Here is a 219735-nt window from a genome sequence, read left to right on the forward strand (position 1 = left end):
CCATCAAGTGGGCGCGCTCGATGCCGAGATGGTCGAGCAGGCCCACGCCCTGGCGAACGTAGGACGCCCAGGAGACGCGTTCCAGGCGGCCGCCGGAGCGGCCCGACTCGCGCCGGTCGAAGGTGATGCAGGTGAATTTCTCGGAGAGGTGGTCCAGCAGGCGCAGTCGGCGGTAGACGCCCACCGTGCGCCAGCTCTCCAGGCTCGAGTCGAAGCCGCCGGGCGAGAACATCAGCAAGGGCGGTCCCGAGCCGGTGACTTCGTAGCGGGTGGGGATGGCGTCGATGACGGCCGTGGGCACGGTTCGTGCTCCCTTCGTGAGGCCGGGGTTCAGGTCGCCGGCGGGACGGGGACACCGCCGGCGACCTGGCGTGCGGCCCGTACGTCCGCCGCGTACGCGGTGATCGCGTCGAGCGTGGTCCGGGCGACGTCGGCGTAGGTCTCGGGCGGGTCGTCCAGCGACGAGGCGGCGTAGCCGATGGCCGCGTGGGCCATCCGCATCCGGCCATCGAGCCAGGGCCCGCCGCCGAAGCCGCCGACCACGGGCACCGAGACGGCCGCGGCGACCGCCGCACCCACCACCGGGCCGGAGTTGGTGAAGTTCAGCAGGACCGCACCGGCCTCCTCGAGCCGCTTGGCCTCGGCGACCATCGCGTCCTGCATGGCCTCCGGCACCTGGTCGGCGGAGGAAGGGATCGCGTTGTACTCGACGCCGTAGCGCAGCGCGGTCTGCGGGGTGATGCCGAACTGCGCGAACACCGGGATGCCGGCGCGCGTGATCGCCTCGACGGCCTCGGGGAAGTCGGCGGCGGCGTCGAGCTTGACCAGGTCGACCCCGGCCTCCTTGACGAACCGGACCGCCGCCCGGACGGCGCTGTCGGTGCCCTCCTGGAGCGGGCCGAACGGGAAGTCGACGCTGACCAGGGCCCGTTGGACACCGCGCCGCACCGCCTTGGCGACGACGAGCATCTCGTCCATCGTCACCTCGAAGGGGTTGGAATGGCCCCACAGGTTCACGCCGACGGTGTCGCCGACGGAGACCAGTTCCACTCCCGCCCGGTCCACGATGCGCGCGATCTGGTAGTCCCAGGCGACGACGCCGACGATCTTGCGGCGCTCCTCCTTCATCCGCCGCAGACCGCGCAGCGTGACCTTGTCGGACATGTGCCCGGCCTCCTAGACCCTGAGTGCGGTGAGCAGTTCGAAGGCGTCGCCCTCGTCGGCGGAGAGCAGCAGGACGCGGGCGTACGGCCGCAGCGCGGCGACCGCGTCGTCCGCCTCGAAGCCGTCGCCCAGGACCACTCCGGCGGTGGTGATGCCGCGCCGGCCGCAGATCCGGCCGATCGCGGCCGCGGCCGCCCGGCCACCGTCCTCGGTGGCGAGCACGACGACCACGTCGGTGCCGGTGAGCACCTGTTCCAACGGGACGGCGGTGCCGTCGAGTTCGTGCAGTCGCGCGTCGCCGTCGCTGGTGTAGAAGCGGGCATGGGCCCAGGGCCGTCCGGCCAGCCGGCGGGCGACGGCCGCCGCCCTCTCGTCGAGCGCGACGACACGGGCGGAGCGGGCCGGCCGGATCGGTACGTCGATCCGGTACCGGGACTCGCTCGCCGAGGCCGCGCGGGCGCTCTCGCTCAACTGCATGGCGGGTGTCGTCATGTCACACCGAGGCCTGCGGGACGCCGGGCGTCACCTTGACCGCGTCACGGCAGGAGTCCAGGAAGGACTCGGCCTGCGGCAGGACCACGGCCGCCGAACGCACCTGGTGGTGCTCGGGGTTCACCCCGGGCGGGACTACACCCTCGTCGCGCAGGGCGACGGCGGCCTTGCGCAGCTTCTGGCGGGCCTTGATGATCCCGCTGTCCGCGGGCACGAGCCGTTCCTTGCTGCGGTCGACGACGGGGCCCATGCTCTCCTGCAGCGAGGCGTCCTGCATGGCGATGCCGGCCACGCCGGAGTAGGTCTCGCCGCGCCTCTGCGCCTCACGGTCGATCAGGTAGTCGTTGTCCATGTTGGCCATCGGCCGGTAGGTGCCCGGGATGTTCTTGCTGTGCACGCCGTGGCCGTCGATCATCGCCTGCCGCTCGGTCTCGGTGAGCGCGCGCACGGGGTGGTAGTCGAAGGAGTACGTCCAGCAGTTCTCGTCGTCGATCGGCACCCAGAAGTGGCCGTGCACGGGGTGGTCGCCGCGCGGCGGGACCATGGTGAACGCCGGCATCACATAGGGCGTGATCCGCCAGTAGTACTTGCCCTCCTCGGCGTTGCGCCGGGCGCCGACGAAGAGCCCGCCCTCGCTGTCGGCGACCTCGAAGAAGGGCTTGGTGTCCTTCATGTTGTACTCGTTGCCCTTGGCTCCCCGGAACAGCGGGTCGGTCTTCAGGCCGCCGGAGTGCAGGAACGTGACGTGGCTGGAGTCGATACCGCCCTCGAAGGCCTGCAGCCAGTTGCACTGCTGCCAGCGCTTGGAGGTGTAGGTCTGCTCCGCCGGGACGTGCACCCACTCGAACTCGGGCAGCGGGGGCTGGGTGGCGCGGTCGCCCATGTAGGTCCACAGCACGTCGCCGATCCGGACCAGCGGGTACGAGGTGAGCTGGACGTTCTGGCAGAAGCTGCTGTTGTCGGCCTCGGAGGGCACCTCGATGCACTGGCCGGTGATGTCGTACTTCCAGCCGTGGTACGGGCAGCGCAGTCCGGAGCCCTCGTTGCGGCCGAACCAGAGGGAGGCGCCGCGGTGGGCGCAGAACTCGTCGACCAGGCCGTAGCGTCCCTCGCTGTCGCGGAAGGCGACCATGCGCTCCGACAGGAGCTTGACGCGCACGGGCGGGCAGTCGTCGTCCGGAAGTTCCTCGGCGAGCAGTGCGGGGATCCAGTACTGGCGGAACAGCTCGCCCATGGGCGTTCCCGGACCGGTCTGGGTGAGCAGTTCGTTGATGTCTTTCCTGAGCACAGCCGTTTCCCTTTCAGGTACTGACCCGTGGCCGGGTCGTGGACGTCGGTGCTGAACGGGGCGGCGCGGTCAGGGCTGCTCCGGGGGGATGTCGACGGTCAGGCCGCCGAGCTCCGGGGTGACGCGGATCTGGCACGACAGCCGGCTGGTGTCGCGACGCTCGGCCACGGCGAGGTCGAGGAGGTCCTCCTCCATGTCGCCGGGCGGGCCGACGAGTTGCGCGAACTCCTCGCGCACCCAGACATGGCAGGTGGCGCAGGACTGGTTGCCGCCGCATTCGGCGACGATCCCCGGAACGCCGTTCTGCACCGCGGCCGTCATGACCGAGTCCCCGACCGTGGCATCGACGGTGTACTCGGGACCGTCACTGCCGACGAAGATCACCTTGGGCAAGGTCCCTGTTTCCTCTCGCGATCGGTGGATCCACTGCGGACGGGCAGGCCGTCGGGGCCACTTTCCCGGTCCGGTGGTCTGTCCATTAGACCAGATCTGGAGAACGCGAAACAAGAGACCGGACGCGGGGTCACAATCGGCGGCATGCGAACGCTGATCCTTCTGCGCCACGGTGAGAGCGCGTGGAACTCCAAGAACCTGTTCACCGGCTGGATCGATGTGGACCTGACCTCGCGCGGCGAGGACCAGGCCCGTGACAGCGGGCAGTCGCTGCGCACGGCCGGACTGCTGCCGCAGTCGGTGCACACGTCCGTCCTGACCCGCGCGGCGCGCACCGCGGCACTGGCCATGGAAGCCGTCGGCTCCTGGGCCCCGATCACCCGGCACTGGCGGCTCAACGAGCGTCACTACGGCGCCCTCCAGGGCCGCGAGAAGAGCGAGATCCTGCGGGAGTTCGGCGAGGAGCGCTTCCGGCTGTGGCGTCGCTCCTACGACGCGGCGCCACCGCCCGCACCCGAGGGCGGCACCGGGGACGTGGCGCACGACGGGCGTTACCCGGACCTGCCCCGTGAGCTGCTGCCGCGCACCGAGTCGCTCGCCGACGTCACCGCCCGGCTGCTGCCGTACTGGCACGACGCCGTCGTGCCCGATCTGCGCGCGGGCCGGACCGTACTGGTCGTCGCGCACAGCAACTCGCTGCGGGCACTGGCCGCCCACCTCGACCGCCTCGGCCGCGAGGAGTTGCTGGACCTCAACATCCCGACGGGCCTGCCCCTGCGGTACGACCTGGGCGAGGACCTGGTGCCGCTCGTGCGCGGCGGTCGCTATCTGGATCCGGACGCCGCCGCCGAAGCCGCGGCCGACGTGGCCGATCAAGGTCGAAGGCGACTGGGCACGACTCGTTGACGGCTCTCAGGGGTGGCCTTATGGTTCTACCAATCCACCCCCTGTGAATGTCAGCACATGTCGTGCTGAACGAGCCGACCGGGAAGGGCCCGCATGGCCAAGGACGCGATCGTCAACGACACCCTGGCGGCGAAGTTCGCCACCGAGAAGGACTCCCCGTACACGCGCTGGGTGGCCGCCGAAGGCCTGGAGATCATCGCCGCCCACTACATACCCGACCTGCGCACCGTCGAGCTGAAGCCGTGGGAACGGCGCGGCGGCCGGGGCGTGTTCATCAACCACGAGGCCACCCGCACCTCCAACGACTGCTACGTCTGCGAGATCCCGGCGGGCGGCAAGCTCGCCCCGCAGCGGCAGCTGTTCGAGGAGATGATCCTCGTCCTCGAGGGCCAGGGCTCGACCAAGGTCTGGAACGACTCCGGCGCCGAGGTCAGCTTCGAGTGGCAGGCCGGATCGATCTTCGCCATCCCGCTCAACGCCCACCACCAGCACTTCAACGGCTCCGGCCGCAAGGCTGCCCGCTTCGTCTCCTCGACGAACATGCCGCCGGTCATCAATCTCTACGGCGATCCCGAATTCGTCTTCGGCACCCCGCGGGACTTCCCGGACCGCTTCGACGGCGATCCCGACTACTTCTCCCCCAAGGGCGAGCAGAAGGGTCTGCTGCTCGACACGAACTTCGTCGCCGACGCGGTCAACCTGCCGCTGGTCGAGGCGAAGGAGCGCGGCGCCGGCGGCGGGCACATCCGGTTCGCGATGGCCAAGGGCTCGATGAACAGCCATATCTCACAGTTCCCGACCGCCACGTACAAGAAGGGCCATCGGCACGGCCCGGGCGCCCACGTCATCATCCTCTCCGGCGAGGGCTACAGCCTGATGTGGCCGGAGGGCGAGGAGCCCCGCCGCTACGAGTGGGGGCCCGGCACGCTGATCGTGCCGCCCAACATGTGGTTCCACCAGCACTTCAACACCGGTACCGAGCCCGGCCGTTACCTCGCCTTCAAGCACGAGGTGGTCTCCGTGCGCAACGCCCAGGGCGTGCCGAAGGCCTGGATCAGCAAGCGCATCGGCGGCGACCAGATCGACTACGCGGACGAGTCGCCGTATGTGCGCGAGACCTTCCGCGAGGCGCTCGCCAAGCACGGCATGGAGCCGCGGATGGATGCCGTCTACGAGGCCGAGCTCGCCACGCTGCCGCCGCTGCCGGAGCAGCCCGCCACCGTCTGACCCACGCGACGTCCATCGAGGAGCGGGACTGTGCCGCACACCGAAAGACACGACCATGACGACGGGGTGCGCACGGTTCACTCGGCGTACCTCCCCGACCACGACCATCTGCACGACGACGAGGACTACGGGGCGCTGGAGGACAACCCGATCTGGCAGCAGGACAACGTCACGCTGCACAGCGTCGGCATGGACATCGGCTCCTCCGGCACCCAGGTCGTCTTCTCGCGGCTTCATCTGCGGCGCATCAGCGAGGACTTGACGAGCCGTTACCTCGTGGTGCGGCGCGAGACCCTGCACCGCTCGCCGGTGGAGCTCACGCCCTACGCCGACGACGAGCACATCGACGCGCCGGTGCTCGGCTCGATCATCGACGCGGCCTACCGCGAGGCGGACGTCGAGCCTGCCGACGTGGACACCGGTGTCGTCATCCTCACCGGTGAGGCGCTGCGCCGCCGCAACGCCGAGGCCATCGCGGGCATTCTCGCCGAGCGCGGCGGCGAGCTGGTGAACGCGAGCGCCGGCCACCACATGGAGGCGATGCTCGCCGCCTACGGCTCGGGCGCGGCGCAGGCGTCCTACGAGAGCGGCCGTCGCATCCTGAACGTCGACATCGGCGGCGGGACCACCAAGCTCGCCGTGCTCGACCACGGCCGGGTCACCGCGACCGCGGCCGTGCACATCGGCGGGCGCCTCCAGGTGGTCGACGACACGGGCCGTATCGTCCGGCTCGACCCGGCCGGGGCCGGGCACGCCGCCCGCGCCGGGTTCACCTGGAAGACCGGGGACACGGTCACCGGCGCGGAGCTGACGGTGGTGGCGGAGTCGATGGCGGACGCGCTGGTCGCGGCCGTCACCGACGACGAGCCGCCCGCCGAAGTCCGCGACCTGTATCTCACCGACCCGCTGCCCGGCCCCGGCCCGATCGACGGGGTGATGTTCTCGGGCGGGGTCGCCGAGTACGTCTACGGCCGTGAGGACACCGACTTCGGTGATCTGGGCCGCCGGCTGGGCCACGCGCTGCGCCGGCGCGTCGGCTCGGGCGCGCTGCCCTATCCCCTGCTGCCCGCGGGCGAGTGCATCCGGGCCACTGCGCTCGGGGCCTCGGAGTACAGCGTCCAGCTCAGCGGCAACACGGGCTGCGTCTCGGACCCGGACGCGCTGCTGCCGCGCCGTAATCTGCAGGTCGTGCGGCCGCTCCACGAGCTCGGGGAGGTGGTGGACGCGGCGGAGGTCGAAGCCGCGATCCGCCGGCACCTGGTCGCCCTCGACGTCACGCAGACCGGCGCGGACATCGCGCTCGCCCTGTCGTGGAGCGGGCTGCCGAGCCACGAGCGCCTGCTGCCCTTCGCCCGGGGCATCAGGGACGCCGTCGCCGAGCGGACGGCCGCGGGGCTGCCGCTGTACGTCGTGCTCGACGGGGACGTCGCCATGACCCTCGGCCGGCTGCTGCGCGAGGAGCTGGACGTCACCGGGGACGTGCTCGTCATCGACGGACTGAGCCTGCGCGACTTCGACTACGTCGACATCGGCCGGCTGCGTTTACCGTCCGGCACGGTCCCGGTCACCATCAAGTCGCTCGTCTTCGGCCAGGACCCCCGCTGAGCCGCCGGGTGCCCGTCCCGGGGCACCCGGCCCGGTCCTGTAAATCCGCCGGACCCCCGCTCGTAACAATAAGGCAAAGCTCTGGTCCGGTGGTTAGACCATAAGACCGATCCTGCTGTTTTATGCAGGGAACCCGACACGGTCGGACGTGATCCGCAAAGCGTTCACCGGCCCCCGACGACCTCCCCGTCCCACCGTCGGCCGGCCGCGGTCCCCCACACTCTGTGCTTTTCCGTCCGCACCACGAGCAGTTCGCCTCGTCCAAGGAGTGTGCGATGCGTCAAGGTGCTCTCCCCGCCGGCCTGCTGGCCGCGGGTCTGGTCCTCACCGGCTGCGGTGGCTCCCCCACCACCACGAACGCGGCCGGCTCCGCTCCCGAGAAGAACCCCTACGCCCCCTACGAGTCGCTCACCGGAACCAAGCGCACGGACAAGCTGCTGGCCGACGCCAAGAGCGAGGGCGGCACGCTGGACCTCTACACCTCCAACACCGACATCCAGGACCTCGTCGACGCGTTCCAGAAGGCCTACCCCGGCGTCAAGGTGCACGCCTTCCGGGCCAACTCGGAGACGGTGCTGCAGCGGGCCGTCCAGGAGAACGACGCGAACAAGCCGCAGAACGACGTGATGGACACCAACGACCTCGAACTGCGCGCCCTGGACGCCCAGCACCTGCTGCACGCCTACCAGGGACCTGCCGAGGCGAACCTGAAGGACGCCGCGAAGAACCTCGGCGGCTGGACCGCCGAGCGCTTCAACGCCTTCGTCGTCGGCTGGAACACCAACCAGGTCAAGAAGGGCGAGGAGCCCACCGACTTCGCGGACTTCGCCGACCCCAAGTGGAAGGGCAAGCTCTCCGTCGAGGTCGGCGACTGGGACTGGTACGCGTCGATGCACACGTACCTGACCGAGGAGAAGGGGATGTCCGACGCCGACGCGGACGCCCTGTTCAAGAAGATCGCCACCAACGTGAAGGTGGTCAAGGGCCACACCGTGCAGGGCGAACTGCTCAGCGCCGGGCAGTTCGCGGTGGCCCTCTCGGTCTACAGTCACACCGTCGACAAGGCCGCCGAGAAGGGCGCGCCGGTCGCCTGGCGCCCGGCCGTCGAGCCGGTGATCCTGCGCCCCAACGGCGTGGCCCTGATGGCCCGCGCCCGGCACCCCGCGGCCGCGCTGCTGTGGACCGACTGGGTGCTCGGCGCCGGCCAGAAGGTCATCGCAGAGTCGCTGCGCATCCCCGCGGCCAAGCAGGTGCCCGGCTACAAGGACCCGATCCCGGCAGGCACCAAGACCTACAGCCTCTCGAAGACAGCCGAGACCGACACCAAGAAATGGAACACCGCCTACGACGCGCTGTTGCGCGGCGTCCCCGCGGCGGGCTGACCGCACACCCCCGATCGCATCTCTCCAGGAGAGCACCGCATGAGCACCCGTAACACCACCCTCGCCGTGGCCGTGCTGCTGGTCGCGGCCGTCACCACCGGATGCGGCGGTGCCGTCACCACCGCCTCCAACGCCAAGGCCAGCGGCGTCTACACGCAGATAGCCGGCCTCCCCAAGGACCAACAGCGCGCCAAGGCCGAGGAGCTGGCCAAGAAGGAGGGCAGCACGCTCTCCCTCTACACGTCGATGACCGCGGACATCGCGACGCCGGTCGCCGATGCCTTCCAGAAGAAGTACGGCATCCATGTCAGCGTCTTCCGCGGCAACTCCGAGACGGTGCTCCAGCGGGCCATGCAGGAGGCCCAGGCCGGGAAGGCCGGGGCCGACGCGGTGGAGACCAACTTCCTGGAGATGACCGCACTCTCCGACAACAAGATCCTGGCCGACTTCAACGGCTCGGCCCTCGCAAAGGTCGAGCCCACCGGCAAGTTCAAGCACTGGACGGCGAGCCGCTTCAACGTCTTCCAGCCCGCCTGGAACACCGACCTGATCAAGCCCGGCCAGGAGCCGCACAGTTGGGAGGACCTGGCGCTGCCCAAGTACAAGGGCAAGATCACTCTCGAGGTCAGCGACAGCGACTGGTTCGAGAACGTCACCAAGTACTGGCTGGACCACGGCAAGTCGCAGGCCGAGGTCGACAAGCTGTGGAAGGACATCGTCGCCAACTCCAAGGTGGCCAAGGGCCACACGACGATGATGCAGTTCCTCACCGCGGGCCAGACGCCCATGGAGGCGATGAACTACACGTACATCACGGACCGCGCCGCCGAGAAGGGCGCCCCCGTGTCCCATCTGCCGAAGAGCGGCACGTCGTCGATCCCCGCCTTCGGCCGGCCCAACGGCGTTGGCATGATCAAGGACGCCCAGCACCCGGCCGCCGCCTGGCTGTTCTACGACTGGCTGCTCACCGACGGCCAGAAGGAGCTGGTCAAGCTCGGTCTCACGCCGTCCACGAAGGTCCCCGGCGACAAGAGCCTGAACGGCATCACGCTCGTGCCCTTCGACGTCAAGGGCCTGAGCAAGGACGACGGCAGCTGGGACAAGAAGTACGACGCACTGCTGCGCGGTGCCGCGTCCGTGGGGAAGTGACGGCCGATGACCCTCGTACCGACCACCACCTCACGTGACGACGGTCCCGGCCCCGCGCCGGCACCGGAACCACCCGATGCCGCCCGGCCCGGCAGGCTCGTCCGGCTGCTGAAGCGCCCGCTGTCCCTCCAGGGGCTGCTGGTCGGCGGCGCCGTGATCATCGTCGGCTACCTCGCGGTCGTGCCGCTGGGCTACCTCATCCACGACACGTTCCTGAGCGCCGACGGCAGCGGTGTCTCCTTCGGCGCCTTCTCCCGGGCCTACGGCGGCAATTCGCAGTCCGGCGAGATGATGCTCAACTCGCTGTGGTTCGCGATCGGCGCGGCCGCGCTGGCCCTCGTCCTCGGCACCGCGCTGGCCTACATCCAGGTGCGCACGGACACGCCGTTCAAGGCGCTGTTCTTCGCCGCCTCGCTGGTGCCGCTGATCGTCCCCGGCATTCTGTACGCCACCTCGTGGATCTTCCTGGGCGACCCGTCCAGTGGACTGCTCAACGCCCTCGTGTTCAAGCCCCTGTTCGGCTCCTCGCCGATCAACATCTACAGCGTGTGGGGCATGATCTGGGTGCAGGGGCTGCATCTCGCGCCGGTCGCGTTCCTGCTCATGGTCGCCGCCTTCCGCGCGATGGACCCCTCGCTGGAGGAGTCCGCCGCCATGTCGGGGGCGAGCCGGCTCACTGTGCTGCGCCGGGTCACGGTACCGCTGCTGCGCCCTGCGATGATCTCGGCGGCGCTGCTGATGTTCGTGCAGTCCCTGGAGAGCTTCGAGGTCCCGGGCCTGCTCGGACTGCAGAACGGCATCTACGTCTTCACCAGCCGCATCTACTTCGTGCTGCGGGCCTACCCCGTCGACTACGGAGCGGCCGGAGCGTACGCCATCGGTCTGCTCGTCATCGCCGCCGTGGGCGTGCTGCTCTCGACGTGGCTGCAGCGCTCCTCGCGCAACTTCCAGACGGTGACCGGCAAGGCCTTCCGGCCGCGCCCGGTCGAACTGGGCCGCGCCAGGCCCTTCGTGGGCGCGGGAGTGATCCTCTACTTCCTGCTCACCGTCGTCCTGCCGGTCGCCGTCCTCGTCTACGCCTCGCTGCTGAAGTACTACGCGGCGCCGACGCACAAGACGATCAGCCAGATGACGCTGGCCAACTACCGCACGGTCCTCAACATGCCGCTGGCGTTCACGGCGCTGAAGAACTCGCTGATCGTCGGCCTGGGCGCGGCGACCGTGGTGATGATCCTGACCGCGATCGTGTCCTGGGTGGTGCTGCGCACCAAGGCGCCCGGCCGGCGGGTCCTCGACCTGCTCGCCTTCACGCCCATCGTCATCCCCGGCCTGGTCCTGGGTCTCGCGCTGTCGTTCGTCTACCTGCGGATGCCGCTGCCGATCTACGGCACCCTGCTGATCCTGCTGGTGTCGTACTGCACGCGCTATCTGCCCTACGGCATGCGCTACTCCTCGTCGGCGATGGCGCAGATGTCCCCGGAGCTGGAGGAGTCGGCCGCGGTGTCGGGCGCCTCCTGGTTCCAGACCTTCCGGCGGGTGGTTCTGCCGCTGATGAGCGGCGGCATCATGGCCGGCTGGGTCTACATCCTCGTCGTGTCCTTCCGCGAGCTCTCCAGCACGATCCTGCTCTACAGCCCCGGCAAGGAGGTGCTGTCGGTGCTGATCTGGGAGCAGTTCGAGAACGGCCAGTTCACCACCCTCGCCGCCCTGGGCGTCCTGATGGTCGTCCTGCTCGTCGTGCTGGTCTCCGTCGCCTACCGGCTGGGCGCCCGCTTCGGGCTGCAGAACGACTCCGCGAACTAACCGAAGGAACCATCAGCGATGTTGACGGTCGAATCCCTCAAGAAGAGCTACGACGACACATCGGGACGCAGGTCGAAACGCGGTTCCGGGGCGGGCACACGGGTGTACGCCGTGGGCGGGGTCGACTTCGAGGTCCAGGACGGCGAGCTGTTCACGCTGCTGGGCCCCTCCGGCTGCGGCAAGACCACGACGCTGCGCTCCGTCGCCGGCCTCGAACGCCCCACCGAGGGGCGGGTGACGCTCGGCGGACGGGTCCTGTACGACCACACGCAGGGCATCAACATGCGCGCCAACCGGCGTGGGCTCGGCATGGTGTTCCAGTCGTACGCGATCTGGCCGCACATGTCGGTCTTCAAGAACGTCTCCTTCCCGCTGGAGGTGCTGCCCCGCGCCAAGCGCCCGGACCGCAAGGAGATCGAGGACCGGGTCGGGCAGGTCCTCGACGTGATCGAGCTCGGTGCCTACGCGTCCCGGCCCGCCACCAAGCTCTCCGGCGGCCAGCAGCAGCGTCTGGCCCTGGCCCGCGCCTTGGTGACGCGCCCCGAACTGATGCTGCTCGACGAGCCGCTGTCCAACCTGGACGCCAAGCTGCGCGAGTCCATGCGCTTCGAACTCAAGCGTCTGCAACGGGAGTTGAACCTCACCGCGATCTATGTGACGCACGACCAGTCCGAGGCGCTGGTGATGTCGAACCGGATCGCCGTGATGAACCAGGGCCGTATCGAGCAGATCGGCAAGCCCCGCGAGATCTACACCAAGCCGGCCACCCGCTTCGTCGCGGAGTTCATCGGCACCTCCAACTTCATGGAGGCGAAGGTGGTTTCGGTCAAGGGCGACGAGGTGCAGGCCGACACCGCGCACGGCCGGATGGTCGCGCGCGGGGTGGAGCGGGTGCCCGGCATCGGGGACACGGTGCTGATCTCGGTCCGGCCCGAGTGCGTCGACCTGTCCCGCGAGCGGCGCGGCGACGTGCCCAACGAGTGGTCGGGCACCATCCGCAACCGCGCCTTCATGGGCGATGTCGTCGACCACATCGTGGGCGTGGGCGACCTGGAGATCCGCAACCGCTCCAACCCCAACCTGTCGATCCCGCCCGGGACCGAGGTCCACTTCAGCGTGGCCCCCGACAAGGTGACGCTGGTCCCGGTCGACTGAGCGATGCCGATACCCCAGGTACTGCGCAATCGCGACTTCACCCTCTACTGGGGCGGCGTCATCCTCTCCCAGATCGGGACCAGGGGCGCCGTCGCAGCCAACCTCTACCAGGTCTACCAACTCACCGGCTCCACCGCCCAGGTGGGCCTGGTGGGCCTGGCCCAGGCGGTCGCCCTGCTGGTGCTGTCACCGGCCGGCGGGATCTATGCCGACCGCCTGGACCGGCGCCGCCTGCTCCAGGCCACGCAGGCCCTCGCCCTGCTGGTGTCGGCGGGACTGGCCGTGATCACGCTCGCCCACGCGGCCACGGTGTGGACGGTCGTCGTCTCCTCGCTCCTCGCGACGGCGGCGGCAACCTTCGACCAGCCCGCCCGGCAGGCCCTGATCCCGGCGATGGTCCCCCGCGAACGCCTCGTCGACGCGTTCGCCCTGCTCAACCCCTCGCGTGAACTGGCCGTCCTGGTCGGGCCCGCCTTCGCGGGCGTCCTGATCGCGGTCGGCGGGCCCGGCGCGGTCTACGTCTTCGACGCCGTCACCTACGCCGCCCTCGTCGTCGTCCTGGCCGTGCTGCGCGTGCCGCCACTGGTGGCCGACACCGAACGGCGCTCGCTGCTGGAGAGCATGCGGGAAGGCGTGCGCTACGTCGCCCACCGGCCCGTGGTCTGGCAGTTGATGGGCCTGGACATGACGGCCACGGTGTTCGGCGCCTACCGGGTGCTGCTGCCTGCCTTCGCAGCGAACGTCCTGCACGTCGGCGCCACCGGTTACGGGCTGCTGTCCGCGGCGCCCTCGGCCGGCGCCCTGATCGGCTCGGTGTGGGTCTTCCGGCTCATCCGCACGGCGCGCGCCGGGCGGATCGTGCTGTGGGGAACGGCCGCGTACGGACTGGCCGTTGTGGGCCTGGCGCAGGCGCGCGTGTTCACCGTGGCGATCGTCATGGCCCTTCTCCTGGGCGCCGCGGACGCGGTCGCGACCACCGTCCGCCACGCCGCCGTCCAGGTCGAGACCCCGGACGAACTGCGCGGCCGGGTCTCGGCGATCTACCAGATGTGCTCGCGGGGCGGTCCCGCGCTCGGCGACTCGGTGATGGGCCTGTTCGCGGGTGCCGTCGGCCCGATCGTCGCGCTGACGGTGGGCGGCCTGGTGCCCACGGCCGTGTCCGCGGCGAGCGCGGTGCGCAGCCGCACCGTCCGCCGGTACAGCGTGCCCCAGCCGGAGCCCGCCACCTCTTGAACCCCATCTGAACTCCCCCGCTCGTCCAAGCCTGTTGGGAGACATGTTGAGTACGCACACCACGACCGAAGTCACCCACTACCACGTCCAGAAACGCCGGCGCGCCGCCTTCATCGAGGAGTGGCGCAAGACCCACCGCACGATCGTCGCCCTCGAGGACGTCGTGATGCACCCGACCGAACGCGGCAGCCGCGTCGGCGTCTACGTCGGCGCCGACGGCGACCGGCCGACCCGCACCATGGACGCCCTCGCCCACGAGATCGACCCCGGGACGACGACCACGCTGCACCGGCACTCCTGGGACGCGATGGTGTTCGTCGTGGCCGGCCGGGGCTGGACCGAGATCGACGGCAAGCGCGTCGACTGGGGGCCCGGCGACTCGCTCCATCTGCCCGCCTGGTCCTGGCACCGCAGCGGCAACGACGGTGACACCACGACGCGTTACCTCACCTTCTCCAGCGCGCCGCTGCTGGAGACGATGGGCATGGCCTTGATCGAGGACGCCGGGCCCACCCCGGTCTCCGAACTGCCGTCGCGCCCCGCCTTCTCCCCCGGCCGCGACGGCGCCGACCCGTACGCCAACCGGCTGCGCCGGCTCGCCCGCGACCAGGAGGCGCGCCGCTCGGGCCGGCTGCACACCAGCTGGGACGAGCTCGAGCTGCGCAACACCCCGCGCGGCACCCGTACGACCTTCCTGCTCGACCGCGCCATCGGCTACCAGGCGTCCGGCATCACCATGGCGATGTTCGAGATCGGCCCGGGCCGCGCCCAGTCGATGCACCGGCACCCGGGCGAGGCCTGGCTGTACGTGGTCGAGGGCTCCGGCGAGAGCTATCTGGGCACCGAGCCGGAGGGCGGCGAGAAGCACCCGTGGAAGAAGGGCGACATCATCGTCGTCGACCACTTCCTATGGCATCAGCACATCAACAGCCACCCGGAGCAGACCGCGAAGGTGGTCCGTATCCATATGTTCGACAGCCTGCTGGAGACGATGCGGGCGCTGTGCGATCCGCTGGTGCTCTTCGAGGAGCCGCCGGAGCACATCCGCGACGCACAGGCCGGTGACCCGACGACGATCCAGTGGCCGGCGCTGACGCGCCCGACGTGGCCGTGAACGGGGGCGGACGCGGTGACTGAGGCACTGCCGCACGGCGTCGCCGGGATCCATGCACTGCCCGCCGACCACCACGACGGGCCGTGGGACTCCGTGATCGTCGAAAACCGGCTGAAGGAAAGGCTGTTGGCGACCGCCGTCCTGGTGCTGCGGCACGGGCGGCGGCTCGCCGGCTCGGCCGTGGCACCGCACGGTCTGGTCGTGCTCGCGGGTCCGCCGGGCACCGGCAAGACGACGCTGGCCCAGGGGCTCGCGCAGGCCGCGGCACGCACGCTGGCCCCGCACGGCGCGACGACGCTCGTCGAGGTAGATCCGCACGCCTTCCCGAGCGAGATGCTCGGCGAGAGCCAGCGCTCGGTCTCCCGGCTGTTCCGGGAGACCCTGCCCGAGCTGGCCGCCCGCCGTCCGCACACCGTCGTCCTGGTCGACGAGGTCGAGGCGCTCGCCGTACGGCGGCACTCGGCCTCGTTCGACACCAACCCGGTGGACGTGCACCGGGCGACGGACGCGGTGCTCAGCGGACTGGACGCGCTGCGGGCCCAGCGTCCCGGCACGCTGCTCGTGGTGACGACGAACTTCGCCGAGGCCGTCGACGACGCTTTCCTGTCCCGGGCCGACCTCGTCGTGCCGACCGAGCTGCCCGACGAGTCGGTAATCCCGCGGATCGTCGCCGACTCGCTGCGCGGTCTGGCGGCGCAGTGGCCCGAACTGGCCGTACTCGCCGAGGACTCGGCCGTGCACCGGAAGGTGGGCAAGCTGCTGCACGGTCTGGACGGGCGCCGTATCCGCAAGACCGTGCACGGGGCGCTCGCCCTGCGCCTGGAGACGGCGCGCGAGCCGGCACTGCTGGGCCTCGACGACCTCGTCGCGGCCGCCGAGGAGGCCGCGGCAGAGCGATCGTGACACGACGTCGAAGACTTCGGCCCCACACCCTCTCGGAAGGGTGTGGGGCCGAAGTCGTATACCGGTTGGTCGTTTACCGGTCAGTCGTTCTGCGCGGCCTCGTACTCGGGCGCGTCCTCCATGAAGTGCACCGTGTCGTAACCGAGGTGCTTGAAGACGCGGTTCTGCGCCGAGAGCACCCTGAGGGGCGTGCCGTCGTAGGCGAAGAGCTGGCAGACGTGGTTCTGCGGCACGTACAGCGTGTCGCCCTGGGTGATCTCGTGCCGGGTGGGCTCCTTGGCGACCCGCGCGTAGTACTTCTCGGCGATCTCCGCCTCGACCTCCCACTGGAGGGCGTAGCCGCCGCCTTCGAGGACGTAGAAGACCTCGTCGGCCATCTTCCAGTACTTGCCGGAGCGGCTGCCGGCCGGGATGTCGAGTTCGAATGCGTCGACGGAGAAGATGCGGGCGTCGGTGCGCTCGGGCGAGGACATCACGCGGACCCGGCCGAGCGGGGTGTTCTCCCAGGTGGTGTCGCCGATACCGATGACCTTCTTGCGGTCCAGGACGCCGGGCGTCCAGATCCGCGACCAGTCCTCGCGCGGCCCGAACTCCGCCTCGCGCTCGACCGGTCCGCTGCGCCCCTGCTGGAGCAGGCCCATGAACATCCAGGTGCTCTTGGCCTTCACCACCAGGGCGGTCGCGGTCTCGTCGTAGGGGTTGAAGTGGCGGTGCACGGAGTCGGTGTGGACGAAGACGAGGTCGTCCTTGGTCCAGTCGTAGCGCTGGTCGTCGTGGATCTCGTAGCCGCGCCCCTGGAGGATGTAGAAGGCCGCCTCGTTCTGGTGGCCGTGCCCGTGGTTGCTGGACTGCGGCGGCAGTTCGACGAAGTGGACCTGGATCGTCTGGGTGAGGAACTCCTCGTCACCGGGGCCGACCCGCCACCACGTCCGGGACTTCTCGCTGTCGCCCGAGTGGGCCACCTTCGCGTCGTCGACGACCACCGAGTCGTCGCGCACCCGCTTGACGGCCAGCTGCTGCCGGCGGAACTCCCCGAGCCCGTAGGTCTCCGAGGTCAGGCCGCGGACGAAGACGCGTCCCTTCTTGCCCATGGTGCCTCCGATGGATCACTGAGAATGGATGACTTTGGATGGATCACTCTGGATGACTGATGGTCTAACCATAATGCCTTAGCGCGGGACATAAAAGAGTCCCGGGTCCAACCCGACCCGGGACTCGATCAGTTGTGGATCACTCGGATCCGGCTCACCTGCCGGCGCCGCCGCCCTTCACACGCGACGCGGTGCGCCGGATGTGCGTCCGCATGATCTCCGAGGCGGTCTCGGCGTCGCGGGCGGCCACGGCGTCGACGAACTTGCGGTGCTCCTTGGAGCCGTGCAGCCCCATCTGCGGCTCGACGCTCTGCGCCTCACGCAGGCTCATCAGCAGCGGGCCATGGAAGGACTGGACGAGCATCTCGATCGCGGTGTTGTGTGTGCAGGCCGCGACCCGGGTGTGGAAGTCGGCGGACATCTCCATGTCGTAGACGCCCTGCTTGACCGCCTCGGCGTGCTCGTCGCACAGCGCGCGCAGCTCGGCGATGTCCTCGTCGGTGGCGCGCTCCACGACGAGGGGCACGATGCCGAGCTCGAAGACGAGCCGCGCCTCGGTGACCTCGGCCGCCGTCAGCGGCGACAGGGAGAGCAGATCGGCGAGGCCCTCACCGACGCGCTGCGACGACGGCGCCGTCACGAACGCGCCGCCACGGGCGCCGACCCTGATCTCGACCAGCCCGCTGGCCTCCAGGCTGCGCAGGGCTTCGCGCACGGTCACTCGGCTGACGCCGAACTGCACGCACAGCTCCCGTTCGCTGGGGAGCCGGTCGCCCGGTTGCAGGCGCTGTTCCTTCAGCAGCAGCTTGATCTGCTCGACGATCAGCTGGGAAACACGGCTCGAGGAGACCGCCTTGAACAGACCCTCCGCCGGGACGGTCTTCTTGGCGGTGGTCTTCTCGTCGTTCTCAGCGCGTTGAGGCTGGCTCGGTCGCGAAGGCATGCGCGCATTGTCCCATGGTCAGAGGGTTCGTTGACCTCATACTACGCAATGGCTTAAAGTCATACCAACAGTCCAATAGCCTGACGGTGAATCCAGGTGAGGAGATCGACACGGCCATGAGATCACCGGAAGGCTCCCGCGAAGCACTGCGCGAACGTGTGGCCCTGGCGTGCCGGGCGCTCGCCGTCACCGGCCTCGTCGAGCACATCCTCGGCCACATCAGCGCACGGACCGGTCCCGAGTCACTTCTCGTCCGCGGGCGCGGGCCGCAGGAGCGGGGACTCGCCTTCACCGTCGTGGAGGACGTGCAGGAGGTGAACCTCGAGGGCCGGGGCGACCTTCCCGAGGGCTGGCGGGTGCCCGGCGAACTGCCCATCCACAGCGAGGTGTTGCGGGCCCGCCCGGAGGTCACGGCCGTGGTGCACGCCCACCCGCCCGCGGTGGTCGCCGCCTCCGTCGCCGAACTGCCCTGGATCCCCCTCGTCGGCTCCTACGACATCCCGGCCGCCCGCCTGGCCCACGAAGGCATCCCGGTCTGGCCCCGCTCGGCGCTGATCCGCCGCCGCGACCTGGCCGAGCAGATGGTGGCCGCGCTCGGGGACCGTCCTGTCGCCGTGCTGCGCGGGCACGGCCTGGTCGCCGTCGGCACGGGCGATCCGGCGCACGCGGTCGCGGAGGCCGTCACACGGGCCCTGGCGGTCGACTCGCTGGCCCGCACCGCCCTCGCCGTCGCCGCGACGGGCGCTCCCCTGCGTCCCATCCCCGACGAGGACATCGCCGAACTGCCCGATCTGGGACCGGCGTTCAACGTGTCGGCGATGTGGCGTCATCTCGCCGCCCGGGTGGCGCACGAAGGCCCGGACACCCCCTTGCGCGGCTGACCTGCCCCGGCCCCCGGGTCCCGACCGAGCGGAGGATCATGCTCGTCCTCGACAACAAGGTCACGGCCGCCGTGCTCACCATGCCCGACGTGGTGCGGGCGCTGGAAGAGTCGTACCGCGACCTGGCCGACGGCACGGGCGTGTGCCGGCCCCGCATCGACCTCAACCTGCCGGTCGACGACTCACGCGTGTACCGGTGGGGAACCATGGAGGGCGGCTCGGCCCGCAGTGGCTACGTCGCCCTCCGCATGAAGTCCGACGTGCTCACCGAGACCGGCCCGCCGGGTCTGCGCACCCAGGAGAAGTACTGCGTACGGCCGGGACTGTTCTGCGGTCTGGTGCTGCTGCTCGACGCCCGCACCGGCGAGCCCCTGGCCCTCCTCAACGACGGGCTGCTCCAGCATCTGCGGGTCGGCGCCGACTCGGCGATCGGCGTGCGCTTCGCGGCCCGCGAGGACGCCCGGGTGCTGGGGCTGCTGGGCTCGGGCGGCATGGCACGTAGCCATGTCGAGGCCTTCCTGACCGTGCGCCCGCTCGAACGTATCCAGGTGTTCAGCCCCACCCGCGGTCACCGTGAGCGCTTCGCGGCCGAGATGCGCGAGCTGCACGGCCTGGACGTGGTGGCGGTCGACGAGCCCGAACTGGCCCATCGCGGCGCGGACATCGTGGCGGGCTGCACCGACGCGGTAGGCGACGTCGTCCTCGGCGGCCACCTCTCCCCCGGCACTCATGTCACCTGTATCGGCGGGCACCCCGACGCCCGGGCCAGGGAGCGTTTCGACGTCTGGTTGCGGCTGGGCAGCGCCGGCGTGCCCGTGTCCAACCCGAGCTGGGCGACCGACGACGAGTATGTCGGCTACCGGGCCGCACCCGACGCTCCCGTCTGGCGCCACCACCACGAGCGGGGACCGAAACCCGCGCCCGGCCACGCCCGCCGGGTCGCGCTCGAAGCCGTCCTCGCGGGCCGCGACCGGGCCCGCGACGACGAACGGCAGGTGACGTTCTCCGAGCGCGGCAACATCCAGGGCGCGCAGTTCCACGCCGTCGCGGCGGTCGTCTACGAACGAGCCCGCGAGCGCGGTCTCGGGCACGAGATCCCGCGCGAGTGGCTGCTCCAGGACATCCGCGACTGAGCCGGGTCAGCCCTGCTGGAACAGCTCCGCGGGCAGGGGCTTCAGCAGTGCGTACAGGTCGTCCGTGATGGGGCGGTCCCAGGCGGCGATCGTCACCAGGACGTTGTCGCTGCGGTCGAACTGCACGCAGGAGATCCGGCTCTCGGAGAGCTTCAGACGGCGCACGATCATGAGGTTGTCGCCCTGCATCACCGGCATGTCGTCGACGCCGACGACGCCGACCTCCTCCTCGTTCTCCAGCGCGAGCAGCAGCTGGCCCACCTCGAAGGGGATCTCGCCCTCGGCGACCTCGCGGGCCGGGGAGCCCTCCGGCAGATTGCCGATGATCATCGCGGGGCCGCGGCCGCCGAAGAGGTCGTAGCGCAGGAAGACGCCCTGGCAGCTGCCGTCGGGCGCGGGCAGCAGGCCGGCGCCGAGGTTGCCGGGCCAGTCGCCCGGGTCCATGGCCAGCACATCGAAGTCGGGGCCGGCGGGAGTCGCGCTGCGGCGGCGGAGGAACGACATGTCGCCAATGGTAATGGGACGCGAGGCGGTGGTGCGGGCGAGGTCAGGAAGGTTTCAGCGCCACGGCCAGACCGGTGCCGTCCGTGCCCATCTTCCGGTAGACCGCCGAGAGCAGCCGTACGGCCGTCGCCTCGTCCACCTGGAGCTCGCGCGCGATCTCGGCCTCGGTGCGCCCACGGGCCGCCAGGTTCGCGGCCGACCGCTCGCGACCGGTCAGGGTGTCCGTCTCCGTGCTGTGCAGACGGCGGGGCCGCAGGCCCGCCGCGGCCAGTTCGTCGCGGGCCGTCTCGACCAGCCCGTCGGCGCTGCACTGCACCGCCGCGTCCAGGCCGCGGTAGAGGTGCTCGGCGGCGTCCTGGGGGCGGCCGGCTCGGCGCAGCTCGGTGCCGAGGGCGACGAGTGCGCAGGCCAGCTCGTAGGCGGCCGGGGAGCGTTCGAGGTGGCTGACGGCCTCCTCCAGGTACTTCATGCGGGCCGATCCCGACGAGACCTCGGCGACCGTGCGCAGGGCCTGGCCGACCGCGGACGGGGTGCCGAACAGGCGGGCGCGGGCGAGGGCTTCGAGGGCGGTGCCGACGGCGCGGTCGGGGGTCTCGTGCGCCTCGGCGCGGGCCAGGTGCAGCTGCCAGGGGCACCAGGCGGGGTTGCGGATGCCGCGTGGTTCCAGCCGGCGGCCCGCCGCGGCCAGCTCCTCCGCCGCCTCCTTGACCAGGCCGCGGGCGAGCAGCAGCTCACCGTGCACGGTCTGCACGTCGGGGAAGACGACGGCGGCCGGGTAGGGCGCGCAGAAGGAGTACTGCTCGCCGGTCCGCGCGGCCTCGGCGACCCGGCCGCGGGCCAGCAGCACCTCGATCAGGACACCGACGGCGTACCAGTGCGCGGGGGTGCCGGGGCCTACGCGCTCGGCCAGCCGGAGCCCGGCCTGCACGAAGTCCTCGGCCTCGGCGAGCCGGCCGCGGCGGTAGCGGAGGTAGCCGAGGAGCGTGTACGCGAAGGACAGGTGGGCGCCGCGCCAGCCCTGCCGTTCGTAGTCGGCGATGCCGGAGGCGAAGAGTTCTTCCGTACGGCCCGGCCGGTCGGCGTACATGAAGGCGAGCGCGACCAGGACGGGCACCTCGAAGCCGCGGTCGGGTTCGGCCCAGCCGAGGCCGCCGGCCAGGGCGCGTTCGGCGTGGTGGAGGGCGACGTGGGAGGGCTCGCCGCGCAGCACGGCGTCCCAGGTGCGCAGGCCGATGATGTAGCGCTCGGTGAGGTCGCGGCCCTTGAGGCGGTCGGCGAGCTTGGTGAGCCGCCGGGAGCGGGAGGGGTGGTCGGGCTCGTCGGCACGGAAGGCGTCCCACATGAACTGCTCGGCGACCATGCGCAGCTTGACCCGGGCGTCGTCGGTCACGCGGACCTCGCGGGCGAGGAGGTCGGAGGCCTCGGCGAGGCGGTCGCTGTGGGCGAGCACCTGGGAGAGCCGGTAGACGACGTTGTGGCGCAGTGAGGAGTCGGCGATCGGCTCCTCCAGCGCGGCCCGCAGATGGTTCACCGTGGTCGCCGGCTCGGTGAGCAGGGAGGCGGAGCCCAGTTCGTACAGGACGGCGGCGCGGTCCTCGAAGGGCGGCGGTTCGCGCAGCGCCCGCGCCAGGTAGCTGCGCGCGGCGTCCGGGGCGCCGGCCCGCAGGGTCTCGCCGGCGGCGGCGCGCAGTTGCTGGACGACCCAGGAGTCACCGTCGGGATGCGTCTCCAGCAGGTGGCGGGCCGCGGCGGACGGACCCTGCCCGTCGTTGATCAGGCACCAGGCGGCCTGGCCGTGCAGGGCCACGCGGATGCCGGGCTGGATGGCCCGGTAGACGGCGGTGGCGATCAGCGGGTGGACGAACTCGAGGGCGTCGACGCCGGTGAGGATGCGGGCACCGCGCAGGGCATCGGCGGCGTCGACGGCCTCCTCGTGGCCGACTCCGGCGACGGCGGCGGCCAGTTGCGGATGGATCTCGGTGCCGAGGACCGCGCAGGCCCAGGCGAAGCGCACGGTGGAGGTGCCGAGGCGTTCGAGGCGGGCGACGAGGCCGCTGCCCTTGACGGCGGCGGCGAGGTCGCGCAGCAGGTGCGCTCCTGGCTCGGTCGGGGTGACACCGCGGTCGCGCACCTTGGCGATCAACTCGACCGTCTCGAAAGGGTTTCCGCCGGTGACGGCCCAGCACTCGCGGCAGAACGCGTTGTCGGCGTGCGCCCCGACGGCCTCGCGTACGAGACGGGCGACGGCGGGGGCGCTCAGCGGCTCGAGGCCGATGGGACGGCCACCGGCACGGCCCGGCAGCCGCCTGAACGCCTCGGCGTGGTCCGGGAGTTCGTCGGGCCGGTACGCGACGACGACCAGCAGCGGGAGTTGCTCGGCCCGGGGCGCGAACCCGGCGAGCCAGCCCAGGGATTCGGGGTCGGCCCAGTGGGCGTCGTCGAGGACGAGCACCATCGGGGCGCGCAGCACGGCGAGATGGGTCAGCACCCAGTCCAGGCCGTCGCGCAGTCCCTGCTGGTCCGGCGGTGCGCCCGCGGTCGGGGCGCAGAGGCCGAGGGCGGGGCCGACGATGTCGTACCAACTTCCCAGCGAGGCCCGCAGATCGCCCTCTCCGGAGCCGGCCAGCTGCGGCTGCAGCAGCTGACGGGCGACGTGGAAGGCGACGCGCTGCTCCTGGTCGCCGCCGCGTCCCGAGAGCACCGTGCAGCCCATGGCGGCGGCGCGGCGGCGGACCTCGGCGAGGAGGGTGGTCTTGCCGATGCCCGCCCGTCCGGCGAAGGCCAGCAGGGCACCACGGGGCCGGTCGGAGGGTTCGGCGCCGTCCCTGCGCAGGCCGGTCAGCTCTCCCAACGCCTCGTCGACAGCGGCGAGTTCGCTCTCTCGTTCGAAAATGGTGCGACTGGTCCGCATGATGCGCTGCCCCATGACGTACCCCCTGCCACGGTGGTGGACCCGCGCGGGGAGCGAGCGCGCACCGTGACCTCCAGGCACCTCAGCGTACGCCTCCGGCCGGTCGCGCGACCTGGTCTGTGGATTACTGCCGGAAACTACCTGGCCGGTGCGTACTTGGGGCGGCCGGCGGGCCGGTAGACCTGGATCGCCACGCCCTTGGAGTCGGCTCGCAGGTCGACCAGGTCGAGCGCGGTGTCCGGGCCTTCGGCGGGGAACAGCCGCGCCCCCTGGCCGAGGACCACGGGGACGACGAGCAGGGTGATCTCGTCGACGAGGTCGTGGGCGAGCAGCCAGCGGACCAGGACACCGCTGCCGTGCACCTGCAACTCCCCACCGGGCCGGGCCTTCAGCTCGCGGACGGCCGCCGCGAGATCCCCCGAGAGGACCGTCGTGCCGGCCCACTTCGGGTCGGTGAGCGTGGTCGACGCGACGTACTTGGGCCTGGCGTTCAGGGCCGCCGCGATCTGGTCGCCGTCCGGGTCCTCCGCCGCGGCACGAGCCCTCTCCTCCGCGCCCCAGTAAGGGGCGAAGACCTCGTAGGTCCGACGGCCGAACAGGAACGCGTCGGCACGCTGGTAGGTCCGGCTGATGTACATGAAGGTCGCGTCGTCGAACACGCCCATGGCCCATCCGTCGCGCTCGAATCCGTTCCTGCGTTCCTCCTCCGTCGCGTGGCCGTTGCCCTGCATCACTCCGTCGACGGTGACCTGCGTCATGGTGGTGAGCTTCATCGGTTCGTCCCTGTTTCTCAGTGGCTTTCTGTTACGACCGCAGCACGGCGCGGATCTCATCGGCCCTCCACGCTGATCCATGTGCGCGGTGTGCGGCCGCGATCGGAGCCGGCGCACTCCGTCCACGCGATCCGCGACCCGGTCCTCGCGGGGGCCGAGACGGATCCGATCGGGTACATATGCCGCGGTTGCCGACCTTCGTACGGCCGGCCGGCGAGGCCGGGCAACGCCCTGCCCGCGGTCATGGGGCCGGAGGTCCTCGATCGCGGGTCCGAGGCAGGTCGCCGCCGGGGGCACCGGCGCCCATGATGGAAGCGGAGACACATGGCTCTCCAGGTTCCCTACGGTCGGGAGGCGGCCATGAAGATCGGAGTGCTGACCGGTGGCGGCGACTGCCCCGGTCTCAACGCCGTGATCCGCAGCGTCGTCCGCAAGGGCACACAGGTGTACGGCTTCGAATTCGTCGGCCTGCGGGACGGCTGGCTCGGCGCGCTCCGTGACCGGGTGGTGCCACTGGACATCGCCGCCGTGCGGGGCATTCTGCCGCGCGGCGGCACCATCCTCGGATCCTCCCGGACCAATCCGTTCAAGCACGAGGACGGAGTCCGGCGCATCAAGGACACCCTGGCCACCCGCGACATCGATGCGCTCGTCGTGATCGGCGGCGAGGACACCCTCGGTGCAGCCACCGAGCTGAGCCGTCAGGGCGTACCGCTGGTCGGCGTGCCGAAGACCATCGACAACGACGTGGCGGGCACCGACTACACCTTCGGATTCGACACGGCGGTGGGCATCGCCACGGAAGCCATCGACCGCCTCCACACCACGGCCGAATCGCACATGCGCACCCTCGTGGTGGAGGTCATGGGCCGGCACTCCGGATGGATCGCCCTGCACGCAGGCATCGCCGGCGGCGCCAACGTGATCCTCGTCCCGGAGCAGCCGTTCGACATCGACCAGGTCTGCGCGTGGGTGAAGAACCGCTTCAAGATCAACTACGCGCCGATCGTCGTCGCCGCCGAGGGAGCCGTCCCCAAGGACGGACAGATGATCCTCCAGGACCGGACGCTGGACGAGTACGGCCATGTGCACCTGTCCGGCATCGGCGAGTGGCTGGCCCAGGAGATCTCGCGACGCACCGGCACTGACGCCCGCACAACCGTCCTCGGCCACATCCAGCGAGGAGGCACGCCGAGCGCCTTCGACCGGTGGCTGGCCACCCGCTTCGGGCTGCACGCCGTCGACGCGGTCAAGGACGGGGACTTCGGCACGATGGTGGCCCTGCTCGGCACCAAAATCGTCCGGATCCCGCTCGACGAGACCAGGGGCAGGACAAAGGTGGTGGACCCGTCGCTGTACGACGAGTTCGAGGTGTTCTTCGGCTGATTCGCACCATCGTCGGCCGGTGTGCGGCACGACCACCACCGCGCTTTCCCGGGCGGAACGATGACCGACATCCAGGCGTTGCCGGGCGACGACGCCAAGGAACGAGTGTCAAGGAAAAACGTCGAAGACAGCCTGATCGAGCGAACCCAATTCGAAGCATCGTTCCTTCTTCCCGCGGGTGACCGGTCCCGCCGTAGGCTGGCCGCCTGCTGGCACCCCAGTTCCCGGTGGCCCGTATCGTCGACGCCGCTCTCCGGGGGGACCATTCGGAGGCCCGGCCTTCAGGGGAGCCGCAGTGGAGCAGGCGACCACGTGGCCCGTGGGGCACATACAGGTTCATGAGGGTGACCGACTGGTCGTGATCGAGTTCCACGGTGAGATCGACATCGCCGCGGCGATCCCGATCATGTTCGAGATGGATGCCGCAACCGCGGCAGCGGACCGGACCGTGGTCGTCGACCTCACTCCCACCGAGTTCATCGACTGCTACGGCCTGAGGCTGGTGCACCGCGCCGAGCGACGGGTGAGGGAGCGGGGAGGGCGACTACTTCTGGTCTGTCCACACCCGCTCATTCTGAAGCTTCTCCAACTCGGGGGCTTCGGCGGGCGTCTCGCCGCCGTGCCGACGATGCAGGAGGTTCTCGCACCCGACGCCCGGGAAGGCGCGGGCTGAACCGGGCCTCGTCCTGAATCCGGCCGTCCGACGTCTGACCAGCAGTTCGGCCAGTTCTTCCAGCCGGGTGCGGTGTTGTGTGAGCAGGCGCTACTTCTCCAGCAGCACAGGCAACTGTTCCCGGGCACCGGCCTCGTTCACCCGCGCGCCCCCTCCCGGGAAGCAACCGCGCCGGGCCGTCACTCACACAGCGCACGGAATAGCCCGTTACGGCTAACTCAGGATGACATTTCCCACTTCCAGGGCACAGTGACCTCACCTCGGCGACCCGTGCTCCCGATCGCCCCCACCCCACTCATGAAAGCGCTGACGATGACCCGTACGCCTGTGGGGCCTCCCCTGTTCCGGTATCTCCGTGCCGTGCCACCCGTCGCAACTGTCGTGCTGTCGCTCGTGTTCACGCTCCTCGTCGGCCAGGCGACACCAGCAGTCGCCGCACCCGTCAAACCGGTGATCAACGGGCCGGTGTTCAACGACCCACTGGGCTCGGCGGAGCAGCAGGAGGCGATCTTCACCCAGCTCATTCGGCTGATCGACGCCACGCCCGCCGGTGAGCAGATCCGCGGCTCGATGTACGAGTTCAACGACCTGGCGGTGGCGAACGCCCTGCTCGCCGCCAATTCGCGTGGCGTCGCCGTCAAGCTGATCGTCGACGACTCGACGTATGTGGGTGCCAACGGCGCCGAATACACCAACCCGGCTTATCAGGCCCTCAAGTCCGGGCTCGGCACCAATGACTCCGCCCGTTCCTGGGTCGTCGTCTGCGACGACAAGTTCGAGGACGCGGACGGCGTGGACGACGTCAGCCGCGGCTGCCTGAGTGTCGCCCCGCCCGGACCGGCCTACGCCCACAACAAGTTCTTCCTCTTCTCGAAGATCGGCCCCTTCGACGACGGCACCAGTTACTCGAAGGTCGTCTTCCAGACCTCCTCGAACCTCGGCGACTGGTACAAGGTCGAGTCCTTCAACGACTCCGTCACCTTCGCCGACAGCGCGGTGTACAACGGCTACGCCACCTACCACGAGATGCTGCGCAAAGGGCGCTCCCTGGCCGGTGGCAACAACCACGCCTACTTCTCCACCCCCAGCGGCTCGACCTACCGCGCCTTCTTCTTCCCGCGTGGTGACTCGTCGTACTACAACCCGGCCACCGACACGATCGTCGGCGTACTGAACCAGCTCAGCTGCTCCTACACCGGCTCGGACGGCAAGAAGCACCAGACCGACGTCCGCATCGTGACCGACAACTTCTTCGGCTCCCGCCGCCAGGTCGCCGACAAACTGGCCCAACTGCGCGGCCGGGGCTGCTGGATCGACATCCTCTACGCCGAGACCGATTCGACCATCACCAGCCGCCTGGACGCCGCCGGCATCCAGCACCGCCGATGCAGCATCCCCAACGGCCCCGGCATCGACGTGCGCCCGCACAACAAGGAGATGCTGATCGACGGCGCCTACGACGGCGACATCACACCCCGGGTCTACACCGGCAGTGCGAACATGACCGGGTCGTCGCTGCGCTCGGCCGACGAAGCAGTCGTACGGATCACCAACGCGGCCTACCACTCGAAGTACCTGAGCACGTTCTACAAGATCCGCACCGCCTGCGGCGGCTGAACCGCCACCCGGCCGGCTGCGCGCCGCTTGGTGTGTCCGGCACTCTCTACGACTGCCGGCCCGGGTCCTTCGTACGGAACGCCCCGGCCCGCCCACGGGACACATGCGTCTCTTCGGGCCGGCACCCCGCTCGGCCCGGGAAGAGACACGGAAACGGCGCTCCTTCCCCAAAAGGGAACGCCGTCACCATTCGTCCCGTGGGCTCAACGCCCACCCTCACACCACGGTCGCCTCCGAAGCAGAGGCCGAACGACCCACCAGGGGGCCGACCGGCCCATCCGACCGGCCCCCCACCTGCCATTTCGGCGGGACCTACGCATTCGTCCCCGACGCCGTCGGCGGTACCACCACCACCGGCGCCGCCGCGTGCAGCAGAACCGCGTGGGTGACCGAGCCGATCATGCGGGCCGGGGACAGCAGCCGGCGTCGGTGGCGGCCCACGACGACCAGTTCGGCGTCCTTGGAGGCGGCGACCAGGAGGCCGGCCGCGTCGCCGGGCATCGCGTGCGCGTCGGAGCGGACATCGGGGTGCCGGGACCGGTGCGGCGCGAGGAGGCCCTCGGCGAGGGTCCGGGTCTCGTTCTCGACGGCGCCCTGGTCGATCATCAGCTCCGCGAACTCGCCGGAGGCCGCCCAGGTCCGCGGCGGCCAGCCGTAGGCGGCGATCGTCTGGAGGCGGGCGCCGCGCAGCTCGGCCTCGAGGAAGGCGAAGGCAAGGGTCGCCGCGTCGGGGTTGTCGACGTCGATGCCGACGACCACACGCGGACCGGGCTCGAGGGTCATGCCCTCATGTACCTCGCGCCCCTGCCGGGGCACCACGAGCACCGGGCACTCCGCGTCACGGGCGACCGCCATGCTGTTGGAGCCGAGCAGCAGGCCGACGAAGCCGCCGCGCCCGCGGGAGCCGAGCACCAACAGCTGGGCGGCGGAGCCGAGTTCGGGCAGCACGGCGCCCGGTGCGCCCTCCAGCGCCCGGTACTCCACGACCGGCAGGTCGGCCCGGCCCTCGAACCGCCCGCGCACCTGGTCCAGCACCGGATCGTTCTCCGGGTCCGGCGGACCGGCGGTGAGCACGTCGGGCTGCGCCCAGGGCGCGTACTGCCGCACATGGACCACGCGCAGCGGAGCCCCACGCCTGCGCGCGGTGTCGACGGCATGGTCCAGTGCGTACAGGCTGTCGTCCGAGCCGTCGACCGCCACGATGACGGGCAGGCTGCTGCTCATGGGGTTCCTCACCTCCGGAAGACGACCTTCCTCTCCGGGGCCAGCCTCGCTCAGGAGTCCGCCCCGGGAGGGCCACCAGGTCGCGTGTCCGGAAAAACGGGTGGAACACTCCCGGATCGGACCGCAGGATCAGGTCACGTCAGGTCGAACTCTCCTTCCCGCGCCCCTGATACGAACGCGCCCCATTCAGCGGGGGTGAAGATCAAAGAAGGGCTTTCCGGGCGGCCGCTGTTGCGCATCGCGATGAAACCCTCGACAAATGCGATCTGGACATCCCCCATGCCACGGCTGCTCGAGTGCCAGTCGGCGGTGCTGAGGTCCAGCTCCGGCTTGTCCCAGCCGGCAAGCGGGTGCTGCTGGATGGTGCTCTCGGCCACGTCCGTGCTCCTCCCGATTCGTCGTCCGCGGCCAGCCTAGCGATCGGTCTCTGATGCCGACAGGCCACGTGAGGGGGACCCTTTCCCGAGGCGGTCACGAGTCGGGGCGTTCGCTCCCCACGAGCCACATGGAGAAGAACTGCGAGCCGCCGCCGTAGGCGTGCCCGAGGACCCGCCGCGCGCCTTCCACCTGGTGTTCTCCGGCGAGCCCGCGCACCTGGAGGGCCGCCTCCGCGAAACGGATCATGCCGGAGGCGCCGATCGGATTCGTCGAGAGAACGCCGCCCGACATGTTGACGGGCAGGTCACCGTCCAGCTCGGTCACCCCCGATTCGGTGAGTTTCCAGCCCTCGCCCTCCTCGGCGAAGCCCAGGTTCTCCAGCCACATGGGCTCGTACCAGGAGAACGGCACGTACATCTCGACGGCGTCGATGTCCCGGCGCGGGTCGGCGATCCCGGCCTGCCGGTACACGTCGGCCGCGCAGTCCTTGCCGGCCTGCGGCGAGACGAAGTCCTTGCCGGCGAAGAGCGTCGGCTCGCTGCGCATGGCGCCGCCGAGCATCCAGGCAGGCGGCCGCGGGGCGCGAGCCGCACCGGGCCGGTCCGTCAGCACCATCGCGCAGGCCCCGTCGGAGGACGGGCAGGTCTCCGAGTAGCGGATCGGGTCCCAGAGCATGGGCGAGGCCTGAACCTTCTCCAGGGTGATGTCGTGCTCGTGGAGGTGGGCGTAGGGGTTCTTCAGGGCGTTGCGCCGGTCCTTGTAGGCGACGAGCGAGCCGACGGCCTCGGGCGCGCCGGTGCGGCGCATGTACGCGCGCACATGCGGGGCGAAGAACCCGCCCGCGCCGGCGAGCAGCGGCTGCTGGAACGGGATGGGCAGGGACAGGCCCCACATGGCGTTGGACTCGGACTGCTTCTCGAAGGCCAGCGTGAGCACGGTGCCGTGGACGCGGGCCGCGACCAGGTTCGCGGCGACGAGCGCGGTCGAGCCGCCGACCGAGCCCGCCGTGTGCACGCGCAGCATGGGCTTGCCCACCGCGCCGAGCGCGTCGGCGAGGTACAGCTCCGGCATCATCACGCCCTCGAAGAAGTCGGGCGCCTTGCCGATGACGACGGCGTCGATGTCGGCCCAGGTCAACTCGGCGTCCCCCAGCGCCCGTTGCGCGGCCTCACGGACGAGCCCGGCGATCGACACGTCCCGCCGCGCCGCCACGTGCTTGGTCTGGCCGACGCCTACGACGGCCACGGGTTCCTTGCTCATCGCGGATCCCCTTCGAGTACGGCGACCAGGTTCTGTTGCAGACAGGGGCCGGAGGTGGCGTGGGCGAGCGCCCGGTCGGACTCGCCCCGGTGGATCGCGGCGGCGGCCTCGCCGAGGCGGACGAGCCCCGCTGCCATGATCGGGTTGGCGGCGAGTGCGCCGCCGGACGGATTGACGCGTACGTCGTCACCGAGCCGCAGGGCCTTGCGCAGCACGACCTCCTGCGAGGTGAAGGGCGCGTGCAACTCGGCTGTGTCCACGGGGCGTTCGAAGGCACCGGCCTTCTCGGCGGCCAGGCGCGCGGAGGGCGAGTCGGTCAGGTCGCGGACACCCAGGCTGTGCGCCTCGATGCGGTGGTCGATGCCGCGGATCCAGGCGGGCCGTTCGCACAGCTCCCGGGCCCGCTCCCCCGCCGCGAGGATCACGGCGGCGGCCCCGTCCCCGATCGGCGGGCAGTCTCCGGTACGGAGAGGCCGTAAGCGGTAGTCGCCTTGCGGCACCGAACCCCTCAGCTGGGCATGGGAGTTGCCGTCGGCGTCCGAGCGGCTGCGTGCCGCGACGGCCGCGAGGGCGGGCTCGTCGGTCTCGCCCGCGTCGATGAGGGCCTGGGCCTGGAGGGCGGCGAGGGCGACGGAGTCGGGCCACAGCGGGGCGACGTAGTACGGGTCGAGCTGCCGGGTCAGGACGTCCCGCACGGAGCCGGGTGAGGACTTGCCGTAGGAGTAGACGAGGGCGGTGTCCGCGTCTCCGGTCTGCAGCTTCGTCCACGCCTCGTACAGGGCCCACGCGCCGTCCATCTCCACGTGCGACTCGGAGATCGGCGGCCAGGCGCCGACGCCGTCGAGGGCGAGGGTGAAAGAGAAGGCGCGGCCGGCCAGGTAGTCGCTGGAGCCTGAGCAGGTGAAGTCGATGTCGGCGGTCTTCAGCCCGGTCTGCCCGAGGACGCCGTGCAGCACCGGCATCAGCATCTCGACCTCGGAGAGCTCGTCGCTGGTGCGCCGGTGGTCGGTCTGGGCGAAGGCGACCAGTGCGATGTCACGCATCAGAGCAGCTCCTTGTAGGTGTCGTACTCCGCGTCGGGCTCCCCGGTGGGCCCGTAGTGGTCGGGGTAGCGGGCCCCTTCCGTCCACACCGCCTCGACGCGCAGGCCCATCCGCACCTGGTCGTAGGGCATGCCGCCGATCCGGCCGTGCAGCGCGAGGTCGGCGCCGTCGAGGGCGATGTGGGCGTAGACGTACGGCACTTCGATGTCGAGGTTCTTCGCCTTGATGTTGACGATGCAGTACGTGGTGACCGTGCCGCGCGGGCCCACCTCGACCTGCTCGGAGGTGGCGACGCCGCAGGTGGGGCAGGCGCCGCGCGGCGGTACGTACACCTTGCGGCAGGACGGGCAGCGTTCGCCCACCGTGCGCCGGTCGGCGAGGGCCTGGATGTAGGCGGTCTGCGCGCGGCCGGGCGAGTAGGTGTAGTCGAGGCGGGCGGGGGCGACGATGCCGGTGATCGCGTCCGCGAACTCGCCGCTGTGGCCCGCCGGTTGCTCCGCTTCACCGTCGTACGGCTCGAAGCAGGCGATGTCGGTGATCGCGCCCTCGCGCGCCTCGGCCCAGCGCACGCGGACCCGCATGCCGGTGTGCACGGCCTCGGGGCCGGGGGCGTCGAGGGCGTGCAGCAGGGCGGTGTCGGCGCCGTCGAGGCGGACCAGGACCCAGGCGAAGGGCGTGCCGAGGGGCTGGCCGCGGCGCGGCTCGTGGTTCCAGGCCCAGGTGGTGACCGTGCCGGTGGGGGCGACCACGACCAGGTCCCGGATCTCCTCGGCGGTGACGGGGTCGTACTCGACGGGTGGCACGAGCGTGCGACCGTCACGGGTACGCACTCCGAGCACGACACGCTCGCGCAACCCGGTGAGAAAGGCACTCTGGACGGGACCGAGGGACCGGGTGAAGGGAAACTCGACGGCGAGGGGGGCTTTGAGAACTTCGGGCATCAGGGCTGCCTCCTTGGGGAGTTGGCAGTGAGGGGCGCGCCCGGACAGGGGGCGCGGGGCGGTGTCGTGTGCGGCTGAGCCGCGCGGGCGTGACCAGCCGCATCCGGCCCGCGGCGTTCAATCCGGCCAAGACCGCGGGCAGCACTACGCTCGCTTGTAGACAGGCGGTCGCTTCTCCGCGAAGGCACGGGCACCCTCCTTCGCGTCGGCGGTGTCGAAGATCGGCCATCCGCGCTCAAGCTCCGCGGCCAGCCCATCCGTCTCGGTCATCTCCGCGCTCCCGTAGACCGACGCCTTGACGGCTTCCACGGCCAACGGGCCGCAGGTGTTGATCAGTTCGGCGATCTCCAGGGCCTTGGCGAGGGCGGCGCCGTCGGGTACGACATGGCCGATCAGGCCGATGCCGGCGGCCTCCCGGGCGCTGTAGGGGCGGCCGGTGAGCAGCATCTCCAGGGCGTGGGTGCGCGGGATCTGGCGCTGCAGCCGGACCGTGGAGCCGCCGATCGGGAACAGGCCGCGCTTGACCTCGAAGAGCCCGAAGGTCGCCGACTCGCCCGCGACCCGGATGTCGGTGCCCTGGAGGATCTCCGTGCCGCCCGCCACGCAGTACCCCTCGACGGCGGCGATCACCGGCTTGCGGGGGCGGTGGTGGCGCAGCATCGCCTTCCAGTGCAGGTCCGGGTCGGCCTTGAGGCGGTCCCGGTACTGCTCGCCCTCCATGCCCCGCCCCGCGAGGGCCTTGAGGTCCATGCCCGCACAGAACGCGCCGCCGGAGCCGGTCAGCACGACCGAGCGGACGGCGTCGTCCTCGTCGGCCTCGAGCCAGCCGTCGTAGAGCCCGACGAGCATCGGCAGCGAGAGCGCGTTCTTGGCCTCGGGCCTGTTGAGCGTGAGCACCAGTGTGGCGCCTTCGCGCTGCACGGTGAGGTGTTCCGTCCCACCCATTGCCGTCTCCCCTCTCCAGGAACGAGAACAGGTTGCAGTACCCCGGAAGGCACTTCAAGAGTTTCCTGACAGACAGTCAGATTTCTTCGCGCGAACTCTTCACAGTTGCCGCGCCCTTTGCTCTGATGACCGGCGAACCGACAACTGCCAGGCTCGCCCCGGGCGAGGGAACGGTCAGGAGGAGCGGTGGAGTACAACCTTGCGGACCTGTTCGAGTCGGTCGTCGACGTGGTGCCCGACCGCGAGGCCCTGGTGTACATCGACCACCCGGGCACGGGCGCGGAACGCCGCCTGACCTACGCGGAGTTGGACGCGGCGGCCAACCGCATCGCCCATCACCTGATCGACGCCGGCATCCGCCCCGGCGAACACCTCGGACTGCACCTGTACAACGGCATCGAGTACCTGCAGACGGTGTTCGCCTGCCTCAAGGCACGGATCGTCCCGGTCAACGTCAACTATCGTTACGTAGAGGACGAGTTGGTCTACCTCTACCGCGACGCCGACCTCGTGGCGCTGGTCTTCGACGCGGAGTTCGACGGCCGGGTGGCGGCCGCGCTGCCGCAGTGCCCGAAGCTGCGGCACCTGGTGCGGGTCGGGGGCGACGGCGGGCAGGCCGCGGCCGTGTCCTTCGCGGCGGCGCAGGCGGGCGGTTCACCGGCGCGCGGGTTCCCGGTGCGTTCGGGCGACGACCAGTTCATCATCTACACCGGTGGCACCACCGGAATGCCCAAGGGTGTGATGTGGCGCCAGGAGGACCTGTTCTTCGCGGGACTGGGCGGAGGTGCGCCGACCGGGGAGCCGGTGCAGAAGCCGGAGGAGCTGGCCGAGCGGGTCGCGGCGGGCGGCAGCGGGATCACCTTCTTCCCCACTCCCCCGCTGATGCACGGCACCTCCACCCTCACCTCCTTCATCGGCTTCAACTTCGGCCAACGGGTGGTGATCCACCGCAAGTTCGTGCCGGAGGAGGTGCTGCGCACGATCGAGAAGGAGCAGGTCACCAGCGTCTCGCTGGTCGGCGACGCGATGCTGCGGCCGTTGATCGACGCCCTCAACGGTCCCATGAAGGGCACGGACTGCTCCTCGGTGTTCAGCGTGTCCTCCTCCGGCGCGGTCATGTCGGAGACGGTGCGCCGGCAGTTCCAGGAGCTGCTGCCGAACACGATGCTGCTCAACAACTACGGCTCCTCCGAGTCCGGGTTCAACGGCACGGCGACGGCCGACTCCGGTGCCGGGCAGAGCTTCCGCATCCAGGTCAACTCCCGTACGCAGGTGGTCGACACGGTCACCCACGAGCCGGTCGAACCGGGCGAGGTGGGCCGTGTCGCCCAGTCCGGCAATGTGCCGCTCGGCTACTACAACGACCCGCGCAAGACCACCGAGACGTTCTTCGAGAAGGACGGCAGGCGATGGGTGCTGCTCGGTGACATGGCGACCGTGGACGAGGAAGGTGTCGTCACCGTGCTCGGCCGGGGTTCGCAGTGCATCAACACCGGCGGCGAGAAGGTGTATCCGGAGGAGGTCGAGCAGGCGCTGAAGTCCCATCCGGACGTGTACGACGCGCTGGTGGCCGGGGTGCCGGACGCGAAGTGGGGCAATCATGTGGCGGCGGTCGTACAGCTGCGTGCGGGGGCGCCCCACCCCTCTCTGGAGGACGTCCAGTCCTACTGCCGTACCCACCTCGCCGGTTACAAGATCCCGCGGCAGCTGGTGATCAGCGACGCCATACGGCGCTCGCCCAGCGGAAAGGCGGACTACCGGTGGGCCCGGGACGTCGCGGTGGCGGCAGACAACCCCTAGGCGCCTGGTGGAGGCGACCGGCGTAGTCTTTGCGCGCGGTTGACCCGGGACTTTGAACAGCGAGTGAAGCCGGGCCGTACGGAGGTTGGCGGCCCGGCCCTGCGGGCCCGGTCCGCCGTGCCATCACCGGGCTTCGCACGGAAGGACCTACGGGTGTCGCACCTCACGCCCCCTCGTCAACTGCCGAACACCGCAGCGGGGGCTGACCCTGATGCGGATGTGGTCCCTGATGCCGTAGGGACACCAGATGATACGGCCGAGGCGAAACCGGCGGAGGCGAAACCGGCGAAACCGGCGGATCCGGCCGAGCCGGAGAGCGCCGACGAGGCAGCCGCCTGCGCGGACGCGGCACCGGGCAAGGACGTGAAGCCCCCGGTCGGCACGACTGACGCATCGGAGCCGGATGTACAGCCGGCGGCCGAACCGGACGCCGGGCCGTCGGGCGCCGAGGGCCGAGAGGGGGAGCCCGCACCCGACCCCGACGCGGCACCGCCTTCGGACACCCCGCCCCCACCGGCCCGCCCCGGCTGGTTCGGCTGGCGCCGCCGCTACCCGGCCGCCGCACGCGTCGTGCGGGTGGTCACGAGCGTCCTCGCCGCCGTGCTGGTGCTCGTCGTGCTGCTCGTGCCCAACCGTCTCGACCGGATCAACGTCGAGTCGTTCCTGCGCCTGCCCGTCGAGGCGATCTTCCTCGCGGCGCTGCTGCTCGTGCTGCCGTCGAAGCCGCGGCGGATCACGGCCGGGGTGCTGGGGGTCTTCCTCGGGCTGTCCACCATCCTGAAGTGCCTCGACATGGGCTTCCGGGAGACGCTGGCCCGGCCGTTCGACCTGGTCTTCGACTGGGTTCTGCTGAGCGACGCCGCGGACTGGATGAAGGACTCGTTCGGCCGCACCGGTGAGCTGCTCGCGGTGATCGGCGTGATCGTGGCGATCGTCGCCGTGCTCGCGCTGAGCGCCCTCGCGCTGATACGGCTGGCGAACGTGGTGACCCGCCACCGCCCCATGGCCGTACGCACGACGCTGGTCCTCGGCGTCGTATGGATCATCTGCTTCACCCTGGGGGTCCAGTTCGGCGGCGTCACCTTCGCCACCAAGGGCTACGCCCAGTACCTCGCCAACCGGGTCCAGTACGTCCGCGACGGCCTCGGCGACGCCGACGTCTTCAAGAAGCAGATGGCCGTCGACGCCTACGCCAAGACCCCGCCCGGCCAGCTGCTGACCGGACTGCGCGGCAAGGACGTGATGTTCACGTTCATCGAGAGCTACGGCCGGGTGGCCATCGACGATCCGACCATGGGACCGGAGCTCGACAAGACACTCAAGGAGGGCGACGCCAGGCTCAGGTCGGCCGGATTCGCGGCACGCAGCGGCTGGCTCAGGTCGCCCGTGACCGGCGCCGGCAGCTGGCTCGCCCACTCGACGTTCCTGTCCGGGCTGTGGATCAAGAACCAGCAGCGCTACCGGACTCTGACCACCAGCAAGCGCGCCACCCTCACCAGCTACTTCCAGAAGACCGGCGCCTGGCGCACGGTCGGCATCGTCCCGGGCGTGCGCAAGTCCTGGCCCGAGGGCAAGTACTTCGGCCTCGACCACATCTACGACTCCACGCACCTCGGCTACCAGGGCCCGTACTTCAGCTGGACGCCGGTGCCGGACCAGTTCAGCCTGGAGGCCTTCCAGAAGCTGGAGCACGGCAAGAAGAACCGCGACCCGATCATGGCGGAGATCATCCTCGCCTCCAGCCACAACCCCTGGTCGCCCATCGCCCACACGATCGACTGGAAGGACCTCGGCAACGGCAAGGTCTTCTACAAGATCAAGAAGGAGGGCACCAACCCCACGCAGGTCTGGAAGAGCGCGCAGCGCGTACGGACCGAGTACCGCAAGGCCATCCAGTACTCCGTGGACAGCCTGACCCAGTGGATGCAGCGCTACGGCGACAAGAACACGGTCCTCGTCTTCCTCGGCGACCACCAGCCCGTCCCGACGGTGACCGGGGGCACCGCCAACCGGGACGTGCCGGTCACGATCGTCGCCCACGACCCGAAGGTGCTGGACCGCGTCTCGAACTGGGGCTGGACCGAGGGGCTCAAGCCCGCGGACAAGGCCCCGGAGTGGACCATGAACAAGTTCCGCGACCGCTTCATGACGGCGTACGGGCCGCAGTCGGGGTGAGGTGACGGGCCTCGGGCGATGTAGCCGCCCGGGTCGGTCGGTTCGGCCGCTTCCATCGGACGGCGTAACAGGACGCGCCCGGTCGTGGCGGTGTCCCTAGGGTCGCTACATCGGTGATCGAACGTCACCGGACCTGATGGGACACCCCATGAACATACCGATACGCGCCTCGGCCGCAGCCGCGCTCACGATCCTGCTGACCGCCGGTCCTGCGACCGCCGTGGCCTACGCCCAGACCGACCTGGACTGCAGCGACTTCGCCTTCCAGGAGGACGCCCAGGCGGAGTTCAACCGCGATCCCAGCGATCCCTTCCGCCTGGACGCGGACGACGACGGCATCGCCTGCGAGGTCCTGCCGCACCGGACCTCGCCCGCCGCCACCCCCACGGCCACCACGTTCCCCCAGCGGGGAGTGAACGCGGGCATGGGCGGCGGCACGGGCCCCACCGACCTCGAGATGGCGGCAGGCGTCGGCCTCGCCCTCCTCGGCCTGACCCTGGCCTCCGGCCGTGTCCTGCAACGACGGCGGCGCAGCGCGGCAGCCGGGCAGCCGAGGCACTGACCCCCGCCGCCGCACCCCGTCGTCTCCCCCGCTCCTGGTCAGCCGGCGAAACACACCCGTCGGCCGTCCGCCGGAATGAGGCAGACGCGGGCGTCGCCGGGGTCCTGAGCCGGCGCCATGCCCGTCATCGGGGTGGCGAGGTAGGCGTCGAGGTCGTGCCGGTCGTCGACCCGGATCTCCTTGCGGGGCGCGCCGGGCAGGGTGAGTTCGACCCGGTCCCCGAGGTGGAGATGCGTGGCGCGCACCCAGACGGCGTGGCACGTCGTGCCGTCCCGCAGCTGTACGCGCCGTCCACCGGCGGCGGTACGCCAGGCCAGGGTCCGGACCATCTGCTGTCCTCCGCACCCCATGTCGACGGGGTCCTGCCCCTCGCACGTGCGGCCCGAGCACCCGGGGTGGGGCGTGAAGGTCGCCGCGGTGCCCCCGGCGGTGGCCGAGGGCGACCCGTCCGGCGTGAACAGCAGGGCGACCGCCGCCGCCGTGATCGCCGCAAGCGCGGCGACCGCACCCCACACGTACGGAGTGCCGCGGCCGCGGCCGCTCTCGGGAGCCGGCTCCGGCGTCGCCCGCGCCCGTCCGCTCCAGCGGGCGTCGGCCAGCTCCCACAGCGCGAGCAGCCGGTCCGGGCGGACGCCCGCCACCTCGCACAGCGCCTCCACGGCGCGGCGCGGCACCGGCTGCGTACCGGACAGGTAGCGCGCCCAGGACGACTTGCTGTACGGGGTGCGCCGGGCCAGCTGGGCCAGGCTCAGTCCGGCCGCGGCCCGTACCTCGCGCATCCTCACGGCCAGCTGCGCCGTCTCCGGGCTCATGTGCGCAGCTCCCGCCAGGTGTCGGGCCCGACGATGCCGTCCGGCACCAGCCCCTGCCGTTTCTGGAAGGCGCGCGCGGCCTGCCCGGTCCGCACGCCGTACACGCCGTCGACCCGGCCGCCGGAGAACCCGTGCCGCCGCAGCAGGCACTGCGCCTCCACCACGTCCCAGCCGCTGCTGCCCCGGTCCAGCAGGACGTCGCGGCTGGTGGAGTACCCGGCGGTCAGGACACCGTTCGCGCGCCGGACCCGGTCGCAGTCGTAGGAGCGGCCGCTGTCGTAGGCGGAGGCCCCGAGCGCGGCGCTCCGGCCGGTCGCAGCCGTGCCGCCGTCGCCGTGCCAGGACGCTCCGGCGAGGAATCCTGCGCCGAAGGCCACAAGGACGGCGGCGCCCGCGACGGCCTGGGCCGTGCGCGCGGTCCACCACGGCCGGCGCGTAGGGCGTGGCGGCCCCTCGTCCTCGGTGGCCGGTGCCGGTCGCCGGGCCCGCGCCGCCTCGGCGACCTCGTGCAGCACCAGCAGCCGCTCGGCCGGGGCCCCGCAGACCTCGGCCAGTTCCTCGGCCGCGCCGCGCGGCACCGGCTTCTTCCCGTTGAGGTAGCGCTCCCAGGACGAGGAGCTGTACGACGTCTTGGCCGCGAGCGCCGCCAGGCTCAGTCCCGCCCGGTCCTTCAACCGCCTGAGCTGTGCGACGAGTTGCCGTTCCGCGTCGTCGAGCCCAGCGGGCAGTTCCTTCCAGCGCGTCATGTCACTTCCCCGTACGCGTGTGAAGTCGCCGTCATTCAGGAGGACGCGGTTCCCGCGGGGCAACGGTTGCGGTTCCCGACCATCGTGACCGCTTCCCGTCCCCGCCCGCCGTCCCACGGTTTTGTCACGGCGTCGGGCGTCCCAGCAGGTCAGCGCGTGGGCCGTGCCGTGTGCCACCGGTTCGGACGGCTTGTCTGGCGGGTGCCGGATCCGGCCGGGCAACGTCGTCGGTGTCACCAAAGGGCCCGGCACGGGGGTGTCCTCCCTCGCCCCGCATTCCACCGGAAGCGGACGCGGCCTCTCAACTCACGGGAAAGGAACCGGCCATGACCATGCGCAGGACTTTCGCACTCGCGACCGTCACCGGAGCACTCGGAGCCGGTCTGGTGCTCGGCTCGGTGGGCAGCGCCTCCGCGCGGCCCGACATGCCGAACGTCGGCCGCGGCGATTCGGGCGTGGCGGTGCTGTGCGTCCAGCACGGTTACAACGACTGGGCGAAGCGCACGCATCACCACAGGATCAGCGAGGACCGGGACTTCGGTTCGAAGACCGCGAGCGCGGTCCGGCTCTTCCAGCAGAAGTCCCACCTCCATGTGGACGGCGTCGTCGGCAAGAAGACCGGTAACAGCCTTCTGGACAACCTCCAGGGCGACGGCGGCTGGCGCTCCGGCTGCTACGAGCACCTGCCGAGCACCCACCGCTGACCGAGGCGGTCGCACCTCCCCGGCCCCGTCCTCCCGGGGGAGGACGGGACCGGGTCTTCAGCGCGCGGAAGGTGCCCGGTCCAGGAACGCGGCGACCCGGCTCGCGAACCACGCCGGGTCGTCCACCCACGGGTAGTGACCGGCGCCGGGCTGGACGGTCAACTCGCCCTCGGGGAAAGCCTCGACGGTGCTACGGGCGAGCTCGGGGCTCGGGCCGCCGTCGAGTTCGCCGGCGAGGACGAGGACCGGTGCCGTGAGGTGGGAGAGTGCGGCCCGGGTGGCGGGCGGGTCGTAGGCGCCGTCGGAGCCGTAGACGTCGGCGGCGTCGTCGTTGAACTCCTCGTCGGCGCGGGCGTCGTGCTCCGCGGCCGCCGCGTCCCAGCGGCCGTAGAAGAAGGGCGCGAACGCCGGGTCGAAGTCGGTCTTCCCCGCGAGCCACTCCTCGAACGACGGGAACGCCTCCTCGAACCACGGCTCACCGCTGCGCAGCCGCGCCGCCGCCAGCCGGTGCTCCGGGGTCGCCGGCATGCCCAGCGCCCACGGTGTGGCGGTCACCAGTACCAGCCGGGAGATCCGTTGCGGGTGCCGGGCGGCGTAGAGCATCGCCAGGCTTCCGCCCGCCGAGTGCGCCAGCAGATCCATCCGTTCCAGCCCCAGACGGACCCGCAGCGCCTCCACGTCGTCCACGAGCCGGTCGCAGCGGTACGTCTCCGGGTCCGCCGGCACCGCGGAGTCGCCGGTGCCGCGCAGGTCGAGCAGGGCCAGCCGGCGGTGCGCGGCGAGGCCGCCCAGGTCCCCGAGGTAGGCGGCGGCCCGCATGGGTCCGCCGGGCAGGACGACGAGAGCGGGCCCCTCGCCCCGCAGGTGGAATGCGAGCTCGGTCCCGTCCGGGGCGGTGAAGGTCGGCATACGGCGATCCTCGCGTGCGAAACCGCGGCCTGACCACTTGCCTGCGGCAACATGGCCTGAATTACTGATCCCGAGCACCACGACCGAAGAGGTCCCCATGGCTGATGCGACGGAACTGCTGGACGCCGGCGAGCGGCTGGACAGGGGCGCGCTGCGGGAACTCCAGCTGGAACGGCTGCGGGCCTCGCTGCGGCACGCGTACGAGCACGTGCCCTTCTACCGGGAGTCCTTCGACAAGGCGGGCGTCCGCCCCGAGGACTGCACGTCCCTGGCCGACCTGGCACGCTTCCCCTTCACCGCCAAGGCGGACCTGCGGGCGAACTACCCGTACGGGATGTTCGCCGTCCCCGAGGACCGCATCCGGCGCATCCACGCCTCCAGCGGCACCACGGGCCGCCCCACGGTCGTCGGTTACACCGACAACGACCTTTCCCTGTGGGCGGACATGGTCGCCCGCTCCATCCGGGCGGCGGGCGGCCGGCCGGGCGACAAGGTCCATGTGGCGTACGGATACGGGCTGTTCACCGGGGGCCTCGGCGCGCACTACGGCGCCGAGCGCCTCGGCTGTACGGTCATCCCGGCGTCCGGTGGCATGACGGCCCGTCAAGTCCGGCTGATCCAGGACCTGAAGCCCGGGATCATCATGGTGACGCCGTCGTACATGCTCACGCTCCTCGACGAGTTCGAGCGGCAGGGCGTCGATCCGCGGGCCACCTCGCTGCGCGTCGGGATCTTCGGCGCCGAGCCCTGGACCGAGCGGATGCGGCAGGAGATCGAGGAGCGGTTCGCGATCGACGCGGTCGACATCTACGGCCTGTCGGAGGTGATCGGCCCGGGGGTCGCGCAGGAGTGCGTGGAGACCAAGGACGGGCTGCACATCTGGGAGGACCACTTCTACCCGGAGGTCGTGGACCCGATCACCGGCGAGGTGCTGCCCGACGGCGAGGAGGGCGAGCTGGTCTTCACCTCGCTGACCAAGGAGGCGATGCCCGTCGTGCGGTACCGCACCCGCGACCTGACCCGGCTGCTGCCGGGCACGGCCCGCGTCTTCCGGCGGATGCAGAAGATCACCGGCCGCAGCGACGACATGGTCATCCTGCGCGGGGTGAACCTCTTCCCCACGCAGATCGAGGAGATCGTGCTGCGTACGCCCGGCGTCGCCCCGCACTTCCAGCTGCGGCTGACCCGTGAGGGCCGCCTCGACGCCCTCACCGTCCGGGCGGAGGCCCGCACCGGCACGGCTCCGGAAGCACGGGAGGCAGCCGCGCGAGCGATCGCGGCGGCCGTGAAGGACGGCATCGGGGTGTCGGTCGCGGTGGAGATCGTCGAACCCGAGTCGCTGGAGCGGTCGGTGGGCAAGATCCGGCGGATCGTGGACCTGCGGGAGGTCAGGTGACCTGTGCGGGGCACGTCATCCCGTGGGGCCGGCCGCGGCCAAGGCGGGCAGCGCCGGACGCGTGATTCCGGAGAGGTCGCGGAAGACCACGCTGTTGCGGTCGGTGACCGCGCGGCCGAGCGCGTGGTGCGGCCACAGTCCGCCGGCCATCCGGCGGCTGCGCTCGCCCCACTCCAGGGCCTCGCTGGTGCGCGCCTTGAAGAAGTTCAGGGCGTAGCCGCCGGTGTGGATCCGCAGCAGGCCGAAGCCGCCGGGGTACTCCTTGGCGGCGCCCACCTCCTGCAGCGCCACGTGCGGGGCGTGCGGCAGCAGGGTGCGCTTGTTGCGGTGGGTGTGGCCCGCGTGGTGGAGGAAGACTCCTGGGGTGGCCGCGTAGGCCTCGACGATCTCGCGTACTTGGCGGCGGCCCATGCGCTGGCCCGCGCCGACCGGGAAGAGGGAGTCCCGCACGAACAGCGGATGATGACCGAAGACCAGGGTGGGCTGCTCCCTGTTCTCGCGCAACCGGCTGCGGAACCAGGACAGTTGCTCGGGGCCGAGACCGCCCGAGTCGGCGCCGTTGCCGGGCTTCTCGTACGTGTCGAGACCGATGATGCGCAGTCCGCCCAGGTCACGCGCGAAGTACCCGGGCTCCTCCTCGCCGCCGAACCCGCGGCGGAAGGTGTCGCCGTCGGCTCCCTGGCCGTCGCCGGATCCCGGCCGGTCGTGGTTGCCGCGCACGACGAAGTAGTCCTCGCCGTGCGTGCCGAAGCCGTCCAGGATGCGTCTGGCGTCCGCGAGGTCCTGCGGCGCACCGCCGGCCGAGATGTCGCCCGCGGCCAGCAGGAGATCCGCGCCGCGGCGGCGGGCCTCCTCGACCAGAGCTCGGCTCATGATCTCCGGATACGGCGCGAGGCCCGGCTCCTGTGTCACCCCGCGCAGCAGCGGGAAGCCGGTCACGAGGCCGGCGATGGTCTCGCCGAGGTGCAGGTCGTTGCAGAGCGCCAGGGTCATCAGATGACTGCCGGGCGGGGGCTGCGGCGTGGTGAAGGAGTACGGGCCGCCGAGCGACCCCAGACCGTGCCGGGAGGTACCCGCCGCGTTGCCGCGCACCAGGTGCAGCGTCGTGGGCCGGGCGGCGACTCCGCGCGAACGTGCCTGGTAGTAGTACGTCTGCCCCGGCTCAAGGCCGGTGAGTTCCACGTGGTGGTGTGCCGTGAGCCGGTTCTCGCCCGCCACGCGGTTGAGGCGGCCGGGGTGCGTGCCGTAGACGACCTCACCCTCCGTGACGGCGGGCAGCATGTGGCCGAAACCGTCGTCGGTGCCCGGCACTCCGGTGTACCAGGTGATGATCGCGCGGTCCTCGGTCAGCGTGACCAGTTCCAGGTGCACGGCCGCGACGATCTGATGGTGCGGGAGGCGCGCGCGGGCGGCGGAGGCGGCCCTGAACAGGGCCGGGGCGAGCAGAGCTCCGGAACGCAGCACCTCACAGGGGCCGGGGATCCCGGCGAGGGCGGCGAGGGGAGCGGGGAAACAGCATCGCATGCCTGGTTTGTGCCCTCCTGCCGTATACACCAGACATGGTACCGGCGGCCGTACCAGGTATGAAATGAGACTTCTTGTGTGTCTCGTCACCCGGTGAAGCGGTCGCGCAGCTCCCTTTTGAGGATCTTTCCGCTTGCGTTGCGCGGGAGTTCGTCCACGAACTCCACCCGCTTCGGCGCCTTGAAGTGGGCCAGGTTCTCGCGGGCGTGCGCGACGAGTTCGTCCTCGGTCACCTCGCCGCGCGGGACGACGACCGCTGTGACCGCCTCGATCCACCGCTCGTCGGGCAGGCCGATCACGGCGACCTCGGCGACACCCTCGTGCGTGTAGAGCGCGTCCTCGACCTGTCGCGAAGCGACCAGCACCCCACCGGAGTTGATCACGTCCTTCACTCGGTCGACGATCGTGTAGTAGCCGTGCGCGTCCCGTACCGCGAGGTCGCCGGAGTGGAACCAGCCGTCGCGGAAGGCGTCGGCGGTCTCCTCGGGCTTGTCCCAGTAGCCCTCGCACAGCTGCGGGGAGCGGTAGACGATTTCACCGGGCGTGCCGTCGGGGACGTCCTTGCCGTCCTCGTCCACCACGCGCGCGTCGACGAACAGGACCGGGCGTCCGCAGGAGTCCATGCGCCCCTTGTGCTCGTCGGGTGCGAGGACGGTGGCCAGGGGGCCGATCTCGCTCTGGCCGAAGCAGTTGAAGAAGCCGAGCTCCGGCAGCCGTTCGCGCAGGCGCTCCAGGACGGGCACCGGCATGATCGACGCGCCGTAGTAGGCCTTGCGCAGTCCGGACAGGTCACGGGTCGCGAAGTCCGGGCGGTTGGAGAGTCCGATCCAGACCGTGGGCGGGGCGAACAGGCTGTCCACACGGCCGGCTTCGATCAGGTCGAAGAGCCGGTCGCCGTCGGGGGCGTCGAGGATGATGTTCGTGGCGCCGACGGCGAGATACGGCAGCAGGAACACGTGCATCTGCGCCGAGTGGTAGAGCGGCAGGGAGTGCACGGGCCGGTCACCGGCGCTGAGATCGAGCGCGGTGATCGCGCTCAGGTACTCGTGGACCAGGGCGCGGTGCGTCATCATCGCGCCCTTGGGCAGGGCCGTGGTGCCGGACGTGTACAGCAGCTGCACCAGATCCTCGGCGCGCGGCTCGGGCCCGTCGTACGCGGGCGCCGTCGCCTGGCGGGCGAGAAGCGAGTCGTCGGCGTCGCGCAGGAACAACGTCCGTACGCCCTCCGGAAGCCGGCCGGCGAGATCGGGGTCGGTCATGACCAGGGCGCTGCCGGACTGGCCGACGATGTACGCCAGATCGTCGCCGGTCAGGTTCTGGTTGACCGGCACATGGACCAGGCCCGCGCGGGCGCAGGCGAGGAAGCCGATCAGATAGGCGTCCGAGTTGTGGCCGTAGGCACCGACCCGGTCGCCGGGGGCGAGACCCTGCACGAGCAGCACGCTCGCCGCTCGGGAGACGGCCTCGTCGAGTTCCCCGTACGTCCACGAGCGGTCGCCGTTCTCGACCGCGACGCGCGCGGGGGTGCGCCGGGCGCTGCGCCGCAACACCCCGTCAACCGTACTGCCCTGTCCCTGCGTCATGACTGATGATCCTCGGCCCGGCACAGGGTCAGGTCAAGCATGTGGCAGGCTCGGGGACGAGCCGGTCACGGGGAGGAACGGGGTCATGACCAGCACAGGGGTGCGCAGGCACGTCGAGCCGGTGCTCGACGGGGCGGTGGCCGACCTCGGCGGCTACGACCACGCGGACGCGGTGGCCGTGGATCTGCCCGCCGGCACCGACGCCGTCGAGTTCACCAGGCTGGTGTTCACTGGCACTCCCGAGTGGGTGCACCGGCTGCTCACCGTGCGCGACAAGGCGATGGCGCCCTTCGGCCTGCAGAGGCAGGAGCGCGTGCCCACGGCGGACATCAGGGTCGAACCCGGCCTGAAGATGGGGCCGTTCCGCCTGCTGACGGTGACCGGGACGGAGGTGCTGTGCGGGGACGACGACAAGCATCTGGACTTCCGCACGTCGTTCGCGGTCCGTCCGATCGCCGCCGGCACCGGGCTCGAGGGCGTCTGCACGACGGTCGTGCGCTTCCACCGCCGCGTCGGCCGCCTGTACTTCCGCGCCATCGAGCCCTTCCACCACCTGATCGTCCCGCATGTCGTCGGCAAGGCGGCGCGCCCTTGACGGGCCGTCACACGGCGCGGGTACGGCCCTCCCAGTACGGGTCGCGCAGCCGTCGCTTGTAGAGCTTGCCGTTGGGGTCGCGGGGCATCTCGGTGATGAAGTCGACGGTCTTCGGCCTTTTGTAACCCGCGAGTTGCTCGGCGCAGTGGTCCAGGATCGAGGCGGCCAGCTCGGGGCCGGGGTCGTGGCCGGGGGCCGCTTCGACGACGGCCTTGACCTCCTCGCCCCAGTCGTCGTGCGGGATGCCGAAGACCGCGGCGTCGGCGACGGCCGGGTGGGCGAGCAGCGCTGACTCGATCTCGGCGGGGTAGATGTTGACGCCGCCCGAGATGATCATGTCGATCTTGCGGTCGCGCAGGAAGAGGTAGCCGTCCTCGTCGAGGTAGCCGAGGTCACCGACGGTGAAGAAGTCGCCGATGCGGTTCTTCCTCGTCTTGGCCTCGTCCTTGTGGTACGCGAAGCCGCCGGTGTTCATCTTCATGTAGACGGTGCCGAGTTCACCGGCCGGCAGCCGGTTGCCGTCGTCGTCGAAGACCGCGAGTTCGCTGATGGGCCAGGCCTTGCCGACGGTGCCGGGCTTCTTCAGCCAGTCCTCGGCGGTGGCGAAGGCGCCGCCGCCCTCGCTGGCCGCGTAGTACTCCTCCACCGACTCGCCCCACCAGTCGATCATCGCCCGCTTCACATGGTCCGGGCAGGGGGCGGCGCCGTGGATGGCGTGCCGCATGGACGAGACGTCGTAGGAGTGCCGGACCTCTTCCGGCAGGGCGAGCAGCCGGTGGAACTGGGTCGGGACCATGTGGGTGTGCGTGCACTTCTCACGGTCGATCCGCCGGAGCATCTCCTCGGGCGTCCACTTGTCCATCAGGACCAGCCGGTGGCCGATGTGCAGGGACGCGCCCGCGAACTGGAGCACGGCGGTGTGGTAGAGCGGCGAGCAGACGAGGTGGACGTCGTCGCCGAACGGCTTGATGCCGAAGATGCCGAGGAAGCCGCCGAGATAGGCCTCCTCGGGGGTCTTGCCGGGCAGCGGGCGGCGGATGCCGCGCGGGCGTCCGGTGGTGCCCGAGGTGTAGTTCATGACCCAGCCGAGCTCACGGTTCGAGGGCACCGACTCCGGTTGCCCGTCGAGGAGTTCGGCGTACGGCCGGAAGCCCTCGACGGAGCCGACGGCGTACCGGTGGGTGGCCGGGAGCCCGGCCTCCTCCGCCGCGTGCCGCGCCGGTTCCGCGAACCGCTCGTGCGAAATCAGCACCTTGGCACCGGAGTCGGCGACGATCCAGCCGATCTCCGGGCCCACGAAGTGGTGGTTGACGGGGACCAGGTAGAAACCCGCCTGGCTGGCGGCCAGATAGGCGGTGAAGAACTCGACGCCGTTGGGCAGGACGACCGCGAAGGCGTCCCCGCGTTCCAGGCCGGCGGCGCGCAGGCCGTGCACCAGCCGGTTGACGTCGGCGTGCAGGCGGCCGGCCGTCCACTGCTCGCCGTCCGGCGCGACAAGGACCTGACGGTCGGGATCGGCGGCGGCCTGGGCCCAGAACCCGGCGGGGGGCGTACTCGTCACTTGCCGCTCCTTCCGGCGATACGGATCATGCGGTCCACGGCGTTCTCGAAGCCGCGGGTGAGGTCGTCGAAGACGGCCTGGACACTGCGTTCGCTGTTCATCCGGCCGACGATCTGGCCGACCGGCGTGCCGAGCAGGGGCTCGACCTCGTACTTCTGGATGCGGGTGAGGGCGTCCGCGACGAGCAGGCCCTGAAGGGGCATGGGGAGGGTGCCGGGCCCGGCCGCGTCGTCCCAGGCGTCGGTCCATTCTGTACGGAGCTGACGTGCGGGTTTCCCGGTCAGCGCGCGGGAGCGGACGGTGTCGCCCGAGCCGGCGGCGAGCAGTTTCCGGGTCACCGCGGGCGAGGTGAGGCCGGCCTCCGTGACGGTCAGCCAGATCGAGCCGAGCCAGACGCCCTGGGCGCCGAGGGCGAGTGCGGCGGCCGCCTGCTGTCCGCTGCCGATGCCGCCCGCGGCCAGCACGGGCAGCGGGTCCACGGCGTCCACGACCTCCGGGGTGAGCACCATGGAGGCGATCTCACCGGTGTGGCCGCCGGCCTCGTAGCCCTGGGCCACGACGATGTCGATGCCGGCTTCCCGGTGCTTGAGCGCGTGCCGGGCGCTGCCCGCGAGCGCGGCGACCAGCACGTCGTGCTCGTGGGCGCGGGCCACGACGTCGGCGGGCGGGGAGCCGAGGGCGTTGGCCAGCAGCCGGATCGGGTAGTCGAAGGCGACGTCGAGCTGGTTGCGGGCGACCTGTTCCATCCAGCCGGTGATGCGCCAGCCGGACACCTCCCCCTCGGCAAGCTCCGGCACGCCGTGCTTGGCGAGGGTGTCCCGGACGAACTGCCGGTGCGCCTCCGGGATCATGGCCTCCACGTCGGCCTCGGTGACGCCCTCCACCTTCTTGGCGGGCATGACCACGTCCAGGCCGTACGGCCGTCCCTCGACATGGGCCTCCAGCCAGTCGAGGTCGCGTTTGAGGTCGTCAGGAGCGGTGTAGCGGACCGCGCCGAGCACTCCGAAGCCCCCGGCCCGGCTGATGGCCGCGGCGACGGCGGGGAACGGCGTGAAGCCGAAAATGGCGTGCTCGACTCCCAGTTTCTTGCTCAACTCCGTCTGCATGGCCGCAGAATGCCGCAGTACTCCCGCCGACGGAAGGCCTTTTCTGATGCTCCGTCAGATTTCTGGCCACCCGGTGCCTCGACACGACCGGCCCGGCGATCAGCGCCGCTCACTCACGATCCGGTACGCGACGATTACTGTGCGTGGCGATCAGTGAGTGGCAGACGGGAGGCGCCGGATGACCGGACGACTGACGATCATGCCCGCGGCGGGCGTGGCGGTGATGTGTGCGACCGGATTGGCGGCCGCCCTCTCCGACTCGGACCTGAAGGTGGTCCGGCTCCACCCGGCGGCCGCGCCGCCCGGCGGCAGCACCGTGGTGCACGCCTTCGTGGCCGACGGCGGGCCGGAGCGGACCGCCTCGCCCTTCACCGTGATCGTGAGGCTGCCGTCGGGCTTCACCGCCGAGGGGCCGTACTTCCCCGAGGACTGCCGGTCCGAGGCCCGCGGCCGCCTGGTGCGCTGCACCTTCGGAGCCGGGCTGGCGGCGCTGCGCACGGCCACCGCGCTGGTCCCGGTCCGGGTGGGCGCGGACGTGCCCCCCGGCACGAGGGCCGAGGGGCACGTCCAGGTGGTCGGCGCCGACGATCGCGATCCGCGTGACGACCGGACGCCGTTCACGCTGTCCGCCGGGTGCTGATCAGGCGAGTTGCGGTTCAGGATCAGGTACGCCGAGAAGCCGCTGCCCACGCCGTGGCCGTCCGAGTAGACCTTCTTGCCGTTGACGTACGGGTCCACCGAGTTCGCGCCGTAGTGCGTGCCGACGGTGACCCGCCGGCCGGGCGCGACCGCGCCGGATCCGGAGGTGACGTCGTTGGTCAGCCGCCGCTGCCCGAGGACGGCGTGGTCGTCGTGGCCGGGGCCTTTGCCCACCGTCAGCTGGTGCGAGGGCAGGTCGTGCCAGGCCCCGCCCGACTCCTGCCAGAAGGGTCCTGGCCGTGAAGCAGGCGGACGGGTGCACGGTCAGCTGGGCCGAGGCAGCGACTCCCGCGGTCAACGCGGTCGGGGTCAGCTTGTCCTGCGTGACCGTGGTGGCGGCTGAGGCCTGCGGGGCGAACGGCAGGAGCGACAGCGCGGCGGCCGCCCAGCACGAACCCCGCAGGCCAGGCAGACCCGCCTTCGCTGTACGACGAGATCTCATTCACACCGCTGGGCAGCTCTCGCCACACATACCGGCTGGTAGAAGCCGCTCTCGGCCGGGGTGTGCCAGGCCGGATCGGCGAAACCGGCCGCGCTCACGGCGTCGGCCACCTCGCGCCGGGTGAGCGCCCAGGAGGTGGCGTGGCGGACGCGGACCTGCCAGCCGTCCCCCTCCGGCAGGAGCTGGAAGTACTCCTGGTCGTAGTGCTCGCCGTCGTCGTGCCAGTGCCACAGCTGGAAGGTGATCGACCGGCCCTCGGAGTACCGACCCCCGGAGTCCTCGGACACCTGGGGCGGCACCGATGCGGGACGGGTCCGGCAGGCCTCGTCGTAGTCGCGGAGGGTGAGCAGGAGCAGTCCGTCGTCCCTGAGTACGCGGCGCATGTCGCGGAGAGCTGCCTCCAGGTCCTCACGGATCAGCAGGTGCGCGATCGAGTTGTCGGCGCATACGACGGCGTCGAACACGCCGTCCCTGAAGGGGAGTTGGCGCATGTCCGCCGCCGCCGTGCGTAGGTCCATGCCCCGGGTCGCGGCTTCCGCGGCGGCGCGGGTGACGGCCGCGGGGCTCAGGTCGCTGCCGGTGACCCGGTGGCCGACGCGGGCGAGACCGATCGCCTGGGTGCCGATTCCGCAGGCGCAGTCCAGGACGCGGTGCGGGCCCGGGCTGCCGAGTTCGCGGCGCAGGAGACCGTCCAACGCGGCGGCCTGGCGGGCGATGCTCGCGTCCCAGTCGGGGAAGATGCGGTGGTAGTCGGCGGCCAGCGAGTCGTAGAAGTCCCGTGGCGAGTGCGTCACTCGCCCGTCGCCTCCAGGACCGCCATCGCGGCGTTGTGCCCCGGCACTCCGCTCACTCCCCCGCCCCGTACCGCGCCCGCCCCGCACAGCAGCACGTTCGCGTGGCCGGTCTCGACGCCCCAACGGCCCGTGCCCTCCTGGGCGTAGGGCCAGGACAAGGCGCGGTGGAAGATGTTGCCGCCGGGCAGGCGCAGGTCGCGCTCCAGGTCGAGCGGGGTCTTCGCCTCGATGCACGGGCGGCCGTCCGCGTCGGTCGCCAGACAGTCGGCGAGCGGTTCGGCGAGGTGGGCGTCGAGCTGGGCGAGGGTCGACTTCAAGAGCTCCTCGCGTACGGCGTCGTTGTCCCGGTCGAAGAGGCGGGCGGGTGCGTGCAGGCCGAAGAGGGTCAGGGTCTGGTAGCCCTGCTCGACGAGGTCCGGGCCGAGGATGGTCGGGTCCGTGAGCGAGTGGCAGTAGATCTCCGACGGGGGCGCGGAGGGGAGTTCGCCGGAGGCGGCCTGCGCGTGGGCGGTGGCGAGCTGGCGGTACCCCTCGGCGATGTGGAAGGTGCCGGCGAACGCCTCGCGCGGGTCGACGGAGGTGTCGCGCAGCCTGGGCAGCCGCTTGAGCAGCATGTTCACCTTCAGCTGGGCACCCTCGGCGGGCTCCGGCGGGGTGTCGTCGGTCAGCTCGGCCAGGGCCTGCGGGGAGGCGTTGACCAGGACGTGGCGTGCGGTGGCGACGCCCTCGCCGTCGGGCGTGCGATAGGTGACCTCGGCGGTCGTGCCGTCCGTGTCGATGCGTACCGCCTCGTGGCCGGTGGCGATGACGGCGCCCGCGGCACGTGCGGCGCCGGCCAGGGCGTCGGTCAGGGCGCCCATGCCGCCGACGGGGACGTCCCAGTCGCCGGTGCCGCCCCCGATCACGTGGTAGAGGAAGCAGCGGTTCTGGGGCAGGGTCGGGTCGTGGGCGTCGGCGAAGGTGCCGATGAGGGCGTCGGTGAGGACGACGCCCCGGACGAGGTCGTCGGCGAAGCGGTCCTCGATAGCCACGCCGATGGGGTCCTCGAACAGCACCCGCCAGGCCTCCTCGTCGTCGACGCGGCGGCGCAGCTCGTCCCGGGTGGGCAGCGGCTCGGTGAGGGTCGGGAAGACGCGTTCGGCGACGCGGCCGGTCATGCCGTAGAAGCGCTGCCAGGCCTCGTACTCGCGGTCGGAGCCGGTGAGCCGGGCGAAGGCCTCGCGGGTGCGCGTCTCGCCGCCTCCGACCAGGAGCCCGGTCGGGCTTTGGTCGCGCTCCACGGGCGTGTACGAGGAGATGGTGCGGGTGCCGAGCCGGAACTCCAGGCCGAGGTCCCGCAGGATCTTCCGCGGCAGCAGGCTGACCAGGTAGGAGTAGCGCGACAGCCGCGCGTCGACCCCGGCGAACGGCCGGGTGGAGACGGCGGCGCCCCCGGTGTGGTCCAGCCGCTCCAGCACCAGCACGGACCGTCCGGCCCGAGCCAGATAGGCGGCGGCGACCAGGCCGTTGTGCCCCCCGCCCACGATCACTGCGTCGTACGTCCGGTGTCCCTCGTGTGCAGCCATGGTTCTTGGTAACACGCGATGATCGTCAACGGCCAGGGGTGTACGGCGACGGGGTCAGGGCGCGAGCGGTCGCCGGCCACCGGGGCGCGGCAACACCGGTCACCGCCCTCCCGCAGCCCTCTGCCGGCGCAGCACCGCCACCCTGCGGTACAGCTCGACCGCCTCCGCGCCGCGGCCCAGTTGTTCCAGGCAGTGGGCCTCGTCGTTGCGGCTGGCGAGGGTGTCGGGGTGATCGGGGCCGAGCACGCGCTCGCGGGCGGCGGCGACGCGGCGGTACTCGGTGAGGGCGTCGTGCCAGCGGCCCAGCCAGCCCAGGCCGACGGCGACCTCGCGGCGGCTGACCAGGGTGTCCGGGTGGTCGGGGCCGAGGACGCGCTCGCGGATGGCGCAGACGTCGCGGGACTCGGCGAGCGCCTCCTCCCAGCGGCCGAGGCGGCCGAGATTGACGCCCAGGCCGTGGCGGGCGCGCAGGGTCTCGGGGTGGGTGGGGCCCTGGACGCGGTTGCGCACGTCGATCAGGTCGCGGTACAGGGTGAGCGCCTCCGCGCTGCGGCCGAGGCGGCCCAGGCTGATACCGACCTCGTAGCGGGCGGCGAGGGTGTCGGCGTGGTCCGGGCCGAGCGCCTGGGCGCGGGCCTCGGCGACCTCTCCGTAGGTCTGCAGGGCCTCGGGCCAGCGCCCCAACTGGCCTAGCGCATAAGCGACTTCGTAGCGGGTGACCAGGGTGTCGGGATGGTCGGGGCCGAGCACGCGGGCGCGGGCCGCCGCCACGTCGCCTGCCATGCGGTACGAGTCCTCCAGGCGGCCGAGTCTGCTGAGGTTGAAGGCGAGGTTGTGGCGGCAGCGCAGGGTGTCCGGGTGGTCGGTGCCCTGGCCGCGTTCCCGGGCGGCGAGCACGGACACATAGACCTGGTGGGCGTCGAAGTGGCGGCCCAACTGGCCCAGCACGTACGCCATTTCCTGGCGGGCGGCGAGGGTGTCGGGGTGGTCGGGGCCCAGCGCACGCGTCCTCGCGGCGGCCACGTGCTTGTACTCCTGGAGGGCGTCGGCGGCGCGGCCGGTGCGGCTGAGGGTGAAGGCGACCTCGTAGCGGCTGGCGAGGGTGTCGGGGTGGTCGGGGCCGAGCAGGTGGGTGCGCTCGGCAGCCACCGCGCGGTGCACCTCGCCGGCCTCCGCCCAGCGGCCGAGCCGCCCCAGGCTGAGCCCGGCGTTGTGCCGCCCGGCCAGCGCGGCGAGCTGCTCCCGCGAGGGGGCGGACGGCTGCTCGGGGGCGGGCTCGTCCGCCCGGCCGCCCGGCGGGCGCGCGATCCACTCGCCGGTCAGCCCCGCCCCGGCGTCCGGGGGCGTGGTGGAGAGCTGGGCGCCGGTGGCCTTGTGGCCGGTGGTCATGCCCCGCGTCCAGGAGGGCATCCGGGCCCCGCGGGCGGGGGCCTGCCCGGGCGGGCGCAGGACCGGCTGCGGGGTGACGACGGTCGGCACGTACGCCGGTGTCGTACGGCCGAGAGTGATCCGGTGGCCCAACTCGCGTGCGTCGCGCGGGCGTTGCTCGGGCAGCTTGGCCAGCAGTTCCAGGATGATCTTCTCGAGGTACTCGGGGAGCTCGGCCCGCCGGCTGCGCGGCGGCTCCGGCGGGGTGTCGCGGTGGCCGACGAGGATCGCCCACGCGTCGTCGAGATCGAACGGCGGTGCCCCGGTGGCGATCTCGTACAGGACGCACCCGAGCGAGTACAGGTCGCTGCGCTGGTCGACCTCGTCGCCGCCGATCTGCTCCGGCGACATGTAGTGGGGGGTGCCCATGGCGATGCCGGTGCCGGTGAGCCGGGAGGTGAAGCCGATGTCGTGGCCGAGGCGGGCGATGCCGAAGTCGCAGATCTTCACCGTGCCGTCCTCCAGCCGCATGATGTTCGCCGGCTTCAGGTCGCGGTGCACGATGCCCTGCTGGTGGGTGTAGGCGAGGGCGGCGGCGACCTGGTCGGCGATGTCCACGATGTCGCCGACCGGCAGCGGATGCTGCCTGTTGTCCTCCAGCAGCTGGGAGAGGTTGCGGCCGTCCAGGAGCTCCATGACCAGGTAGAGGATGCCGTCGGACTCGCCGAAGTCGTGGACGACGGTCACCCCGCGGTGCTGGAGGGCGGCGGCCACGCGGGCCTCCCGGCGGAACCGCTCCCGGAGGACCCGGGTGAAGGACTGGTCGTGGTGCGGGCCGAGGGGCTTGAGGCATTTCACCGCGACATGCCGGCCGAGCGACTCGTCGCGCGCACGCCACACCTCGCCCATGCCGCCCCGCCCGATCAGGTCGAGCAGCCGGTACCGGCCCTGGATCAGCCTGCTGTCCGCCATCTGCTGCGATCGCCCCCGTCCGCACCGCCCACCCCTGGCTCGTCCAGTATGGCGACCTATCGTCCGAGTTTGTACGGTCGCGGCCGGGAGCCGGGGCCGAGCCGTGCCATGGCGCGCAGGATGTGTTTGGGCGGGAGTTGCCACCGCACACGTGCGGGGACACCGCGCAGCAGGGTGCCCGTGGCGCGCAGTTGGCGGGTGACGGTGGCGGGTTTCGGCGCCGGTCTGCCGTACAACTCGTGGGCGTACGGCGGCAGGGCGGCGTACGCGAGCTGGGCCACACGCCGCCACAGCACCTCACGCGCCGGGACGAGAAGAGGGTGCGTCGGCGGCCGGAGCAGGAAGTCGTCCACCGCGCGTGCCTCCGGTCCCGCGGCGAGGTCGGGGCGCACCTTCTCGAAGTAGGCCGCCATCTCCGCCTGATTCGCGGGTACGGCGTCCGGATCGAGGCCCACCAGGCGGGCGCTGACCCGGTGTTCGCCGATGTAACGGTCGGCCTGTGCGTCGGTGAGCCGGAATCCGGAGCGCCGGGCGACGCTCAGATACGAGTCGATCTCGGCGCAGTGCACCCACAGCAGCAGCTCGGGCTCGTCGACGCCGTACCCCTCCCCCGTGTCCGGGTCGGTCGCCGACAGCATGCGGTGGATCTTCCGCACCCGGGCCCCGGCCCGCTCGGCGGCCTCGGCGGTGCCGTAGGTGGTGGTCCCGACGAAGTTGGCGGTGCGCATCAGCCGGCCCCAGGCGTCCTTGCGGAAGTCGGAGTTCTGCATCACGCCGCGCACCGCGTGCGGGTGCAGCGCCTGGAGGTAGAGCGCCCGGATGCCGGCGACCCACATCATGGGGTCGCCATGCATCTGCCAGGTCACCGAGGACGGTCCGAACAGACCGGGGTCACCTGCCTTGAAGCCCGTCACCTCTGCAGGCTAACGCCGCACCCTCGGCATCCCCAGACCGATCCACGAGATGATCTCGCGCTGGATCTCGTTGTTGCCGCCGCCGAAGGTGAAGATCACGGCGGAGCGGTAGCCGCGTTCGAGCTCGCCGTGCAGCACCGCGCCCGCCGAACCCTCCTTCAACTCGGCCGCGGCGCCGACGATCTCCATCAGCCAGGCGTAGGCGTCACGGCGGGCCTCGGAGCCGTAGACCTTGACGGCGGAGGCGTCCTGCGGGGTGAGGGAGCCGTCCTGGACGGCGCTCACCATGCGCCAGTTGAGGAGCTTCATGGCGTCGAGCCGGGTGTGGGTCTGGGCCAGGCGGCGGCGCACCCAGGGCAGGTCGACGACGCGACGGCCGTCGGCGAGCTTGGACTCCATCGCCCAGCGCTGCACGTCGTGCAGGGCGCGGATCGCCATGGTGCCGTGGGCGGCGAGCGTGACGCGCTCGTGGTTGAGCTGGTTGGTGATCAGCCGCCAGCCCTGGTTCTCGGCGCCGACGCGCCGGGAGACGGGGACGCGGACGTTCTCGTAGTAGCTGGCGGTGGTGTCGTGGGAGGCCAGGGTGTTGATGAGGGTGCAGGAGTAGCCGGGGTCGGTGGTCGGCACCAGCAGCATGGTGATGCCCTTGTGAGGCGGGGCGTCCGGGTCGGTGCGGGTGGCGAGCCACACCCAGTCCGCGGTGTCGCCGTTGGTCGTCCAGATCTTCTGCCCGTTGACGACGTACTCTCCCCCACTCTCGGCTTCGCTCGAGCGGGAGGTGCCCCCATCCTCGCGCACGGCGCGCGTCTTGAGCGAGGCCAGGTCCGTGCCGGCGTCGGGCTCGCTGTAGCCGATGGCGAAGTCGATTTCGCCGGAGAGGACCTTGGGCAGAAAATACGCCTTCTGCTCGTCCGTGCCGAACTGCATGATCGTCGGCCCGACCGTGTTGAGCGCCATCAGCGGCAGCGGTACGCCGGCCTGGGCGGCCTCGTCGAAGAAGATGAACTGCTCCATCGCACCCAGCCCGCGGCCGCCGTACTCCTTCGGCCAGCCCACTCCGAGCCACCCGTCCGTGCCGAGGCGCCGGACGGTCTCGCGGTAGAAGCGTTTCTGGACGGCCGGGTCGGCGTGCCGTGCGTAGGCGTTGTCCGGCACCAGCTCGGCGAAGTACGCGCGCAGTTCGGTGCGCAGCCGTTGCTGCTCGGGCGAGTATTCGAGGTGCACGGCGCCTCCAGGCTTCCCAGGCCGGTCCTGACGGCGCACACCGTAGAACGTGTTTCAGTAATTGGGAATGGCGACGGCACCGCCGCCGGGCCGCGGCCGGAAGCCGCCGTGGGCGTCAGTTGAGCGTGGCGAGGAATTCCGTGCACGCCCGGGCGCAGTCCCGGGCGGCCATCGCGCCGTCCTCCGCGCCGGAGTGCCGGTCGAAGACATGCGCGCACTCCAGGCACACCGTGCGGCACCACTCGACCTGGATGCGGATGCCGGACTCGTCCAGGCGGTTCTGCTCGGACAGCACTCGGCAGGTGGCGTCGCACACCTCCGCGCACATGATGCCCTTGCGGCGTACGAGTTCCTGCTCCTCCGTGCCGTCCGTGTCCACCAGGCTCGCGCGCAGAGCACACGCGCGGGCGCACTCGGTGCAGGACTGGGCGCAGGCGAAGCGGTCCTCCAGGAATTGGAAGAGTTCCTGCTGGGTCGTCGAAGTCACACGGGGCGGGTTGCCTCAGTCCACCACGTCAAACACGGGTCGGTTCACCACGAGGGCGCGGGGTACCCGCGTGCCATGAACAGCGCAACTATGGACATCGCCGCCAGCAGCGCCGCCGCCATGGGGCTCATCGGGGCGGGCGTGGTGATCGTGGTCCTGCTGATCGGCGCCTTCATCCTGGGCGCCCGCATCCGGCGCCGCGAGCCCGCCCCGCCGCGACCGGACGAGCAGCCGCACATGCCGGACGAGGGGCCGGTCCGCGAGGTGCTGGAGCACCGCGAGCCGGACGAGGTGCCCCGCAGCGACCACCGCCTGACCCCGCACGAGCTGCCCAACCACGGCAACTCGCCGACCCGGACCGGCTCCGATCAAGGCCGGCGCCGCTGGAGCGAGGGCAACAGCGGTTCGTTCGGCAGCGGGGGGCCGGGCATCCGCTGACGCGCGATTTTCGTTGCGCGGACGGACGCGCGGAGGGTGCTCCTGGCTGTCGTCACCCCACGGGCGCCTGGGCCGATTGCATCACCGGAGCGTGACCCTCGCGCCGCGGCAGGCCGTTCACCCACCTGATTCGCCCAGGTCGCGCGCTGGACGCCGGGCAGCTCTGCTGGTGCCCATGAGCGACAGGGGTGACGACGAGCTCTCGGCCCGGGAGCGCGGCGAACTGGCCGAACTGCGGCAGCGGGTCAATGCCCTGGAGAGTGCCGGGCCACCCGAAGCGGCCCGGCACCACCCGTTTCGCTCGCTCGGCTCGGCCCTGCTGATCCTCTTCGCCGCGCTGCTGGCGCTGCTGTCCGTCGTGGCGGTGTGGGCGAACAGCATCGTGCAGGACACGGACCGCTACGTCTCCACCGTCGGACCGCTGGCGAGCGATCCCGATGTGCAGCAGGCGGTCACCAACCGGATCACCGACGCCGTGCTGGCGCAGGTCGACGTGGACGCGCTGGTCAAGCAGCTGACGGAAGCGGCGTCGGCCAAGGGGGTTCCGCCGCAGGCGGCCAAGCTGCTGGGCAACCTGGACGGTCCCATCGAGAACGGGCTCAAGCAGTTGGTCAGCAGCACGGTGGAGCGGGTGGTCACCAGCAGTGCCTTCGAGACCGTCTGGGTGAACGCGAACCGCAGGGCGCACACGGCGCTGGACAAGGCCCTGACCGGCCAGGCCGACGGCGCTGTCAAGCTGAAGAACAACGAGGTCGTCGTCGACCTGGGGCCGATCGTCGCCGACGTCAAGAACCAGCTGGTCGCCGCAGGCTTCGCGCCCGCCGCGAAGATCCCGGCCGTGCACACGAGCTTCGTGGTGTTCGCGTCCAAGGACATCGGCAAGGTCAGGTCCTATGTGAGGGTGCTGGAGATCCTCGGCGGCTGGCTGCCCGTCATCGCGCTGCTGATCGCGGCAGCGGGGGTGTACGTGGCGTTCAACCGCCGGCACGCGCTGATCGGGGCCGCGCTGGCGGTGTTCGTCGCCATGCTGGTGCTCGGCATCGGTATCACGGTCGCCCGCGACGTCTACCTCAATCATCTGCCACCCGGCGCATCCCAGGCCGCCGCCGGATCCGTGTACGACGCCCTGGTCAAGTTCCTGCGGGCCGGTGTACGTGCCCTCGCCGCGGTCGCCCTCTTCACCGCCATCGGCGCCTTCCTCGCCGGCCCGTCCCGCATCGCCGTCGTCACGCGCACCGGCTGCACCAGGAGCATCGGCGCGCTGCGCGAAGTGACGACGTCGGCGGGCCTTCGTCTCGGTGCGGTCGGGCGGTTCGTCCATCGCTTCAAGCGCTGGATCGGGGTGGTCGTCCTGGTGGTCGCGGCGATCGTCCTGTTCACCTGGACCTACCCGACCACGGCGGTCGTGGTGTGGACCGCCGTGATCACCCTTGCCGCCCTCGCGATCCGCGAGTTCCTGGACCACGACGACTCCACCGGGCCCGCCGACGCCGGTGCCGCCGCCGCCCACTGACTCGGCTCGCTGGGTGCCTCCGCCGGGGATACGTTGAGTGAGGAAGCCTGTGAGCCGGCCGTGTCGTGGCGCGGGACGCGACCACGGCGAGGGCGGAGCACGCCCCGGCATCAGTGCCCGGTTGCGCCGGTCGCGGCAGCACCCGCACCACGGCCCACGGCCCGCAGGCGAGGAGCGGTCGACCCACCACTCGCAGCCCGTCGCCACCGGCGTGTGCGGAGGCGACCATCCCCTGGAGCCGCTGTCATGACCGAGAACCGCCTGGACGGCCGCGAGTTGCGGCACCGCACCCCGCAGGAGCGAGCCGCGCTCGGCAAGGCGGCGCGGGCCGAGGTGCCCCGCTCCAGCCACGCCGACTTCGCGCCGGGACCCAAGCGGCCGGATCCGCTGGAGATCATCGAGAAGCAGTCGGCGACGCGGTTGCCCGAGCTCGTACCGGTCCGCTACGGGAGGATGTCCGAGTCACCGTTCCGGTTCTACCGAGGGGCCGCGGCCATCATGGCGTCGGACCTCGCGGAGACGCCGAGGACGGGTTTCAGGACCCAACTGTGCGGTGACGCCCACATGTTGAACTTCCGGCTGCTGGCCTCGCCCGAACGCCGGCTCATGTTCGACATCAACGACTTCGACGAGACGCTGCCGGGCCCCTGGGAGTGGGACGTCAAGCGCCTGGCCGCCAGCCTCGTCATCGCCGGCCGGTTGAACGGCTTCAGCACCAAGGAGCGCGCCGCGATAGTACGGGCCACCGTGCGGTCCTATCGCGAGGGCATGCGCGGGTTCGCCGGAATCGGCAACCTGGCCGTCTGGTATGCCCAGTTCGACGAGAACTGGGTGCGGGAACGGTTCGGGGCGGACCTGTCCGCGCGGGGCAGTGACCGCTGGGCACGCGCCGCGAGCAAGGCGCGTTCGCACGACACCCTCCAGGTCTTCGACAAGCTCACCCGTGTCGTCGACGGCAAGCGCCGTATCGTTCCCGACCCGCCGCTCATCACCCGCCTCGAGGACCTGATGCCGGAAGATCAGCGCGGTCAACTGGAGCAGCAGATCAGGCGGTTGGTCGAGCGTTACGGCAAGACCCTGCAGTCGGACCGGCGGTTCCTGCTGGAGCAGTACCAGCTGGCCGACATGGCGCGCAAGGTCGTCGGCGTCGGCAGCGTGGGCACCCGCTGCTGGATCGCGCTCCTGCTGGGCCGGGACGGCGAGGATCCGCTGTTCCTCCAGGCCAAGGAGGCGGATCAGTCGGTGCTGGCACCCCATGTCGGAGGCACCGACTGTCCGACGCAGGGCGAGCGGATCGTCTCCGGTCAGCGGCTCATGCAGGCCACCAGCGACATCTTCCTGGGCTGGGAGCGGGTCGAGGGCATCGACGGCCGACGACGCGACTTCTACGTACGGCAGTTGCGGGACTGGAAGGGGGTCGCCGTGGCCGAGGACATGGTGCCGCGGGGCATGCGGACCTTCGGCGCTCTGTGCGGCGCGACGCTGGCCCGCGCCCACGCCAGGTCCGGCGACCGCATCGCCATAGCCGCGTACCTGGGCGCCGGGGACTCCTTCGACCGGGCGCTCGTGACATTTGCCGAGCGCTACGCCGACCAGAACGAGCGGGACCACCAGGCACTCGTCGACGCCGTCAGCACCGGGAAGCTGCCGGCCGAGGCCGCCTGAGGTCGCCATGAGGTCGCCTGAGGTCGCCTGAGGTCGCCTGAGGTCGCCTGAGGAGGCATTGGCATCGGATGCCGTCGCGCCGGCCGCTGTGAAGATCGCGGAAAGCTTGGCAGCTGATCCGCCTCGTTGCCGGACCTCGCGCCGTCGCCCGCGGTCTCGCGGATGTGGCCGTCGAACGCCTGCTGCTGGGCGCGGGGCGGGCAAGACCGGATGGCTCACTCTTCGTGCGAGGTAGGTCTCCTGGTCCTTCGCGGGGTGCACCTCGGTTCGGCTGCTTCGGCGATGACCACGGAGTGCCCGTCCTGCCTCACCCGGCGCGGGTGACTGATCACCGGGGCGGCGTGCCGGCGCCGCGGCGGCGATGAGACCGCTGATGCCACCAGGACGCGGGACCGTGAACCGCGGTGACGGTCGTCCTGCCCACACCGGTGCCGGCAACCCGCCTCACGGAGCTCACCCGCCACGGGTGATCACCCCTGCTGTGCCACCGCGCACGCTCGAGGAAGCAGGTTTGGCGCTGTGTGCCACCGACGAAGTGAGGAATTCACCATGGCCACGACCACAACCCATCAACGTTCGGAAACCGCTCAGGCGGCCGCGGGTGGACTGACGACGTTCGCCGCCGTCCTTCTGTTCATCGCCGGTGTCCTGGACCTCTTCCGGGGCATCATGGCCATCGCCAACGACAACGTCTTCGTCTCCACCCCCAACTACGTCTTCAAGTTCGACCTGACGAGCTGGGGCTGGATCCAGCTCGTCCTCGGAGTGATCGCCATGGGCGTAAGCGCCGGTCTCTTCACGCGTGCCACGTGGGCCAGGGTCGCCGGCGTCGGCATAGCGGGACTGCTGATCATCGCCAGCTTCCTGTCGGTCCCGTACTACCCCGTCTGGTCGCTCACCCTGATCGCGATGTACGGCTTCGTCATCTGGGCCCTGTGTGTCGTGCAGCGGGAGCGCTGAGGGAAGTCGCCGTCGTCGCGGTGGTCCGGCAGAGGGGCGCCGACGCCGAGCGGGGCGGCGAAGGCGTGCCCTCCTCGTCCTGATCGCCCGAGGCCGGCGGCCTGATCGCCTGAGACCGGCCGGGGGCCCGCAGCGCCGGACAAAGCGGCGGTCCCGTTTCGGGCGTGACCCCTCCCCTGCGGGTATTCATCCTGATATGCGCCGAGAAGGACGGCACTCCCTTCACCCTCGGCTGGAGCAACGCCGGGCATCCGCCGCCCCTGCTGGTCGGCGCGGACGGCACCACCCAGTACCTGGCGCCCGCCCGGCACGGAATCCCGGTGGGCATCGACCCGTCGGTCCCCCGGTTCACCCACACCCACAGGCTCCCGCCCGGCGCCACCCTGCTCCTGTTCACCGACGGACTGGTGGAGCGCCGCGGCCGGGACATCGACACCGGACTCGACGATCTGGCCGGGCAGGCGACGCGCCTGGCCACGGGTCCGCTGGAAGAGCTGTGCGACGCCCTGATCGCCCAGAACGGCCCGGTGTTCGACGACGATGTCGCCGTTCTCGCGCTGCGCACGCCGGGCCGCTGACACCGGCCTCTCGCTCACCTGGTGCCGCTCGTGCCGGTGGTCTCGGTGAGGGCCACGCGTCCCGCCTCCAGCCGGGCCGCCGCGATACGGAACGGTGCGAACTCGATCACCTCGGCTCACGGGTTCTCGACGTCGATGCCGCGGACGACGTCCCGGTAGCCGGTGCGCTTGGATCCGCTCTCGCCGCCGTCCGGGAGGTGCTCGTCGGCAGCCTCCTCGCCGGCCCGGACCAGGACGACGGGCCCGGCGGGGCGCGCCACCACGCCCGGCGCGACCGAGCCGACCAGGAAGCCGGTCAATCCGCTCGGACCGCGTGAACCCGGCACGAGCAGGTCGGTCTCCTCACCGGCCTTGAGCAGCGCAGCGGTGGCAGGCCCCTCGACCTGTACGTCGGCGGCGAGGCGGACCTCGGGGCAGGTGCGGCGGACGCGGTCCTCAGCCGCCCGCCGGGACCGCCGCGCGAGGTGGCGCTGGGCGGCCGTGGCTCCTTCGCCGTGCTCCTGGCGCGGGTGCCAGTTCCAGGCGTGAAAGAGCTGCAGGGGCCGGTCGCGGCGTTCGGCCTCACGGACTTCCCCCTGAGCGGCTGCCAGACTCTCGGCGGATCCGTCGACATCGGCGATGACGAGCGGAAGCATGATGCGCACCTCCAGCGCTCGGTCTGCTCCTCGCCCCCAGAGTCGTTCCGCGGCCCGCCGGCAGGAAGGGGCCGCCAGGTCTTCGACCTGGACCGTTCGGTCCCTGCTCACCGGCGGAATGCGGGGAAAAGTGTGGAGAACACCAGGCCCGAAAGGCGGCGCACCATGCAACGAGAGATCATCGTCGGTGTCGACCGGTCGGCACGCAGCCGTGCCGCCGCCGACTGGGGTGCCAGGGAGGCCCTGCTGCGGGGACTGCCGCTGGGAGTGGTGCATGTGGTGCCGCCGGCTCCCTTGGATCCCGTGGAGCAGTGGCCGTACCACCCCGAGGCGGTCGCCGACCATGTGGTGGCCGAACTCGCCGGACGGCACCGGGCGTTGCACGCACGGGCCGAGAGCGAGATCGGATCGCCCGCACCTGTGCTGTGCGCCGTGAGTCGGCACGCGGAACTGCTCGTGCTCGGCCTGCGCGGTGAGGGCGGCCAGCCCGGGATCACCGTGGGCTCGACCGCGACCGCCGTGGCGGCGGCGTCGTCCGGGCCGGTGGTCCTGGTCCCGGGCGCGGCACCCGGCGAGGCCCCCTCGTGGCGGTCCGCCGGCGTGACCGTGGGCGTCGACGTCGGAGACCCGTCGGCCGCCGCGCTCGACTTCGCCTTCGAGGCGGCCCGGCTGCGCGGCGTGCGCCTGCATGCGGTGCACGCCTGGAAGCTGCCCCCCCGTGCCGCCGCCCCGCCCCTGCCGGTCCTGGAGGAGGACCGCGCCACCTGGGAGGACAACGAGGTGCAGCTGCTTTCCGACGCGCTGCGGCCCTGGCGCAGGAAGTATGCGGACGTCGACGTGCTGGAGGACGTCCTGCTGTTCACCCCGTCCGAGGCGCTGGCCCATGCCTCGGACGGTGCCGAACTCGTGGTGGTCGCACGGCACTCCGGCGCGAGCTCCTCGCTGCGGGATCTGCTGGAGCGCTTCCGCTGCCCGGTCGCCGTCGTGCCCTCCTGACCCGGGCGGGTCGGCCCTGTGGGGTACTTCGGCCCATGCGGATCGCTGCCGCGCCGGCGCACCGGAGTGGGCCGGGCGGTGCTCGCCCGGCTGCGCGAGCGCGCCGCGCGACGGCCGCTGCCGCCGGACACGGTGCCCGTCACCTGCGACGGCGATCCGGGACGGCTGACCGGGCTGTGGGAGGACGCGGACCTCGCGGTGGTCGTGGACGCGGCCCACGCGCACACCGGCCTGCCCGGCCGGGTGCACCGCCTGGAGCTCGACGCCGGACAGCTGACGCAACCGCCGACGACCAGCTCGCACGGCCTCGGACTCGGCGAGTCCGTCGAACTCGCCCGCGTGCTCGGCAAGTTGCCCCAGCACCTCGTCGTCTACGCCGTGGAGGGCGCCGACAGCTCGCTGGGCTCCGGCCTCTCCCCCGCCGTGGCGGCGGCCGTCGAACCACTCGCGCGGACCGTCGAGTTGGAGATCGCCCGGTACCGGCTGATCGCGGGGAGGCCGGCATGACCGTCCGGCGCTTCCGTGTGGAGGGAATCGTCCAGGGCGTCGGCTTCCGGCCGTTCGTCTACCGCACGGCGTCCACGCTCGGTCTGGACGGCTGGGTGGCCCGTGTCAACGGGCACGTGGAGGGCAAGGTCGCCGGGCCGCAGCACGTGATCGACGAGTTCGCCGTCCGCCTGCGCGCCGACGCGCTCGCCCGGGTGCGCAGCGTCCGGCTGACCGGCGAAACGGCACCGCCCGCGTACCGACCGGGGTTCCAGGTACGGCACAGCGGGCCGTACGGGGGGCGGACACGGCGCCCCGCGAGATCTCGCCCGACGCCGCCATCTGCGAGACCTGCCTGGCCGAACTGCGCGCCCCCCGCGACCGCCGCCACCGCTACCCCTTCGTCAACTGCACGGACTGCGGGCCGCGGGCCACGATCATCGAGGATCTGCCGTACGACCTGATCCGCACGACCATGCACCGCTTCCCGCTCTGCCCGCGCTGGGACGCCGAGTACTCCGATCCGGCGGACCGGCGCTTTCACGCCGAGCCCGTCGCCTGTCCCGTCTGCGGTCCCCAGCTCGCCTGGGACGACCTGCGGGCGCGAGGAGGCTCTCCAGGCGGCCGTCAAGACCGTCGCGGCGGGCGGGATCGTCGCGCTGAAAGGTATCGGCGGTTGTCAACTCGTCTGCGACGCGGGCGATGCGGCGCCGTCTGGGCATCCCGGGGCGGGTCGTGAAGGTGCGCGACGCCTGGCGCGGGACGTCTGCATCCGGTACGGCCGCTCCGTCCCCTCCCCCGTCAGCCGGTCTTCCGGCCCCACCTCGGTTCGATCAGGGCCCACTCCGTGTCCCACTGGTCCTGGCGGCGCCGGTCCATGCAGGCGCGTGTGAAGCAGCTGATGAAGATCACCGCAGTGCCCGCGCTCACGGCGGCCACCGCGCCCATCACGGCCCCCTGGAAGGCCGCCTCCTCGGCCGTCGTGGGCTCACGCACCAGGCGGTCCCGCGCGTCCAGCCACACCACGGTCGCGCTGCCGGCCTTGCTTCTCTCCGAGTCGACCCGAGCGATGCCTGTGCGGGCCTGACCGTCCGCCGCCGTGTAGCGCACGTGCGCCCACATCTGGCCGGCGTCCATGCCGTCGACGCCGGGGGCCGGCCGCACGGTCTGGGTGACGACCGCCGGCGCCTTGTGCCGCTCGGCCCTGAGGCCGTTGAGGTCGCGTTCGACGGCGTGGGCGATCAGCACGCCCGCGGTGATCGCCGCGCCCAGCGCGAGCACCCCGGTCGCGAGGAGCAGCCATGCCTCGACGAGGTAGCTACGGCGCCTGAGCGGGTTGCGGCGCAGCCGCCACCACCACACCCGGCCCTGCCGTCGGGTCCCGATCCGGGCCATGGTCATCACCGCGCCGAGGCGGCACGGGCGAGAGAGAGGGCGGTGCGGCCGGGCCTGCCGTGAGTGATCGACATGATGCAGCCCGCCTTTCGCTGGACATCCGCCTCCAGCATCGCCGCGCATCGCCCCTTGGCATATGGGCCATCCGTCCCATCTGTCCGGCCCCGGGGCCCTGTCGAGCACATGAGGCGGTCAGTCCTGCCCACGCCCCTCGATCACTTCGCCCGCGACCCCGGCCGCCCACATCTCGATCGCGGGGAAGTCGCGGTAGTCGCCGCCTTTTCCGTTGCGCACGATCATCCGGGCGATGCGTCCCTTGGCGCCCTCCAGAAGGCAGCCGCCGAAGGTGACGTGGCCCCGGGCGTCGAGCCGGGTCATGGAACGCCGTACGCCGGGCACGGGCGGGATGAACCTCTCGGACGCCGAGGGGTCCAGCGGGCCGCTGCTGAAGAACCACAGCGGGCGGGCGGCGAGTGCGCGGCGGTTGCGGCGCACGAACCGGCGGGCGTCCTTGTGCCAGCGTCCGGCGTACAGTCCGCCGCCGACCACGACCGCGTCGTAGCGCGTCACGTCCTCGACCGATGCGGCGGGGAGTGCCTCGGCGGTGAGCCCGGCCTTGGACATCACCTCGGCCACGGCCTCGGCGATCTGTGCGGTGGATCCGTTCGTCGACCCGTAGGCGACCAGCACGTTGGCGGGCATGGTGGTCCGCCTCCTCTCACGTCCGGCGCAGCTGGTCTTCGGCCACGCCGCGCAGTGCCTGCTGCTGGGGCTGGACCTTGGTGTCGCCCCCTTCTGCCTTCGAGGGTCCGGCGGAACGGGGCGGGCTCCCATGGGCTGACCGGTGGCGACATGGGGGCCGGACGGCCCCGGTGCCGGCTGGGAGCAGCGCGAGGGCCCTGGCACGGCTTGCGATCACGCGGAGCCGGGCACCGGTGCTCGCCTCGACGCGTGCTCGTCCTGTACGGCGCCGTATGCGCAGGCCACGGCACCGGCTGACCGGCCGGTCCATCGGTTCGGACCGGCCGGTGACCACCGCAACCGCGGACCCGCGGCCGGACTCCTCAGACCGCCGCGGCCGAGCAGCAGACGCGACGGGCGATGCGGGTCGCGGCGAACTCGGTCCCGGCGACGAACCGCATCATCGGGCCGAACATCGGGGCGGCGAGGGATCCGGTGAAGTACAGGCCCGGCACCGACGATTCGAGGGCCCCGGAGAGATGTGGGGCTCGCGAACCGCGCACGCACACCACGGCGTCACGGACCGCGGGCGACAGGAACGGCACCGCGTCCAGGTCGAGCCGGTAGCCGGTCGCCGCCAGCACATGATCCACGGTCGTGGTCCCGGGCCCGCCCGGACCGTGCAGCTGCAGACGTACCCCGGCCTGGACCGCCTCGGCCCCCGTGACCCGGCAGGACGTGCGTACCGGGACGATGTCGTCGACCCGGTCCCGCAGCCACCAGCCGCCCGACGGCCCCAGCGCGCGGCGGAACAGCAGCAGGCGTGCCGACGCGGGCAACCGCCGTACGCCACCGGGGGCCTTGCAGACCGCCGCCAGGATCCAGCCCGTGCCGAGAGGCGAGGCGGGTTTCCTCAGGCGCTCGGTCCAGGGCCGGGCCAGGTCCGGCTTCATCCCCCACAGCACGCGCGACTCGCGCACCAGGACCTGGGCCTCGGCACCGGCCTCGTGCAGCAGGGCAGCGCTCTCCAGCGCCGACTGCCCGCCCCCGATCACGGCGACGCGCCGGCCGGCGTAGCACGACAGGTCGGTGTGGTGGCTGGTGTGGGAGACCAGTGCGTCGCGGCCCGGGCCCTCCGGCGCGAGCCGCCGCAGTTCGGCGGGGATGTGAGCGAGGCCGTTCAGGCCCGTGGCGGCCACGACCGCCGCCGCCTCGATCTCCTGCCCGTCGTCGAGGCGGACCAGAAAGGCCGGTCCGGGTCCGGGCCGCTCGACGGCGACCACCCGGGCCTCGTCCACCTCGCCCACGTACTGCTTCTGGAACCACATCCCGTAACGCACGAAGACATCGCACGGGATCGGCGTCAGCTCGGTCAGCTCCGGCTCGCCGTGCACCCGGCGGAAGTCCGCCAGGCGCCCGCCCGGCTCGGGCGCCGAGAGATCGGTGGCGTCCGGAGTGGATTTCAGGAACATGCCGGTGGCCATGTCGTGCCGCCAACTGCCCAGCACCTCACCGAAGATGCGTACCGGCACGCCCGCGGCCCGCAGGTGCGCGGCCACCGACAGGCCGTACGGCCCCGCGCCCACGATCACGACCGGGAGCCCCCCGCGCCCGGTCAACGCCTGCTCGCCGACAGAGCGTTGCCCCGGAAGCGACTGCGTCATGCATCCCCCCACTGGTCCCGACGCCGCCTTCCCCAAGGCAGCGCGACGTGCGGGATGGTGCGCCCGGCGCAGGCCCGTCGCACCCGTCCCCCCTCAGTGGCCCAGTGTGACGTGTCCTCCGAGATCGGTCGACGATATCGCCACACGTTGCCCAAAAAGTGGTGGAACCGTTGACCGTGAATTGCCTACGACTGCTCCGCGGCCCCAGCCGGCCCAGGAGCAGGCGCTCCGAGAGGGCTGCGCGCCGCGTTCAGCCGCCGTCCGCCTCTCCGCCCGACGCCGTCTTGGAGAAGCCGTCGTGCCACGCGGCCTTCGCTCCCGAGTCACCGATGCGATAGACGTCCACGACGGCTCCCGCCGCGATCACGACCGACAGCACCGCGGCCACCACCCGTACGGGAGCAGCGGACCAGCGAGTGCTGTCCCCGTCCCCGTCCCCGTCCCCGTCCACGGACGCGGCCGCACTGGTGCGGCGGGTCGCCCACCAGACGACGACCGCGAGCACGAGCAGGCCCCCCGCCCAGGGGAGCATCCCGTCACCGAGTTCGGCGTGCCGGCGTATCAGGGAGTTGCTGTCGACGTGCGCCTCCAGCCACTCCCCCGCCTGCGTGGCGAGCGGAACGCTCGCGAGCGTGACCAGGGCGAGCAGAGGCAGCACGATGCCCATGCGCCGTGCCGCCGCCGGCCAGACCGCGCACACCACGAGTGCCACCGCGGTCAGGGGGACGAGCACGACGACGAAATGCACGAGCAGGACATGTGCAGGAAGCCCGTCGACCAGGCTCATAGGACTCCTTCAGCAGGTTGGGCGCATGATTGTTCCGATCAGGCGCGCCACCCTGGCACAGGAAGTTCTCAGCTTCTTCTGAGGAGTGCGTCTCAGCCCCGCGCCCCGCTGCCGTAGGGCGCGTACAGGTCGAGGAGGCGGGTGCGGGCCGCGCTCAGCCTGCGGTTGAGGGCTTCGCCGACCCAGAGGGCGATCCAGCGGCCCGTCTCGGGATCGGCCTCGCACATCCGCAGGACGGCCTCCGCGTCGAACTCGTGGGCCCGCACCGGGCCCACCGTCCGGGCGCCGAAGCGCCACCGGTGCGGCTGGTACAGCCAGGAGCAGCCGAGGAGGTCACCGGACTCCACGGTGTCGATGACGGCCGCGCGACGTCCCGGCACCCGGGTGTCGAGGGCGACGGTGCCCGACTCGACGATCCAGAAGTGATCGGCCCGGCCTCCCTCCACGAACAGGCGGGTGTCCGGCGGGTACAGCACGTCGTGCGCCATGCCCATGAGCCGGCCCCGGTACACGGCTGGCAGCTTCCTGGTCGTCCGGGGTGTGATCGCGGTGGTCATGGCTGTGCCTCCTCGTGCGCCGGTCCGACGCGGCGGCCGCCACGGGCGGACGTCGCCTGTCACAAGGCTCGGTCACGGCGGCGGGGATCACATGGGCCGATCGGTCCCTGTCGGAAGGGCCGAAGGGGCCCTTCGGCCGGACGCGGGCCCGGCTGTCACCGAGCCCCTGCGCCGCAGGTCAGCCGTTCCAGGTCCAGTCCGCGACCTCCGGCAGGTCCGTGCCGTGGGCGCGGATCCAGTCGTGGTGCCGCTGGCGGGCGTCCTCCATGCGCTGGCGCACGGCCGCGGCGCGCACCGCCAGTCCGGGCACCCGGTCGATGACGTCCATGACCAGCCGGTAGCGGTCCAGGTCGTTGCGGACGACCATGTCGAACGGCGTGGTCGTGGTGCCGGACTCCTTGTAGCCGCGCACATGCAGGTTCTTGTGGCCGGTGCGGCGGTAGGCGAGGCGGTGGATGAGCCAGGGGTAGCCGTGATAGGCGAAGATCACCGGCTTGTCCTCGGTGAACAGGCCGTCGTACTCGAAGTCGCTCATCCCGTGCGGGTGTTCCTCGCGCGGCATCAGCCGGGCCATGTCGACGACGTTGACCACACGGACCGCGAGCTCGGGCAGATGGCGGCGGAGCAGCTGGGCGGCCGCCAGCACCTCCAGGGTGGGCACGTCGCCGGCGCAGGCGAGGACCACGTCCGGCTCGCCGCCGTTCTCGCTGCCGGCCCACTCCCAGATGCCGGCACCGCGGGCGCAGTGGGCCCGGGCCCGGTCCATGGACAGCCAGTCGAAGCAGGGCTGCTTGCCCGCGACGATCACGTTCACGTAGTCCCGGCTGCGCAGCGCGTGGTCCGCGACCGACAGCAGGGTGTTGGCGTCCGGCGGCAGGTAGACCCGTACGACCTCGGGGCTCTTGTTGAGGACGTGGTCGACGAAGCCGGGGTCCTGGTGGGAGAAGCCGTTGTGGTCCTGGCGCCACACGTGCGAGGTCAGCAGGTAGTTGAGCGAGGGGATCGGGGCGCGCCAGAACAGCCGCCTCGACGTCTTCAGCCACTTGATGTGCTGGTTGACCATGGAGTCGACGATGTGCACGAAGGCCTCGTAGCAGGAGAACAGGCCGTGCCTGCCGGTGAGGAGGTAGCCCTCCAGCCAGCCCTGGCAGGTGTGCTCGGAGAGGATCTCCATCACGCGGCCGTGCCGGTCGAGGTGCTCGTCGACCGGCAGGTGCTCGGCCTGCCAGGCCTTCCCGCTGGCGTTGAAGACGGCCTGCAGCCGGTTGGAGGCGGTCTCGTCGGGGCCCACGACGCGGAAGTCGCGGCGGGCGGAGGTGTCCTCCATGACCTTTTCGAGGAGATCGCCGAGGACCCGGGTGGGCTCGTGCAGGGTCGTGCCGGGCTTGTCGACGGGTACGGCGAACCGGTCGAGGGAGCGGACGGGCAGCTCGCGGACGAGCACGCCGCCGTTGGCATGCGGGGTGGCGCCCAGCCGGCGGGTGCCCTCGGGGACGCAGGCCAGGGCATCGGCGACGGGGCGGCCGTCGGTGCCGAAGAGCTCCTGCGGGCGGTACGAGCGCAGCCACTGCTCCAGCTGGCGCAGGTGCTCGGGGTTCTCGCGCACGCCGGCCAGCGGGACCTGGTGGGCGCGCCAGGTGCCCTCGACGGGCAGTCCGTCCACCTCGGCGGGGCCGGTCCAGCCCTTCGGGGTGCGCAGGACGATCATGGGCCAGTGCGAGCGCTCCGCCACTGCGTCCTCGCGGGCCGACTGCTGCAGCAGCCCGATGCGCTCGAGTGCGGTGTCCATCGCCTTTGCCATCGCGCGGTGCACGGTGGCCGGGTCGTCGCCGCTGACATGGATCGGCGCGTGCCCGTAGCCGCGCAGCAGGTCGTCGAGTTCGTGCTCGGGCAGGCGGGACAGCACCGTCGGGTTTGCGATCTTGTAGCCGTTGAGGTGGAGGATCGGCAGGACGGCACCGTCGTGGACCGGGTCGAGGAACTTGTTGGAGTGCCAGGAGGCGGCAAGCGGTCCGGTCTCCGCCTCGCCGTCGCCGATCACGCAGGCGACGAGCAGGTCCGGGTTGTCGAAGGCGGCTCCGTAGGCGTGTGAGAGCGAGTAGCCCAGTTCACCGCCCTCGTGGATGGAGCCGGGGGTCTCCGGCGCCACATGGCTCGGCACCCCGCCGGGGAAGGAGAACTGGCGGAACAGCCGCTCCATGCCGGCCTCGTCCCGGCCGACGTCCGGGTACGTCTCGCTGTAGGTGCCCTCCAGCCAGGAGTTGGCCACCACGGAGGGGCCGCCGTGGCCGGGCCCCCAGACGCACAGGGCGTCGATGCCGTGGGCCTTGATGGCCCTGTTGAGGTGGGTGTACACGAGGTTCAGCCCGGGCGAGGTGCCCCAGTGGCCGAGCAGGCGCGGCTTGATGTGCTCGGGTGCCAGGGGCTCACGCAGCAGCGGATTGGCCATGAGGTAGATCTGACCGGCGGCCAGGTAGTTGGCCGCACGCCAGTGCAGATCCAGGGTGCGCAGCTCCTCGTCGGTCAGTACGGTGCTGCTGTCCTGGTGTTCGGCCTTGGGCATCAGGGACTCCGAAAGTCATCGACGTGCATCAACGGGTGATGGAGGGCGGCATGGCCGGGAAGAATGAGGCGGCGCTGCCGCGCAAGACGTATGAGAAGGAACTGCTGCGCCTGCAGACGGAGTTGGTGAGGCTGCAGGAGTGGGTGCGCGCCGAGGGCGCCCGGCTCGTCGTCGTCTTCGAGGGGCGGGACGCGGCGGGCAAGGGCGGCACCATCAAGCGGGTGGCGGAGCATCTCAACCCCCGTGTGGCACGGATCGCGGCGCTGCCCAAGCCGACCGAGCGCGAGCGCACCCAGTGGTACTTCCAACGGTATGTGGAACATCTGCCGGCCGCAGGGGAGATCGTGCTGTTCGACCGGTCCTGGTACAACCGGGCCGGCGTCGAGCGCGTGATGGGCTTCTGCACCAAGGAGGAGCACCAGCTCTTCCTGCGGCAATGCCCGATCTTCGAGCGGATGCTGGTCGAGGCCGGGGTTCTGCTGCGCAAGTACTGGTTCTCGGTGAGCGACACCGAGCAGCAGGAGCGGTTCCGGCGCAGGCTGGAGGATCCGCTGCGGCGCTGGAAGCTGTCGCCGATGGACCTGGAGTCGATCACCCACTGGGAGGCGTACTCCCGGGCGAAGGACGAGATGATGGTGCACACCGACATCGGCGAGGCGCCGTGGTTCGTCGTGGAGAGCGACGACAAGCGCCGGGCGCGGCTGAACATGATCGCCCATCTGCTGAGCACGGTGCCGTACCACGACGTGCCGCCGCCGGTGCTGGAGCTGCCGGACCGCCCGGCGTCGACCGGCTACCTGCGCACGCCGCGCGATCTCCAGAACTACGTCCCCGACCACACGGCAAGCCTGTAAGCGGATCACCGCACGCGCACCTTCTGCGGCACCACGGCCACCGGGCAGGCGGAGTGGTGCAGCACCGCGTGGGCGACTCGGCCGAGCTGCATCCCGAAGTGCCCCTCACCGCGCTCGGCCCCGACGACCAGGAGGTCGGCCCCGCGTGAGAAGTCCGCCAGCACTTTGCGGGCGGGGCCCTCGACGGTGCGACGGCGCACGTCGGCGTCCGCCGGGACGTCCTTCAGCGCCCACTCCAGGGCCTCCACCGCCCGCTCCTCGTGCAGCCGGGCCGGCTCGCCGGCCATGAGCGGGTGGTCGGTGCTCTCGTGCGCGGGACACCGCCAGGCCCGTACGGCCTCCAGGGGTACCCCGCGGCGGCCTGCCTCGTCGACGGCGAAGCGCACGGCCGGCGATTCCGTCGTGTCCTCCCCGACGCCCAGCAGGATCCGTCCGCGGGTTCCCGGCACCGCCTGCTTGTCGTGGCTGCCGCGCAGCACGATCACCGGGCAGTCGGCCTGCGCGGCCACGCTCAGGCTCACGGAGCCGAGCAGGAACTCGGCGATGCCGCTGCGGCCGCGGCTGCCCACCACGAGCAAGGAGGCCTCCCGTCCCTCGTGCACCAGGGCGTACTCGGGCTCCTCCGGCAGCACGACGCGGGTCACCTTCAGGTGCGGACGGCGGGCGAGCGCGCGTCGGGCCGCGTGGTCGACGACGTCCTGGGCGAGCACCTCCTCGGACGGTTTGCCGAGGTCCGCCGAGAGGGAGCCGCCCTCGTAGCGCTCCCACAGCGAGGCGTACACGACACGCAGCGGCACCGCGCGCAGCACGGCCTCGTCGGCCGCCCAATCGACGGCTCGCAGGCTCGGCTCCGAGCCGTCCACGCCCACGACCAGGGGCAGTTCCATCATCGGTCCGACTCCTCGGGACTCGGTGTCAGTTGTGGGCGACGACCGCGGCGGGCGCGGCGGCGTGGTGCAGGGCGGCGTGGGTGACGTGCCCGATGTGGGTGCCGAAGGGGCTGCGGCGCACGCGGCGACCGACGACGACCAGCGAGGCCGCGACCGAGGCGTTGACGACGTGCAGTGCCGGGCTGCCGAACCGGCATTCCTCGGTGACCCCGACGTCGGGGTACTTCTGCCGCCAGGGGTGCAGCGCCTCGGTCAGGGCCGTGGCCTCGCGCTGGGCGACCGAGTCGTGCGCCGTCAGGTCGCCCGACATGCCGTAGGCGTAGTAGCGGGTCGGGTTCCAGCCGTGGACCACTGTCAGGGAGGTTCCGCGGCGGAGGGCCGCTTCGAAGGCGAACTCCAGCAGCGTCTCGTCGGGGTGCTTGGTGTCGAGGCCGAGGACGACGGGCCGGAAGGGTGCGGCGGCGGACGGGACGCCCGCCGGGTCCGGCTCGTGTTCGTCGGCGGCCTGTTCGCCGGCCCGGACCAGCACTACGGGACGCGTGGCGTGCGCCACGACGGACAGGCCGACGGAGCCGACCACGAAGCCGCCGACGCCGCCCATGGCGCGCGAGCCGAGGACGATCAGCTCGGCGTCCTTGGCCTCCGTGGTCAGTGCCTCGGCGGGCCGTCCGCTCGGCTGCTCCGTGGTCACCTTCAGCCCTGGGTGCCGCATCCGGACGCCTTCGGCGCTCTCGCGCGGAATCCGCTCGGTCCAGTGCTGCATCGTTTCGCCGCCGACCAGTGGGGCCTGCGCCATGGGCTCCGGGACCGGCTCCCGCACATGAACGATCTTCAACGGCAGGTCACGCAGCTTCGCCTCGCGCGCCGCCCACTCCACCGCGGCGCGGCTCTCGGGCGAACCGTCCAGACCTGCGACAACGGTGCGCACCATGGTTCGCCTCCTGATCGGTACCTGTAGCCAGCGTCGGTTCTCGTAGCGTCGGTGGTGCAGGGACCGCAGGTCCCCGGCCGGGACCGACCGGCCCCACACTCGCGTGCCGGACCATCGGTCTCCATGGGCTGAACGGCCCCATCCGCGGACTGTGTTGGACGACCGGCCGTCGCCTCACCTCTCGCGGCCGGCGTCAGCGCGGTGGATTCTTTGACCAGGGCGGCGAGAGGAGATGCATGTCCCGCGTCTCGTGGTGGCGCCGTACGGCGCCCGGCATCGCCGCGCTGACCGGTTACCGACGCTCCTGGCTGCGCGGGGACCTGCTGGCGGGTCTGACGGTGGCCGCTTATCTGGTGCCGCAGGTGATGGCGTACGCGGGCCTGGCCGGGCTGCCGCCGGTCGCCGGGCTGTGGGCGATCCTGCCCGCCCTCGCGCTCTACGCGGTGTTCGGCTCGTCGCCCCTGCTGTCCGTCGGTCCCGAGTCGACGACGGCGCTGATGACGGCGACGGTGGTCGGCCCGCTCGTCGGCGCCGACCCCGGCCGGTACGCCGCGCTGGCCGCCGCCCTGGCCGTCACGGTCGGACTGCTGTGCCTGGCGGCCCGGCTGCTGCGCCTTGGTTTCGTCGCCGACCTGTTCTCCCGGCCCGTGCTGATCGGCTATCTGGCGGGGGTCGCGCTGATCATGATGGTGGACCAGCTGCCCAAGCTGACCGGAGTGCCGACGACGGGCTCGGAGTTCTTCCCCCAGCTCTGGTCCTTCGTACGCAACCTGGGACAGGCCCACGCCGCCACGGTGCTGCTCGCCGCCCTCGCTCTCGTCGTGCTGTTCACGGTGGTGCGGCTGGCTCCCGCGGTGCCCGGGCCGCTGCTGGTGGTGGTGCTGGGGACCGCCGCGGTCGCCGCCTTCGACCTCGACGAGAAGTACGGCATCAAGGTGATCGGCAAGGTCCCGGCCGGGCTGCCCACGCTCGCGGTGCCGGACCTCACCGAGATCCCACACCTGGTGCTGCCCGCCCTCGGTGTCCTGCTGGTCGCCTACACGGACTGCATCCTCACCGCGCGGGCCTTCACCGGCCGGCCCGAGGACGGCGGCGCGGAGCTGGACGCCAACCAGGAGTTCCTGGCGCTGGGCGTCACCAACATCGGGGCCGGCGTCCTGCACGGGTTCCCGGTGAGCAGCAGCGCCAGCCGCACGGCCCTCGCCTTCTCGTCGGGCGCCCGCAGCCAGGCGTACTCCCTGGTCTCCGGACTGGTGGTGCTCGCCGTCCTGCTGTTCCTCAGCCCGTTGCTGACCAGTACCCCGTCGGCCGTCCTCGGCGCCCTGGTCGTGTACGCGGCGGTCCGGATGATCGACCTCGCGGGCTTCCGCCGGCTGGCGTCCTTCCGGCGGCGTGAACTGCTGCTGGCACTCGGCTGCCTGGCCGGCGTGCTGACCCTGGACATCCTCTACGGGGTCCTGGTCGCCGTCGGCATGTCCGTGGCGGAGCTGCTGAGCCGGGTGGCCCGCCCGCACGACGCCGTCGAGGGGCTGGTGCCCGGCATGGCGGGCATGCACGACGTCGACGACTACCCGCAGGCCCGCACCGTCCCGGGCCTGCTGGTGTACCGCTACGACTCGCCGCTGTTCTTCGCCAACGCCCAGAACTTCCATCGCCGGGCCCTGGCCTCGGTGGACGAACAGACCGAGTCCGTCCACTGGTTCCTCCTCAACGCCGAGGCGAACGTCGAGGTGGACATCACCGCCCTGGACGCGGTCGACCGGCTGCGCCAGGAACTCACCCGCCGCGGGATCGTGTTCGCCCTCGCACGCGTGAAACAGGATCTGCTCGACCAGCTGGAGGCGTACGGCCTGGCCGAGGCGGTGGGCAGGGAACTGATCTTTCCCACCCTGCCGACCGCGGTGACGGCGTATCGCGCATGGAGCCGGAAGGACTAGGGGTGTCGCGTCGGCTCTTCACGAGCGGGCGGTGGGCGGCGGTTGCGTGCCGTCGACGCGTCGTCGTCCCGGTCGGCGTGGTGCCCAAGGGCCGCTCGGCGCGCCGCTGTTGCCGGCGCGGACTTCGGCTGCGCCGGGCGGCAAGGGGCGCCGGACGGCCCGTTCGTGGGGCCGGGTGGCCCCTGGCCGGCCGGGGAGCGGCGGGCCGACGCTGGCAGAGGAAATCCCGTACGCCCTACCCCCATACGCCTTACTGGAGGCACGCCATGAACGCTCCCGCAACCATGAGCATGCCGCGGGCGCTGTCCGCCGAGCACCGGCAGCGGCTGATGCGGCTCGCCCAGGAGGTGTCGTTCCCCCTGGGCACCCGGCTGTTCGATGAGGGCGGTCGCGCCGACCGGTTCTGGATCATCCGCACCGGCACGGTGGACCTCGACATGCGCGTGCCCGGCCGCCGCGCCGCCGTCATCGAGCCCCTCGGGCACAACGAACTCCTGGGCTGGTCCTGGCTGTTCCCGCCGCACGCCTGGCATCTCGGCGCCGAGACGTCCTCACCATTGCGGGCGTACGAGTTCGACGCGGCCACCGTGCGGACGGTCTGCGCGGAGGATCCCGCGTTCGGCCGCAGTGTGGCCGAGTGGGTGGGCATGGTCGTGGCGCACCGGCTGCAGGCGGCCCGTGTCCGGCTGCTGGACCTGTACGGGCCGTACGGCAGCGGGAACGCGCGGTGAGCGCGAGCATTCAAGGAGGCGTCATGCATGGCTCCCCGCACATCGTGAGCGAAGTGATGACCCGGGCCGTCGCCACCGTGGACCGTGGGACGGCCTTCAAGGACATCGTGCGGATCATGCAGGACCGAAAGGTCAGCGCGGTGCCCGTGGTGGACGGCGGCAGCAAGGTCCTGGGGATCGTCTCCGAGGCGGACCTGCTGCCCAAGGAGGAGTTCCGCGACAGCGACCCCGACCGCTACACCCAGCTGCGGCGGCTGTCCGACCTGGCCAAGGCCGGCTCGCTCACCGCCGACGAGCTGATGACCTCGCCCGCCCTCACCGTCCGCGCTGACGCCACGCTCGCGCAGGCCGCGCGGGAGATGGCCCGGGCGCCGGTCAAGCGGCTGCCGGTCGTCGACGCCGACGGTCGCCTGGAGGGCATCGTCAGCCGGACGGATCTGCTGAAGGTCTTCCTGCGCGACGACGAGGAGATCGCCGAGCAGATCCGCCGGGAGGTCGTCTCCTACCTCTTCTGCCCACCGGCCTCGGTGCTGGTCGAGGTCCGGGACGGTGTCGTCACGCTCGCCGGCCGGGTCCGCGACACCTCGCTCGTGCCGGTGGCCGCGCGTCTGGTGCGGGCGGTCGAGGGCGTCGTGGACGTGGAGTTCGCGCTCGACGGTGCGGACCGGTCGGCGGGCTGAGCCGTGCCGCGTCCGGGCCGCCTCAGCCGGTGGTGTGTCCCCAGTGGCGCCCGACCTGCTCCCACTCGACGCCCCACTTCTCGGTGGCGCGCCGTTGCACACGCAGCCGGACCAGGCACCCGCCAAGGAGGACCGTCGCTCCGGCGGCCAGTGCGACTCCGGCACCGGCCAGCACCACACGGGTGCCCGCCTCGGCGGCGGTCACGGGTGGTGCCACCAGACGGCCGTGGCCGTTCGTCCACGCCCGCACCGTGCTGCCCGGCTTCGCGGTGGGCTTCACGTTCATGAAACCCGTGTGGACGGTCGCCCTGCCGTCGCGGACATCGGTCCAGTGCACCGTCGCCACGACCCGGTCGTACCTGATGCCGGTCACGACGTCCCGTCCGCTGCCCGGCACGGCCTTGACCAGCACCGCCGTCACCGGACGACGGCCCGCCCGGTCCTCGTCCACCGCGTGCTGCGCGGCCCGCGCCCCGACGAATCCCGCGACGACCGACGCCACGGCCGCGACCGCCCAGGCGGCCAGCACGATCCACGCCTCCAGCACGTCGCTGCGCCGCCGCAGCGGATTGCTGCGCCACCGCCACCCGAGAACCTTTGCGCGTCTCACCTTCCGCATCGGTCGCACCCCCTTACCGGCGCAATGAGGACGGGCACACCTAAACGGTCTCACCAGATCACCGTCGGCGGGAGGGCCTGGCCGATCACCGGCCGCCCGAACCGGCGAGTGGGGCCGGTCGGCCCTAGTGCGACCGGCCCCCACGCGTGATGATCGTCGTGACGTAGGGCCCGCTGTCCATGCGTCACACCTCCCGGGATCAAGGGGTCGAGATGACCGAAGCACGCACCTTCACCTCGCAGGACCCGATCCGGGTCTTCCTGCTCGACGACCACGAGGTCGTCCGGCGCGGCCTGGCCGACCTGCTGGACGCGGAGCCGGACATCACCGTCGTCGGAGATGCCGCGAACGTGGAGCACGCCCTGGTCCGGGCGGCCGCGGTGCGTCCGGACGTGGCGGTCCTGGACGTGCGTCTGCCCGACGGCGACGGCATCTCCGTCTGCCGCGACCTGCGCAGCCGTATGCCGGAGCTGGCCGTGCTCATGCTGACGTCGTTCGACGACGAGGAGGCGCTGCTCGACGCCATCATGGCCGGGGCCTCGGGCTATGTGCTCAAGCAGATCCGCGGCTCGGACCTGGTCTCGGCGGTACGCACGGTCGCCTCCGGCCAGTCGATGCTCGACCCCGCCACCACGGCCCGTCTGATGCGCTCGCTGCGGGCCGAGCCGGTCGAGACGCCGGCCGTCGCGCCGGAGCTCGCGGGCCTCTCCCCGCGCGAGCGGGAGATCCTCGCCCTGATCGGGGACGGACTCACCAACCGCGAGATCGGCAAGCGGCTCTACCTCTCCGAGAAGACGGTCAAGAACCACATCTCCCGGCTGCTCGCGAAGCTGGGTGTCCAGCGCCGCGTCCAGGCCGCGGTGCTCGCCACACACCTGGAGCAGCCCGAACCGGGGGAGCACCCGGCACGCTGATCCCTTACGGCGTCTGTACGGTTCGACGGTTCAGCCGATCTCCAGGACTTCGTCCACGGGGCGTCGTGGAGTCGTGGTCCCAGCGGGGCCGTAGCCGAGGCGCAGCACCATGTGCACGAAGCCCAGGGCCGAGCGCGGGTCGCGGGCCAGTTCCCGCAGATCCTCCCGCTCCAGGGAGTGCGAGGTCAGGGAGGTGGCCAGCCCGTTGAGAGTGGCGAGCAGCAGGACGCGCTCCAATGCCTGCCCCGCCCGTAGCCAGTCCTGCGGCCGGTCCTGACTTGTACCGAGCACGGCGAGGTGCGGCGTGGCCTCGAAGACGGCGGCCGGACGGCCGGGTACGGCACGGCGTCCGGCGAAGTCGCGGACCGGGGCGCGGCCGCCCTCCTTGCGGGGTCCGACGGCTGAGGCGGGGATCCCGTCGACAGCGACCTCGTCCCCGGTGCGGGTCCACCGCCGGAGGTCCTCGGACCGCTCCGGTTCCATGCTGTCGCGCCCCTCGACGTCGCGGACGTGCTCCAGCAGGGCCTCCACATGCCACTCGCCGGGGAAGACGAGCGCCGCGCCCTCGCGCCGGGCGGCCTCGCTCAGCAGTTCCTGGACAGCCACCGGAACCGGCCGGTCCTGGAATGGGTGGCGGCTGGTGTGCCGGCGGGCGATCGCCGGGAACAGCCGTGCCAGGTCGCCGTCGGGGCGGTCGGTGCCGACGAGGCGTACGGCGGCGAGCAGTTCGCGGTCGGCCGGATCGGGGAACAGGACCGTGTCCGTGAGCAGGCCGCTGTCCGCCGCGGCGACGCGGAGATTGAAGAGCGCGGCGGCACAGCCGAGGTGCAGTGCGCGGTTGTCGGGGTCGGTATGCGGCATGGCCCGCGCGAGGTCGGCGCGCAGTTCCAGGGTGCCGCTCTCGTGGTGGTGGCGGAACCGCCAGGGCTGCGCGTTGTGCAGGGAGGGTGCTGCGGTGGCGGCGGTCACCAGGGATCTCACGTTCACGGTGTCGAGTGGCTGCGCCGGCATGGGCGCACCTCCCTCGGGCAGGCGGTACGGGCGCTGTGGGTCAGTGTTCGGTGACGGCTCGGGCCAGGCGCTCAGCGAGCGGTTGCTCGGCCGGGCCGGGAGTGGGCGGCTTCGGCGATGTGTCGAACCAGCCCCAGCGGTTCATGTCGTGTCCGTTCCAGTGCATCGGGGCCCGCTTCCAGTACATCAGGGCGCGCCTTCTTCGCTCCCGCCGTGCGCCGGATCGTCCGCATGGACCGTCGCCCCTACAGCCTCGTTCCCGGCGCAACCGGCGCGGATGGGCCGTCCGGTCTCGGCCGGGGTCCATGCGGCCCGTCGACGGTGCTACTCCTCCAGCACCAGCCGGGCCGTGTCCCCCGGCCGCTGGCACACGGTCCGGTCCGGCAGCCGGACGTCGATGGGCGATCCGTCGGACGACGGCACCGCGATCTCCAGCAGCCCGTGCTCCAGCCTCAGCCGCACGCCCCAGTGCTCCTGGTAGCGCAGCGCGAATCCGTCCGAGGACAGCTCCGGCAGCGGCACGGGATCGAGCCGCAGCGCCCCGCTTCCGGTCTCCAGGCCGGTCAGGCCGCGCTGGACGAGGTCGAGGGTGCCGGCCATCGCGCCGAGGTCGATCCCCTCGCCGGTGGTGCCGCCCTGCACGTCGGCGATGTCGCCGCGCAGCGCCTCCAGGCAGTACTTCCACGCCTCGGAACGCCGGGCGCGGGCCAGGACCCAGCCGTGGACGAGGCCACTGAGGGTGGAGCCGTGACTGGTGCGCCGCAGGTAGTGGTCGACGGTGCGGTGTCAGAGCTCCTCGTCCAGCCGCACCCCAACCGCCGGAAGAGATCGCGCAGTTCGGCCGGTCCGAAGAGATGTCCGAGCATCGGAGATATCCGAGCATCAGGACGTCGGCCTGCTCGGAGGCACGGTAGCGGTTCACGGTGTCACCCTCCGCCTCCAGGATCCGGTCCAGGCGCCGGATGTCGTCGTACCGCTTGCGGTAGCCGTCCCAGTCGAGCTCGGCGAGCTCGCCGCAGCCCTCGAACTGGCCGATGGCGCCTTTACGAGTTCGCACCGCCGCGGCTCGGGAAGGACTCCAGCGGCTCCAGGGTGCGGGCAAGCACCCAGGCGGCCGTGACGTTGGTGTACGCGTTGTCGTCGACCTTCGTCGGTCCGCGCCGGAGCCCGTCATGCAGCCCCACCTTCACCGTGGCATCGGCGGACCGCGTTCAGCAGGGGTGGATCGGCCCCCGTACCGGACCGCCCGGCCCGGGCCGGTCATGCCCCGGGCACGGGGACGACCTCGCGCTGCGGCCCGCCGAGCACGACCTTGAGCGCGCCGGTCTCACCGGCACGCGAGAACACCTCGTACGCCTCCTCCATGCGCTCGAGCGGGAAGCCGTGGGTGACCAGCTGGGATGTCGGCAGGCGCCCGGCCGCCGCCATCCGCAGCAGGGTTGGTGTGGAGTGGGTGTCGACGAGGCCCGTGGTGATGGTCACGTTCTTGATCCACAGGTCTTCCAGGTGCAGGGTCGCGGGCTTGCCGTGCACACCGACGTTGGCCACGTGGCCGCCCGGGCGCACCATGCGCGTGGACAGCTCGAAGGTCTCCGGCACGCCGACCGCCTCGATCACCACGTCCGCGCCGAGCCCGTCGGTGAGATCGGCGATCAGCTGCTCGGGGGCCTCGCTCGCGTCGGCGACCGCCTCGGCGCCCAGCTTCCTGGCCGCCTCCAGGCGCGACGCGGCGAGGTCCACGGCAACGACGCGCTCGGGCGCGAACAGCCGGGCCGTGGCGATCGCGGCGAGCCCGATGGGGCCCGCCCCGACCACGACGACGGTGTCTCCGGGGCGCACACGTCCGTTGAGCACGCCCACCTCGTACGCCGTCGGGAAGATGTCGGCCAGCAGCACGGCGTCCTCGTTGTCCACCGAGCCGGGCAGCACGTGCACGGAGAGGTCGGCGTACGGGACCCTGACGTAGTCGGCCTGGGTGCCGTCGATCAGGTGGCCGAGGATCCAGCCCCCGCCGCCCCGGCACTGGCCGTACATGGCCTCGCGGCAGTAGCGGCAGCGTCCGCAGGAGCTGATGCAGGAGACCAGGACCCGGTCTCCGGGCCGTACGCTGCGCACCTCGGCACCGACCTCGACGATCTCGCCGACCGCCTCGTGCCCCAGCACGGTACCCGGCCTCACCTCGGGTACGTCGCCCTTGAGGATGTGCAGGTCCGTTCCGCAGATGGTGACCGCGTCGACGCGCACGATCGCGTCGGTGGCCTCCTGGAGACCAGGGTCCGCGACCTCTTCCCAGGCGCCCTGTCCAGGGCCGTGGAACACGTAGCCTTTCATGTCCGTCCTCACCCTCTTGATCAGCGGGTTCGTGGAGTTGCCGGGAATACCCCCTCGGTTCCAGCTTGACCGGAACACACACGATCCGCACGGGGCCGAGTGGCCCTGGCGCTGCCGTCGGCCCGTTGGGGTGCTGGAGGTGACGGGAAGGGTCCGTAGGAGGCGCGGAGAAGCGGACTCAAAGCCGCGCACCGCGCGATCAGGATCCGCGAGAAGCGGGTGGCGCCCTTCCCGTTGCTCATGTCCGCGAGTGAGCCACCCGTACGCTGGAGCGCCCTCGTCGGACCCGGTGCGAGGGGAATCTGTCAGGCGACGAACTCCCCGACGGCCGCCTTCAGTTCGGCCAGCCCCTTCTTGGCATCGGTGAAGAACATCCCGGTCTTGGGGTCGGTGTAGAGCTCGTTGTCGACTCCGGCGTAGCCATGGCCCATCGAGCGCTTGATGACGACGACGCTCCTGGCCTTGTCGACGTCGAGGATCGGCATGCCGGAGATGGCGTTGCCGGGACGCCGGGCCATGGGGTTGGTGACGTCGTTGGCTCCGATGACGAGGGCGACGTCGGCCTGCGGGAACTCCGGGTTGACCTCGTCCATCTCCTTGAGCTGGGGGTAGGGCACGTCGGCCTCCGCCAGGAGCACGTTCATATGGCCCGGCATACGGCCCGCGACCGGGTGGATGGCATAACTGACCTCGACCCCGTGGTCGGTCAACAGCTGGGCCAGGGCGCCGAGTTCGTGCTGGGCCTGGGCGGCGGCGAGGCCGTAGCCCGGGACGAAGACGACCTTGCCCGCGTACGCCAGCTGGATCGCCACGTCGTCCACGGAAACCGGGCGCACCTGCGCCGGAGCCCCTCCGACGGCCATGGGAGCGTCGTCCCCGGTGCCGAAGCCGCCGACCACGATGCTGGCGACAGACCGGTTCATGGCGTCGGCCATCAGCTTGGTGAGGATGCCGCCCGAGGAGCTGACCAGCATGCCCGCGATGATCAGCGCGGTCTCGTTCAGGACGAAGCCCGCCATCGCCACCGCCGATCCCGTGAAGGCGTTCAGCAGGGCGATCACGACCGGCATGTCCGCGCCGCCGATCGGCAGCACCATCGTCACGCCGAAGGCCAGGGCGACGGCGGCCAGTGCGTACAGGGCGGTGCGGGAGTCCGGCTCCAGCACCAGCCAGACCGTGCCGGCGACGAAGGACAGCGGCAGCGCCACGTTCAGCAGCCGCACACCCGGGAACACCACCGGTGCTCCGGAGACGACGCCTTGGAGCTTGCCCGCGGCGATCAGCGATCCGGAGAAGGTGACCGCTCCGATGACGATGTCCAGGGCACCCGGGAGTGAGACCCGCGCCCCCAGCGCGGCCGGATCGCCGGTCTGCAGCAGGTCGTTGACGGCGATCAGCGCCGCCGCCCCGCCGCCCACCGCATTGAAGAGACTGACCAGTTGGGGCATGGCGGTCATCTTGACCTCGCGCGCTGCGTACAGGCCGAGCGCGGCCCCGACGAGACCGCCCGAGACGAGCACGAGCCAGCCGGTCGTGGTGATCGTGCCCTCGTGGACCACCAGCCACAGCGTGGCCGCGATCGCGACGGTCATGGCTCCGGCGGAGATCGCGTTGCCACGGCGGGCCGTTCGGGGGTGGTTCATCAGATGCAGACCGAGCACGAAGCAGACAGCCGTGGCCAGGAAGACGTAGTGCACCGCGTTGGAGACGCTGTCCATGGCGCTCACCCCTTCGGCTTGTCGCCGCCGCGTGGCCTGGACCTGAACATCTCCAGCATCCGGTCGGTGACGACGTAGCCGCCGACGACGTTCATCGCCCCGAACACCATGGCCACGAAGGCGAGTACGTAGCCGAGCCAGGTATGCGACTTCGCGGCGATCAGCATGGCGCCGATCACGACGATGCCGTGCACCGCGTTCGAGCCGGACATCAGGGGCGTGTGCAGGGTCGCGGGGACCTTGCTGATGACCTCGACGCCGACCAGGACGCTCAACACGAACACGGTGATCGCGGTGAGGAGGTCTAGGTCGTTCATGAAGGGGCTCCCTGGGTGAGCGCGGCCGTGATCTCGTCGGCCGGGTCGAAGAACAGCCGTCCGTCGTGCACGAAGTGGCGCAGGACCGCCACGAGGTTGCGGGCGTAGGCCGTCGATGCGGCGGTCGCCATCGCGGACGGGAGGTTCCCGGCGCCGATCACGGTCACGCCGTTCTCCAGGACGACCGTCTTGTCGGGTACGGAACCCTCGACGTTGCCGCCGAGTTCGCTCGCGGCGAGGTCGACGACGACCGATCCGGGCCTCATGGCCTCGACGACTGCGGCCGTCACCAGCAACGGCGGCTTGCGGCCCGGGACTTGGGCGGTGCCGATAACGATGTCCGTACGGGCGACGTGAGCATCCAGCGCCTCCCGCTGCGCCGTCTGCTCCGCCTCGGACAACTCCCGTGCGTAGCCGCCCTGTCCGGCGCCCGACCCGGTGCCCACTGGGCCCTCGACGTCCAGGAACCGGGCGCCGAGCGACCGCACCTCCTCCCGGGACTCGGGACGTACGTCGTACGCGGTGACGACGGCGCCGAGACGGCGGGTGGTGGCGATCGCCTGCAGCCCGGCCACGCCGGCGCCGAGTACGAGGACCTGGGCCGGGCGCATGGTGCCCGCCGCGGTGGTCAGCATGGGGAAGAAGCGGTCGTAGGAGTCGGCCGCCAGCACCGCCGCCTTGTAGCCGGCAACGCTCGCCTGCGAGGTCAGGGCGTCCATGGACTGGGCGCGGCTGAGGGTGCGCGGCAGCAGGTCGAGGCTCACCGTGCGCACCCCGCGCCGGTTCAGCTCCTGCACGAGGTCAGGATGGCGCAGCGGTTCGAGCAGACCGATCAGGGTCTGCCCACGGCGCAGCGCCTGCGCGGTCTCCGGCTCCGGCGGGCCGACGCACAGGACGGCGTCCGCGCGTGCGTAGAGCTCCTGCGGGGACACGACGCTCGCGCCGGCGTCGGTGTAGTCGGCGTCCGTGAACCAGGCGCCGGACCCGGCCCCGGCCTCGACGAGGACGTCGATCCCGATCCGGCACAGGAGGGTGACGGCTTCGGGAACGAGGGCGACGCGGCGTTCGCCGGGCGCTCGCTCCCGGACGGCACCTACGGTGACGTCGGCCATGGGCTGCTGCCTCTCCCCGGGGTCCGGGGTCCCCGGGCCTCAGAAGTCTTTGACCTGGTCAAGGCGCCGGGTCTCGGCGATGACCTGGGTGTGTCCGACGGCGTGCAGTGCGAAAGACCTCGACCAGGTTCTGGCGGTTGCCCACGATGGAGGCGATGACGGAGATGCCGCCGACAACCGTGTCGAAGACGGGACCATCGACACAGACAATTGTCCGCGGACCGGCCGACCATGACCAGACGTCCGCCGCGGTTGAGCGGTACGCCTGCTCGAAAGCCGCGGCATCCGCGGATGCGCGGCTCTACTCCGGTGTCACCGGTGCGTGCCAGGCCAGCACCGTGCCACCCGCGTGCCCGCTCCGGAGGTCCAGGGCTCCACCCAACTGCTCTGCCCGTTCAGCCATGTTGCGCAGTCCGCTGCGGCGGCCGTCGGGTGGGATGCCCACACCGTCGTCCGACACCTTCAGCCGGATCTCCCGGCCGTCCATCTCCAGGACGACGTCGGTACGGCCGGCTCCGGCGTGCCGGGCGACGTTGGTCAGTGCCTCGGACAGGACGGCCACGACATGGTCGGCGACCTCCCGCGGCACATCGGTGTCCAGCAGGCCTTCCATCCGCAGGCTGGGCGCGAAGCCGAGCACCTGGGTCGCCTCGCCCACCACGCGCACCACGCGGGCCCGCAGACCCGTCCCGGCACCGTCCTCGCGCGCCCGCAGGCCGAAGATCGTCGACCGGATGATCTTGATCGTCTCGTCCAGGTCGTCGACCGCCCGCGCCACGCGGCCGGCTGCCTCCTCGTGCTCTATGAAGCGGCCGGCGCTCTGCAGCGTCATGCCGGTGGCGAAGAGCCGCTGGATCGCCAGGTCGTGCAGGTCGCGGGCGATCCGGTCGCGGTCCTTGAGCACCGCGACCTCCTCGGCGTCCCGCCGGCGCTCCGCGAGCTCCATCGCGATCGCAGCCTGCGCGGCGAAGGACTGCAGCGGCTCGATCTCGGTGGTCTCGTAGACCGGCTGACCCGCCCTGCGCACCAGCAGGACCACACCGCGCGCACCCGTCCCGCCCGTGCCGATGGGCACGGCGACGCCGGGGCCGAGCCCCTGGAAGCGCGGCGGCTCCGGCGAGATCCGCTCGTCGTGGACGACGTCCTCGCTGGTGACCGGCGCGGCCGCGGCGAAGGCCAGTCCCATCAGACTCGCGTCCATGGGCAGCACGAGGCCCCGGTGTGCCTCGGAGTCCATGCCGACGGCGATCTCCACCCCCAGCCTGCCGGTGTCCTCCATGGGCAGCGCGACCGCCGCCAGGGCCGAGCCGGTGATCTCACCGGCCCGCTCGGCGATCAAGCGGAGCACCTCCGTGCTCGGGCCCCCGGACATCAGGCCGTGGGTGATCTCCGCGTTCGCCTGCAGCCAGCGCTCGCGCAGCCGGGACTCCTCGTACAGGCGGGCGTTGTCGATCGCGACACCGGCCGCCACGGCCAGCGTGGCCAGGACCGACTCGTCCTCCGAGTCGAACTGCGCACCGCCCCGCTTCTCGGTCAGGTACAGATTGCCGAAGATCTGGTCGCGGATGCGGATGGGGACGCCGAGGAAGGTGTTCATCGGTGGGTGGTGGGCCGGGAAGCCGTACGACGCCGGGTGCTCGGAGATCTTGGTCAGCCGCAGCGGCTCGGGGTGGCGGATGAGCTCTCCGAGGATGCCGTGGCCCTCGGGGAACGGGCCGATCTCGGCGATCGCCTTGCGGCTGACGCCGACCGTGTGGAAGGCCGACAGCCGCTTGCCGTCCGGCCCGATCACGCCGAGAGCGGCGTACTCCGCGTCGACCAGGGTCGCCGCGGCCTCCACGATGCTGTGCAGGGCCTGTTCGAGGTCGAGTTCGCGGCCGACCGAGAGCACGGCCTCCAGGAGGCTGTGCACCCGGTCGCGGGTGCCCCGGGCCGCATCCAGGCGGGCCTGCAGCTCCTCCAGCAACTCGTCCAGCCTCAGCTGGGGCAGGCGCACACGCGCGTCCTGGGACTCTCCGTGGCTTCCCACCGGTCTCCTCCACTCGCAAGAGCCGCCGAAGGCAGACCATGTCGGTCACGTGCCACGTTAACGGCCCAGGGGGCGGGGCGGTACGGGAGCGGGAGGAAGCCGGCGGCTCCGTGGCCGGTGAGCTGGGCGGGAGGCGGGACAGGGGCGATCCGGGGCCGTACAGCTCGCGAGCGTCGGCCGCCGTGCTGCCGCACCCGGTCCTGGGCCTGGGTGGCCATCACGGCGGCCCGGACGCGCCGCTCCACCCCGAGCTTGGCCGGCAGACGGGAGATGTGGTTCTTCTCCGCCTTCTCGGCGAGGAACAGCCGCCGGCCGATCCGGCGGTCGCGGAGTCCCTCCCCGATCAGGGCGAGGATCTCGCGCCCCCGGTCGGTCAGGCCCGTCAGCGCGTCCTGCTCCTCCCCCGGCTCCTGCACGCCGCGCAGCCGGGCCACCAGCCGGGTGGCGGCGCCGGGGCCGAGCGGCGACTGAACCGAGGCGACCGTACGCACGGCCGACACCAGGTCCGAGCCCCGGATCTGCTTCAGGACGTAGCCGGGCCCGCCATGATCGAGTCCAGCAGGGCCTCCTCGTCGCCACCCCCGGACGCAGCGCGGGGACGCGGACCAGCGCCCGCCCGGCGGTGGCGGCCTCGCCGACCACGATGATGTCCGGCTCGCCGTCGAGAAGGTCGCGCACCGCCCGCCGTACCACGTCGTGATCGTCCAGGAGAGGGCGTCGCTTCATCCCGCCACCTGTCCGGTTCCCCGTCCCGCCCATGTCTCCCAGAGGCGCACAGGGCCGACCGGATGCGGAGTAGGGCCGAACGGCCCTTACGGGGTGTGCCGCGTTGCGTTCCAATGATCGGCAGACGTGAGCCGCCGACTCGTACGGGATTCCGCCATGCGCCAGACCCACTCGGCCCCCGTGGGACCGCGCCGGAGCATCGAGCTCGACCGGGACGAAGCGCTGCGCCTGCTGGGCAGCGTGTCCATGGGCAGGGTCGTCTTCACGCGGCACGCGCTGCCGACCATCCGGCCCGTCAACCACATCATGGACGGCGGTGACATCGTCATCCGCACCCACGAGGGCGCGGCCCTGACCTCGCACACGCGCGAATCGGCGTCGACGGGTGTGGTCGTGGCCTACGAGGCCGACGCCATCGACCCGGACACGCACCTCGGCTGGAGTGTCGTGGCCACCGGGTACGCCCATCTGGTGACCGACCCGCTGGAGGCTGCCCGCTTCCAGCGGCTGCTGCAGCCCTGGGTGCAGCAGACCATGGACTACGCCGTCCGCATCCGGCCCGACCTGATCACCGGGATCCGTCTGACCGGCGCGGACGTGAGCGGCTCCGACGGCAGCTGAGACCGGCACGCCGAAGCCGGAACCCTTGGACCCGGTACCACCCCCAACGGACCCTGCCCGGTACGGCATGTCGCGGACACGCTGACACTGGGCCCAGGTCGCCGGGGCGACGCGACGGGCCGAAGGAGCTGATCGCCATGACGAGCCTGGCGAGTGCGACGAACCGTCCCGTGCGCGTGAGCGGTACTGGACCCACGGCTGTCCCGCTGGCTGTGGCTGGTGAAGTGGATCCTCGCGATCCCCCATTACGTGGTGCTGTTCTTCCTCTGGATCGCCTTCGCCCTGGCGAGTGTGGTCGCGTTCGTGAGCATCCTGTTCACCGAGCGCTACCCACGCGCCCTGTTCGACTTCAACCTGGGTGTCCTGCGCTGGAGTTAGCGGGTCGCCTACTACTCTTACGGCGCCCTGGGCACCGACCGCTATCCGCCGTTCAGCCTGGGCGAGGAGCCCGGCCACCCAGCGCGGCTGGATGTCGCCTATCCCGAACGGCTGTCCCGGGGGCTGGTGTTGGTGAAGTGGTGGCTGCCGGCCATCCCGCACTACATCGTCGTCGGGTTCTTCCTCGGCGGCTACCACCTCGGCTGGTGGCACGGCGGCCTGGTCGCCGTGCCGGCGGTGATCGCGGCCGTGACTCTGGCCTTCACCGAGAAGTACCCGCGCGGCCTGTTCGACCTGGTCCTCGGGCTCAACCGGTGGGTGCTGCGGGTGGCCGCCTACGCCGGCCTGATGACGGACGCCTATCCGCCCTTCCGCCTCGACATGGGCGGCACCGAGCCGTACGCACCGGAGGACCAGGCATGACCGAGCCGCCGGTGGCGGCGCTCCGGTAGCGTTCGCCGCCTCAGTCTGCGGCACCACCGCGACCGGCGCGTCGGCGTGTTGCAGCGCCGCATGGGTGACCGGGCCGATGTGACTGCCCACGGCCGCACGGCGGTCGGTGCGTCCGACGACGACCAGCGCCGCATCGTGTGGGCCCTGCACGAGGTGGCGGCCGGCGCTGCCGACCACGGGCTGCTCGCGTACGTCCACGCCGGGGAACTTCTCCTGCCACGGCCGCAGGACGTCGGCCAGCCGCTACCGGATCCGCCCGGCCAGTTCCTCGTTGAGCCCCACGTCCATGGCGGCGCCGTAGCCGTGGGAGACAGGCAGGCTCCAGCCGTGGACCACTCTGAGCCAGGCCGCACGGCGCTGCGCGGCGTCGAAGGCGAAGCGGACGACGGCCTCGTCGGGGTCATCCAGGTCCAGGCCCAGCACGACGTCACGGCAGGGTGTGCCGGTGGACTCCCGGCCCGCGGCCTCACGGCAGCGGAACAGCGCCCTTCGGGGCGTTCGGGGAAGGACCCCGAGGGCCCGGTCCGGCGGTCGGCTACCACCGCAAGCCCGCCCACCGGCGCCACCGCCGCATCCCCAGCCCTCGACGCGCCTGTCCGCCGTGCCGGACCCACGACCGGGAGCCTCTGCGGGCCATCCCCGGCCAGGCACGGGCGAAGCCGGCGAGACGCCGGGCGCGGCGGACCGCCGCACGCTGTGCACGGCGGGTGGCCCGGCCGAAGCGCTCACTGCCGTACGTACGTTGCTGCCGCTCGCTCCGCGGAACGGCCACCACCGGACAGCGGGCACGGTCGAGCACGCCCTGCACGACCGAGCCGAGCAGCATGCCGGTGGGGACGTCGTCGCCGCGGATGCCCACGACGAGGCCGAGCGCCTGCGCGGACTCCCGGGCCAGGACCTGAGCCGGCCGCCCGCGGATCACCTCGTGGCGCACTTCCACATCCGGGTGGGCCGCCCGCCGGCTCTCCACCAGCTCCGACAGGAGGGCACGTGACTCGCGCAGGGCGGCGTGCTCGTCGAGGACGCCGAGCAGGGGCGGATGCCACACGTACAGCACCCGCACCACCGCGCGGTGCAGGGCTCCTTCCGCGAGAGCGTGATCCACGGCGGCCACCGAGTGGTGCCGGCCGTCCATACCGACGTCGACACCGACGACGAAGTGCGGGGAAGATCCGCCGACTTGATCGAAGTCGCGTACCACCACGACGGGGCAGCCTGCGTGCGCGATGACGGGCAGCACGACCGACGCCGAGGTGAACAGGCCCTCCCGTGTGCGCAGTCGGTGTGAGCCCAGCACGACGGCCGCGGCCGTACTCGCGTGCCTGCGCAGGAGCGGCACCGGGTCGTCCGCGGCGAGCAGGGTCAAGACCTCCAGCCGTGGATGGCGGTCGTTGACGTAGGCGACCGCGTCGAGCAGGGTGTGTTCGGCGAGGCTGCGCCGATCATGGGCCCAGACGCCCCCGTAGTGATGTCGGGGCGCGTCCTCGCCGGGCGATCTGCCCTGGGCGTGCACCAGTTGGAGTGGCACCCGGCGCCGGTCCGCCTCGTCGGCGCCCCAGGCGAGGACCAGGCGGTGGGACGGGCCGGGATCGAGGCCGACCACGATCGGTGCACGCCCGGATGTCACCATGGTCCGCTCCGTACGTCTCGGCGCGCCGCCCGCACCTCCCCCTCGGGGTGTGCCGTCTCCCCTGGCACGCGCGTCGTGGGTGCTGTTCCGAACGAGTCTTCTCGTGCGGCCCGGCACCGGTAGGGCCGTTCGGCCCCTACGACGTGCCGACCGGTGCCCTCTCGAACGCCGCGCGACGGGCGGGACGGCCGCCTTCCAAGGTCACCCGGCTTCGAGTGCCCAATCGGCCACACCCACTGTCCGAGCCATGGAGAACGGAGACACGGCGCGACCCTCCGGCAGGCGCGCCCACGAGGGCCGGCCGCCGGGCGCCCGACGGCTGCGCACCCGCCGCAAAGGTGTTCGCCGACGCCCGTGCCGTCTTCGGCGAGGCGGACGGCGAATGGGAGGGCTTCTTCCGGGACCGCTGGGCGCACGACAAGGTGATGCGCCCGCCCCATGGCGCACCGGCCTCAGAACGGCAGGGTCACCCCGTACAGACTGCACCCGCCCGCGAGTTCGCGGCCGGTGACCAGTTCGGGTTCGATGCGGACGAACACCTCCCAGGGCGAAGGCATCCACGAGCGCGGGCCGGTCCGCAGCAGTCGCTCGTGCTCGCCCGCGTCGGTCACCACGCCGGCCGCCCCGGTGACGACGACACTCCAGCCGGACTGGGTGGCCGCGTCCACCTCGTCCGCCTCGAAGGCGACCACCACACCGTCGACGGCACGGGCCAGCTCCGAGGACGCAGACGTGCGCAGCACCACCGCGCCGTCGCGGTCGAGTCCGAAGTTGACGGGCAGCACGGCCGGCAGCGCGTGACGTGTGTGGACGATACGGCCGACCGGGACCATCGCCAGGAGGCGCAGGCACTCCTGCCGGTCGAGTTCGCGGAAACCGTCGTTCGGATACATGGGCCAGTCCGTCTCTCACGTGGGTGCGGCAGTGGAGCGTTCCCTCCATCCTCCGCGCGACCGGGGCCCGGGGTGAGGGACCATCGGCCCCGGTCCCGCCGGAAAACGTCCCACATCACACCGTCATACGACGGCCTGTGATCACAGTGGGTGCGAGCGTGGCCGCGCACCAGCACGCGTCGGCCCCGGGCGCGGTGCGGAAGACGATCCCGCCGTCCACGATGTTGTGGTCGACGGGGTTCTCTGCTCTGCCCGTAGAGGCGAGCCGCATGGAGCGGGCCGGCACGCGCCCACCCCTCGGATTCCGGCTGACGCCTTCATCGGGGACCCGAGCACGACCCTCGGCGCCGTGTGCGCGGCGAGCGTGGGGCCGATCGGCCCCGGCGGCCCTCCGACTGGGGCCGACCGGCCCTTCCGCCACGTCCGTCACGCGGCTTTGCTCTGCATATGGACACGAACGCCAGGCTCGCGCCTTGCCACACGGAACGCGTCGCGGGCGGCACGACCGTGGTGGAGGTCCGCGGCGAGATCGACGTCGTCACGGCCGCGCCGCTCTCGGCGCGCCTCGACAGCCTGACCGCAGGCCGCCGGCCCGACGTGGTGCTGGACCTGCGCCCCGTGATCTTCATCGACTGCAGCGGGCTGCGGCTGCTCTGCCGGACGAGGAACCGCGTGCTGGCCCGGCAGGGCAGGCTCCGCCTGGTCGCCGGCCACGGCTGCTTCCTGCGCATCCTGCGCGCCGTTCGCCTGGCGGACGTCTTCGAGATCCACCCTGATCTGCCCACGGCCCTCTTCGGCACTGTCCGGCAGGACGAGGTCTCCGCCGCGGCGGGCTGACCGAACGCCACCCTCCCGAAGGACACGGCTATTGATGTGACTGAACGGCCCATCCCGGGCCCCGGCCTGGTCCCGGTCGGCCCCACGACCACCCCTGTCCGGCCCATCCCGCGCCCCGCGCGCGACTGACACGTTGGGCAAGTCGAGACGACGAGGAGGTGCAGACCGATGCGAGCACGCAGGCGGACGACGAAGTGGCTCTGGCGGTGGCGGCACAACCCGCTGCGCCGTCGCGAGGACGTTCTCGAGGCCTGGCTCGTGCTGGCCGTGTGGGCCATCGTCACCGTGGGCGGCACGCTCGCCGGTGTGATCACGGCCCATGCCGCCGACGGCGTCTTCGCGCGGCAGCGTGCCGAGCGCATCCCCGTGGCGGCCGTCCTCGTCTCGGACACGACGCAACCCGGGGCGAAGAGCCACTACCGGGCTCTGGCCAAGGTCCGCTGGACCCCGCCGGACGGTGCCACCCGCACCGGGAACACCCTGGTCGAGACCGGTCTGAAGGCCGGAACGCACATCGTCGCCTACACCGACCGCCAGGGCGAACTGTCCACCCGGCCGCCGACCCGGTCCGCGGCGGACCTCGAAGCGGCCGTGCTCGGGGCCGCCGCCGGGATCGGCACGACGGGCCTGGTGCTCGGCGCCGGCGGCCTGGCCCGCCTGCGGCTCGACCGGCGACGGACCCGCCTGTGGGGCAGCGAATGGGCCATGGTCGGCCCGAAGTGGGGGCACAAGACCGGCTGACGGTGGCAGAACGGCAGCACGCGCGGCGACGGGACACACCGTCACCGGGCGTTCTGCCGTTTCCGGGCGGCAGCACGCCTGGATACGCCGTACAGGTGACCAGCGCCGCCGGAGCACCGATACTGCCGACAATGGCTGTACGGACAGAGGATCGAACGCGTCTCACCAGGAGGATCCCGTGAAGATGTTGATCAACGTTCCGGAAACCGTGGTGGCGGACGCGCTGCGCGGAATGGCGGCCGCCCACCCGGAGCTGGCCGTGGATGTGGAGAGCCGGGTGATCGTACGGCGGGACGCCCCCGTGGCCGGAAAGGTCGCCCTGGTCTCGGGCGGTGGCTCGGGGCATGAGCCGCTGCACGGCGGATTCGTGGGCCCCGGGATGCTGACGGGTGCCTGCCCGGGCGAGGTGTTCACCTCGCCGGTCCCCGACCAGATGGTGCGCGCGGCGGCCGCCGTGGACAGCGGTGCCGGGGTGCTGTTCATCGTGAAGAACTACACCGGTGACGTGCTCAACTTCGACATGGCCGCCGAGCTCGCCGAGGACGAGGGCATCCAGGTCGCCAAGGTGCTCGTCAACGACGACGTTGCGGTCACCGACAGCCTCTACACCGCCGGGCGCCGGGGCACCGGGGCGACGCTGTTCGTGGAGAAGATCGCGGGCGCGGCGGCGGAGGAGGGGCAGCCGCTGGAGCGCGTGGAGGCGATCGGCCGGCAGGTCAACGAGAACTCCCGCAGCTTCGGTGTCGCGCTCAGCGCCGTCACCACGCCCGCCAAGGGCACCCCGACCTTCGATCTGCCTTCCGGCGAGCTGGAGCTCGGCATCGGCATTCACGGAGAGCCCGGCCGGGAACGCCGGGCGATGATGACCTCGGGAGAGATCGCCGAGTTCGCGGTGGACGCCATCGTCGAGGACATGTCCCCGCGCAACCCCGTCCTCGTCCTCGTCAACGGCATGGGCGCGACGCCGCTGCTGGAGTTGTACGGGTTCAACGCCGAGGTGCAGCGGGTGCTCACCGCGCGCGGCGTCGCCGTGGCCCGCACGCTGGTGGGCAACTACGTCACCTCGCTCGACATGGCCGGTGCCTCCGTCACGCTGTGCCAGGTCGACGAGGAGCTGCTGCGCCTGTGGGACGCGCCGGTGAAGACGCCGGGTCTGCGCTGGGGGATGTAACCCGGCGGACCGGGGTGTCAACGTACCTACCACGCAAGGAGATCCAGTGCTCGACGCCGATTTCTTCCGCCGTTGGATGACGGCGACCGCCGCGTCCGTGGACCGCGAGGCGGAACGGCTCACCGCTCTCGACTCGCCCATCGGGGACGCCGACCACGGCAGCAATCTGCAGCGCGGGTTCCGGGCCGTGGCCGCGACGCTGGAGAAGGAGGCACCTCGGACGCCGGGTGCGGTCCTGGTGCTCGCCGGGCGTCAGCTGATCTCGACCGTCGGCGGTGCGTCGGGCCCGCTCTACGGCACGCTGCTGCGCCGTACGGGCAAGGCGCTCGGGGACGACTCCGAGGTCAGCGAGGCACAGCTGGCCGAGGCGCTGCGGGCCGGGGTGGACGCGGTCATGACGCTCGGCGGGGCCGCGCCGGGCGACAAGACCATGATCGACGCGTTGGTGCCGGCCGTGGACGCGCTCGGTGAGGGGGACTTCGCCGCCGCGCGGACCGCCGCCGAGCAGGGCGCGCTCGCGACGACGCCCCTGCAGGCCCGCAAGGGCCGCGCCAGCTATCTCGGGGAGCGCAGCATCGGTCACCAGGACCCGGGCGCCACCTCGTCGTCGCTGCTGATCGCCGCCCTCGCGGAGGCCGACGGTGAGTGACGAGAAGCAGGTCGGGATCGTGCTGGTGTCGCACAGCGCCGAGGTGGCCGCGTCCGTGGCCGAGCTGGCCAAGGGGCTTGCGGGCGGCGGGACTTCGGTGCCCGTCGCTCCGGCGGGCGGCACCGAGGGCGGCGGCCTCGGCACCAGCTCGGAGCTGATCGCCGCCGCGGCGGCGTCCGTCGACCGGGGTGCCGGGGTCGCCGTGCTCACCGACCTCGGCAGCGCCGTCCTCACGGTGAAGGCGCTGCTCGCCGAGGGCGACGAACTCCCGGAGAACACCCGGCTGGTGGACGCCCCGTTCGTGGAGGGCGCGGTCGCCGCGGTGGTCACAGCGGCGGCGGGCGCCGACCTCGCGGCGGTGGAGGCGGCGGCCGCGGAGGCGTACACCTACCGGAAGGTCTGACCGCCCCCGCCCGAGCCCTCCCCCTCGCGGCCGAGGGAGGCCTACTCGCCCTGCACGAAGCTCCACGCCAGCCGCCGTCCCACCGTGACGGCGGCGGCGTGGCTCTCGATCGGCTTGGCCTGCGAGTCCTTGAAGACGATGTAGGTGACGCCCGAGGGCACGCCGCCGCGGCGCGGGTCCGGGTTGATGCCGAGCGCCTTGGCGGTGGCGTAGGACGCCTCGCCGATGAGGCCGCGCGGGCCGACGTCGCCCACCACCGCGTACTGCACACGGCCGCGGTACACGACGGCGGCGACGGTGCCGCCGCGTACGCCGTCTTCGGCGGGCTTCCACACGGAGCCGGCGGCGGGCACGACCACGTAGGGAAGACGCTCGGCGCTCAACGGCCGTCCGTCGGACTGCTGGTAGGCGGTGGCGGCAGAGAACAGCGGATCGGTGCGGCGGTTGCAGCGCGGGCCGGACTGCCCGTCGCAGTCGATGTCCATGTCGGCCTTCCAGAACACGGCGTGCCGGGTGCCGCACACCGCGACGCTCGCCCGCTTCCCGTGGTCGGTGCGGAAGCGGCCGTGGGAGATCCGGGTGCAGTCACGCACCCTGGCCAGCAGGTCGAATGCTCGGAGGTCGCTCTCGCGCCGGGCGGTCGACTCCGCCGGGACACGGGTTTCGGCGGCGGCCGCCATCGACGGGGCGAGCAGGGCGACGCCGGCCACGGCAAGGGTCAGCGACTGGACACGCACGTTGAAGGGCCCTTTCCCGAAGGGGCACTGACGGGCGCTTTGCCCGTTTTGTGCCGATGCGATGATGCGGCCACCGTAGGCGGCCGGACGGGCGCGCGGGCTTCAGGCGACTCACGGCGTGGCGCGTCCTCGGACGAGCGGCGGGGGCCGGGCGGCCGGAACCTGCGTCGGCTCCGGCCGCCCGGCCACCCGCGTCGGGCGCGGGAACAGCGACGACAGCGGTCCGCGCCACCGGCACAACTCACCAGCCCTCATGGAGAGTTCAGCCGCGAGGTCACTCAGCATACGTAACTCCCGCGGGCGGTCACCAACGCCCGTCCCCGACACCCACCGGCACGCCTCCACGACACGGCCGCCCTCTTGATGCGACCACGTCAGCAGCGTCAGTATTGGTCCGGACCATTGCCGCCGCCCGAGGAGGCAGAGCCATGCGTCGTCACACCGTGCTGGTGCACCGATCCCTCGTCCTGTGTGCGGCGTTGGCCCTGGCCGCGTCCTGCGGCCGGGGCGGCACCGGCGACGACGGGCGGATGCCGGCGGCTCCCACCGGCATGACCGCGGCGGCGGGCAGCGCGACCAGCGTGCACGTGATGTGGAACGCCGTGTCGGCCGACCCGCGCGTGAAGGTCTACGAGGTGTATCGCGGCACCAGGAAAGTCCTCGAAGTGGCCGGTTCGGAGCACATGGTGGACGTCACCAGGCTCACGCCGTCCACCGCGTACGTCTTCACCGTGCGGGCCCGGGACACCGAGGGCCGCCTCGGACCGCCCGGGCAGGCGGTGCGCGCGAGGACACCCGCGGCCGTGGCGGCGGACGGCACGGCTCCGACCCGCCCGGGTACGGCGCGGGGCCGGGTGGTCGGCAGCCGGGAGGTCGAACTGTCCTGGTCCGCCTCGACCGACGACCGCGCTGTGGTCTCGTACGACATCTACCAGGGCTCGTCGAAGATCCACAGTGTGGGCGCGGCACAGACGGCGACCGTGGTCACGGGACTACGGCCGGGCACCGCCTACGCGTTCACCGTCCGCGCCCGCGACGCGGCCGACAACGTCTCGGCGCCCGGCGGCACCGTCCGCCTCACCACCCCGGGCTCCGACGACGGCCGGAACACCGCCCCCACGGCGTTCCGCGCGACGAGCCACCGCGCCGACGGCGCGTACTACCTCGACCTCGGCTGGGTCCCGCCGCGCGCGGACGGCGTGATCACGGAGTACCGGATCCGCCTCGACGGACAGGCCGCCACCTCCCTGGTGTACGGCGCGAACGCGCCGCGTGGGAAGGCCTCGTACTCCTTCTACGTCGGCCGCGACGCGGGCGTGACCCATCGCCTGCGAATCCGGGCCAAGCTGCCCGACGGCACCTGGGGCGGCTGGTCGGCGGAGCGGGCGGTGACGACCGGGGCGAACGACGGCTCCCGGCGCTGACCGCGCGTCCGGCATGGGCCGGACGAAGGAATCCGTCACCTGCCCGGGGGCGCTGCGCGTGCGGGACGGGCCGCGGGGACGTTGGCTGCCCCTGAGGCAGCACGGGCGATTCCCGACCCTCGGCGGCGCAAGGGATGTACCGCCAACCGTGCCGTCGGAGGGCAGACCAATGCGCAACTCCCAGCCACTCGCCCGCTCGGCCCTGACCGCCGCAGCCGTCGCCGTGCTGCCGATCGCCCTGTCCGCCGCTCCGGCCGTGGCGCAGGGCTCGGGCATCTCGGTGAGCACCAGCGGGTCCACGGTGTCGGTGACGACCACCCAGTGCTCCCGGACCAGCAGCAGCGGCAGCTGGGGCACCGCCTCGCTGCTGAGCGGCGGCCAGTCGAGCTTCGCCCAGGGACGTCAGGTGTCGCTGTCGGGCACGACCGCGCTGCAGTCGGCGGCCTGGTCGAGCGTGAGCCCCGGCACGTACACCGTGATCGTGCAGTGCTCGGCCACCAACACGACGGCGGGCACCCAGTCGATCGTCGTCTCCCCCGCCTCCAGGCCCACCATCTCCGCCACGGCCAGGCCCACGGCCTCGCCCTCCCCCTCACTCGGCGTGGCGGGCGGTCTGGGTGGCGCCATCAGGGACTACGGGCCGGTCACGCTGGGCGTCGGCGCGGCGCTGGTGGGCACGGGCGTCATCGCGACGGGCTGGTACCTGCGCAAGCGCGCCAAGCCCAACCGCCTCTGACCGCAGCCGCGTTCACGCCGTCCCGGAGGCGGGCAGCCCGCCGTCCGGCAGCCCGGTGTCGGGCAGCTCGGTGTCGGGCAGCTCGGAGTCGGGCAGCTCGGCGAACTCCTCCAGGGCGTGCGTGAGCCACTGCGTCCAGAAGGTCTCCAGATCGATCCCGGCCCGCAGCACCAGGTGCTGGAGCCGGTCGTGCGGAGCGTCCTTGCCGCGCGGGAAGTCGCGCTGCTCGATCTTCTCGTACTCGGCCAACTGCCGCTCGTGCAGCTCCAGATGGCGTCGCAGGTCGGCGTCGAGGCCGGCGGTGCCCACCACGGCCGCCGCGCGCAGCCGCAGCAGCAGCGGGTCGCGGTGCGGCTTGGGGTCCTGGGACGCGGCGGTCCAGCGGGCCAGTTCGGCGCGGCCCGCGGGCAGGACCTCGTAGCTCTTCTTCTGCCCACGGGCCGGCTGCTCCGGCGGCAGCGCCCGGATGTGCCCCTCGGCCTCCAGTTTTCCCAGCTCGCGATAGATCTGCTGGTGCGTCGCCGACCAGAAGTAGCCGATCGACCTGTCGAACCGGCGGGTCAGCTCCAGCCCCGAGGACGGCTTTTCCAGCAGGGCGGTCAGGATCGCGTGCGGGAGTGACATGGAGTCATCCTAAGGACGGCTCTACGGCCCCCTAGAGGGCCGCCGCCAGCTCCGTGCCCTGCTTGATGGCGCGCTTGGCGTCCAGCTCGGCGGCCACGTCGGCACCGCCGATCAGGTGCACGTCGGCGCCGGCCGCGAGCAGTTCCTCGTAGAGATCGCGGCGCGGCTCCTGTCCGGTGCACAGCACGATCGTGTCGACGGGGAGCACCGTGCTCTCCTCACCGACGGTGACGTGCAGCCCGGCGTCGTCGATGCGGTCGTAGCGGACGCCCGGGACCATGGTGACGCCGCGGTGCTTGAGCTCGGTGCGGTGGATCCAGCCGGTGGTCTTGCCGAGGCCGGCGCCGACCTTGGTGGGCTTGCGCTGCAGCAGGTGGACGGTGCGCGGCGGGGCGGGGCGCTCGGGGGCGGCGAGTCCGCCCGGGCCGCGGTAGTCCATGTCGACGCCCCACTGGCGGAAGTAGGTCTCCGGGTCCTCGCTCGCCTTGTCGCCGCCGTCGGTGAGGAACTCGGCGACGTCGAAGCCGATGCCGCCCGCACCGAGGATCGCGACGCGGTCGCCCACGGGGACGTCACCGCGCAGGACGTCGAGGTAGCCGACGACGCTGGGGTGGTCGACGCCGGGGATGTCGGGGGTGCGCGGGGTGACGCCGGTGGCGACGACGACCTCGTCGTAGTCCGCCAAGTCGCCTGCGGTGACAGGGTAGTTGAGGCGTACGTCCACGCCGTGGGCGTCGAGCTGGTGGCGGAAGTAGCGCAGGGTCTCGTCGAACTCCTGCTTGCCGGGGACCTTGCGGGCGACGTTGAGCTGGCCGCCGACCTCGCTCGCCGCGTCGTAGAGCGTGACCGCGTGGCCGCGCTCGGCCGCCGACACGGCGCAGGCGAGGCCGGCGGGTCCGGCACCGACGACGGCGACGCGCTTCTTCAACCGGGTGGGCGCCAGGACGAGTTCGGTCTCGTGGCAGGCGCGCGGGTTGACCAGGCAGGAAGTGATCTTGAGGCTGAAGGTGTGGTCGAGGCACGCCTGGTTGCAGCCGATGCAGGTGTTGATGGCCTCCGGCTTCCCCTCCGCGGCCTTGGCGACGAAGTCCGGGTCGGCGAGCATCGGGCGGGCCATGGAGACCATGTCCGCGCGGCCAGTGGCGAGCAACTCCTCGGCCAGCTCCGGGGTGTTGATGCGGTTGGTGGTGACGAGCGGGACCGACACCTCGCCCATGAGCTTCTTGGTGACCCAGCTGTAGGCGCCGCGCGGCACGGAGGTCGCGATGGTGGGGATGCGGGCCTCGTGCCAGCCGATCCCGGTGTTGATGATCGTCGCCCCGGCGGCCTCGACGGCCTTCGCGAGGGTGATCACCTCGTCGAGCGTCGAGCCGCCGGGGACCAGGTCCAGCATGGACAGGCGGTAGATGATGATGAAGTCCTCGCCGACGGCCTCGCGGACGCGCCGCACGATCTCGACCGGGAAGCGCATGCGGTTCTCGTACGAGCCGCCCCAGCGGTCGGTGCGGTGGTTGGTCTGCGCGGCGATGAACTCGTTGATGAGGTAGCCCTCGGAGCCCATGATCTCCACGCCGTCGTAGCCGGCCTGGCGGGCCAGGCGGGCGGCGCGGGCGTAGTCGTCGATGGTGCGCTCGACGTCGGCGTCGGTGAGCTCGCGCGGCGGGAAGGGGCTGATCGGGGCCTGGAGCGGGCTCGGCGCGACGAGGTCCTGGTGGTAGGCGTACCGGCCGAAGTGCAGAATCTGCATCGCGATCCGGCCGCCCTCACGGTGCACGGCGCCGGTGATCTCGCGGTGCTGCTCGGCCTCGTCGTCGGTGGTGAGCTTGGCGCCGCCCTCGTACGGGCGGCCCTCGTCGTTGGGCGCGATGCCGCCGGTGACGATCAGGCCCACTCCGCCGCGTGCCCGGGCGGCGTAGAACTCCGCCATGCGCTCGAAGCCGCGCTCGGCCTCCTCCAGGCCCACGTGCATGGAGCCCATGAGGACGCGGTTGGGCAGGGTGGTGAAGCCCAGGTCCAGCGGGCTCAGCAGGTGCGGGTAACGGCTCATCGGGCCCCTCCGTGCGCGGTGTCGTGCTCACTGTTGTAGAGGACCCCGGGAGGGTTTTGCAACTAGTTGCATAAACGAGGAGGGGTGATCCGGGCCACCCCGGGGCACATCGGCCCCATGAGCCCCGAAGACGCCGAGGTGGTCACCCTCGCCCAGCAGCTGATCCGCCGCCCCAGCCGGGCCGGGATCGACGGCTACGAGCCCGTCCTCACCGTCCTCGAGAACTGGCTCGGCGCCCGCGACCTGCCGTTCCGCCGCCTCCACGACGAGGCGGGCCGCCCGGTCGCACTGCTGGTGGAGGTGGCCGGCGCCCGGCCGGGACCGTGGTGGGCACTCGACGCCTGCGTGGACACGGCGCCCTACGGCGACGAGCGCGCCTGGACGTTCGCGCCGGACTGCGGTGACGTGGTGGACGGATGACTACGGGGCCGTGGAGCCACCGACTCCAAGCTGGCGGCGGCCATGTTCTGCCGTATCGCGGCGGAGGTGCGTGACCGGGCGGAGGCGCTGTGCGGCGGCCTCGCGGTCCTGCTGGACGCCGACGAGCACACCGGCGGCTTCGGCGGCGCCCGGGCCTACCTCGCGGACGCGGCGGCGGTGCGCCCGGCCGGGGTCATGATCGGCTACCCCGGCCTGGAGGAGGTGGTGGTCGGCGGGCGGGGCCTGTGGCGGGCGACGGTCGCGGTGCACGCGGAGACGGGCCACTCGGGGGCGCGGCGTACGACGCCGGGCGCCGTCTCGCGTGCGGCGCGCCTGGTGCGGCTGCTGGAGGAGACGGAACTCCCGTCCGCTGACGGGGACTTCCCGCTGCCGCCGAAAGTGACGGTGACGTCCTGCCACGGCGGCGAGGGTTTCTCGACGATCCCAGGCCTCTGCGAACTGGGCATCGACATCCGCACCACCCCGGCCTTCGACGCCCGCGCCGCGGAGGCCGTGGTCCGCGCGGCGGCCACGGAACTGGACCGGCAGCTGCCCACCCCCCTGCCGACCACCCTCACCCAGGTGGCGGAATGGCCGCCCTTCCGCCTGACGGAGACCGAGCAGCCCGCGGCCGCCCTGCTGACCGCCGCGGCCCAGGAGGGCCTGACAGTCCGGCCGAAGACCGCGGGCCCCTCGAACATCGGCAACCTGCTGTCAGCGCAAGGAATCCCGGCCACGGCAGGCTTCGGCGTACGCCACGAGGGCCTGCACGGCCTGGACGAACGCGCCCTCGTCGCGGATCTACCGGCGGTCCACGCGGTGTACCGGCGGGCGGTACTGGGCCTGCTGACGTGAACCGGGCGCGGGCCCTGTGGGGGAGGTGGGTCGGCGACTGAGGATGGCGGAGGCTCGGCTGGCGGCTCAGGAGTGCGCGGGTGGGCGTGCGGCTCAGGACTACGAGGTCGGGCGTGCCGCCTGGATGGTGCAGGCCGGGTGAGCGGCTGGACGGCGCGGACCGGGCAAGCCGCCCACCTCCATTCAGGCCGGGCGAGCGGCCGAGGATCTCGCAGACCGGGCGGCGGATGGGACACGCATATACGTCAGCGGCTCGTCGGCGATCCGCCCCGCCCGCTGCCGCGCGATCCGGCCCCCAGGGTCCATCGCAGCCGCCCGTCGGCGGGCCGGCCCGTCCGGCCGGGCCGCCCTCTCCGTGCCGACCGGGCCATCCGTTCCCGATCGCGGCCGCGGCGGGCTCGTGGCGGCCCTCCGCCGGCACCTCGCGAACGCGCCCGTCACGGCCAGGCTGCAGATCTGCTCCCTACCCCCGCCGAACCGACGGAGTCACCGGCTCTCAAGGCGTACGTGCAGTTCCCGTTCCTGGTCGCCCGAGGCCGACATGAGGTCGCGGACCGTGAACAGGGGGTCGAGCGTGGAGCGGAGGCGTTCGATCGCCCAGTAGCCGCCCTGTGCGTCCACCTCGACGGAGGAGTCCAGGTGGGCGGGCGGGGGGCACTCGTGGGCGTCGGTGACCTCGAAGGTGCCGAGCCAGACCATCGGTCGGGTCTCGTGGAGCTGCTGCGGCACCTCGTCCGGAGCCCGGTCGGACTCGAAGCAGGCGCACAGCGTGTCGAAGACGATCCGGGCATCCTCCTTGCTGCATCCACTGATCTCGAGGGATACGGGCTCCTCGTGCGGTCGCACACGGTCCATCGTGATCGCTCCTCTCGCGGCGGTGGCGCGGCGTCGCGAGTTCCCCGCGAACCGCGCCACATCCCCAGAAAAGCACCACTGCCCGGGCCGGACCAGCGCGCGGCTCAGCTCCGTGTGAAGCGATATGTCTTGCTGTCGGTCAGCACGCAGAACCCCGGTGACACGACGATCACCCGCAGGGTCCCGCTGCGGCGGTCGTAGTCGATGCCCTCCGCCTCGAACGTGCCCGAGCAGGCGCTGCGCAGCGGCAGCTGCCGGAGCGCCGTGACATGTCCGGAGACGTCCGAGGCGCCGTTCGGGGCGGCGGACAGGTCGACCTGGAGCAGCGGCTTGGTCATGCCGAACAGCGAGCCGTCGGGGTCGTCGGAGGAGCACAGCAGAGTCGTGGGGCCGGAGAAGTCGCAGCCCTGCACATCGCGTACGGCGTGGTCGAGGTCGACCGTGGAGACCTGCGGCAGGTTCGCCGACGGCGAGGTGGCGGGGTTGACGCCCGGGGTCGGGAAGACCAGGAAGCGGCTCATCGTGCCGTACTCCCCCGACAGCATCCACTGCCCGTCCGGCGAGATCGCGACCCAGGAGTTGTTGAGCGCCTCTCCTGAGCCGAGCGTGTGGACGTACTCGGACCAGCTGCCGTCGGGCGCCTGGACGCGGTACATCTTCGCGTTGCCCGAGTCGGCCTGGTACGGCTCGACGATGTGGCCGTCGTAGGAGGCGTCGGGGTCCCCGACGTGGTTCCAGCCGCGGCTGCTCACGCTCGTGGGGATGGTGCCGATGCCGGTGTAGTGGTTGGGGCTGCCGGCGGGCACCTCGACGGAGGCCAGGCCCTGGCTCTCGGTCAGCGGGTCGGCCCGGTCTGAGCCCACCTCGTTCCAGGCGTCGGCCGCCGACGCGGGCGGGGCGGCGGACAGGACGGCGGCGGTCGCGAGGGCGAGGGCCGCGGTCACGGCGGCGTGACAACGTTGCCGGGCGCGCAGGGGCATGGGAGGGCTCCTCCGTGGGGGGTGGGCTGGCTCGGCGGACAGTCTGGCCCGGCCAGGTGGTCATGTACAGACCAGCTCGGTAACGGAGGTCGTCGGTTCGGCGACGCTGCGTGCCAGGTAGTGTCGTCAGCGCTCCGGGGGACGGCCCTGGCCGTGTTGAGGGATGGTGGAGGTGGGCGACAGGGTCGTCACAGCGACGGTTGAGCGCGGTAGAACTTGGGGAGTCGGCACGGGGGAACGACGTGCCGCGTGATCGGGCGAAGGCGGTGCGTGGAATGAGTGCACCTGGGTTTCCGGTGGCCGACGGCGAGCAGTCGGTACGGCCGAGCGGGCTGCTCGATGTGCTCGGCATGGCCTCGGTGGTCCTGGATGCCGAGGGACGCATCGTCCTGTGGAGTCCGCAGGCCGAGGAGCTGTTCGGCTACCCGGCCGAGGAGGCCCTCGGCGAGTACGCGGCCCGGATCATGGTGCACGAGCAGCACCTCGACCTCGTGATCAAACTCTTCGCCGACGTCATGCTCACCGGCCAGAGCTGGGCCGGCGCCTTCCCCATCCGGCGCAAGGACGGCACCACGCGTCTGGTGGAGTTCCGCAACATGCGGCTGCTGGACGACCACGGCGACGTCTACGCGCTCGGCCTCTGCGCCGACCGGACCACCGTACGGCGCCTGGAACGGGACGTGGCGCTGTCCAACCGCATGATCGCCCAGTCCCCCATCGGCCTGGCCGTCCTGGACACAGATCTGCGCTACGTGTCGGTCAACCCCGCGCTGGAACAGATCAACGGGCTGCCTGCCAAGGACCACGTCGGCCGGTCGATCCGCGAGGTCCTGCCCTACGTCGACGCCGACACGATCGAGGCGGCGGCGCGGCAGGTGCTGGAGACCGGGCGTCCGCTGGTCGACCAGCAGACCATCGGCCGGACCGCGGCCGATCCGGACGACGAGCGGGCCTGGTCGATGTCGCTGTACCGGCTGGACGACGCGGTCGGCACCGTGCTCGGTCTGGCCGGTTCGGTCGTGGACGTCACCGAGCAGCACCGGGCGGGCGTCGAGGCGGAGGCCGCCCGGCGGCGTCTCCAGGTCATCGCGGACGCCTCGGCCCGGATCGGCACCACGCTGGAGCTGGAGCGCACCGCGCGCGAACTGGCCGACGTCGCCGTGCCGGAGCTCGCCGACATCGCGGCGGTGGACCTGCTCGACGCGTTGGTGCTGGGCAGGCGCAGCAGCCTCGGCCCCGCCGAGTCCGCGGTGATCCGCGCCCTCGCCGTGCAGGCGGACGACGCCCCTGAGGCGCTGCGGGCGGCCGACCAGCCAGGGCAGGTGGCGCGGTACGGTCCCGACCGCCTGGTCACCGAGTGCGTGCGCACCGGCCAGCCGGTCATGGTGCCGCAGGTCGAGGCCGCACATCTGCCCCGTATCGCCCGCTCGCCCGAGGCGGCGGACCTGCTGGCCCGCGCCGGCGTCCACTCCTATCTCGCGGTGCCGCTGATCGCACGCGGTGAGGTGCTCGGAGCACTCGACCTCAAGCGCACGAACAACCCGCTGCCGTTCAGCGAGGACGACCTGCTGCTCGCCCGTGAACTGGCCGCCCGGGCGGCGGTGCAGATCGACAACGCCCGCTGGTACCAGAACGCCCGCGACACGGCCCTCACCCTCCAGCGCAGCCTCCTGCCCAGCCATCCGTCAGTGACGGGCGGGCTCGAGGTCGCCTCCCGCTACCAGCCGGCCGGCGGCACCACGGAGGTCGGCGGTGACTGGTTCGACGTGATCCCCCTGGAGGGCGGCAAGACGGCGCTGGTGGTGGGCGACGTGATGGGCAGCGGCATCAACGCCGCCGCGACCATGGGCCGGCTTCGCACCGCGACCAACACCCTCGCCTCCCTCGACCTCGATCCGGCCCGGGTCCTGGAGCACCTCGACCGGATCACCGAGGACCTCGACCACTCCATCGCCACCTGCGTCTACGCCGTCCACGACCCCGAGCTGCGGCAGTGCCGGATCGCCAACGCGGGTCATCTGCCGCCGGCCCGGCTGCGCGCCGGGCGCGCGCCGGAGCTGCTCGAACTGCCCACCGGGGTGCCGCTGGGCGTGGGCGGGGTGGCCTTCTCCACCACCACGGTCGACCTGGAGCCGGGCGACCGTCTCGTGTTCTACACGGACGGCCTGGTGGAGACGCGGCAGCATCCTCTGGACGAGCGCCTCGACGCGCTCCTGGCCCTGCTCGAAGGGCCCGACCGTCCGCTGGAGGAGGTCGCGGACCTGCTGCTGCGTACGCTGCGTCAGCCCGACAACTCCGACGACGTGGCACTGCTCATCGCGCGCGTGCAGAAGACGCGCTGATCAGCCGGATTCACAGGTAATGATTACTCGCTCTTTATCGACCTCATTCGACAATCACAGGTAGGCATGGCACGTAGATGCCGGGGCTGTGGCCGATGGGAGCGAGCCGTGATGCACGAGCCGGACCAGGAACCCACCGCGGACATGGAAGTGATGACGGGCCCGGGCGGGGCGGACCGCGAGCCGGGGCGCCGGCGCTCTCGCCGCGCGCGTGCCGTGACCGCGGCGGCCACGGTCGTCGTCCTGGCCCTCGGCGGCACGGTCGCCTACGCGGCGACGTCGGGCGGCTCGGGCCAGGGGGCGACACCCTCCGCGTCCGGATCCGCGTCGCCGTCACCCGGCGGTCCCCGCGACCGGCACGGCGGCGGGCGCTGGTTCGGCGCCGGCGGCATGGGCGTGCACGGCGAGGCGACCGTCAAGGACCAGGAGACCGGCAAGTGGATCACCCGGACCTGGCAGCGCGGCACCGTCGAGAAGATCGACGGCGACCAGGTCACCGTCAAGAGCGAGGACGGCGCCTCGTGGACCTGGACCGTCAACTCCGGCACCACGGTCCTGCGCGACGGTACGAAGGCCTCCGGCGCCGGCGCCCTGAAGAAGGACGACACGGCCTTCCTCATCGGCACCCGAGCCGACAACGGCACCAGGACCGCGACCCACGCCCTCGAGGGAACGTGGGGGAACAGGGGCCCAGGCGACAAGGGCGGCCCCGGTGACGGCCACGGCAAGTTCCCCGGCCACCGCAATTGGCGCATGCCGGCCCCGTCGACGAGCCCGTCGGACAACGGCGCGACCACCTGACGGAGCCGCCGGCACCGGCACCGGCACCGGCACCGGCACTCAGGTCTACTCCCTCACGCCCACGACCACGTTGGCGTACTGCTCCTCCGACACCGCCAGACGTGACGTCAACCCGCTTGCGGCGAAGGCCTCCAGGGCCGCCGCGGCCTGGCGTTCGCTCGTCTCCACAAGTACGCAACCACCCCGACGCAGCCAGCGAGGCGCTTCCGCGGCGACGCGGCGCAGGACGTCGAGGCCGTCCGTGCCGCCGTCGAGGGCGGTGAGGGGCTCGTGGTCGCGGGCCTCGGCGGGCAGGAGACCGACCTCACCGGTCGGGACGTAGGGGACGTTGGCCGCGAGGATGTCGACGCGGCCGCGCAGGTCGTCCGGCAGGGCCGTGAACAGGTCGCCCTGGTGGACCTCGCCGTCGACGTTGCGGCGCGCGCAGCGCACCGCGGCCGGATCGAGGTCGGCGGCGTGCAGTTCCACGGGTCCGAGGGCGGAGACGAGCGCCGCGCCCACCGCACCCGAGCCACAGCAGAGGTCGACCACGACGGACGCGTCCGGGACCTGCGCGAGGGCCTGTTCGACGAGGAACTCCGTACGCCGGCGGGGCACGAACACCCCGGGCTCCACGGCGATACGCAGCCCGCGGAACTCCGCCCAGCCGACGACGAGTTCGAGGGGCAGCCCGGCGACCCGGCGGTCGACGAGCGCGGCGAGTTCCTCCGGCGTACGGGCGGTGGCGAGGATCAACTCCGCCTCGTCCTCGGCGAAGACACAGCCCGCGGCGCGGAGCGCGGCGACGACGGAGTCACGGACGGACGGCGACGGCGGAGAGGAGGGAGACAGTGGGGGCATGGAAGCCGAGAGCCTTTCGGTGAGTCGAAGGGCGCTCTCGCGGCCGCCTAGCGGCGGCGACCCGCGTGATTCGAGAGGAGAGCACCCGACCTGCGCACTGCGGAAATGGGTCTCACCTCCTCCGTCTCCGGCGGCCGGGGCGTTCCCGGGCCGGACGGCCACATTACCCCAACGCTCAGACGCCGACCGTCTCCTCGACCTCCTCCACGGCGTCCTGCTCCGCCTCCTCCTCACGAGCCTCCAGGGCCGGCTCCGCGGTCGCCCGCGCCGGCGCGGCGGAAACCCTCGCTGTCTTGGACCGCTCGTACACCGCCGCGATCACCGTGACCGCGAGGCCGAGCAGCAGCCAGGCCGCCAGCGTCCATACGTTGCGCGACAGGCCGTCGCTGCCGAAGTACAGCAGGCTGCGGGCGCCCTCGACGAACCCGGCGCCGTTCCAGAAGGCGTGCAGGGTGCCGAAGAAGCCGTTCTGGAGGTCGGGCCGGAACAGGCCGCCGGAGCTGGTGAAGTTGAGCATCACGAACAGCACCATCATGGCGAGCGTGGTCCAGCGCTTGAGGAAGGTGTGCAGGCCCACGCCGATGAACAGGATGCCGGCGGAGTAGAGCCAGGCCATGCCCCACAGGGTGGTGAGGTCGTGGTGGGCGAGGTGGAACACGGGTCCGGCGAGCAGCGCGCCGATGCCGCTGACGACGGCGGAGACCCCGAGTGCCAGCAGCGCGCGCACCCGCATCCGCAGGGCACCGCCTGCGGCACCGAGCGCGGCGACCGAGGCGTAGGAGCCGATGCTCACCGCGATCAGCAGGAAGAACAGTCCTTGCCCGGTGGGGTCGTCCGAGACGGGTGCGGCGACGTCGGTGACTTTCAGCGCGGTGCCCTGCTCGGCTGCGACGGGGGTGAAGACCTTCTCGACCGCCGTCGCGTCCATGTCGGAGGCGGCGGAGGCGACGACGAGTTCCGGTGTCCGCCCGCTGGGCACGAAGGCCCCTGTGATGTCACGGGAGTTGAGCAGGTCGACGGCCGCGGAGCGGGTGGGAACCGTGCGGACGTCGAGCTTGTCCCCCGCCGTGTCCTTGACGGTCTGCGCGAACACCTTCGCCTGCGGGCCGGAGCCGACGACGGCGACCGGCAGGTGGTGGGGCTCCGGCGCCACGAACGCCCCCATGTACGCGAGTCCCATGCCGATGCACATCAGCAGCGGGGTGATCAGGTGCGTGATCACGTGACGCAGGCCCTGCGACCTCATCGCTCACAACCTCCAAATGGTTGGCTTATACAACTCTCGGGCAAGTTGTACTATACAACCAAGAGGGGCCGGGTGATATTCCGTGGTGGGTCCCTCGGTGAGTGAGGGAGGTCCGGTGGAAGCAGACGAGGCCGTGGAGACCATCCAGCGGGAGATGACCGCCTTCGCCCGCCGCGCCCGCGCGTCGGCGGGCCGTATGCACCCCGAACTGTCGCTGGTCTCGTACACGTTGCTCGGGCATCTGGAGGAGAGCGGCGGCTGCCGGGCCACCGACCTGGCGACGCACTACGCGCTCGACAAGTCGACCGTGAGCCGCCAGGTCGCCGCGCTGGAGCGGGCCCGTCTCATCGAGCGGCGGGTGGACCCGGACGACCACCGCGTCCAGGTCCTGCACCTCACCGAGACGGGCACCCGGATCCTCGCGCAGGTCACCGACAGCCGCCGGACCGCCTTCCGGGAACGGCTGGCCGACTGGCCGAAGGAGGATCTGGAGCGGTTCGCCGGCTATCTCGTGCGCTACAACGCCTGGGCGCACCCCCAGAGCGACGCCTAGGCGCGGGTCAGGAAACCGCCACCACCCGCTCGTCCGCGAGGTGTTCGGGGGCGCGGGCCGACATGAACGCCGTGGTGCGGCGCAGGCGGAAGCCGAGGGACTCGTAGAGCCGGATGGCGTTCGTGTTGCCCGCGCCGGTGTGCAGGAACGGCGTCTCGCCGCGTTCCCGGATGCCGTGGGCGACCGCGAGGATCAGCCGGGTCGCCAGGCCCTCGCCGCGCACGGACGGGGCGGTGCAGACGCCGCTGATCTCGGTCCAGCCGGGCGGGTGCAGCCGCTCCCCCGCCATCGCGACGAGGGCGCCGCCACGGCGGATGCCCAGGTAGGTGCCGAGTTCGATGGTGCGGGGCAGGAAGGGGCCCGGCCGGGTGCGCGCGACCAGGTCGAGCATCTCCGGGACGTCGGCGGGGCCCAGGAGCACGGCCTCCGGGTCGGGGGCGGCGTCCAGCCCGTCGTCGACGTACTGCACGCCCTCGATCCGGAAGGTGATCTCCCAGTCGGGCGGTACCTCGCCGCGGAAGCCGAGCAGCGGGACCTCGGCGCCGGGTCCGGCGAGCGCCGCGAGGTCCGCCCAGTCCTCGGGGTCGGGCTCCGCGGGCAGGGCCTGCCAGGGCGTCACGTCGACGGGATAGCGCAGCACCCGGCCGCGCCGCTCCGCGAAGCGGGCGTGCGGGCCGGTCAGCGCGGCGAGGGCGGGGTGGTCGAGGACGTGGCTCATCCGGCGTTCTCCGTGGGGACGATCACGATCTTGCCGCGGGCGTGGCCCTCCTCGACGGTGCGCAGCGCCTCCCCGGCCCGGTCGAGGGGGAAGGTCTGCGTCACGTGCGGGTCCAGGCCGCCGGTGACGACGAGGTCGGCCACCTCGGTCAGCCGGGCGGAGGTGCGGACCCGGGCGACGCGGCCACCACCGAGCTCCTGTGCCGCGTCGGGCGAGCCCCCGGCCGTGACGAGCTTCGTGCGGTCGGTGAGCAGGGTCGCGGCCTCGGTGAGGACGGCGCCGCCGACGAGGTCGTAGACCCCGTCGACCTCGCCCGGCACGCGCGCGGTCCAGCCCTCGCCGGACGGGACGTGCACGGCGCCGAGGGACTCGATCAGGTCCTTCTTGGCCTCGCTCGCGACACCCACCACGCGCAGTCCGAGCGTGCGGGCGATCTGCACGGCCGCGACGCCGACCCCGCCGCCCGCGCCCGTGACCAGCACGGTCGCGCCGGCCGGCAGGTCGAGCTGGCGGACTCCGTCGTACGCCGTCGCGCCCGCGACGGGCAGGGTCGCCGCGTCGGTGAAGGACAGAGCCGCGGGCTTCTTCGCGGTGAAGCCGGTGGTCAGCAGGGCGTACTCGGAGTACCCGCCGACGACCGGCTGGCCGAAGACCTCGTCCCCGACGGTGAACCCCTGGACCCCCTCACCGACCTCCTCTACGACGCCCGAGACCTCGCTGCCCATGAAGGCGGGGAACTCGCGCTCGCTGTCGCCCGGGCGCCGGAACCCGGTGCGCAGCTTCCAGTCCACGGGGTTCACACCCGCGGCACGCACCGCGACCAGTACCTGTCCCGCGCCGGGGACGGGCCGGTCCACCTCGATCAGGGCCTCGACCTCGGGCCCGCCGTTCCGCGTGAAGACGTACGCCTTGGGCATGTGCTCCCACTCCTTCGCTGTCGACGACGGCAACAGTCAGCAAGGGTGATCGGCGGGCGGCTATTCCCGGGGCGCCGGAAGCTTCATACGGGCTTAATGATCCTGGTCCCGGATTCGCCGGCCCTGGGCAGGAGCATCACCGGCGAGCACGTACGGTTGAACAGGTAATCGATCGCCTCCGTCCCGCTGGATCCGCATGAACGTCACCCGAGGCTTCACCGGACGCCCCCGCGTCCACAATCCGGGCCTGCCGCCAGGCCAGTACGACGCGGGCGACGGCTGGCCCGTCCTGTCCGCCGAGGTCACGCCCGAGCTGGCGCCCGCGGACTGGACCTTCCGCGTCGACGGGCTCGTGGAGCGGCCGCGGACCTGGGACTGGGAGCAGGCGCACACGCTTCCGGCGTCGGCCTACGAGGGCGACATCCACTGCGTGACGAGCTGGTCGAAATTCGGGGTGCGGTTCGGGGGCGTGTCCCTGGACGCCTTCCTCGATGTGGTGCGGCCCCATGTGTCGGCCACCCACGTCGTCGCGTACTCGCACACCGGGTACACCTCGAACCTGCCGCTCGCGGACCTGACCGGCGGGCGGGCCTGGATCGCCTGGGAGTACGACGGGCAGCCCCTCGCCCCCGAGCACGGCGGGCCCGCCAGGCTGCTCGTGCCCCACCTGTACTTCTGGAAGAGCGCCAAGTGGATCGCGGGCCTGACGCTCCTCGACCACGACGAGCCCGGCTTCTGGGAGCAGAACGGCTACCACGCGCGCGGCAACCCCTGGCAGGAGCAGCGGTACTCCGGTGACTGAGACGACCGCTTCCCCCGCCTTCGTGCCGCCGACCCGCTTCGCCGTGCCCGGCCGTATCGGCGTCAGCGAGGAGACCGCCGCGGTGTGGCACATGGCCACGCTCACCGAGATCCGCCGCGAGACGCCGCGTGCGGCCACCTTCCGGTTCGCGGTGCCCGGCTGGGCGGGGCATCTGCCCGGCCAGCACCTGCTGATGCGGCTGACCGCCGAGGACGGTTATGTGGCCCAGCGCCACTATTCCATCGCGTCGGCTCCCGACGACACCGGGCATGTCGAGCTGACCCTGGACCAGGTGGCGGACGGCGAGGTCTCGGGCTGGTTCCACACCGTGGCCGAGCCCGGTGACCAGGTCGAGATACGCGGCCCGCTGAGCGGCTTCTTCGCCTGGCCGGGCGACCGGCCGGCGCTGCTGGTCGGGGCCGGCTCCGGGGTCGTGCCGCTGATGTCGATGCTGCGGCACCACCGGGCGCGCGGCCTGGACGTACCACTGCGGATGCTGGTGTCCGCGCGCAGTCCCGAGGAGCTCATCTACGCGCCTGAGTTCGGCCCGGAGACGACGCCCGTGTTCACGAGGAGCGCGCCGGCGGGCGTGCCGGTAGGACGTATGGCGGCCGCACATATGGCGCCACTCCTGGCAGAGCGGCCCGCTGGTGGGTGGGAGGCCTACGTGTGCGGTTCGAACGCCTTCGCCGAGCACGCCTCCCGGCTGCTCGTCGAGGCCGGCCAGCCCGTGGACCGGATCCGTATCGAACGCTTCGGGTGAGGTGGCGCAAACCACTGCGTCCAGGCGGCCCGCCGTGAACGAACCGCGTCCCTCGGGGTACCCAAGTTCTCAGGGACACTCGCGCGCATACGCGATGCGGAGGGACAATACGAACCGAACACGAAACGGCCCCTCCGGCTTCGGTGACGGCGAGGAGGTCGACATGCGAACCCGGGTGCGCGGCTGGCGCTGGCGGCACAATCCGCTGCGGCGCCGGTCGGACGTGATCGAGGCGTGGACGGCGCTGATCGCCGCCACTCTGCTGCTGGTGGCCGCACCGCTGGTGGGAGTACTGGCGGGCTGGTGGGCCCACGACCAGGCGCGGGGCGTCGCCGTGACACAGCGCGCCGAACGCCACCCGGTGCGGGCCGAGGTCACCGGTGAGGCACCCGACCAGCTGCCCACCGTGCAGGGCGGCCGGCAGCACACGTATCGCGTGCAGGTGCGCTGGACCGACCCGGCCACCGGGACGCACACCACCACGGCCCGTGTACCGGCCGGCACCCGGCACGGCGACAAGGTCTCCCTCTGGTTCGACGCCAAGGGCCACAACGTTCCCCCGCCGCCCGGCAGCACCGCGATCTGGCAGCACACCGTGACCGTCGGCGCGATCGCCGCGGGCGGCGCCGTCGCGGTGGTGCTCCTCGTGAACGTCGTCGTCCGGCACATCTCCGCCGGTCACCGCCTTGCCGAGTGGGAGCGGGCGTGGGCGCGGACCGAGCCGGAGTGGACGCGGCGCCGGGCGTGAGGGACCGCCCCGCGGTGACACGGGCATCCACAACGACCTGGCGGGTAGTTGGACCACCCACGTACGGTGTGATCATCCGCACCGGCCCTTCACCAAGGCGGTTCTAGATGGCCCTGTTCGACCTACCTCTCGACGAGCTCCACGAGTACCGCAGCGCGTCCACCGAGCCCGAGGACTTCGACGCGTTCTGGTCCAAGACCCTCAAGGAGGCCCGCGCGCACGACCTGGACGCCCGTTTCGAACCGGTCGACACGGGTCTGACGACGGTCCAGGTCCACGACGTGACCTTCGCGGGATTCGGCGGGCACCCGGTCAAGGGCTGGCTGACGCTGCCCGCGGGGGCGGCCGAACCGCTGCCGCTGGTCGTGGAGTTCGTCGGCTACGGCGGCGGACGCGGCCTGCCGCACGAGCATCTGCTGTGGGCGTCCACCGGCCGCGCGCACTTCGTGATGGACACGCGCGGACAGGGCAGCGCGTGGGGCGGGGGCGGCGGCACCCCGGACCCGGTGGGCGGCGCGCCGGCCTACCCCGGTTTCATGACCCGCGGCGTCGACGCACCCGAGAACTACTACTACCGCCGGGTGTTCACGGACGCGGTACGCGCCGTCGAGGCGGCCCGCTCGCACCCGCTGACCGACGCCTCGCGCACGGTCGCCCTCGGCGCCAGCCAGGGCGGCGGCATCACCATCGCGGTGGGCGGGCTGGTCCCGGACCTGACGGCGATCGCTCCGGACGTGCCGTTCCTGTGCGACTACCCGCGCGCCGCGACGCTGACGGACCGTCACCCGTACCGCGAGATCGGCCTGTTCCTCAAGACCCACCGCGGCCGCACCGACGACGCCCTGCGCACCCTGTCCTACTTCGACGGCGTGCACTTCGCCTCCCGCGGCCGCTCCGCCGCCCTGTTCTCGGCCGCCCTGGAGGACCAGACCTGCCCGCCCTCCACGGTCTTCGCCGCCTTCAACGCCTGGGCGCACGACGACAAGTCGATCGAGGTCTACGACTTCAACGACCATGAGGGCGGCGGCCCCTACCAGGAAGCGGCCAAGCTCCAGTGGCTGCGGTCCTACGCCTGAGGACGCGGGGACATGGAGACGTATGAGGCCGCCGAGCGCTTCGTCCGTGTCTGGGAGCGGGCCTGGGCCGTGCACGACGTGGACGCGCTGCTGGAGCTGTATTCGGAGAGTTGCGTCCACCGCTCGATGCCGTTCCGGGAGCCGCACCGGGGGCGCGGCGAGCTGGCCGCCTATCTGCGCCGGTCGTTCACCGAGGAGCGGGTGACGGACGTGCGGTTCTCGCCACCGCTCGTCGGCCCGGACGGCGTCGCGGTGGCCGAGTTCCGGGTGCTGGCCGAGGAGGACGGGATCGCGTCCGCGCTCGCGGGCTGCGTGTTCGCGCGTTTCGACGACGCGGGCCTGGCGGTCGAGACACGGGACTACTGGCACATGGCCGACGGCCACCGCGAGCCCACGGAGAAGCTCTTCTTCTTCTGACCTTCCCTCCAGTCCGACCAGTCGGTACGTTCTCCATCAACCCGGGCCGCAGGGTCGCGGCCTGGGTTTCCGGCTGACGACGGAGGGTCCCATGGCGGAGCACGAGCCAGAGGTGCGCGGTTACTGCGACGAGCGGTTCACGGCGGTGCGGACGGCTCTGGAGGAGAACTTCCGGGACCGCGCGGAGCTCGGCGCCGCGGTCGCCGTCAGCGTCGGCGGCGAGGTCGTGGTGGATCTGTGGGGCGGCTGGGCCGACGCGGCCCGCACCCGGCCCTGGGAGCACGACACCCTGGTCAACGTCTGGTCGACGACGAAGGGGCCGGTCGCGCTGTGCGCGCACATCCTCGCCGACCGGGGACTGCTCGACTTCGACGCGCCGGTGGCCACGTACTGGCCCGAGTTCGCGGCGGCCGGCAAGGACAAGGTCCTCGTACGCCATCTGCTGTCGCACCGCGCCGGGCTGTCCGGCCTGCGGGAGCCGCATTCGCTCGAGCAGCTCTACGACTGGGAGTTGACCACGCAGCGGCTCGCGGCCACCGAGCCCTGGTGGGAGCCCGGCACGCGGTCCGGGTACCACGCGCTGACCTACGGCTTCCTGGTCGGGGAGGTCGTTCGGCGCGTCTCGGGGCTGCGGCCGGGGGCCTTCCTGGAGCGGGAGGTGACCGGGCCGCTCGGGATCGACTTCCGCGTCGGCCTGCCGGAGAAGGAGTCCGGGCGGGCCGCCGAGCTGGTGCATCCGCCGGCCGCGTCCGGCAGCGAACAGGCGGCGATCTTCAGCCAGTTGACGCCCGCGGCCCTGGCCGCACTGGTCAACCCGCCGGCCGGCGCGACCGAGGCGAACACACCGGAGTGGCGGGCCGCCGAGATCCCGGCCGCGAACGGACACGGCACGGCACGGGCGGTCGCCGCGCTCTACGGGATCTTCGCGGGCCGTGGGTCCTTCGACGGCCACCGCGTCCTGTCGGCCGAGGCGGCCGAGCGGGTGCGCGAGGGCCAGGGCAGCTGCCGCGACCTGGTGCTCGGCGCTGGTTTCGAGGGCGAGACGGAGGTCGGGCTCGGACTGTGGCTGAGCGGCACCAACGGCTCCTACGGCCCCAACCCGCGCGCTTTCGGACACGATGGCTTCGGCGGCTCCTGCGGTCTCGCCGACCCGGAGGCAGAGGCGTCCATGGGCTACGTGATGAACCGGATGGGGCCTCATATCGCCGACGACCCACGGAAGATGGCCCTGGTCGACGCCCTCTACAGCGCACTCTGAGAGGCTTTCCGCGCGGGCCGGTTTCGGCCGAACCGGCAGGCCGCTCTTCCTTCCTGGTTTAGACCAATGCTAGATCTGGTGGCGCACCGAGTCCGCACGGCCACGGCATGTCACCAAACAGGAGGCGCGGCATGGCCCGCACCACCCCGCACGACCGTCCCCTGCCCGAGAAGGAGCCGCTGTACTGGCGCGTCGCGACGCGGCTGCTCGGTGAGCTGCGCGACGGCGGCATCCCGCCCGGCGAACGCCTGCCGGGCGAACGGCACTTGGCCGAGCGCTTCGGCGTCAGCAGGGAGACGGTCCGGCAGGCGCTGGAGGTGCTGCGCCGGGACGGCGTGGTCGCCACCGACCGGCGCGGCAGCCACGCCACCCTGCCCGGGCTGCCGGTGGAGAGCCCGTCCTCGCTGGCCTTCCCGGTCGGCGCCCGGGCGGCCGCGGACCCGGGCGCCCTCGACCGGGCCAGGGTCACCTGGGAGACACCCCCGCCCGAGCACGCAGAGGCCCTGGGGCTCGCCCCGCACCGCCCGACCCTCGTACACCGCTACGAGTCGGCCGGCGCCGACGGCCGCGGCCGCCGCACGGCCATGACGTCGTTCTCCGCCGTCGCCCTCGCCGAGGTCGAGGAACTGGCCCGCTACCGGGACCGCGCCGACGGCGCCTGTTCGGCCCAGCTGCGCCGCGCCTACGACTGGATGCGCAGGGCGGGCCTGACCCTGCACCACCGGGACACCATCACCCCGCTCGCGGACACGCCCTCGGTGCGGGTCACCCGGCGCGTGCACGACCAGTACGCGCGGCCGCTGGAGATCACCGACCTGGTGGTGGACGCCCAACCGGACGCCCTGATCTACGAGTTCACGCTGCCCGCGGCGGGCTGACCGCGCCCCGGGCGCCGGAAGTACAGCCGTACGACGGAGCCCTCGGGGTCGAGGGCGTCGTCGACCAGATCGCTCAACTGCCGCACCAGCCACATGCCGTGACCACCGGGAGCACCGGGCTCGGGCGGCAGGTGGCCGGGGAAGGGCGGCCCGGCCACCGGGGTGTGCGCGCCGAAGTCGGAGATCTCGCAGATCACATGGTTCCGGTCGCTGTGCAGCCGTACCACACCCTGCCCACCGCCGTACCGCACGGCGTTGACCATCGTCTCGTGCACCGCCGCCACCAGGTCGTACGCCCGCTGCTCCGACAGACCCAGGCGGCGGGCGTACGCCCTCAGGGCACGACGTACGGCAGCCGTCCGGCCGCGGCCGAAACGGATGCCGTCCGCTCCCCCGGGCAGCCGGGCGAGACCCTGCTCGTCGCACTCCGCGGAGAAGTCCGCCGGGTCGGCGTAGTCGACCGCGGCGCGGGCCTCGTGGACGAGCTCCGGGTGGGTGCGGGCGGCGCTGCACACGACGCTCTCGGGCAGCACCCGCATGTCGTACGGGCACAGGATCCAGTGGCGGGAGCCGGCGAAGGCGACGTTCACCAGGGACTCGTACCGCATCCACTCCCGGGTCTCCAGGACGGTACGGCCCTCCCAGACCGGCTCGCCGACGACGCGGACGCGGCGGCCCGCCCCCTGCCGGCGGCAGTAGGAGTGGTAGCGGCCCAGGGTGCGCGAGGGGTAGTCGTACCAGTCGAGGGCGTCGTGGGATTCCAGGTCGCGGAAGCGGCTGCCGAGCTCCTCGCCGAGCAGGGTGATGTTGCGGACGCTCACCACCACCAGCAGCGTGTCGCCCGCGTCGAGCCCGTCGCGGACGAAGCGGGCGACGGTGTCGAGGAACTGGTCTTCGGAGCGGTAGCGCAGGGCCTGATGGACGAATCCGGTCACGGTCCCCCTCCGTCCGGTGCGCCCGCGCCGGCAGGCTCGATGTACAGGCCCGGAACCCGGTCCCAGCCGGTCACCCTCATCACCCGCTGCACATGCGGCGCGACACCCGACAGTTCGAGGGTGCGGCCCGACGCGTACAGGCCGAGCGCCGTGAACACCAGCAGGCGCAGCGCTCCTACGTCGATGAAGCGCAGGCCGCGCAGGTCGACATGGGTGCGGGACGCGGCGCGGCCCTGGGCGCGGTCGGTCTCGGCGTGCAGGGCTCTGGCGACGGCCGTGACGTTCGTGTCGTCGACCTCACCGACCAGGGCGAGGCCCGGGGGTGCGAACGTGCGGCTGATGATGAGGAGTTCGTCGCGCCACACGTCGTCGGCGCCGACCCGGCCGTGGTGCAGCCCGGCGATCGGATCGAGTTCCGTGTCGCCGAAGATCCGGCGGTCGTACTGGCAGATGCCGAGGACCGGCAGCGAGGAGAACACGGGGTCGAGCAGCAGTTCGCTGTCGTGAAGCGTCTTGAGCTCCTTGCCGGCCAGCGTGCGCAGGCTCTCCGTGCACACGCGCAGGCCGAGAAACCCGTCGCCGACGGCCCGGCGGGCCTCGCGGCGGATCACCTCGTCCAGGTCCCACAGGCCCTCGGGTCCGGCGAGGTGCGGGTCGACGCACAGCCGGCCGTCGGAGAGTTCCTTGTCGACCGGGCAGCCGTGCGACTCCAGGAAGGACAGGGCGACCTCGCCCGGGACGTCGACGGGCGGCAGCAGGAGTCCGCGCTGCCCGCTGGCCAGACCGTCCAGCAAGAACACCGCGAGTACCGCCTCGCGCTCCTCGTCCGTGTCGTAGCCGAGGAGAAAGTGGTCTCCCTGGCGCATCTGTCCCACGGTTTTCTGGGTGGGTATGACGGCCATCCCCGTACCTCCCTCGGTGACGGACCGCTTCCAAACTACGCCGGAAGCGGCCCTGCCGTGAGGGGTTATGGTGTGCGCCATCCGTTCCGGTGAGGGGGAGCGATGGCGGCCTCTGTACAGGGCGGAAGGATCGGCAACCTTCCCGCCGAGGCAAACGTCTTCGTCGGCCGCAGGCGCGAACTCGCGCAGATAGCGGGGCTGTTGGGGACCGAGCGACTGGTGACGCTGACGGGGCCGGGAGGAGTCGGCAAGTCCCGGCTGGCGCTGCGGGCCGCGCACGCCGTGAAGTCCGGGTTCCCGGGCGGCACCTGGCTGGTGGAGCTGTCGGAGCTGAGGGACCCGAAGCTGCTGACGAACATCGTGGCCCAGGCGACCCGCCTGACCGAGCAGACACTTCGGCCCCTTCTGCCGGCCGTGTGCGAACACCTCGCCGGGGCGCCCGTGCTACTGGTTCTGGACACCTGTGAGCACGTTCTGGACGAATGCGCGCGCGTCGTGCGGGAACTCCTCGCGAACGTTCCGGATCTACGGATTCTGGCCACCGGCCGGCAGCCCCTGGGCGTGCCGGGCGAGCACGTACTGACCGTGGCACCGCTGCCACTGGGCGAACACGACGACGCGGTGGCCCTGTTCGCGGCACGGGCCGCGGCGGCACTGCCGGCGTTCACGCTCACCGATGACAACCGGGCCGACGTCGCGGCCGTCTGCACCCGGCTGGACGGGATCCCGCTGGCCCTGGAGCTGGCCGCCGTACGGCTGCGCGGTCTCCCCCTGCACCGGCTGCTGGAGGGCCTCGACTCCCGTTTCGACCTGCTCGTCTCCCCCGCCCGGCCGCGGCCGGCCCGGCACCAGACGCTGCGCACCGCGATCGGCTGGAGCCATGAACTGTGCACCCCGCTGGAGCGGCTGCTGTGGGCCCGCCTGTCGGTGTTCGCGGGCGGCTGGGACGTGGAGGCGGCCGAATTCGTGTGCCACGGCGGCCCCTTGGACCCGGAGGAGATCCTCACCCTGCTCGCCTCGCTCACCGAGAAGTCCATCATCACCCGGGACGGCGAGGGCGCGGCGCTGCGCTACCGGATGCTGGACACCGTCTGCTCCTTCGGCGCCGAGTGGCTGACCGGGCTCGGCGAGGTGGAGGCGGTCCGGATCCGCCACCGCGACTACTTCCGCTGGATCGCCCGACAGGGCGAGGCGGAGTGGCTCGGGCCCGGCCAGTGGATGTGGTCCGAGCGGCTGACCGTCGAGCACGCCAATCTCCGGCTGGCGATCGAGGAGTGCCTGACCGCCGCGGAACCCGAGACGGCACTCGAACTCACCGGCTCCCTCTGGTTCTTCTGGTTCGCCTGCGGGTTCGCCGAGGAGGGCCGCACCTACCTGGAACGGGCCCTGCGACGCACCCCCGAGGACGGCGGACCCGAGCACACCCTCGCCGTCTGGGCGCACCGGCTGGTCACCGTCGTCCCGGACGACCTGGAGGCGGCCGAGTCGGTGAGCGCCGCCTACGTGTGGCTCGCCGAGGAGCGCCGCCTGCCGGTGCCCGCGCTGCCGCTGACCGGAGCAAGTCTCGCCGTACGGGGCGAGTCGGCGCGGTCGGCGGTGCTGTACGGAAGCGTCCGGCAGGCGCCTGCCGGGGACGGCGGCGCCGAGTTCTTCCAGCTTCTGACGCTCGCCGTGCAGGCGTATCTGTTGGCCAGCCAGGCCGCGTTCGAGCGGTGCGCGGCGGTCGCCGAGCGGCTGCGCGCCGAGTGCGCCAAGCGCGGTGAGCTGTGGATGCGGGCCTGGGGCGACTTCTTCGTGGCGCTCGCCGGGATCGGTCTGGGCCATCCGGACGACGCGGTGCGCTCGGCGCGCGAGGCGCTGATCGCCAAGTGGCGGGTGCACGACCGGATCGGCGCCGCCGCGATCGCCGACCTCCTGGTGGTCGCGCAGGCCGCGCGGGGCGAGGACGAGCTGGCCGCACGTCTGCTGGGCATCAGCAGACGCCTGTGGCACGCGGCTGGCCTGCCGCAGTTGGGGCGGCCGGACCAGACGGTCTTCCACCGCGAGTACGAGCGCCGGCTCCGCGCCTCCCTCGGACACATGCGCTTCTCCGCGGCGGTGTCCGCGGGACGGGAGCTGGGGCCGGAGGAGGCGATCGAGCTGGCGCTGGGCGGGGAGCTGGACGGGTTCGACGTCTGATCGGGCGGAGGGACCGAGCGCAGGGCGGGAAGGGCCCGCCGGGGAGCGGATCCAGCCGGATCGAATCAGGCCGGATTGCAGGGCCCGGCTCCGGCCGGGCTACATGGGTCCGGCTCCGGCCGCATTGCATGGGCCCGGCTCCGGCCGCATTGCATGGGCCCGGCTCCGGCCGAGCTACATGGGTCCGGCTCCGGCCGCATTGCATGGGCCCGGCTCCGGCCGAGCTACATGGGTCCGGCTTCGGCCGGATTGCATGGGTCCTGTTCCGGCCGGATCCGATCAGGCCTGAACCGGCCGGGTGCGGCGGCTCTCGGCCACGATCATCCGCACACGCGGGCTGCCGTCGCTGCGGTGCCCGAACTCCGGGAGCGTCTCGAGATGCACGCCGAATCCGGCCCGCTCCAGCTCCCGCCGTACGTCGCCGAGGCGGAAGGAGCGGTAGTACATGACGAACGGGGGCCGCCACACGGCGTTGCGCACCCGCATGACCGCGTCGAAGCCGAGCAGCATCCAGAACGCGGGGGACGTGGGCCGGGACGGGGCGAGCACGGGGAAGGCGAAGCTGCCGCCCGGCCGGAGCACGGAGTGGACTTGCGCGAACAGGCCGGGCAGCTCACGCGGCAGGAAGTGCCCGAACGCTCCGAAGCTCACCACCAGATCGAAGGCGCCGGGCGCGAAAGGTAGCGCGCGGACGTCACCGCGGACCCAGGAGAGCGCGGGTCCCGGCGGCCGTACGGTCCGCCGCGCCACGTCGAGCATGCCCGCGCTGAAGTCGATGCCGGTGACACTGCGCCGGCACACCCGGGCCAGGACGCCGGCTCCCGCGCCGGTGCCGCAGGCCAGGTCGAGGCCGGTGTCGAAGGGACCGGTACGGGCCAGCGCCGAGGCGCACGCGTCGAGCACCGATTCCGGCGTGCGGAAGGGGGTGTGGTCGAACTTCGGGGCGAGCAGATCGTAGCCGTGCTCGACGGACGAGAGTGCCTGGACGGCGAGCTCGCGCAGGCTGGGGCCTTCGGGGCTGAACATCGCCGTCAGCTTAGCCAGAACGGCGGCACGCGGCGGTGGACACCCCGGCGTCCGCTCATTAGTCTCATCGACACCTACTCCACTAATTGACTAATGAGGTGATCCGATGCGAGCGTTCCGTGAGGCGGTCGAGGCCGGAGACATGGACTCCGTGGAGGCGCTGCTGGCCGAGGACGTCGTCTTCACCAGCCCGGTGGTCTTCAAGCCGTATCGGGGCAAGGCGATCACCGCCGCGGTCCTGCGCGCGGTCTCGACGGTGTTCCAGGACTTCCGGTACGACCGTGAGCTCGCCGGGGACGACGGCCGCGACCACGCCCTCGTCTTCACGGCCCGGGTCGGCGACCGCGAGCTGACGGGCTGCGACTTCATCCGCCTGGACGAGGACGGCCTGATCGCCGAACTCATGGTCATGGTGCGGCCGTTGTCGGGGGCGCAGGCGCTGGCCGCGGAGATGGGGGCGCGGTTCGACGAGATCGTCAAGGAGGCGGAGGCGCGATCGGCCTCCACCTCCTGACGTCACCCCCCGGACGTCACCGCCGTGGCCTCACGCCACGGTGAGAGTGATCGCGCCCGTGTAGCTCTTGCCGGGCCGTGACGACCGTCGTGGTGCCGTCGACGTCATCGTCACCGACCTGCCGCGCGGGGCCCGTACGGTGGCGTCGGAGGTGTCGAAGGAGGTGTCCTTCGTGGGGTCGGTGGTGGGCTCGGTGTAGACGCCGATGTTCATCATCCTGCCGTTGACGTTGACCGGGCCCGGGTCGTCGAGCTCGATCATCTGCAGGATGACGCCGTCGCGCGGTTGAGGCGGGCACCCTGGGAGCCGTCGACGCTGATCGCGGTCTGCCGGCCCTTGTTGAGGAAGGTGGCCCGCTCGGAGTTGACGACGGTACCGCCGTCGAGGGTGAGCGTGCCGGTGCCGAAGAACATGTAGCCGAAGTGGTCAGAGTTCACGACCGTGTTGCGGGCCGGGATGCTCTTCAGCTCGGCGTTGGACGGGCCGAGGTCCAGCTCGGTGTTGAGCGCGGCGACCGCGGCGCGGGTGCTGTCGCCGTAGTGCACGACGGCCGCCGGGCCGGCGATGATCGAGCCGTAGCCGTGATCACCGGTGTTGCCGACGTGACAGTTGACCGCGGACAGCTTCAGGCCGCTGCCCCCTTCGACCGACAGGGCGCCCCAAGTCTCGGAGAAGACAGTGGAGTTGAGGGGCCGCGGCGGCACCGTCGACGAGGTGGCACCTCTGGTGGTCTACCTGCTGTCCGACGAGGGGTCGTACGTCAACGGCGCGGAGATCACGGTCGACGGCGGGTACGCGGCGCACGGCGGGGTGAAGGCGATCACGAACGCGCTCGACGCGGGGCAGCCCGCAGCGTGTCCGGCCGGCCGCGGGAGTACCGCTGCTGTTCCTTGCCCTTACGCAGCAGCAGCAAGGCGCAGGCGAGCCCCGTCGCCGCCAGGACGACGCAGGCCGCGAACCCGGCGCGATAGCCGGCCGTCAGAGCGGCCAGGTGGTCCGGGCCGTTCGTCCAGGAGAGCGTGACGGAGGTGACGACGGCGACTCCGAAGGCGCCGCCGATCTGGAAGGCCGCGGTGTTGATGCCGGAGGCGACGCCCGAGTCCTCCTCCCGCACGCCGGTCAGGGCGGCGATGGCACCGGCGACCGCGCAGGCGCCCAGGCCCGGGCCGAAGAGCAGCAGGCCGGGCAGGAGGTCGCGCACGAAGCCGCTGTTCACCGGGACCCGGGCCAGCAGCGCGCTGCCCGTGCCGACCAGCGCGAGGCCGCCCGCGGCGACCGGCCGAGCGCCGAGGCGGGTGACCAGGGCCTGGCCCACGGAGGAGCCGACGACGGCGCCCACCGGCATCACGACGTTGCACAGGCCGAACCGCAGCGGTGAGTAGCCGAGGACGCCCTGGCCGTACTGGGACAGCGTGTACGACATCCCGAAGGCGCTCGCGCCGAGCAGGAACACGATCAGGTTGCCGCCGCTCACCGTCCGCGCGCGCAGCAGGCGCAGCGGCACGAGAGGGGCCGTGGAGCGGGCCTCGATGCGAATGAAGACCATCGCGAGCAGCACGGCTGTCACCAGGAGGCCCGTCGTGCGCGCCGACAGCCATCCCGCGCGGGGCGCGTCGACCACGGCGTAGACACAGGCGACCAGTGCGGCGGTGACGGCGAGGGCGCCGGCCGGGTCGTAGGAGCGGGCCCGGCTCTCGGTGCGGCTCTCGCGCAGCAGGAGTGGGGTGAGGGCCAACAGGGCAGCGGCGACAGGGACGTTGAGGAAGAAGACCCACTCCCAGCCGAGGGCGCCGGTGAGGGGTCCGCCGATCAGGAGGGCCGCGGTGGCGCCGAAGCCGCCGCTGCCGGACCAGATGGCGAGGGCCTTGTTGCGCTCGTGGCCCTCCTCGAAGGTGCTCACCAGCAGCGAGAGCGCGCTCGGTGCCATGAGCGCGGCCGACATGCCCTGCACGGCACGGGCCGCGACCAGTACGCCCGCCGTCCAGGCGAGTCCGCACAGCAGCGAGGACAGCCCGAACAGCAGCGTGCCCGTCATGAAGACACGACGGCGGCCCAGCAGGTCGGCCGTCCGGCCGCCGAGGAGCAGCAGCCCGCCGAAGCTCAGCAGGTAGGCGCTCATGACCCATTGGGCGCCGTCCGCGGAGAGGCCCAGGCCGTCCGCGACGGAGGGCAGGGCGAGCAGGACGATCTGCGCGTCGAGGATCACCATGAACCCGGCGACGCACAGCAGGGCGAGGGCGTACCAGCGGCGGGAGTCGGTGGCGGGCATGGTCAGCCTCCCAGGCGGAGGCCGGCCAGCCACACTTCCGGTGTGCCGGGGGTGCGGGGTTCGCGCAGGAGCGCGGCGAGCGCCCTGCGGAGCCTGGTGTCGGGACGCGTGGGCAGGTGGGCGGTCATCGGGCGCCTCCGGTGTCGTGAGGTGGTTTCACCCCACCGACGAACGGCCCCTACGCGGATCGACACTCCGCGAGCCGTTTCTGGAGAAACCTGCGTTCGGCGTCGTTCTCCACCAGCTCCAGCGCCCGTTCGTACGCCTCGGCCGCCTCGTCCGTACGGCCGCTGCGGCGCAGCAGGTCGGCTCGGGTGGCGGGCAGCAGGTGGTAGCCGGCCAGGTCGCCTTCCTGCTCCAGTTCCGCGACCAGGGCCAGCCCCGCCTCCGTGCCCTCGGACATGCCGACTGCCACCGCGCGGTTGAGGCGGACCACGGCCGAGGGCACGAAGCGGGTCAACTCGCCGTAGAGTGCGGCGATGTCGGCCCAGTCGGTGTCCTGGGCGGTCGCCGCGGTGGTGTGACAGGCGGCGATGGCCGCCTGGATCTGGTAGGCACCGGGGCGGCCACGCCGCAGTGCCGTCTCCAGCAGGGCGGCGCCCTCGTCGATCTCCGCCCGGTCCCACGCGGTGCGGTCCTGGTCCTCCAGGGTGATCAGCTCGCCGGCCGCGTCCACGCGCGTGTGCCGGCGCGCGTCGTGCAGGAGCAGCAGGGCGAGCAGGCCGAGCGTCTCGGGCTCGTCGGGCATCAGGCGGGCCAGCAGCCGGGTGAGGCGGACGGCCTCCGCGCACAGGTCGGTACGGACCAGATCGGCCCCGGACGTGGCGGCGTACCCCTCGTTGAAGAGCAGGTAGAGCACGCCGAGCACGCCCGTGGTGCGTTCGGGCAACAGGTGCGCGGGCGGCACCCGGTACGGGATGCCGGCGTTGCGGATCTTCTTCTTGGCGCGCACCAGGCGCTGCGCCATGGCCGCCTCGGGGACGAGGAAGGCGCGGGCGATCTCCGATGTCGTCAGGCCCGCGAGGGTACGCAGGGTGAGCGCGACCCGGGCCTCGATGGGCAGGGCGGGATGGCAGCAGGTGAAGATCAGCCGCAGCCGGTCGTCCTGGACGCCGCTGTCGTCGCCGTCGTACTCCGGGTCGTACGGTCCCTCGTCGCGCGCCAGCACGGCCGCCTCCCGCAGTTTGGCCGCCCCCACCGCCTCCCGGCGCAGCACGTCGAGAGCGCGGTGGCGGGCGGTCGTGGTCAGCCAGGCGCCGGGGCGGCGCGGAACGCCGTCGCGCCGCCACCGGTCCAGGGCCTGGGCGAAGGCGTCCTGTGCGCACTCCTCGGCGAGGTCCCAGTCGCCGGTCACCCGGATCAGGGTGGCGACGACCTGGCCCCACTCCTCCCGGAAGGCGGCGGCGACGGCCGCTTCGACCTCGTCGGCGGCGCTCACTCCCAGACCGGCCGCACCTCGACCGAGCCGCCGTCGCAGGCGGCCGGATGCTTGGCGGCCAGGGCGATGGCCTCGTCGAGGTCGGCGACGTCGATGAAGGAGATACCGGCCAGGTACTCCTTCGTCTCCGCGAACGGCCCGTCGCTGAGCAGGACTTCGTCGCCCCGCACCCGCACGGTCGTCGCGTCGCTCGCCGGCCGCAGCCGGGCCCCGCCGGTGACCCGGCCCGCCCGTACCTCTGCGAGGTACGCGGCGAAACGCGGATCGTCGGCGTGCTCCGCCGGGCTCTGCTCCTCGGCTCCCACCGGGGTGCAGAACAGCAGCGCGTACTTCATCACGCCTCCTTCAGGGCCACGGCCTGCTCGTGGGTGATCAGGCGGCGCAGTCCGACGTCGCGGTAGCCGGTGGTCACGCGCAGCGTGTCGTCGAGCCGGGTGCCGTCGGCGCGGGTGGCGGTCATCCGGATGAGGGCGCGGGCGAAGCCGACGCTCTCGTCGACCTCGACGCGCAGCTCCCGCACCTCGCGCGTGACCGGCCCTGTGACCTGGGCGAACAGATCCTGGACGGCCTTGCGATGGGCGTCCAGGCCGTGCCGCTCGTGGCCGTCGGCGAAGTGGAAGATGTCCGCGTCCGGTGCGTAGCAGGCCAGTACGCGCTCGACGTCGCGGTCCCGGAGCGCCTCGGTGAGTTCCGCGTCGATGCCGCGGATGGCGGTCTCGGGGTCCTCTCCCTCCCACATGGGCCAGAAGGGGCGGACCTCCATGGCGCCGATGGTGGCGACGGGGTGCCGGGCGGCGGCCTCGACGGCCTCCTCCAGGCTGTCGCACTCCAGGATGTCGAAGCCGGCGACGTACTCCTTGGTCTCGGCGAACGGCCCGTCGGTGCGCAGGACTTCGCCGCCGCGGACGCGCACGGTGACCGCGTCGGTGGGCAGGGCCAGCCGGTGTCCGTGCAGCCGGGCGCCGCGCTCGCCGAGGTCCTCCACCCAGGGTTCGACGGGTGCCATGCCCGAGGCGTCGTTGGTGTCGTCACCGCAGACGAGCAGCATGTACTTCATGGGTCCTCCCGGTCGTCATCATGAGCTTCCTACACCCCACCGACGAACGGGGGCCCGCCGAATCGACACTCTGCCGGACGGATCTTCGGGACGGGCCTACGACGCGCTGCCGGCCTCCCGTACGAGTTCGATGGCCCGGCCCAGTGTGGCGAGCCGCTCGTCCAGGGTCTGCCCGGCCGGATACAGCCGTACGGTGTCCACGCCGGCGTCGCGCCACACCCGCAGCCGCTCCCGCACCATGGGCTCGGTGCCGATCAGTGTCGTGCCGAGCACCATCTCGTCGGTGACCAGACCGGCCGCGCCGTCCCGGTCGCCCGCCTGCCAGCGCTCTCGGACCTCGGCGGCCACCTCGGCCCAACCCTGGCGGCTGTAGGCGTTGTTGTAGAAGTTGGTCGAGGCGGACCCCATGCCGCCGAGGCTGAAGGCCAGTTCCTTCTTGCGACCGGCGACCATCGCGGCGAGGGCGTCCTCGTCGGGCGTGAAGGCGACTTCGGCGCCCTGGCAGACGTCCAGTTCGCCCCGGCCGCGGCCGCTTCGGGCGAGTCCCTCGTCGAGGTGCGCGAAGTAGGCGTCCGCCGCGCCTTCGGGCACGAAGCTGGTGCCGAGCCAGCCGTCGGCGACCTCGCCGGTCAGCCGCAGCATGGCCGGTGACAGGGCGGCGAGGTAGACGGGGACGGCGTGCTCCGCCTTCGCCGACAGCCGCATCGGGACGGCGTCGCCGCCGGGCAGCGGGATGATGAACTCCGTTCCCGTGTAGGAGAGTTTGCCGCCGTCGAGCACTCGGCGCACGATCTCCACGGTCTCCCGCATTCGGGCGAGCGGCCGGGCGAAGGGGACGCCGTGCAGGCCCTCCATCACCTGCGGTCCGGATGCCCCGAGGCCCAGCAGGAACCGTCCGCCGGAGAGGTTGGACAGCGTGATCGCGGTCTGGGCGACGGCGACCGGGGTGCGGGTGCCGACCTGGATGATGCCGGAGCCCAGCAGCATCCGGTCGGTGAGGGCCGCGTAGTAGCCGAGGGCCGAGGGCGCGTCGGAGCCCCAGGCCTCGGCGACCCAGCAGATGTCGAGGCCCAGCTTCTCGGCCTCCACGACGAAGTCGGCCGATTCCGGCCGGTGTTGGACGCCGGAGGCCTCGATGGTGGTCGCCGTGCGCATCACTCGGCCTCCGCCAGTTGCTTGATCTGCTCCAGGGTGGCGGTCATGTTCTGCTCGAACTCCCGCATCCGTACGAACACGATCTTCTGTTCCTTCTCCGGCATCCGGTCGATCGCCGACGACAGTCCGGAGCGGCCGGGGCCCATCTGCATCCACTCCGAGAGGTCGGTGCCGCCGTCGCCCGCGTTCATCCGGAAGCGCCAGACCGCCGTCGGGTCGGCGGGGTCCTGCACCGCCCAGGCGAAGACATGGCCCGGTTCGCACTCGACGACGTAGGAGGTGGTGGACCACTCGCCGAGCGCCTCGTGCCTGCTACGGCCGAGGAAGCGGGCGCCGACCGAGGGTCCGGTGGCGCCGTCCAGCCATTCGACCGACTGGAGCTCGTCGCTCAGGCTCGGCATCAACGTGACGTCCGAGACCAGGGCCCACACCCGGTCGGGCGGGGCGTCGATCCAGGTCCGCACCTCGACGGTGGGCTTGTCCGTGTAGTGTGCGCCGGTCCATTTCACCCTGGTCGGCCTCCTCGACGGAAAGGGGTCTGATCACCAGGGTTGCTTCATAAGACTTACTCTGTCAAGGACCCTCACCCGGACCCGGAGCGTCACGCCACACCGAATCGGCGCCGCACGTCCGGCCGCTGTTTCAGCCGCTCCGGATAGCCGGGGCCCATCCGCATCGAGGTGTCCTCGGTCCGCAGCGGCTCCCGGCAGACGGCGCAGACCACCTCGGCCTCGGTGTCGTGTCCGCAGGTGTCGTGGTGAAAGGCGACCGGAGCACCCTCGTCCCCCGCCAGCCACCGGTCGCCCCACCGGGACATCGCGGCGAGCACGCCGAAGAAGTCGCGCCCCTTCTCGGTCAACACGTAGTCGTAGCGCCGGGGTTCGTCCTGGTACGGCTCCTTCTCCAGCAGCCCTTCGTCCACCAGGCGGCGCAGCCGGTCGGTCAGGGTGTTGCGCGCGATGCCCAGCTCCTGCTGGAACTCGTCGAAGCGGTGGATCCCGTAGAAGGCCTCCCGCAGGACGAGCGGCGTCCACGCGTCCCCCAGGAGATCCACGGCCCTCGCGATGGAGCACGGCCAGTTCGAGAACGACGTCCGTTTCATGGCTCCAGCCTAGTCAGTCTCGACATGAGACCCGGGGTTGCGACGGTCGCCCGGCACCCGCACCGCTCTACGCCTCACCAGTGAGCCGGCCTGCCGGCCGGCGCGGGCCACGGCGGGCGTGGCTCTTGACGGTGCCCAGGGACCAGCCGGTGAACTCGGCGATCTTGGTCTGGGTGAGGTCGTCGTAGGAGGCGAGGTTGAGGACCCGGCGCTGCGGCGCGGGGAGGCGGGACAGCTCGTCGGGGAGCAGGACGCCGTGATCCTGTGGTCGCAGTCGCCCGGCACGGCGAGCACGGCCTTGGCCCACCACGTCGCGGAGACCCGCTGGGGCATTCGCGGCGCGCGCACCCGGAGCCGCGTACTCCTCGGTGGCCCCGACCGGAGGCGCACCCAGCACCCTGGGCTGCTGCGTCCGCGCGGTCTGCACGAGGCCTTGCTGATGCTGGACTCGCTGTTCGGGGGTGGTTTCCGCGAAGTGTCCGCATCCCTCGGTGAGGACGGCGGTCATCGAGTCCGGCGCCCGTAGGCCGGGCGTGGATCCGGGACGGGCCGGCAGCTCGATGCGCCAGCCGTGCGGGTGGGCCGGTGCCCAAGTCCCTTGTCCCATGCCCGCCGAAGTGCGGTGGTGGCAGCGTAGGTAGGGGGTTGGGCCGGAACAGGAAATCGGTCGATCGGGGGTTCGTACGGCTGGTATGCGGGCACCGGCCGACGGGGCTCGTGCCACGTCGGCCATGAACGTTCCGCAGTCCTTCCCGCCAACGGACGCCCGTTCACGGTTGGATGGCCCCATGACCACCGACGAGCACGCGCGGCTCATGCGGGCCAACCAGGCGAACTGGGACGCCCGGACCCCTGTCCACCTCGCCAGCAGGTTCTACGGGCTGGACCAGGGCCTGGATCCGGCCCGCTGGTTCGCGTCGTTCGAGTGGGAGGACCTCGGGGACCTGGCCGGGCGTGACGTGCTGCATCTGCAGTGCCACCTCGGAACGGAGACGCTCGCCTTCGCGCGGCGCGGGGCGCGGGCCACCGGGCTCGACTTCTCGGCGTCCTCGGTGGCCGCCGCACGGGACATCGCGGCGCGGGCGGGCCTCGACGTCGGATACGTGCAGGCGAATGTGTACGACGCCGAACAGGCCCTGGACGGACGGCAGTTCGACGTCGTCTACACCGGCAAGGGTGCGCTGTGCTACCTGCCCGACCTCGACCGCTGGGCGGCCGTCCTCGCCCGACTCCTGCGGCCCGGCGGGCAGTTGTACATCGTCGAGTTCCACCCCCTGCTCAACTCCCTCGGCCCGAAGCCCGGCCCGGGTGAAGGGCCCGAGCTGCTGCTGCGCCACGACTACCTGGCCGGCGACGGCGCCGTGCACCGGGACGCCACGCACACCTACACCGACGGCCCGGCCGTCGAAGGCGCCACCGACAGTTACGAGTGGATGCACGGAATAGGCGAGGTCGTCAACGCGTTGATCGGAGCAGGACTCACCATCCGAAACCTGCGGGAAAGCGACGAGGTGCCTTGGCCGCGCTGGCCGCAGATGGTGCGGACAGCCTCCGGCTGGTGGCGGCTGCCGCAGCCGCGGATCCCGCTCCTGTACGGCCTGCTCGCCACCCGCTGAGCGGTTTGACACCGCAGCCGCTGTGGTACCGTCCCACTAGCACTTGTGTACGCCCCCTTTGAGGGCGCCGGTGCCAGTTCCTCATCAGTTCGCCGAATCGCCGCCGTTTTTCCGGTCGGCTCACCGGCTTTCCAGCACCGCCTCGTGACCGGCGCTGCCGTACCCGAGGTGCTGTTCCTGCCGCAGCAGGCGTGTTCCGACCGCCTTCTCTCCGCGGCGTCCCCTCCCCTTCGCATGTCCCATGCCATCCGTCCTCGAAAGGACCGACCACCATGACCACCACGCTCGAACACCCCCCTGTCAAGCAAGAACCCCAGACCCAGGTCGTCACCGGTGTCCTCGACATCGACACGAACGGGAAGGGACACCTGCGCGCCGAGAGCCTGCAGCCCTCGTCCTCCGACCCGTCCGTCTCCCCCGCGCTCATCCGCCGTCACGGCCTGCGCAAGGGCGACCTCGTCGAAGGCGTACGCGACGGCCGGCGCGCCCTGACCGAGGTCGTACGGATCGACGGGCGCACGCCCCAAGAGCTGCGCGGCCGCCGCAACTTCCGCGATCTCACTCCGCTGCACCCGCGTGACCGGCTCCGCGTCGAGCACCCGGCGGCCGGCCTGACCGGACGCGTCGTCGATCTGATCGCACCCGTCGGCAAGGGCCAGCGCGGACTGCTCGTGGCCCCGCCCAAGACCGGCAAGACCGTGCTGCTGCAGCAGATCGCGGCCGCCGTGGCCGGCAACCACCCCGAGTGCCGCCTGATGGTGGTGCTGCTCGACGAACGGCCCGAGGAGGTCACCGACATGCGGCGCTCCGTGCGCGGCGAGGTGTACGCCTCCACCTTCGACCGGCCGGCCAAGCAGCACATCGCGCTCGCCGATCTCGTCATCGAGCGGGCCAAGCGGCTCGTCGAGGCCGGCGAGGACGTCGTCATCCTGCTCGACTCGCTGACCCGCCTGTGCCGGGCACACAACAACGCGGCCGCCTCCGGTGGCCGCACCCTGAGCGGCGGCGTCGACGCTACCGCGCTGCTGGGCCCCAAGCGGTTCTTCGGCGCAGCCCGGCTGGCCGAGGAGGGCGGCTCGCTCACCATCCTCGCGACCGCGCTGGTGGAGACCGGATCGCGCGCCGACGACTACTTCTTCGAGGAGCTGAAGAGCACCGGCAACATGGAGCTGCGCCTCAACCGCGAGATGGCAGCCCGCCGTGTCTTCCCGGCCGTCGACATCAACCCCTCCGGCACCCGGCGCGAGGAACTCCTGCTCTCCCCCGCCGAGTTGACCGCCGTGCGCGGTCTGCGCCGCGCCCTGCAGAACCGCGACGGCCAGACCGGTCTGGAGACCCTGCTGGAACGTCTGCGGGCCACCCCCGACAACGCGACGTTCGTCCGCCGCATCCAGCCGACGCTGCCCGCGGAATGACCGCGCAGGGTCCGTCACTTCCGCCAGAACAGGTGGTGCGTCACCCCGCTCGGGCTGGGCACGACGTCGCGGTGGAACCGGTCCAGCAACTCCTCGGGTGACTCCCACAGCCGTACGCCCGTCCCGAGTTCCACCGGCGAGACCGCCACGTGCAGGGTGTCGACGAGGTCGGCGTCGAGGAACTCCCGGATGGTGGTGGCCCCGCCGCCCAGCCGGACATCCTTGCCCTGCGCCGCCTCCCGCGCCTGCGCCAGGACCGTCGCCGGGTCGCCGTCGACGAAGTGGAACGTCGTGTCGGAGAGCGTGAACGACGGACGCCAGTGGTGCGTCATCACGAACACCGGTGTACGGAACGGCGGTCTGTCGCCCCACCAGCCGCGCCACTCGTGGTTCTCCCAAGGCCCGCGCTGCGGCCCGAACTTGTTGCGGCCCATGATCTCCGCGCCGATGTTGCGGTCGTAGTCCCGGGTCAGATAGTCGTCGAGGCCCCGGCTGCCTCCGGGGTCGGATCGCATGGGCCAGCTCGCCGTGGCCCCGGCCCAGGAGAACAGCTTCGAGGGATCGACGTCGACGTCGCCGAACGGCCGCTCCAGGCTCTGGTTCTCACCGGCACCGATGCCGTCGCTCGAGACGTTGAAGTTCTGGACTCGTACCAGCTGACGCACGTGTTCCTCCTGTGATGTCGCACCGGCGATGAGACCCTTCGGGCCAGCAAAACTCATCGCCCGTGCTCCCGCTCCCCGAAAGGCCCCACCATGCCCCCTTCCGACACGGCATCCCCCGGCCCGGCCGCCCTCCTGGCGGCCATGCCCTTCGCGGCCGGCCTCGGCATCGAACTCCACGAGGCCGCACCTGACCGCGTCGTGGGCAGTCTGGCCTGGTCCCCGGAGGCCTGCACGGCGGGTGGCGTGCTGCACGGCGGAGCCCTGATGGCGCTGGCCGACTCCGTCGGCGCCGTCTGCGCCTACCTCAACATCCCGCCCGGCGCCGGGACTTCCACGGTCGAGTCCAAGACCAACTTCCTGCGGGGCGTGACCTCCGGACGCGTCCACGCCACCGCCCGCACACTGCATGTCGGCTTCACCCTGGTCGTCGTACAGACCGACCTGCGGGACGACAACGACCGGCTCGTGGGACAGACCACCCAGACCCAGATCGTGCTCGGTGCGAACGGCGGCGCCGGGAGCTGATCGCGCCCGGTCCCGCTGTCAGCCGCGCCGTACAGGGATGCTGAGCGTGTTGGCGGCCACGATCGCCGCGATGCTCGCCCACTCCGTCCAGCCGAGGTTCTGGCCGAGGCCGATCCACCCGACCAGGGCGGCCAGGAGGGGGTTGACGCTCATGAAGAGCCCGAACGCCTGGGCAGGCACCCGGCGCAGCGTGAACAGGTCGGCGAGGTACGGAACGGCCGAGGAGAGCACCCCGGCCACGACCGCGCAGCCGATCGCCGCGGCGGTGGGCGGCTGCCGCAGGACCACGACGCCTCCGACCGGAAGGAACATCAGCGCGGAGATCGCGGCCGCCGTCGCCGAGCCCTGCGCGCCCGGGATACGGCGGCCGACGCTGCGGTTGAGCAGGATGTACGACGCCCAGCAGCATGCGGCCAGCAGGCCAAGTCCCATGCCCAGGTAGTCGGTCGAGGGCTGCGGGCGCATCAGCGTGACGACGCCGGCCGCGGCGATCACCGCACAGCAGGCGTCGACGCGGCGGCGGGCGGCGGCGAGGGCGATCGCGAGCGGGCCGAGGAACTCCAGGGTGACCGCGAGGCCGAGACCGATGCGGTCGATGGCGGTGCAGAGGGACAGGTTCATGGTCCCGAACACCACGGCCAGGCCGAGGACCGGCCGCCACTGCGCCCAGGTGAAGTCCCGCAGGCGGGGGCGGCCGACGGCGAGCAGGACGAGCGCGGCGACGTACTGCCGGACCGCGACGACGCCCGCCGGACCGATCACGGGGAAGGCGAGCGAGCCGATCGCGGCGCCGACCTGATTCGACAGGCCGCTGGCGGCCATCGTCGCCACGCCGGCCGGTCGGCCGCGCGAGGGCGCCGGGGCAGTCAGGCGCACCGACGCCGCGGAAGGGTCCGAAGCCGTGGCGGTGGGAGTCAGCATGTCCCGATCGTGTGCCGCCTCGGCGCTTGCACAAAATGCACCCGCGGCGCGATCCATACGCCTGAGTCATGGATGCTGGTGCCATGGATGTGGAGCTACGGCAGTTGCGCTGTCTCGTCGCCATCGTCGACGAGGGCACGTTCACCGATGCCGCCGTCGCGCTCGGCGTCTCGCAGGCGGCGGTGTCCAGGACGCTGGCGTCGCTCGAACGCGCCCTTGAGGTGAGATTGCTCCGGCGCACCCCGCGCGCGGTGACGCCGACGGCGACCGGGCTGCGGGTGGTGGCGCAGGCCAGGCGGGTGCTCGGCGAGGTGGACGACCTGGTCCGGGAGGCGACCTCGGGTCACACCAGCCTGCGGATCGGCTACGCCTGGTCGGCGGTCGGCCGCCACACGCCCGCGTTCCAGCGCCGCTGGGCCCGGGCCCACCCCGGGATCGACCTCCATCTGGTCCGCGTCAACTCCGCCACCGCCGGTCTCGTGGAAGGGGCCTGCGACCTGGCGGTGGTGCGCCGTTCGCTGGACGACCGCCGGTTCGCCTCGGCGATCGTGGGCCTGGAACGCCGCCTGGCCGCTCTGTCCGCCGACGACGCCCTCGCCTCGCGTCGCTCGCTCCGGCTCGCCGACCTGGGCGAGCGCACCCTGCTGATCGACCGGCGCACGGGAACGACCACGCCCGACCTCTGGCCGGCCGGGTCCCGTCCGGTGACCGAGGAGAGCCATGACATCGAGGACTGGCTGAACGTGATCGCCGGCGGGCGCTGCGTCGGCATGACCGCGGAATCCACAGCGCACCAGTACCGCAGGCCCGGCATCGTCTACCGGCCGGTCCGCGACGCCGAGCCCATCGCCGTACGCCTGGCCTGGTGGCGGGACGACCCGCACCCCGCCACCCAGACCGCCGTCGAACTGCTCACGGCCCTCTACCGGGGCGACTGACCGGCCACGCGGCCACCCGGCCCGGCGCTCCGCCTCCGACAGGGAGCCATCACCGCGCGCTCTAACCTTCTAAATCCACTTGACAGGTTATAACCTCACGCTTCATTCTGACCGTAGTAACAGCTTTTACTGGTTAGAAGGGATCGTGCCGTGATCGCGCGCCAAGACACCGAAGTCCCGGAGACACAGCAGCGCGCAGGGTTGTTGCGGCTCGTCACCGACGCCGACACGGCGGCCGCGGTGGGCACCACCGGTCGCCAGAAGATCCTGCTCGCCGGCGAGACGGGCGGAGCCGTCGCCTTGGTGGGCGCGCTCGTGGCCGCTCTGATCTGGTCGAACGCGTTCCCCGCCGCGTACGAGGCAGCATGGCGGACGCAGCTGAGCCTGGGGCTGGGCAGCGGCCGGCTGGGCCTGGATCTGCGCACCTGGATCGACAGCGGGCTGATGAGCTTCTTCTTCCTGCTGGTAGGCCTGGAGGCGCGCAAGGAGCTCGACCTGGGCGAACTGCGCGAGCGGCGCCGCCTCCTGCTGCCCGTAGGGGCCGGAGTCGTCGCCATGGCCGTACCGGTCGGGATCTACCTCGCCGTCAATCACGGCGGCCCCGCGGCCCACGGCTGGGGCATCGCCATGTCCACCGACAGCGCTCTCGCGCTCGGCGTCTTCAGCGTCATGGGCAGGCGCCTTCCGCCGCGCGTCCGCGCCTTCCTGCTCACCCTGTTCGTCGTCGACGACCTGGTGGCCCTGCTGGTCATCGCCACCTTCTACAGCCACCACATCCGGCCGCTCCCCCTGGCCGTCGCCGCTGCGGCGTTCGCCGCGGTCCTCGCCTTCGGAACCGTGCGGCTGCGCCGGCCCGGCAGCCTGATCGTCGTCCTGGGCGTCGTGATGTGGTCGGGACTGATGGCCAGTGGCGTCGATCCCGTTGTCGCGGGTCTCGCGATCGGCCTGGTCACCTCCGCCTACCGGCCTGTGCGCGGCGACCTGGAGCGGGCCACCGGTCTGGTGCGGCTGTTCCGCGAGCAACCGAGCCCGCGGCGCGCCCGCTCCGCCGCGACGGGCCTGGCATCCACCTTGTCGGAGAACGCCCGGCTGCAGCACCGCTTCCGCCCCTGGACGACGTACGCGATCATCCCGCTGTTCGCACTGGCCAACGCGGGCATCACGCTCGACACCGGCCTGCTGCTGGGTTCCGTCACCGCTCCTGTGACCATCGGCGTCTTCCTCGCCTACGTCGTCGGCAAGCCCTTCTCGGTCGTCGTCACCACGTGGGCCGTGGAACGCCTCAGCGGCGGCAGGCTGCGTCCGCCCGTCGGCTGGGCCGCCATCGCCGGCAGCGGCGCTCTGGCAGGCATCGGCTTCACCGTCTCCCTGCTGATCGCGAACCTCGCCTTCGCCGGACGACCCCTTCAAGAGGCGAAGGTCGGCATCCTGGCAGCGGTCGTGGCATCCAGCGCGCTCGGGTGGGCGGTCCATCGCCTCACCGCACGCCTCCCCCGCGCGGCCCGCCACCACGCCCTGCTCGGGGAGGCGCCGCCCCTCACGGACCTGCCCGGCCGCGTCGACCCGGCGCTCGATCACGTCCGCGGGCCGCAGGACGCACCGGTCACCGTCGTCGAGTACGGCGACTACGAGTGCCCGTACTGCAGCGAGGCCGACCCCATCACCCGCGACCTGCTGCTTTCGCGTCCCGACGTGCGCTACGTCTGGCGCCACCTGCCGCTGAGCGACATCCATCCGCACGCGCGCCTGGCCGCCGAGGCCGCGGAGGCGGCAGCGGCCCAGGGCACGTTCTGGCCCATGCACTCCCTGCTGCTACGGCGCCAGGACCGGCTGGAGATGAGCGACCTGCTCGGTTACGCCGCCGAACTCGGCCTGGACGTGGACAAGTTCCGCCAGGACCTGAACCGCCGGGTGCACTCCGGCCGCGTCGAACGTGACATCGACTCGGCCGACCGCAGCGGAGTCTCCGGGACACCCACGTTCTTCTTCAACGGCCAGCGCCACCAGGGCGGCCACGACCTCGCGGCGCTCACACAGGCCATCGACGCGACGCGCGAGGGAACCGAACACGCCCGTACGGCGTTGCCGCCCATGAACCTGAATCTAACCGTCAAAAGTTCATTGACAGGTTAGCTCGAGTATGCTCGACTGGATATGTAACCACTCAAATCGACTTGAAAGGTTAAGGGAAATGAACCTCCCCGCCGTCCACCACCGCACCGCCACCGTCAACGGTCTCGAGGTCTTCTACCGGGAGGCCGGCGACCCCCAGGCCCCCGCGGTCGTGCTGCTGCACGGCTTCCCGACCAGCTCGCACATGTTCCGCCACCTGATCCCGGCGCTCGCCGACCGCTACCACGTGATCGCCCCCGACCACATCGGGTTCGGCCAGTCCGCGATGCCCACCCCGGCCGAGTTCCCGTACACCTTCGACGCGCTGACCGAGGTCACCGCGGGCCTGCTGAAGCAGCTGGGCGTCGAGCGGTTCGCGATGTACGTGCAGGACTACGGCGCCCCCATCGGCTGGCGCCTCGCCCTCCAGGACCCGGACCGCATCACCGCGATCATCACGCAGAACGGCAACGGCTACGAGGAAGGCTTCGTCAAGCCCTTCTGGGACGCCGTCTTCGCCTACACCACCGACCCCGGGCCGGAGACCGAAGCACCCATGCGCGGCGCCCTGACCCTGGAGAGCACCCGCTGGCAGTACCTGAACGGCGTTGCGGACCCCAGCCTGGTCAGCCCCGACAACTGGATCCACGACCAGGCACTGCTTGACCGACCCGGCAACGACGAGATCCAGCTCAAGCTCTTCCGGGACTACCCCACCAACGTGGACCTCTACCCGCAGGTCCACCGGTACTTCCGCGACTCCCAGGTCCCGCTGCTGGCGGTCTGGGGAGCCGGCGACGAGATCTTCGGCCCCGCGGGCGCGGAGGCGTTCCGTCAGGACCTGCCCGACGCCGAGATCCACCTGCTCGAGTCCGGCCACTTCGCCCTGGAGAGCCACCTCGGGACCATCACCGCACACATCCGCGACTTCCTCGCCCGCGTCCTCGCCTGACGCGCGGGGCGTCGCGACGGCTGCGGCGACCGCGGTCCACGAGAACCCTTTCGCCCCGGCCGGCAGAGGACCCGCCATGCAACACCTCGCCCAACACACCTTCAGCGCCACCGCGCAGACCGTGCGGGCCGCCCGCGACTTCGCCATGCGGACCCTCGACAGCTGGGGCGGATGCGGTCGCGGCGACGACATCCGGGTCTGCGTCTCGGAGCTCGCCGGCAACGCCGTCCGGCACGGCAGCCCGGACGGCCGCGACTACTTGGTCCGTCTCGTCCGGCACCCCTCCTGCGTCCATGTCGAGGTCCACGACAGCGCGCGCCGCTCCCGGGTCCGTATCCCGCCCGAGTCGTCGAGCTCGTCGGGCGACGAAGCGGGCCGGGGCATACGCCTCGTCCAAGAGCTCTGCGACGACTGGGGAGTTCGGGCCCCCGCCGGCAACGGCAAGGCCGTCTGGACCTGCTTCCGCCGCCCCGAGGTGGGCGCCTCCCGCTGTTCCTGCACGACGAGTTGACCGTCACCGCACAACGAACCCACCCGGGATGCGACCACGCCTCCCACCCCCGAAAGGAACCCGTCATGGGTCTGTCCTGGCAGCAAGGACCCCTCGCGGCAGGCGCGATCGGCCACTTCCTCACCCCCGAACCCCTCCCCGAGCGCCTCCTGTTCGCCGAGCGCCTGCGCCGCCGTATGCGCGTGAAGTTCGACGGCACCTGGATCGCCGACAGCGAGGACGTCGTCCTGCTGCACGAACCGGGCCGCTATCCCGTCGCCTACTTCCCCCGCGAAGACGTCGATCCGCAGGCGCTCGTCCCGAGCGGCAAGGTCACCCGGCACAAGGACCTCGGCGACACCACCTGGTTCGCGGTGCACGCAGGCGACCGCACCACCGAACGCGCCGCCTGGGAGTTCACCTCCCTGCCCGGCCACGCCACCGAACTCCAGGGCCGTGTCGCCTTCGCCTGGCGCGCCATGGACGCCTTCTACGAGGAGGACGAGCGCATCCTGGGGCACGCCGCCGACCAGTACCACCGCATCGACATCCGCAGCACGTCCCGCACCCTCGAAGTCCGCCTCGGTGACACCGTGATCGCCCGCTCCGAACACCCCGTCGTGCTCTACGAGTCCGGCTTCGCGCCGCGCTGGTACGTCCCGCGCGCCGACATCGACGAGACGGCGCTGACACCGGCCGAGGGCCAGACCTTCTGCCCCTACAAGGGCCTGTGCGACTACTACGACATCGCAGGCGCGCACCGCGCCGCCTGGACGTACCGCGACGCCTACCAGGAGGTCGACCGCATCACCGGCCTGGTGTCCTTCGAGCCGGACCAGGTCGAGGTCCACCTCGACGGCAGGCAACTCGCCCTCGAACCGGGCCAGAAGGTCGTCCCGCACGGCGTGGACCGCGGCCTGGACGCCGCCGAGGCCCGCGCGCGCTGACTCGGACACCCGGCGTGCGTCACGCCGTTCGGCGGTGACCGATCTCCTGGAGCGTCCAGATGTTGCCGTCCGGATCGCTGAAGTCGGCGAAGCTGGCGTAGTCCCGGCGGTCCGGCGCAAGGCCCGGTGCCCAGTCGCCCTGCCACTCGTCGATCGGTGACTTGTGCCGGATTCCACGGACGTCGACTCCGCGTTCGGTGAGTTCGCGGTGGGCGGCCTCGATGTCGGTGACGGCCAGATGCAGGGCGCGTGCCGATCCGGGCGGAGCGTCGGTGAGCCCGACGCCGATCTGCACGGAACAGGCCGAGCCCTGCGGTGTCAGCTGCACCACCCGGAAGGTGTCGCCGGGACGGAAGTCGACGTCGAGGTGGAAGCCGACCTGCTGTGTGTAGAACGCCACGGCCTTGTCGACATCGCTCACAGAGAGAGTGACGACTTCCAGCTTGTAGTCCATCAGGCACACCTCACATGTCCACAACGATGTCGCCGGCGGGCCGCGAGCAGCAGATGAGGACCTCGCCGTCGGGCGGCGGTTCCAGCGGAGCCGGTTCGTAGGTGACGCGGCCCGTCAGCAGCGGGGTGACGCAGGTGTGGCAGACGCCGGTGCGGCAGCTCCAGCGGGCGGGGACGTCGCAGGCGTCGGCGAGTTCGAGCACGCTGCCGACGCGGTCGGGGAAGGGGGCGGAGATGCCGCTGCGGGCGAAGGTCACCATGGGGCCGGTCCCGGGCGGCCCGGGCGGCTGGTGCGGCGGCACGGCGGCTCGCTCGGTGAGGCCCGGGTTGATGGCGGGCAGCGCCCCGAAGAGCTCGGTGCGGATGTGGGCGGGGTCGATGCCGACCGCGGTGAGGGCGGCCGTCATGTCCGCCATGAACGACTCCGGACCGCAGACGTAGGCGCTCGCGTCGGCAGGTACGTCCAGCGCGATCAGTTCTTCCTTGGTCACGCGCCCGGCGGTGGCGTGCGCGCGGCGCAGGTCCTCCGGAGTCGCCGCGCTGTAGAAGACGTGCTCGCGGGAGTGCGGCAGCGCGTCGAGGAGGGTGTGCGCCTCGGCGGCCAGCGGGTGCTCCCGGGGACTGCGCGCCCCGTGGACCCACCACACCTCGCGGTGGCTGCCCGAGGCCGCGAGTTCGTGCAGCATCGCAAGCATGGGTGTGAGCCCGATGCCGGCCGAGACGAGAAGGACGGGACCAGATCCCTCGGTGAGGACGAAGTCGCCACGGGGCGCGGCCACTTCGAGCACCGCGCCCGCTCGCAGATGCGTGGTGATGTAACCGCTCGCCACGCCGTGCGGCTCGTGCTTGACGCTGATGCGGTAGCTGCCGGCGTCGGGCGCGGCGGACAGCGAGTAGCTGCGCACCTGGGCCGACTCGGCCACGGGGAGCCGCAGCGTCAGGTACTGGCCCGCGCGGGCGGCCGGGAGCCGGCTTCCGTCGGGGGCGGCCAGGCGGATCGAGGTGACCGTCGGGCTCTCGGCGATCACGTCGGCCACGCGCAGCGCCCGGAAACCCTCCCAGGCCGGGCCGGCGGCAAGGCCCGTGGCGTCGTCGGCGGCGAGCAGATCGCGGAACGAACCCTGCCAACCGGGGCTCAGCGCGGGGATGTTCAGGGCTCGGCGCAACTTGGCCGGGTCGCGGTCGGGCAGGTAGAGCAGCGCGTCCGTGTCCGCCACGGTGAGCGCACCGGGACCGGTACTGATCTTGACGATCTCGTCGCCCGCCTCGATGTGCCCCTCGCGCAGGACCCGCATGTAGAAGCCGGGGCGGTGGTGGCCGACCAGCAGGGCGGGCAGCTCCGGTTCGCCCAGGCGCAGGCCCACGCGGTAGCACGTGACCCGCGGTTGGGTGACCTCGAACTCGGCCTCGCCGATGCGGTAGCGGTCGCCGATGCAGACCTCGCCGTCGGGCAGTCCGTCGACGGTGAGGTTCTCCCCGAACTGGCCGAACTCGAAGTCGTCCCGTCCGAAGTGCCGCTCCCAGTACCGGTACGACTCGATCTGGTAGACGAGCACCGCCCGCTGCTCGCCGCCATGGCCCTGGGTGTCGCCCTGGCCGTCGCCGTCGATGTCGAGCCGCCGCACCATCGCCGGCCCGGACACCGGGTGCTTCCATACGCCGGTGTGCACCGTCCGCCCCTGCCACGCCACGTCCTTGGGCATCCCGACGTTCACCGACAACAGCGAGGGCATGGCTCGCTCCTTCCTCGCGGCCCCGCGATGCGCGCCCTGGTGGTGACGGACGGGCGCGGAGCACCGGTCATGGCTGCCTGACGGGGGTCGTCTCATCGAGGTCGAGGTTGCGGTCGACACCGTGCGAGACGACCTTCTGGCCGGGCTCCAGCCGCAGCCGGACACCGTCGAGGTGCACTTCGACCTCGTCCGGCTCGAAGGACACCAGGCCGCCGATGCGGTCGACCTCCCGGTAGGCGTTACCGTACGTCCAGGCGGCCCGGTGCGCCTCTCCGATGTCGTAGTAGTCGCACAGGCCCTTGTAGGGGCAGAAGGTCCGGGCCTCGACCGGTGTCAGCGCGGTCTCGTCGATGTCGGCGCGCGGCACGTACCAGCGGGGGGCGAACCCGGACTCGTAGAGGACCAGTGGGCGCCCGGAGTCTGCGACGACCCGGTCGCCGTGGCGGACCACCAGGTGGCGGCCGGTCCGGCGGATGTCGATGCGGTGGTAGTTGTCCGCGGCGTGGCCGACGATCCGCTCGTCCTCCTCGTAGAAGGCCTCCATCGCGCGCCAGGCGAAGGCGATGCGTCCCTTCAACTCGGCCGCGTGGTCGGGCAGTTCGGTGTACTGCCAGGCCGCGCGCTGTTTGCTCTGCTCTCCGGCGCGCACCGTGTACCAGGAGGTCGGCCCCAGGTCGCGGTGCCGGGTGGTGTGCTCGCCGGGTTCGAGTACCCCGGCGGAGATGTCGCCGACCGGAAAGTACGCCACCGGATAGCGGCCGGGCTCGTGCAGGAGCACGACGTCCTCGCTGTCGGCGATCCACGCGTCGCCGAACCGGACCCGCATGCGCCGGCGCAGCGGCTCGGCGAACAGCATCCGTTCGGGCAGTGGCTCGGGGAGGAGGAACCGGCCGACCGCTCCGGGGGCGAGCGGTCCTTGCTGCCAGGACAGGCCCATCGTTCCGTTCCTTTCGATTCGACTCGGCCCGGACCGCGGCGGCCCGGGGTGACGTCAGGTGAGCGGTTCACCGCCGTCGATGTGCAGGGTCACTCCGGTCAGGAAGGTGCTGGTCATGGCGAACAGGACGGCATTGGCGACGTCGTCGGTGGTGCCGATGCGCCGTGCGGGGTTGCGGGCGCCGATGTCGGCGAAGTAGTCCGCCTTGCCCTGTTCGCCGAGGGCGTCCCAAGCGCCTGTGTCGATCACCCCCGGGGAGACGGCGTTGACGCGGACCGGCGCCATCTCCAGGGCGAGCGAGCGGGCAAGGACGTCGGCAGCGCCGTTCGTGATGGCCACGGCCAGGGTGCCGACGGCGATCTTCGCCGACGCGACGCCGGAGAAGAGGGTGAACGACCCGCCGTCGCCGATACGGGGACCCAGCTGCTTGGCCAGCATGAGCGGGCCGATCACCTTGGTGTCGAAGGAGAGCCTGATCGCGTCCCGGCCCAGTTCGCCGAGCCGGCCGCGGGCGCGGGCCGACGCGGTGGACACCACGTGGTCGACGGAGCCGAGCCGTTCGCCGAGTGACGCGATGGAGGCGTTGTCGGTGATGTCGACGGTCTCGGTGCCGATACCGGGCTCACCTGCGTAGGCGTCGGCGAGGGCCTGCCGGTCGCGGCCGGCGGCGACGACGCGTGCTCCCGCGTCGCGCGCGGCGACCGCGACGGCGCGGGCGATCCCGCCGCCCCGTCCGACGACGAGCACGGTCTCCTCGCTCAGGGGACCCGTCATGACACCGCCCTGCCGAGGAAGCCGCGAATGCAGTCGGCTGCGGCGTCGAGGTGGCTTTCGAGCAGGAAGTGGCCGCCGTCGAGCAGGTAGATCTCGGCGCCGGGCGCGTCCTCGGTGAAGGCGAGGGCGCCCGCGGGGACGAAGATCTCGTCGTTACGTCCCCAGACGGCCAGCAGCGGCACGCGGCTGTCGCGGAGATAGCCGTGCAGCTTCGGATAGAGCGGGAGGTTGCCGGCGTAGTCGGCGAACAGCCGCAGCTGTACGAGGTCGTTGCCGGGCCGGGACAGCAGGGCGAAGTCGTGGTACCAGGTGTCGGGGCTGACCAGGCTCTGCTCCGCCACGCCGTTCAGGTACTGCCAGCGCGTGACCTCCAGGGTCAGCGCCTGGCGCAGCGCGGCCTCGTTCTCGGGGTTCTCGTCCCGCCAGTAGGCGCGCACCGGCTTCCAGAACTCCTCCGCGAACCCCGCCTCGTAGCCGTTGCCGTTCTGGCTGATGATCGCCGTGACCGAGGCCGGGTCCGCCAGGGCGAGACGCCAGCCGATGGGTGCGCCGTAGTCCTGGACGTACAGCGCGAACCGGGCGACCCCGAGCTGTTCCAGGAGTTCTGCGGTCAGGCCTGCCAGTGCGTCGAAGGTGTAGTCGAACTCGTCGGCGGGCGGGGCGTCGGACAGGCCGAAGCCCAGGTGGTCGGGGGCGATCACGTGATAGCGGTCGGCCAGCAGCGGCATCAGGTTGCGGAACATGAACGAGCTCGTGGGGAATCCGTGCAGCAGGACCACGGCCGGTGCGCCGGGCGGCCCCGCCTCCCGGTAGAACAGGCGTTGTCCGCGGACGGTGGCGTAGCGGTGATGGATTGTCGTCATGTCGACTCCGTTCACTACCCGTTGTGGGGCCGTCACTCGCGTCTCACCGGCCATGCTCCGACCGCGGATACGGCGGCCGCATCCGCCACTGGCCGGCCGTCGCGGCCGGTGTGCCGGGCGGGTAGCGTGGTGCCGTGCATGTGCCCGCGGATCTTCCGGCCTGGAGACGCGCGGCGGAGCTGACGGGACGCCGTGTCGAGTGCGGGGCGCTGGACCGGTTGGTCGGGGCGGTTCGCGCCGGTGAGAGCCGGGCCCTGTCCCTGCGCGGCGAAGCGGGCGTGGGCAAGACCGCGCTGCTGGAGTACTTGGCCGTGCAGGCGCTGGGCTGCCGGGTGGCGCGTGCGACGGGTGTCCAGTCGGAGATGGAACTCGCCTACGCCGGGCTGCACCAGCTGTGCGCTCCCTTGCTGGCCCCGCTCGACCACCTCCCGGCGCCCCAGCGCGATGCGCTCGGGACCGCTTTCGGTCTGCGCGAAGGACCGGCGCCGGACCTGTTCCTGGTCGGTCTGGCCGTCCTCGGCCTGCTCTCCGAGGTCGCCGAGGAACAGCCACTGATCTGCCTGGTCGACGACCAGCAGTGGCTCGACCGTGCCTCGGCGCAGGTCCTCGCGTTCGTCGCGCGCCGCCTGGGCGCGGAGTCGATCGGCCTCGTTTTCGCCACTCGCCCCGGGCACGGCGACCTCACCGGGGTGCCGGAGCTGGTGGTCGAAGGGCTACGGGAGCCCGACGCGCAGGCGCTGCTGCAGGCGGTGTTGAACGGGCCCATCGATACGCGGGTGCGAGACCAGATCATCCTCGAGGCGCGGGGCAGCCCGCTGGCCCTGCTGGAACTGGCTCGGGGCCGGGCGCCTGCCGACCTGGCCGGCGGTTTCGGTCTTCCGGGCGCCGTGGCGCTCACGGGCGACATGGAGGAGAACTTCCTGCGGCGGGTTGCCGCCCTGCCGCAGCACTCCCGGGCCCTGCTGCTGGTCGCGGCGGCCGACCCGTCCGGCGATCCGGCGCTGGTGTGGCGGGCGGCCGGCCGGCTCGGGATCGGCGGCGAGGCCGCGGTGTCCGTGACCGAGGCCGGACTCGCCGAATTCGGCGCCCGGGTGCGGTTCCGGCATCCGCTGGCCCGTTCGGTGTCCTACCGGTCGGCGTCCGCCCGGGACCGGCAGGAAGCGCACCGGGCCCTGGCCGAGGCCACCGACCCGGCACTCGATCCCGACCGGCGTGCCTGGCACCGCGCACAGGCCGCCCCGGGGCCGGACGAGGACGTCGCCGCCGAACTCGAACACTCGGCGGGCCGGGCCCGGGCCCGCGGCGGCATGGCCGCGTCGGCCGCCTTCCTCGAACAGGCGGCCCTGCTCACCCTGGACCCGGCGCGGCGGGCCGGACGCGCTCTGGAGGCCGCGCAGGCCGCCCTCCATACGGGCCACTTCGACGTGGCTCGGGATCTCCTGGACATGGCCGAGTCCGGGCCGCTCACCGACGTCCGACGGGCGGGCCTCGACACGATGCGCGCGCAGCTCGCGTTCAGTACCAAGCGCGGCGGCGAGGCACCGACACTGCTGCTGAAAGCGGCCCGGCAGCTCGCGCCCGTCGACGCCGACCTGTCGCGCGCGACCTACCTGGACGCGGTCTCCGCCGCGATCTTCGCCGCGCGTCTGGCGAGTCCCGGCGGCCATGTGCTGCAGGCGGCCCGCGCGGCGGTCTCCGCACCTCCTGCAACGCACGCCCCACGCGCTCCCGATCTCCTGCTGGACGGCACGGCGGCGGGTCTGCACGCGGGGTATGCAGCGGGCGTCCCGGTCCTGCGCCGGGCCCTGGCCGCCTTCGGGGCCGGGATGTCCGCCGAGGAGGAAATGCGCTGGATGTGGCTGGCGAACATCACGGCCATCCGGATCTGGGACGGCGAGCAGTGGGAGGCACTCTCGGCCCGGTACATCCGCCTCGCCCGCGACAGCGGCGCGCTCGACGTGCTTCCGCTGGCCCTGACCTCCCGCACCCATGTCCTGCTGTTCGCCGGCGACCTGACCTCGGCGGCGTCGCTGACCGAGGAGGTACAGGCGGTCAAGGAGGCGACCGGAATCGGACTCGCGTCCTACGGCGCCATGGCTCTGGCCGCGTTGCGCGGCGACGAGACAGCGGCGTCCGCAGTGATCGACGCGACCCTTCAGGACGCGGCCGGGCGCGGCGAGGGCATCGGGGTCATCTTCGCCGAGGGGGCGAGCGCCGTGCTCGGCAACGGTCTCGGTCGCTACGACGAGGCCATGGCCGCGGGACTGCGGGCGACCACGTACGACGCCGATCCGGCCGCGCTGAGCTGGATCTTGGCCGAGCTGACGGAGGCAGCCGTGCGCTGCGGTGCGACCGGGGCGGCCGCCGCGGCCCGCGACCGCCTCACCGAGATGGCCTCCGCGGCCGGCACCGACTGGGTGCTGGGGGTCGAGGCACGCACGCGCGCCCTGCTGAGCGAGGGCGAGGCGGCCGAACGGCTGTACCGCGAGGCGATCGCCCGCCTCGCCAAGACGCGGATGCGCGTCGAACTCGCCCGGGCCCATCTGCTCCACGGGGAGTGGCTGCGCCGGGAACGGCGCCCCGGCGAGGCACGCGAGCAACTGCGCACCGCACACGGCATGTTGGAGCAGATGGGCGCGGCGGCGTTCGCCGACCGTGCCGCCCGCGAACTGCGGGCCGCCGGCGGAACGGCCCACCGGCGCAGCGCCCCGGCAAGGGACGCGGAACTGACCGCCCAGGAGGCGCAGATCGCCCGCCTGGCGCGCGACGGCCTGTCGAACCCCGAGATCGGCACCCGCCTGTTCATCAGCGCCCGCACCGTCCAGTACCACCTGCGCAAGGTCTTCACCAAGCTCGGCGTCACCTCGCGCAGTCAGCTCGACCGCGTGCTGCCCGGCGGACCGGCCGCCTGACGGCCCCTTGGGCACGAGGCGTCACGGACAGCTCCGCACTGCGGCATCCGGGTGCTAGCGCACCGTCTCCGGGCCCGGTCACCGTCCCGTAGGCCCGGTCCATTCCTACGTTGATCATATGATCACCGATTTCCCTTCCCGGGCGGCCGTCACCACCTGCGCGGTCTGCGCCGCGGCGGTCATGTCGTTCACGCCCGTCGCGGCCGCGGCCGGTGCTGAGCCCATGCCGCCCGCACCGCCGCGTGCGGCCGTGCCGCAGTCGTCGTACCTGTATCGCGAGGGCACCCAGGTCCGGCCGCATCGCGCGGCGCCGGGGCTGCCGGACGTCTCCGCGCTGTCCTGGCTGGTGGCCGACGCCCGCACCGGCGAGGTGCTGGCCGCGCACGACGCCCACCGCCGGCTCCCGCCCGCCAGCACGCTGAAGACCCTGTTCGCCCTGACCGTGCTGCCGACGCTGCCGGGAGACCTCCAGCACACCGTCAGCCAGCAGGAGATGTCGGACATCGGGCCGGGCAGCAGCATGGTCGGGGTCGCCGAGGGGCACACCTACCAGGTCTCCGACCTGTGGCGCGGGGTCTTCCTCAACTCCGGCAACGACGCCGTGGACGTGCTGGCCTCGATGAACGGCGGCTGGCACCGGACGGCGCAGCAGATGCAGGCCAAGGCCCACACTCTGGGGGCCCTCGACACCCACGTGCGCTCACCCGACGGCTACGACATGCCGGGCCAGGTCTCCTCGGCGTACGACCTGGCGGTGTTCGGCCGGGAGGGGCTGCGCAACGCGGACTTCGCGCGGTACTGCGGCACGGCCGAGGCGATGTTCCCGGGCGGCGGCGGATGGTCGTACGGCATCCGGAACACCAACCGGCTGCTGACCGGCGCGGACGGCGTGCAGCCCTACCCGGGGCTGATCGGCGTCAAGAACGGCTACACCAGCAACGCGGGCAACACGCTCGTCGCGGCGGCCCGCCGGGACGGGCGCACGCTCGTGGTCACCGTGATGAACCCCCAGGAGGGCGGCGGGTTCGCCGTCTACGAGGAGGCGCGTCAGCTGCTCGACTGGGGGTTCGGGGCCGCCGGAAGGGTCGAGCCGGTGGGTTCGCTGGACGCGCTGCGGTTCAAGCCGAGGCCGGGGCCGCACGCCACCCCCGTCGCGGCACCGCGCCCCACGCCCGTGGCCGTCGCCCCGGACGGCGGGCCGGGGTGGCCGGCGGCGGGCATCATCTCGGGTGCCGCCCTGCTCGGCGCGGGGGCCGTGGTGCTGCTGCTGCGCCGCAAGGGCAGGCTGTCGGCGCGGAGTTGACCGGCCGGCAGCCACAGCAGCAGGCCCAGCGTGATCCAGGTGTAGGTGTTGCTGCCGAGGAAGCCGTCGACGCCGGACGCGTCGTGGAACCACAGCCACACCACGCTGGTGCACAGCACGGCGTACAGGGCGCCCGCCACGCGCGGGTGCCCGGTACGCACCAGTACGGCGAAGGCCGGCAGCAGCCACACCAGGTGGTGCACCCAGGTGATGGGGCTGACGAGACAGGCCGTCGCGCCGGTCAGGGCGAACGCGGCCGGCCAGTCGTCGGCGGCGAGGGCGCGGCGGGTGCGCCACACCCAGACGCCGAGGACCACGAGGACCGCCGCGGCCCAGCCCGTGCGGTGGGTGTCCCCGAGCCGGGCCAGGATGCCTTGCAGCGACTGGTTGGAGACGTAGTCGAGGCGGCCCACCCGGCTCGTGTCCCACAGGGCCTGGGTCCAGTAGAAGCGCGAGGCGTCCGGGGCCACCAGGGCGGCGAACGCGGTCGCGGCGACGGTGACCGCGCCCGCGACGGCGGCGGCCCGCCATCGGCGGGCGAGCAGCAGCAGCCCGATGAAGACCGCGGGCGTCAGCTTGATCGCGGCCGCCAGTCCGATGCCGACGCCCGCCCAGCGCTCCCGGCCCAAGGACAGCAGCCACGCGTCGGTGAGCACCAGCGCCAGCAGCAGGAGGTTGACCTGCCCGAAGCTGAAGGTGTCGCGGAGGGGTTCGAACAGGGCGAGCAGACAGGCGCCCAGGGCGCAGCCGAACCAGCCGTGGCGCCGCCATGTCCCGTCGGTGAGGATGTGCAGGATCAGCGCCAGGGCCGAGAGGTTGACCAGCACGGAGCCCACGATCGCCGTGCGCAGTCCGACGAGGGTCATCGGCAGCATGCTGACGGCCGCGAACGGCGGGTAGGTGAAGCCGTACGCCGTCCCCGGCACCTGGTAGTCGTAGAGTCGGCCGTCGTGGTGGATCCAGGTGTTGACCGCGCCGTAGTAGACGCGCAGGTCGAACCAGTCGCGCAGCAGCGGGACCGTCGCGGTGAAGGCGGTGACGGCTGCGGCGAGGGCGAGGGCCAGGAGCAGTCGGCCTCGGTCGGTGTGGGGCGGGTTCATGCCGTCCTTTCCAGGGCGGGTGCCTGCGCCGCCTGATGGGCCTGCCACAGGACGACGACGGCGAGCGCGCCGCCGGAGACCGCCAGCATCAACTGCCCGCTGTCGACCGGGCCTCCGCTGGGGAGCGTGGCGAGCGCGAGCACACCCGTCACGGACGCCACCCGCTGCCGTACCGAAGTGGTGGGTGCCGCGGCGGCGATGAGGAACAGGCCCCACAGGGCGTACCAGGGGCGGATCGCCGGGCCGAACGCGGCCACTGCGGCGAGGCTGAGCCCGAGCGCGTAGACCGGACGGGGGCGCAGCCGCCACCATATGGCCGCCACGACGATCGCGGTGATCGCGAGGCCGAGCAGGTGCCAGGCCGGCAGGGCCATGGGTGCCAGGTCGCTGCCGAAGCGCGCCAGCACGGCGCCGGTGGCGCGGCCGAGGAGGCTGGAGAGCGCCCAGTTGTGCGGGGAGACGGGGGTGTCGAGGGCGCCGATCCAGCCGTATCCCGTGCCGGCGACGGCGGTCGCGGCGACCGTTGTGGCGGCGGCTGCGAGGACCGTCGTGCAGACCGCCCTGGCCGGGTGCCTCCCGGCCCGCACCTGGAGGACGACGACCGCGGCGAGTCCGAGCACGGCGGGCGCCTTCACCAGCGCGGCGAGCGTGACGAGGACGGCGCCCAGGACGGGCCACCGGCCGAGGGCGGCGACCAGGCCGACGCCGAGCAGGCCGAGCATGATCGCGTCGTTGTGGGCGCCCGCGACCAGGTGGAGCAGGACCAGCGGGTTGAGGGCGCCGAGCCAGAGCGCGGCGGCCGGGTCGGCACCGCTGTGCCGGGCCAGGCGCGGCAGCGCGGCGGCCATCAGCGCCACGCCGAGCAGGGCGACCACCCGCATCCCGAAGAGGCCGGCCGGGATCTCGCCGCGGGTCAGGCCGGACAGTCCGGAGGCGACGGCGAGGAACACCGGGCCGTACGGGGCGCCGGTGTGCTGCCACAGCGGGGCCACCTCGTCGGCGAGCGGGCCGCCGAGCTGGGCGGGTCCGTGGGCGTAGACGTCCATGTGGGCGTCGACCATGGCGCCCTGGGCGAGGTAGCTGTAGACGTCGCGGCTGAACAGCGGCGGGGCGAGCAGCAGCGGGGCCGTCCAGACGGCGAGCACGAGCAGCAGGTCGCGCGAGGTGGGCGGCTCGGGACCGCGCACCAGCCGCCCGAGCAGCACCCAGGCCGCTATCAGCAGCACCAGGCCGAAGTACGCGCCGACCAGGCCCAGTGCGGCGTGGACGTTGGCCGGGGCCAGGAGATCCCGTACGGGCAGGGCGCCGGCCGTCTCACCGCCCAGCGCGAGGAAGGCGGTGCCGGCCAGGCCCAGCACCTGGCAGCGGCGGAGATCGACGGGAAAAGCCATGGCCAACACTCGGAAAGCGTGTCAACGCCGGATGGCCGGAACCTGACGCGCCGCCTGCCGGGTGGGGGCCTGCGTGTGACCGGCGTGTGATTCCGCCGCCGCAGCGATGATTTTCCCGTGACCGGCCGGTCTCCCCTGCGTATCCACCTTGCTTGCGCCCCGCACCCCGACCACCACGGAACGGACGTGACGACCATGCCGAACGGCTCCGCCTACGCCAAGGTCAACGGCCTGGAGATGTACTACGAGACCCACGGCGCCGAGGACGGCGAGCAGCGCCCGCTGGTACTGCTGCACGGAGGGGTCCACACCGTCGGCCTCTCCTTCGCGGCGGTGCTGCCCGCACTCGCCGAGGGCCGCCGTGTCGTGGCGCCCGAGCTGCAGGGGCACGGTCACACGGCCGACACCGAGCGCGAGATGTCGGTGGCGAACTTCGCCTCCGACGTGGTGAAGCTGCTCGACGAACTCGGCATCCGGGAGGCCGACTTCATCGGCTTCAGCCTCGGCGGACTGACCGCACTGGAGATCGCGGTACGGCATCCCGAGCGCGTCGGGCGGCTGGTGCTCGCCTCCACGCAGTACCGGCAGGACGGCTACCACGACGAGGTCCGCGCCCCCGACTACACCTCCCCGCGGCTGCCCGGCCAGGAGGACTTCCAGGAGTGGGCCGACGCCTACGCGGCCGTAGCACCGCATCCCGAGCACTTCCAGGACTTCCTCGGCAAGGTCACCGGCGCGGCCCACGCCCCGCTGGAGTGGACCGCCGACGACCTGCGCGGGCTGACCGCGCCCACGCTCCTGGTCGTCGGCGACACCGACTTCGTACGGGTCGAGCACGCGGCGGAGATGCAGGAACTGGTCCCCGACGCGCGGCTCGCGGTCCTGCCGGCCACCACCCATGTGGCGCTGATGCAGCGCACGTCGGTGCTGCTGCCGCTGCTGACGGAGTTCCTGGGCTGAAGCCCGGAGCGGTGACGGGTCAGAACACCGACAGGCCGGTCAGAGTCGTGAAGCGGTCCAGTGCGGCGACGCCCGCCACCGAGTTGCCGCGCTCGTCGAGGGCGGGGCTCCACACGCACAGCGTGCAGCGTCCGGGCACGACCGCGATGATGCCGCCGCCGACACCGCTCTTGCCGGGCAGCCCGACGCGGTAGGCGAAGTCGCCGGCCGCGTCGTACGTCCCGCAGGTCAGCAGCACGGCGTTGACCTGCTTGGCCTGGCTCTGGGTGAGCAGCCGGGTGCCGTCGGCGCGTATGCCGTGGCGGGCCAGGAAGCCGGTGGCCAGGGCGAGGTCGGCGCAGGACGCCGTGACGGAGCACTGGCGGAAGTACTGGTCCAGCAGCACCGGCACCGGATTGTCGATGTTGCCGTACGACGCCATGAAGTGGGCCAGGGCGGCGTTGCGGTCGCCGTGCGCGGTCTCGGAGGCGGCGACTTCCTTGTCGAAGTCCAGGGCCGGGTTGCCGCTCTCGGCGCGCAGGAAGCCCAGCAGCTCACCCGAGGCGTCTCCGGTACGGGTCTGCAGTCGGTCGGTGACGACGAGAGCGCCCGCGTTGATGAACGGGTTGCGCGGGATGCCGTTCTCGTACTCCAGCTGGATCAGGGAGTTGAAGGGGTTGCCGGAGGGCTCGCGGCCCACGTGCTCCCAGAGCTGGTCGCCCTCGCGGGCCAGGTCGAGGGCGAGGGTGAAGACCTTGGTGATGGACTGCGTCGAGAACGGCTCGCGCCAGTCCCCGACGCCGTACACCGTGCCGTCCAGCTCCGCGACGGCCATGCCGAAACTGCGCGGGTCGCAGGCCGCGAGCGCCGGGATGTAGTCGGCGGGCCGGCCGCGCCCGGGCGTCCGGCCGATCTCCTCGGCGATACGCGCCAGGACCGGTTCGAAGCTGTGGGACGACGTCGCTGTCATGATCACCATTGTGCCGCCGCTCCGGTCCCGGCGCGTCCTCGCGGTCCGGCCGGGCGGCCGGACGAGGCGGGCAGGAGGTCAGGCGAGCGGCGATCCGGTACCCGCGAGGATCTCGGGCCGCAGCAGGCCGGCGAGCTTCTCGGCGGGCAACAGGCCCTTCTCCAGGACGAGTTCGGCCACTCCCCGGCCGGTGGCGAGGGCCTCCTTGGCGATGTCGGTCGCGGCCGTGTAGCCGATGTACGGGTTGAGGGCCGTGACCAGGCCGATGGAGCTTTCCACACTCGCGCGCAGCGCCTCGGTGTTGGCGGTGATGCCGGACACGCAGCGCTCGGCGAGGGTGAGGCAGGCGGCCCGCAGGTGGGTGATGGACTCCGACAGGGAGTGCAGGATGATCGGCTCGAAGGCGTTCAGCTGGAGCTGTCCGGCCTCCGCGGCCATCGTGATGGTGACGTCGTTGCCGATCACCTCGAAGGCGACCTGGTTGACGACCTCGGGGATCACCGGGTTGACCTTGCCGGGCATGATGCTCGAACCGGCCTGCACCGGCGGCAGGTTGATCTCGCCGAGCCCCGCACGCGGCCCCGACGAGAGCAGCCGCAGGTCGTTGCAGCTCTTGGAGAGCTTGACGGCGATCCGCTTCAGCACGCCCGACATCTGGACGAACGCACCGCAGTCCTGGGTGGCCTCGACCAGGTTGGCGGCGGTGACCAGCGGCAGCCCGGTGATGTCGGCGAGGTGGCGGCGGGCCGCCTCGGCGTAGCCGGCGGGGGCGTTGAGTCCGGTGCCGATGGCCGTGGCGCCGAGGTTGATCTCATGGATCAACTGGACGGCCTCGTCAAGACGGTTGCGGTCCTCGTCAATCATGACGGCATACGCGGAGAACTCTTGACCGAGCGTCATGGGCACCGCGTCCTGCAACTGTGTACGGCCCATCTTGAGCACATCGCGGAACTCGACGGCCTTGCCCGCGAAGGCGTCCTGCAATACAGACATCGCCGTGAGCAGTCCACGTACCGCGAACACCGTCGCCACCTTGACGGCGGTGGGGTAGACATCATTGGTTGACTGGCACAGGTTGACGTCCTCGTTGGGGTGCAGGTACTGGTACTGCCCCTTCTCGAACCCCAGCAGCTCCAACGCCCGGTTGGCCACGACCTCGTTGGCGTTCATGTTGGTCGACGTACCGGCGCCGCCCTGGACGACGTCGACCACGAACTGGTCGTGCAGCTTGCCGTCCCGGATCTCCCGACAGGCCTCGACGATCGCGGCCGCCTTCTTCGGTTCCAGCAGTCCGAGCTCCTCGTTGGCGAGCGCGGCGGCCTCCTTGACGGCGGCGAGGGCGTCGATCAGATGCGGATAGGCGGAGATCGGCGTACCGGTGATGGGAAAGTTCTCCGTGGCGCGCAGCGTGTGCACGCCCCAGTACGCGTCGGCGGGAACGTCCCGGTCACCGAGAAGATCGTGCTCGCTGCGAACGGCGACGGTGGTCATGAGGCTGAGGGTCCTCTTCCTGAGGTGGTTCTTTTTTGGGGGCGCGGGTAACTGCGCGACCAGCCACACACGGCCGGCTGGCCGAAGGCGGCCCGCAGTCCCCCGTCGAAACGCGGAAAAACTAGGCGCAGGCACTCAGCGGCACCGGGTCCAGAGCACGCACCGCACGTACGCACCCCACCGGCTCCCCACCGCCGAGCAACGCCTCCCCCGCGAACGGCACGAGCAGCGCCGCGGACACGCCCGCGCGAGCGAGCGCCGCCGCGGCAACGGGAATCCGCGCCCGGCTCGCACCGTCCGCGATCTTCACGGCGACGGCCCGCCCGTCGGGCAGCGCGGCGACCTGGACGCCTTCGAAGCCGTCCTTCGCCAGCAGCCCCGGCACGGCGTGCATCAGCTCGGCCACGTCACGGCCCGCGCCGGACGCCATCTCCGCGTGGTCACGCATGGCGTCGGCGACGCGCGCCTCGGGCGTACCGGCCACCGCGGTGGTGATGCGGGCGGCCGCACGCGCGAGCCCGTGCAGCGACACGGAGAACAGCGGCGCCCCGCACCCGTCGACCGTCACCCGCGCGATGCGCTGCCCGGTGAGGTCCTCGGCGATCTCGGCGATCGCCTGCTGCAGGGGGTGCTCGGGGTCGAGGTAGTCGTCGAGCGACCAGCCGTTGAGCGAGCAGGTGTACAGCATCGCCGCGTGCTTGCCGGAGCAGTTCTGGGCGAGCCGGGACGCCGTACGCCCCTCCCGCACCCAGGTGTCGCGGACGGCCGGGTCGAACGGCATGTCCGGCACGTTGCGCAGATGGTCCTCGGTGAGCCCGGCGAGCTCGAGGATGCGCCGGGTCCCGGCGAGGTGGCGTTCCTCGCCCGAGTGGCTGGCCGCGGCGAGGGAGAGGAGCTCCCCGTCGAGCGGGAGCCCGGCCCGCACCATGGCGACGGCCTGGACGGGCTTGAGGGCCGAGCGGGGGTAGAAGGCGGCCTCTATGTCTCCGATCTGGAGCTGGACCGTGCCGTCGGCGTCGAGGACGACGACGGAGCCGTGGTGGAGGCCCTCGACGACCCCGTCGCGTATCAGGTGGGCGACGGGGGCGTGGAGGGGCTCGCGGATCAGGGGTGCGTCCGCGACGGTGCTGCTGAACATCACTGCCTCTTGTCGAGGAGCGGCGCGAGGGTTACGCGCCGGCTCCGGTCGTGGGTCGGTTGTCGGTGGTCGGTCGTGCGCCACGGCGGCGGATGCCGAACCAGCCGCCGACCAGCGCTCCGACGATCAGCGGCAGGCACAGCACGGTGGTGCGGCCGGCGCCTCCGTCGGCGTACATGAGGACCAGGACGGAGGCGAGGAACGCCAGCGTCACGAGTTCGGTCCAGGGAGAGCCCGGGAGCCGGTAGCCCGGGCGGGTCAGCTCGCCCTTCCGGGTCTTCTGCCAGAAGAGGAGGTGACAGATCATGATCATGCCCCAGGTGGAGAGGATGCCGATCGCCGCGAAGTTCAGGACGATCTCGAACGCGTCGGCGGGGACCACGAAGTTGAGGCCGACGCCCAGCACACAGATACCGCTGGTCAGCAGGATTCCGCCGTACGGGACCTGGCTGCGGCTCATCACCGAGGTGAACTTGGGGGCGGAGCCGGACATCGCCATGGAGCGCAGGATGCGGCCGGTGGAGTACAGGCCGGAGTTGAGCGAGGACATGGCCGCGGTGAGGACGACGAGGTTCATCACGCCGCCGGCCGCGGGGATGCCGACATGGGACAGCACGGTCACGAAGGGGCTCTCGGCGGCGCTGTACTTGTTCCAGGGCAGCAGCATCGACAGCAGGAGCACCGAGCCGACGTAGAAGATTCCCACGCGCCACATGATCGAGTTGATCGCCTTCGGCATGATCTTCTCGGGGTTCTGGGTCTCGCCGGCCGCGACGCCGACCAGTTCGACGGAGGCGTAGGCGAAGACGACGCCCTGGATGATCAGGAGCATCGGCAACAGGCCGTTGGGGAAGACGCCGCCGTGGCCGGTGATCAGGGCCGGGCCGGGGTCGGTGCCGTCGACGGGGTGCTGGGTGACCAGCAGGAAGATGCCGATGCACATGAAGATCACCAGGGCGCTGACCTTGACGATGGCGAACCAGAACTCCATCTCGCCGAAGATCTTGACCGAGATCAGGTTGACGGTGAGGACGACGGCCAGGGCGATCAATGCGATCAACCATTGAGGGATGTCCGAGAACATGCCCCAGTAGTGGGTGTACGTGGCCACGGCGGTGATGTCGGCGATGCCGGTGGTGGCCCAGTTGAGGAAGTACATCCAGCCCGCGGTGTACGCGCCCTTCTCGCCCAGGAACTCACGGGCGTAGGAGACGAAGGCACCGGACGAGGGCCGGTAGAGCACCAGCTCGCCGAGGGCGCGCACCACCAGGAAGGCGAACAGGCCGCAGACCGCGTAGGCGATGAACAGGGAGGGGCCGGCGTCGGCGAGCCGTCCGCCGGCGCCGAGGAACAGGCCGGTGCCGATGGCGCCGCCGATGGCGATCATGTTGACGTGCCGGGACTTCAGGGACTTGCTGTAGCCGGCGTCTCCGGCGTCGACATGTGCGGCGGGGGTGCGCGTCTCGACTTTGAGGTGCTGCTCGCTCACGCCTCGGGTCCGCCTTCCGTGGGGCTGTCCGTGCGCCCGCGGCGCACGATGTCGGTGAGGGTCGTCTCGACGCGGTCGAGGTGGTGGGCCATGGCCTCCACGGCGTCGAGTTCGGAACCGTCCGTCAGCGCCTCGATGATCGCCCGGTGCTCGCGGTTGGACTGCTCGCGGCGTCCGCCCAACTCGTTGAGGAAGGCCGACTGACGCGCCAGTGCGTCCCGGATCTCCTCGATCACCCGGCGGAAGACCGGGTTCTGGGAGGCCTGGGCGACCGCCAGGTGGAACAGCGTGTCCAGGGCGACCCACGAGGTGGTGTCGGTCTCCCGCTCCATGCGCTCCAGCAGGTGCACCAGGTGGTCGAGGTCCTCGGGGGTGCGGCGCACGGCCGCGTAGCCCGCCACCGGGATCTCGACGTGCCGGCGCACCTCCATCAGATCGCTGGCCGCGTAGTCGCCGAAGGTGGGGTCCTCCACCGCGTTGGCGACGACGAAGGTGCCCTTGCCCGTCTTGGAGACGGTCAGGCCCATCGTCTGCAGGGCCCTGAGGGCCTCGCGCAGCACGGGCCGGCTGACCTCGAGGGTGCGGCAGAGCTCCGCCTCGGAGGGCAGCTTGTCGCCCACCTCGTACTCGCCGCGCTCGATGGCGGCACGCAGGTACGCGAGCACCGCTTCCATCGCGCTGACGCGTCGCGGGCCCTGACTGGCTGTCTGACTGTCTGACAGGTTCACGAGAGCGATCCTGCGGGTGCCGGGCCGCAACTGTCAAGCGATCCGAATGGCGAAATGCAAAGGGCGTGAAGTCCGAAAACGGACTTCACGCCCCCAAGGCGAGCGAGCGGCGCCGTCAGCTGTTGATCGCGCCCGTGCTCAGCAGGCCCAGCAGCAGCACGCCGACCACGAGCCGGTAGATCACGAAGGCGTTGAAGGAGTGCTTGGCGACGAACCTCAGCAGCCAGGCGATGGAGGCGTAGGCGACGACGAAGGACACCAGGGTGCCGACGATCAGCGGCGCGGCGCCCACGCCCGCGCCCAGCGCGTCCTTGAGTTCGTACAGTCCGGCGCCGGTCAGGGCCGGGATGCCCAGGAAGAACGACAGACGGGTGGCGGCGACGCGGTCCAGGTCCAAAATCAGCGCGGTGGACATCGTCGCGCCGGAGCGCGAGAAGCCCGGGAAGAGCAGCGCCAGGATCTGCGAGGAGCCGACCAGCATGGCGTCCTTGAAGGTGGTGTCGTCCTCACCGCGCTTGTGCCGGCCCATCTGGTCCGCCGCCCACATCACGCCCGACCCGACGATCAGCGAGGCCGCGACCACCCACAAGGAGGCCAGCGGGCCCTCGATGAGCGGCTTGGCCGCCAGGCCCACGATCACGATCGGGATGGTCGCGTAGATGACCCACCAGGCGAACTTGTAGTCGTGGTGGTAGCGCTCCTCCTTGTTGGCGATGCCACGCCCCCAGGCGGCGCAGATCCGCACGATGTCCTTGAAGAAGTACACGAGCACGGCGGCGATCGCACCGACCTGGATGACCGCGGAGAACCCGACGACGGCGTCGTCGTCCACGGGGATGCTCATCAGCCCCTCGGTGATCTTCAGATGCCCGGTCGAGGAGACCGGCAGGAACTCGGTCACCCCCTCGACGGCTCCGAGGACGACGGCCTGACCGACGCTAATGACGCTCATGTGATCCAGTTCTGAGGAGTTGGGTCGACAGTGTTCGACAGTGTTCTGGACAGTCTTACTACGGGCGGGAGAACGGCCGGCCGCCTACCCCCACAGGGCCTGGGCGATCGACACCCCGGCGAATGCCGCGCCGAGACCCGCGACCAGGCTCCCGGCGACGTTGGCGGCAGCGTAGAGCCCCGCACCTGTCTCGGTCAGCCGCAGGGTCTCGTACGAGAAGGTGGAGTACGTCGTCAGCGCCCCGCACAGGCCGGTGCCGATCAGCAGCTGGAGACGGGGGCCGGCCGCCCCGGCGGACACCGCGCCGGTCAGCAGGCCGAGGATCATGCAGCCGCAGACGTTCACCACGAAGGTGCCCCAGGGGAAGACCGAGTCGTGCCGGGCCTGCACCGCGCGGTCGGTGAGGTAGCGCAGCGGGGCGCCGACGACGGCTCCCCCGACGACCAACAGCCAGTTCACAACGACTTCTTACCCTTCGTCTCCGCACGGTCGGGGCCGGCTTCGCGGCCGACGTACCGGATGACCTCGCAGTCGTCGAGGATGACCAGACCCGAGCCGACGAGTTCGTCGAGCTGCGGGAGGAAGGCACGGATGCGCTCCTCGGTGTCGACGATGACGATCGCGATCGGCAGGTCCTCGCTCATGGACAGCAGCCGGGAGGTGTGGATCAGCGAGGAGGCGCCGAAGCCCTCGATGCCGCGGAAGACGCTGGCACCGGCCAGTCCGGTTGCGTGCGCGCGGTGCACGATCTCGGAGTAGAGCGGCTTGTGGTGCCAGGTGTCGTTCTCGCCGATGAAGACGGTCACGCGCAGGGCGCTGCCGGTCAGCCTCGTCATGGCTGCCTCCACTTCAGGACGCGGCGGGCCGCGGTCATCGCGAGCCACACCGCCGTGAGGGCCGCGAGCAGGGTCGCGGCGAGGTAGGCCAGCCCGGTGCGGGGGTGGCCGTGGTCGACGAGCCGCTGGATGTCGACGGCGTAGGTGGAGAAGGTGGTGAAGCCGCCGAGCACGCCGGTGCCGAAGAACGGCCGCACCAGGCGGTGGGCGGCCCATACGTCGGTGATGATCACCATGAACACGCCGATCACGGCGCAGCCGATGACGTTGGTCCAGAAGGTCGCCCAGGGGAATCCGCCGGGAGCGGTGGGCCACCACAGGGTGAAGGCGTAGCGGGCGATCGCACCGAGGGCTCCGCCGAGCGCCACCACCGCGATGACGGGCGCCTGGCCCCGCCAGACGGGCGGGCGCGGAGCGCGGGTCCGGGTGCGGATGCTCTCGGCCTCCGGGGCTGTCATAGTCGTACGTCTCCTACTCGCCTGGGCCCGTGGGCATGCGGGCGCCGTTTCTTCGCAAGTAGGGACCGTTGGCGGCACCACTGCCGCGGTTCGGGTACGGCGGGCCCCACCGCCGCGCCGCGAGGGGTGCTCGCGGCCGGGGAACAGGGTAACGCCCGGGTCGCGCCGGGGTCACTTCGGGACCGGTGGCTCGCAGACCGCGATGCCCCGCTCCCACACGCTGCCCAGGATCAGATGGCCGGCCGCCTCGCAGACGCTGGTCACCATGCGGTAGCCGGAGCGGCGGCGGGCGAGATGGTGGACGATTCCGCCCCCGTCGTCGACCGCGAGGACCCCGGCCATGCCGGTGGGGCGGTAGGGGGCGCGGACGGCGATCCGGGCCGCGGCGCTGCGGACCGCGGGGGCGGCGCGGTGGAGCAGGTCGAGCGGGGGGACGCGGGGGCCGGCCAGGGACACCCAGATCGGGCCGTCCGGTGTGCCACGCCAGATGTTGTCCGGCATGCCCGGGAGATCCTCGGCGAAGGGCTCGCTCTGACCGGCCTTCGGGCCGGTGAGCCAGTAGCGGGTGAGCCGGAAGGCGCCCGTCTCGGCGACGACCAGGAAGGACTCGTCGGCGCTCAGCGCGAGGCCGTTGGCGAACTGCAGCCCCTCCAGCAGGACTTCCGGGGTCTCACTGCCGGGGGCCAGGCGCAGCAGGCGGCCGGTTCCGGTGTGTTCGACGATGTCGCCGATCCACTGGTCCAGGGGGTAGACCTGGCTGGAGACGGTGAAGCAGAAGCTCCCGTCGGACAGGGCGACCACGTTGCTGCAGAACCGCAGCCTCTCCCCCGCCACCGAGTCGGCGAGGATGCGGACGATGCCCTCGCGCAGGTCGACGCGCATCAGTCCGAGTTCGGCGTCGCACACCAACAGGGCGTCGTCCGCGAGGAGTTCGAGACCGAGGGGGCGGCCGCCGGTCTCGGCGAGCACCTCGACGCGGGCGGCCGAGGGTTCCGCCAGGCCGTCGATGCGCAGGATGCGGCCGTCCTCCACACCGGTCAGTACACGGCCGCGGGAGTCCGCGACGACGTCTTCGGGGCCGCGGCCGCCGATGGCCACGTACCGGAGCGGGACGAGTTCACTGGGACGGTCCATGAAAACCTCCTTGTCGAGGTCGGGACGGTTCATGCTGGCATGGGTAGGCGTTGCCGCCGGGTGTCGCGTCACTCGTTCAGGTTTACCTGGAGGCATTCCTGGCCACTCAGCACACCACCACGGGTGGCTCCGGGCCGGAGGAAGGGGTGGTCCTCATGTCACGGTGGGCCGCGGGGCACCGGCCGGGGCTCGCCGAGCTGCTCCGACGGGGCAGCGAGCTGGAGTTGCTGCACCGGTCGATGGGGTTCGCGACGCTCGCCCTGGTCACGCTGGCACCGCTGCTGATCGTGGTCGCCGCGGCGGATCCCTTCGGGCACGGCGGGTTCGCGCTGTGGCTGGTGGACGGCATGGCGCTGTCCGGCAAGTCCGCCGCCGCACTCGCCCATGTCTTCGGCCCGACCCGCAAGGTGATCAGCACCACCAGCGCGTTGAGCATGGCCCTGCTCGCGCTGTTCGGCATCTCCTTCGCCTCCAGCGTGCAGAACGGCTACGAGCGGATCTGGAAGGCCGCCTCCGTCCCCTGGCACCGCAACTGGCGACAGGTGGTGTGGCTGGCCATGCTCATGGCCTACCTGTACGCCCAGGTGCAGACCCGCCACGTGCTGGAGGGCACGCCCCGCATCCTGCTCAGCATGGGCGTCGGCGTGCTGTTCTTCTGGTGGGGACCGCACTTCCTGCTCAGCCGCCAGGTGCCCTGGCGGTATCTGCTGCCCGGCGCGATCGCGACGATGGCCGGCCTGGTCGGCCTGCGCGGCTTCTCCTATCTGGTCTTCACCCCGCTCCTGGTCACCAACGCGATCAGCTACGGCCCGGTCGGCACGGTCCTGGTGGTGGAGTCCTGGCTCGTCGGCGTCGGCTTCGTCGTCTACGGCGGCGCGCTGCTGGGCCGGCTGGTGTGCGAGTGGCTCGGACACGTCGACGTCCCCGGGGAACCTGCGGAGCGGAAGCCGCGGGAACCGACGGACCGCGGTGAGGGCCGGACACCGACGGACCGTGACGCGCAGCCGCGCCCGACGGACCGCGGCCCGGGCCCGACGGCCATGCGTACCTAGCGGAGCGGGATCATCGGTCACGGGTACACACTGTCCCGCACTCCGGGCCGCCGCGCAGGGCGTTCGACCGGCCTTGACCGGGAACGTACCAACCCCCGCTGTCGTAGCCGAACAGGCCCGTGGCACCGAGATGGTCCGCATGATGCCGACGGAGCTGCTGCGGCGGGATTCGGCCTCGGTCCGCGACAGGCCCTAGGGGCTTCCCGCCGTTCGGTTCGATACTGAGCGGCATGGCCCTCTACGACACGCTCGGCACGACGTACGGCCTGACCCGGCGGCCCGATCCGCGGATCGCCGCCCAGATCCACGCCGCGCTCGGGGACGCCGCGGACGTGATCAACATAGGGGCGGGCACCGGTTCCTACGAGCCGCCGCACACGGTGCTCGCCGTCGAGCCCAGCCGCGTCATGCTGGCCCAGCGGCCACCGGGGTCCGCGCCGGCCGTGTGCGCGGTCGCCGAGCGGCTGCCGCTGCGCGACGACGCCGCCGACGCGGTCCTGGCGCTGCTGACCGTCCACCACTGGACGGGCCTCGCGGCCGGGATCGGCGAGCTGCGCCGGGTCGCCCGCCGCCGGGTCGTCGTGCTGACGTGGGACCAGCCGGTGTTCCGGGAGCGGTTCTGGCTGGTGCGCGAGTACCTTCCGCAGGCGGCCGCCTTCGACGACGCACGCGCCGTCGCGATCGGCCGGCTGGCCGAACTGCTCGGCGGGGTGCGGCAGCAGCCCGTGCGCGTGCCGCACGACTGCACGGACGGGTTCGGCGCCGCCTTCTGGCGCCGGCCCCACGCCTACCTCGACCCGCGGGTGCGGGCCGGCATCTCCCTGTTCGCCCAGGCGGGCGAGGAGGCGGTCGCCCCCGGGCTGGCCCGGCTGGCAGAGGACCTCGCGAGCGGCCGCTGGCACGCCGATCACGCCGACCTGCTCGGGCTCGACAGCATCGACGTCGGGTATCGCCTGCTGGTCGCGGAGGCGTGAGCGCGCCCAACCGGTCAGGATCCGAGAAGCCACACCCGGCTCCCCCGGCTTAGCGTGAATGCACCGACGAAATCCGTCGGTTCACCTTCTGCCAAGGAGTCGCCATGACCGCCGGCCTCAAGACCGTCATCTACCCCGTCAAAGACCTCGCCAAGGCGAAGGCGCTGTTCGGTGCTCTGCTCGAGGTGGAGCCGTATGCGGACGAGCCGTACTACGTCGGTTTCAAGGACGCCGGGCAGGACGTCGGGCTCGACCCCAACGGGCACGCGAAGGGCATGACCGGCCCGGTGCCGTACTGGCACGTCTCGGACATCCGCGGGCGGCTGGCCGCCCTGGTGGACGCGGGCGCCGAGCTGATGCAGGACGTACAGGACGTCGGCGGCGGCCGGCTGATCGCCTTCGTCAAGGACGCGGACGGCAACCTCGTCGGACTGCTCCAGGACCCGGCCTCCTGACACCACCGGCCAAGCTGTATGCACCCGCATTGGTTGCACCATCAACAAATGGCCGATTCGGTGTTACCGTGCGGGTATGGCAGTGAAGACGGCCGACGCCCGGCTCGAGGAGAGGTGGCGGGACATCCTCTCCGTGCACGCGCGCACGATGTGCGAGATCGATCGCGTCCTGCACCCGCGCGGTCTGGGCGCGAGCGACTTCGAGGTGCTCGACGTCCTCGCGTCCGAGTCCCTCGGAGAGGGCGAGCACTGCCGGGTGCAGAACCTCGTCGGGCGGGTCCATCTCAGCCAGAGCGCGCTGTCCCGGCTCATCGGCCGGCTGGAGAAGGACGGCCTGGTGGGGCGTTCCGTCTGCGTGGAGGACCGGCGCGGGGTATGGGTCGCGCTGACCCACAAGGGGCGCGCCCTGCACGCCGAGGTGCAGCCGTTGCAGCGCGAGGTGCTGGCCCGGCTGCTGGGCGAACAGGCCGAGGGTTCCTCCGAGGTCTGACGAACTGTGCGGTGCCGGCGCCCGGTTGTGGACCGGGCGCCGGCATCTGTCACATCACGCCGGTACGGTCACGGTACGGCGGAGGTGCCGGGAGAAGAACCGGACCGCGCTGTCGGCCTCGAACCTGGGCAGTTCCTTGTGCCGGCCCGCGTTGACGTGCAGCGACTTCTCCGTCGAGGCGAAGGCGTCGAACAGCGCGAGACCGGCCTCGCGCGGGATGTGCTCGTCGTCCCACTGCATGTCGAACTCGATCGGGACCGTGATCCGCTTCGCGGTCTCGGCCAGGACGTCGGGCCAGTGGAGCCCGAGGACCGCCGCAGTGATCCTCGGTTCGGACGCCACGAACGGCACCCCGATCGCGGTGGCCATGTTCAGGCCGTAGTAGCCGACCGGCCCGTCGGTGCCGATCTCGGGCAGTTCCTGGAGGGTGTCCAGGGTCGCCCGCCACTCGGGGACGGCGCGCTCGGCCAGCTGGGCGTTGTAGCGGACGACGATCGGGCCTTCCGGCTCGCCCGCCGCCCTCGCCGCGAACAGGTCGGTGATCTCCTGCTCGTCGTACGGCGTGCGCGGGCGGCCGCCGTGGCCAGGCGCGTCGATGACGGCGACGTGGAACCCGCCGTCGCGGACCAGGCGTTCGGCGCGGCCCACCATCGCGGGCCACTTCTTGTGGGTGCCGCCGCCGTGGCCCATCAGCACCAGGGGTGCACGGTCGGAGCCGGGTGCGGGCGACCAGAGGACGCCGGTGACCTCACCCAGGGTGAAGTCGCGTTCGAGGACACCGTTCTTCGATGTCTCGGCGGTGAAGTGCAAAGGAGGCATGGGTAGTTGCCTTTCGGGAGGACCGTCTGCCGTGGCGCTCCCGGCGACTCCTACGTCACTCGCCGACCGTGATCCCCAGGGGGAGCACCCACACAGCTTCAGCGTTCATGGGTCTCACCTCCTCGGTCGGTGTCACGGCGTACCGCACGCTACCGGCGGACCGGCGTCCCGCCCAACTCATTTTTCCACCGGTCGACTTCACGCGCCACGGTCACGGCCGCACGCCCCGCAGGATGAACGCGACCACGTCGTCCAGCCCGTGCTCGTCCATCTCCTGGGGCAGCATGCCGGACACCGCGAGGTCGGCGTAGCCGTGCAGGGTCGCGAAGACGGGGAGGGCGACCTGCTCCAGGGAGCCTTCCCGCACCTCCCCCCTGGCCTGTCCCGCGGCGACCACGCGCAGGACCAGGTCGGACCAGCGCTGCGTCGCCTCCAGCAGCGCGTCGGACGCCGACGGATCGTGCTTGATGGAGTACATGAGGTCGAGCAGCGCGGCGTTGTCCCGGGCGAAGCCGACGTACGCGTGGACGACCGCGTCGACCTGCTCCTCGATCTTCTCCGGGACGCCGTCCTGCGATGCCCCGAGGACGGCTGTCAGCCGTTCGAACCCGCTCAGCGCCAGCGCGTCGAGCAGGGCCTGCTTGTCCTTGAAGTGGCGGCTCGGCGCGGCATGGCTGACGCCGAGGTCGCGGGCGAGTTCGCGCAGTGACAGGGCGCCGGGACCCTTCTCGCGGAGCGTCTCCTCGGCCCGGGTCAGCAGGGCGGCGCGCAGGTCTCCGTGGTGGTAGCTGCGGGTGCGGGTGTGCATGCGCATCAGTGTATCGGTCATGTTTGTGCCGACTACATTGTTGACACCGTCACCATTGTTGTCATTGACAGCATTGTAGGCAGCGCCTACATTTGCTGGCATGACTACACGAACCAGCAAGTGGAACACCACCGACATCCCTGACCAGACCGGCCGCACCGCCGTGGTGACCGGCGCCAACAGCGGGCTCGGCATCGCCACCGTCGAGGCGCTGGCCGGCGCGGGCGCGCACGTGGTGCTCGCCGTGCGGGACCCCCGGCGCGGCGAGGCCGCCGCCGCGGGCGTGCAGGGCAGCGTGGAGGTGCGCCGCCTCGACCTCGCCGATCTCGCCTCGGTGCGCGAGTTCGCCGCGAGCTGGCACGGCGGCCTCGATCTGCTCGTCAACAACGCCGGCGTCATGAACATCCCGGAATCCGCCACCAAGGACGGCTTCGAGATGCAGTTCGGCACCAATCACCTGGGGCACTTCGCCCTGACGAACCTGTTGCTGCCCCACATCACCGACCGGGTGGTGACCGTGTCGTCCGGCGCGCACCGGATGCCGGGCAGCCCCCGCATCCACTTCGACAACCTCGACCTCTCCGGCGAGTACGCGCCGATGAAGGCCTACAGCCAGTCCAAGCTCGCCAACCTGCTCTTCACCCTCGAACTCCAGCGCCGGCTCGCCGAGTCGGGCTCGACCGTACGCGCCCTCGCGGCGCACCCGGGCTATGCGGCCACCAACCTCCAGAGCCACGACGGCAGTTCGGTGCGGCGCGCCCTCATGAAGGTCGGCAACCGCTTCGTCGCGCAGGACAACAAGGCCGGCGCGTTGCCGACGTTGTACGCCGCCGTCCAGGACCTGCCCGGCGCGAGCTACGTCGGCCCGGACGGCACCGGCGAGATGCGCGGCGGCCCGACCCTGGTCGGCCGCTCGCAGGCGGCCAGCGACCCGGTCGCCGCCCGCCGTCTGTGGACGGCCTCCGAGGAGCTGACCGGCGTGACCTTCCCGCATCCGGCTCCGCTCACGGCGGCGTGAGAACCCCGCCGTCCTCTCGCCCTATCCCGGCGCCGACGGCCCCACCTCGCCCGGTCTGCGGTCGGCCGGTCTGCGCGGCGGGACCGGCGTCGAGGCGAAGTCCCGCGGGCCGGTCCACAGCGCGGGCACCGCGTCGCAGCGACGGCACAACTCGTAGGCGACTTCCTCGTAGTTGACCCGCCAGCCGTGGAAGTGCGGCCATGCCTCGGACGTGCTGCGCTCGGCGGCGAAGCCCGCCGCCTCCAGCATGTCGGCCGCCGCCTCGAACTCGACGTAGCCGAGCTGGATCCGGGCGTCCGGTGGCGGGTCGGGGTCGTAGGGCAGACGCAGGCCGCGCGCGATGTCGCGCAGGGCGGTGAATCCCGCGCGCAGCACGAGGCGCGCCTCCGGCGGGGCGCTGCGCGGGGCGAGGGCGAGCTGCATCGCCGCCGCGTCCATGACCGCGACCAGACCGACCAGCCAGTGGCGGTACGGGCGGGGCGAGCGGAACGCGATCAGGACCGGGTAGGTGGAATGGCTCTCGCCCATGTCGGAGGCCAGCCGTTCCCAGGCCCGGTACAGCTCGGGCAGCGCGGTCTCGGTGTCGACCAGCCACTGCCGGGCGAGGATCTCCGGACCCCAGGCGGGCTCGCCGGCCCGTGACTGGAGCAGGGTCACCTCCAGCTCGCGCCGGTTGTAGGCGGCGTACAGGGTGGGCAGGTACGCGATCTGCAGAGCGATCAGGACCGGGCCGGTGGCGGCCGCGACGAAGTCGAGTACGGACAGGCGCAGCCGGGCGCCGCTGGCGAAGCCGAGGGTGAAGAGGCTGGAGCCCGCCTCGCGGAAGGCGTTGCCCCACTTCAGCCCGGACAGCGCGTGCAGCAGCACGCCGTAGCCGATCAGGGCACCGCCCAGCCAGGTCGCGAGCATGCCGATCAGGATCAGCGGGGCGAGCCAGGTCTGTGCCCGGTCGATGGCGTCGTATCCGCCACGGGGCGCGGCGAGCCGCAGCAGGCGGCGCAGCAGCCACCACAGCCGGAACACCAGGACCGAGTAGAGCCCCCGGGGCACCACGAGGGTGCGCAGCACGTTGACGAACAGGACCGCCAGGAGCAGCCCGCCGGCCACGCCGGAGATCCATACCATGCGGCCATTGTGGACCGCTTCGGCGTGATGCGATCAGATGCGACGACCAGGTGCGGTGATCAGCTGGGGCCGCGCAGCCGGAAGACCGGATGGTCGGCGGGGTCGGGCAGCGCCGTCAGCACCGAGGAGACCGTCGGCATGCTGCCGTACTTCTCTCGGTAGGCCGCCATGATGGGCGGGCGCTCCGCCTCCGGCACTTCCTCCGTGGTAAGGTCCTCAGTGCGGCCGCGCACGGTCAGGCGGCACTCGGGCGAGGCGCGCAGATTCAGCGCCCAGTCGCTCAGGCCGCGGTAGGAGACGAGATACCGCTTCCCTTCATGGTCGAGAACGGCGACGGGCACCGTCCGCCAGTGTCCGCTGGTGCGGCCGCGTACCGACAGCTTGGACACCATGGACCGTCCGAACAGCGGCGCCAGCCGGTTGCCCACGTGCTGCTGCATCCAGGGCGGTTTCAGGTAGGTGCGGTCTGCCATCGGTGTCCACTCCCCTGCCGGCGGGACGATCCGGTCCACCTGTGGATCCTGCACCGTGCAGGAGCGGTTCACCAGCCCCGCACGGCCTCTCATCCGCTCCCGGCGCTCTGCAGGGCGTCACCGCTGCCGCGATGCTCGCGCACCGCGATCCGGGCCAGCTTCGTCAGCATCATGCCGTTGCGGATCGAGACGATGTAGTCGACGGGAAGCCCGTGCATCCGGGTGCCGGGGCCCCGGAGCGGATGCCAGTCGAGAACGAAGAGGGTGTTCTCGCCCCAGGGGATCAGTTCCATGGCGATGCGGGCCGCGCCGAAGGGGTCCGCCTTCGCCTCCAGCTCCAGCCGGCGTTGGGCCTCACAGATGCGTACGACGCAGGTGTCCTCGAGGGCTAGAGGGCCGAGGCCGACCCGGACCCGCAGGCGGGCGCCCACCTGCGGCCAGTGCGGGTCCGCGGCGGTGACCTGCTGGGTTCCCGAGACCCACTCGCCGTAGCGGTGGCCGTTGGACAGCAGGCTCCAGATCCTCGACGGCGGGCTCAGGATCAGCCGGAGATTCCGGGCCACAACGACCACGCCTCCTCTGTCCGCCGGGATTCCGAATGTCCGCCGGGATTCGACTGTCCATCGGATACGACTGTCCGCCGGGGATTCGATCGTCCGCCGGGAATTCGACCGTAGCCGCGCCGCACGCGACCGGCATCCGCACGGCGCTCGTGCCCTCGGCCGACCAGGTGGGGGCGCCCCGCAGCTGCGGTGGACCTCAGGCGCCGCCGAAGTCGGGGATCGTGACCGAGCCGTCCTCGGCGAGCGGGAAGGCGGGATTGCAGGCGATCTCCCAGGCGTGACCGTCCGGGTCGGTGAAGGCGCTGGAGTAGAAGCCGACGGCGTTGACGGCCGCGGGCTTGGTGATGGTGCCGCCGGCCCGCTCCGCGGCTGCGAGCAGCGCGTCGACCTCGGCGTCGGAGCGGACGTTGTGCGCGAGGGCGATCCCGCCGAAGCCGCTCGCCGGGCCGGGTTCCAGTCCACAGTCCCGGGCGAGCCTGTCCCGGCTCCACAGGACGAGTCCCAGGCCGCCCGCCTGGAAGAAGACGGTCTCCTGGACCTCCTGCCCGCGCCAGCCCAGCGCCTCGTAGAAGCTTCTGGCGCGCGCGAGGTCGGAGACTCCCAGCGTGATCAATGTGATGCGCTGTTCCATCCGCTCACGGTACGCCGCAGCGGTGGGCGAAGGCCGGGGACGGGACGGCCCGGTGATCACGACGGCGCCGCGCGTGAATGCCACGATCCGCCATGCGACCGGGGAGCGACGTGGGGACCGCGGCGGTCGTATGGTCGGCGCGGCGAGCGTGTCGCCTGAGATGAGCGGGGTCGGCGCCGTTCATCATCCTGTCGCGCGAGAGCCGGGGGCGGGCGGGAGCGGGAGAGATACCCGCCCCCTTCCCGGACCCGCCCGGCGGCACGGCCCGTCACGGACGGCGTCAGGGCCGGGCCAGCAGCGTTCGTACGCCCTCGGAGGTCAGCGTCAGCGGGTGCTCGGACCCGGCGTCTATGGTCAGCGACAGGTCGTCGGCCGGCCACTGCGAGGCGAGCGCGCCCAGCGGCACCAGGCGGTAGCGGGAGACGAACGGCAGCAGCCCGGCCATCTCGCCCTCCGAGGTGAACACGGGCACCACCGGGTCGCCGCCCGGCTGCTCCAGGACCGGAAGCGCCACCGCGCCCGGGTCCACGGCGTCCTCCTGGCTCGCGTCGTCCGGGACGGGGACGAGAACCTCGCTGCCGGCGAGCGTGTCCAGCGCCGTCGTGTCCTCGGTGTTCACGGCCAGCGCGTCCAGCGCCTGCCGGGCCTGTGTGGCGTTGTGGTCGTTGGCAGGTGTCTCCATGACAGATCCCCTGGTAGCGGCGGTGGTACAGGCGTCCCGGGACAAGATCGCCCCCCGGGCACGGTTCTGCTCGCGTACCCGATCCGGACGAGCCCATTCCCCCCTTTCCCGGAGATTCACAGCGGGCACGTCACTGGAATGAAAGGCCCGGAAGAACCTGCCGGAAATCCCCTCAGGGGATCAGCGGAACGTCCTGCGAGGGCAGGCCCAGGCGGTCGCGGCCGACCCGGCGGGTCAGCGGCTCGGCCATGCTCGCGCCGACATGGGTCCAGTACGTCGCCGCGTCCCGGAAGTAGCGCTGCATACGCTCGCCGTCGCGGGCGTGCCGCGAGCCGGCCGTGCGGAAGAGGGTGCCCTGGAGTACGTCCCAGGCGGTACGTCCGGCGTTGAGGAACATCAGCGCGAGCCGGTTGTCCTCGACGACGGTGAACGGGGCCTCGCCGGAGACGTTGCGCCTGCAGGTCTCCATCCAGTCCTCGGCCGTCTGCCGCAGCGCGGCCTCGGCCATGTCGATCAGGCCGAGCGCCTGGCCGAGGTGCCGCTGGTAGTCGTGCAGATCGGCGCGCGTACGGCCGGGTTCGAGGGTGAGGGGGCGGGCGGCGACGATCCGGGCGTACTCGTCGGCGGCGGCGTAGGCGGTGCCGATCATGATGGCGGCGAGCTCGCCGTGGAAGAAGCTCGGCGCCCGGCCTGCGTACATCGGATTGCCGTGCAGTTCTGAGCCTGTGCTGCCGCCCTCGACGGGCAGGTCGAGCAGGAACGCCTCGCGCGTGAAGTACTCCGGGATACGGGCCTGTTCCATGTGGATGCTGTTGGAGCCGCTGCCGCGCAGGCCGAGCACGCCGTGCCAGTCGTCGAGGACCGTCCAGACCGAGCGGGGGGCCACGAACAGGACGGGTGGTCCCGGCGGGCCGTCCGGTGCGGCCGGGGCGCGCAGGGTCTGGCCGACGTAGTGGGTGGAGTAGGGCGCGCCCGACGAGTACGGCCATGTGCCGTCCAGGACGACGCCGCCCGCGCCGTCGGGCCGGGCGACTCCGACGGGTACGACGGTGGAGGCGGCCCTGAAGTCGCCGTCGGTGCCGAAGAGTTCGGACTGTGCCTTCTCGTCGAAGAGCGTGGCGACCTGGAGCACATGGGCGGCGGTGAGCGAGAGCGCCCAGCCGGTGGAGGGGCAGCCGCGGGCGATCTCGGTGATCACGCGGTAGAAGACGGGCAGGCCGAACTCGTAGCCGCCGTAACGGCGCGGCTGGAGGATCCGGTAGAAGCCGGCCCTCAGAAATTCGTCGTGGGTGTTCTTGGGGTAGTGCGTCAACCGCTCGGCCTCCGGCTGACGTTCGAGCAGCGCGGGCCTGAGCGCCACGGCACGCTCGATGATCTCGCGTTCGGTGAGGGCGGGTTCGGGAGCGGCGAGCACGGTGCCTCCTGACGGTGGGGCCGTCCGATGCGTGACGCGACACAGGTGATTGAACACGTCAAACAGCCCCTGGTACCGACCGGAAACCGCCAAGGTGTCAGGGCAGCAGCTCAGCCACGCTGGTCACCCGGATCAGTGGTCGGTACGAGTCCATGAGCTGCAGTGCCTTCGTGTGGGAGTCGTCGTTCGCCCCCGCGCATGCGTCCGCCGCGATCAGGACCTCGACTCCCGCGTCGGCGGCGCCCAGTGCCGTGGACAGGACGCAGCAGTCGGTGCTGACGCCGGTGAGGATCAGGCGGTTGTCGGGGGCGAGGAGGCGGGCGAGTTCCGGGGTCCATTTGCCGAAGGTCGGGGCGTCGACGACGTGGCCGGCGTGCGGCGTGAACTCGTCCGTGAGAGACCAGAGTTGGGAATCCGGTGGCTGGAGGGCGAACGGCCACTCGCCGTAGTAGGCGCGCCAGGCGCCCTCGGGTTGTGCCGGGGCCAGGAAGCGGGTGAAGGCGACGCGGTCGCCGAAGGCCGGCAGCAGGCGCTGTACTCCTGCCGCGGCTTCGGCGTAGCGAGGAGCCGCCCAGGGACTCGAGGGGTCGGCGAAGACGTGCTGCATGTCGATGACGGTGAGAAGGCCGTCGGTCATACGGCCGCTCCCGCGTCTCTGGGGCTCGGTGCCTGCGCCTCCTGCGCGCGCACGCGGGTGCGGGTCAGGGCCAGGGTCCCGAGGAAGCCGAGGGCGAGGGCGGCGAGGACGCCTAGGTTGGCGTAGGCCCAGGCGCCGGACTTGCCGCCGAGGCCGAACGGATCGAGGAGGTAGCCCTGCCAATCCAGCCAGCCCGCGGCCGAGTTGGTGACCAGGCCCCAGCCGAGGGCGGTGGCGGCGAGGGTGAGGGGCAGCGGGGTGGGCGCCACGTCCCCGTAGCGGCCGGCCGGGCGGTAGAGGTCGGCGTCGTCGTAGTCGCGGCGCCGCAGGGCCAGGTCGGCGAGCATGATGCCGCACCAGGCCGCGATCGGGACGCCGAGCGTGGTGAGGAAGCCCATGAACTGGCCGAGGAAGTCGTCGGCGAAGAAGACGATGTAGATCGAGCCCGCGATCATCAGCACGCCGTCGACGAACGCGGCGACGTAACGCGGAATCCTGATGCCCGCAGACAGCAGGGCGAGGCCCGAGGAGTAGATGTCGAGGACCGCGCCGCCGACCAGCCCGAGCACGGCGACCACGGCGAACGGGACCAGGAACCAGGTCGGCAGGATGATGGTGAGGGCGCCGATCGGGTCGGCGGCGATGGCCGCGCTGAGCTTGGTCGAGGAGCCGGCCAGCAGCAGGCCGAAGACCAGCAGGAGCAGCGGGGCCAGGGACGCGCCGAAGGTGGTCCAGCCGATCACGCCCCGGCTGGACGAACCGCGCGGCAGATAACGGGAGTAGTCGGCGGCGGCGTTGACCCAGCCGAGGCCGAATCCGGTCATCATGAACACCAGGGCGCCGATGAACTCCTGGGCGGAGCCCGACGGGAGGGCGCTGACGGTGCCCCAGTGGACGTGGTCGGCGACCAGCGCGACGTAGACGACGGTGAGCACACCGGTGACGACCGTGATCACGGTCTGCAGCCGCATGATCAGGTCGAAGCCCATCACGCCGCCGACGACGGTCAGCGCGCCGACCAGGACCAGCGCCACGACCTTGGTCTCGGTGCCGCCGCCCCAGCCGAGCCTTCCGAGGACGGTGGCGGTGGCCATGGTGGCGAGGGCGCACAGCACGGTCTCCCAACCGACGGTCAGGACCCAGGAGATGACCGAGGGCAGGCGGTTGCCGCGCACGCCGTAGGCGGCGCGGCTGAGGACCATCGTCGGTGCCGAGCCGCGCTTGCCGGCCACCGCGACGAAGCCGCAGAGCAGGAACGAGAAGACGATGCCGCTGACGCCCGCGGTCAGCGACTGCCAGAAGGAGGTGCCGAAGCCTAGCGCGAAGGAGCCGTAACTGAGCCCGAGGACCGAGACGTTGGCGCCGAACCAGGGCCAGAAAAGCGTCCGCGGGCTGCCCTTGCGCTCGGCGTCGGCGATGACGTCGAGACCGTGCGTCTCCACCTGGAGCCGGCGCCCCGTGGTTCTGTTGCCGGGAGTGTCCGGGGATTCTGCCATCGTCGACCTACCTGTCCGGGTGTGCTCCGCCGAAGCCCGAGGCCTTGAGCGCGAGCCCCGAGGCCTGAAGCCCGAGGTCTGAAGCCTGGTCTGCGCAGGTCGGAGCGTCAAGGGCCACGAGAGGGCACAAGGGTCACCGGGACAGGCGCGCCGCCACCACCGGACGGCGCGCCACACCCGGGCCTTCGGCTCAGCGCGCCCAGAAGGGCAGCGGCGGGCAGGCGTTGGCGCAGGTGTAGTTGCCGGGCATCAGCAGGCCGGCGTCGTCCTCGTTGTTGTCGCCGCCCGCGAAGTAGACCTCGGGGACCCAGCCCCAGCGCCCGTTGTCCGCCTTGGTGCTGGCCCACCAGTAGTTCTCGGCGGAGCCGTCGCGGAAGGTCTGGCCCTTCATCTCGGTGACGAACCAGTTGGCGGCGCCGCCCTGTTCGAGGTGGCCGACGACCGCGGCGCCGGGCGAGCGGGTGGCGTAGACGGGTACGTGGCCGCGGGTGAGGTTGCAGAACCTCACCTCCGTCCCCGGCCACGCGTGACCGGAGCCGGGGTCGGTCAGGTCCCGCTTGACGGGGTTGTGGCAGGGGACGTTGTCGGTGGCGTGGGCGGCCGGGGCGATGAGGCCCGCGAGTCCGGTGAGTGCGGCGGCGGCCGCGACGAGTCCGCGCTTGATGTGGATCATGCTCTCGGCAACGAGGGGTTCCCGGAGATGGTCACGGCGCCGCGTCCGTCCGGACGGCGCCGGTCAGGCGCTGGTCTCGTGGCGCTCCGGCGCGGCCCACTGGGTGTGGAAGACGCCGGGGCGGTCGGTACGGCGGTAGGTGTGCGCGCCGAAGTAGTCCCGCTGGCCCTGCAGCAGGGCGGCGGGCAGCCGGCCGGCCCGCAGCGTGTCGTAGTGCGCGAGGGCGGCGGAGAAGGCGGGGACGGGGATGCCGCGGCGGGCGGCGGAGGCGACGGTCTCCCGCCAGGGCACCTGCGCGTCGGTGATCTCCATGGCGAACTCCATCTCGCCGAGCAGGCTCACCAGGTCGTGGTCGGCGGCGTAGGCGGCGCGGATGCGGTCGAGGAAGGAGGCGCGGATGATGCAGCCGCCGCGCCAGATCCGGGCGACCGTGCCGAGGTCGATCTTCCAGCCGTACTCCGCGGCCGCGTCCTGGATCATCTTCCAGCCCTGGTCGTAGGCGATGACCTTCGACGCGTACAGGGCGTGCTCGACCTGCGAGGTGAAGCGTTCGGCCTCGGTGCGGCTCAGCAGGGGCCGGGTGCCGCCGGGCAGGCCCGCGTAGGCGGCGCGCAGGTCGCGCTGGCCGGAGGCGGCGCGGGCGAAGGTGGCCTGGGCGATGGCGGTGACCGGAGAGGCCAGGTCCAGCGCGGTCTGCACGGTCCAGCGGCCGGTGCCCTTCTGCCCGGCGGCGTCCTGGACGATGTCGACGAACGGGGCGCCGGTGTCCGGATCGGTGTGCGCCAGCACCTCGGCGGTGATCTCGACCAGGTAGGAGCCGAGCCGGCCCCGGTTCCAGTGCCGGAAGACGCCGGCGATCTCGGCCGGGGTGTAGCCGGCGACCTGGCGCAGCAGGTCGTAGGCCTCGGCGATGAGCTGCATGTCGGCGTACTCGATGCCGTTGTGGACCATCTTTACGAAGTGTCCGGCGCCGTCGCTGCCGATGTGGGCCGCGCACGGCTCGCCGCCGACCTTGGCGCTGATCCGCTCGAACATCGGGCCGAGGACGTCGTACGACTCCGCCGAGCCGCCGACCATGATCGACGGTCCTTCGAGGGCGCCCTCCTCGCCGCCGGAGACGCCGGTGCCGACGAAGTGGATGCCGAGTTCGCGCAGCGCGGCCTCGCGGCGGCGGGTGTCGGCGAAGTGGGCGTTGCCGCCGTCGATGATCATGTCGCCGGGCTCGAGCAGGGCGGCGAACTCCTCGATGACCTCGTCGGTGGCGGGACCCGCCTGCACCATGATCATCAGGCGGCGGGGGCGCTCGAGTGCCGCCACGAAGTCCTCGGCCGTCTCGGCGGCGACGAACGCGCCCTCGTCGCCGTACACCTCCATGAGCGCGCGCGTGCGGCCCACGGTCCGGTTGTGGACCGCGACGGTGTAGCCGTTGCGGGCGAAGTTGCGCGCCAGGTTGCGGCCCATCACGCCCAGGCCGGTCACGCCGATGGCTGCGGTTGCGTTCATGGTGTACGTCCTCGATCCGTCCGGCGGCGGTCCCGCTGCGGGGCCCCATGTCCGTCAGGTACGGACGGGCGGCCGGATCGTCTCGATGACGGCGGAGGGCGGTGTGACGTACACCGCCCAAACGATCGATCAAACAGGGTTTATCATATGAGCGCCGCCTAGCTCGAAAGATGGATCAGTGACTGCTGTCAACGACGACTCGTTCACCAACTGGAAGACCCGCGAGGAGATCGCGGAGTCGATGATCCCGATCATCGGGAAGCTGCACCGCGAGCGGGACGTCACCGTCCTGCTGCACAGCCGCTCCCTGGTGAACAAGTCGGTGGTCAGCCTTCTCAAGACGCACCGCTTCGCCCGGCAGATAGCCGGCGAGGAGCTCTCGGTCACCGAGACCCTGCCGTTCCTGCAGGCGCTCACCACGCTCGACCTCGGCCCCTCGCAGATCGACCTCGGCATGCTCGCGGCGACGTACAAGAGCGACGACCGCGGCCTGACGGTGGAGGCGTTCACCGCCGAGGCCGTCGCGGGTGCCACCGGCGCCAACAAGATCGAGCGCGGCGAGGGCCGGGACGTCGTCCTCTACGGCTTCGGCCGCATCGGCCGCCTGGTGGCCCGTCTGCTGGTCGAGAAGGCCGGCTCCGGCAATGGCCTGCGGCTGCGCGCGATCGTCGTGCGGGGCGGTGGCGAGCAGTCCGGCGAAGATATCGTCAAGCGTGCCTCGCTGCTGCGCCGCGACTCCATCCACGGCCAGTTCCAGGGCACGATCACCGTCGACGAGGCGAGCAGCACCATCTTCGCCAACGGCAACGCGATCAAGGTGATCTACGCGAACGACCCGTCCGAGGTCGACTACACGGCGTACGGCATCAAGAACGCCATCCTGATCGACAACACCGGCAAGTGGCGTGACCGCGAAGGGCTTTCGCAGCACCTGCGCCCCGGCATCGACAAGGTCGTGCTGACGGCGCCGGGCAAGGGCGACGTCCCGAACATCGTGCACGGCGTCAACCACGACACCGTCAAGCCGGACGAGCAGATCCTGTCCTGCGCGTCCTGCACCACCAACGCGATCGTGCCGCCGCTGAAGGCGATGGACGACGAGTTCGGTGTCGAGCGCGGCCACGTGGAGACCGTGCACTCCTTCACCAACGACCAGAACCTGCTGGACAATTACCACAAGGCCGAGCGCCGGGGCCGTTCCGCGCCGCTCAACATGGTCATCACCGAGACCGGCGCCGCCTCCGCCGTCGCCAAGGCGCTGCCCGAGCTGAAGGCGCGGATCACCGGCAGCTCGATCCGCGTCCCCGTGCCGGACGTCTCGATCGCGATCCTCAACCTCCAGCTCTCGCGCGAGACTTCCCGCGAGGAGGTCCTCGACCACTTGCGCGACGTCTCGCTGACCTCGCCGCTGCGGCGCCAGATCGACTTCACCACGGCCCCCGACGCCGTCTCGAGCGACTTCATCGGCTCCCGCCACGCCTCGATCGTCGATGCCGGCGCCACGAAGGTGGAGGGCGACAACGCCATCCTCTACCTCTGGTACGACAACGAGTTCGGCTACTCCTGCCAGGTCATCCGGGTCGTGCAGTACGTCTCCGGGGTGGAGTACCCGACCTTCCCGAGCCCGGCGCTCTGACGGCAACTCGCCGCAAGGGCAAGGCACTGAGGGCCGCCATCCGGATCCGGGTGGCGGCCCGAACCGTTCCAAGCCGCTGCATCCAAAAGGCGTCCCGCGCCGGTAAGTACCGGCATGAGCAGTACCACCGACGAGGTTCCCGCCGCCGTGCTGGACATACTGGCGCCGCCGGCGTTCGACGAGTTGAGCGCTGATCAGACGCGGGGGCAGGCCGTGTCTGGTGCGGCGTTCCGCTGAGCGTCGAGGCGACCGTGCCGCTGGGCGGGCGCATGGCTTCCGCAGAGGAGACCGCCGCGGCCCGGGGCGCCTGCCGTCGCTGTGTCGCCGGTCGGGCGCACCGTGGCCTCTTCGCGCACGGTTCGGCGTGCGAGCTGTGCGCGGACGAGGAGTCAGCCAAGGCCCGCACCGTCGGACGGGGCCTGTACCGGCTCATCAGGAAGCACCGGCGATGACCGCGGACTGATCTCGGAGGACTCGGCCGCTGGACTCCCCACGGCTGCTCCGCCTGCTACGAGGCGCAGCGCTCCTGGCTTCGGACCAGTCTGAAGTGGTCCGGCCACGTCCGTTCCTGCTCGGCCTGCCGCACAGGCTGCTCGTGCGGAACCAGCGCCCGCTTCCAGGGGCGTCTCACCGAGTACGCCCACCGGGCGGCCCGGCCGGACGTCGTCTGTGCTCGCTGAGAGAAGGACCTCGCGGCCGGCGAGCGGTTCGAGCCCCACATCCCGGCGGGCGACCACCATCCCGGGATCGGCTACGTCCATGCCGCCGTATGCCCCGGGGACGAGTGGCAGTGGCCGTACCGGTGACCGAGGCGGCCCGGTCGCCCACTCCCCCGGCCCGGCGGTCCGGCCGCACCGGGCAGTCCGGTCAAGGGTCGGCAATGACCGCTTGACCGGACGGCTCGCGGGCATGAATGTGGCCACAGGGGTGGATCAGCACTCTGGAGGCGCCGTGAGCACATCGTCGGAACCGCGCGTGTCGGGGCTGGAAATCCGCTCCATCGACTACGTGCCGCTGAACGAACGGCACGGCAAGCTCTGGCATCTCGGCCCGCTGTGGTTCATGTCGAACGCCCAGATCGCCACCCTGGCCGTGGGCCTGATCAGCATCACCGAGGGCGGCAATCTCATCTGGTCGCTCATCGCGATCGTGGCGGGCACCGTCCTCGGCACGTTCTTCATGGCGTTCCACTCGGCCCAGGGGCCCCAACTCGGGCTGCCCCAGATGATCCAGTCGCGGCCGCAGTTCGGCTACGTAGGCGCCCTGCTGGTATGGCTGTTCGCGTATGTGCAGTACGCGGGCTTCAACGTCTTCAACACCATCCTCGCCGGTGAGGCGATGCACACCACGGTGCACGGCGGCGTCAAGCTCTGGGTGGTCGTGGTCACCGTGATCGCCCTGCTCATCGCGTTGGTGGGCTACGACGTCATCCACAAGGCCGAGCAGTTCCTGACGTACACCTTCCTGGTCGTCTTCGGGATCTTCACCGTGGGCGCCCTGGTGACCCTGCACTACCCGGCCGGCTCCTTCGACCTCGGCGCCTTCAAGGCGACGCCGTTCCTGGCGCAGTTCGGCGTGGTCGCCGGCTACCAGATCAGCTGGGCCATCTACGTCTCCGACTACTCGCGCTACCTCCCGCCGGACGTGACCGTCCGCAAGACCTTCTACTGGACCTACTTCGGCTCGGCCCTCGGCGGCATCTGGCTCATGACCCTCGGCGCACTGCTCGCCGCCTGGGCCGGCAAGGACTTCGACACGATCAAGTCGATCAATGCGGCCGGCGACAAGGTGTTCAGCGGCTTCGGCGCGATCGTGCTGCTCTTCGCCGTACTCGGGCTGGTGTCCGTCACCGCGCTCAACATGTACGGCGGTTCGCTCACATTGATCAGTGCGGTCGACTCGATCAAGAGGGTGCGGCCGACGCTCTCCGTGCGGCTGGTGACCGTCGGCCTCACAGCGGCGCTCTCCCTGGTCGGCGCGCTCGCCGCGACCGCCAACTTCCTGGAGAACTTCAACAACTTCCTGCTGCTCGTGCTTTACCTGTTCATCCCGTGGACCGCGGTCAACCTCATGGACTACTACGTCGTGCGCCGCGGGCACTACGCCATCGCCGAGATCTTCAACCCGCGCGGCATCTACGGGCGTTGGGGCTGGCATGGCATCATCGCCTACCTGGTGGGCTTCGCCGTGATGATCCCCTTCTTCGCCGTCGGCACGCTCTACACGGGCCCGATCGCCGACGCGCTCAACGGCGCCGACATCTCGCTCTTCATCGGACTGCCGGTCTCCGCGGCGCTCTACTGGCTGCTGACCCGTTCCATCGACGTGGAGTCCGAGCAGCGGCTGGCCGAGGCGGAGGCGGCGGAACTGGAGCAGGCCGCGCACGAGCACCGCGAGCCGTGACGGTCGCCCAGCAGCAACGGCACGTCCCGGCCCATCAGGCGGTGTGAGCGAAGCCATAAGAAGAACGATGTCGTTTCGATAGCCAGGAGGGGTACTGTACCCACCAAGTGAACGAAACAGTTTCGTTTACAACTTGTTCAGGGTGTGGGGAAGGACAGACATGGTCTCCGTGCTCCTCGTCAACGACCAGTCTCTGCCGCGACTCGGCCTGCGCATGCTGCTGACCGCCGAACACGACCTGAGCGTCGTCGGCGAAGCGGCGACCAGCGCGGAAGCGGTCGCCATGAGCACGACCCTGCGTCCCGACGTCGTCCTGATGGACGTCCGCCTCGCCGACGCGGCCGACATCGAGGCCGTCCGGCGCATCGCGCGGCCTGCACGTTTCCGCCCGCCCGCCGAGTCGGTCGCGGCCGGCCAGACCCCTCCCCGTGTACTCGTCCTCACGTCGGCCGCCGACGAGGACCACGCCTACGCCGCCCTGCGCGCCGGAGCCGGCGGATTCCTCCTCACGGACGCCTCCCCGGAGGAACTGACCGCGGCCGTACGGATCGTGGCCGCCGGAGACGCGGTCATCACCCCCACCCTGACCCGCACCCTCATCGACACCGTCCGCGCGGAACCGGCAGCCCGCCCCCTCCGGACGGACGTCGAACTGGCCGCCCTCACCCAGCGCGAACGCGACGTGCTCACGGCGGTCGCCTCGGGCTGGTCCAACAGTGAGATCGCGCTACGCCTCTCGATCGCCCCGACCACCGTCAAGTCCCACGTCAGCCACATCCTCAGCAAGATCGGCGCCCGCGCCCGCGTCCAGGCGGTGGCCTTCGCCTACGAGTCCGGGCTGATCCGGCCGGCCGCCTGACCCATGTGGCCCCTCGGGCCGCCTGACCCATGTGATCCGGCCCGCCGCCTGACGCGCAGGGCGCGCGCCCCTTCCGGCGTCAGGCCGCGGGTCCGGCCGTGGTCCCCCGCACGACCGGATGCGGGGTCGGCACGACCTCCCGCGGATCGGTGCGGCCCTGGTCCAGGCGCTCGACCGCGGCGGTCACCGCGTGCCGGGCCTGCTCCTGGGCACCCTGGCACACGCGGCGAGCCGGGTGCTCTGACGCTGTTCGGCGGCCGGTACTGGTGCGACTACGCCACCGACCCCAAGGGGCCGCTGAGTTGGCGGTTCGAGGGCGGCCCCGGCTCGGGTGCGCTCGGGGACGTCGGCTCGCTCGTCATCGATGTGGCCGAGTACGTCGCCGGGCCCATCACCGAGGTCTCCGGCGCCGCGCTGTCGACGCAGATCAATAAGCGACCGCTGCCGCTGGGCGCTGTCGTCGGGCACAACGCCGCGCCCGTCTCGGACGAGTTCGGCGAGGTCGAGAACGAGGACACCTCGTCGTTCACCGTCCGCTTCGCCTCCGGGCTCGTCGGCACGTTCTCGGTGACGCGCACCGGGTTCGGTCTGCCCAACGGGCTCGCCTTCGACGTCCTGGGCGTCGGCGGCCGGGCCGCGTTCGACCAGCACCGGCCCGCCGAGTACCTCTTCGACGACGCCCAGCCCGAGGCCCCCACCCGCGGCGCCCGGCAGGTCGTCGCAGGCCCGCAGATGCCGTACTTCCTCCTTCGCCGACGCCGTACGGACGATGCAGATCATCCAGTCGGTCGTCGACTCGTCCCGCACCGGCGGGGCCGCGGTCACCGTTCCGCTCGCCGTCTGATCGCCGTAGGAGGGGCGCTCCTCCATTGCGTGCGCGCCCCTCGTGCGTCTCGGTACCCCAGCGGAATTGTCCGTGATCAGTAACAGGCGGATCCCGCCCGGCCCTTATTCCGTCCTGACAGGTGCACGAGCAGCACGGGAACGACAAGGGGCGGGGCGGACATGGCGCGGCATGGCGGGCGGGGATGGTACGGCCGGGTACTCGCGGCGGCGGTCGGGGTGACGGCCGTCGCGGCGGCGACGTCGGTGTGGACCGCGCAGGCCGGCCCGATCGACGGGCAGCGCCCGGCAGCCTCGAAGCCCTCCGCGGCCGGTGCCGGCCGGGCGCCTGTGGCGATCAGCATCGTCCACGCCTCGGACAAGGGTCCCCATGGCGTCAACATCACCATCGACGACGGCCCGGACCCGACCTGGACGCCACAGGTGCTCCAGGTGCTGAAGGAGAACGGCGTGAAGGCCACCTTCTGCATGGTCGGCACGCAGGCCGCGGCTCACCCTGACCTGGTCAAGGCGGTGGTGGCGGCGGGGCACCGGCTCTGCGACCACACGGTGTCGCACGACACCACCATGGACAAGAAGGCCGACTCCTATCAGTCCAAGGAGATCCTGGACGCCGCGAACATGATCACCAAGGCGTCCGGAGGCGTCCGCCCCATGTACTACCGGGCGCCGGGCGGCGCGTTCACGCCGTACAGCCGGCAGCTCGCCGCCTCGCAGGGGATGCGGCCGCTGGGCTGGAACGTGGACTCCAAGGACTTCGAGCGCCCCGGCACCGAGGCCATCGTCGCCACCGTCAGGAGCGAGGTGTCCAACGGCCCTACGATCCTCTTCCACGATGCCGGCGGGGACCGTTCGCAGACCGTGGCCGCCCTGCGCGAATGCCTGCCGTGGCTGAAGCAGCAGGGGTACTCCTTCGGCTTCCCGGTGCGCTGACCGGCGCCCGGCAACCGTGACTCAGTCGGCCGGCATCGCGTCCGGCAGGCCGAGCGCCGCCGACACATGGCGCCAGATGGACGCGAGCGCCATGTCCAGGGTGACCGTCGGATCGCGCAGCATGATGCGGATGCCGTAGCCGTCGCTGAGGGAGAGCACGAGGGTGGCGAGGGCGTCCACGTCGGTCGGGGTGAACTCGCCCGACTCGATGCCCCGCCGTACCGCTCCGGTCACCCAGGCGTGCAGCTGCGCGTACAGGTCCACGGCGAAGACGCGGGTGGTCTCGTCGCGCAGGGCCCGCACCCACAGTTCCTGCCACAGCCGCCAGTCCTGGTGCAGTTCGGGGTCGGTCGGCAGCAGGTTGCGCAGGATGCGGGCCAGGATGACTGCCGCGGTCGCCGTCTCCGCGTCGCGTTCGACGTCCACGGCGGTGTTGGCGAAGGAGTGCGTCATCGCCTCGGTGAACAGCTTCTCGCGTGTGTCGAAGTGGTAGTGCAGCAGCGCCGTCGACACCCCGGCCCGCTCCGCGACCATCCGCATACGGATCTTCTCGAAGCCGGTCTCGGCGATGACCTCGCACGCCGCCGTCAGAATGCGCTCACGCGTGTCTGCCGTGCGCACCTTGGTGCTCACCGTGCGGCTCCCTTCGTTCGCCGGTCGTAAGCCGTGACCATCTTCCCTCACCGCCGCGCAGCCGTGGCCGCCTCCTCGCGACGCACCCCGGCGTCGTAGGCGTGGAAGCCCCGCCCGGACTTGCGCCCCAGCAGTCCCGCCTCCACCATCCGCGACAGCAGCGGCGGTGGCGAGTACTGCGGCTCGCGGAACTCGGCGTACAGCGACTCGGCGATGGCCCGGGTGGTGTCCAGGCCGATCAGGTCCGTCAGGGCCAGCGGGCCGAGCGGGTGCGCGCAGCCGAGGACCATGCCGCGGTCGACGTCCTCGACGGTGGCGCTGCCCGACTCCACCATGCGGATCGCGGCCAGCAGGTAGGGGACGAGCAGCGCGTTGACCACGAATCCCGCCTTGTCCCGGGTCCGTACGACCTCCTTGCCGAGCGTGTCCGTCACGAACTGCTCGGCGCGTGCCGCCGTTTCGGGCGAGGTGAGCAGCGACGGTACGAGTTCGACGAGCCGCAGCACCGGTACGGGGTTGAAGAAGTGCACGCCGACGACGTGGCCGGGGCGGCCGGTCGCGGCGGCGAGCCGGATGACCGGGATGGAGGAGGTGTTGGTCGCCAGGATGGTGTGCTCGCCGGTCACCACGGCGTCCAGGCGCGCGAAGACGTCGAGTTTCAGCGCCTCGTCCTCCGCGACGGCCTCGATCACCAGGTCGTGGTCGTGCAGTGCCTCGATCTCGTCCACCACCGTGATCAGGGCGGTGGCACCTTCGTGCTGCTCCGCGGTGAGCCTGCCGTGGGCGGTGGCGCGGTCGAGGGAGCGGGCGATGCGCAGGCGGCCCGCCTCGGCCGCCCGCGCATCGCGTTCCACCACCGTCACCGGCACGCCGGCCCGTGCGCAGACCTCGGCGATGCCCGCGCCCATGAGGCCGCAGCCGACGACTCCGACGTGCTCGATGTCGGTCATGAGAGTCCTCTCGATGCGATGGGTCAGGCCGTGGGCAGGTCCAGGACCCCGGTCCCGCGCTTGACCAGCTCGTTGGCGATGATGAGGCGCTGGATCTCGGAGGTGCCCTCCCAGATCCGGTCCACGCGCAGCTCGCGGTAGAGCCGTTCGACGGCGTACGTGCGGTCGTAGCCGCGCCCGCCGTGGATCTGCAGGCAGCGGTCGATCACGCGGCCCGAGGCCTCGCTCGCGGAGAGCTTGGCGATGGCCGCCTTGGCGTGCAGCCTCTTGCGGTCCTCGGGCGAGGCCTGGTCGATCTCCCAGGCGACCTGGTGGGTGTAGGCGCGGTTGACCGCGATGTCCACGGCGCAGTCGGCGAGCATGCCCTGGATCAGCTGGTACGACGAGATCGGCGCCCCGAACTGCTCACGTTCCACGGCCCAGTCGCGGGCCAGTTCCAGCGCCCGCTCGGCGGCGCCCGTGGTCCGTGCCGCGATCATCAGGCGCTCCTCGGTGAACCAGGAGCGGGTGATGTCGTAGCCCTCGCCGATGCCGCCGAGCACGGCGTCCTCGTCGACCTGGACGTCGGTGAAGGTGAACTCGGGGTGCTCGTAGACGAAGGTGTGCATGAAGCGCGGCACGCGCGTCATCTCGATGCCGGGCGTGTCCTTGTCGACGAGGAACAGCGTGGGCGCCCGCTCCGGGCCGGCCGCGGCGAGCACGATCATGAAGTCGGCGTGGTCGCCGACGGTGACGAACCACTTCTCGCCGTTGAGGACCCAGCCGCGGTCGTTCCTGGTCGCGGTGGTGGCGAGGTTCTGCGGGTCCGAGCCGGCGCCGCGCTCGGTGACGGCGTAGCAGTCGCGCCGCTCGCCGTTGATCACCGGGATCAGGAAGCGCTCGCGCTGTGCGGGGGTGCAGAACCTGAGTGCGTTGGCGGGCCGCCACACCATGTCCCACAGGGCTCCGGTGAGGCGTCCCAACTCCTCTTGGACGGCGGCCTGTTCGGCGATGGTGAGGCCGGCGCCGCCCCATTCGGCGGGCATGTTGACGGCCTGCAGCCCCGCGTCGAGGACCGCGTCGCGGACCTTGGCGTGGACGTCGGCGGGTAGGCCGTTCTCCTCCTCGCACTGGAGCTCGTAGCCGGCGATGAGGTCGGTGAGGGCGCGGGCGTCGGCCTTGAGCTGTGCCTGGCGCGGGGTGAGACGGAAGTCCATGGAAGTCCTCGATGTGGCTGCTGGGTGGGCGGGTTCGGGAGAGGGGCGCACGGTCAGTGGGTGGGCAGGGCCAGGGCGCGGGTGCCGCGCTTGATCAGCTCGTTGGCGATGATCAGGCGCTGGATCTCGGAGGTGCCCTCCCAGATCCGGTCGACGCGCAGCTCGCGGTACATGCGCTCGACGGGGTAGGTGCGGTCGTAGCCGCGTCCGCCGAAGATCTGCAGGCACCGGTCGGCGACCCGGCCGGCCGCCTCGCTGGCGGCGAGCTTGGCGGTGGAGGCCTTGGCGTGCAGCGTCTTGCGGTCGGTGCCCGGCTGGTCGGCCTCCCAGGCGACCTGGTGGGTGTAGGCGCGGTTGACCGCGATGTCCACGGCGCAGTCGGCGAGCATGCCCTGGATCAGCTGGTACGAGGCGATGGGCGCCCCGAACTGCTCGCGCTCCACGGCCCAGTCGCGGGCCAGTTGGAGGGCGCGCTCGGCGGCGCCCACCGTGCGGGCCGCGATCATGAGGCGTTCGTCGGTGAACCATTCCTTGGTGAGTTCGTAGCCGTTGCCGACGCCGCCGAGCACGTCCTCGTCGGCCACGAAGACGTCGGTGAAGGTGAATTCGGGGTGCCCGTTGACCGCGGAGTGCATGAAGTGCGGCACCCGGGTCATCTGCACGCCGGGCGCGGCTTTGTCCACGAAGAACAGCGTGGGCAGCTTCTCGGGTCCGGCGTCCGCCTGCACCAGCAGGAAGTCGGCGATGTCGCCGCAGGTGACGAACCACTTCTCGCCGTTGAGCAGCCAGCCGCCGTCGGCGCGGGCGGCGGTGGAGGTGCCGGAGGACGGGTCGGAGCCGGCGCCCGGCTCGGTGACGGCGAACGCGTCGAACCGCTCGGCGCGGATCACGGGCAGCAGGTACTTCTCGCGCTGCCGCTCGTCGCCCTGCGCGAGGACGTTGGCGGGCCTCCAGGGGATGTCCCAGAGGCAGTTGGTGACCTTGCCGAACTCCTCCTCCACGATGACCTGGTCGAGGAGACTGAGCCCGGCGCCGCCCCACTCGGCGGGCATGTTGATGGCGTAGACACCGGCGTCCATGGCGGCACGGGTCAGTTCGGTCACGAGCTGCTGCGGCAGGGGTCCGCCGGCCTGCTCGGACTGGTCCTCGTACCGCATGAGCAGCCGGGCGTACTCGGCGGCACGGCGCTTCAGGTCGGTCTGTTCGGGGGTGTAGCGCAAGTCCATGGGAGCCTCCGGGGTCGGGCAGGGGGACGGTCAGGCGAGTACGGCGCGGGAGTCGAGGGCGAGGACGCCGTCGGGGCGTACGAGAAGGGGGTTGACCTCGAGCTCGGCGATCTCGGGGTGGGCGGCGGCGAACGCGGTGATCGTCTCGACGGCCGCCGCGGCCGCCGCGATGTCGACGGCCGGCCGGCCGCGCACCCCGTCGAGGAGCGTGGCGGTACGCAGCCCGCGCAGCAGGCGCTCGGCGTGGTCGGCGGGCACCGGGGCGAGGGTGAAGGCGATGTCGTGCAGTGCTTCGGCCAGGACGCCGCCGAGACCCACCATGGCGACCGGGCCGAACCGCGGGTCGCGGTTGACGCCGACGATCAGCTCGATGCCGTCGGCGAGGTCCGCCATGGCTTCGACGGAGTAGGCGGGGGCGCCGAGCCGGCCGTGCATCTCCCGGAAGGCGGCGAGGAGTTCGGCGGTCCCGGCCAGGCCGAGTGCGACGCCGCCCGCGTCGGACTTGTGCAGGAGGTGAAGGGCCTTGAGCGCGTACGGTCCGGTGAACTCCTCGGCTGCCGCGAGCAGTTCGGTCTCGTCATGGATCTCCCGGGCGGTGGGGAAGGCGAGTCCGGCGGCTTCGAGGGCGCGGCGGGTCTCCAGGTAGCCGACCTCGACGAGCGGTACGGCGGCCGGTGGCAGGGGCGCGAGGCCGGGGCGCGGGGCGCGGGGTGCCGTCGCGGCGAGGGCGCGTGCGGCGTCCTCGGTGGCGCCGAAGACCGGGATGCCGGCGGCGGCGAGGGTGCGGCAGCTGGGGGACTCGGGGTACATCGACTGCACCACGAGGGGTTTCGCGGTGGCGCTGTGCCGGGCGGCGATGAGGCGCGCGGCCTCCTGCTCCCCCTCGGCGAGCGGTGTGCCGCCTCCGCCGAGCCCGCCCTCGGTGGCCGTGTAGCCGCCGAAGTAGCCGGTCATCAGGACGGCGTCGACCTCCTCGGCCGCCAGCAGCGCGTCCACGGTCGCCGCGTACGAGCCGGGGTCCTGCTCACCCATGCCGGCGAGGTCCACCGGGTTGGCGACGGCCGACTGTTCCCACAGGGTCTCCCGCAGCAGCAGCCGGGTGGGCTCGTCGAGTTCGGGGACGGCGAGCCCGGCCGTCTCCACGGCGTCGGCGGCGATCGCGCCGTGCCCGCCGCCGTCCGTGAGCACGGCGACCCGGCGGCCGGGTGAGCGCCGTGCGCCGTTCAACCCCGCCAGGACCACGGCGAGTTCGCGCGGGGTGGCGACCAGTTCGACGCCGGCGTCGCGGCAGGCGGCGGTCACCACGTCGGCCGAGGTGGTCAGTGCCCCGGTGTGTGACATGGCACTGCGTGCGGAGGCGTCGCCGCGGCCCGCGGTGAGCAGCACCACCGGCTTCCCCGCGTCGGCGGCGGCCTCGGCGAACGCCCGCCCGTCGGCGAAGTCCTCCGCGTAGACCGCGATGGCGCGGGTGCCCTCGTGCCGGGCGCAGTCGGCGAGCAGATCGACGAGGGTGACGTCGGCCTGGTTGCCGAGCGAGACGAAGCGGGAGAAGCCCAAGCCGTGTGGTGCGAAGCGGAGTTGCAGTTCGAGGGCGAGGTTGCCGCTCTGGCTGAGCAGGGCGACGGCGCCGGGGGTGAAGGTGCCGGACGCCAGGAAGAGATCGGTCGTGTTGTCGGCAAGGCCCAGGCAGTTGGGCCCGACCATCACGGCACCGGCGGCCCGCACCCGTTCGGCGACGGCGGCCTGGCGCCTGCGGCCCGCGTCGCCGGTCTCGGCGAAGCCGGCGGTGATCGCGACGATCGCCCGGGCGCCGCAGTGCAGGGCCTCGTCGACGGCGTCCTCGAAGCCATAAGCGGGCACGGAGATCACCGCGAGGTCGACGGGTTCGCCGATCGCGCTCAGGCTGGGCGCCGCGGTGCGCCCGAGCACGGTGCCGCCGCGGCGGTTGACCAGGTGGACGGGGCGGCGGCCGTTCGCGCGTACGGCCTGGGCGGCGATGGCGTGGCCGTACTTGGCCGGGTCGTCGCTGGCTCCCACGACGGCGACGGAGACGGGGTCGAACAGGGCCGACAGGTCACGTCCCATGTCACTTCACCAGCCTCAGTGCGGAGTTGGGGCAGGCGGCGACGGCGGCTGCGGCGATCTCCTCGCCCTCGGCGGTCACTTCGGCGACCCGCACCTGCGCGTAGCCCCATTCGTCGAGGTCGATGAGTTCGGGCGCGGGTTCCTGGCAGAGGCCGTAGCCCTGGCAGCGGGTGGAGTCCAGCAGGAGTTTCATGGGGCGGTCCTTTCGAGCGAGTGGGCTCACGGGGCGAGGAGTGGGCTCACGGTTCAGGGCACGCGGACCGTGAAGCGGCGTCCGTCGTGGGCCACGGGGTCGGTACAGGCGAGGCATGCGGCGCCGCGGTGGGCGTCGACGCGTTCGGGGAAGTGGGCGAGCAGGGTGGCGACGATCCGGGCGGCGGCGTCGAGCAGCCCGCAGGCGCCACGACCCGGCAACTGCTGTGACCAGCGCTGCAGTTGGCCGGTGGTGTCGTCACTCGCCTCGCCGTGGGCGACGGCGGTGAGGGTCCGGGCGAGCGCTCCGGTGCCGGACACGCACACTCCGCACTGCCGTGCGCTCTGTGCCGCCAGATAGGCCGCGGCCTCGGTGGCCACGGCGACCGGGCAGTTCTCGGGGTGCAGGAAGTGCAGCGCGCCGCAGCCGAGGGCGCCGCCCGCCGCGATCAGGCCGTCGTGGTCGAGGGGCAGGTCCCGCCAGCCGGTGCCGTACAGACCGCCGAACAGCCCGCCCAGCAGGACCGCTTCGGCTCGGCCGTGCCCGCACAGATCGGCGAGGACCTTGAGGTGCGTACCGGCGGGCGCCTCCACGAGCGCGGCATCCGCTGCTCCGGAGAGCGTCACGAGATGCGTGCCGGCGACATCGGCGGCCTCGTCGGGCCGCGCGTGGATCAGCGCGACACGGGCCAGGGTCTCCACGTTGGCGACGAGGGTGGGCGCACCGCCGATCCCGTTCTCGAAGGGGCGCGGCGGTTTCGCCGTGGGCAGCGCCGGTCCGCCGTCGACGCGCCGTACGACGGCGGTCTCCTCCCCCGCGACGTAGGTGTGCTCGGTCCGTACGACCTCGACGCCCAGATCGCCGGGGAGCTCGATGAGCGCCCGCCGGACGGCCTGCTCGGCCGTCGCGTCGGAGAGATAGACGTAACCGCGAGCGGCACCGGTGACGGCCGCGGCCAGCCGCAGTCCGTCCAGGACCATGTGCGGCCGGTGCCGCAGCAGCCAGCGGTCCTTGACCGAACCGGGCTCGCCCTCCTCACCGTTGGCGACGACGACGGGTCGCCCCGGTGCGTCGCGGACGGCGCGCAGCTTGACGGCGGCGGGGAATCCGGCGCCGCCGCGTCCGCGCAGTCCCGCTGCGGCGATTCGGTCGAGCAGCCGTCCGGGGTCGGCCTGCGGGGCGCGGCCGCCTGCCGCGAGATACGACGAGAGGTCCCCGGGCGTGGCGAGGAGGCCGGGGCGGCCCTCGGGAAGGAGGGAGAAGACGCCGGTCATACGGTGCTCCGGTCCTCGGCGTGGAGTGCGCCTCGCGAGCGGGACCTCAGGCGCGCCAACGCCTCTTCCAGGTCCCGTCGTTGGGCGGCGGTGCGGTCGTAGCCCAGGCCGGGCAGGCCGATCAGCATGCGGTGGTGGTCGAGCACGACCTCGCCGGCCACGAGCGCCGGTCGCGGATCGGTGGGTGCGGAGGCCGTCGCCGCCTCGACGACCAGGTCGGTGACCTCGCCGAGGTAGCGCAGCCAGCCGCGCTGGGTGCCGCGCAGCACCAGCTGCTCGACGAGCCGCCGTTCGGCGGCGACGAGGGCCGTCGGCGGGTGGCGGTCGGTCCGGGCCCGCAGGGCGGCCACCGCGGCGGGCAGTTCCTGTTCGGGCTCGGGCGTGAGACCGAGCCATACGAGACTTCGGCGAGCGCTCATGCGTGCCTCCGGGGGGCGCACCGTCTCCGGGTGGTCCGGACACGGGTGGCGCGGCGACGGCGTGGACGGGGATGCTCCGCCGCCGTGAGAAGAGGGGCGGGGAGCTGTGCTGGGCGTCCGATCCGGACGCCGGTGGCGCGAACCTCAGGTCCGCGGGCTGGTGGAGGAATTCGGGGCGAGCGTTCGCGGGCCCGGGCCGTCCGACTTCCACGAGACTAACTAACTAATTAGTCAGCCCACAAGTCTTGACTTGCTTCCACACCCCCTCCACTCTGACTAATCAATCAGTCAGCCGACTTCCCGGCAGGCCGCGACGGCACACAGGCACCAGCTGCACCTGACGTATCTGCCGTATCTGCCGCCCCGTCCGGCCACAGCCTCACCGCCCATCGCCGCCGCCGCGGCGCGGAGGAGGACCACCCCATGCACCCGTCGACCACCCGGGCAGCCGCCCCGTCCCCGGCCCCGCCGGAGACGCCCCCCGAGCAGGCCGGGCAGGCACCCCCCGGCCACCCCGGGGAGGCGCTCGCCGCCCGCTACTACACCGATCCGGCCATCGCCGCGGCCGAGACCGAGCACATCTTCGCCAAGTCCTGGCAGCTGGTCTGCCACGAATCCGACCTGCCCGGCCCGGGCGCACGCCTCGCCGCCACCGCCGCCGGCCGGGAGGTCCTGGTCGTGCGCACCGAGGACGGCACTCTCGCCGCCCACCTCAACGTCTGCCGGCACCGCGGCACCCGCCTGGTCACCGACCCCGAGCCGTCGGGCAAGGCGATCCGCTGCCCGTACCACGGCTGGACCTACAAGCTGGACGGCCGGCTCGTCGGCGCCCCCGAGGCGCGCCGCATCCCCTGCCTGGACAAGCCACGGCTGGGACTGCACCCGGTCAACGTCGAGTCCTTCCTCGGCTTCGTCTTCGTCAACCTCGACCTGGAGGCGACCCCGCTCGCCGAGAGCTGCGCCGGGCTCGCCGAGGCCGTCGGCCACTACGCCGGGCCCGGCCTGGTCCCCGTGGGAAAGCACCGCATCCACGACCTGACCGGTGGCGAGGAGCAGAGCGCCAACTGGAAGGTGATCGTCGACAACTATCTCGAGGGCTACCACGTCCCCGTGGCGCACCCCTCGCTCATGCGCCTGCTCGATTACCAGGCGTACACGGTCGACGTGCAGGAGAACTACGTCCTGTTCGAGTCACCGCTGCGCGACAAGCCCTCCTCGAACTGGACCGAGCGGCTCTATCAGCGCCTCGCGACGCCGATGCCGGGCCTGGTCGAGGCGGACCGGCGGGTATGGCGCTACGCCGTGATCTATCCGAACACGCTCATCGACTTCTACCCTGACCACGTGCTCGCGTGGACCGCCCTGCCCACCGCCCAGGACCGGGCGGCGACTCCGGGCGCCTTCTACACCCGGCACGGGGAGAGTGTCCGCACGCGGCTGGCCCGTCGGCTGAACATCCACATCGGCTGGGAGACCAACGACGAGGACGTCGAGCTCGTCAAGCGCGTGCAGGACGGTCTGACCACGCCCGGTTACGAGCCGGGCCCGCTCTCGCAGCGCGAGGTGGCCGTCGGCTGGTTCGCCCGCCGGGTCCGGGACGACCTGGAGGGGGCCGCACCGTGACGACCTCCCGCGCACCCCACGCCGTACGCCGCCGGGCGGGCTTACCCCTCCCCCGCTGACGCACGCCCGCACCCTCACCAGACCGGTCTTTTCCACGGAGTCAGGGCCTCCGTCGAGCCGACCAAACCGGTCCAGCCCTGGAGCAGTGCCGTTCCTCGACGGAGAGGACGTTCGATGTCCCCCGAGGTACCACCACCCACCCGACGCGCAGTACTGCGGGCAGGCGCCTGCGGTCTGCTGGGCGCCGCGGTCGGCGGCTGCGGGTTCATGCCCGCCAAAAGGCCCGACGCGCAAGCACTCGCCCCCGCCAAGGCGCGCGTCGACGGCGATCTCGTCTACTTCAACTGGGCCGACTTCGTCGACCCGTCCGTGTTCAAGGGCTTTCAGAAGGAGTACGGCGTCAGGGTCATCCAGTCGAACTTCGACTCGATGGAGGGCATGGTCGCCAAACTCAACGCCGGCAACCGCTACGACATCATCTTCCCCACCGCCAAATGGGCCCAGCGCCTGGTCCGCGGCGGGCGGCTGCGCCGTATCGACCACTCCCAACTCGCCAACTCCCCCGCGGTGTTCGGCAAGCACTCCTACTTCGCCGACCCCTGGTACGACCGCGGCTCCGCGCACACCCTCCCGTTCACCGCGTACAAGACCGGCATCGGCTGGCGCCGTGACCGGATCGGTGAACTGACCGGCTCCTGGAAGGACTTGTGGAGCGACAAGGTCAAGGGCAAGGTCTTCCTGCTCGACGACCGCGACGAGGTGCTCGGCATGGGCGCCCTCGAACTCGGTCTGGGCGTGAGCACCGGCGACCGGGGAGATCTGGACCGGATCACCTCCCTGCTGGGCAGCCTGCGCCCGAGACTGCGCGGCTTCTCCAGCGACAGCTACAACAACCTCCTCAACGGCAACGCGCTGATGACGCAGGCGTGGAGCGGCGACATGGCGGCCATGCTGAACCAGGCCAAGGACCCCTCGGTGTTCGGCTTCCAGGCACCCAAGGAGGGCACGCCGATCAACTCCGACTGCTACGCCATCCCCTGGAACGCCCCGCACCCCGGCACCGCGATGCTCTTCATCGACTACATGCTGCGGCCGGAGAACGTGAAGAAGAACATCGAGTACATCGGCTACCCGATGCCGGTGGCCGGCTCCGAGAAGGTGTACGCCGAGCTGGTCAAGCCGTTCCCCGAGTGCCTCGTCACCGAGGACGACCTCAAGGCGGACCTGTTCTTCCGCAACGGCACGCGCGCCGCGGAGGACGCCCGCGACACCGCCTGGACCCATGTGAAGGCGGGCTGAACCGTGGCACTGCTCCGACATGGCTCACGCACCCGGCGCCGCGACACCTCGGGCAACCGGATGTGGATCTGGTTCATGCTGCCGGGCACCCTGTGGATGACCGGTTTCCTGATCGCCTCACTCGCCCTCGTCGCCGTCCTCGCCGTCGGCACCACCGACGAACTCGGCAACCCCCGCTTCGGCTTCGACCTGTCCGGCATCCGCGCCCTCGCCGACCCCGCCTACACCGAGGTGCTGGCCCGCTCGCTCGGCTACGCCCTGCTGACCTGCGCGATCTGCCTGCTGATCGCCTATCCGGTGGCGTACACGATCGCCCGGTACGGCGGCCGCTACAAGAACGCGCTGATCGCCGCGATCGTCGTGCCGTTCTTCGCCAACTACCTGGTGCGGATGTACGGCTGGTCGGTTGTCCTCTCCGACGACGGACCGGTGCTGCGCACCCTGCGCGCCATCGGACTCGCCGACTCGGACACGAAGATCCTCAACACCGGTGTCGGCGTGGTCGCGGGTCTCGTCTACGGCTTCGTCGTCTTCATGATCATCCCGCTGTACGCGGCCCTGGAACGCCTCGACATCTCCCTCATCGAGGCCGGTCGCGACCTGTACGGCGGCCCGGTCCGCACCTTCTTCTTCGTCACCCTGCCCGCCACCCGCCAGGGCGCCGCGGCCGGCCTCGTCCTCGTCTTCCTGCCCGCCATGGGCGACTTCGTCAGCGCACAACTGATGGGCGGCCCGGACCAGATCATGATCGGCAACCTCATCCAGGACAAGTTCTTCCAGGGCCAGAACTGGCCGCTCGGCTCCGCGCTCACCATGCTCCTGATGCTGGTCCTGCTGATCGGGATGTTCGGCTATCTGCGGCGCACCCGCAAGGACGAGGCGGAGGCCCGCCGATGACCATGGTCAAACTGCCCGCCGCGGGCGCGCCCGCCCGCCCGGCCGCCAAGGCCCGCACCCGGCGCGGACACGCCGAGCGCAAACCGCGCATCCTCATCGCCGTCACGGCGCTCTTCTTCGCCCTGCTCTACCTGCCCATCGGCGTCGTGGCGCTGTTCTCCTTCAACTCCAAGAAGTCCCTGACCGTCTTCGGCGGATTCAGCCTGCGTTGGTACCGCGCCTTCGCCCACGACGACGTGATCATCGCGTCGTTGGGCACCAGTCTGCGCATCTCCCTGGTGGCGATGGTCGGTTCGGTCGTCCTCGGGGTGGCGCTGGCACTCGGTCTGGTCCGCTGCCGCACCCGCCTCGGCTCACTGGCCGGCCTGGTCATGCTGGTACCGCTGATCACGCCGGAGATCGTCACCGGCGTCGCCTCGATGCTGCTGTTCAAGGGCCTGGGCATCGCCCTGTCCACCGGCACGGTGATGCTCGCCGAGATCACCTTCTCGATCTCCTACGTCACCGTCATCCTCCGCTCCCGGGTCGCCGCCCTGAACCCGGAGGTGGAGGAGGCCGCCATGGACCTCGGCGCCACCCGCTGGCAGGCGGTGCGGCTGGTCACCCTGCCGGCCCTGCTGCCGGCGGTGCTCGCCTCCGCCGTACTCATCTTCGCGCTGGTCTTCGACGACTTCGTCCTCGCCTACTTCACCACCGGCGTCGACCCGCAGCCGCTGTCGGTGCGGATCTACTCGGCGATCCGCTTCGGGGTGCAGCCCACCATCAACGCGGTCGGCACGCTGATGCTCGCCGGCTCCATCGCCCTGATCGCCCTGGCCCTGTTCATCCCGCGCCTCTTCGGCCGCCGCGGCGGCCTCGACATCCTCTCCGGGGAGTGACCCTCATGGACGCGACGACCCCCGCCGTCCGGCTCGACGGCGTCTCCAAGCAGTTCGGTGACTCCTACGCCGTCCACCGCCTCGACCTCGACATCGAGGCCGGCCACTTCTTCTCCCTGCTGGGCCCCTCCGGCTGCGGCAAGACCACCTCGCTGCGCATGATCGGCGGGTTCAGCGACCCCACCGAGGGCTCGGTGCTGCTGGCCGGCGAGGACGTGACCGACCTGCCGCCGAACCGGCGCAACGTCAACACCGTCTTCCAGAGCTACGCCCTCTTCGACCACCTCAGCGTCACCGACAACGTCGGCTTCGGGCTGAAGCGCAAGGGCGTCGCCAAGGCGGAGATCCGCCAACGCGTGGGCGAGATGCTGGAGTTGGTGCAGCTCGACGGCCTCGCCGAGCGCAGGCCCCGTACGCTCTCCGGCGGCCAGCGCCAGCGCGTCGCCCTCGCCCGGGCGCTGGTCAACCGGCCTGCCGTACTGCTCCTCGACGAGCCGCTCGCGGCTCTCGACCTGAAGCTGCGCCGTCAGATGCAGGTGGAGCTCAAGCAGATCCAGCGCGAGGTCGGCATCACCTTCGTCTTCGTCACCCACGACCAGGACGAGGCGCTGACCATGTCCGACCGGATCGCCGTGATGAACGAGGGCCGCATCGAGCAGTACGGCACCCCCGAGGACATCTACGAGCACCCCGCCAGCCGCTTCGTCGCCTCCTTCATGGGCACCTCCAACCTGATGAGCGGCACCTACCGCGACGGCCAAGTCGCCCTGGAGCAGGGCCCCGCGCTGCCGGTCGGCACCCGTTCGGAGATCAGCGACGGCACGGCGGTCAGCGTGTCCGTGCGCCCGGAGAAGATCTGGCTGTCCGACTTCGAACCGGGCATGTCGAAGCTGAGCGGACAGCTCCGCGAGACCGTCTACAGCGGCCCGACCACGACCTATCTCATCGAACTCGCCCCCGGCGTCACCCTGTCGGTGCTGGAGCAGAACACCGACCGCGCCCGCATGGAGGACCGCTGGAGCGGCGGCGAGACGGTGGAGTTCGGCTGGCGCCCCGAGCACTGTCTGGTCCTGGCCTGAGCCACCCCCTGATCGAAAGCGATACCCATGCATCACGACGTGATCGTGCTCGGCGCCGGTCTCGCCGGGCTCTCGGCCGCCCGCGACCTGGCGGCCGCCGGCACCGACGTGCTCGTCCTGGAGGCCCGGGACCGCGTCGGCGGCCGGGTCGAGCAGACCCGCACCCCCGACGGCCGTACCGTCCAACTCGGCGGCGAAGTGGTCGGCCGGGGGCACACCGCCTACCTCCAACTCGCCAAGGAACTCGACCTGGAACTGGTCCCCAGCTATGTCGCCGAGCCCGGCCGCATGACGCGGGCCACGCCGGAAGGGCTCTCGGCCGGCGATCCGCCGCACTGGTTCGGCCCCGGCGACGCGGCCCAACACACCGAACTCAGTGGAGAGTTCAGCGCGCTGGCCGCCACAGTCGACCCCGACGACCCCTGGTCGCATCCGGACGGGGCCGCCCTGGACCGCCTCTCCGTCGCCGACTGGCTGCGCTCCCGGCAGGCCTCCCCCGCCGTGGTGCGCCTGTGGGACATCGGCCAACTCGCCCTGGCCGGCGGCTCCTACGAGCGGATCTCTCTGCTGGCCGCCCTGCGCAAGAGCGCCGCGGTACCCGGTTCCGGCACGGGCGACTACGACTACGACGACTGGGAGGGACTGCGGCCGGCCGAGGGCTCTGCGACGCTCGCCGAGGTCATGGGCCGCGAACTGGGCCCGCGCGTCCGGCTCGGCGCGCCCGTCGCCGCGGTCGGCATCCGCCCCGGCCGGTGCACCGTGCGACTGGCCACCGGGGAGATCCTCACCGCGGGGGCCGTGGTGAGCGCCCTGCCGGTGGGACCGCTGCGGTCGGTGGCCGTCACCGGTGTGAGCGACGCCCGCCTGGCCTCCCTGCACCGCCAACGCCACGCCGTCGCAGCGAAGTTCGCGGCCGTCTACGGCGATCCGTTCTGGCGCGCCGACGACCTCAACGGCCTCTCGGAAGCCGAAGGTGTCCTGGGCAGCACCTGGCCGCAGAGCGAGGGCGTCCTGTCGGCGCTCATCCCTCCCGAGCGCTACGGCGTCCTGCTGGGCACCCCGTCCCACCTGCGCATCCCCGAACTCCTGGCCGAGATGGCCGCCATGTTCGGCGAGGAGGCGCTCCAGCCGACCGCCTGCCATCTGCGGCTGTGGGGCACCGACCCGTGGACCCAGGGCTACGTCACCCAGTGGCCGCCGGGCGAGGTCATGGCGGTCGGCCCCCTGCACGGCACCCATGAACCGCCGTTCTACGTCTGCGGTTCCGACCAGTGGGTCGCCGGATACATGGAGGGCGCGGTCCGCACCGGTCGCGCCGCCGCGGAGGAGGCGCTGCGCCGTGGCTGACGTCCTCAACCACATCGGCGGCAAGGAAGTACCTGCCGCCTCCCATCTCACCCAGTCACTCATCGACCCTGCCGTCGGCCTCCCGCACGGGACGGCTCCCCTCTCCGGCCCCGAGGACGTGGACGCCGCCTGCCGCGCGGCCCAGGAGGCGTTTCCCGGCTGGGCGGCCACGCCCCCCGGACAACGGCAGACGGCATTGCTGCGCATGGCCGACGCCCTGGAGCGTGCGGCGGACGCGCTGGCGGATGCCGAGGTGACGGACACGGGGAAGCCGCGTGCACTGTTCCTGACGGATGAACTCCCGGCGATCGTGGACGTGTTGCGGTACTTCGCGGGGGCCGCCCGTAACCTGCCGGGCGCGGCGGCGGCCGAGTACACGCCGGGCCGTACGTCGATCCTGCGCCGTGAGCCGGTCGGTGTCTGCGCGCAGATCACCCCGTGGAACTACCCGCTGATGATGGCCGTGTGGAAGGTCGCGCCCGCGCTGGCCGCGGGCAACACGGTCGTCCTCAAACCGTCCGACACCACGCCGTCGTCGGCGGTGCTCCTGGCCCGGCTGGCCGCCGAGCACCTGCCGCCCGGTGTGCTGAACGTCGTGTGCGGCGACCGGGACACGGGCCGCTCGCTCGTCGCCCACCCGCTGGTCCGGCTGGTGGCCGTCACGGGAAGCGTCCGCGCCGGGCAGGAGATCGCCGCCGCGGCGGCAGCGGACCTGAAGCGGCTTCATCTCGAACTCGGCGGCAACGCACCGGTGTTGATCCACGAGGACGCCGATCTCGACGACGCCGTGGAGCAGTTGTCGTCCCTCGCCTTCTACAACGCGGGCCAGGACTGCACGGCCGCCACCCGGCTCCTGGTGCACCACCGGGTCCACGACGCCTTCCTGTCCACCTTCGCCGAGCGGGCGGCCGGGCGCCGGCCCGGAGCACCGGACGACGAGCACGCCGACTTCGGTCCACTGGCCAATGCCGGTCAACTCGCCGCCGTACGAAGGACGTTGGATCGGCTGCCACAGCATGCGGAGATCGTCGTGGGGGGTGCGGCGCTCCCCCGGCCCGGCTACTTCCATCAGGCCACGGTGGTCGCGGGAGTGCGGCAGCGGGACGAGATCGTGCAGGGCGAGGTGTTCGGGCCGGTCGTCACCGTCCAGCCCTTCGCCGACGAGTCCGAGGCGTTCCGTCTGGCCAACGACGTGCCGCAGGGGCTGGCCGCGAGCGTGTGGACGCGCGACCACGACCGTGCGATGCGGGCGAGCCGTGCGCTGGACACCGGCATCGTCTGGGTCAACACCCATGGCACGACGGTGTCGGAGATGCCGCACGGCGGCGTCCGCCACTCCGGCCACGGCAGCGACCTGTCCCTGACCGGCCTGCTCGACTACACCCAGGTCAAGCACGTGATGTTGTGACGGGACGCCTCTGCGCGGACTCCGGTTCAGGATGCCGCGTCAGAGCTTCGCCCCGAAGTCCTGTGTCCACCACGGGCCGCCCGAGCCCTTGTGGACACCCACACCGATGTCCTTGAACGAGCAGTTGAGGATGTTGGCGCGGTGACCGGGGCTGTTCATCCAGGACTCCATCACCGCTGCCGGGGTCTGCTGGCCCTGGGCGATGTTCTCGCCGTACGTGGACCACTTGTAGCCCGCGGCGGTGATGCGCTGCCCGGGGTCGGCGCCGTCCGGGTTGGTGTGGTCGAAGAAGCCGCGGGCGGCCATGTCGTCGGAGTGGCCCTGCGCGGCCTTCTCCAGTTGCGGGTCCTCGGTGAGCGCGCCACAACCGGCCTTGGCCCGTTCCTCGTTCACCAGCGCGACGACCTGCGCGACGGTGCCCGACGGCGTGGACGTCACCTGCGGTGCGGCGAGCGGAGTCGTGGTGGGGGTGGTGGACGGCCGGGGCGTCGTCACGGTCTTCTTCGCCGGGTGCGTGGCCTTGGAGGCGGTGGCCTTCTTGGTCCTGGACGCGGAGGGCGGCTCGGATATCGAGACGGCCGGGGAGGGCTCGGCGGCGCTCGACTCCGACAGGTCCGCGACGGGGGCGTCCGCGGCCGGTTCGGTGGTCGTCGACCCGGTGCCTCCGGTCCCGTTGTCCGCGCCGAAGTACCAGAGGCCGCCGCCGGCCACACACGCCGCGACGACCGCGCCGCCGACGGCCCGGCGCCGGTTGCGACGGCGGCGGCGCGCCTCGCTGCGGGAGACGGTCCGGCCGCGCCCGGCACGGTGTCCACCGTGGTCTGGTGAGGCGGCGGCGCGGGTTGCCGGGCCGCCGACGGCCCTTCCGGCCTCGGCGGTCCCGAAGCACGCGGCGCGCACGTTCTCCCGCAGCGAGGGGGTCATGGCGACGAGCGCAAGCCCGGCCAGGAGCCCCTCCGCGGGCATCAGCCCGCTCCACAGCCCGGAGCAGTGCACGCAACCGCGGGCGTGCCGGGCTATTCGCTTGCGCCACAGCGCCGAGGGCCGGCCGTCCCAGGCGCCGAGCATGCCGCGCAGCTCCTCGCACGGCGGCTGCGCGTCGAGGGCCCGCACGACCACGCGGGCCGCCTCCAGCTGGGCCTTCATCCGCTGCACCCGTACGGCCGTGTGCTGCGGTGACAGTTCCAGGGCGGCGGCGACCTCGGGGCGGGTCAGCTCGCCGGCGCACTCCAGCCACCACAGCGAGAGCAGTCCCCGGTCGTCCGGCTCCAGCCAGCGCGTGGCGCGCGCGGTCTCCTGGCGCTGGCCCGAGAGCTGGAGCCGCACCATGGTCAGGTCCACGAAGTCGGCGCCCGGATCGGCGAGTTCCGCGGCCTCCTCCACCCCGCCCGTCGCGAGCTGCCGGTCCTGCCAGTGCTTGCGGACCTCGTTCATGGCGATCGCCACGAGCCAGGAGCGGAAGCTCTCGGGGGTGCGCAGTCCGCCGAGGCCGTCGAGGGTCCGCAGCATGGTCTCCTGGACCACGTCGTCGACGTCGACCGAGCCGTTCAGCGCCCGCCCCACGATGTTGTAGACGAGCGGGAGATACGCACTGACCAGGGCGTCCTGAGCCTCCGGATCGCCCCCTCGGGCGGCGGCCACCAGGGCCACCGGCTCCACCGTGCGCTGTGTACTCATGAAAGCTTCCCGTCCTCGACGTCGAACGATCCTGCCCGATACCTGGGAGACCGGTCGGTGGGTCTCGGATAACAGTTCTTCGGACAGGTGCGCCAAGAGACAAGGGTGGGACGTGTGTTGTCCCTGTTCAGAGCGTGAAACGAGGGCGTGGGGATGTGGTGAGCGTCACACCCCCACGCCTACGCCTACGTCAGGCGGATCGCCGGACCGAACGCGGTCACGCGGTGTCGCCGGGGTGGGAGCACAGTCCGCCGCGGAAGTTGCTGTCGTACCAGGCGCCCGTGGCGTCGTAGTCCAGGATGGTGCGGCCCGGGCCGACGCAGCGGTGGTAGTCGCCCCGGGCCCACCGCGTGACCTGGATCCAGACGTTGGTGTCCGTCGCGCAGTGCTCGTAGCTCGCGCGCCCGTCGTCGCCGCCGGCCTCGTTCCAGCCGCAGTTCTGCAGCTTCGGGGTCGCCGGGGCGGCCGGCGCGGACCCCGCGCTCGCGGGTTCGGCCATCGCTCCGGCCAGCGCCCCGGCCGCCGCGACGGCGACGAGCGCACCGACGACCCGGCTACGGCGGGAACGGCGCGGCCGGGCCACGGCGGGGTGTTCGCTTGCAGACATGTCGGCTTCCCTTCGACGTGGAGGCCCAGGTCAGGCCCCGCATGCACACCAAAATGCCGAAAGCCGACATGTCCCGTCCACGCCATTCGACGGGAGTCGAATGTGTCGCGTGGGGGGCCTACGTACACCCCTCATTCGGAGGACTGTCCCATCCTCGCGCGCCGCCTGATCCGGTTGGCTGGTGATCGTCACCGATCGGGAACCAGACCCGCGACACAGGGGGACACGACCATGCAGATGCCGTCGTCGAAGAAGGCCGGCGCCGCCGTGCTCATCGCAGCACTGCTCGCGGTTGCCTCGCCCATGGCAGCGACCGCCGCCACCGGGCACACATCCGCGAACCGCCGCTACACCGAGGCCGCGCTCCGGCAGGACCTGGCGGCCGTACGGCAGGCCGGCGGAGGTGATGTGAACGTGCTGGCCCGGGTCGACGGGCCGCACGGCGGACCGCTCATGGCGCGCATCGGCACCCGGACGGCCGGCTCCTCGGACCCGATCCCGTGGAACGCGCACTTCCGCGTGGCCAGCACGACGAAGACGTTCACGGCGGTCGTGGTCCTCCAACTCGCCGCGGAGAAGCGGCTGTCGCTCGATGACACCGTCGAGCACTGGCTGCCGGGAGTCGTCGCGGGCAACGGCAACGACGGCCGCCGTATCACCGTCCGCGACCTGCTCCGCCAGACCGGCGGCCTGTACGACTACGTCGACGACCCGAAGATCCAGGACCGGCTGATCAACCACTTCGACGAGAGCCGCTACGACACCACCCCGGCGGCCGACCTGGTCGCGGTGGCGATGAAGCACCGGCCGGTGTTCGTCCCGCGGCCGGGCGGCGCCACCCGGTGGGCGTACTCCAACACCAACTACCTGCTGGCCGGGATGATCGCCGAGAAGGCCGGAGGCGCGAGCTGGCAGGAGCTCGTCGAGCACCGGGTGATCGCCAGGCTGGGGCTGCGCGACACCTCCGTACCCGGGCTCGACCCGCATCTGCCCGATCCGCACGTGAACGCATACCTGACGGGCCCTGACGGCAAGCGTCTCGACGTCACCGAGCACAGCCTCCAACACACCGCGGACTCAGGCGTGGTGAGCACCACCGCCGACCTGAACACCTTCTTCCGCGCCCTGGCCGGCGGCAGGCTGCTCCCGGCCGGGCAGTGGCGCGAGATGCGGCAGACCGTGCGGCGGACCGACGACCCGGAGGACGTTGCCGAGATGCCCGAGGGCACCTACGGCCTCGGGCTGCGCAAGATCCCGCTGTCCTGCGGCGGTTTCTACTACACCCACGAAGGCGACGGAGCAGGCGTCAACACCCGTCCCGCCGTGAGCGCGGACGGCAGGCGCGCGGTGACCGTCTCCATCACGACCACCACCGCCCCGCCGGACCTGGCCGCCCTCAACCGCGCGACGGGCGCGCTGGTCGACCACGCCCTGTGCACCGAGCCCCCCAAGCGTTCCCCGAGCAACTGACCAAAACCCCAGATTCCTGGGGTATGCGCACGTAATGCCCTGTTTGAGACTGAGGTCATGAACACCTCGGAAATCACCCTCACGAGCAACAAGGACATCGTGCGCGCGTTCATCGACGCGCTGTTCACCAAGGGCGACCTCGGTGCCGTCGACGACTACCTCGCCGAGGACTTCGTCAACCACAACCCTCCCTTCGGCGCACCGGGCGACCGTGAGGGCATGCGCTCCGCCGGTGCGTTGTTCCGGTCGGCCTTTCCCGACTGGCACAGCGAGCCGCACCGGCTGATCGCCGAGGGCGATCTGGTCGTCGAGCACTTCACCGCGTCCGGCACACAACGCGGTGAAGTGCTCGGCGTGCCCGCCCCGGCCGGGCAGCGCATCGTGAGCCTGCACGGGATCAACATCTTCCGGGTCCGGGAGGGACGTATCACCGAGCAGTGGTGCCAGCTCGACGAGCTCGGCGTCCTGCGTCAACTGGGACTCGTCCCCGCCCCGGCGTAATGTCGAAGGCATGGCGGGAGCGACGGCCGCGGCGGCGCGCCTGGAGCACCGGGTGACGGGCATCCAGACGCTGTGCCGGGCAGGGCAGGACGCGGACGCGCTCCGCACGGGCTTCCTGTACCGCCTGCGCAGGATCATGCCGGTGGACGCGGCCTTCTTCGCCACGGTCGACCCGGTGACGCTGCTGTTCACCTCCGCGGTGGCGGAGGAGCCGCTCGGTTCGGTGACGCCGCTGTTCCTGGAGAACGAGTTCGGGCGCCGGGACGTGAACAAGTTCGCCGCGCTGGCCGAGACGGCGCCCGCCGTCTCCTCGCTCGACCGGGCCACGCACGGTGACCGCGCGAGCAGTGCCCGCTACCGTGAGGTGATGGCTCCGCTGGGCCTCGGCGACGAGCTGCGCGCGGCACTGGTGGTCGGCCATCGCTGCTGGGGCGTGCTGTGCCTGCACCGCGAGGACGCGCCCGCCGGGTTCTCCGCCGAGGAGCTCGAACTGGTCCGCCGCCTGGCCCCGCATCTCGCGGGCGGGCTTCGCCGGGCGGTCACCGGTGGCGCCTTCGGCGCGCCGCCGTCCGTCTCGCCCGCCGAGGGCCCACCGCCCGGGATCGTGGTGCTCGACGACGGCCTCGCCCTGGTGTCGATGAATCCCGAGGCGGAGGAGTGGCTTGCCGACCTCGCCGACCATCGGTGGCCCGGCTCAGGTGAGCTGCCCGTGCCCCTCCATGCGGCCGCGGCCCGGCTGATCCTCGCCGAGCGTGCAGACCCGGCGGTGTGCCCGCCTCCGACGGCCGTCCGCCTCCGCGGCCGCTCCGGGCGATGGCTCTCCCTGCACGCCAGCCGGCTGCCGGACCCGTCCGGTCCGCGCATCGGCATCGTGATCCAGGCCGTTCCACCGGCCGAACTCGGCTCCATGCTGCTGAGCGCATACGGCCTCACCGAGGCCCAGCTGCGGGTGGCCGCCCTCATCCTCAAGGGCCGCTCCACCCGCGAGATCGTCTCCGAGCTGCACATCTCCGGCAACACGGTGCAGGAGCATCTCACGGCGATCTTCGACAAGTTCGGTGTCCGCAGCCGGCGGGAACTGGTGGCCGCGGTGCTCGCGGGCAGCGGTCCCCGGGGCTGACGGCGGAGCTTCCTGTCCTACGCCCGTGCGCATGTGGCTACTCGGGCCAGTCCGAGTCCTTGATCACCTCGACGAAGTCGCCGCGTACGAATCCAGGCTCGAAGTGGGCCAGGACATCCGCCTTGACGTTGCCGAACGTCGTCTCGGGGCGGTCCTTGATGCCGTCGGTGAAGGCGGCGAGGATCCGGTTCTTGAAGTCGGGGCGCGGATGGGCCGCGGTGACGGCCGCGCGCTGTTCGTCCGAGACGGCGTGGTAGCCGATGCCGAGGACGTCCAGCTCCACGCCCCGGGTGACCAGGGCGACCTCGGGCGCCATGTGCAGCGGGATCTCCGGGGTGGTGTGCAGGGCGATCGCCGTCCAGACGCGGTCGGCCGGCTCGCCGGTGACGCCGTGGCTCTGCAGGAAGCGGCGGGCCTCGTCGGCGCCGTCGATCTCGAAACGCTGGTCGGCGCGGCGGAAGCGGTCGGTCAGCCCCAGGTCGTGGAACATGGCGCCGACGTAGAGGAGTTCGGGATCGAAGCGCAGCCCCTGCTCCCGGCCGCGCAGCGAGCCGAACAGGAACACCCTTCGGGAGTGGTCGAACAGCAGCGGCGAGGCGACGTCCCGTACGAGCTCGGTCGCCTCCCTGGCCAGTGTGCTGTCCGGGATCTGCACGCCCGCGATCGAATCACTCATGATGTCGCCTTCCTCCGCATGTCTGACCACTGCCTGACGGTCGATCCACGACCTCCTTCAGATTCCTCGGGTGCCGTAGGCTGGCGCCATGTCCTTTCTGCCGTATGAACCACATATTCAGACATGACGCATCGGGTCGCCTTCCTGGTGTTCGACGGGGTGACGCTGCTCGACGTCAGCGGCCCCCTGGAAGTGCTGCACCGGGCGCGACGGCCCGGCCCCGCCTACGCACCGGTCCTGGTCTCCCCGTACGGCGGCGACGTCATGACCTCCTCGGGTCTGGTGCTGGCGCAGACCGTCGCGGCGGCCGCCGCCGGGCCGGTCGACACGCTGGTGGTCGCCGGAGCCGACGTGCTCGCCGAGCAGCCTCCGGGGGCGGACCTGCTGGCAGCGGCGGCCCAACTCGCCCGGCGGGCGGCGCGGGTGGCGTCGGTGTGCAGCGGTGCCTTCGTCCTGGCCGAGCTGGGCCTTCTCGACGGGCGCAGGGCGACGACACACTGGCGGCACGCCGAGACGCTCGCCGGCCGCTACCCCCGCGTCCAGGTCGAACCGGACGCCCTGCACATCCGCGACGGCCGGTACGTCACCTCAGCGGGCATCAGCGCCGGCATCGATCTCGCCCTCGCGCTGGTCGAGGACGACCACGGGGCGGACGCTGCCCGGGAGGCCGCCCGCGAGCTGGTCGTCTTCATGCAACGCCCGGGCGGGCAGTCCCAGTTCTCCACGGCCCTGCAGACCCCGCCGGCCCGCAGCGACCTGCTGGGACGGCTGATCGCGTCCGTCCTCGCCGACCCCGCCGCCGACCACAGCCTGCCCGCCATGGCGGCGTCCGCCGCCGTCAGCACCCGGCACCTGACCCGGCTGTTCCAGACCGAGTTGAACACCACGCCCGCCCGCTGGGTCGAGCGCGTCCGTCTCGACCGCGCGCAGCAACTCCTGCTCGACGGCCACAGCGTGACGGCGGCGGCCGAGCGCAGCGGACTCGGCAGCGACGAGACCCTCCGCCGCGCCTTCGCCCGCCACCTGGCCACCACCCCGACCGAATACCGCAGCCGCTTCACGACGACGCGCCGGCAGGACCAGCGGCGGGCTCCGCGTGGCGACGCGCCGTGCGGGTCTCGCGGGAATGCCACTCCTGGCGCCGCTACGGGACGTTCCACGCGGAGAGGAACGGTCGCCCGTCCTCCGTTGCCAGGACACTCACAGTCCCCGGATGCGGGTGGCCGAGCAGTCGGCTCGCCGACGCGTCCAGGCCCAGCCAGCGCACCGTGAGGACGCGCGCCAGATGACCGTGCGCGACCACGGCGACGTCACCGTCGCTCAGCAGCGGCCGGATCCGGTCCAGCACCGCGTCCGCCCGCGCGGCCACCTGCTCGAGCCGCTCACCTGGATGGTCGGCGTCGCCGGGAAGGACGCCGTCCCGCCACAGGTCCCAGCCGGGCCGCTCCTGACGGATCTGTGCCGCGGTCATTCCCTCGTAGCCGCCGTAGTCCCACTCGGTCAGATCGGGATCGGGCCTTGTGCCGGTCAGGCCCGCCAGCTCGGCCGTTCGCAGGGCGCGGCCGAGCGGGCTGCTGAACACGGCGACGAGCGGGCGTCGGGCCAGCCGGGGACCGAGCGCCTTGGCCGCCGCCTCCCCCTCGTCCGTCAGCGGAACGTCGGTGCGGCCCGCGTGCCGGCCCGACAGGCTCCACCCGGTCTGGCCGTGCCTGATCAGTATCAGTTCCCCCATGGGTGAGCACGCTAGCTGATCGGGCGAGCCGGCTCGACCCGTTCAGTGACGCAACACCTGGCCGGCGTAAGGCAGTTACACCACCCCGAGGTCGAGCATCGTGTCGGCTACCTTGATGAAGCCGGCGATGTTCGCGCCGACGACGTAGTTGCCAGGGACCCCGTACTCCTCGGCCGTCGTGCGGCAGGTGGTGTGGATGCCGGCCATGATGGTGGCGAGGCGGCGGTCGGTGTCCTCGAAGGTCCAGGCGTCGCGGGTGGCGTTCTGCCGCATCTCCAGGGCCGAGGTGGCCACGCCGCCGGCGTTGACCGCCTTGCCGGGGCCGAAGGCGACACCCGCGTCCTGCAGCAGGCGCACGGCCTGCGGGGTGGTGGGCATGTTGGCGCCCTCGGCGACGGCCACCACGTCGTTCGCCAGCAGGGTGCGCGCCGCGTCCTCGTCGAGTTCGTTCTGGGTGGCGCAGGGCAGCGCGACCGAGCACGGCACGTCCCAGACGGAACCGCCCTCGACGTAGCGGGCCCGCGTCATGGTCTGCGCGTACTCCTTGATCCGGCCGCGGCGAACTTCCTTGATCTGCCGGACCAGTTCGACGTCGATGCCCGCCTCGTCGACCACGTAGCCGCCGGAGTCGGACAGGGCGACGACCGTCGCGCCGAGCTCCTGCGCCTTCTGGGCGGCGTAGATGGCGACGTTGCCGGAGCCGGAGACGACGACGCGCCGGCCGTCGAGGTCCTGGCCGCGGGCGGCGAGCATCTCGCGCACGAAGTAGACGGTGCCGTAGCCGGTGGCCTCGGTGCGCACATACGAGCCGCCCCAGTTCAGGCCCTTGCCGGTGAGCACGCCGGACTCGTAGCGGTTGGTGATGCGCTTGTACTGGCCGAAGAGATAGCCGATCTCGCGGGTTCCGACACCGATGTCGCCGGCGGGCACGTCGGTGTGCTCGCCCAGGTGGCGGTGCAGTTCGGTCATGAACGACTGGCAGAACCGCATGATCTCGCCGTCCGAGCGGCCCTTGGGGTCGAAGTCCGCGCCGCCCTTGCCGCCGCCGATGGGCAGGCCGGTCAGCGCGTTCTTGAAGATCTGCTCGAAGCCGAGGAACTTCACGATGCCCAGGTTGACGGAGGGGTGGAAGCGCAGGCCGCCCTTGTAGGGACCGAGGGCGCTGTTGAACTCCACCCGGAAGCCCCGGTTGACCTGCACCCGGCCGCCGTCGTCGACCCACGGCACGCGGAAGACGACCTGCCGCTCCGGCTCACACAGCCGCTCCAGGACGCGGTGGTGGGTGTAGACGGGGTGACGGTCCAGGACCGGCTCCAGCGACTCCAGCACCTCACGCGCGGCCTGATGGAACTCGGCTTGCGCGGGGTCCCTGGCCTGGACTGCCGCGTAGACCTCGGCGGTCAGACGCAGGTCCGTGGGCGGCGTGGACTGGACGGTCATGGACGTACCTCCTTGTACGGCGTTGCTCGTTGATGTACGGCAGATCGCACTGTACGTACTCAGCGAACCGTCGGTCCGCCGCTGACAACGAGCCTCTCGCCTGTCCGGCAGGTGCCGCGGCACAAGATCCCCACCCGGTCGGCGACCTCCCCGGGCTGGGCACATGAACACTGCCGCCGGCACCGGTCTGCTCCACGGCGCCGACGGCAGTAGCCTCTGCCGATCCCAGATCCGCCGGCGGTCAGCCCCTCCAGCGGTAGGTGGCGAAGGAGCCCGCGGGGACCGTCACGACGAACCTCTGACCGCCGACGACGATCCGCACCGTACGGTTGACGTCCGCGCTGTTGCCGAGGACGGCGACGTAACTCCTTCCGCCCGAGCGATAGATGACGTTGCTGACGCCGTTCTGCGCCGCACTGGACTCCAGACGCACATCACCGGGCGACAGGTACTTGGCGAACTGCCCGATCCCGTACAGCTCGTCGCGGACGGTGAATTCCTTGGTGTCCGTGTGCACCGTCACCAGCCGGTTCGGCCACTTGGTGGTGGCGGCGACCTGGTTCCAGTCGATGTCGTTGTCCCGGGCGGGGGTCCAGTGCAGCGTGCCGCCGTCCTGGTCGGTGGTCTGGGCCCACAGGACGTAGGAGCCCGCGTCGAGCCGGAAGTAGTCGAGGACGGTCGACGGCGACAGGTCGCTCGTCTCCGTCATCTGGACGGGCTTGCCCGTCTGTTCGTAGGCGTCGCGCATGACGGCCGGATCACCCCAGTAGGGGTGGAAGGCGATGGCGTCGGCCGCGTCGCGGACCTGCTTGCCGGTGACCGAGCCGTCCGGGGCGTCGTCGAAGATGCGGTGGTAGTTCTTGGTGGCCGTGCTGTTGGGGTCGCGCCAGTCCCAGAAGTTGAAGTCATGTACGTACAGCTGGGTGTTGAGCCGGGCGGCCCTGAACTCCCGCTTCATCGCCAGCGCCAGCTTCTGCTGCTGGGCGACGCTGATGTCCATGGCCGGGTAGACGACGTCCATACCGGGCTCGTTCAGCAGGGTCAGCGCGTCGACGCGGACGCCGTGCCGGGCGTAGGCCTGGACGAACTTGACGTAGTAGCGCGCGAACACGTCGATGCAGTCGTCCCGCAACTTGCCGACCTGGGAGTAGTCGGTGCTGCTGCCGGGCTTGAGCGCGACCTCGCCGGTGAAGCGGTCGTTGGTCTTCATCCAGGCCGGCGCGCTCCACGCCGAGGCGAAGAACGTGGCGTGCGGGTTGTAGCGCTGGATGAGCTTGACGGTGTCGATGATGTGCAGGTCGACGTCCCGCCGGATGGAGAAGTGCTTCAGGCCGAAGTCGTCACTGACGCCCGCGGGCAGGTCGTCCTCCGACCAGAACGGCAGGTGCTCGATGAGGTCGGGGCTGCCGATGGTCAGCCGGAACCGGTCAAGTCCCGCTCCGTGCCGGGGGTCCACGAGCAGCCGGATGACCTCCGCCCGCCTGGCCGGGGTGAGCTTCCAGAGGTTGGACACGCTCGTCTCGTCCAGGGAGAAGCCAACCCCCGTGTACTTCTGCCGAGTTGCGCCGGGGTCGGCAACCACGGTGGCATCGACCGTACCGCCGGAGTCGGCGCCCGTCCGGACGATCGGCAGGGGCTGCCAGGCGTGCGTGCCGCCGGTGGAGTAGCTGCCGGTCACGGCATGTCCGCGCCCGGAGTGCGCAGTTGCGTCCCGGTCCGCGTGCGCGGCCGGGCCCGTGGCTGCCAGCAGGGACAGTGTCGTGGCCGCGACGGCCGCGATCGCGGTGAAGCTTCGTCTCACAGCTGCTCCTGGACTCTTGGGGGGGTCGGGGCCGTGCGCTGCGGAGAGATCCAAGCAATATCTGCGATGTTAAGTCAAGGCATGAAGAAAGGCTTCGCGTACGGGAGTTGGTCGACCCGCGAGGACGACGCACCTTCGGAGCGCAGGCTCGGGACCGCCCTCAGAAGGCGGAGTTGGCGAACCAGTCGGCCAGCAGCTGCTCGTCCCCCTCGCGAGCGAAGGCGCCCCCGTCGCAGGTCAGGCGGCCGTAGACGAGGAGGAGCAGATCGGCCGCGGATCCCTGGACGGTCGCATCGGCGGTGCCCGGGGCCGGGTGGGCCGTGTCCAGTCCGAAGCCGTCGGGGCGCAGGCGGACCAGCCAGGCGTCGTCTCCGTCGGCCGTACGGAAGAGGATGGTCTTGTCGGGAGCGCGCAGGTTGGTCACCTTGGGGGCGAAGAAGCCGGCGAAGGGCAGGTTGACGAGGAACTCGTCGATCCCGTCGACGGCGAGCGGGCGATCGACGACGGGCCGGCGGCCGAGCGCGAGTTCGGCGTCGGCCCGGTGCAGCAGGGTCTCGAAGAGCATGCGGCGCGCCCAGAAGCGGGCGTGCTGGTCCGCGCCCCAGGCCCACATCGGCAGGTCCGGGTCGGTGGCCGCGAACGCGTCCTCGGCCACGGTCGCGCTCTCCGCCAGCCAGTCGGCGTATCCGTCCTCATGCTCCGGGAGCCGCAGGTCCACCTCCCGCGTGCGCGGCGGTTCCTGGATACGCGCCGTCAGCAGGACCGAGAACCAGCGTTGGACGCTGCCTGTGTGCTTGATCAGGTCGGCGAGCGTCCAGCCGGGGCAGCTGGGGACCGGGGCAACCGGGTCGGCGTCCTGGACCGCCGCGACGAACCGGGCGGTCTCCGCCGCGACCGCCGTACGGTGATCGACCTTCGCGGCAACGGGCCCGTGCCCGGTGTGCTGGTGGGTGTTCATCGCGACATGCCTTTCGGGGAAGCTGCGGGTCGGCCGTACGGCGGTCCAGGGCTGCGGATCGCCGTCAGGTCAGCTCGAGGACGAGCTTGCCGACGTTCTCGCTGCGGAAGAGCATGTTCAGTGTCTCGGGGAAGTCGTCCACGGTCCCGCGCACCACGTGCTCCTTGACCTTGATGCGGCCGTCGGCGATCCAGGCGGAGATGTCGCGTGCGGCCTCGGGGTAGCGCTTGGCGTAGTCGAAGACGACGAAGCCCTCCATACGGGCGCGGCGCACCAGCAGGGTCAGGTAGTTGGAAGGCCCCTTGACCGGGGTGGCGTTGTTGTACTGGCTGATCGCACCGCAGATCACGACGCGCGCATGCATCGACAGCCGGGTCAGGACGGCGTCCAGGACATCGCCTCCCACGTTGTCGAAGTAGACGTCGACGCCGTCGGGGGCGTGTCGGCGCAGCGCCGTCCTGATGTCGTCTGCGCGGTAGTCGATCGCGGCGTCGAACCCGAGGTCGTCGGTGAGCAGCGCGCACTTCTCCGGTCCTCCGGCGATGCCCACCACCCGGCAGCCCTTGGCCTTCGCGATCTGCCCCACGATGCTGCCGACGGCGCCGGCCGCGCCGGACACCACGACGGTCTCACCCTCCTTGAGCGCCCCGACGTCCAGCAGTCCGAAGTAGGCGGTCATGCCGGGCATGCCCAGGGCGCCGAGATAGGTCGAGGGCGGTGCGAGCGAGGTGTCGACCTTCAGTGCGCCCCGGCCGTCGGAGACCACGTGCTCCTGGACGCCGAACATGCCGACCACATGGTCACCGGGCTGGAACTCGGGATGGTTCGACGCGGTGACCTCGATGACCGATCCGGCGCGCATCACCTCACCGATGCCCACGGGCGGCAGGTAGGAGGGGCGGTCGTCCAGCCAGCCCCGCATGGCCGGGTCCAGGGAGATCACGCGTGTGCGGCCCGCGAACCGGCCCGGGCCCGGTTCCTCCACGGGCTCGGAACACTGCTGCCAGTCATCCGGTTTCGCCGCACCCACGGGGCGGGCTGCCAGACGGATCTGGCGGTTGGTCGCAGACATCGCGCCTCCTGTCGATCGAAGTCTCGCAGCAGGGTACCGACCAGTCGGTATGAGTGGGTCGTGAGGTTGCCCACACCCCGGTCGGCGACGTGCCGCGCGACCGGCGGTTTACGGGTCAGCGGGCCGAGGCCTGCCGGCCGGTGCCGGTCTTGGCGTCCCGCTCGTGCAGCAGTCGCGCGGTCCGCTCGGACACCGGAGCGGCCAGCAGCGCGGTGACCAGGTCGACCAGCCGGCTGGTGAACAGGCGGTCGTCCCTGCGAGGACGGGCGGCGGCCCGCGCGGCGAGTTCGGCATGGCAGAAGCGCATGGCGGTGAAGCGGGTGTGGAACACCGCGCTCGACTCCGGCGCCAGCAGCGGTTCCACCAGGCGCCGCCAGGGATGGATGCTCGACTTCTTCGTCACGACCACCTCGACCAGGGGCTCGGGACGGTTCAGCAGTTCGGCCACGACCTGAAGGAACGCGCGGCCGCCGTCGGGATCGGCGAGCTTCGCCGCGGCCGGCAGCACCAGCGCGGCGGCGAGGGCTCGAAGATCGGCGGCGCCTTCGTCCTCGTACTGCTGCAGCAGCACTTCCCGCTGGGCGTCCACCGCCGGAAGGTGCTTGTCGAGTACGGCCCGCAGCAGCCCCGCCCGGTCGCCGAAGTGGTACTGCAGGGCCATCGCGTTGCGCTGGCCCGCGGCCCGCTTGATCTCGTTGAGCGACGCACCGTCGACGCCCTTCGCCGCGAACAGCTGCTCGGCGGCCCGGACGAGCGTGGCGCGGGTGTCGCCGGCCTTCCGGCTCCGAGGCGACGTGGCCTGCGTCTCATGTGCTGTCACGGACGCCCATGCTAGCGTCGCCACGCCCCAGTAATACGCGTGCATTAATCATTGATACAAGCGCATTTGGCGCGATGCGGGAGTCAATCCAGTGAAGGCACTCACCTACCACGGCCCCCACGACATCCGGCACGAGGATGTCCCCCACCCGGCCGTCAACAGCCCCACCGACGCGGTCGTCCAGGTCACCACGGCCGGCATCTGCGGCAGTGACCTGCACATCTACGGCGGCCACGGGTTCAGTCCGGAGACCGGTTACACCCCGGGCCACGAGTGTGTCGGCGTGGTCGTCGACACCGGCGACCAGGTCACCCGCTTCCGGCCCGGCGACCGGGTCCTGGTTCCCGCCTCGGTGGGCTGCCCCCTGTGCGGAACCTGCGCGAAGGGCCTCACCGCCAGGTGCGAGCGAGCCCGTACCCCGACGGACCTCTGCTACGGAGTGAGCCCGCGCATACCGGGCAGCCAGGCCCAGGCTCTTGCGGTGCCCCACGCCGAGGTCAACCTGGTCCACCTGCCCGAAGGCGTCTCCGACGAGGCCGCCGTCGTCCTGACGGACAACGCCCCCACGGCCTGGTACGGCTGCCGCCGAGCCCGCATCCAGCCCGGCGAAACGGTTCTTGTCATCGGCCTGGGCCCGGTCGGCCTCATGGCCGCACAGTCCGCCTTCGCCATGGGTGCCGCCCGGGTGCTGGGCGTGGACCTGGTCGCGGAGCGTCGCGCCTTCGCCGCCACCCTGGGCGTCGAGCCGGTCGAGGGCGACGACGCGCGGGCGGCCGTACGGGAGATGACGGCGGGACGCGGACCGGACGCCGTGGTGGAAGCCGTCGGCTCGGACGCCACCATCGAGCTGGCCCTCAAAGCCGTCCGGCAGGCGGGACGGGTCAGCGTCATCGGCGTCAGCCAGAACAAGGCCTTTCCCTTCCACATGGGACTGGCCCAGATCAAGGAGCTGGAGTTCGCCATCGGGCTGTGCTCGGTGCCCTACGAACTCCCGGCCCTGATCCCCCTCACTCAGGCCGGCCGGATCAAGCCGGAGCTCGTGATCTCCCACCGCTTCCCCCTGTCCGAGGGCCCGGCGGCGTACGAACTCTTCAGCAGCCGCGCCGCAGGCGTCCGCAAGATCCTTCTCGACCCCACCCGTTGATCCGCCGTCGCTCCTGAATGCCCCGTCACGCGGGCGCTCCGGCCAGCAGCTGTTCGGTCCACACGGTCTTGCCCTCGCGGGTGTAGCGGGTGCCCCAGCGTTCGGTCATCTGGGCCACCAGGAACAGGCCGCGCCCACCCTCGTCGGTCGTACGGGCGCGGCGCAGATGCGGTGAAGTGTGGCTGGTGTCGCTGACCTCGCACACCAGGGACCGGTCACGGATCAGCCGCAGGGTCGCCGGGCCGCCGGCGTAGCGGTAGACGTTGGTGACCAGTTCGCTGGCGATCAGTTCGGTCGTGAACGCGAGGTGCTCCAGACCCCACTCGGCCAGCTTCGCCGAGGTGAGCGCCCGGGCGCGGGCGGCGCTTGCGGGTTCCGGCGGCAGGCTCCAGGAGGCGACGTCCTCCGGTGGCAGCGTGCGGCTGCGGGCGATCAGCAGAGCGACGTCGTCGGTGGGGCGTGACGGCACGAGCCACTGGAGCACCGTTCGACATGTTTGTTCCAGCGCGTCGGCCGGGCGGTTGAGCGCTGCGCACAGCCGGCTCAGGCCGGCGTCGGCGTCGGCGTGGCGCTCGCCGATGACCCCGTTGGTGTACAGACAGAGCAGGCTGCCCTCGGCCAGTTCGATCTCCCGGGCCTCGAACGGCAGGCCGCCGAGACCGAGCGGCGGCCCGGCGGGCAGCTCGAGCGGTGCCGCGTGTCCGTCCGGAGTGGTCACCACCGGCGGCAGGTGTCCCGCGCGCGCCACGGAGCAGCGTCGGGAGACCGGGTCGTACACGGCGTACAGGCAGGTGGCGCCGACGACCTGCTCGACCACGGGCCGTTCGCCGGCCGCTTCCTGCTCGGCCGCCAGCATGAGGACCAGGTCGTCCAGGCGGGAGAGAACCTCGTCCGGTTCCAGGTCCAGACTGGCGAGCGTGTGCACGGCGGTGCGCAGCCGTCCCATGGTGGCGGCGGCATGGATGCCGCGTCCCACCACGTCGCCGACGACGAGGGCGACCCGGGCGCCGGACAGGGGAATCACGTCGAACCAGTCGCCGCCCAGGCCCGGTGCCGCGCTGGCCGGCAGGTAGCGCAAGGCCACCTCCACTGCCGACTGGTCCGGAACCGCCCGGGGCAGAAGGCTGCTCTGCAAGGTGAACGCGGTCTGCTGCTGCTGGGTGAACCGCCGGGCGTTGTCGATGGCGACGGCGGCGCGCGAGGCGAGTTCCTGGGCGAGGGTGAGATCGTCCGCCTCGAACGGATCGGGGCGGCGCGAACGCCACAGGGTCATCACGCCCAGCGTCATGCCACGCGCGGCAAGAGGTACCACGATCAGCGAGTGAACGCCCGGGTCCGGAGCATGGGCACCCTTGCGGCCTGCCATGGAGAGCCGGTCGGGCGGGAGGACCGGCTCCAGGACGGGCCGTCCTTCGGCCAGGCACACGGCCTGGGGCGAGTCCGGGGCGAAGTCCACCGGCTCGCCCTGAGGATGGGGCGGGCCGGGCTGCTGAGCACCGACGCCGCAGGCTCCCAGCCGTACCACCGGCCCTGGCAGGGCCGGTGCCAGCTCCTCGCCCCGCGTCACGGGCCGCAGCAGGTCCACGGACGCGTGGTCGGCGAGGTGAGGCACCATGACCTCGGCGAGTTCGCGGGCGGTCTCCGCCACGTCGAGGGTGGTCCCGAGACGGCTGCCGGCCTGGTCGAGGAGCGCGAGCCGGCGCTGGGCCCGGTGCCGTTCGGTGATGTCCTCGATCATTTCGGCCACACCCAGGACCCGGCCCGAGGGGTCCTCCATACGGAAGGACGAGACCAGGACGACCCGCTCGCGTGCCGGATCCTGCTCCAGGCGGGCGAACTGCTCGGAGTAGACCAACGGCCTTCCGGTCTCCATCACTTCGCGGACACGGTCGACGGCCTTGCGCTCGTCGTCGGGGAGGAGCATCCGCCCGGTGGGCAACCCCCGGAAGTCGGCCGCCGGGACTCCGCTGAAGCGCTCGATCGCCCGGTTGACCCGCAGAAGCCTCAGATCGGGGCCGTGCACGACCAGGCCGATCGGGCACCGGCGGTACAACCCGTCGAGAACCGCGCGGTCCCGTTGCCACTCCAGGACGTCGGCCGCGGGCGCGCCCGCGAGGAACCACTCACGGACCCCGCCGTCGCGTGACAGCTCGTGCGCCCTGAGTCCCATCGGCACGGGCCGCCCGTCGCGGTGCCGCACCGTGAGCATCCCGAACCAGCCGCCGGTTCGTCCGCACTCCGCGGCCGCCTCCCTGGCAGCCGGCCGATCGCCAGGGTCGACCAGGACCTCGAACGCCCGACGGCCGATCACGGCCGTGTCCGGATGGCCGAGCAGTTCCTGCGCCCGCCGGCTCCATCCGGCCACGACCCCGCGGTCGTCGAGCACCGCCAGGGCGGCGAGATTCAGGGCGAACGGATCGTCACGGCCTTCCTTGAGCTCAGTCATCCGCTTCTCCACCGATGGACACCACCCTGTACTCGGTCACCGATGTGCCGCGAGACCTTTCCAGCCCGCGTGCCGCCAACGCCCAGCTGAGTTCCACCGCGGTGTCCGGTGCGTCGAGACCGGTGCCGGTCAGCTCCTCGTAACGGCGCAGCCGGTAGCGGAGGGTGTTGACATGGACGTGTGCGCCACGGGCGGCCTCGCGGACGTTTCGTCCACTCTCCAGGTAGCGCCGCACCGACTCCTCGATGAGCGCACCGAACGCCCCTTCCGCCTCCAGTGGACGCAGATGGCGCTCGAGCAGCAACTCCGCGAGCTCCGGTTCGGCGACGACCGCGACCCGCCAGGACAGGTCACTCAGGTCGTACACCCCGCGCAGGCCGTACGCGCGGGCGGCTTCCAGCAGCCTCCCGGCGGCCCGGAAGGAGCTGTGCGCCGCGGCCAGGCCGGCCGGGGGGGCCGAGACCCGCCGTCACCTCCAGGTCACCGATCTCCGGCTTCGCCTCCACGACGCCGGCGACAGCCTCGTCCAGGAC

214 protein-coding genes and 7 pseudogenes (2 of these 221 cut by a window edge) are annotated in these 219735 nt (G+C 71.7%); 94 read left to right on the forward strand and 127 right to left on the reverse strand.

Translation table 11 applies throughout. The features are described from left to right. The 5 genes from ACGFYN_RS11025 to ACGFYN_RS11045 form a co-directional block, all read right to left on the reverse strand. On the reverse strand, positions 1–301 hold the 5' portion of the coding sequence (locus tag ACGFYN_RS11025) for an alpha/beta fold hydrolase (RefSeq protein WP_393865480.1). The gene continues 548 nt to the left of window position 1, outside the view; 301 of the gene's 849 nt are visible here — the first part of the coding sequence; it begins with the start codon at positions 299–301; the stop codon falls past the left edge of the window. Positions 302–330: 29 nt separating this feature from the next. After that, complete coding sequence (locus tag ACGFYN_RS11030; RefSeq protein WP_393865481.1) at positions 331–1164, reverse strand: 3-methyl-2-oxobutanoate hydroxymethyltransferase; 834 nt, start codon at positions 1162–1164, stop codon at positions 331–333. A 12-nt stretch (positions 1165–1176) separates the two neighbouring features. Further along, the gene (locus ACGFYN_RS11035) at positions 1177–1656 is read right to left on the reverse strand and encodes a 3-methyl-2-oxobutanoate hydroxymethyltransferase (RefSeq protein WP_393865482.1); all 480 of its coding nucleotides are present in this window, start codon (positions 1654–1656) and stop codon (positions 1177–1179) included. A 1-nt stretch (position 1657) separates the two neighbouring features. Further along, complete coding sequence (locus ACGFYN_RS11040) at positions 1658–2944, reverse strand: Rieske 2Fe-2S domain-containing protein (protein WP_393865483.1); 1287 nt, start codon at positions 2942–2944, stop codon at positions 1658–1660. Between the two features lie 69 nt (positions 2945–3013). Further along, positions 3014–3337 carry a 2Fe-2S iron-sulfur cluster-binding protein gene (locus ACGFYN_RS11045; RefSeq protein WP_393865484.1) on the reverse strand — a complete coding sequence of 108 codons (324 nt, stop codon included), beginning with the start codon at positions 3335–3337 and terminating at the stop codon, positions 3014–3016. A 144-nt stretch (positions 3338–3481) separates the two neighbouring features. Between ACGFYN_RS11045 and ACGFYN_RS11050 the strand changes: the two genes are divergently transcribed. The 10 genes from ACGFYN_RS11050 (at position 3482) to ACGFYN_RS11095 (ending at position 15814) form a co-directional block, all read left to right on the forward strand. Next, positions 3482–4243 carry a 2,3-diphosphoglycerate-dependent phosphoglycerate mutase gene (locus tag ACGFYN_RS11050; RefSeq protein ID WP_393865485.1) on the forward strand — a complete coding sequence of 254 codons (762 nt, stop codon included), beginning with the start codon at positions 3482–3484 and terminating at the stop codon, positions 4241–4243. A 93-nt stretch (positions 4244–4336) separates the two neighbouring features. After that, positions 4337–5470 (forward strand): ethanolamine ammonia lyase-activating protein, encoded by a 1134-nt coding sequence (locus ACGFYN_RS11055; protein ID WP_393865486.1) that lies wholly within the window; start codon positions 4337–4339, stop codon positions 5468–5470. A 30-nt stretch (positions 5471–5500) separates the two neighbouring features. Next, positions 5501–7075 (forward strand): ethanolamine ammonia-lyase reactivating factor EutA, encoded by a 1575-nt coding sequence (locus ACGFYN_RS11060; protein WP_393865487.1) that lies wholly within the window; start codon positions 5501–5503, stop codon positions 7073–7075. Between the two features lie 275 nt (positions 7076–7350). Next, complete coding sequence (locus ACGFYN_RS11065) at positions 7351–8457, forward strand: ABC transporter substrate-binding protein (RefSeq protein WP_393865488.1); 1107 nt, start codon at positions 7351–7353, stop codon at positions 8455–8457. Positions 8458–8496: 39 nt separating this feature from the next. Then, positions 8497–9606, forward strand: coding sequence for an ABC transporter substrate-binding protein (locus ACGFYN_RS11070; protein ID WP_393865489.1), 1110 nt, complete (start codon positions 8497–8499; stop codon positions 9604–9606). Between the two features lie 6 nt (positions 9607–9612). Beyond that, entirely contained in the window at positions 9613–11409 is a 1797-nt protein-coding gene (locus ACGFYN_RS11075; protein ID WP_393865490.1) for an ABC transporter permease, read from the forward strand. Positions 11410–11427: 18 nt separating this feature from the next. After that, positions 11428–12564, forward strand: coding sequence for an ABC transporter ATP-binding protein (locus tag ACGFYN_RS11080; RefSeq protein WP_393865491.1), 1137 nt, complete (start codon positions 11428–11430; stop codon positions 12562–12564). Between the two features lie 3 nt (positions 12565–12567). Further along, positions 12568–13797 (forward strand): MFS transporter, encoded by a 1230-nt coding sequence (locus ACGFYN_RS11085; protein ID WP_393865492.1) that lies wholly within the window; start codon positions 12568–12570, stop codon positions 13795–13797. Between the two features lie 43 nt (positions 13798–13840). Continuing rightward, positions 13841–14911: a cupin domain-containing protein gene (locus tag ACGFYN_RS11090; protein WP_393865493.1), complete on the forward strand. Its 1071-nt coding sequence runs from the start codon at positions 13841–13843 to the stop codon at positions 14909–14911. A 15-nt stretch (positions 14912–14926) separates the two neighbouring features. Continuing rightward, positions 14927–15814, forward strand: a complete 888-nt coding sequence (locus ACGFYN_RS11095; RefSeq protein WP_393865494.1) for an AAA family ATPase — start codon at positions 14927–14929, stop codon at positions 15812–15814. An 80-nt stretch (positions 15815–15894) separates the two neighbouring features. Here ACGFYN_RS11095 and ACGFYN_RS11100 read toward each other — a convergent pair whose 3' ends face one another. Both ACGFYN_RS11100 and ACGFYN_RS11105 read right to left on the reverse strand, forming a co-directional pair. Beyond that, positions 15895–16905 carry a cupin domain-containing protein gene (locus ACGFYN_RS11100; protein ID WP_393865495.1) on the reverse strand — a complete coding sequence of 337 codons (1011 nt, stop codon included), beginning with the start codon at positions 16903–16905 and terminating at the stop codon, positions 15895–15897. A gap of 154 nt (positions 16906–17059) precedes the next feature. After that, on the reverse strand, positions 17060–17848 hold the full coding sequence (locus ACGFYN_RS11105) for a FadR/GntR family transcriptional regulator (protein WP_393865496.1): 789 nt from the start codon (positions 17846–17848) through the stop codon (positions 17060–17062). Positions 17849–17964: 116 nt separating this feature from the next. Here ACGFYN_RS11105 and ACGFYN_RS11110 point away from each other — a divergent pair, with 116 nt between their 5' ends. Both ACGFYN_RS11110 and ACGFYN_RS11115 read left to right on the forward strand, forming a co-directional pair. Continuing rightward, entirely contained in the window at positions 17965–18729 is a 765-nt protein-coding gene (locus ACGFYN_RS11110; RefSeq protein WP_393865497.1) for a class II aldolase/adducin family protein, read from the forward strand. Positions 18730–18767: 38 nt separating this feature from the next. Beyond that, on the forward strand, positions 18768–19862 hold the full coding sequence (locus ACGFYN_RS11115; RefSeq protein WP_393865498.1) for an ornithine cyclodeaminase family protein: 1095 nt from the start codon (positions 18768–18770) through the stop codon (positions 19860–19862). 6 nt (positions 19863–19868) lie between these two features. On the opposite strand, the gene ACGFYN_RS11120 is transcribed toward ACGFYN_RS11115, so the two are convergent. The 3 genes from ACGFYN_RS11120 to ACGFYN_RS11130 all read right to left on the reverse strand — a co-directional run bounded on the left by ACGFYN_RS11120 (position 19869) and on the right by ACGFYN_RS11130 (position 24050). After that, on the reverse strand, positions 19869–20366 hold the full coding sequence (locus tag ACGFYN_RS11120; RefSeq protein WP_393865499.1) for a hypothetical protein: 498 nt from the start codon (positions 20364–20366) through the stop codon (positions 19869–19871). 43 nt (positions 20367–20409) lie between these two features. Beyond that, positions 20410–23292: an ATP-binding protein gene (locus ACGFYN_RS11125; protein ID WP_393865500.1), complete on the reverse strand. Its 2883-nt coding sequence runs from the start codon at positions 23290–23292 to the stop codon at positions 20410–20412. Positions 23293–23414: 122 nt separating this feature from the next. Beyond that, positions 23415–24050, reverse strand: a complete 636-nt coding sequence (locus ACGFYN_RS11130; RefSeq protein WP_393865501.1) for a dihydrofolate reductase family protein — start codon at positions 24048–24050, stop codon at positions 23415–23417. 360 nt (positions 24051–24410) lie between these two features. Here ACGFYN_RS11130 and ACGFYN_RS11135 point away from each other — a divergent pair, with 360 nt between their 5' ends. From ACGFYN_RS11135 to ACGFYN_RS11145, 3 genes are all read left to right on the forward strand, one after another. Then, positions 24411–25436, forward strand: coding sequence for a 6-phosphofructokinase (locus tag ACGFYN_RS11135; protein ID WP_393865502.1), 1026 nt, complete (start codon positions 24411–24413; stop codon positions 25434–25436). Between the two features lie 295 nt (positions 25437–25731). Further along, entirely contained in the window at positions 25732–26109 is a 378-nt protein-coding gene (locus ACGFYN_RS11140) for an STAS domain-containing protein (protein WP_393865503.1), read from the forward strand. A gap of 360 nt (positions 26110–26469) precedes the next feature. Then, positions 26470–27726: a phosphatidylserine/phosphatidylglycerophosphate/cardiolipin synthase family protein gene (locus ACGFYN_RS11145; RefSeq protein ID WP_393865504.1), complete on the forward strand. Its 1257-nt coding sequence runs from the start codon at positions 26470–26472 to the stop codon at positions 27724–27726. Between the two features lie 312 nt (positions 27727–28038). On the opposite strand, the gene ACGFYN_RS11150 is transcribed toward ACGFYN_RS11145, so the two are convergent. From ACGFYN_RS11150 to ACGFYN_RS11175, 6 genes are all read right to left on the reverse strand, one after another. Beyond that, entirely contained in the window at positions 28039–28950 is a 912-nt protein-coding gene (locus ACGFYN_RS11150; RefSeq protein WP_393865505.1) for a universal stress protein, read from the reverse strand. Between the two features lie 134 nt (positions 28951–29084). Continuing rightward, entirely contained in the window at positions 29085–29327 is a 243-nt protein-coding gene (locus ACGFYN_RS11155) for a DUF397 domain-containing protein (protein WP_393865506.1), read from the reverse strand. 94 nt (positions 29328–29421) lie between these two features. Then, on the reverse strand, positions 29422–30588 hold the full coding sequence (locus ACGFYN_RS11160; RefSeq protein WP_393865507.1) for a thiolase domain-containing protein: 1167 nt from the start codon (positions 30586–30588) through the stop codon (positions 29422–29424). Beyond that, positions 30585–31631, reverse strand: coding sequence for a thiolase domain-containing protein (locus ACGFYN_RS11165; protein WP_393865508.1), 1047 nt, complete (start codon positions 31629–31631; stop codon positions 30585–30587). Before ACGFYN_RS11165 ends, ACGFYN_RS11160 begins: the two co-directional genes overlap by 4 nt. After that, entirely contained in the window at positions 31631–32572 is a 942-nt protein-coding gene (locus ACGFYN_RS11170) for a Zn-ribbon domain-containing OB-fold protein (RefSeq protein WP_393865509.1), read from the reverse strand. Before ACGFYN_RS11170 ends, ACGFYN_RS11165 begins: the two co-directional genes overlap by 1 nt. 144 nt (positions 32573–32716) lie before the next feature. Further along, positions 32717–33517, reverse strand: a complete 801-nt coding sequence (locus ACGFYN_RS11175) for a crotonase/enoyl-CoA hydratase family protein (protein WP_393865510.1) — start codon at positions 33515–33517, stop codon at positions 32717–32719. Positions 33518–33703: 186 nt separating this feature from the next. On the opposite strand from ACGFYN_RS11175, the gene ACGFYN_RS11180 reads away from it, so the two are divergent. The 3 genes from ACGFYN_RS11180 to ACGFYN_RS11190 all read left to right on the forward strand — a co-directional run bounded on the left by ACGFYN_RS11180 (position 33704) and on the right by ACGFYN_RS11190 (position 38054). Continuing rightward, positions 33704–35317, forward strand: coding sequence for an acyl-CoA synthetase (locus tag ACGFYN_RS11180; protein WP_393865511.1), 1614 nt, complete (start codon positions 33704–33706; stop codon positions 35315–35317). 153 nt (positions 35318–35470) lie between these two features. Then, positions 35471–37492: a sulfatase gene (locus tag ACGFYN_RS11185; RefSeq protein WP_393865512.1), complete on the forward strand. Its 2022-nt coding sequence runs from the start codon at positions 35471–35473 to the stop codon at positions 37490–37492. Between the two features lie 148 nt (positions 37493–37640). After that, positions 37641–38054 carry a hypothetical protein gene (locus ACGFYN_RS11190; protein ID WP_393865513.1) on the forward strand — a complete coding sequence of 138 codons (414 nt, stop codon included), beginning with the start codon at positions 37641–37643 and terminating at the stop codon, positions 38052–38054. 38 nt (positions 38055–38092) lie between these two features. Here the strand turns inward: ACGFYN_RS11190 and ACGFYN_RS11195 are convergent, their stop codons facing one another. Together ACGFYN_RS11195 and ACGFYN_RS11200 are read right to left on the reverse strand one after the other, a co-directional pair. Next, complete coding sequence (locus ACGFYN_RS11195) at positions 38093–38866, reverse strand: helix-turn-helix domain-containing protein (RefSeq protein WP_393865514.1); 774 nt, start codon at positions 38864–38866, stop codon at positions 38093–38095. After that, on the reverse strand, positions 38863–39612 hold the full coding sequence (locus ACGFYN_RS11200; RefSeq protein ID WP_393865515.1) for a helix-turn-helix domain-containing protein: 750 nt from the start codon (positions 39610–39612) through the stop codon (positions 38863–38865). Before ACGFYN_RS11200 ends, ACGFYN_RS11195 begins: the two co-directional genes overlap by 4 nt. A gap of 326 nt (positions 39613–39938) precedes the next feature. On the opposite strand from ACGFYN_RS11200, the gene ACGFYN_RS11205 reads away from it, so the two are divergent. Next, on the forward strand, positions 39939–40316 hold the full coding sequence (locus ACGFYN_RS11205; protein WP_393865516.1) for a peptidoglycan-binding protein: 378 nt from the start codon (positions 39939–39941) through the stop codon (positions 40314–40316). Positions 40317–40373: 57 nt separating this feature from the next. Here the strand turns inward: ACGFYN_RS11205 and ACGFYN_RS11210 are convergent, their stop codons facing one another. Further along, positions 40374–41225, reverse strand: coding sequence for an alpha/beta fold hydrolase (locus tag ACGFYN_RS11210; RefSeq protein ID WP_393865517.1), 852 nt, complete (start codon positions 41223–41225; stop codon positions 40374–40376). A 97-nt stretch (positions 41226–41322) separates the two neighbouring features. On the opposite strand from ACGFYN_RS11210, the gene paaK reads away from it, so the two are divergent. Next, positions 41323–42621: a phenylacetate--CoA ligase PaaK gene (paaK, locus tag ACGFYN_RS11215; protein WP_393865518.1), complete on the forward strand. Its 1299-nt coding sequence runs from the start codon at positions 41323–41325 to the stop codon at positions 42619–42621. A 15-nt stretch (positions 42622–42636) separates the two neighbouring features. On the opposite strand, the gene ACGFYN_RS11220 is transcribed toward paaK, so the two are convergent. Continuing rightward, positions 42637–44145: a metallophosphoesterase gene (locus ACGFYN_RS11220; RefSeq protein WP_393865519.1), complete on the reverse strand. Its 1509-nt coding sequence runs from the start codon at positions 44143–44145 to the stop codon at positions 42637–42639. Between the two features lie 86 nt (positions 44146–44231). Continuing rightward, positions 44232–45728: an acyl-CoA synthetase gene (locus ACGFYN_RS11225; protein ID WP_393865520.1), complete on the reverse strand. Its 1497-nt coding sequence runs from the start codon at positions 45726–45728 to the stop codon at positions 44232–44234. A gap of 85 nt (positions 45729–45813) precedes the next feature. On the opposite strand from ACGFYN_RS11225, the gene ACGFYN_RS11230 reads away from it, so the two are divergent. Continuing rightward, a complete protein-coding gene (locus ACGFYN_RS11230; protein WP_393865521.1) occupies positions 45814–46323 on the forward strand; it encodes a DUF2867 domain-containing protein in 510 nt (169 codons plus the stop codon). A 7-nt stretch (positions 46324–46330) separates the two neighbouring features. Here ACGFYN_RS11230 and ACGFYN_RS11235 read toward each other — a convergent pair whose 3' ends face one another. Beyond that, positions 46331–47884 (reverse strand): acyl-CoA synthetase, encoded by a 1554-nt coding sequence (locus tag ACGFYN_RS11235; RefSeq protein WP_393865522.1) that lies wholly within the window; start codon positions 47882–47884, stop codon positions 46331–46333. Further along, positions 47881–48990 carry a nitronate monooxygenase gene (locus ACGFYN_RS11240; protein ID WP_393865523.1) on the reverse strand — a complete coding sequence of 370 codons (1110 nt, stop codon included), beginning with the start codon at positions 48988–48990 and terminating at the stop codon, positions 47881–47883. The genes ACGFYN_RS11235 and ACGFYN_RS11240 overlap by 4 nt, the downstream gene beginning before the upstream one ends. A 178-nt stretch (positions 48991–49168) precedes the next feature. Here ACGFYN_RS11240 and ACGFYN_RS11245 point away from each other — a divergent pair, with 178 nt between their 5' ends. Continuing rightward, entirely contained in the window at positions 49169–49630 is a 462-nt protein-coding gene (locus ACGFYN_RS11245; RefSeq protein ID WP_393865524.1) for a hypothetical protein, read from the forward strand. A 497-nt stretch (positions 49631–50127) separates the two neighbouring features. Here the strand turns inward: ACGFYN_RS11245 and ACGFYN_RS11250 are convergent, their stop codons facing one another. The 6 genes from ACGFYN_RS11250 to ACGFYN_RS11275 all read right to left on the reverse strand — a co-directional run bounded on the left by ACGFYN_RS11250 (position 50128) and on the right by ACGFYN_RS11275 (position 57455). Beyond that, positions 50128–50925, reverse strand: a complete 798-nt coding sequence (locus ACGFYN_RS11250; RefSeq protein ID WP_393865525.1) for a class I SAM-dependent methyltransferase — start codon at positions 50923–50925, stop codon at positions 50128–50130. Beyond that, complete coding sequence (locus tag ACGFYN_RS11255) at positions 50922–52490, reverse strand: phytoene desaturase family protein (protein ID WP_393865526.1); 1569 nt, start codon at positions 52488–52490, stop codon at positions 50922–50924. The genes ACGFYN_RS11250 and ACGFYN_RS11255 overlap by 4 nt, the downstream gene beginning before the upstream one ends. 99 nt (positions 52491–52589) lie before the next feature. Further along, on the reverse strand, positions 52590–54830 hold the full coding sequence (locus tag ACGFYN_RS11260) for a tetratricopeptide repeat protein (protein WP_393865527.1): 2241 nt from the start codon (positions 54828–54830) through the stop codon (positions 52590–52592). A gap of 56 nt (positions 54831–54886) precedes the next feature. Beyond that, positions 54887–55684, reverse strand: coding sequence for an oxygenase MpaB family protein (locus ACGFYN_RS11265; RefSeq protein ID WP_393865810.1), 798 nt, complete (start codon positions 55682–55684; stop codon positions 54887–54889). A 69-nt stretch (positions 55685–55753) separates the two neighbouring features. Next, a complete protein-coding gene (locus ACGFYN_RS11270) occupies positions 55754–56968 on the reverse strand; it encodes an acyl-CoA dehydrogenase family protein (RefSeq protein WP_393865528.1) in 1215 nt (404 codons plus the stop codon). 115 nt (positions 56969–57083) lie between these two features. Beyond that, on the reverse strand, positions 57084–57455 hold the full coding sequence (locus ACGFYN_RS11275; RefSeq protein WP_393865529.1) for a ferredoxin: 372 nt from the start codon (positions 57453–57455) through the stop codon (positions 57084–57086). A gap of 75 nt (positions 57456–57530) precedes the next feature. Here ACGFYN_RS11275 and ACGFYN_RS11280 point away from each other — a divergent pair, with 75 nt between their 5' ends. From ACGFYN_RS11280 to ACGFYN_RS11300, 5 genes are all read left to right on the forward strand, one after another. Next, positions 57531–57893 carry a DUF6479 family protein gene (locus ACGFYN_RS11280; protein ID WP_393865530.1) on the forward strand — a complete coding sequence of 121 codons (363 nt, stop codon included), beginning with the start codon at positions 57531–57533 and terminating at the stop codon, positions 57891–57893. 175 nt (positions 57894–58068) lie between these two features. Beyond that, on the forward strand, positions 58069–59406 hold the full coding sequence (locus ACGFYN_RS11285) for a hypothetical protein (protein ID WP_393865531.1): 1338 nt from the start codon (positions 58069–58071) through the stop codon (positions 59404–59406). Positions 59407–59652: 246 nt separating this feature from the next. Then, the gene (locus tag ACGFYN_RS11290; protein WP_393865532.1) at positions 59653–61071 is read left to right on the forward strand and encodes a DUF2252 domain-containing protein; all 1419 of its coding nucleotides are present in this window, start codon (positions 59653–59655) and stop codon (positions 61069–61071) included. Positions 61072–61620: 549 nt separating this feature from the next. Beyond that, positions 61621–62031, forward strand: coding sequence for a hypothetical protein (locus ACGFYN_RS11295; RefSeq protein ID WP_393865533.1), 411 nt, complete (start codon positions 61621–61623; stop codon positions 62029–62031). A 164-nt stretch (positions 62032–62195) separates the two neighbouring features. Continuing rightward, the gene (locus ACGFYN_RS11300; RefSeq protein WP_393865534.1) at positions 62196–62609 is read left to right on the forward strand and encodes a PP2C family protein-serine/threonine phosphatase; all 414 of its coding nucleotides are present in this window, start codon (positions 62196–62198) and stop codon (positions 62607–62609) included. 116 nt (positions 62610–62725) lie between these two features. On the opposite strand, the gene ACGFYN_RS11305 is transcribed toward ACGFYN_RS11300, so the two are convergent. Further along, complete coding sequence (locus ACGFYN_RS11305; RefSeq protein ID WP_393865535.1) at positions 62726–63244, reverse strand: universal stress protein; 519 nt, start codon at positions 63242–63244, stop codon at positions 62726–62728. Between the two features lie 165 nt (positions 63245–63409). Between ACGFYN_RS11305 and ACGFYN_RS11310 the strand changes: the two genes are divergently transcribed. Genes ACGFYN_RS11310 through ACGFYN_RS11325 form a run of 4 tightly spaced genes read left to right on the forward strand, consistent with a single transcriptional unit; the run spans position 63410 to position 65465 of the window. Beyond that, the gene (locus ACGFYN_RS11310; RefSeq protein WP_393865536.1) at positions 63410–64240 is read left to right on the forward strand and encodes a universal stress protein; all 831 of its coding nucleotides are present in this window, start codon (positions 63410–63412) and stop codon (positions 64238–64240) included. Positions 64241–64258: 18 nt separating this feature from the next. Then, the gene (locus ACGFYN_RS11315; RefSeq protein WP_393865537.1) at positions 64259–64747 is read left to right on the forward strand and encodes a hydrogenase maturation protease; all 489 of its coding nucleotides are present in this window, start codon (positions 64259–64261) and stop codon (positions 64745–64747) included. Then, on the forward strand, positions 64744–65190 hold the full coding sequence (locus ACGFYN_RS11320; protein WP_393865538.1) for an acylphosphatase: 447 nt from the start codon (positions 64744–64746) through the stop codon (positions 65188–65190). The genes ACGFYN_RS11315 and ACGFYN_RS11320 overlap by 4 nt, the downstream gene beginning before the upstream one ends. Next, positions 65091–65465, forward strand: coding sequence for a hypothetical protein (locus tag ACGFYN_RS11325; protein ID WP_393865811.1), 375 nt, complete (start codon positions 65091–65093; stop codon positions 65463–65465). The genes ACGFYN_RS11320 and ACGFYN_RS11325 overlap by 100 nt, the downstream gene beginning before the upstream one ends. A gap of 62 nt (positions 65466–65527) precedes the next feature. On the opposite strand, the gene ACGFYN_RS11330 is transcribed toward ACGFYN_RS11325, so the two are convergent. The 6 genes from ACGFYN_RS11330 to ACGFYN_RS11355 form a co-directional block, all read right to left on the reverse strand. Next, the gene (locus ACGFYN_RS11330) at positions 65528–66121 is read right to left on the reverse strand and encodes a hypothetical protein (RefSeq protein WP_393865539.1); all 594 of its coding nucleotides are present in this window, start codon (positions 66119–66121) and stop codon (positions 65528–65530) included. A 192-nt stretch (positions 66122–66313) separates the two neighbouring features. Continuing rightward, positions 66314–66823 carry a flavodoxin domain-containing protein gene (locus ACGFYN_RS11335; protein WP_393865540.1) on the reverse strand — a complete coding sequence of 170 codons (510 nt, stop codon included), beginning with the start codon at positions 66821–66823 and terminating at the stop codon, positions 66314–66316. 362 nt (positions 66824–67185) lie between these two features. After that, on the reverse strand, positions 67186–68466 hold the full coding sequence (locus tag ACGFYN_RS11340) for an FAD-dependent oxidoreductase (RefSeq protein ID WP_393865541.1): 1281 nt from the start codon (positions 68464–68466) through the stop codon (positions 67186–67188). Positions 68467–68716: 250 nt separating this feature from the next. Beyond that, entirely contained in the window at positions 68717–69253 is a 537-nt protein-coding gene (locus ACGFYN_RS11345) for a DUF2231 domain-containing protein (RefSeq protein WP_393865542.1), read from the reverse strand. Positions 69254–69345: 92 nt separating this feature from the next. Next, complete coding sequence (locus tag ACGFYN_RS11350; protein WP_393865543.1) at positions 69346–69810, reverse strand: Crp/Fnr family transcriptional regulator; 465 nt, start codon at positions 69808–69810, stop codon at positions 69346–69348. Positions 69811–69988: 178 nt separating this feature from the next. Further along, positions 69989–72373, reverse strand: coding sequence for a phosphoketolase (locus tag ACGFYN_RS11355; protein WP_393865544.1), 2385 nt, complete (start codon positions 72371–72373; stop codon positions 69989–69991). Positions 72374–72423: 50 nt separating this feature from the next. On the opposite strand from ACGFYN_RS11355, the gene ppk2 reads away from it, so the two are divergent. Further along, the gene (gene ppk2 / locus ACGFYN_RS11360) at positions 72424–73227 is read left to right on the forward strand and encodes a polyphosphate kinase 2 (protein ID WP_393865545.1); all 804 of its coding nucleotides are present in this window, start codon (positions 72424–72426) and stop codon (positions 73225–73227) included. 5 nt (positions 73228–73232) lie between these two features. Here ppk2 and ACGFYN_RS11365 read toward each other — a convergent pair whose 3' ends face one another. Next, positions 73233–74114, reverse strand: a complete 882-nt coding sequence (locus ACGFYN_RS11365) for a universal stress protein (protein ID WP_393865812.1) — start codon at positions 74112–74114, stop codon at positions 73233–73235. Positions 74115–74142: 28 nt separating this feature from the next. Beyond that, positions 74143–75048 carry a universal stress protein gene (locus ACGFYN_RS11370; RefSeq protein WP_393865546.1) on the reverse strand — a complete coding sequence of 302 codons (906 nt, stop codon included), beginning with the start codon at positions 75046–75048 and terminating at the stop codon, positions 74143–74145. A 236-nt stretch (positions 75049–75284) separates the two neighbouring features. On the opposite strand from ACGFYN_RS11370, the gene ACGFYN_RS11375 reads away from it, so the two are divergent. The 3 genes from ACGFYN_RS11375 to ACGFYN_RS11385 all read left to right on the forward strand — a co-directional run bounded on the left by ACGFYN_RS11375 (position 75285) and on the right by ACGFYN_RS11385 (position 78396). Beyond that, entirely contained in the window at positions 75285–76985 is a 1701-nt protein-coding gene (locus ACGFYN_RS11375; RefSeq protein ID WP_393865547.1) for a SulP family inorganic anion transporter, read from the forward strand. A gap of 266 nt (positions 76986–77251) precedes the next feature. Next, positions 77252–77716 carry a cyclic nucleotide-binding domain-containing protein gene (locus ACGFYN_RS11380; protein ID WP_393865548.1) on the forward strand — a complete coding sequence of 155 codons (465 nt, stop codon included), beginning with the start codon at positions 77252–77254 and terminating at the stop codon, positions 77714–77716. Between the two features lie 23 nt (positions 77717–77739). Beyond that, positions 77740–78396 carry a CBS domain-containing protein gene (locus tag ACGFYN_RS11385; protein WP_393865549.1) on the forward strand — a complete coding sequence of 219 codons (657 nt, stop codon included), beginning with the start codon at positions 77740–77742 and terminating at the stop codon, positions 78394–78396. A 22-nt stretch (positions 78397–78418) separates the two neighbouring features. Here the strand turns inward: ACGFYN_RS11385 and ACGFYN_RS11390 are convergent, their stop codons facing one another. Beyond that, positions 78419–79015: a hypothetical protein gene (locus ACGFYN_RS11390; RefSeq protein WP_393865550.1), complete on the reverse strand. Its 597-nt coding sequence runs from the start codon at positions 79013–79015 to the stop codon at positions 78419–78421. 212 nt (positions 79016–79227) lie between these two features. Between ACGFYN_RS11390 and ACGFYN_RS11395 the strand changes: the two genes are divergently transcribed. Beyond that, on the forward strand, positions 79228–79929 hold the full coding sequence (locus ACGFYN_RS11395) for a response regulator (protein WP_393865551.1): 702 nt from the start codon (positions 79228–79230) through the stop codon (positions 79927–79929). Positions 79930–79959: 30 nt separating this feature from the next. Here the strand turns inward: ACGFYN_RS11395 and ACGFYN_RS11400 are convergent, their stop codons facing one another. The 9 genes and pseudogenes from ACGFYN_RS11400 to ACGFYN_RS11440 all read right to left on the reverse strand — a co-directional run. After that, entirely contained in the window at positions 79960–80940 is a 981-nt protein-coding gene (locus tag ACGFYN_RS11400; RefSeq protein WP_393865552.1) for an Acg family FMN-binding oxidoreductase, read from the reverse strand. Positions 80941–80980: 40 nt separating this feature from the next. After that, positions 80981–81127: a hypothetical protein gene (locus ACGFYN_RS11405; protein WP_393865553.1), complete on the reverse strand. Its 147-nt coding sequence runs from the start codon at positions 81125–81127 to the stop codon at positions 80981–80983. Between the two features lie 137 nt (positions 81128–81264). Continuing rightward, a pseudogene (locus ACGFYN_RS11410) lies at positions 81265–82085 on the reverse strand (glycosyl hydrolase family 65 protein); the annotation flags it as partial. 115 nt (positions 82086–82200) lie between these two features. Further along, entirely contained in the window at positions 82201–83271 is a 1071-nt protein-coding gene (locus ACGFYN_RS11415) for a zinc-dependent alcohol dehydrogenase family protein (protein WP_393865554.1), read from the reverse strand. A 305-nt stretch (positions 83272–83576) separates the two neighbouring features. Continuing rightward, complete coding sequence (locus tag ACGFYN_RS11420; RefSeq protein ID WP_393865555.1) at positions 83577–84989, reverse strand: NAD(P)(+) transhydrogenase (Re/Si-specific) subunit beta; 1413 nt, start codon at positions 84987–84989, stop codon at positions 83577–83579. 5 nt (positions 84990–84994) lie between these two features. Further along, complete coding sequence (locus tag ACGFYN_RS11425; RefSeq protein WP_393865556.1) at positions 84995–85306, reverse strand: NAD(P) transhydrogenase subunit alpha; 312 nt, start codon at positions 85304–85306, stop codon at positions 84995–84997. Next, positions 85303–86418, reverse strand: coding sequence for an NAD(P) transhydrogenase subunit alpha (locus tag ACGFYN_RS11430; RefSeq protein ID WP_393865557.1), 1116 nt, complete (start codon positions 86416–86418; stop codon positions 85303–85305). Before ACGFYN_RS11430 ends, ACGFYN_RS11425 begins: the two co-directional genes overlap by 4 nt. 301 nt (positions 86419–86719) lie before the next feature. Next, positions 86720–88447, reverse strand: coding sequence for a GAF domain-containing protein (locus ACGFYN_RS11435; protein ID WP_393865558.1), 1728 nt, complete (start codon positions 88445–88447; stop codon positions 86720–86722). Positions 88448–88626: 179 nt separating this feature from the next. Then, positions 88627–89206 (reverse strand): annotated as a pseudogene (locus tag ACGFYN_RS11440) (LuxR C-terminal-related transcriptional regulator); the annotation flags it as partial. A 123-nt stretch (positions 89207–89329) separates the two neighbouring features. Between ACGFYN_RS11440 and ACGFYN_RS11445 the strand changes: the two are divergent. Beyond that, complete coding sequence (locus tag ACGFYN_RS11445) at positions 89330–89794, forward strand: pyridoxamine 5'-phosphate oxidase family protein (RefSeq protein WP_393865559.1); 465 nt, start codon at positions 89330–89332, stop codon at positions 89792–89794. Between the two features lie 186 nt (positions 89795–89980). Beyond that, positions 89981–90595: pseudogene (locus ACGFYN_RS11450) on the forward strand (DUF4389 domain-containing protein). 273 nt (positions 90596–90868) lie between these two features. Here ACGFYN_RS11450 and ACGFYN_RS11455 read toward each other — a convergent pair. From ACGFYN_RS11455 to ACGFYN_RS11470, 4 genes are all read right to left on the reverse strand, one after another. Then, positions 90869–91048, reverse strand: a complete 180-nt coding sequence (locus ACGFYN_RS11455; RefSeq protein WP_393865560.1) for a hypothetical protein — start codon at positions 91046–91048, stop codon at positions 90869–90871. A 112-nt stretch (positions 91049–91160) separates the two neighbouring features. Further along, the gene (locus ACGFYN_RS11460; RefSeq protein ID WP_393865561.1) at positions 91161–92255 is read right to left on the reverse strand and encodes a universal stress protein; all 1095 of its coding nucleotides are present in this window, start codon (positions 92253–92255) and stop codon (positions 91161–91163) included. Between the two features lie 452 nt (positions 92256–92707). After that, a complete protein-coding gene (locus tag ACGFYN_RS11465) occupies positions 92708–93148 on the reverse strand; it encodes a pyridoxamine 5'-phosphate oxidase family protein (protein WP_393865562.1) in 441 nt (146 codons plus the stop codon). A 115-nt stretch (positions 93149–93263) separates the two neighbouring features. Further along, the gene (locus ACGFYN_RS11470; protein WP_393865563.1) at positions 93264–93434 is read right to left on the reverse strand and encodes a hypothetical protein; all 171 of its coding nucleotides are present in this window, start codon (positions 93432–93434) and stop codon (positions 93264–93266) included. A 161-nt stretch (positions 93435–93595) separates the two neighbouring features. Between ACGFYN_RS11470 and ACGFYN_RS11475 the strand changes: the two genes are divergently transcribed. The 5 genes from ACGFYN_RS11475 (at position 93596) to ACGFYN_RS11495 (ending at position 96949) form a co-directional block, all read left to right on the forward strand. Continuing rightward, positions 93596–93985, forward strand: a complete 390-nt coding sequence (locus ACGFYN_RS11475; protein ID WP_393865564.1) for an STAS domain-containing protein — start codon at positions 93596–93598, stop codon at positions 93983–93985. A gap of 168 nt (positions 93986–94153) precedes the next feature. After that, entirely contained in the window at positions 94154–94726 is a 573-nt protein-coding gene (locus tag ACGFYN_RS11480; RefSeq protein WP_393865565.1) for a hypothetical protein, read from the forward strand. Between the two features lie 178 nt (positions 94727–94904). Beyond that, entirely contained in the window at positions 94905–95897 is a 993-nt protein-coding gene (gene dhaK / locus ACGFYN_RS11485) for a dihydroxyacetone kinase subunit DhaK (RefSeq protein ID WP_393865566.1), read from the forward strand. A 46-nt stretch (positions 95898–95943) separates the two neighbouring features. Then, the gene (gene dhaL / locus ACGFYN_RS11490; protein WP_393865567.1) at positions 95944–96546 is read left to right on the forward strand and encodes a dihydroxyacetone kinase subunit DhaL; all 603 of its coding nucleotides are present in this window, start codon (positions 95944–95946) and stop codon (positions 96544–96546) included. After that, positions 96539–96949, forward strand: a complete 411-nt coding sequence (locus tag ACGFYN_RS11495) for a PTS-dependent dihydroxyacetone kinase phosphotransferase subunit DhaM (protein WP_393865568.1) — start codon at positions 96539–96541, stop codon at positions 96947–96949. The genes dhaL and ACGFYN_RS11495 overlap by 8 nt, the downstream gene beginning before the upstream one ends. Before the next feature lie 41 nt (positions 96950–96990). Here ACGFYN_RS11495 and ACGFYN_RS11500 read toward each other — a convergent pair whose 3' ends face one another. Further along, positions 96991–97686, reverse strand: a complete 696-nt coding sequence (locus ACGFYN_RS11500; protein ID WP_393865569.1) for a glycoside hydrolase family 75 protein — start codon at positions 97684–97686, stop codon at positions 96991–96993. Between the two features lie 428 nt (positions 97687–98114). Between ACGFYN_RS11500 and ACGFYN_RS11505 the strand changes: the two genes are divergently transcribed. Further along, entirely contained in the window at positions 98115–99110 is a 996-nt protein-coding gene (locus ACGFYN_RS11505) for a fibronectin type III domain-containing protein (protein WP_393865570.1), read from the forward strand. A gap of 169 nt (positions 99111–99279) precedes the next feature. Continuing rightward, the gene (locus ACGFYN_RS11510; protein WP_393865571.1) at positions 99280–99846 is read left to right on the forward strand and encodes a hypothetical protein; all 567 of its coding nucleotides are present in this window, start codon (positions 99280–99282) and stop codon (positions 99844–99846) included. 12 nt (positions 99847–99858) lie between these two features. Here the strand turns inward: ACGFYN_RS11510 and ACGFYN_RS11515 are convergent, their stop codons facing one another. After that, positions 99859–100470 (reverse strand): PadR family transcriptional regulator, encoded by a 612-nt coding sequence (locus ACGFYN_RS11515; RefSeq protein WP_393865572.1) that lies wholly within the window; start codon positions 100468–100470, stop codon positions 99859–99861. 31 nt (positions 100471–100501) lie between these two features. Continuing rightward, on the reverse strand, positions 100502–102517 hold the full coding sequence (locus tag ACGFYN_RS11520; RefSeq protein WP_393865573.1) for an FAD-dependent oxidoreductase: 2016 nt from the start codon (positions 102515–102517) through the stop codon (positions 100502–100504). 117 nt (positions 102518–102634) lie between these two features. Between ACGFYN_RS11520 and ACGFYN_RS11525 the strand changes: the two genes are divergently transcribed. After that, entirely contained in the window at positions 102635–102937 is a 303-nt protein-coding gene (locus tag ACGFYN_RS11525) for a hypothetical protein (protein ID WP_393865574.1), read from the forward strand. A 15-nt stretch (positions 102938–102952) separates the two neighbouring features. Beyond that, positions 102953–103792, forward strand: a pseudogene (locus tag ACGFYN_RS11530) (M20/M25/M40 family metallo-hydrolase); the annotation flags it as partial. A gap of 486 nt (positions 103793–104278) precedes the next feature. Here the strand turns inward: ACGFYN_RS11530 and ACGFYN_RS11535 are convergent. Beyond that, on the reverse strand, positions 104279–104647 hold the full coding sequence (locus tag ACGFYN_RS11535) for a hypothetical protein (RefSeq protein ID WP_393865575.1): 369 nt from the start codon (positions 104645–104647) through the stop codon (positions 104279–104281). Positions 104648–104751: 104 nt separating this feature from the next. After that, positions 104752–105627 carry a hypothetical protein gene (locus tag ACGFYN_RS11540; protein ID WP_393865576.1) on the reverse strand — a complete coding sequence of 292 codons (876 nt, stop codon included), beginning with the start codon at positions 105625–105627 and terminating at the stop codon, positions 104752–104754. A 275-nt stretch (positions 105628–105902) separates the two neighbouring features. On the opposite strand from ACGFYN_RS11540, the gene ACGFYN_RS11545 reads away from it, so the two are divergent. Next, positions 105903–107969, forward strand: coding sequence for a SpoIIE family protein phosphatase (locus ACGFYN_RS11545; protein ID WP_393865577.1), 2067 nt, complete (start codon positions 105903–105905; stop codon positions 107967–107969). Positions 107970–108080: 111 nt separating this feature from the next. Then, entirely contained in the window at positions 108081–108770 is a 690-nt protein-coding gene (locus ACGFYN_RS11550) for a hypothetical protein (protein WP_393865813.1), read from the forward strand. Between the two features lie 45 nt (positions 108771–108815). Here the strand turns inward: ACGFYN_RS11550 and ACGFYN_RS11555 are convergent, their stop codons facing one another. Both ACGFYN_RS11555 and ACGFYN_RS11560 read right to left on the reverse strand, forming a co-directional pair. After that, positions 108816–109610: a putative protein N(5)-glutamine methyltransferase gene (locus ACGFYN_RS11555; protein WP_393865578.1), complete on the reverse strand. Its 795-nt coding sequence runs from the start codon at positions 109608–109610 to the stop codon at positions 108816–108818. A gap of 175 nt (positions 109611–109785) precedes the next feature. Further along, complete coding sequence (locus ACGFYN_RS11560) at positions 109786–110856, reverse strand: hypothetical protein (protein WP_393865579.1); 1071 nt, start codon at positions 110854–110856, stop codon at positions 109786–109788. A 115-nt stretch (positions 110857–110971) separates the two neighbouring features. On the opposite strand from ACGFYN_RS11560, the gene ACGFYN_RS11565 reads away from it, so the two are divergent. Continuing rightward, entirely contained in the window at positions 110972–111409 is a 438-nt protein-coding gene (locus ACGFYN_RS11565; protein WP_393865580.1) for a MarR family winged helix-turn-helix transcriptional regulator, read from the forward strand. 7 nt (positions 111410–111416) lie between these two features. Here ACGFYN_RS11565 and ACGFYN_RS11570 read toward each other — a convergent pair whose 3' ends face one another. Together ACGFYN_RS11570 and ACGFYN_RS11575 are read right to left on the reverse strand one after the other, a co-directional pair. Further along, entirely contained in the window at positions 111417–112127 is a 711-nt protein-coding gene (locus ACGFYN_RS11570; RefSeq protein ID WP_393865581.1) for a GNAT family N-acetyltransferase, read from the reverse strand. Beyond that, a complete protein-coding gene (locus tag ACGFYN_RS11575) occupies positions 112124–113044 on the reverse strand; it encodes an NADP-dependent oxidoreductase (RefSeq protein ID WP_393865582.1) in 921 nt (306 codons plus the stop codon). The genes ACGFYN_RS11570 and ACGFYN_RS11575 overlap by 4 nt, the downstream gene beginning before the upstream one ends. Before the next feature lie 196 nt (positions 113045–113240). Here ACGFYN_RS11575 and ACGFYN_RS11580 point away from each other — a divergent pair, with 196 nt between their 5' ends. The 7 genes from ACGFYN_RS11580 to ACGFYN_RS11610 all read left to right on the forward strand — a co-directional run bounded on the left by ACGFYN_RS11580 (position 113241) and on the right by ACGFYN_RS11610 (position 118986). Then, on the forward strand, positions 113241–113846 hold the full coding sequence (locus ACGFYN_RS11580; RefSeq protein ID WP_393865583.1) for a sulfite oxidase-like oxidoreductase: 606 nt from the start codon (positions 113241–113243) through the stop codon (positions 113844–113846). Continuing rightward, on the forward strand, positions 113839–114609 hold the full coding sequence (locus ACGFYN_RS11585) for a ferredoxin reductase (protein ID WP_393865584.1): 771 nt from the start codon (positions 113839–113841) through the stop codon (positions 114607–114609). The genes ACGFYN_RS11580 and ACGFYN_RS11585 overlap by 8 nt, the downstream gene beginning before the upstream one ends. A 163-nt stretch (positions 114610–114772) precedes the next feature. Then, positions 114773–115357 (forward strand): DUF3592 domain-containing protein, encoded by a 585-nt coding sequence (locus ACGFYN_RS11590; RefSeq protein ID WP_393865585.1) that lies wholly within the window; start codon positions 114773–114775, stop codon positions 115355–115357. 107 nt (positions 115358–115464) lie between these two features. Continuing rightward, positions 115465–116433, forward strand: a complete 969-nt coding sequence (locus tag ACGFYN_RS11595) for an acetylxylan esterase (RefSeq protein ID WP_393865586.1) — start codon at positions 115465–115467, stop codon at positions 116431–116433. 12 nt (positions 116434–116445) lie between these two features. Then, positions 116446–116850, forward strand: coding sequence for a nuclear transport factor 2 family protein (locus ACGFYN_RS11600; RefSeq protein ID WP_393865587.1), 405 nt, complete (start codon positions 116446–116448; stop codon positions 116848–116850). Positions 116851–116941: 91 nt separating this feature from the next. Further along, positions 116942–118108 (forward strand): serine hydrolase domain-containing protein, encoded by a 1167-nt coding sequence (locus ACGFYN_RS11605; protein WP_393865588.1) that lies wholly within the window; start codon positions 116942–116944, stop codon positions 118106–118108. A 131-nt stretch (positions 118109–118239) separates the two neighbouring features. Continuing rightward, the gene (locus tag ACGFYN_RS11610) at positions 118240–118986 is read left to right on the forward strand and encodes a GntR family transcriptional regulator (RefSeq protein ID WP_393865589.1); all 747 of its coding nucleotides are present in this window, start codon (positions 118240–118242) and stop codon (positions 118984–118986) included. Here ACGFYN_RS11610 and ACGFYN_RS11615 read toward each other — a convergent pair. After that, a complete protein-coding gene (locus tag ACGFYN_RS11615) occupies positions 118956–119921 on the reverse strand; it encodes an anti-sigma factor RsbA family regulatory protein (RefSeq protein ID WP_393865590.1) in 966 nt (321 codons plus the stop codon). The genes ACGFYN_RS11610 and ACGFYN_RS11615 overlap by 31 nt on opposite strands. Continuing rightward, positions 119918–120787, reverse strand: coding sequence for an MEDS domain-containing protein (locus tag ACGFYN_RS11620; protein WP_393865591.1), 870 nt, complete (start codon positions 120785–120787; stop codon positions 119918–119920). The genes ACGFYN_RS11615 and ACGFYN_RS11620 overlap by 4 nt, the downstream gene beginning before the upstream one ends. Positions 120788–120925: 138 nt before the next feature. Here ACGFYN_RS11620 and ACGFYN_RS11625 point away from each other — a divergent pair, with 138 nt between their 5' ends. After that, complete coding sequence (locus ACGFYN_RS11625; RefSeq protein ID WP_393865592.1) at positions 120926–123001, forward strand: ATP-binding protein; 2076 nt, start codon at positions 120926–120928, stop codon at positions 122999–123001. Between the two features lie 279 nt (positions 123002–123280). On the opposite strand, the gene ACGFYN_RS11630 is transcribed toward ACGFYN_RS11625, so the two are convergent. Next, the gene (locus ACGFYN_RS11630) at positions 123281–124027 is read right to left on the reverse strand and encodes a methyltransferase domain-containing protein (RefSeq protein WP_393865593.1); all 747 of its coding nucleotides are present in this window, start codon (positions 124025–124027) and stop codon (positions 123281–123283) included. Positions 124028–124133: 106 nt separating this feature from the next. Between ACGFYN_RS11630 and ACGFYN_RS11635 the strand changes: the two genes are divergently transcribed. Beyond that, positions 124134–124541, forward strand: coding sequence for a nuclear transport factor 2 family protein (locus tag ACGFYN_RS11635; protein ID WP_393865594.1), 408 nt, complete (start codon positions 124134–124136; stop codon positions 124539–124541). Positions 124542–124571: 30 nt separating this feature from the next. On the opposite strand, the gene ACGFYN_RS11640 is transcribed toward ACGFYN_RS11635, so the two are convergent. Both ACGFYN_RS11640 and ACGFYN_RS11645 read right to left on the reverse strand, forming a co-directional pair. Then, positions 124572–124802, reverse strand: coding sequence for a hypothetical protein (locus ACGFYN_RS11640; protein WP_393865595.1), 231 nt, complete (start codon positions 124800–124802; stop codon positions 124572–124574). Beyond that, positions 124799–125245, reverse strand: coding sequence for a hypothetical protein (locus ACGFYN_RS11645; RefSeq protein ID WP_393865596.1), 447 nt, complete (start codon positions 125243–125245; stop codon positions 124799–124801). Before ACGFYN_RS11645 ends, ACGFYN_RS11640 begins: the two co-directional genes overlap by 4 nt. Here ACGFYN_RS11645 and ACGFYN_RS11650 point away from each other — a divergent pair. Beyond that, positions 125229–125381: pseudogene (locus ACGFYN_RS11650) on the forward strand (SDR family oxidoreductase); the annotation flags it as partial. The gene ACGFYN_RS11645 and the pseudogene ACGFYN_RS11650 overlap by 17 nt on opposite strands. Here the strand turns inward: ACGFYN_RS11650 and ACGFYN_RS11655 are convergent. The 9 genes from ACGFYN_RS11655 to ACGFYN_RS11695 all read right to left on the reverse strand — a co-directional run bounded on the left by ACGFYN_RS11655 (position 125362) and on the right by ACGFYN_RS11695 (position 132169). Beyond that, positions 125362–126810, reverse strand: a complete 1449-nt coding sequence (locus ACGFYN_RS11655) for an MFS transporter (RefSeq protein WP_393865597.1) — start codon at positions 126808–126810, stop codon at positions 125362–125364. The pseudogene ACGFYN_RS11650 and the gene ACGFYN_RS11655 sit on opposite strands and share 20 nt — an antisense overlap. Positions 126811–126812: 2 nt before the next feature. After that, the gene (locus ACGFYN_RS11660; protein WP_393865598.1) at positions 126813–126938 is read right to left on the reverse strand and encodes a hypothetical protein; all 126 of its coding nucleotides are present in this window, start codon (positions 126936–126938) and stop codon (positions 126813–126815) included. Positions 126939–126988: 50 nt separating this feature from the next. Beyond that, on the reverse strand, positions 126989–128248 hold the full coding sequence (locus ACGFYN_RS11665; RefSeq protein WP_393865599.1) for an RNA polymerase sigma factor: 1260 nt from the start codon (positions 128246–128248) through the stop codon (positions 126989–126991). Then, complete coding sequence (locus ACGFYN_RS11670; RefSeq protein ID WP_393865600.1) at positions 128245–128583, reverse strand: YciI family protein; 339 nt, start codon at positions 128581–128583, stop codon at positions 128245–128247. The genes ACGFYN_RS11665 and ACGFYN_RS11670 overlap by 4 nt, the downstream gene beginning before the upstream one ends. Then, a complete protein-coding gene (locus ACGFYN_RS11675; RefSeq protein ID WP_393865601.1) occupies positions 128583–129305 on the reverse strand; it encodes a YciI family protein in 723 nt (240 codons plus the stop codon). The genes ACGFYN_RS11670 and ACGFYN_RS11675 overlap by 1 nt, the downstream gene beginning before the upstream one ends. Before the next feature lie 96 nt (positions 129306–129401). Then, positions 129402–130460, reverse strand: a complete 1059-nt coding sequence (locus ACGFYN_RS11680) for an LLM class flavin-dependent oxidoreductase (RefSeq protein WP_393865602.1) — start codon at positions 130458–130460, stop codon at positions 129402–129404. Then, complete coding sequence (locus ACGFYN_RS11685) at positions 130460–130969, reverse strand: SRPBCC family protein (protein ID WP_393865603.1); 510 nt, start codon at positions 130967–130969, stop codon at positions 130460–130462. The genes ACGFYN_RS11680 and ACGFYN_RS11685 overlap by 1 nt, the downstream gene beginning before the upstream one ends. A gap of 92 nt (positions 130970–131061) precedes the next feature. Beyond that, complete coding sequence (locus ACGFYN_RS11690; protein ID WP_393865604.1) at positions 131062–131562, reverse strand: winged helix-turn-helix transcriptional regulator; 501 nt, start codon at positions 131560–131562, stop codon at positions 131062–131064. A 67-nt stretch (positions 131563–131629) separates the two neighbouring features. Beyond that, the gene (locus ACGFYN_RS11695) at positions 131630–132169 is read right to left on the reverse strand and encodes an RNA polymerase sigma factor (protein ID WP_393865605.1); all 540 of its coding nucleotides are present in this window, start codon (positions 132167–132169) and stop codon (positions 131630–131632) included. A 181-nt stretch (positions 132170–132350) separates the two neighbouring features. Here ACGFYN_RS11695 and ACGFYN_RS11700 point away from each other — a divergent pair, with 181 nt between their 5' ends. After that, positions 132351–133178, forward strand: coding sequence for a class I SAM-dependent methyltransferase (locus ACGFYN_RS11700; protein ID WP_393865606.1), 828 nt, complete (start codon positions 132351–132353; stop codon positions 133176–133178). 272 nt (positions 133179–133450) lie between these two features. Then, the gene (gene rho / locus ACGFYN_RS11705; protein ID WP_393865607.1) at positions 133451–134593 is read left to right on the forward strand and encodes a transcription termination factor Rho; all 1143 of its coding nucleotides are present in this window, start codon (positions 133451–133453) and stop codon (positions 134591–134593) included. A gap of 14 nt (positions 134594–134607) precedes the next feature. Here the strand turns inward: rho and ACGFYN_RS11710 are convergent, their stop codons facing one another. Beyond that, positions 134608–135258, reverse strand: coding sequence for a dihydrofolate reductase family protein (locus ACGFYN_RS11710; RefSeq protein WP_393865608.1), 651 nt, complete (start codon positions 135256–135258; stop codon positions 134608–134610). A 90-nt stretch (positions 135259–135348) separates the two neighbouring features. Here ACGFYN_RS11710 and ACGFYN_RS11715 point away from each other — a divergent pair, with 90 nt between their 5' ends. After that, positions 135349–135783: a PaaI family thioesterase gene (locus tag ACGFYN_RS11715; RefSeq protein WP_393865609.1), complete on the forward strand. Its 435-nt coding sequence runs from the start codon at positions 135349–135351 to the stop codon at positions 135781–135783. A gap of 18 nt (positions 135784–135801) precedes the next feature. On the opposite strand, the gene ACGFYN_RS11720 is transcribed toward ACGFYN_RS11715, so the two are convergent. Then, a complete protein-coding gene (locus tag ACGFYN_RS11720) occupies positions 135802–136704 on the reverse strand; it encodes a DMT family transporter (RefSeq protein ID WP_393865610.1) in 903 nt (300 codons plus the stop codon). 83 nt (positions 136705–136787) lie between these two features. Here ACGFYN_RS11720 and ACGFYN_RS11725 point away from each other — a divergent pair, with 83 nt between their 5' ends. The 5 genes from ACGFYN_RS11725 to ACGFYN_RS11745 all read left to right on the forward strand — a co-directional run bounded on the left by ACGFYN_RS11725 (position 136788) and on the right by ACGFYN_RS11745 (position 142143). Next, a complete protein-coding gene (locus tag ACGFYN_RS11725) occupies positions 136788–137642 on the forward strand; it encodes a LysR family transcriptional regulator (RefSeq protein WP_393865814.1) in 855 nt (284 codons plus the stop codon). Between the two features lie 150 nt (positions 137643–137792). Then, positions 137793–139775 carry a Na+/H+ antiporter NhaA gene (locus ACGFYN_RS11730; protein WP_393865611.1) on the forward strand — a complete coding sequence of 661 codons (1983 nt, stop codon included), beginning with the start codon at positions 137793–137795 and terminating at the stop codon, positions 139773–139775. Between the two features lie 58 nt (positions 139776–139833). Beyond that, a complete protein-coding gene (locus ACGFYN_RS11735) occupies positions 139834–140706 on the forward strand; it encodes an alpha/beta fold hydrolase (RefSeq protein WP_393865612.1) in 873 nt (290 codons plus the stop codon). Positions 140707–140782: 76 nt separating this feature from the next. Continuing rightward, on the forward strand, positions 140783–141217 hold the full coding sequence (locus tag ACGFYN_RS11740; RefSeq protein WP_393865613.1) for an ATP-binding protein: 435 nt from the start codon (positions 140783–140785) through the stop codon (positions 141215–141217). Positions 141218–141282: 65 nt separating this feature from the next. Next, the gene (locus ACGFYN_RS11745; RefSeq protein ID WP_393865614.1) at positions 141283–142143 is read left to right on the forward strand and encodes a DUF427 domain-containing protein; all 861 of its coding nucleotides are present in this window, start codon (positions 141283–141285) and stop codon (positions 142141–142143) included. A 19-nt stretch (positions 142144–142162) separates the two neighbouring features. On the opposite strand, the gene ACGFYN_RS11750 is transcribed toward ACGFYN_RS11745, so the two are convergent. The 5 genes from ACGFYN_RS11750 to ACGFYN_RS11770 all read right to left on the reverse strand — a co-directional run bounded on the left by ACGFYN_RS11750 (position 142163) and on the right by ACGFYN_RS11770 (position 146903). Then, positions 142163–142597, reverse strand: a complete 435-nt coding sequence (locus tag ACGFYN_RS11750; RefSeq protein WP_393865615.1) for a VOC family protein — start codon at positions 142595–142597, stop codon at positions 142163–142165. A 10-nt stretch (positions 142598–142607) separates the two neighbouring features. Then, a complete protein-coding gene (locus tag ACGFYN_RS11755; RefSeq protein WP_393865616.1) occupies positions 142608–144329 on the reverse strand; it encodes an MOSC domain-containing protein in 1722 nt (573 codons plus the stop codon). A gap of 67 nt (positions 144330–144396) precedes the next feature. Further along, complete coding sequence (locus ACGFYN_RS11760; protein WP_393865617.1) at positions 144397–145266, reverse strand: DUF427 domain-containing protein; 870 nt, start codon at positions 145264–145266, stop codon at positions 144397–144399. 54 nt (positions 145267–145320) lie between these two features. After that, a complete protein-coding gene (locus tag ACGFYN_RS11765) occupies positions 145321–146040 on the reverse strand; it encodes an SDR family oxidoreductase (RefSeq protein ID WP_393865618.1) in 720 nt (239 codons plus the stop codon). Then, complete coding sequence (locus ACGFYN_RS11770) at positions 146037–146903, reverse strand: alpha/beta fold hydrolase (RefSeq protein WP_393865619.1); 867 nt, start codon at positions 146901–146903, stop codon at positions 146037–146039. The genes ACGFYN_RS11765 and ACGFYN_RS11770 overlap by 4 nt, the downstream gene beginning before the upstream one ends. Before the next feature lie 134 nt (positions 146904–147037). Here ACGFYN_RS11770 and ACGFYN_RS11775 point away from each other — a divergent pair, with 134 nt between their 5' ends. Together ACGFYN_RS11775 and ACGFYN_RS11780 are read left to right on the forward strand one after the other, a co-directional pair. Then, complete coding sequence (locus ACGFYN_RS11775) at positions 147038–149815, forward strand: ATP-binding protein (RefSeq protein WP_393865620.1); 2778 nt, start codon at positions 147038–147040, stop codon at positions 149813–149815. A 223-nt stretch (positions 149816–150038) separates the two neighbouring features. Further along, a pseudogene (locus tag ACGFYN_RS11780) lies at positions 150039–150764 on the forward strand (D-alanyl-D-alanine carboxypeptidase family protein); the annotation flags it as partial. A gap of 98 nt (positions 150765–150862) precedes the next feature. On the opposite strand, the gene ACGFYN_RS11785 reads toward ACGFYN_RS11780, so the two are convergent. Both ACGFYN_RS11785 and mptB read right to left on the reverse strand, forming a co-directional pair. Further along, the gene (locus ACGFYN_RS11785; RefSeq protein ID WP_393865621.1) at positions 150863–152218 is read right to left on the reverse strand and encodes a glycosyltransferase 87 family protein; all 1356 of its coding nucleotides are present in this window, start codon (positions 152216–152218) and stop codon (positions 150863–150865) included. Continuing rightward, on the reverse strand, positions 152215–153609 hold the full coding sequence (gene mptB / locus ACGFYN_RS11790) for a polyprenol phosphomannose-dependent alpha 1,6 mannosyltransferase MptB (RefSeq protein ID WP_393865622.1): 1395 nt from the start codon (positions 153607–153609) through the stop codon (positions 152215–152217). The genes ACGFYN_RS11785 and mptB overlap by 4 nt, the downstream gene beginning before the upstream one ends. A gap of 195 nt (positions 153610–153804) precedes the next feature. Here mptB and ACGFYN_RS11795 point away from each other — a divergent pair, with 195 nt between their 5' ends. Next, positions 153805–154569: an alpha/beta fold hydrolase gene (locus ACGFYN_RS11795; protein ID WP_393865815.1), complete on the forward strand. Its 765-nt coding sequence runs from the start codon at positions 153805–153807 to the stop codon at positions 154567–154569. 19 nt (positions 154570–154588) lie between these two features. On the opposite strand, the gene ACGFYN_RS11800 is transcribed toward ACGFYN_RS11795, so the two are convergent. The 10 genes from ACGFYN_RS11800 to ACGFYN_RS11845 form a co-directional block, all read right to left on the reverse strand. Beyond that, on the reverse strand, positions 154589–155527 hold the full coding sequence (locus ACGFYN_RS11800; RefSeq protein ID WP_393865623.1) for a glutaminase: 939 nt from the start codon (positions 155525–155527) through the stop codon (positions 154589–154591). A gap of 69 nt (positions 155528–155596) precedes the next feature. Beyond that, on the reverse strand, positions 155597–157009 hold the full coding sequence (gene aspA / locus ACGFYN_RS11805; protein WP_393865624.1) for an aspartate ammonia-lyase: 1413 nt from the start codon (positions 157007–157009) through the stop codon (positions 155597–155599). 121 nt (positions 157010–157130) lie between these two features. Next, positions 157131–158147: an asparaginase gene (locus ACGFYN_RS11810; RefSeq protein WP_393865625.1), complete on the reverse strand. Its 1017-nt coding sequence runs from the start codon at positions 158145–158147 to the stop codon at positions 157131–157133. Positions 158148–158178: 31 nt separating this feature from the next. After that, on the reverse strand, positions 158179–159636 hold the full coding sequence (locus ACGFYN_RS11815; protein WP_393865626.1) for an amino acid permease: 1458 nt from the start codon (positions 159634–159636) through the stop codon (positions 158179–158181). After that, a complete protein-coding gene (locus ACGFYN_RS11820; protein ID WP_393865816.1) occupies positions 159633–160310 on the reverse strand; it encodes a FadR/GntR family transcriptional regulator in 678 nt (225 codons plus the stop codon). Before ACGFYN_RS11820 ends, ACGFYN_RS11815 begins: the two co-directional genes overlap by 4 nt. A 169-nt stretch (positions 160311–160479) precedes the next feature. After that, positions 160480–161316: an undecaprenyl-diphosphate phosphatase gene (locus ACGFYN_RS11825; RefSeq protein ID WP_393865627.1), complete on the reverse strand. Its 837-nt coding sequence runs from the start codon at positions 161314–161316 to the stop codon at positions 160480–160482. Between the two features lie 84 nt (positions 161317–161400). Then, a complete protein-coding gene (gene crcB / locus ACGFYN_RS11830) occupies positions 161401–161775 on the reverse strand; it encodes a fluoride efflux transporter CrcB (protein WP_393865628.1) in 375 nt (124 codons plus the stop codon). After that, the gene (locus ACGFYN_RS11835; RefSeq protein ID WP_393865629.1) at positions 161772–162152 is read right to left on the reverse strand and encodes a DUF190 domain-containing protein; all 381 of its coding nucleotides are present in this window, start codon (positions 162150–162152) and stop codon (positions 161772–161774) included. Before ACGFYN_RS11835 ends, crcB (ACGFYN_RS11830) begins: the two co-directional genes overlap by 4 nt. Next, on the reverse strand, positions 162149–162610 hold the full coding sequence (gene crcB, locus ACGFYN_RS11840; RefSeq protein WP_393865630.1) for a fluoride efflux transporter CrcB: 462 nt from the start codon (positions 162608–162610) through the stop codon (positions 162149–162151). Before crcB (ACGFYN_RS11840) ends, ACGFYN_RS11835 begins: the two co-directional genes overlap by 4 nt. A gap of 171 nt (positions 162611–162781) precedes the next feature. Continuing rightward, a complete protein-coding gene (locus tag ACGFYN_RS11845) occupies positions 162782–163744 on the reverse strand; it encodes an SMP-30/gluconolactonase/LRE family protein (protein ID WP_393865631.1) in 963 nt (320 codons plus the stop codon). 155 nt (positions 163745–163899) lie between these two features. Between ACGFYN_RS11845 and ACGFYN_RS11850 the strand changes: the two genes are divergently transcribed. The 4 genes from ACGFYN_RS11850 (at position 163900) to ACGFYN_RS11865 (ending at position 166715) form a co-directional block, all read left to right on the forward strand. Continuing rightward, a complete protein-coding gene (locus tag ACGFYN_RS11850) occupies positions 163900–164796 on the forward strand; it encodes a ribonuclease BN (protein WP_393865632.1) in 897 nt (298 codons plus the stop codon). Between the two features lie 230 nt (positions 164797–165026). After that, positions 165027–165770: a class I SAM-dependent methyltransferase gene (locus tag ACGFYN_RS11855; RefSeq protein ID WP_393865633.1), complete on the forward strand. Its 744-nt coding sequence runs from the start codon at positions 165027–165029 to the stop codon at positions 165768–165770. Between the two features lie 104 nt (positions 165771–165874). Further along, positions 165875–166225, forward strand: a complete 351-nt coding sequence (locus ACGFYN_RS11860) for a VOC family protein (protein WP_393865634.1) — start codon at positions 165875–165877, stop codon at positions 166223–166225. A 76-nt stretch (positions 166226–166301) separates the two neighbouring features. Beyond that, a complete protein-coding gene (locus tag ACGFYN_RS11865; RefSeq protein ID WP_393865635.1) occupies positions 166302–166715 on the forward strand; it encodes a MarR family winged helix-turn-helix transcriptional regulator in 414 nt (137 codons plus the stop codon). Between the two features lie 54 nt (positions 166716–166769). On the opposite strand, the gene ACGFYN_RS11870 is transcribed toward ACGFYN_RS11865, so the two are convergent. Then, on the reverse strand, positions 166770–167534 hold the full coding sequence (locus ACGFYN_RS11870) for an alpha/beta hydrolase (RefSeq protein ID WP_393865636.1): 765 nt from the start codon (positions 167532–167534) through the stop codon (positions 166770–166772). Positions 167535–167745: 211 nt separating this feature from the next. Then, a complete protein-coding gene (locus ACGFYN_RS11875; protein ID WP_393865637.1) occupies positions 167746–168342 on the reverse strand; it encodes a TetR/AcrR family transcriptional regulator in 597 nt (198 codons plus the stop codon). A gap of 100 nt (positions 168343–168442) precedes the next feature. Between ACGFYN_RS11875 and ACGFYN_RS11880 the strand changes: the two genes are divergently transcribed. Beyond that, entirely contained in the window at positions 168443–169360 is a 918-nt protein-coding gene (locus ACGFYN_RS11880) for an oxidoreductase (protein WP_393865638.1), read from the forward strand. Between the two features lie 21 nt (positions 169361–169381). Here the strand turns inward: ACGFYN_RS11880 and ACGFYN_RS11885 are convergent, their stop codons facing one another. The 10 genes from ACGFYN_RS11885 to gndA form a co-directional block, all read right to left on the reverse strand. Next, positions 169382–170485, reverse strand: coding sequence for a hypothetical protein (locus tag ACGFYN_RS11885; protein WP_393865639.1), 1104 nt, complete (start codon positions 170483–170485; stop codon positions 169382–169384). A 59-nt stretch (positions 170486–170544) separates the two neighbouring features. Continuing rightward, on the reverse strand, positions 170545–170958 hold the full coding sequence (locus ACGFYN_RS11890) for a nitroreductase family deazaflavin-dependent oxidoreductase (protein ID WP_393865640.1): 414 nt from the start codon (positions 170956–170958) through the stop codon (positions 170545–170547). Positions 170959–171047: 89 nt separating this feature from the next. Continuing rightward, on the reverse strand, positions 171048–171521 hold the full coding sequence (locus ACGFYN_RS11895; RefSeq protein WP_393865641.1) for an SRPBCC family protein: 474 nt from the start codon (positions 171519–171521) through the stop codon (positions 171048–171050). 196 nt (positions 171522–171717) lie between these two features. Continuing rightward, positions 171718–172152: a VOC family protein gene (locus ACGFYN_RS11900; protein ID WP_393865642.1), complete on the reverse strand. Its 435-nt coding sequence runs from the start codon at positions 172150–172152 to the stop codon at positions 171718–171720. A 280-nt stretch (positions 172153–172432) separates the two neighbouring features. Further along, positions 172433–172834: an SseB family protein gene (locus tag ACGFYN_RS11905; RefSeq protein ID WP_393865643.1), complete on the reverse strand. Its 402-nt coding sequence runs from the start codon at positions 172832–172834 to the stop codon at positions 172433–172435. Between the two features lie 172 nt (positions 172835–173006). Continuing rightward, complete coding sequence (locus tag ACGFYN_RS11910) at positions 173007–174248, reverse strand: acyl-CoA dehydrogenase family protein (RefSeq protein ID WP_393865644.1); 1242 nt, start codon at positions 174246–174248, stop codon at positions 173007–173009. Between the two features lie 97 nt (positions 174249–174345). Next, positions 174346–174885 carry a cysteine hydrolase family protein gene (locus ACGFYN_RS11915; protein ID WP_393865645.1) on the reverse strand — a complete coding sequence of 180 codons (540 nt, stop codon included), beginning with the start codon at positions 174883–174885 and terminating at the stop codon, positions 174346–174348. Beyond that, positions 174882–176381, reverse strand: a complete 1500-nt coding sequence (locus tag ACGFYN_RS11920) for a purine-cytosine permease family protein (RefSeq protein WP_393865646.1) — start codon at positions 176379–176381, stop codon at positions 174882–174884. The genes ACGFYN_RS11915 and ACGFYN_RS11920 overlap by 4 nt, the downstream gene beginning before the upstream one ends. A 190-nt stretch (positions 176382–176571) precedes the next feature. Next, positions 176572–177054, reverse strand: coding sequence for a hypothetical protein (locus ACGFYN_RS11925; RefSeq protein ID WP_393865647.1), 483 nt, complete (start codon positions 177052–177054; stop codon positions 176572–176574). Positions 177055–177117: 63 nt separating this feature from the next. Further along, on the reverse strand, positions 177118–178557 hold the full coding sequence (gene gndA, locus ACGFYN_RS11930) for an NADP-dependent phosphogluconate dehydrogenase (RefSeq protein ID WP_393865648.1): 1440 nt from the start codon (positions 178555–178557) through the stop codon (positions 177118–177120). 178 nt (positions 178558–178735) lie between these two features. Between gndA and ACGFYN_RS11935 the strand changes: the two genes are divergently transcribed. The 4 genes from ACGFYN_RS11935 (at position 178736) to ACGFYN_RS11950 (ending at position 183455) form a co-directional block, all read left to right on the forward strand. Next, complete coding sequence (locus ACGFYN_RS11935; protein WP_393865649.1) at positions 178736–180193, forward strand: glyceraldehyde-3-phosphate dehydrogenase; 1458 nt, start codon at positions 178736–178738, stop codon at positions 180191–180193. A gap of 114 nt (positions 180194–180307) precedes the next feature. Beyond that, on the forward strand, positions 180308–180430 hold the full coding sequence (locus ACGFYN_RS11940) for a hypothetical protein (protein WP_393865650.1): 123 nt from the start codon (positions 180308–180310) through the stop codon (positions 180428–180430). 714 nt (positions 180431–181144) lie between these two features. Beyond that, positions 181145–182596, forward strand: a complete 1452-nt coding sequence (locus tag ACGFYN_RS11945; protein ID WP_393865651.1) for a purine-cytosine permease family protein — start codon at positions 181145–181147, stop codon at positions 182594–182596. A 160-nt stretch (positions 182597–182756) separates the two neighbouring features. Then, complete coding sequence (locus tag ACGFYN_RS11950; protein WP_393865652.1) at positions 182757–183455, forward strand: LuxR C-terminal-related transcriptional regulator; 699 nt, start codon at positions 182757–182759, stop codon at positions 183453–183455. Positions 183456–183534: 79 nt separating this feature from the next. On the opposite strand, the gene ACGFYN_RS11955 is transcribed toward ACGFYN_RS11950, so the two are convergent. Continuing rightward, positions 183535–183678, reverse strand: coding sequence for a hypothetical protein (locus tag ACGFYN_RS11955; RefSeq protein WP_393865826.1), 144 nt, complete (start codon positions 183676–183678; stop codon positions 183535–183537). Between the two features lie 23 nt (positions 183679–183701). Between ACGFYN_RS11955 and ACGFYN_RS11960 the strand changes: the two genes are divergently transcribed. Then, positions 183702–184382 carry a Gfo/Idh/MocA family oxidoreductase gene (locus tag ACGFYN_RS11960; RefSeq protein WP_393865817.1) on the forward strand — a complete coding sequence of 227 codons (681 nt, stop codon included), beginning with the start codon at positions 183702–183704 and terminating at the stop codon, positions 184380–184382. Positions 184383–184460: 78 nt separating this feature from the next. Beyond that, complete coding sequence (locus tag ACGFYN_RS11965) at positions 184461–185231, forward strand: polysaccharide deacetylase family protein (RefSeq protein ID WP_393865653.1); 771 nt, start codon at positions 184461–184463, stop codon at positions 185229–185231. Positions 185232–185252: 21 nt separating this feature from the next. On the opposite strand, the gene ACGFYN_RS11970 is transcribed toward ACGFYN_RS11965, so the two are convergent. The 8 genes from ACGFYN_RS11970 to ACGFYN_RS12005 are packed head-to-tail and all read right to left on the reverse strand — an operon-like array spanning position 185253 to position 193207. Next, positions 185253–185864, reverse strand: coding sequence for a TetR/AcrR family transcriptional regulator (locus tag ACGFYN_RS11970; protein WP_393865654.1), 612 nt, complete (start codon positions 185862–185864; stop codon positions 185253–185255). 47 nt (positions 185865–185911) lie between these two features. Next, complete coding sequence (locus ACGFYN_RS11975) at positions 185912–186814, reverse strand: 3-hydroxybutyryl-CoA dehydrogenase (RefSeq protein ID WP_393865655.1); 903 nt, start codon at positions 186812–186814, stop codon at positions 185912–185914. Positions 186815–186837: 23 nt separating this feature from the next. Beyond that, entirely contained in the window at positions 186838–188010 is a 1173-nt protein-coding gene (locus tag ACGFYN_RS11980) for an acyl-CoA dehydrogenase family protein (RefSeq protein ID WP_393865656.1), read from the reverse strand. A 53-nt stretch (positions 188011–188063) separates the two neighbouring features. After that, positions 188064–189236 (reverse strand): acyl-CoA dehydrogenase family protein, encoded by a 1173-nt coding sequence (locus ACGFYN_RS11985; RefSeq protein ID WP_393865657.1) that lies wholly within the window; start codon positions 189234–189236, stop codon positions 188064–188066. A gap of 30 nt (positions 189237–189266) precedes the next feature. After that, positions 189267–191321, reverse strand: coding sequence for an acetate--CoA ligase family protein (locus tag ACGFYN_RS11990; RefSeq protein WP_393865658.1), 2055 nt, complete (start codon positions 191319–191321; stop codon positions 189267–189269). Between the two features lies 1 nt (position 191322). Beyond that, the gene (locus ACGFYN_RS11995) at positions 191323–191514 is read right to left on the reverse strand and encodes a ferredoxin (RefSeq protein WP_393865659.1); all 192 of its coding nucleotides are present in this window, start codon (positions 191512–191514) and stop codon (positions 191323–191325) included. 53 nt (positions 191515–191567) lie between these two features. Continuing rightward, a complete protein-coding gene (locus tag ACGFYN_RS12000; protein WP_393865660.1) occupies positions 191568–192788 on the reverse strand; it encodes an NADH-ubiquinone oxidoreductase-F iron-sulfur binding region domain-containing protein in 1221 nt (406 codons plus the stop codon). Further along, positions 192785–193207 (reverse strand): hypothetical protein, encoded by a 423-nt coding sequence (locus ACGFYN_RS12005; protein ID WP_393865661.1) that lies wholly within the window; start codon positions 193205–193207, stop codon positions 192785–192787. Before ACGFYN_RS12005 ends, ACGFYN_RS12000 begins: the two co-directional genes overlap by 4 nt. A gap of 423 nt (positions 193208–193630) precedes the next feature. Here ACGFYN_RS12005 and ACGFYN_RS12010 point away from each other — a divergent pair, with 423 nt between their 5' ends. From ACGFYN_RS12010 to ACGFYN_RS12040, 7 genes are all read left to right on the forward strand, one after another. Then, positions 193631–194830, forward strand: coding sequence for an aromatic ring-hydroxylating dioxygenase subunit alpha (locus ACGFYN_RS12010; protein WP_393865662.1), 1200 nt, complete (start codon positions 193631–193633; stop codon positions 194828–194830). Between the two features lie 174 nt (positions 194831–195004). Continuing rightward, positions 195005–196129, forward strand: coding sequence for a spermidine/putrescine ABC transporter substrate-binding protein (locus ACGFYN_RS12015; protein WP_393865663.1), 1125 nt, complete (start codon positions 195005–195007; stop codon positions 196127–196129). Between the two features lie 3 nt (positions 196130–196132). Continuing rightward, entirely contained in the window at positions 196133–197026 is an 894-nt protein-coding gene (locus ACGFYN_RS12020) for an ABC transporter permease (protein ID WP_393865664.1), read from the forward strand. Continuing rightward, positions 197023–197904, forward strand: coding sequence for an ABC transporter permease (locus ACGFYN_RS12025; RefSeq protein WP_393865665.1), 882 nt, complete (start codon positions 197023–197025; stop codon positions 197902–197904). Before ACGFYN_RS12020 ends, ACGFYN_RS12025 begins: the two co-directional genes overlap by 4 nt. 5 nt (positions 197905–197909) lie before the next feature. Continuing rightward, complete coding sequence (locus tag ACGFYN_RS12030; protein WP_393865666.1) at positions 197910–198983, forward strand: ABC transporter ATP-binding protein; 1074 nt, start codon at positions 197910–197912, stop codon at positions 198981–198983. Between the two features lie 27 nt (positions 198984–199010). Continuing rightward, positions 199011–200330, forward strand: a complete 1320-nt coding sequence (locus tag ACGFYN_RS12035) for a flavin monoamine oxidase family protein (RefSeq protein ID WP_393865667.1) — start codon at positions 199011–199013, stop codon at positions 200328–200330. Then, on the forward strand, positions 200323–201738 hold the full coding sequence (locus tag ACGFYN_RS12040) for an aminobutyraldehyde dehydrogenase (RefSeq protein WP_393865668.1): 1416 nt from the start codon (positions 200323–200325) through the stop codon (positions 201736–201738). Before ACGFYN_RS12035 ends, ACGFYN_RS12040 begins: the two co-directional genes overlap by 8 nt. 39 nt (positions 201739–201777) lie before the next feature. On the opposite strand, the gene ACGFYN_RS12045 is transcribed toward ACGFYN_RS12040, so the two are convergent. Then, positions 201778–203415 (reverse strand): sigma-70 family RNA polymerase sigma factor, encoded by a 1638-nt coding sequence (locus tag ACGFYN_RS12045; protein ID WP_393865669.1) that lies wholly within the window; start codon positions 203413–203415, stop codon positions 201778–201780. 217 nt (positions 203416–203632) lie between these two features. Next, positions 203633–204022, reverse strand: coding sequence for a DUF6355 family natural product biosynthesis protein (locus ACGFYN_RS12050; RefSeq protein WP_393865670.1), 390 nt, complete (start codon positions 204020–204022; stop codon positions 203633–203635). 231 nt (positions 204023–204253) lie between these two features. Between ACGFYN_RS12050 and ACGFYN_RS12055 the strand changes: the two genes are divergently transcribed. The 3 genes from ACGFYN_RS12055 to ACGFYN_RS12065 are packed head-to-tail and all read left to right on the forward strand — an operon-like array spanning position 204254 to position 207113. Further along, positions 204254–205492, forward strand: a complete 1239-nt coding sequence (locus tag ACGFYN_RS12055; RefSeq protein ID WP_393865671.1) for a serine hydrolase domain-containing protein — start codon at positions 204254–204256, stop codon at positions 205490–205492. Between the two features lie 57 nt (positions 205493–205549). Continuing rightward, positions 205550–205993, forward strand: coding sequence for an ester cyclase (locus ACGFYN_RS12060; RefSeq protein ID WP_393865672.1), 444 nt, complete (start codon positions 205550–205552; stop codon positions 205991–205993). A gap of 10 nt (positions 205994–206003) precedes the next feature. Next, positions 206004–207113 (forward strand): LuxR C-terminal-related transcriptional regulator, encoded by a 1110-nt coding sequence (locus tag ACGFYN_RS12065; RefSeq protein ID WP_393865673.1) that lies wholly within the window; start codon positions 206004–206006, stop codon positions 207111–207113. Positions 207114–207150: 37 nt separating this feature from the next. On the opposite strand, the gene ACGFYN_RS12070 is transcribed toward ACGFYN_RS12065, so the two are convergent. Beyond that, positions 207151–207789 (reverse strand): HD domain-containing protein, encoded by a 639-nt coding sequence (locus ACGFYN_RS12070; protein WP_393865674.1) that lies wholly within the window; start codon positions 207787–207789, stop codon positions 207151–207153. A gap of 123 nt (positions 207790–207912) precedes the next feature. On the opposite strand from ACGFYN_RS12070, the pseudogene ACGFYN_RS12075 reads away from it, so the two are divergent. Further along, positions 207913–208863: pseudogene (locus ACGFYN_RS12075) on the forward strand (GlxA family transcriptional regulator); the annotation flags it as partial. Positions 208864–208933: 70 nt separating this feature from the next. Here the strand turns inward: ACGFYN_RS12075 and ACGFYN_RS12080 are convergent. The 6 genes from ACGFYN_RS12080 to ACGFYN_RS12105 form a co-directional block, all read right to left on the reverse strand. Beyond that, positions 208934–209521 carry a histidine phosphatase family protein gene (locus ACGFYN_RS12080; protein WP_393865675.1) on the reverse strand — a complete coding sequence of 196 codons (588 nt, stop codon included), beginning with the start codon at positions 209519–209521 and terminating at the stop codon, positions 208934–208936. 75 nt (positions 209522–209596) lie between these two features. Beyond that, the gene (gdhA, locus tag ACGFYN_RS12085; protein ID WP_393865676.1) at positions 209597–210961 is read right to left on the reverse strand and encodes an NADP-specific glutamate dehydrogenase; all 1365 of its coding nucleotides are present in this window, start codon (positions 210959–210961) and stop codon (positions 209597–209599) included. 241 nt (positions 210962–211202) lie between these two features. After that, complete coding sequence (locus ACGFYN_RS12090; protein WP_393865677.1) at positions 211203–212762, reverse strand: glucosidase; 1560 nt, start codon at positions 212760–212762, stop codon at positions 211203–211205. 160 nt (positions 212763–212922) lie between these two features. Next, the gene (locus ACGFYN_RS12095) at positions 212923–213720 is read right to left on the reverse strand and encodes a maleylpyruvate isomerase family mycothiol-dependent enzyme (RefSeq protein ID WP_393865678.1); all 798 of its coding nucleotides are present in this window, start codon (positions 213718–213720) and stop codon (positions 212923–212925) included. Between the two features lie 64 nt (positions 213721–213784). Beyond that, the gene (locus ACGFYN_RS12100) at positions 213785–214792 is read right to left on the reverse strand and encodes an NADP-dependent oxidoreductase (protein ID WP_393865679.1); all 1008 of its coding nucleotides are present in this window, start codon (positions 214790–214792) and stop codon (positions 213785–213787) included. Positions 214793–214907: 115 nt separating this feature from the next. After that, positions 214908–215612: a TetR/AcrR family transcriptional regulator gene (locus tag ACGFYN_RS12105; RefSeq protein ID WP_393865680.1), complete on the reverse strand. Its 705-nt coding sequence runs from the start codon at positions 215610–215612 to the stop codon at positions 214908–214910. A 91-nt stretch (positions 215613–215703) separates the two neighbouring features. Between ACGFYN_RS12105 and ACGFYN_RS12110 the strand changes: the two genes are divergently transcribed. Continuing rightward, positions 215704–216756, forward strand: coding sequence for a zinc-binding dehydrogenase (locus ACGFYN_RS12110; RefSeq protein WP_393865681.1), 1053 nt, complete (start codon positions 215704–215706; stop codon positions 216754–216756). 25 nt (positions 216757–216781) lie between these two features. On the opposite strand, the gene ACGFYN_RS12115 is transcribed toward ACGFYN_RS12110, so the two are convergent. The 3 genes in view from ACGFYN_RS12115 to ACGFYN_RS12125 are tightly spaced (each overlapping or abutting the next) and all read right to left on the reverse strand, a layout consistent with a single transcriptional unit that may run on beyond the window. After that, positions 216782–219202: a SpoIIE family protein phosphatase gene (locus ACGFYN_RS12115; RefSeq protein WP_393865682.1), complete on the reverse strand. Its 2421-nt coding sequence runs from the start codon at positions 219200–219202 to the stop codon at positions 216782–216784. Then, on the reverse strand, positions 219195–219569 hold the full coding sequence (locus tag ACGFYN_RS12120; RefSeq protein ID WP_393865683.1) for a helix-turn-helix domain-containing protein: 375 nt from the start codon (positions 219567–219569) through the stop codon (positions 219195–219197). The genes ACGFYN_RS12115 and ACGFYN_RS12120 overlap by 8 nt, the downstream gene beginning before the upstream one ends. Continuing rightward, positions 219553–219735 carry the 3' portion of a hypothetical protein gene (locus ACGFYN_RS12125; RefSeq protein WP_393865684.1) on the reverse strand. It continues 675 nt past the right edge of the window, so 183 of the gene's 858 nt are visible here — the last part of the coding sequence; the start codon falls outside the window, past its right edge; it ends in the stop codon at positions 219553–219555. Before ACGFYN_RS12125 ends, ACGFYN_RS12120 begins: the two co-directional genes overlap by 17 nt.

The sequence above is a fragment of the Streptomyces sp. NPDC048419 genome, assembly GCF_043200415.1.
In the GTDB taxonomy this organism is placed as follows: Bacteria; Actinomycetota; Actinomycetes; order Streptomycetales; family Streptomycetaceae; genus Streptomyces.

What these genes read in the sequence shown, in the direction of transcription:
- ACGFYN_RS11030 (WP_393865481.1), bottom strand. Translation starts at nt 1,164, where the DNA reads ATGTCCGACAAGGTCACGCTGCGCGGTCTGCGGCGGATGAAGGAGGAG.
- ACGFYN_RS11035 (WP_393865482.1), bottom strand. Translation starts at nt 1,656, where the DNA reads ATGACGACACCCGCCATGCAGTTGAGCGAGAGCGCCCGCGCGGCCTCG.
- ACGFYN_RS11050 (WP_393865485.1), top strand. Translation starts at nt 3,482, where the DNA reads ATGCGAACGCTGATCCTTCTGCGCCACGGTGAGAGCGCGTGGAACTCC.
- ACGFYN_RS11055 (WP_393865486.1), top strand. Translation starts at nt 4,337, where the DNA reads ATGGCCAAGGACGCGATCGTCAACGACACCCTGGCGGCGAAGTTCGCC.
- ACGFYN_RS11065 (WP_393865488.1), top strand. Translation starts at nt 7,351, where the DNA reads ATGCGTCAAGGTGCTCTCCCCGCCGGCCTGCTGGCCGCGGGTCTGGTC.
- ACGFYN_RS11070 (WP_393865489.1), top strand. Translation starts at nt 8,497, where the DNA reads ATGAGCACCCGTAACACCACCCTCGCCGTGGCCGTGCTGCTGGTCGCG.
- ACGFYN_RS11075 (WP_393865490.1), top strand. Translation starts at nt 9,613, where the DNA reads ATGACCCTCGTACCGACCACCACCTCACGTGACGACGGTCCCGGCCCC.
- ACGFYN_RS11080 (WP_393865491.1), top strand. Translation starts at nt 11,428, where the DNA reads ATGTTGACGGTCGAATCCCTCAAGAAGAGCTACGACGACACATCGGGA.
- ACGFYN_RS11085 (WP_393865492.1), top strand. Translation starts at nt 12,568, where the DNA reads ATGCCGATACCCCAGGTACTGCGCAATCGCGACTTCACCCTCTACTGG.
- ACGFYN_RS11090 (WP_393865493.1), top strand. Translation starts at nt 13,841, where the DNA reads ATGTTGAGTACGCACACCACGACCGAAGTCACCCACTACCACGTCCAG.
- ACGFYN_RS11100 (WP_393865495.1), bottom strand. Translation starts at nt 16,905, where the DNA reads ATGGGCAAGAAGGGACGCGTCTTCGTCCGCGGCCTGACCTCGGAGACC.
- ACGFYN_RS11105 (WP_393865496.1), bottom strand. Translation starts at nt 17,848, where the DNA reads ATGCCTTCGCGACCGAGCCAGCCTCAACGCGCTGAGAACGACGAGAAG.
- ACGFYN_RS11110 (WP_393865497.1), top strand. Translation starts at nt 17,965, where the DNA reads ATGAGATCACCGGAAGGCTCCCGCGAAGCACTGCGCGAACGTGTGGCC.
- ACGFYN_RS11115 (WP_393865498.1), top strand. Translation starts at nt 18,768, where the DNA reads ATGCTCGTCCTCGACAACAAGGTCACGGCCGCCGTGCTCACCATGCCC.
- ACGFYN_RS11120 (WP_393865499.1), bottom strand. Translation starts at nt 20,366, where the DNA reads ATGTCGTTCCTCCGCCGCCGCAGCGCGACTCCCGCCGGCCCCGACTTC.
- ACGFYN_RS11125 (WP_393865500.1), bottom strand. Translation starts at nt 23,292, where the DNA reads ATGGGGCAGCGCATCATGCGGACCAGTCGCACCATTTTCGAACGAGAG.
- ACGFYN_RS11130 (WP_393865501.1), bottom strand. Translation starts at nt 24,050, where the DNA reads ATGAAGCTCACCACCATGACGCAGGTCACCGTCGACGGAGTGATGCAG.
- ACGFYN_RS11135 (WP_393865502.1), top strand. Translation starts at nt 24,411, where the DNA reads ATGAAGATCGGAGTGCTGACCGGTGGCGGCGACTGCCCCGGTCTCAAC.
- ACGFYN_RS11150 (WP_393865505.1), bottom strand. Translation starts at nt 28,950, where the DNA reads ATGAGCAGCAGCCTGCCCGTCATCGTGGCGGTCGACGGCTCGGACGAC.
- ACGFYN_RS11160 (WP_393865507.1), bottom strand. Translation starts at nt 30,588, where the DNA reads ATGAGCAAGGAACCCGTGGCCGTCGTAGGCGTCGGCCAGACCAAGCAC.
- ACGFYN_RS11165 (WP_393865508.1), bottom strand. Translation starts at nt 31,631, where the DNA reads ATGCGTGACATCGCACTGGTCGCCTTCGCCCAGACCGACCACCGGCGC.
- ACGFYN_RS11170 (WP_393865509.1), bottom strand. Translation starts at nt 32,572, where the DNA reads ATGCCCGAAGTTCTCAAAGCCCCCCTCGCCGTCGAGTTTCCCTTCACC.
- ACGFYN_RS11175 (WP_393865510.1), bottom strand. Translation starts at nt 33,517, where the DNA reads ATGGGTGGGACGGAACACCTCACCGTGCAGCGCGAAGGCGCCACACTG.
- ACGFYN_RS11190 (WP_393865513.1), top strand. Translation starts at nt 37,641, where the DNA reads ATGAACATACCGATACGCGCCTCGGCCGCAGCCGCGCTCACGATCCTG.
- ACGFYN_RS11195 (WP_393865514.1), bottom strand. Translation starts at nt 38,866, where the DNA reads ATGAGCCCGGAGACGGCGCAGCTGGCCGTGAGGATGCGCGAGGTACGG.
- ACGFYN_RS11200 (WP_393865515.1), bottom strand. Translation starts at nt 39,612, where the DNA reads ATGACGCGCTGGAAGGAACTGCCCGCTGGGCTCGACGACGCGGAACGG.
- ACGFYN_RS11205 (WP_393865516.1), top strand. Translation starts at nt 39,939, where the DNA reads ATGACCATGCGCAGGACTTTCGCACTCGCGACCGTCACCGGAGCACTC.
- ACGFYN_RS11210 (WP_393865517.1), bottom strand. Translation starts at nt 41,225, where the DNA reads ATGCCGACCTTCACCGCCCCGGACGGGACCGAGCTCGCATTCCACCTG.
- paaK (WP_393865518.1), top strand. Translation starts at nt 41,323, where the DNA reads ATGGCTGATGCGACGGAACTGCTGGACGCCGGCGAGCGGCTGGACAGG.
- ACGFYN_RS11220 (WP_393865519.1), bottom strand. Translation starts at nt 44,145, where the DNA reads ATGCGATGCTGTTTCCCCGCTCCCCTCGCCGCCCTCGCCGGGATCCCC.
- ACGFYN_RS11225 (WP_393865520.1), bottom strand. Translation starts at nt 45,728, where the DNA reads ATGACGCAGGGACAGGGCAGTACGGTTGACGGGGTGTTGCGGCGCAGC.
- ACGFYN_RS11230 (WP_393865521.1), top strand. Translation starts at nt 45,814, where the DNA reads ATGACCAGCACAGGGGTGCGCAGGCACGTCGAGCCGGTGCTCGACGGG.
- ACGFYN_RS11240 (WP_393865523.1), bottom strand. Translation starts at nt 48,990, where the DNA reads ATGCAGACGGAGTTGAGCAAGAAACTGGGAGTCGAGCACGCCATTTTC.
- ACGFYN_RS11245 (WP_393865524.1), top strand. Translation starts at nt 49,169, where the DNA reads ATGACCGGACGACTGACGATCATGCCCGCGGCGGGCGTGGCGGTGATG.
- ACGFYN_RS11255 (WP_393865526.1), bottom strand. Translation starts at nt 52,490, where the DNA reads ATGGCTGCACACGAGGGACACCGGACGTACGACGCAGTGATCGTGGGC.
- ACGFYN_RS11260 (WP_393865527.1), bottom strand. Translation starts at nt 54,830, where the DNA reads ATGGCGGACAGCAGGCTGATCCAGGGCCGGTACCGGCTGCTCGACCTG.
- ACGFYN_RS11265 (WP_393865810.1), bottom strand. Translation starts at nt 55,684, where the DNA reads ATGCATGGCGACCCCATGATGTGGGTCGCCGGCATCCGGGCGCTCTAC.
- ACGFYN_RS11280 (WP_393865530.1), top strand. Translation starts at nt 57,531, where the DNA reads ATGAACAGCGCAACTATGGACATCGCCGCCAGCAGCGCCGCCGCCATG.
- ACGFYN_RS11285 (WP_393865531.1), top strand. Translation starts at nt 58,069, where the DNA reads ATGAGCGACAGGGGTGACGACGAGCTCTCGGCCCGGGAGCGCGGCGAA.
- ACGFYN_RS11290 (WP_393865532.1), top strand. Translation starts at nt 59,653, where the DNA reads ATGACCGAGAACCGCCTGGACGGCCGCGAGTTGCGGCACCGCACCCCG.
- ACGFYN_RS11295 (WP_393865533.1), top strand. Translation starts at nt 61,621, where the DNA reads ATGGCCACGACCACAACCCATCAACGTTCGGAAACCGCTCAGGCGGCC.
- ACGFYN_RS11305 (WP_393865535.1), bottom strand. Translation starts at nt 63,244, where the DNA reads ATGCTTCCGCTCGTCATCGCCGATGTCGACGGATCCGCCGAGAGTCTG.
- ACGFYN_RS11310 (WP_393865536.1), top strand. Translation starts at nt 63,410, where the DNA reads ATGCAACGAGAGATCATCGTCGGTGTCGACCGGTCGGCACGCAGCCGT.
- ACGFYN_RS11320 (WP_393865538.1), top strand. Translation starts at nt 64,744, where the DNA reads ATGACCGTCCGGCGCTTCCGTGTGGAGGGAATCGTCCAGGGCGTCGGC.
- ACGFYN_RS11330 (WP_393865539.1), bottom strand. Translation starts at nt 66,121, where the DNA reads ATGGCCCGGATCGGGACCCGACGGCAGGGCCGGGTGTGGTGGTGGCGG.
- ACGFYN_RS11335 (WP_393865540.1), bottom strand. Translation starts at nt 66,823, where the DNA reads ATGCCCGCCAACGTGCTGGTCGCCTACGGGTCGACGAACGGATCCACC.
- ACGFYN_RS11340 (WP_393865541.1), bottom strand. Translation starts at nt 68,466, where the DNA reads ATGACGCAGTCGCTTCCGGGGCAACGCTCTGTCGGCGAGCAGGCGTTG.
- ACGFYN_RS11345 (WP_393865542.1), bottom strand. Translation starts at nt 69,253, where the DNA reads ATGAGCCTGGTCGACGGGCTTCCTGCACATGTCCTGCTCGTGCATTTC.
- ACGFYN_RS11350 (WP_393865543.1), bottom strand. Translation starts at nt 69,810, where the DNA reads ATGACCACCGCGATCACACCCCGGACGACCAGGAAGCTGCCAGCCGTG.
- ACGFYN_RS11355 (WP_393865544.1), bottom strand. Translation starts at nt 72,373, where the DNA reads ATGCCCAAGGCCGAACACCAGGACAGCAGCACCGTACTGACCGACGAG.
- ppk2 (WP_393865545.1), top strand. Translation starts at nt 72,424, where the DNA reads ATGGCCGGGAAGAATGAGGCGGCGCTGCCGCGCAAGACGTATGAGAAG.
- ACGFYN_RS11365 (WP_393865812.1), bottom strand. Translation starts at nt 74,114, where the DNA reads ATGGAACTGCCCCTGGTCGTGGGCGTGGACGGCTCGGAGCCGAGCCTG.
- ACGFYN_RS11370 (WP_393865546.1), bottom strand. Translation starts at nt 75,048, where the DNA reads ATGGTGCGCACCGTTGTCGCAGGTCTGGACGGTTCGCCCGAGAGCCGC.
- ACGFYN_RS11375 (WP_393865547.1), top strand. Translation starts at nt 75,285, where the DNA reads ATGTCCCGCGTCTCGTGGTGGCGCCGTACGGCGCCCGGCATCGCCGCG.
- ACGFYN_RS11380 (WP_393865548.1), top strand. Translation starts at nt 77,252, where the DNA reads ATGAACGCTCCCGCAACCATGAGCATGCCGCGGGCGCTGTCCGCCGAG.
- ACGFYN_RS11385 (WP_393865549.1), top strand. Translation starts at nt 77,740, where the DNA reads ATGCATGGCTCCCCGCACATCGTGAGCGAAGTGATGACCCGGGCCGTC.
- ACGFYN_RS11390 (WP_393865550.1), bottom strand. Translation starts at nt 79,015, where the DNA reads ATGCGGAAGGTGAGACGCGCAAAGGTTCTCGGGTGGCGGTGGCGCAGC.
- ACGFYN_RS11395 (WP_393865551.1), top strand. Translation starts at nt 79,228, where the DNA reads ATGACCGAAGCACGCACCTTCACCTCGCAGGACCCGATCCGGGTCTTC.
- ACGFYN_RS11400 (WP_393865552.1), bottom strand. Translation starts at nt 80,940, where the DNA reads ATGCCGGCGCAGCCACTCGACACCGTGAACGTGAGATCCCTGGTGACC.
- ACGFYN_RS11405 (WP_393865553.1), bottom strand. Translation starts at nt 81,127, where the DNA reads ATGTACTGGAAGCGGGCCCCGATGCACTGGAACGGACACGACATGAAC.
- ACGFYN_RS11415 (WP_393865554.1), bottom strand. Translation starts at nt 83,271, where the DNA reads ATGAAAGGCTACGTGTTCCACGGCCCTGGACAGGGCGCCTGGGAAGAG.
- ACGFYN_RS11420 (WP_393865555.1), bottom strand. Translation starts at nt 84,989, where the DNA reads ATGGACAGCGTCTCCAACGCGGTGCACTACGTCTTCCTGGCCACGGCT.
- ACGFYN_RS11425 (WP_393865556.1), bottom strand. Translation starts at nt 85,306, where the DNA reads ATGAACGACCTAGACCTCCTCACCGCGATCACCGTGTTCGTGTTGAGC.
- ACGFYN_RS11430 (WP_393865557.1), bottom strand. Translation starts at nt 86,418, where the DNA reads ATGGCCGACGTCACCGTAGGTGCCGTCCGGGAGCGAGCGCCCGGCGAA.
- ACGFYN_RS11445 (WP_393865559.1), top strand. Translation starts at nt 89,330, where the DNA reads ATGCGCCAGACCCACTCGGCCCCCGTGGGACCGCGCCGGAGCATCGAG.
- ACGFYN_RS11460 (WP_393865561.1), bottom strand. Translation starts at nt 92,255, where the DNA reads ATGGTGACATCCGGGCGTGCACCGATCGTGGTCGGCCTCGATCCCGGC.
- ACGFYN_RS11465 (WP_393865562.1), bottom strand. Translation starts at nt 93,148, where the DNA reads ATGTATCCGAACGACGGTTTCCGCGAACTCGACCGGCAGGAGTGCCTG.
- ACGFYN_RS11475 (WP_393865564.1), top strand. Translation starts at nt 93,596, where the DNA reads ATGGACACGAACGCCAGGCTCGCGCCTTGCCACACGGAACGCGTCGCG.
- ACGFYN_RS11480 (WP_393865565.1), top strand. Translation starts at nt 94,154, where the DNA reads ATGCGAGCACGCAGGCGGACGACGAAGTGGCTCTGGCGGTGGCGGCAC.
- ACGFYN_RS11505 (WP_393865570.1), top strand. Translation starts at nt 98,115, where the DNA reads ATGCGTCGTCACACCGTGCTGGTGCACCGATCCCTCGTCCTGTGTGCG.
- ACGFYN_RS11510 (WP_393865571.1), top strand. Translation starts at nt 99,280, where the DNA reads ATGCGCAACTCCCAGCCACTCGCCCGCTCGGCCCTGACCGCCGCAGCC.
- ACGFYN_RS11515 (WP_393865572.1), bottom strand. Translation starts at nt 100,470, where the DNA reads ATGTCACTCCCGCACGCGATCCTGACCGCCCTGCTGGAAAAGCCGTCC.
- ACGFYN_RS11520 (WP_393865573.1), bottom strand. Translation starts at nt 102,517, where the DNA reads ATGAGCCGTTACCCGCACCTGCTGAGCCCGCTGGACCTGGGCTTCACC.
- ACGFYN_RS11525 (WP_393865574.1), top strand. Translation starts at nt 102,635, where the DNA reads ATGAGCCCCGAAGACGCCGAGGTGGTCACCCTCGCCCAGCAGCTGATC.
- ACGFYN_RS11535 (WP_393865575.1), bottom strand. Translation starts at nt 104,647, where the DNA reads ATGGACCGTGTGCGACCGCACGAGGAGCCCGTATCCCTCGAGATCAGT.
- ACGFYN_RS11540 (WP_393865576.1), bottom strand. Translation starts at nt 105,627, where the DNA reads ATGCCCCTGCGCGCCCGGCAACGTTGTCACGCCGCCGTGACCGCGGCC.
- ACGFYN_RS11545 (WP_393865577.1), top strand. Translation starts at nt 105,903, where the DNA reads ATGAGTGCACCTGGGTTTCCGGTGGCCGACGGCGAGCAGTCGGTACGG.
- ACGFYN_RS11550 (WP_393865813.1), top strand. Translation starts at nt 108,081, where the DNA reads ATGCACGAGCCGGACCAGGAACCCACCGCGGACATGGAAGTGATGACG.
- ACGFYN_RS11555 (WP_393865578.1), bottom strand. Translation starts at nt 109,610, where the DNA reads ATGCCCCCACTGTCTCCCTCCTCTCCGCCGTCGCCGTCCGTCCGTGAC.
- ACGFYN_RS11560 (WP_393865579.1), bottom strand. Translation starts at nt 110,856, where the DNA reads ATGAGGTCGCAGGGCCTGCGTCACGTGATCACGCACCTGATCACCCCG.
- ACGFYN_RS11570 (WP_393865581.1), bottom strand. Translation starts at nt 112,127, where the DNA reads ATGAGCCACGTCCTCGACCACCCCGCCCTCGCCGCGCTGACCGGCCCG.
- ACGFYN_RS11575 (WP_393865582.1), bottom strand. Translation starts at nt 113,044, where the DNA reads ATGCCCAAGGCGTACGTCTTCACGCGGAACGGCGGGCCCGAGGTCGAG.
- ACGFYN_RS11580 (WP_393865583.1), top strand. Translation starts at nt 113,241, where the DNA reads ATGAACGTCACCCGAGGCTTCACCGGACGCCCCCGCGTCCACAATCCG.
- ACGFYN_RS11590 (WP_393865585.1), top strand. Translation starts at nt 114,773, where the DNA reads ATGCGAACCCGGGTGCGCGGCTGGCGCTGGCGGCACAATCCGCTGCGG.
- ACGFYN_RS11595 (WP_393865586.1), top strand. Translation starts at nt 115,465, where the DNA reads ATGGCCCTGTTCGACCTACCTCTCGACGAGCTCCACGAGTACCGCAGC.
- ACGFYN_RS11600 (WP_393865587.1), top strand. Translation starts at nt 116,446, where the DNA reads ATGGAGACGTATGAGGCCGCCGAGCGCTTCGTCCGTGTCTGGGAGCGG.
- ACGFYN_RS11605 (WP_393865588.1), top strand. Translation starts at nt 116,942, where the DNA reads ATGGCGGAGCACGAGCCAGAGGTGCGCGGTTACTGCGACGAGCGGTTC.
- ACGFYN_RS11610 (WP_393865589.1), top strand. Translation starts at nt 118,240, where the DNA reads ATGGCCCGCACCACCCCGCACGACCGTCCCCTGCCCGAGAAGGAGCCG.
- ACGFYN_RS11620 (WP_393865591.1), bottom strand. Translation starts at nt 120,787, where the DNA reads ATGCGCCAGGGAGACCACTTTCTCCTCGGCTACGACACGGACGAGGAG.
- ACGFYN_RS11625 (WP_393865592.1), top strand. Translation starts at nt 120,926, where the DNA reads ATGGCGGCCTCTGTACAGGGCGGAAGGATCGGCAACCTTCCCGCCGAG.
- ACGFYN_RS11630 (WP_393865593.1), bottom strand. Translation starts at nt 124,027, where the DNA reads ATGTTCAGCCCCGAAGGCCCCAGCCTGCGCGAGCTCGCCGTCCAGGCA.
- ACGFYN_RS11635 (WP_393865594.1), top strand. Translation starts at nt 124,134, where the DNA reads ATGCGAGCGTTCCGTGAGGCGGTCGAGGCCGGAGACATGGACTCCGTG.
- ACGFYN_RS11640 (WP_393865595.1), bottom strand. Translation starts at nt 124,802, where the DNA reads ATGATCGAGCTCGACGACCCGGGCCCGGTCAACGTCAACGGCAGGATG.
- ACGFYN_RS11655 (WP_393865597.1), bottom strand. Translation starts at nt 126,810, where the DNA reads ATGCCCGCCACCGACTCCCGCCGCTGGTACGCCCTCGCCCTGCTGTGC.
- ACGFYN_RS11660 (WP_393865598.1), bottom strand. Translation starts at nt 126,938, where the DNA reads ATGACCGCCCACCTGCCCACGCGTCCCGACACCAGGCTCCGCAGGGCG.
- ACGFYN_RS11670 (WP_393865600.1), bottom strand. Translation starts at nt 128,583, where the DNA reads ATGAAGTACGCGCTGCTGTTCTGCACCCCGGTGGGAGCCGAGGAGCAG.
- ACGFYN_RS11675 (WP_393865601.1), bottom strand. Translation starts at nt 129,305, where the DNA reads ATGAAGTACATGCTGCTCGTCTGCGGTGACGACACCAACGACGCCTCG.
- ACGFYN_RS11680 (WP_393865602.1), bottom strand. Translation starts at nt 130,460, where the DNA reads ATGCGCACGGCGACCACCATCGAGGCCTCCGGCGTCCAACACCGGCCG.
- ACGFYN_RS11690 (WP_393865604.1), bottom strand. Translation starts at nt 131,562, where the DNA reads ATGAAACGGACGTCGTTCTCGAACTGGCCGTGCTCCATCGCGAGGGCC.
- ACGFYN_RS11695 (WP_393865605.1), bottom strand. Translation starts at nt 132,169, where the DNA reads ATGGGACAAGGGACTTGGGCACCGGCCCACCCGCACGGCTGGCGCATC.
- ACGFYN_RS11700 (WP_393865606.1), top strand. Translation starts at nt 132,351, where the DNA reads ATGACCACCGACGAGCACGCGCGGCTCATGCGGGCCAACCAGGCGAAC.
- rho (WP_393865607.1), top strand. Translation starts at nt 133,451, where the DNA reads ATGACCACCACGCTCGAACACCCCCCTGTCAAGCAAGAACCCCAGACC.
- ACGFYN_RS11715 (WP_393865609.1), top strand. Translation starts at nt 135,349, where the DNA reads ATGCCCCCTTCCGACACGGCATCCCCCGGCCCGGCCGCCCTCCTGGCG.
- ACGFYN_RS11720 (WP_393865610.1), bottom strand. Translation starts at nt 136,704, where the DNA reads ATGCTGACTCCCACCGCCACGGCTTCGGACCCTTCCGCGGCGTCGGTG.
- ACGFYN_RS11725 (WP_393865814.1), top strand. Translation starts at nt 136,788, where the DNA reads ATGGATGTGGAGCTACGGCAGTTGCGCTGTCTCGTCGCCATCGTCGAC.
- ACGFYN_RS11735 (WP_393865612.1), top strand. Translation starts at nt 139,834, where the DNA reads ATGAACCTCCCCGCCGTCCACCACCGCACCGCCACCGTCAACGGTCTC.
- ACGFYN_RS11740 (WP_393865613.1), top strand. Translation starts at nt 140,783, where the DNA reads ATGCAACACCTCGCCCAACACACCTTCAGCGCCACCGCGCAGACCGTG.
- ACGFYN_RS11745 (WP_393865614.1), top strand. Translation starts at nt 141,283, where the DNA reads ATGGGTCTGTCCTGGCAGCAAGGACCCCTCGCGGCAGGCGCGATCGGC.
- ACGFYN_RS11750 (WP_393865615.1), bottom strand. Translation starts at nt 142,597, where the DNA reads ATGGACTACAAGCTGGAAGTCGTCACTCTCTCTGTGAGCGATGTCGAC.
- ACGFYN_RS11755 (WP_393865616.1), bottom strand. Translation starts at nt 144,329, where the DNA reads ATGCCCTCGCTGTTGTCGGTGAACGTCGGGATGCCCAAGGACGTGGCG.
- ACGFYN_RS11760 (WP_393865617.1), bottom strand. Translation starts at nt 145,266, where the DNA reads ATGGGCCTGTCCTGGCAGCAAGGACCGCTCGCCCCCGGAGCGGTCGGC.
- ACGFYN_RS11765 (WP_393865618.1), bottom strand. Translation starts at nt 146,040, where the DNA reads ATGACGGGTCCCCTGAGCGAGGAGACCGTGCTCGTCGTCGGACGGGGC.
- ACGFYN_RS11770 (WP_393865619.1), bottom strand. Translation starts at nt 146,903, where the DNA reads ATGACGACAATCCATCACCGCTACGCCACCGTCCGCGGACAACGCCTG.
- ACGFYN_RS11785 (WP_393865621.1), bottom strand. Translation starts at nt 152,218, where the DNA reads ATGAACCCGCCCCACACCGACCGAGGCCGACTGCTCCTGGCCCTCGCC.
- mptB (WP_393865622.1), bottom strand. Translation starts at nt 153,609, where the DNA reads ATGGCTTTTCCCGTCGATCTCCGCCGCTGCCAGGTGCTGGGCCTGGCC.
- ACGFYN_RS11795 (WP_393865815.1), top strand. Translation starts at nt 153,805, where the DNA reads ATGCCGAACGGCTCCGCCTACGCCAAGGTCAACGGCCTGGAGATGTAC.
- ACGFYN_RS11800 (WP_393865623.1), bottom strand. Translation starts at nt 155,527, where the DNA reads ATGGTGATCATGACAGCGACGTCGTCCCACAGCTTCGAACCGGTCCTG.
- aspA (WP_393865624.1), bottom strand. Translation starts at nt 157,009, where the DNA reads ATGACCACCGTCGCCGTTCGCAGCGAGCACGATCTTCTCGGTGACCGG.
- ACGFYN_RS11810 (WP_393865625.1), bottom strand. Translation starts at nt 158,147, where the DNA reads ATGTTCAGCAGCACCGTCGCGGACGCACCCCTGATCCGCGAGCCCCTC.
- ACGFYN_RS11820 (WP_393865816.1), bottom strand. Translation starts at nt 160,310, where the DNA reads ATGGAAGCGGTGCTCGCGTACCTGCGTGCCGCCATCGAGCGCGGCGAG.
- ACGFYN_RS11825 (WP_393865627.1), bottom strand. Translation starts at nt 161,316, where the DNA reads ATGAGCGTCATTAGCGTCGGTCAGGCCGTCGTCCTCGGAGCCGTCGAG.
- ACGFYN_RS11835 (WP_393865629.1), bottom strand. Translation starts at nt 162,152, where the DNA reads ATGACGAGGCTGACCGGCAGCGCCCTGCGCGTGACCGTCTTCATCGGC.
- crcB (WP_393865630.1), bottom strand. Translation starts at nt 162,610, where the DNA reads ATGACAGCCCCGGAGGCCGAGAGCATCCGCACCCGGACCCGCGCTCCG.
- ACGFYN_RS11845 (WP_393865631.1), bottom strand. Translation starts at nt 163,744, where the DNA reads ATGGACCGTCCCAGTGAACTCGTCCCGCTCCGGTACGTGGCCATCGGC.
- ACGFYN_RS11850 (WP_393865632.1), top strand. Translation starts at nt 163,900, where the DNA reads ATGTCACGGTGGGCCGCGGGGCACCGGCCGGGGCTCGCCGAGCTGCTC.
- ACGFYN_RS11855 (WP_393865633.1), top strand. Translation starts at nt 165,027, where the DNA reads ATGGCCCTCTACGACACGCTCGGCACGACGTACGGCCTGACCCGGCGG.
- ACGFYN_RS11860 (WP_393865634.1), top strand. Translation starts at nt 165,875, where the DNA reads ATGACCGCCGGCCTCAAGACCGTCATCTACCCCGTCAAAGACCTCGCC.
- ACGFYN_RS11865 (WP_393865635.1), top strand. Translation starts at nt 166,302, where the DNA reads ATGGCAGTGAAGACGGCCGACGCCCGGCTCGAGGAGAGGTGGCGGGAC.
- ACGFYN_RS11870 (WP_393865636.1), bottom strand. Translation starts at nt 167,534, where the DNA reads ATGCCTCCTTTGCACTTCACCGCCGAGACATCGAAGAACGGTGTCCTC.
- ACGFYN_RS11875 (WP_393865637.1), bottom strand. Translation starts at nt 168,342, where the DNA reads ATGCACACCCGCACCCGCAGCTACCACCACGGAGACCTGCGCGCCGCC.
- ACGFYN_RS11880 (WP_393865638.1), top strand. Translation starts at nt 168,443, where the DNA reads ATGACTACACGAACCAGCAAGTGGAACACCACCGACATCCCTGACCAG.
- ACGFYN_RS11885 (WP_393865639.1), bottom strand. Translation starts at nt 170,485, where the DNA reads ATGGTATGGATCTCCGGCGTGGCCGGCGGGCTGCTCCTGGCGGTCCTG.
- ACGFYN_RS11890 (WP_393865640.1), bottom strand. Translation starts at nt 170,958, where the DNA reads ATGGCAGACCGCACCTACCTGAAACCGCCCTGGATGCAGCAGCACGTG.
- ACGFYN_RS11900 (WP_393865642.1), bottom strand. Translation starts at nt 172,152, where the DNA reads ATGGAACAGCGCATCACATTGATCACGCTGGGAGTCTCCGACCTCGCG.
- ACGFYN_RS11905 (WP_393865643.1), bottom strand. Translation starts at nt 172,834, where the DNA reads ATGGAGACACCTGCCAACGACCACAACGCCACACAGGCCCGGCAGGCG.
- ACGFYN_RS11915 (WP_393865645.1), bottom strand. Translation starts at nt 174,885, where the DNA reads ATGACCGACGGCCTTCTCACCGTCATCGACATGCAGCACGTCTTCGCC.
- ACGFYN_RS11920 (WP_393865646.1), bottom strand. Translation starts at nt 176,381, where the DNA reads ATGGCAGAATCCCCGGACACTCCCGGCAACAGAACCACGGGGCGCCGG.
- ACGFYN_RS11925 (WP_393865647.1), bottom strand. Translation starts at nt 177,054, where the DNA reads ATGATCCACATCAAGCGCGGACTCGTCGCGGCCGCCGCCGCACTCACC.
- gndA (WP_393865648.1), bottom strand. Translation starts at nt 178,557, where the DNA reads ATGAACGCAACCGCAGCCATCGGCGTGACCGGCCTGGGCGTGATGGGC.
- ACGFYN_RS11940 (WP_393865650.1), top strand. Translation starts at nt 180,308, where the DNA reads ATGAGCAGTACCACCGACGAGGTTCCCGCCGCCGTGCTGGACATACTG.
- ACGFYN_RS11950 (WP_393865652.1), top strand. Translation starts at nt 182,757, where the DNA reads ATGGTCTCCGTGCTCCTCGTCAACGACCAGTCTCTGCCGCGACTCGGC.
- ACGFYN_RS11965 (WP_393865653.1), top strand. Translation starts at nt 184,461, where the DNA reads ATGGCGCGGCATGGCGGGCGGGGATGGTACGGCCGGGTACTCGCGGCG.
- ACGFYN_RS11975 (WP_393865655.1), bottom strand. Translation starts at nt 186,814, where the DNA reads ATGACCGACATCGAGCACGTCGGAGTCGTCGGCTGCGGCCTCATGGGC.
- ACGFYN_RS11980 (WP_393865656.1), bottom strand. Translation starts at nt 188,010, where the DNA reads ATGGACTTCCGTCTCACCCCGCGCCAGGCACAGCTCAAGGCCGACGCC.
- ACGFYN_RS11985 (WP_393865657.1), bottom strand. Translation starts at nt 189,236, where the DNA reads ATGGACTTGCGCTACACCCCCGAACAGACCGACCTGAAGCGCCGTGCC.
- ACGFYN_RS11990 (WP_393865658.1), bottom strand. Translation starts at nt 191,321, where the DNA reads ATGGGACGTGACCTGTCGGCCCTGTTCGACCCCGTCTCCGTCGCCGTC.
- ACGFYN_RS11995 (WP_393865659.1), bottom strand. Translation starts at nt 191,514, where the DNA reads ATGAAACTCCTGCTGGACTCCACCCGCTGCCAGGGCTACGGCCTCTGC.
- ACGFYN_RS12000 (WP_393865660.1), bottom strand. Translation starts at nt 192,788, where the DNA reads ATGACCGGCGTCTTCTCCCTCCTTCCCGAGGGCCGCCCCGGCCTCCTC.
- ACGFYN_RS12005 (WP_393865661.1), bottom strand. Translation starts at nt 193,207, where the DNA reads ATGAGCGCTCGCCGAAGTCTCGTATGGCTCGGTCTCACGCCCGAGCCC.
- ACGFYN_RS12010 (WP_393865662.1), top strand. Translation starts at nt 193,631, where the DNA reads ATGCACCCGTCGACCACCCGGGCAGCCGCCCCGTCCCCGGCCCCGCCG.
- ACGFYN_RS12015 (WP_393865663.1), top strand. Translation starts at nt 195,005, where the DNA reads ATGTCCCCCGAGGTACCACCACCCACCCGACGCGCAGTACTGCGGGCA.
- ACGFYN_RS12025 (WP_393865665.1), top strand. Translation starts at nt 197,023, where the DNA reads ATGACCATGGTCAAACTGCCCGCCGCGGGCGCGCCCGCCCGCCCGGCC.
- ACGFYN_RS12030 (WP_393865666.1), top strand. Translation starts at nt 197,910, where the DNA reads ATGGACGCGACGACCCCCGCCGTCCGGCTCGACGGCGTCTCCAAGCAG.
- ACGFYN_RS12035 (WP_393865667.1), top strand. Translation starts at nt 199,011, where the DNA reads ATGCATCACGACGTGATCGTGCTCGGCGCCGGTCTCGCCGGGCTCTCG.
- ACGFYN_RS12045 (WP_393865669.1), bottom strand. Translation starts at nt 203,415, where the DNA reads ATGAGTACACAGCGCACGGTGGAGCCGGTGGCCCTGGTGGCCGCCGCC.
- ACGFYN_RS12050 (WP_393865670.1), bottom strand. Translation starts at nt 204,022, where the DNA reads ATGTCTGCAAGCGAACACCCCGCCGTGGCCCGGCCGCGCCGTTCCCGC.
- ACGFYN_RS12055 (WP_393865671.1), top strand. Translation starts at nt 204,254, where the DNA reads ATGCAGATGCCGTCGTCGAAGAAGGCCGGCGCCGCCGTGCTCATCGCA.
- ACGFYN_RS12060 (WP_393865672.1), top strand. Translation starts at nt 205,550, where the DNA reads ATGAACACCTCGGAAATCACCCTCACGAGCAACAAGGACATCGTGCGC.
- ACGFYN_RS12065 (WP_393865673.1), top strand. Translation starts at nt 206,004, where the DNA reads ATGGCGGGAGCGACGGCCGCGGCGGCGCGCCTGGAGCACCGGGTGACG.
- ACGFYN_RS12070 (WP_393865674.1), bottom strand. Translation starts at nt 207,789, where the DNA reads ATGAGTGATTCGATCGCGGGCGTGCAGATCCCGGACAGCACACTGGCC.
- ACGFYN_RS12080 (WP_393865675.1), bottom strand. Translation starts at nt 209,521, where the DNA reads ATGGGGGAACTGATACTGATCAGGCACGGCCAGACCGGGTGGAGCCTG.
- gdhA (WP_393865676.1), bottom strand. Translation starts at nt 210,961, where the DNA reads ATGACCGTCCAGTCCACGCCGCCCACGGACCTGCGTCTGACCGCCGAG.
- ACGFYN_RS12095 (WP_393865678.1), bottom strand. Translation starts at nt 213,720, where the DNA reads ATGAACACCCACCAGCACACCGGGCACGGGCCCGTTGCCGCGAAGGTC.
- ACGFYN_RS12100 (WP_393865679.1), bottom strand. Translation starts at nt 214,792, where the DNA reads ATGTCTGCGACCAACCGCCAGATCCGTCTGGCAGCCCGCCCCGTGGGT.
- ACGFYN_RS12115 (WP_393865682.1), bottom strand. Translation starts at nt 219,202, where the DNA reads ATGACTGAGCTCAAGGAAGGCCGTGACGATCCGTTCGCCCTGAATCTC.